At 54.2% G+C, this 230,686-nt stretch carries 189 protein-coding genes, 5 tRNA genes, 3 rRNA genes and 1 pseudogene (2 of these 198 running past the window's edge); 80 read left to right on the top strand and 118 right to left on the bottom strand.

Annotated elements, in window-relative coordinates; genetic code table 11:
* A protein-coding gene (gene mltF, locus Q3Y66_RS15550) for a membrane-bound lytic murein transglycosylase MltF (protein ID WP_008957537.1) crosses the window boundary here: on the top strand, window positions 1–630 show its end. Its footprint begins 834 nt before the window's first position; only the last 630 of its 1,464 coding nucleotides appear in the window; its start codon lies off the left edge, out of view; its stop codon occupies window positions 628–630.
* A 27-nt stretch (window positions 631–657) separates the two neighbouring features.
* Here the strand turns inward: mltF and tadA are convergent, their stop codons facing one another.
* Window positions 658–1,125 carry a tRNA adenosine(34) deaminase TadA gene (gene tadA, locus Q3Y66_RS15555; protein ID WP_008957538.1) on the bottom strand — a complete coding sequence of 156 codons (468 nt, stop codon included), beginning with the start codon at window positions 1,123–1,125 and terminating at the stop codon, window positions 658–660.
* A gap of 133 nt (window positions 1,126–1,258) precedes the next feature.
* Here tadA and Q3Y66_RS15560 point away from each other — a divergent pair, with 133 nt between their 5' ends.
* The gene (locus tag Q3Y66_RS15560; protein ID WP_008957539.1) at window positions 1,259–2,077 is read left to right on the top strand and encodes an acyl-CoA thioesterase II; all 819 of its coding nucleotides are present in this window, start codon (window positions 1,259–1,261) and stop codon (window positions 2,075–2,077) included.
* A gap of 71 nt (window positions 2,078–2,148) precedes the next feature.
* Here Q3Y66_RS15560 and Q3Y66_RS15565 read toward each other — a convergent pair whose 3' ends face one another.
* Together Q3Y66_RS15565 and rpmE are read right to left on the bottom strand one after the other, a co-directional pair.
* Window positions 2,149–3,420, bottom strand: coding sequence for a malic enzyme-like NAD(P)-binding protein (locus tag Q3Y66_RS15565; RefSeq protein ID WP_008957540.1), 1,272 nt, complete (start codon window positions 3,418–3,420; stop codon window positions 2,149–2,151).
* Window positions 3,421–3,759: 339 nt separating this feature from the next.
* On the bottom strand, window positions 3,760–3,975 hold the full coding sequence (rpmE, locus tag Q3Y66_RS15570; RefSeq protein ID WP_035562478.1) for a 50S ribosomal protein L31: 216 nt from the start codon (window positions 3,973–3,975) through the stop codon (window positions 3,760–3,762).
* Window positions 3,976–4,133: 158 nt separating this feature from the next.
* Here rpmE and Q3Y66_RS15575 point away from each other — a divergent pair, with 158 nt between their 5' ends.
* From Q3Y66_RS15575 to tatC, 13 genes are all read left to right on the top strand, one after another.
* Complete coding sequence (locus Q3Y66_RS15575; RefSeq protein ID WP_035586700.1) at window positions 4,134–6,380, top strand: primosomal protein N'; 2,247 nt, start codon at window positions 4,134–4,136, stop codon at window positions 6,378–6,380.
* A 124-nt stretch (window positions 6,381–6,504) separates the two neighbouring features.
* Window positions 6,505–8,190, top strand: coding sequence for an arginine--tRNA ligase (gene argS, locus Q3Y66_RS15580; RefSeq protein WP_008957544.1), 1,686 nt, complete (start codon window positions 6,505–6,507; stop codon window positions 8,188–8,190).
* Window positions 8,191–8,193: 3 nt separating this feature from the next.
* Complete coding sequence (locus tag Q3Y66_RS15585; protein WP_008957545.1) at window positions 8,194–8,928, top strand: SPOR domain-containing protein; 735 nt, start codon at window positions 8,194–8,196, stop codon at window positions 8,926–8,928.
* 159 nt (window positions 8,929–9,087) lie between these two features.
* Window positions 9,088–9,621 (top strand): ATP-dependent protease subunit HslV, encoded by a 534-nt coding sequence (hslV, locus tag Q3Y66_RS15590; RefSeq protein ID WP_008957546.1) that lies wholly within the window; start codon window positions 9,088–9,090, stop codon window positions 9,619–9,621.
* 51 nt (window positions 9,622–9,672) lie between these two features.
* A complete protein-coding gene (gene hslU, locus Q3Y66_RS15595; RefSeq protein WP_008957547.1) occupies window positions 9,673–10,995 on the top strand; it encodes an ATP-dependent protease ATPase subunit HslU in 1,323 nt (440 codons plus the stop codon).
* A gap of 112 nt (window positions 10,996–11,107) precedes the next feature.
* Window positions 11,108–11,491, top strand: coding sequence for a gamma-butyrobetaine hydroxylase-like domain-containing protein (locus Q3Y66_RS15600; protein ID WP_008957548.1), 384 nt, complete (start codon window positions 11,108–11,110; stop codon window positions 11,489–11,491).
* A 148-nt stretch (window positions 11,492–11,639) separates the two neighbouring features.
* A complete protein-coding gene (gene ubiE / locus Q3Y66_RS15605; protein WP_008957549.1) occupies window positions 11,640–12,395 on the top strand; it encodes a bifunctional demethylmenaquinone methyltransferase/2-methoxy-6-polyprenyl-1,4-benzoquinol methylase UbiE in 756 nt (251 codons plus the stop codon).
* A gap of 31 nt (window positions 12,396–12,426) precedes the next feature.
* Window positions 12,427–13,086, top strand: coding sequence for an SCP2 domain-containing protein (locus Q3Y66_RS15610; RefSeq protein ID WP_008957550.1), 660 nt, complete (start codon window positions 12,427–12,429; stop codon window positions 13,084–13,086).
* Window positions 13,083–14,705, top strand: a complete 1,623-nt coding sequence (gene ubiB / locus Q3Y66_RS15615) for a ubiquinone biosynthesis regulatory protein kinase UbiB (RefSeq protein ID WP_008957551.1) — start codon at window positions 13,083–13,085, stop codon at window positions 14,703–14,705. The genes Q3Y66_RS15610 and ubiB overlap by 4 nt, the downstream gene beginning before the upstream one ends.
* Window positions 14,706–14,736: 31 nt before the next feature.
* A complete protein-coding gene (locus tag Q3Y66_RS15620) occupies window positions 14,737–15,129 on the top strand; it encodes a phosphoribosyl-ATP diphosphatase (protein ID WP_008957552.1) in 393 nt (130 codons plus the stop codon).
* A gap of 76 nt (window positions 15,130–15,205) precedes the next feature.
* Window positions 15,206–15,484, top strand: a complete 279-nt coding sequence (gene tatA / locus Q3Y66_RS15625) for a Sec-independent protein translocase subunit TatA (protein ID WP_008957553.1) — start codon at window positions 15,206–15,208, stop codon at window positions 15,482–15,484.
* A 3-nt stretch (window positions 15,485–15,487) separates the two neighbouring features.
* Window positions 15,488–15,973 (top strand): Sec-independent protein translocase protein TatB, encoded by a 486-nt coding sequence (gene tatB, locus Q3Y66_RS15630; protein WP_008957554.1) that lies wholly within the window; start codon window positions 15,488–15,490, stop codon window positions 15,971–15,973.
* Window positions 15,970–16,761: a twin-arginine translocase subunit TatC gene (gene tatC / locus Q3Y66_RS15635; RefSeq protein WP_008957555.1), complete on the top strand. Its 792-nt coding sequence runs from the start codon at window positions 15,970–15,972 to the stop codon at window positions 16,759–16,761. The genes tatB and tatC overlap by 4 nt, the downstream gene beginning before the upstream one ends.
* A gap of 85 nt (window positions 16,762–16,846) precedes the next feature.
* On the opposite strand, the gene elbB is transcribed toward tatC, so the two are convergent.
* Complete coding sequence (gene elbB, locus Q3Y66_RS15640; RefSeq protein WP_008957556.1) at window positions 16,847–17,506, bottom strand: isoprenoid biosynthesis glyoxalase ElbB; 660 nt, start codon at window positions 17,504–17,506, stop codon at window positions 16,847–16,849.
* Window positions 17,507–17,674: 168 nt separating this feature from the next.
* On the opposite strand from elbB, the gene hemB reads away from it, so the two are divergent.
* A complete protein-coding gene (gene hemB / locus Q3Y66_RS15645; RefSeq protein ID WP_008957557.1) occupies window positions 17,675–18,685 on the top strand; it encodes a porphobilinogen synthase in 1,011 nt (336 codons plus the stop codon).
* Between the two features lie 121 nt (window positions 18,686–18,806).
* The gene (gene ppk1, locus Q3Y66_RS15650) at window positions 18,807–20,996 is read left to right on the top strand and encodes a polyphosphate kinase 1 (protein WP_008957558.1); all 2,190 of its coding nucleotides are present in this window, start codon (window positions 18,807–18,809) and stop codon (window positions 20,994–20,996) included.
* Between the two features lie 90 nt (window positions 20,997–21,086).
* Here ppk1 and metE read toward each other — a convergent pair whose 3' ends face one another.
* Window positions 21,087–23,384 (bottom strand): 5-methyltetrahydropteroyltriglutamate--homocysteine S-methyltransferase, encoded by a 2,298-nt coding sequence (gene metE / locus Q3Y66_RS15655; protein WP_008957559.1) that lies wholly within the window; start codon window positions 23,382–23,384, stop codon window positions 21,087–21,089.
* Window positions 23,385–23,483: 99 nt separating this feature from the next.
* Between metE and Q3Y66_RS15660 the strand changes: the two genes are divergently transcribed.
* Entirely contained in the window at window positions 23,484–24,422 is a 939-nt protein-coding gene (locus tag Q3Y66_RS15660; RefSeq protein ID WP_008957560.1) for a LysR family transcriptional regulator, read from the top strand.
* Here the strand turns inward: Q3Y66_RS15660 and Q3Y66_RS15665 are convergent.
* The 7 genes from Q3Y66_RS15665 to Q3Y66_RS15695 form a co-directional block, all read right to left on the bottom strand.
* Window positions 24,385–25,980: an ATP-binding protein gene (locus Q3Y66_RS15665; RefSeq protein WP_008957561.1), complete on the bottom strand. Its 1,596-nt coding sequence runs from the start codon at window positions 25,978–25,980 to the stop codon at window positions 24,385–24,387. The genes Q3Y66_RS15660 and Q3Y66_RS15665 overlap by 38 nt on opposite strands.
* Before the next feature lie 20 nt (window positions 25,981–26,000).
* The gene (locus tag Q3Y66_RS15670) at window positions 26,001–26,759 is read right to left on the bottom strand and encodes a winged helix-turn-helix domain-containing protein (protein WP_008957562.1); all 759 of its coding nucleotides are present in this window, start codon (window positions 26,757–26,759) and stop codon (window positions 26,001–26,003) included.
* A 474-nt stretch (window positions 26,760–27,233) separates the two neighbouring features.
* Window positions 27,234–27,413 carry a PLDc N-terminal domain-containing protein gene (locus tag Q3Y66_RS15675; RefSeq protein ID WP_008957563.1) on the bottom strand — a complete coding sequence of 60 codons (180 nt, stop codon included), beginning with the start codon at window positions 27,411–27,413 and terminating at the stop codon, window positions 27,234–27,236.
* Window positions 27,414–27,485: 72 nt separating this feature from the next.
* Window positions 27,486–28,013, bottom strand: a complete 528-nt coding sequence (locus tag Q3Y66_RS15680; RefSeq protein ID WP_008957564.1) for a TIGR02281 family clan AA aspartic protease — start codon at window positions 28,011–28,013, stop codon at window positions 27,486–27,488.
* A gap of 52 nt (window positions 28,014–28,065) precedes the next feature.
* Complete coding sequence (locus Q3Y66_RS15685; RefSeq protein ID WP_008957565.1) at window positions 28,066–29,415, bottom strand: MFS transporter; 1,350 nt, start codon at window positions 29,413–29,415, stop codon at window positions 28,066–28,068.
* Between the two features lie 218 nt (window positions 29,416–29,633).
* Window positions 29,634–29,780: a hypothetical protein gene (locus Q3Y66_RS15690; RefSeq protein WP_008957566.1), complete on the bottom strand. Its 147-nt coding sequence runs from the start codon at window positions 29,778–29,780 to the stop codon at window positions 29,634–29,636.
* A gap of 78 nt (window positions 29,781–29,858) precedes the next feature.
* Entirely contained in the window at window positions 29,859–31,484 is a 1,626-nt protein-coding gene (locus Q3Y66_RS15695; RefSeq protein ID WP_008957567.1) for a BCCT family transporter, read from the bottom strand.
* A gap of 228 nt (window positions 31,485–31,712) precedes the next feature.
* Here Q3Y66_RS15695 and Q3Y66_RS15700 point away from each other — a divergent pair, with 228 nt between their 5' ends.
* Window positions 31,713–32,087 carry a hypothetical protein gene (locus tag Q3Y66_RS15700; RefSeq protein ID WP_008957568.1) on the top strand — a complete coding sequence of 125 codons (375 nt, stop codon included), beginning with the start codon at window positions 31,713–31,715 and terminating at the stop codon, window positions 32,085–32,087.
* Window positions 32,088–32,114: 27 nt separating this feature from the next.
* Here the strand turns inward: Q3Y66_RS15700 and Q3Y66_RS15705 are convergent, their stop codons facing one another.
* The 6 genes from Q3Y66_RS15705 to Q3Y66_RS15730 form a co-directional block, all read right to left on the bottom strand.
* Complete coding sequence (locus tag Q3Y66_RS15705; protein ID WP_035586703.1) at window positions 32,115–33,008, bottom strand: AEC family transporter; 894 nt, start codon at window positions 33,006–33,008, stop codon at window positions 32,115–32,117.
* 67 nt (window positions 33,009–33,075) lie between these two features.
* Window positions 33,076–36,048: a bifunctional [glutamate--ammonia ligase]-adenylyl-L-tyrosine phosphorylase/[glutamate--ammonia-ligase] adenylyltransferase gene (gene glnE, locus Q3Y66_RS15710; RefSeq protein ID WP_008957570.1), complete on the bottom strand. Its 2,973-nt coding sequence runs from the start codon at window positions 36,046–36,048 to the stop codon at window positions 33,076–33,078.
* 49 nt (window positions 36,049–36,097) lie between these two features.
* A complete protein-coding gene (locus Q3Y66_RS15715; RefSeq protein WP_008957571.1) occupies window positions 36,098–36,469 on the bottom strand; it encodes a diacylglycerol kinase in 372 nt (123 codons plus the stop codon).
* A 34-nt stretch (window positions 36,470–36,503) separates the two neighbouring features.
* Entirely contained in the window at window positions 36,504–37,991 is a 1,488-nt protein-coding gene (dacB, locus tag Q3Y66_RS15720) for a D-alanyl-D-alanine carboxypeptidase/D-alanyl-D-alanine-endopeptidase (RefSeq protein WP_008957572.1), read from the bottom strand.
* A gap of 9 nt (window positions 37,992–38,000) precedes the next feature.
* On the bottom strand, window positions 38,001–38,330 hold the full coding sequence (locus Q3Y66_RS15725) for a multidrug efflux SMR transporter (protein ID WP_008957573.1): 330 nt from the start codon (window positions 38,328–38,330) through the stop codon (window positions 38,001–38,003).
* Complete coding sequence (locus tag Q3Y66_RS15730) at window positions 38,327–38,992, bottom strand: tRNA (guanosine(46)-N(7))-methyltransferase TrmB (protein ID WP_008957574.1); 666 nt, start codon at window positions 38,990–38,992, stop codon at window positions 38,327–38,329. The genes Q3Y66_RS15725 and Q3Y66_RS15730 overlap by 4 nt, the downstream gene beginning before the upstream one ends.
* 254 nt (window positions 38,993–39,246) lie before the next feature.
* On the opposite strand from Q3Y66_RS15730, the gene Q3Y66_RS15735 reads away from it, so the two are divergent.
* The 8 genes from Q3Y66_RS15735 to Q3Y66_RS15770 all read left to right on the top strand — a co-directional run bounded on the left by Q3Y66_RS15735 (window position 39,247) and on the right by Q3Y66_RS15770 (window position 47,046).
* Window positions 39,247–41,127 (top strand): beta-ketoacyl synthase, encoded by a 1,881-nt coding sequence (locus Q3Y66_RS15735; protein WP_035586708.1) that lies wholly within the window; start codon window positions 39,247–39,249, stop codon window positions 41,125–41,127.
* Window positions 41,127–41,621 carry a pantetheine-phosphate adenylyltransferase gene (gene coaD, locus Q3Y66_RS15740; protein ID WP_008957576.1) on the top strand — a complete coding sequence of 165 codons (495 nt, stop codon included), beginning with the start codon at window positions 41,127–41,129 and terminating at the stop codon, window positions 41,619–41,621. Before Q3Y66_RS15735 ends, coaD begins: the two co-directional genes overlap by 1 nt.
* A 72-nt stretch (window positions 41,622–41,693) precedes the next feature.
* Entirely contained in the window at window positions 41,694–41,942 is a 249-nt protein-coding gene (locus Q3Y66_RS15745; protein ID WP_008957577.1) for a YfhL family 4Fe-4S dicluster ferredoxin, read from the top strand.
* Between the two features lie 5 nt (window positions 41,943–41,947).
* Window positions 41,948–43,252 (top strand): MATE family efflux transporter, encoded by a 1,305-nt coding sequence (locus tag Q3Y66_RS15750; RefSeq protein WP_008957578.1) that lies wholly within the window; start codon window positions 41,948–41,950, stop codon window positions 43,250–43,252.
* A gap of 146 nt (window positions 43,253–43,398) precedes the next feature.
* Window positions 43,399–44,709 carry a short-chain fatty acid transporter gene (locus Q3Y66_RS15755; RefSeq protein ID WP_008957579.1) on the top strand — a complete coding sequence of 437 codons (1,311 nt, stop codon included), beginning with the start codon at window positions 43,399–43,401 and terminating at the stop codon, window positions 44,707–44,709.
* Window positions 44,710–44,803: 94 nt separating this feature from the next.
* Window positions 44,804–45,343 (top strand): acyl-CoA thioesterase, encoded by a 540-nt coding sequence (locus Q3Y66_RS15760; RefSeq protein WP_008957580.1) that lies wholly within the window; start codon window positions 44,804–44,806, stop codon window positions 45,341–45,343.
* 34 nt (window positions 45,344–45,377) lie between these two features.
* Window positions 45,378–46,382 (top strand): hypothetical protein, encoded by a 1,005-nt coding sequence (locus Q3Y66_RS15765; RefSeq protein ID WP_008957581.1) that lies wholly within the window; start codon window positions 45,378–45,380, stop codon window positions 46,380–46,382.
* Window positions 46,383–46,440: 58 nt separating this feature from the next.
* The gene (locus Q3Y66_RS15770) at window positions 46,441–47,046 is read left to right on the top strand and encodes a LysE family translocator (protein ID WP_008957582.1); all 606 of its coding nucleotides are present in this window, start codon (window positions 46,441–46,443) and stop codon (window positions 47,044–47,046) included.
* A 5-nt stretch (window positions 47,047–47,051) separates the two neighbouring features.
* Here the strand turns inward: Q3Y66_RS15770 and Q3Y66_RS15775 are convergent, their stop codons facing one another.
* Window positions 47,052–47,423, bottom strand: coding sequence for an I78 family peptidase inhibitor (locus Q3Y66_RS15775; RefSeq protein WP_008957583.1), 372 nt, complete (start codon window positions 47,421–47,423; stop codon window positions 47,052–47,054).
* A 102-nt stretch (window positions 47,424–47,525) separates the two neighbouring features.
* Window positions 47,526–47,657, bottom strand: a complete 132-nt coding sequence (locus Q3Y66_RS15780; RefSeq protein ID WP_008957584.1) for an entericidin A/B family lipoprotein — start codon at window positions 47,655–47,657, stop codon at window positions 47,526–47,528.
* A gap of 174 nt (window positions 47,658–47,831) precedes the next feature.
* Here Q3Y66_RS15780 and Q3Y66_RS15785 point away from each other — a divergent pair, with 174 nt between their 5' ends.
* Window positions 47,832–48,251 (top strand): HIT domain-containing protein, encoded by a 420-nt coding sequence (locus Q3Y66_RS15785; RefSeq protein ID WP_008957585.1) that lies wholly within the window; start codon window positions 47,832–47,834, stop codon window positions 48,249–48,251.
* A gap of 8 nt (window positions 48,252–48,259) precedes the next feature.
* Here the strand turns inward: Q3Y66_RS15785 and Q3Y66_RS15790 are convergent, their stop codons facing one another.
* The 4 genes from Q3Y66_RS15790 to Q3Y66_RS15805 are packed head-to-tail and all read right to left on the bottom strand — an operon-like array spanning window position 48,260 to window position 50,874.
* Window positions 48,260–49,255, bottom strand: coding sequence for a nickel/cobalt transporter (locus tag Q3Y66_RS15790; protein WP_008957586.1), 996 nt, complete (start codon window positions 49,253–49,255; stop codon window positions 48,260–48,262).
* Window positions 49,256–49,307: 52 nt separating this feature from the next.
* Window positions 49,308–49,967: a DUF1007 family protein gene (locus Q3Y66_RS15795; RefSeq protein WP_008957587.1), complete on the bottom strand. Its 660-nt coding sequence runs from the start codon at window positions 49,965–49,967 to the stop codon at window positions 49,308–49,310.
* The gene (locus Q3Y66_RS15800; RefSeq protein ID WP_008957588.1) at window positions 49,964–50,323 is read right to left on the bottom strand and encodes a hypothetical protein; all 360 of its coding nucleotides are present in this window, start codon (window positions 50,321–50,323) and stop codon (window positions 49,964–49,966) included. The genes Q3Y66_RS15795 and Q3Y66_RS15800 overlap by 4 nt, the downstream gene beginning before the upstream one ends.
* Complete coding sequence (locus tag Q3Y66_RS15805; protein ID WP_008957589.1) at window positions 50,320–50,874, bottom strand: hypothetical protein; 555 nt, start codon at window positions 50,872–50,874, stop codon at window positions 50,320–50,322. The genes Q3Y66_RS15800 and Q3Y66_RS15805 overlap by 4 nt, the downstream gene beginning before the upstream one ends.
* Before the next feature lie 147 nt (window positions 50,875–51,021).
* On the opposite strand from Q3Y66_RS15805, the gene Q3Y66_RS15810 reads away from it, so the two are divergent.
* Both Q3Y66_RS15810 and Q3Y66_RS15815 read left to right on the top strand, forming a co-directional pair.
* Window positions 51,022–52,155 carry a glycerate kinase gene (locus Q3Y66_RS15810; protein WP_008957590.1) on the top strand — a complete coding sequence of 378 codons (1,134 nt, stop codon included), beginning with the start codon at window positions 51,022–51,024 and terminating at the stop codon, window positions 52,153–52,155.
* Between the two features lie 215 nt (window positions 52,156–52,370).
* Window positions 52,371–52,847, top strand: a complete 477-nt coding sequence (locus tag Q3Y66_RS15815) for a Dps family protein (protein WP_008957591.1) — start codon at window positions 52,371–52,373, stop codon at window positions 52,845–52,847.
* 96 nt (window positions 52,848–52,943) lie between these two features.
* Here the strand turns inward: Q3Y66_RS15815 and Q3Y66_RS15820 are convergent, their stop codons facing one another.
* The gene (locus Q3Y66_RS15820; RefSeq protein ID WP_008957592.1) at window positions 52,944–54,410 is read right to left on the bottom strand and encodes an aminoacyl-histidine dipeptidase; all 1,467 of its coding nucleotides are present in this window, start codon (window positions 54,408–54,410) and stop codon (window positions 52,944–52,946) included.
* Window positions 54,411–54,438: 28 nt separating this feature from the next.
* Complete coding sequence (locus tag Q3Y66_RS15825; RefSeq protein ID WP_008957593.1) at window positions 54,439–56,604, bottom strand: tRNA(Met) cytidine acetyltransferase TmcA; 2,166 nt, start codon at window positions 56,602–56,604, stop codon at window positions 54,439–54,441.
* A gap of 385 nt (window positions 56,605–56,989) precedes the next feature.
* Here Q3Y66_RS15825 and dctP point away from each other — a divergent pair, with 385 nt between their 5' ends.
* The 4 genes from dctP (at window position 56,990) to Q3Y66_RS15845 (ending at window position 61,879) form a co-directional block, all read left to right on the top strand.
* Window positions 56,990–58,093, top strand: a complete 1,104-nt coding sequence (gene dctP / locus Q3Y66_RS15830) for a TRAP transporter substrate-binding protein DctP (protein ID WP_008957594.1) — start codon at window positions 56,990–56,992, stop codon at window positions 58,091–58,093.
* 65 nt (window positions 58,094–58,158) lie between these two features.
* The gene (locus tag Q3Y66_RS15835; RefSeq protein ID WP_008957595.1) at window positions 58,159–58,662 is read left to right on the top strand and encodes a TRAP transporter small permease subunit; all 504 of its coding nucleotides are present in this window, start codon (window positions 58,159–58,161) and stop codon (window positions 58,660–58,662) included.
* Window positions 58,659–59,993, top strand: a complete 1,335-nt coding sequence (locus tag Q3Y66_RS15840; RefSeq protein ID WP_008957596.1) for a TRAP transporter large permease subunit — start codon at window positions 58,659–58,661, stop codon at window positions 59,991–59,993. The genes Q3Y66_RS15835 and Q3Y66_RS15840 overlap by 4 nt, the downstream gene beginning before the upstream one ends.
* Before the next feature lie 200 nt (window positions 59,994–60,193).
* The gene (locus Q3Y66_RS15845) at window positions 60,194–61,879 is read left to right on the top strand and encodes an iron ABC transporter permease (RefSeq protein WP_008957597.1); all 1,686 of its coding nucleotides are present in this window, start codon (window positions 60,194–60,196) and stop codon (window positions 61,877–61,879) included.
* Between the two features lie 7 nt (window positions 61,880–61,886).
* Here Q3Y66_RS15845 and Q3Y66_RS15850 read toward each other — a convergent pair whose 3' ends face one another.
* Window positions 61,887–62,990, bottom strand: a complete 1,104-nt coding sequence (locus Q3Y66_RS15850) for an ABC transporter ATP-binding protein (RefSeq protein WP_008957598.1) — start codon at window positions 62,988–62,990, stop codon at window positions 61,887–61,889.
* A gap of 219 nt (window positions 62,991–63,209) precedes the next feature.
* On the opposite strand from Q3Y66_RS15850, the gene Q3Y66_RS15855 reads away from it, so the two are divergent.
* Complete coding sequence (locus Q3Y66_RS15855) at window positions 63,210–64,244, top strand: Fe(3+) ABC transporter substrate-binding protein (RefSeq protein WP_139041542.1); 1,035 nt, start codon at window positions 63,210–63,212, stop codon at window positions 64,242–64,244.
* Between the two features lie 74 nt (window positions 64,245–64,318).
* Window positions 64,319–65,675 (top strand): annotated as a pseudogene (locus tag Q3Y66_RS15860) (IS3 family transposase).
* A 66-nt stretch (window positions 65,676–65,741) separates the two neighbouring features.
* Here Q3Y66_RS15860 and polA read toward each other — a convergent pair.
* Window positions 65,742–68,531: a DNA polymerase I gene (gene polA, locus Q3Y66_RS15865; protein WP_008959977.1), complete on the bottom strand. Its 2,790-nt coding sequence runs from the start codon at window positions 68,529–68,531 to the stop codon at window positions 65,742–65,744.
* Between the two features lie 184 nt (window positions 68,532–68,715).
* On the opposite strand from polA, the gene Q3Y66_RS15870 reads away from it, so the two are divergent.
* Window positions 68,716–69,675, top strand: a complete 960-nt coding sequence (locus tag Q3Y66_RS15870) for a homoserine kinase (protein ID WP_008959978.1) — start codon at window positions 68,716–68,718, stop codon at window positions 69,673–69,675.
* The gene (speA, locus tag Q3Y66_RS15875) at window positions 69,672–71,612 is read left to right on the top strand and encodes a biosynthetic arginine decarboxylase (RefSeq protein ID WP_008959979.1); all 1,941 of its coding nucleotides are present in this window, start codon (window positions 69,672–69,674) and stop codon (window positions 71,610–71,612) included. Before Q3Y66_RS15870 ends, speA begins: the two co-directional genes overlap by 4 nt.
* A gap of 160 nt (window positions 71,613–71,772) precedes the next feature.
* On the opposite strand, the gene Q3Y66_RS15880 is transcribed toward speA, so the two are convergent.
* From Q3Y66_RS15880 to Q3Y66_RS15895, 4 genes are all read right to left on the bottom strand, one after another.
* Entirely contained in the window at window positions 71,773–72,438 is a 666-nt protein-coding gene (locus Q3Y66_RS15880; RefSeq protein WP_008959980.1) for a fumarylacetoacetate hydrolase family protein, read from the bottom strand.
* A gap of 118 nt (window positions 72,439–72,556) precedes the next feature.
* A complete protein-coding gene (gene thpD, locus Q3Y66_RS15885; protein ID WP_008959981.1) occupies window positions 72,557–73,570 on the bottom strand; it encodes an ectoine hydroxylase in 1,014 nt (337 codons plus the stop codon).
* A gap of 172 nt (window positions 73,571–73,742) precedes the next feature.
* Complete coding sequence (locus Q3Y66_RS15890; RefSeq protein ID WP_008959982.1) at window positions 73,743–74,384, bottom strand: hypothetical protein; 642 nt, start codon at window positions 74,382–74,384, stop codon at window positions 73,743–73,745.
* A 29-nt stretch (window positions 74,385–74,413) separates the two neighbouring features.
* Window positions 74,414–75,220 (bottom strand): Crp/Fnr family transcriptional regulator, encoded by an 807-nt coding sequence (locus Q3Y66_RS15895; protein ID WP_008959983.1) that lies wholly within the window; start codon window positions 75,218–75,220, stop codon window positions 74,414–74,416.
* Window positions 75,221–75,628: 408 nt separating this feature from the next.
* On the opposite strand from Q3Y66_RS15895, the gene Q3Y66_RS15900 reads away from it, so the two are divergent.
* The 4 genes from Q3Y66_RS15900 (at window position 75,629) to Q3Y66_RS15915 (ending at window position 81,055) form a co-directional block, all read left to right on the top strand.
* The gene (locus Q3Y66_RS15900) at window positions 75,629–76,921 is read left to right on the top strand and encodes an acetyl-CoA carboxylase biotin carboxylase subunit family protein (RefSeq protein ID WP_008959984.1); all 1,293 of its coding nucleotides are present in this window, start codon (window positions 75,629–75,631) and stop codon (window positions 76,919–76,921) included.
* Window positions 76,922–76,938: 17 nt separating this feature from the next.
* On the top strand, window positions 76,939–78,981 hold the full coding sequence (locus tag Q3Y66_RS15905) for a CocE/NonD family hydrolase (RefSeq protein WP_008959985.1): 2,043 nt from the start codon (window positions 76,939–76,941) through the stop codon (window positions 78,979–78,981).
* 642 nt (window positions 78,982–79,623) lie between these two features.
* Window positions 79,624–80,466 carry a cytochrome c oxidase assembly protein gene (locus Q3Y66_RS15910; protein ID WP_008959986.1) on the top strand — a complete coding sequence of 281 codons (843 nt, stop codon included), beginning with the start codon at window positions 79,624–79,626 and terminating at the stop codon, window positions 80,464–80,466.
* Between the two features lie 4 nt (window positions 80,467–80,470).
* Window positions 80,471–81,055 (top strand): SCO family protein, encoded by a 585-nt coding sequence (locus Q3Y66_RS15915; protein WP_035587527.1) that lies wholly within the window; start codon window positions 80,471–80,473, stop codon window positions 81,053–81,055.
* Window positions 81,056–81,217: 162 nt separating this feature from the next.
* Here Q3Y66_RS15915 and Q3Y66_RS15920 read toward each other — a convergent pair whose 3' ends face one another.
* The 4 genes from Q3Y66_RS15920 to Q3Y66_RS15935 form a co-directional block, all read right to left on the bottom strand.
* Window positions 81,218–81,721 (bottom strand): ferritin-like domain-containing protein, encoded by a 504-nt coding sequence (locus tag Q3Y66_RS15920; protein ID WP_008959988.1) that lies wholly within the window; start codon window positions 81,719–81,721, stop codon window positions 81,218–81,220.
* 46 nt (window positions 81,722–81,767) lie between these two features.
* The gene (locus tag Q3Y66_RS15925; protein ID WP_008959989.1) at window positions 81,768–82,592 is read right to left on the bottom strand and encodes a manganese catalase family protein; all 825 of its coding nucleotides are present in this window, start codon (window positions 82,590–82,592) and stop codon (window positions 81,768–81,770) included.
* A 203-nt stretch (window positions 82,593–82,795) separates the two neighbouring features.
* Window positions 82,796–82,999, bottom strand: a complete 204-nt coding sequence (locus tag Q3Y66_RS15930) for a hypothetical protein (protein WP_008959990.1) — start codon at window positions 82,997–82,999, stop codon at window positions 82,796–82,798.
* A 57-nt stretch (window positions 83,000–83,056) separates the two neighbouring features.
* Complete coding sequence (locus Q3Y66_RS15935; RefSeq protein ID WP_008959991.1) at window positions 83,057–83,341, bottom strand: general stress protein; 285 nt, start codon at window positions 83,339–83,341, stop codon at window positions 83,057–83,059.
* An 838-nt stretch (window positions 83,342–84,179) separates the two neighbouring features.
* On the opposite strand from Q3Y66_RS15935, the gene Q3Y66_RS15940 reads away from it, so the two are divergent.
* The 12 genes from Q3Y66_RS15940 (at window position 84,180) to Q3Y66_RS15990 (ending at window position 95,293) form a co-directional block, all read left to right on the top strand.
* Window positions 84,180–85,985, top strand: a complete 1,806-nt coding sequence (locus Q3Y66_RS15940) for a thiamine pyrophosphate-requiring protein (RefSeq protein ID WP_008959992.1) — start codon at window positions 84,180–84,182, stop codon at window positions 85,983–85,985.
* Window positions 85,985–87,283, top strand: a complete 1,299-nt coding sequence (locus Q3Y66_RS15945) for a cytochrome P450 (RefSeq protein ID WP_008959993.1) — start codon at window positions 85,985–85,987, stop codon at window positions 87,281–87,283. Before Q3Y66_RS15940 ends, Q3Y66_RS15945 begins: the two co-directional genes overlap by 1 nt.
* A 189-nt stretch (window positions 87,284–87,472) precedes the next feature.
* Window positions 87,473–88,444, top strand: a complete 972-nt coding sequence (locus tag Q3Y66_RS15950) for an IS30 family transposase (protein WP_303319548.1) — start codon at window positions 87,473–87,475, stop codon at window positions 88,442–88,444.
* Between the two features lie 8 nt (window positions 88,445–88,452).
* The gene (locus Q3Y66_RS15955; RefSeq protein ID WP_303319502.1) at window positions 88,453–88,728 is read left to right on the top strand and encodes a hypothetical protein; all 276 of its coding nucleotides are present in this window, start codon (window positions 88,453–88,455) and stop codon (window positions 88,726–88,728) included.
* A gap of 70 nt (window positions 88,729–88,798) precedes the next feature.
* Window positions 88,799–89,089 (top strand): hypothetical protein, encoded by a 291-nt coding sequence (locus Q3Y66_RS15960; RefSeq protein WP_008957658.1) that lies wholly within the window; start codon window positions 88,799–88,801, stop codon window positions 89,087–89,089.
* A gap of 218 nt (window positions 89,090–89,307) precedes the next feature.
* Window positions 89,308–90,045 (top strand): transporter substrate-binding domain-containing protein, encoded by a 738-nt coding sequence (locus Q3Y66_RS15965; RefSeq protein ID WP_008957657.1) that lies wholly within the window; start codon window positions 89,308–89,310, stop codon window positions 90,043–90,045.
* Window positions 90,042–90,986, top strand: coding sequence for a cation transporter (locus Q3Y66_RS15970; protein ID WP_008957656.1), 945 nt, complete (start codon window positions 90,042–90,044; stop codon window positions 90,984–90,986). Before Q3Y66_RS15965 ends, Q3Y66_RS15970 begins: the two co-directional genes overlap by 4 nt.
* A gap of 75 nt (window positions 90,987–91,061) precedes the next feature.
* Window positions 91,062–92,096, top strand: coding sequence for a sodium:calcium antiporter (locus tag Q3Y66_RS15975; protein ID WP_008957655.1), 1,035 nt, complete (start codon window positions 91,062–91,064; stop codon window positions 92,094–92,096).
* 248 nt (window positions 92,097–92,344) lie between these two features.
* Window positions 92,345–93,877 carry a transposase DNA-binding-containing protein gene (locus tag Q3Y66_RS15980; RefSeq protein ID WP_303319503.1) on the top strand — a complete coding sequence of 511 codons (1,533 nt, stop codon included), beginning with the start codon at window positions 92,345–92,347 and terminating at the stop codon, window positions 93,875–93,877.
* Window positions 93,781–94,365 carry a transposase gene (locus Q3Y66_RS20990; RefSeq protein ID WP_368411716.1) on the top strand — a complete coding sequence of 195 codons (585 nt, stop codon included), beginning with the start codon at window positions 93,781–93,783 and terminating at the stop codon, window positions 94,363–94,365. The genes Q3Y66_RS15980 and Q3Y66_RS20990 overlap by 97 nt, the downstream gene beginning before the upstream one ends.
* The gene (locus Q3Y66_RS15985; RefSeq protein WP_303319504.1) at window positions 94,356–94,667 is read left to right on the top strand and encodes a hypothetical protein; all 312 of its coding nucleotides are present in this window, start codon (window positions 94,356–94,358) and stop codon (window positions 94,665–94,667) included. Before Q3Y66_RS20990 ends, Q3Y66_RS15985 begins: the two co-directional genes overlap by 10 nt.
* Window positions 94,668–94,948: 281 nt before the next feature.
* The gene (locus Q3Y66_RS15990; protein ID WP_083832235.1) at window positions 94,949–95,293 is read left to right on the top strand and encodes an META domain-containing protein; all 345 of its coding nucleotides are present in this window, start codon (window positions 94,949–94,951) and stop codon (window positions 95,291–95,293) included.
* Between the two features lie 229 nt (window positions 95,294–95,522).
* Here Q3Y66_RS15990 and Q3Y66_RS15995 read toward each other — a convergent pair.
* From Q3Y66_RS15995 to Q3Y66_RS16025, 7 genes are all read right to left on the bottom strand, one after another.
* Window positions 95,523–95,598 (bottom strand) — tRNA-Thr (locus tag Q3Y66_RS15995).
* A gap of 72 nt (window positions 95,599–95,670) precedes the next feature.
* A tRNA-Gln gene (locus Q3Y66_RS16000) sits at window positions 95,671–95,745 on the bottom strand.
* A gap of 6 nt (window positions 95,746–95,751) precedes the next feature.
* Window positions 95,752–95,827, bottom strand: a tRNA-Phe gene (locus tag Q3Y66_RS16005).
* Window positions 95,828–96,040: 213 nt separating this feature from the next.
* Complete coding sequence (locus Q3Y66_RS16010) at window positions 96,041–96,316, bottom strand: oxidative damage protection protein (protein WP_008957624.1); 276 nt, start codon at window positions 96,314–96,316, stop codon at window positions 96,041–96,043.
* 48 nt (window positions 96,317–96,364) lie between these two features.
* On the bottom strand, window positions 96,365–97,459 hold the full coding sequence (gene mutY / locus Q3Y66_RS16015; protein WP_008957625.1) for an A/G-specific adenine glycosylase: 1,095 nt from the start codon (window positions 97,457–97,459) through the stop codon (window positions 96,365–96,367).
* A 105-nt stretch (window positions 97,460–97,564) separates the two neighbouring features.
* Window positions 97,565–99,904 (bottom strand): AsmA family protein, encoded by a 2,340-nt coding sequence (locus Q3Y66_RS16020; RefSeq protein WP_008957626.1) that lies wholly within the window; start codon window positions 99,902–99,904, stop codon window positions 97,565–97,567.
* The gene (locus tag Q3Y66_RS16025; RefSeq protein ID WP_008957627.1) at window positions 99,905–100,387 is read right to left on the bottom strand and encodes a GNAT family N-acetyltransferase; all 483 of its coding nucleotides are present in this window, start codon (window positions 100,385–100,387) and stop codon (window positions 99,905–99,907) included.
* Window positions 100,388–100,616: 229 nt separating this feature from the next.
* Here Q3Y66_RS16025 and hisB point away from each other — a divergent pair, with 229 nt between their 5' ends.
* The 4 genes from hisB to hisF all read left to right on the top strand — a co-directional run bounded on the left by hisB (window position 100,617) and on the right by hisF (window position 103,444).
* Entirely contained in the window at window positions 100,617–101,210 is a 594-nt protein-coding gene (gene hisB, locus Q3Y66_RS16030; RefSeq protein WP_008957628.1) for an imidazoleglycerol-phosphate dehydratase HisB, read from the top strand.
* A gap of 64 nt (window positions 101,211–101,274) precedes the next feature.
* Window positions 101,275–101,916, top strand: a complete 642-nt coding sequence (gene hisH, locus Q3Y66_RS16035) for an imidazole glycerol phosphate synthase subunit HisH (RefSeq protein WP_008957629.1) — start codon at window positions 101,275–101,277, stop codon at window positions 101,914–101,916.
* Between the two features lie 11 nt (window positions 101,917–101,927).
* Window positions 101,928–102,674 carry a 1-(5-phosphoribosyl)-5-[(5-phosphoribosylamino)methylideneamino]imidazole-4-carboxamide isomerase gene (gene hisA / locus Q3Y66_RS16040; protein ID WP_008957630.1) on the top strand — a complete coding sequence of 249 codons (747 nt, stop codon included), beginning with the start codon at window positions 101,928–101,930 and terminating at the stop codon, window positions 102,672–102,674.
* The gene (hisF, locus tag Q3Y66_RS16045; RefSeq protein ID WP_008957631.1) at window positions 102,671–103,444 is read left to right on the top strand and encodes an imidazole glycerol phosphate synthase subunit HisF; all 774 of its coding nucleotides are present in this window, start codon (window positions 102,671–102,673) and stop codon (window positions 103,442–103,444) included. The genes hisA and hisF overlap by 4 nt, the downstream gene beginning before the upstream one ends.
* A 41-nt stretch (window positions 103,445–103,485) precedes the next feature.
* Here the strand turns inward: hisF and Q3Y66_RS16050 are convergent, their stop codons facing one another.
* Complete coding sequence (locus tag Q3Y66_RS16050; RefSeq protein WP_035586723.1) at window positions 103,486–104,088, bottom strand: YjaG family protein; 603 nt, start codon at window positions 104,086–104,088, stop codon at window positions 103,486–103,488.
* A gap of 123 nt (window positions 104,089–104,211) precedes the next feature.
* Between Q3Y66_RS16050 and Q3Y66_RS16055 the strand changes: the two genes are divergently transcribed.
* Window positions 104,212–104,901: a type 1 glutamine amidotransferase gene (locus Q3Y66_RS16055; RefSeq protein ID WP_008957633.1), complete on the top strand. Its 690-nt coding sequence runs from the start codon at window positions 104,212–104,214 to the stop codon at window positions 104,899–104,901.
* A gap of 18 nt (window positions 104,902–104,919) precedes the next feature.
* Here Q3Y66_RS16055 and mnmH read toward each other — a convergent pair whose 3' ends face one another.
* The 4 genes from mnmH to Q3Y66_RS16075 all read right to left on the bottom strand — a co-directional run bounded on the left by mnmH (window position 104,920) and on the right by Q3Y66_RS16075 (window position 109,073).
* On the bottom strand, window positions 104,920–106,008 hold the full coding sequence (gene mnmH / locus Q3Y66_RS16060) for a tRNA 2-selenouridine(34) synthase MnmH (protein WP_008957634.1): 1,089 nt from the start codon (window positions 106,006–106,008) through the stop codon (window positions 104,920–104,922).
* Complete coding sequence (selD, locus tag Q3Y66_RS16065) at window positions 106,005–107,042, bottom strand: selenide, water dikinase SelD (RefSeq protein ID WP_008957635.1); 1,038 nt, start codon at window positions 107,040–107,042, stop codon at window positions 106,005–106,007. The genes mnmH and selD overlap by 4 nt, the downstream gene beginning before the upstream one ends.
* A gap of 56 nt (window positions 107,043–107,098) precedes the next feature.
* Window positions 107,099–108,469, bottom strand: a complete 1,371-nt coding sequence (gene radA, locus Q3Y66_RS16070) for a DNA repair protein RadA (RefSeq protein ID WP_008957636.1) — start codon at window positions 108,467–108,469, stop codon at window positions 107,099–107,101.
* 157 nt (window positions 108,470–108,626) lie between these two features.
* Window positions 108,627–109,073, bottom strand: a complete 447-nt coding sequence (locus Q3Y66_RS16075; RefSeq protein WP_008957637.1) for a copper resistance protein NlpE N-terminal domain-containing protein — start codon at window positions 109,071–109,073, stop codon at window positions 108,627–108,629.
* 168 nt (window positions 109,074–109,241) lie between these two features.
* Here Q3Y66_RS16075 and hisC point away from each other — a divergent pair, with 168 nt between their 5' ends.
* Window positions 109,242–110,303: a histidinol-phosphate transaminase gene (gene hisC / locus Q3Y66_RS16080; protein WP_008957638.1), complete on the top strand. Its 1,062-nt coding sequence runs from the start codon at window positions 109,242–109,244 to the stop codon at window positions 110,301–110,303.
* Between the two features lie 281 nt (window positions 110,304–110,584).
* Here the strand turns inward: hisC and Q3Y66_RS16085 are convergent, their stop codons facing one another.
* Window positions 110,585–111,559: a malate dehydrogenase gene (locus Q3Y66_RS16085; protein WP_008957639.1), complete on the bottom strand. Its 975-nt coding sequence runs from the start codon at window positions 111,557–111,559 to the stop codon at window positions 110,585–110,587.
* Window positions 111,560–111,801: 242 nt separating this feature from the next.
* Here Q3Y66_RS16085 and Q3Y66_RS16090 point away from each other — a divergent pair, with 242 nt between their 5' ends.
* Complete coding sequence (locus Q3Y66_RS16090) at window positions 111,802–112,923, top strand: efflux RND transporter periplasmic adaptor subunit (RefSeq protein WP_008957640.1); 1,122 nt, start codon at window positions 111,802–111,804, stop codon at window positions 112,921–112,923.
* Window positions 112,907–115,987: an efflux RND transporter permease subunit gene (locus Q3Y66_RS16095; RefSeq protein WP_008957641.1), complete on the top strand. Its 3,081-nt coding sequence runs from the start codon at window positions 112,907–112,909 to the stop codon at window positions 115,985–115,987. The genes Q3Y66_RS16090 and Q3Y66_RS16095 overlap by 17 nt, the downstream gene beginning before the upstream one ends.
* Before the next feature lie 28 nt (window positions 115,988–116,015).
* Here the strand turns inward: Q3Y66_RS16095 and Q3Y66_RS16100 are convergent, their stop codons facing one another.
* On the bottom strand, window positions 116,016–116,504 hold the full coding sequence (locus Q3Y66_RS16100; RefSeq protein ID WP_008957642.1) for an Rsd/AlgQ family anti-sigma factor: 489 nt from the start codon (window positions 116,502–116,504) through the stop codon (window positions 116,016–116,018).
* Window positions 116,505–116,959: 455 nt separating this feature from the next.
* Between Q3Y66_RS16100 and Q3Y66_RS16105 the strand changes: the two genes are divergently transcribed.
* From Q3Y66_RS16105 to Q3Y66_RS16125, 5 genes are all read left to right on the top strand, one after another.
* Window positions 116,960–118,102 (top strand): ABC transporter substrate-binding protein, encoded by a 1,143-nt coding sequence (locus tag Q3Y66_RS16105; protein WP_008957643.1) that lies wholly within the window; start codon window positions 116,960–116,962, stop codon window positions 118,100–118,102.
* Window positions 118,103–118,165: 63 nt separating this feature from the next.
* Window positions 118,166–119,086 (top strand): branched-chain amino acid ABC transporter permease, encoded by a 921-nt coding sequence (locus tag Q3Y66_RS16110; protein WP_008957644.1) that lies wholly within the window; start codon window positions 118,166–118,168, stop codon window positions 119,084–119,086.
* The gene (locus Q3Y66_RS16115; protein ID WP_008957645.1) at window positions 119,079–120,119 is read left to right on the top strand and encodes a branched-chain amino acid ABC transporter permease; all 1,041 of its coding nucleotides are present in this window, start codon (window positions 119,079–119,081) and stop codon (window positions 120,117–120,119) included. The genes Q3Y66_RS16110 and Q3Y66_RS16115 overlap by 8 nt, the downstream gene beginning before the upstream one ends.
* On the top strand, window positions 120,112–120,864 hold the full coding sequence (locus tag Q3Y66_RS16120; protein ID WP_008957646.1) for an ABC transporter ATP-binding protein: 753 nt from the start codon (window positions 120,112–120,114) through the stop codon (window positions 120,862–120,864). Before Q3Y66_RS16115 ends, Q3Y66_RS16120 begins: the two co-directional genes overlap by 8 nt.
* Complete coding sequence (locus tag Q3Y66_RS16125; protein WP_008957647.1) at window positions 120,857–121,537, top strand: ABC transporter ATP-binding protein; 681 nt, start codon at window positions 120,857–120,859, stop codon at window positions 121,535–121,537. Before Q3Y66_RS16120 ends, Q3Y66_RS16125 begins: the two co-directional genes overlap by 8 nt.
* On the opposite strand, the gene Q3Y66_RS16130 is transcribed toward Q3Y66_RS16125, so the two are convergent.
* The 5 genes from Q3Y66_RS16130 to Q3Y66_RS16150 form a co-directional block, all read right to left on the bottom strand.
* A complete protein-coding gene (locus Q3Y66_RS16130) occupies window positions 121,534–122,397 on the bottom strand; it encodes an alpha/beta hydrolase (RefSeq protein ID WP_008957648.1) in 864 nt (287 codons plus the stop codon). The genes Q3Y66_RS16125 and Q3Y66_RS16130 overlap by 4 nt on opposite strands.
* A gap of 27 nt (window positions 122,398–122,424) precedes the next feature.
* Window positions 122,425–122,925 carry a disulfide bond formation protein B gene (locus tag Q3Y66_RS16135; RefSeq protein WP_008957649.1) on the bottom strand — a complete coding sequence of 167 codons (501 nt, stop codon included), beginning with the start codon at window positions 122,923–122,925 and terminating at the stop codon, window positions 122,425–122,427.
* Complete coding sequence (gene gshA / locus Q3Y66_RS16140; RefSeq protein ID WP_008957650.1) at window positions 122,922–124,565, bottom strand: glutamate--cysteine ligase; 1,644 nt, start codon at window positions 124,563–124,565, stop codon at window positions 122,922–122,924. Before gshA ends, Q3Y66_RS16135 begins: the two co-directional genes overlap by 4 nt.
* 163 nt (window positions 124,566–124,728) lie before the next feature.
* Window positions 124,729–127,098: a Tex family protein gene (locus tag Q3Y66_RS16145; protein ID WP_008957651.1), complete on the bottom strand. Its 2,370-nt coding sequence runs from the start codon at window positions 127,096–127,098 to the stop codon at window positions 124,729–124,731.
* A gap of 80 nt (window positions 127,099–127,178) precedes the next feature.
* A complete protein-coding gene (locus Q3Y66_RS16150) occupies window positions 127,179–127,430 on the bottom strand; it encodes a DUF1127 domain-containing protein (protein ID WP_008957652.1) in 252 nt (83 codons plus the stop codon).
* A gap of 121 nt (window positions 127,431–127,551) precedes the next feature.
* Between Q3Y66_RS16150 and Q3Y66_RS16155 the strand changes: the two genes are divergently transcribed.
* Window positions 127,552–128,412 (top strand): LysR substrate-binding domain-containing protein, encoded by an 861-nt coding sequence (locus Q3Y66_RS16155; protein WP_008957653.1) that lies wholly within the window; start codon window positions 127,552–127,554, stop codon window positions 128,410–128,412.
* A 127-nt stretch (window positions 128,413–128,539) separates the two neighbouring features.
* Here Q3Y66_RS16155 and Q3Y66_RS16160 read toward each other — a convergent pair whose 3' ends face one another.
* From Q3Y66_RS16160 to rluD, 12 genes are all read right to left on the bottom strand, one after another.
* Complete coding sequence (locus tag Q3Y66_RS16160; protein WP_238528496.1) at window positions 128,540–128,650, bottom strand: peptide-methionine (R)-S-oxide reductase; 111 nt, start codon at window positions 128,648–128,650, stop codon at window positions 128,540–128,542.
* Between the two features lie 269 nt (window positions 128,651–128,919).
* Window positions 128,920–129,035: ribosomal RNA gene (rrf, locus tag Q3Y66_RS16165) — 5S ribosomal RNA — on the bottom strand.
* A 145-nt stretch (window positions 129,036–129,180) separates the two neighbouring features.
* Window positions 129,181–132,073: ribosomal RNA gene (locus Q3Y66_RS16170) — 23S ribosomal RNA — on the bottom strand.
* A 256-nt stretch (window positions 132,074–132,329) separates the two neighbouring features.
* Window positions 132,330–132,405, bottom strand: a tRNA-Ala gene (locus tag Q3Y66_RS16175).
* Window positions 132,406–132,511: 106 nt separating this feature from the next.
* Window positions 132,512–132,588: transfer RNA gene (locus tag Q3Y66_RS16180), tRNA-Ile, on the bottom strand.
* A gap of 112 nt (window positions 132,589–132,700) precedes the next feature.
* Window positions 132,701–134,233: ribosomal RNA gene (locus Q3Y66_RS16185) — 16S ribosomal RNA — on the bottom strand.
* Together the 16S, 23S and 5S rRNA genes with 2 tRNA genes alongside form the textbook arrangement of a ribosomal RNA operon.
* A 455-nt stretch (window positions 134,234–134,688) precedes the next feature.
* Window positions 134,689–135,579 (bottom strand): CDP-diacylglycerol--serine O-phosphatidyltransferase, encoded by an 891-nt coding sequence (gene pssA / locus Q3Y66_RS16190; protein ID WP_008959216.1) that lies wholly within the window; start codon window positions 135,577–135,579, stop codon window positions 134,689–134,691.
* A 221-nt stretch (window positions 135,580–135,800) separates the two neighbouring features.
* Entirely contained in the window at window positions 135,801–136,292 is a 492-nt protein-coding gene (ilvN, locus tag Q3Y66_RS16195; protein ID WP_007113940.1) for an acetolactate synthase small subunit, read from the bottom strand.
* Window positions 136,292–138,016 carry an acetolactate synthase 3 large subunit gene (locus Q3Y66_RS16200; RefSeq protein ID WP_008959217.1) on the bottom strand — a complete coding sequence of 575 codons (1,725 nt, stop codon included), beginning with the start codon at window positions 138,014–138,016 and terminating at the stop codon, window positions 136,292–136,294. Before Q3Y66_RS16200 ends, ilvN begins: the two co-directional genes overlap by 1 nt.
* Window positions 138,017–138,450: 434 nt before the next feature.
* Window positions 138,451–141,030 carry an ATP-dependent chaperone ClpB gene (clpB, locus tag Q3Y66_RS16205; RefSeq protein ID WP_008959218.1) on the bottom strand — a complete coding sequence of 860 codons (2,580 nt, stop codon included), beginning with the start codon at window positions 141,028–141,030 and terminating at the stop codon, window positions 138,451–138,453.
* Window positions 141,031–141,175: 145 nt separating this feature from the next.
* Window positions 141,176–141,931 (bottom strand): peptidoglycan editing factor PgeF, encoded by a 756-nt coding sequence (pgeF, locus tag Q3Y66_RS16210; RefSeq protein ID WP_008959219.1) that lies wholly within the window; start codon window positions 141,929–141,931, stop codon window positions 141,176–141,178.
* Window positions 141,928–142,887, bottom strand: a complete 960-nt coding sequence (gene rluD, locus Q3Y66_RS16215; RefSeq protein ID WP_008959220.1) for a 23S rRNA pseudouridine(1911/1915/1917) synthase RluD — start codon at window positions 142,885–142,887, stop codon at window positions 141,928–141,930. Before rluD ends, pgeF begins: the two co-directional genes overlap by 4 nt.
* A gap of 217 nt (window positions 142,888–143,104) precedes the next feature.
* Here rluD and Q3Y66_RS16220 point away from each other — a divergent pair, with 217 nt between their 5' ends.
* On the top strand, window positions 143,105–143,920 hold the full coding sequence (locus tag Q3Y66_RS16220) for an outer membrane protein assembly factor BamD (protein ID WP_008959221.1): 816 nt from the start codon (window positions 143,105–143,107) through the stop codon (window positions 143,918–143,920).
* A gap of 99 nt (window positions 143,921–144,019) precedes the next feature.
* Here the strand turns inward: Q3Y66_RS16220 and Q3Y66_RS16225 are convergent, their stop codons facing one another.
* Window positions 144,020–145,654 (bottom strand): NAD+ synthase, encoded by a 1,635-nt coding sequence (locus tag Q3Y66_RS16225; protein WP_008959222.1) that lies wholly within the window; start codon window positions 145,652–145,654, stop codon window positions 144,020–144,022.
* Window positions 145,655–145,790: 136 nt separating this feature from the next.
* Between Q3Y66_RS16225 and Q3Y66_RS16230 the strand changes: the two genes are divergently transcribed.
* A complete protein-coding gene (locus tag Q3Y66_RS16230; protein ID WP_008959223.1) occupies window positions 145,791–146,063 on the top strand; it encodes a PP0621 family protein in 273 nt (90 codons plus the stop codon).
* Here the strand turns inward: Q3Y66_RS16230 and thiO are convergent.
* Entirely contained in the window at window positions 146,060–147,163 is a 1,104-nt protein-coding gene (gene thiO, locus Q3Y66_RS16235; protein ID WP_008959224.1) for a glycine oxidase ThiO, read from the bottom strand. The two genes, Q3Y66_RS16230 and thiO, sit on opposite strands and share 4 nt — an antisense overlap.
* Window positions 147,164–147,297: 134 nt before the next feature.
* Here thiO and Q3Y66_RS16240 point away from each other — a divergent pair, with 134 nt between their 5' ends.
* Window positions 147,298–147,834, top strand: coding sequence for a GspH/FimT family pseudopilin (locus Q3Y66_RS16240; RefSeq protein ID WP_008959225.1), 537 nt, complete (start codon window positions 147,298–147,300; stop codon window positions 147,832–147,834).
* A gap of 23 nt (window positions 147,835–147,857) precedes the next feature.
* Here Q3Y66_RS16240 and trxB read toward each other — a convergent pair whose 3' ends face one another.
* Window positions 147,858–148,811, bottom strand: a complete 954-nt coding sequence (trxB, locus tag Q3Y66_RS16245) for a thioredoxin-disulfide reductase (protein WP_008959226.1) — start codon at window positions 148,809–148,811, stop codon at window positions 147,858–147,860.
* A gap of 284 nt (window positions 148,812–149,095) precedes the next feature.
* On the opposite strand from trxB, the gene acnA reads away from it, so the two are divergent.
* The gene (gene acnA, locus Q3Y66_RS16250; protein ID WP_008959227.1) at window positions 149,096–151,828 is read left to right on the top strand and encodes an aconitate hydratase AcnA; all 2,733 of its coding nucleotides are present in this window, start codon (window positions 149,096–149,098) and stop codon (window positions 151,826–151,828) included.
* Window positions 151,829–151,915: 87 nt separating this feature from the next.
* On the opposite strand, the gene Q3Y66_RS16255 is transcribed toward acnA, so the two are convergent.
* The 16 genes from Q3Y66_RS16255 to rpsT form a co-directional block, all read right to left on the bottom strand.
* Window positions 151,916–153,595, bottom strand: coding sequence for an NAD-dependent malic enzyme (locus tag Q3Y66_RS16255; protein ID WP_008959228.1), 1,680 nt, complete (start codon window positions 153,593–153,595; stop codon window positions 151,916–151,918).
* Window positions 153,596–153,831: 236 nt separating this feature from the next.
* A complete protein-coding gene (locus tag Q3Y66_RS16260; RefSeq protein WP_008959229.1) occupies window positions 153,832–155,043 on the bottom strand; it encodes a YeeE/YedE family protein in 1,212 nt (403 codons plus the stop codon).
* 156 nt (window positions 155,044–155,199) lie between these two features.
* Window positions 155,200–156,213, bottom strand: a complete 1,014-nt coding sequence (locus tag Q3Y66_RS16265; protein ID WP_035587257.1) for an AI-2E family transporter — start codon at window positions 156,211–156,213, stop codon at window positions 155,200–155,202.
* Between the two features lie 292 nt (window positions 156,214–156,505).
* Window positions 156,506–157,528 (bottom strand): tryptophan--tRNA ligase, encoded by a 1,023-nt coding sequence (locus Q3Y66_RS16270; RefSeq protein WP_008959231.1) that lies wholly within the window; start codon window positions 157,526–157,528, stop codon window positions 156,506–156,508.
* A gap of 64 nt (window positions 157,529–157,592) precedes the next feature.
* Window positions 157,593–159,326, bottom strand: a complete 1,734-nt coding sequence (locus Q3Y66_RS16275) for a hypothetical protein (protein ID WP_008959232.1) — start codon at window positions 159,324–159,326, stop codon at window positions 157,593–157,595.
* Window positions 159,327–159,334: 8 nt separating this feature from the next.
* Window positions 159,335–159,871 (bottom strand): PilW family protein, encoded by a 537-nt coding sequence (locus Q3Y66_RS16280; RefSeq protein WP_008959233.1) that lies wholly within the window; start codon window positions 159,869–159,871, stop codon window positions 159,335–159,337.
* Window positions 159,868–160,284 (bottom strand): type IV pilus modification protein PilV, encoded by a 417-nt coding sequence (pilV, locus tag Q3Y66_RS16285; RefSeq protein WP_008959234.1) that lies wholly within the window; start codon window positions 160,282–160,284, stop codon window positions 159,868–159,870. The genes Q3Y66_RS16280 and pilV overlap by 4 nt, the downstream gene beginning before the upstream one ends.
* Window positions 160,281–160,781, bottom strand: coding sequence for a GspH/FimT family pseudopilin (locus Q3Y66_RS16290; RefSeq protein ID WP_008959235.1), 501 nt, complete (start codon window positions 160,779–160,781; stop codon window positions 160,281–160,283). Before Q3Y66_RS16290 ends, pilV begins: the two co-directional genes overlap by 4 nt.
* 3 nt (window positions 160,782–160,784) lie before the next feature.
* A complete protein-coding gene (locus tag Q3Y66_RS16295) occupies window positions 160,785–161,207 on the bottom strand; it encodes a type IV pilin protein (protein WP_008959236.1) in 423 nt (140 codons plus the stop codon).
* Window positions 161,208–161,286: 79 nt separating this feature from the next.
* Window positions 161,287–162,267 (bottom strand): 4-hydroxy-3-methylbut-2-enyl diphosphate reductase, encoded by a 981-nt coding sequence (ispH, locus tag Q3Y66_RS16300; protein WP_008959237.1) that lies wholly within the window; start codon window positions 162,265–162,267, stop codon window positions 161,287–161,289.
* A 30-nt stretch (window positions 162,268–162,297) separates the two neighbouring features.
* Window positions 162,298–162,744, bottom strand: a complete 447-nt coding sequence (gene fkpB / locus Q3Y66_RS16305; protein ID WP_008959238.1) for an FKBP-type peptidyl-prolyl cis-trans isomerase — start codon at window positions 162,742–162,744, stop codon at window positions 162,298–162,300.
* A 19-nt stretch (window positions 162,745–162,763) separates the two neighbouring features.
* Window positions 162,764–163,297 carry a signal peptidase II gene (gene lspA / locus Q3Y66_RS16310; protein WP_008959239.1) on the bottom strand — a complete coding sequence of 178 codons (534 nt, stop codon included), beginning with the start codon at window positions 163,295–163,297 and terminating at the stop codon, window positions 162,764–162,766.
* A 19-nt stretch (window positions 163,298–163,316) separates the two neighbouring features.
* Window positions 163,317–166,154: an isoleucine--tRNA ligase gene (ileS, locus tag Q3Y66_RS16315; protein ID WP_193365461.1), complete on the bottom strand. Its 2,838-nt coding sequence runs from the start codon at window positions 166,152–166,154 to the stop codon at window positions 163,317–163,319.
* Between the two features lie 7 nt (window positions 166,155–166,161).
* Window positions 166,162–167,244, bottom strand: a complete 1,083-nt coding sequence (ribF, locus tag Q3Y66_RS16320; RefSeq protein WP_008959241.1) for a bifunctional riboflavin kinase/FAD synthetase — start codon at window positions 167,242–167,244, stop codon at window positions 166,162–166,164.
* A 65-nt stretch (window positions 167,245–167,309) separates the two neighbouring features.
* Entirely contained in the window at window positions 167,310–168,893 is a 1,584-nt protein-coding gene (gene murJ, locus Q3Y66_RS16325; RefSeq protein WP_035587260.1) for a murein biosynthesis integral membrane protein MurJ, read from the bottom strand.
* Window positions 168,894–169,028: 135 nt separating this feature from the next.
* Window positions 169,029–169,295 carry a 30S ribosomal protein S20 gene (gene rpsT, locus Q3Y66_RS16330; protein ID WP_008959243.1) on the bottom strand — a complete coding sequence of 89 codons (267 nt, stop codon included), beginning with the start codon at window positions 169,293–169,295 and terminating at the stop codon, window positions 169,029–169,031.
* Between the two features lie 822 nt (window positions 169,296–170,117).
* On the opposite strand from rpsT, the gene Q3Y66_RS16335 reads away from it, so the two are divergent.
* A complete protein-coding gene (locus Q3Y66_RS16335; protein ID WP_161598811.1) occupies window positions 170,118–172,235 on the top strand; it encodes an EAL domain-containing protein in 2,118 nt (705 codons plus the stop codon).
* Window positions 172,236–172,341: 106 nt separating this feature from the next.
* The gene (locus tag Q3Y66_RS16340) at window positions 172,342–174,339 is read left to right on the top strand and encodes a diguanylate cyclase (RefSeq protein ID WP_008959246.1); all 1,998 of its coding nucleotides are present in this window, start codon (window positions 172,342–172,344) and stop codon (window positions 174,337–174,339) included.
* Between the two features lie 127 nt (window positions 174,340–174,466).
* Here Q3Y66_RS16340 and Q3Y66_RS16345 read toward each other — a convergent pair whose 3' ends face one another.
* From Q3Y66_RS16345 to Q3Y66_RS16475, 27 genes are all read right to left on the bottom strand, one after another.
* The gene (locus Q3Y66_RS16345) at window positions 174,467–174,703 is read right to left on the bottom strand and encodes an AAA family ATPase (protein ID WP_238528578.1); all 237 of its coding nucleotides are present in this window, start codon (window positions 174,701–174,703) and stop codon (window positions 174,467–174,469) included.
* Between the two features lie 60 nt (window positions 174,704–174,763).
* A complete protein-coding gene (locus Q3Y66_RS16350; RefSeq protein ID WP_303319505.1) occupies window positions 174,764–188,524 on the bottom strand; it encodes a filamentous hemagglutinin N-terminal domain-containing protein in 13,761 nt (4,586 codons plus the stop codon).
* A 50-nt stretch (window positions 188,525–188,574) separates the two neighbouring features.
* Window positions 188,575–190,170, bottom strand: coding sequence for a ShlB/FhaC/HecB family hemolysin secretion/activation protein (locus Q3Y66_RS16355; RefSeq protein ID WP_008959490.1), 1,596 nt, complete (start codon window positions 190,168–190,170; stop codon window positions 188,575–188,577).
* 734 nt (window positions 190,171–190,904) lie between these two features.
* On the bottom strand, window positions 190,905–192,902 hold the full coding sequence (locus Q3Y66_RS16360; protein WP_008959489.1) for a nucleoside-diphosphate sugar epimerase/dehydratase: 1,998 nt from the start codon (window positions 192,900–192,902) through the stop codon (window positions 190,905–190,907).
* 470 nt (window positions 192,903–193,372) lie between these two features.
* The gene (locus Q3Y66_RS16365) at window positions 193,373–194,674 is read right to left on the bottom strand and encodes an O-antigen ligase (RefSeq protein WP_139041592.1); all 1,302 of its coding nucleotides are present in this window, start codon (window positions 194,672–194,674) and stop codon (window positions 193,373–193,375) included.
* A 5-nt stretch (window positions 194,675–194,679) separates the two neighbouring features.
* Window positions 194,680–196,533: a glutamine--fructose-6-phosphate transaminase (isomerizing) gene (gene glmS, locus Q3Y66_RS16370; protein WP_008959487.1), complete on the bottom strand. Its 1,854-nt coding sequence runs from the start codon at window positions 196,531–196,533 to the stop codon at window positions 194,680–194,682.
* Between the two features lie 104 nt (window positions 196,534–196,637).
* Window positions 196,638–197,429: an ElyC/SanA/YdcF family protein gene (locus Q3Y66_RS16375; protein WP_008959486.1), complete on the bottom strand. Its 792-nt coding sequence runs from the start codon at window positions 197,427–197,429 to the stop codon at window positions 196,638–196,640.
* 209 nt (window positions 197,430–197,638) lie between these two features.
* Entirely contained in the window at window positions 197,639–198,823 is a 1,185-nt protein-coding gene (locus Q3Y66_RS16380; RefSeq protein WP_008959485.1) for a DegT/DnrJ/EryC1/StrS aminotransferase family protein, read from the bottom strand.
* 36 nt (window positions 198,824–198,859) lie between these two features.
* The gene (locus tag Q3Y66_RS16385; RefSeq protein ID WP_008959484.1) at window positions 198,860–199,492 is read right to left on the bottom strand and encodes an acetyltransferase; all 633 of its coding nucleotides are present in this window, start codon (window positions 199,490–199,492) and stop codon (window positions 198,860–198,862) included.
* Window positions 199,485–200,084 (bottom strand): sugar transferase, encoded by a 600-nt coding sequence (locus tag Q3Y66_RS16390; RefSeq protein WP_008959483.1) that lies wholly within the window; start codon window positions 200,082–200,084, stop codon window positions 199,485–199,487. The genes Q3Y66_RS16385 and Q3Y66_RS16390 overlap by 8 nt, the downstream gene beginning before the upstream one ends.
* A 51-nt stretch (window positions 200,085–200,135) precedes the next feature.
* Complete coding sequence (locus Q3Y66_RS16395) at window positions 200,136–201,419, bottom strand: glycosyltransferase (protein WP_008959482.1); 1,284 nt, start codon at window positions 201,417–201,419, stop codon at window positions 200,136–200,138.
* Window positions 201,419–202,564 (bottom strand): non-hydrolyzing UDP-N-acetylglucosamine 2-epimerase, encoded by a 1,146-nt coding sequence (gene wecB, locus Q3Y66_RS16400; RefSeq protein ID WP_008959481.1) that lies wholly within the window; start codon window positions 202,562–202,564, stop codon window positions 201,419–201,421. Before wecB ends, Q3Y66_RS16395 begins: the two co-directional genes overlap by 1 nt.
* Before the next feature lie 8 nt (window positions 202,565–202,572).
* A complete protein-coding gene (locus Q3Y66_RS16405) occupies window positions 202,573–203,697 on the bottom strand; it encodes an NAD-dependent epimerase/dehydratase family protein (RefSeq protein WP_008959480.1) in 1,125 nt (374 codons plus the stop codon).
* 3 nt (window positions 203,698–203,700) lie between these two features.
* On the bottom strand, window positions 203,701–204,738 hold the full coding sequence (locus Q3Y66_RS16410; RefSeq protein WP_008959479.1) for a polysaccharide biosynthesis protein: 1,038 nt from the start codon (window positions 204,736–204,738) through the stop codon (window positions 203,701–203,703).
* 12 nt (window positions 204,739–204,750) lie between these two features.
* A complete protein-coding gene (locus tag Q3Y66_RS16415) occupies window positions 204,751–205,935 on the bottom strand; it encodes a glycosyltransferase family 4 protein (protein WP_008959478.1) in 1,185 nt (394 codons plus the stop codon).
* Between the two features lie 3 nt (window positions 205,936–205,938).
* Entirely contained in the window at window positions 205,939–207,114 is a 1,176-nt protein-coding gene (locus Q3Y66_RS16420) for an O-antigen ligase (protein WP_008959477.1), read from the bottom strand.
* Window positions 207,115–207,236: 122 nt separating this feature from the next.
* Window positions 207,237–208,370, bottom strand: a complete 1,134-nt coding sequence (locus tag Q3Y66_RS16425) for a glycosyltransferase (RefSeq protein ID WP_008959476.1) — start codon at window positions 208,368–208,370, stop codon at window positions 207,237–207,239.
* Window positions 208,371–208,620: 250 nt separating this feature from the next.
* Complete coding sequence (locus Q3Y66_RS16430; RefSeq protein WP_083832278.1) at window positions 208,621–209,808, bottom strand: glycosyltransferase family 4 protein; 1,188 nt, start codon at window positions 209,806–209,808, stop codon at window positions 208,621–208,623.
* Window positions 209,809–209,959: 151 nt separating this feature from the next.
* Window positions 209,960–211,393 carry a lipopolysaccharide biosynthesis protein gene (locus Q3Y66_RS16435; RefSeq protein ID WP_035587297.1) on the bottom strand — a complete coding sequence of 478 codons (1,434 nt, stop codon included), beginning with the start codon at window positions 211,391–211,393 and terminating at the stop codon, window positions 209,960–209,962.
* Window positions 211,390–212,586 carry a TDP-N-acetylfucosamine:lipid II N-acetylfucosaminyltransferase gene (locus tag Q3Y66_RS16440; RefSeq protein ID WP_008959472.1) on the bottom strand — a complete coding sequence of 399 codons (1,197 nt, stop codon included), beginning with the start codon at window positions 212,584–212,586 and terminating at the stop codon, window positions 211,390–211,392. The genes Q3Y66_RS16435 and Q3Y66_RS16440 overlap by 4 nt, the downstream gene beginning before the upstream one ends.
* Complete coding sequence (locus Q3Y66_RS16445) at window positions 212,583–213,146, bottom strand: acyltransferase (RefSeq protein WP_008959471.1); 564 nt, start codon at window positions 213,144–213,146, stop codon at window positions 212,583–212,585. Before Q3Y66_RS16445 ends, Q3Y66_RS16440 begins: the two co-directional genes overlap by 4 nt.
* A gap of 47 nt (window positions 213,147–213,193) precedes the next feature.
* Window positions 213,194–214,294, bottom strand: a complete 1,101-nt coding sequence (locus tag Q3Y66_RS16450; RefSeq protein WP_008959470.1) for a DegT/DnrJ/EryC1/StrS aminotransferase family protein — start codon at window positions 214,292–214,294, stop codon at window positions 213,194–213,196.
* Complete coding sequence (rfbA, locus tag Q3Y66_RS16455) at window positions 214,291–215,169, bottom strand: glucose-1-phosphate thymidylyltransferase RfbA (protein ID WP_008959469.1); 879 nt, start codon at window positions 215,167–215,169, stop codon at window positions 214,291–214,293. The genes Q3Y66_RS16450 and rfbA overlap by 4 nt, the downstream gene beginning before the upstream one ends.
* Before the next feature lie 87 nt (window positions 215,170–215,256).
* Window positions 215,257–216,336, bottom strand: a complete 1,080-nt coding sequence (gene rfbB / locus Q3Y66_RS16460; protein WP_008959468.1) for a dTDP-glucose 4,6-dehydratase — start codon at window positions 216,334–216,336, stop codon at window positions 215,257–215,259.
* A gap of 299 nt (window positions 216,337–216,635) precedes the next feature.
* Window positions 216,636–218,873, bottom strand: coding sequence for a polysaccharide biosynthesis tyrosine autokinase (locus Q3Y66_RS16465; protein ID WP_008959467.1), 2,238 nt, complete (start codon window positions 218,871–218,873; stop codon window positions 216,636–216,638).
* A gap of 51 nt (window positions 218,874–218,924) precedes the next feature.
* Entirely contained in the window at window positions 218,925–219,365 is a 441-nt protein-coding gene (locus Q3Y66_RS16470; protein ID WP_008959466.1) for a low molecular weight protein-tyrosine-phosphatase, read from the bottom strand.
* Window positions 219,366–219,540: 175 nt separating this feature from the next.
* Window positions 219,541–220,674, bottom strand: a complete 1,134-nt coding sequence (locus Q3Y66_RS16475; RefSeq protein ID WP_008959465.1) for a polysaccharide export protein — start codon at window positions 220,672–220,674, stop codon at window positions 219,541–219,543.
* Window positions 220,675–221,157: 483 nt separating this feature from the next.
* Here Q3Y66_RS16475 and Q3Y66_RS16480 point away from each other — a divergent pair, with 483 nt between their 5' ends.
* The 5 genes from Q3Y66_RS16480 to Q3Y66_RS16500 all read left to right on the top strand — a co-directional run bounded on the left by Q3Y66_RS16480 (window position 221,158) and on the right by Q3Y66_RS16500 (window position 225,802).
* Window positions 221,158–221,526 (top strand): hypothetical protein, encoded by a 369-nt coding sequence (locus Q3Y66_RS16480; protein WP_008959464.1) that lies wholly within the window; start codon window positions 221,158–221,160, stop codon window positions 221,524–221,526.
* An 80-nt stretch (window positions 221,527–221,606) separates the two neighbouring features.
* Window positions 221,607–222,290 carry a hypothetical protein gene (locus Q3Y66_RS16485; protein ID WP_008959463.1) on the top strand — a complete coding sequence of 228 codons (684 nt, stop codon included), beginning with the start codon at window positions 221,607–221,609 and terminating at the stop codon, window positions 222,288–222,290.
* 55 nt (window positions 222,291–222,345) lie between these two features.
* Window positions 222,346–223,203 (top strand): capsule biosynthesis GfcC family protein, encoded by an 858-nt coding sequence (locus tag Q3Y66_RS16490; protein ID WP_008959462.1) that lies wholly within the window; start codon window positions 222,346–222,348, stop codon window positions 223,201–223,203.
* A 92-nt stretch (window positions 223,204–223,295) separates the two neighbouring features.
* Window positions 223,296–225,320 carry a YjbH domain-containing protein gene (locus tag Q3Y66_RS16495; protein ID WP_303319506.1) on the top strand — a complete coding sequence of 675 codons (2,025 nt, stop codon included), beginning with the start codon at window positions 223,296–223,298 and terminating at the stop codon, window positions 225,318–225,320.
* A gap of 113 nt (window positions 225,321–225,433) precedes the next feature.
* Window positions 225,434–225,802 (top strand): hypothetical protein, encoded by a 369-nt coding sequence (locus Q3Y66_RS16500; protein WP_008959460.1) that lies wholly within the window; start codon window positions 225,434–225,436, stop codon window positions 225,800–225,802.
* 337 nt (window positions 225,803–226,139) lie between these two features.
* On the opposite strand, the gene Q3Y66_RS16505 is transcribed toward Q3Y66_RS16500, so the two are convergent.
* Entirely contained in the window at window positions 226,140–227,378 is a 1,239-nt protein-coding gene (locus Q3Y66_RS16505) for a type II toxin-antitoxin system HipA family toxin (RefSeq protein ID WP_008959459.1), read from the bottom strand.
* Window positions 227,375–227,671, bottom strand: a complete 297-nt coding sequence (locus Q3Y66_RS16510) for a helix-turn-helix domain-containing protein (protein WP_008959458.1) — start codon at window positions 227,669–227,671, stop codon at window positions 227,375–227,377. Before Q3Y66_RS16510 ends, Q3Y66_RS16505 begins: the two co-directional genes overlap by 4 nt.
* Before the next feature lie 208 nt (window positions 227,672–227,879).
* Between Q3Y66_RS16510 and Q3Y66_RS16515 the strand changes: the two genes are divergently transcribed.
* A complete protein-coding gene (locus Q3Y66_RS16515) occupies window positions 227,880–228,902 on the top strand; it encodes a serine hydrolase (protein ID WP_008959457.1) in 1,023 nt (340 codons plus the stop codon).
* 38 nt (window positions 228,903–228,940) lie between these two features.
* Here Q3Y66_RS16515 and Q3Y66_RS16520 read toward each other — a convergent pair whose 3' ends face one another.
* From Q3Y66_RS16520 to Q3Y66_RS16530, 3 genes are all read right to left on the bottom strand, one after another.
* Window positions 228,941–229,534 carry an exopolysaccharide biosynthesis protein gene (locus tag Q3Y66_RS16520; protein WP_008959456.1) on the bottom strand — a complete coding sequence of 198 codons (594 nt, stop codon included), beginning with the start codon at window positions 229,532–229,534 and terminating at the stop codon, window positions 228,941–228,943.
* The gene (locus Q3Y66_RS16525) at window positions 229,527–229,991 is read right to left on the bottom strand and encodes a TerB family tellurite resistance protein (protein WP_008959455.1); all 465 of its coding nucleotides are present in this window, start codon (window positions 229,989–229,991) and stop codon (window positions 229,527–229,529) included. Before Q3Y66_RS16525 ends, Q3Y66_RS16520 begins: the two co-directional genes overlap by 8 nt.
* 215 nt (window positions 229,992–230,206) lie before the next feature.
* Window positions 230,207–230,686: the end of a hypothetical protein gene (locus tag Q3Y66_RS16530; protein ID WP_008959454.1), read on the bottom strand. The gene runs 483 nt beyond the window's last position; the window shows 480 of its 963 coding nt (coding positions 484–963); its start codon lies off the right edge, out of view; its stop codon occupies window positions 230,207–230,209.

The following is a 230,686-nucleotide window of genomic DNA, read 5'->3' on the forward strand; positions in this document are numbered from 1 at the left end:
CGCACCTTTCTTGATCACCTTGATGCACGCTTGCCCCGTTACACGGCACTGTTCCAGCAGGCTGCCCGCGAAACAGAGTTTGACTGGAAGTTATTGGCAGCAGTGGGGTATCAGGAATCCCACTGGGACCCAGACGCCGTCTCGCCAACGGGCGTGCGCGGTTTGATGATGCTGACCAACCCCACGGCGGGTGAAATGGGCGTGACGGATCGCACAAACCCCGCCCAGAGCATTGACGGCGGTGCCCGCTATTTACGCAGTATCAAAGACCGCTTGCCGGAAGGCATAACCGGCGATGATCGCCTGTTTATGGCCATGGCGGCCTACAACGTGGGCCTTGGCCACCTCTATGACGCACGTAAGATTGCGGAAATGCGCGGCGGCGACCCCGACAGCTGGCAAGATGTGCGCGCGGCGCTACCGCTATTACAGCAGCGTGAATGGCATAGCCAAACGCGTTACGGCTACGCCCGTGGCGGTGAGCCGGTAATATACGTACGCAATATCCGTCGTTATTACGAAATGATTCAATATGTGGAGCGTAGTCGTCAGCAATTTTTTCAACTAGAACAAATGCCTGTCAATGATGACCCGCTGGTATTGTTTGAGCTTGTGCCGCCACTTGATTAACAGCGTCGTAGCATTTCCAATTCAGTATTACTGATTCAATTCCTCGCGCCGGGCGGCGAAAAAACCCTTCAGCAGCTTTTGCGAGGCTGCGCTCAATACCCCACCGGTCACCGCGATCTGATGATTAAACCACGGCTGTGCCAACAGGTTAGCCTTTGATTCGACCATGCCCGCACGGGGTTCGGCGGCACCGTAGACTAGGCGTGCCAGGCGAGCATGAATCATCGTACCCGCACACATCATGCAGGGCTCCAGGGTGACAAATAGCGTGCAGCCTTCAAGGCGATAGTTGCCCTGGTGCTTGCCCGCCTCGCGCAGGGCACGAACTTCCGCATGGCCGCTAGGGTCGCAGCTGGCCACCGGCGCATTACATCCCACACCAATAATCTCTCCCTGCGCATCGACAACCACTGCCCCTACGGGCACCTCGCCCGCCGCCGCGGCCATGTGGGCTTGGTCGAGCGCCCGGTGCATGTAAAATTCATCGCTGCGCATAAACGTAAACTCCGCTAAGGTAGCTAAACGATCGTATGAAAGAGGTGCCCGGCGCCGTGGCAGCTTATTACTTTTACCGATAGCATTCTTTCACTGACCGCATTCAAAAGAGACAGCCGCAAGGATACCGAGAATGACAGACGCGCTGAACAAACTGGTAGCGTTACTAGAACTAGAAACGCTGGAAGAGACGCTATTTCGTGGCCAGAGCCAGGATTTAGGCTTTCCTCAGCTCTACGGTGGTCAGGTTCTTGGCCAAGCGCTGGCCGCCGCCGCGCGCACCGTGCCAGACGAGCGTCGCCCGCACTCTCAACATGGCTACTTTCTGCGCCCCGGCGACCCCCATCGACCCGTTGTCTATCAGGTGGATACCATTCGCGACGGCGGCAGCTTTACCACCCGCCGCGTTACTGCCATTCAAAAAGGCCGGCCAATCTTTTTCTGCAGCGCCTCTTTTCAGAGCGAGGAAGCAAGCTTTAGCCATCAGCGTGCCATGCCAAATGTCGCCACCCCCGAAGCGCTGCTAGAGAGCGGCGATGCCAAACATGACCGCTTTCCCGGCCACCCCATTGAGTTTTTGCATCTCACGGGCAACCCCGACAACGGCACGCCTACAGGCCAGTGTTTGTGGTTTCGCCTTTCAGGCACACTGCCAGACGACCCGGCCCTGCATCGCCACCTGCTCTCGTACGCCTCTGACTTCAACCTGCTGACCACCAGCCTGATTCCTCACGGCATCGAGTACCGCGACCCCAAGCTGCGCATCGCCAGCCTAGACCACGCCTTGTGGCTACACCAGGACACACGCCTGGACGATTGGCTGCTGTATGTTATCGATTCACCCTGGGCAGGCGGCGCTCGCGGGCTGGCGCGGGGGCATATTTATAGTCGCGACGGTCGATTAGTGGCCTCTACCGCTCAAGAAGGGCTAACGCGTTATTCACAAGACTAAATTGATACTCTCTCAAACATTTACGCCCGCTTATTAGCGGGCGTAAATAGTTACCAGAATGCTGCGGTTTATTAGCCACCGTAAACGTCGTTGATAGACGTTAGCGGATAGTGCGCAGGAAACGGTTTGCGCGCCACGCCAGAGTCAACCGCGGCTTGGGCAACCGCCGAGGTGACTCGCGCCAACAGGCGAATATCGACAGGCGTGGGAATGATGTACTCGCGGCCAAAACTCATCTCGGTGCGCTCGTAGGCATCCAGCACTTCCTGAGGAACCGGCTCGCGGGCCAGATCTTTCAGCGCATGCACGGCGGCCAGTTTCATCTCTTCGTTAATGCGTGTAGCACGAACATCCAGCGCACCACGGAAGATAAACGGGAAGCCCAGCACGTTGTTGACCTGGTTCGGAAAATCCGAACGGCCAGTGGCCATGATCACATCCGGGCGCGCTTCGCGGGCAACGTCAGGATGAATTTCCGGATCCGGATTAGTGCAGGCAAAAATCACTGGATCTGGCGCCATTTTCTTCACCTGTTCAGCGGAGAGCAGGCCCGGGCCGGAAAGGCCGATAAACACGTCAGCGTTGTCGATGGCATCATCCAAGGTGCGCATCTCGGTATCGCGGGCGAATTCAGCCTTGTATTCGTTGATGCCTTCGCGGTCCGTGTGAATGACACCACGGCGGTCAAGCATCACAAGATTGTCTTTACTTGCGCCACAGGAGACCAGCAGGCGCATGCAGGCAATCGCCGCCGCCCCTGCGCCCATGCAAACAATCTTAACGTCTTCGATACGTTTACCAGCGATCTCAAGCGCATTGAGCATGCCTGCCGCCGTGACAATCGCGGTGCCGTGCTGGTCATCGTGGAAGACCGGAATACTGCAGCGCTCAATCAGGGCTTTTTCAATTTCAAAGCACTCCGGCGCCTTGATATCTTCAAGGTTGATGCCTCCCCAGGTATCGGCAATGCGCGCGACGGTATCGATAAACGCCTGCGGGCTTTCCGCATCCACCTCGATATCCACCGAGTTAATGCCAGCAAAGCACTTAAACAGCACGCCTTTGCCTTCCATGACTGGCTTACTCGCCAGTGGGCCCAGATTACCTAAGCCAAGAATAGCGCTGCCGTCGGTGATAACGGCAACCAGATTACCCTTGCCGGTATAGCGGTAGGCATTTTCCGCATCCCTGGCGATTTCAAGCACTGGCTCAGCCACGCCTGGGCTATACGCCAGCGCCAAATCCCGTGCCGTCGCGGTGGGTTTGGTCAACTCCACCGACAGCTTACCGGGAATCGGTTTTGCGTGATAATCCAAAGCAGCCTGCTTATTTGCATCCGTCATGGTCAGAGTCCAGTTAACATAAAGTAGATAAGTCATTTCAGAATATAGAAAAAACCTATGCGCCTCAAGCGCGCCGTCAACTCATATCAAAACGCCCGTTTAAATGAATTTTACCTTCATATTCGCCACATTTCGCAGATATTTGCTGAATCTTATGTAAAACAGCGTTAGTCATAACGCTTTGCTTATTGCTGTACCGCAACATTAGCGCAGCATTTGTGAAAATTTTTTCCATAAAAAATATAGCTGGTTTTTTAGCGAGACAACAAAAAACCCACGCCGCGGCGTGGGTTTTGCGCAAGTACGACCTGTACTTGCGATATGGCTATCCGAGTTGGATTAGCCGCGCTTAACAGCAGCGCCGAAACGCTTGTTGAAGCGCTCTACGCGGCCACCAGTGGTCGCTTGCTTCTGCTTACCAGTATAGAACGGGTGGCAGTTGGAGCACACATCCAGAGAGAAGTCCTGACCTGAAGTAGAACCTACCTGGAAATTAGCACCGCAAGAACAGTTGGCGGTGACCGTGTTGTAATTCGGGTGGATACCTTGTCTCATCTCGAACCTCACGAAGCTATATGCCGCCACCTGATCTCGTGCCAGGCACCGCATACGGGTTTGGAAAAACTACTAACCGGTTGGCCGCTCTTTCGTTACGATAAGATCGCTAAGAGTGAGCGGTCGCATATTCTAGCAAAACTAACGCCGGAGGCCAATTGCCTGATTCTGTTTCTTCGCGGGTACCGTCTCAAGTGCTTAACCAAATACTTAAAATAGCGCTGCCCTCACCGCTGCGACGCCTGTTCGACTACTTACCGTCTAACGTGACGCCCGCCTGCGGTTGGCAGCCGGGGCTGAGGGTGCGGGTGCCTTTTGGTCGCCGCGAAGTCGTCGGTGTGGTCGTGGAACTTGCCGACCACAGCGACCTACCGCGCGGCCAATTGCGCGCAGTCAGCGAGACGCTGGACGACGCGCCGCTACCAGCAGATTGGCTCTGGTTATGCCGTTTTGCCGCTCGCTACTATCAGCACAGCCTGGGTGACACCCTTCACCACGCCATGCCCGCGCGGCTACGCCAGGGGCACGCGATGGCCGGTCGCACACAAACACTTTGGATGGCCCAAGGTGACGGCGCGCAGGAAACCCTCAGCCGAGCGCCTAAGCAAGCAGAGCTGCATGCGCTTTTACGACAGCACCCCCATGGCCTACCCGGTCGTGCGGTTAGCGCCCATGGCTTTGCTCGCGACCAGCTATTAGCGCTAGAGAAGAAAGGCTTGGCCACTAGCCAGGAACATATTCTCACCGCGCCTACTCCCCCCAGCGGAAACTTACTCGCGACTCCCGCGTTACCCTTAAACCGTGAACAGGCCACGGCGCTGGCCGCGCTGCATGAAAAGCTAGAGGGCTATCACCCCTGTTTGCTCGAAGGCGTCACTGGCAGTGGGAAAACGGAAGTCTATCTTCAGCTGATTGAGGCAGTGGCCGCCAAAGGTAAGCAGTCGCTGGTGCTGGTGCCGGAAATTGGCTTAACGCCGCAAACGCTAGCCCGCTTTAGAAGCCGTTTTCGTGTGCCCGTGGTGGCGCTGCATTCGGGCCTTACCGACCCTGAGCGCTTAGACGTGTGGGAAGCCGCCGCCAGCGGCCGGGCGCTGATTATTATCGGCACCCGCTCGGCCATTTTCACGCCATTGGCTAACCCCGGTGCGATTATTGTCGATGAGGAGCATGATGGCTCCTACAAGCAGCACGACGGCTTACGCTATCACGCTCGCGATCTTGCGGTTGCACGCGCGCACTACCATAAAATTCCGCTACTAATGGGCAGCGCCACGCCGTCCTTAGAGAGCCTGCACCAAGCGCTTAGCGGCGCCTACCGCCACCTACGCCTGACCCAGCGCCCCAGCCGCCACCCACCGGCCAAGCTGGAACTGATCGATTTGCGTCACCAGCGCCGCCAAGGCGGCTTGCTGCCAGGGGCAATTAAGGCAATTAAAAGCACCTTAAGCGCGGGCAAACAGGTGCTGATCTTCATCAACCGCCGCGGCTTTGCCCCAACGCTTGCCTGCCACGCCTGCGGCTGGATGGCCGAGTGTGGCCAGTGTGATGCACGCATGACGCTACACCGTCAGCCCGCCCTGCTGGCCTGTCACCACTGCGATAGTCGCCGCGCCCTGCCGGACGCCTGCCCCGAGTGCGCCAGCGGCGACCTGCGCGCATTGGGTAGCGGCACTGAACGCACGGAAGAGACATTACATACCCTGTTTCCCAAGACCACCATCCACCGCATTGACCGCGATAGCACACGGCGCAAGGATAGCTTCGAGCAAGTGCTAAAAGAGATCCATCGCGGTGAGCCGTGCGTATTAGTCGGCACGCAAATGCTCGCCAAAGGGCACCACCTGCCCCACGTTACCTTGGTGGTAGTAGTTAATGCCGACGGCGGACTGTACGCCGCTGATTTTCGCGCGCTGGAACATAGCGCTCAATTGCTTGAGCAGGTGGCGGGCCGAGCGGGGCGGGCCGCTCATCCAGGCCGGGTGCTGGTGCAAACGCTACACCCCGACGATCCTCATCTGGGCCAGTTGGCTGAACATGGTTATGGAGCGCTCGCACGCAACATGCTGGAAGAGCGTCGTATTGCCCAGCTGCCCCCGTTCTGCTTTATGGCGCTACTTCGGATTGAAAGCCCCAAGGAGGAGGCCGCCTTAGCCATGGCGCAGCAGGCCGCCCAGGCCTTGCGCCAGTGGCTCAAAGAGTCCCGCGTGGCGACCCGCTGCCTGGGCCCGGTGCCCGCACCGATGGAAAGACGTCAAAACCGTTATCATTTACATGTCATGCTGGCGGCCGATAAGCGTAGCCAACTTCACCCTGCCGTCAGTTGGCTAGTGCAGTGGTTGGAAGCGAATCGCGAGGCGCGCAAGGTGCGTTGGTCGATAGATATCGACCCACAAACGCTCTCCTAAAGAGGGCCTTACCATCACGCGGCTTTGAAACTGCGGCTCAATTGCTGATAATAGCCGCTTTATCGACGCACTTTTACATGTGCGCGTTAGCACACGCCGCCACCGACGACACCCGGATACCTACATGAAAGACACCATAGTTTCTCTGCTCGAAGGCGCGGTTACTGCGCTCAAGCACCAAGGCGTGCTGCCGAACGACCTTCAACCCACGATCAAAGTCGACCCCACCAAAGACAAAGCCCACGGCGATTACGCCACCAATCTAGCGCTGATGCTGGCCAAACCGGCAGGCAAAAATCCGCGTGAATTAGCCACTATGCTGGTGGCCGCGCTCCCCGAAAGCGACGCGATCCAGAATACCGAGATCGCGGGCCCCGGTTTTATCAACTTTTTCGCTGCCGCCGATGCCGCAGCGCAAATCGTTGCCCAAGTGCTCGACTGCGGCGATACCTTTGGCCGCAGCTTGATCGGCAAAGGCGAAAAAGTGCAGGTGGAGTTCGTTTCCGCCAACCCCACTGGCCCGCTGCACGTTGGTCACGGCCGGGGCGCGGCGATTGGTGACTGTTTGTGCCGCCTGCTCGAAGCCACCGGCTATGACGTGACCCGCGAGTTCTACTACAACGACGCAGGTGCCCAGATCGCCAACCTCGCGCGCTCGGTACAAGCGCGTGTAAAAGGCTTGGGCCCTGACGACGCTAGCTGGCCGGAAGACGGCTATCGCGGTGAATACATTGTCGATGTCGCCAACGATTACCTGGCGGGTAAAACGGTCAGCGCCGATGACCGCGAAGTCACCGCCAAAAAAGACCCTGACGACTTAGACGCGATTCAAGAATTCGCCGTCGCATGGCTGCGTCGTGAGCAGGATCTGGACTTAAAAGCCTTTGGTGTAGAGTTCGATGTCTATTTCTTAGAGTCGTCGCTCTACGAAGATGGCAAGGTGGATGCCACCGTTGAGAAGCTGGTAAACGCTGGACACACCTATGAAGAAGATGGCGCCATGTGGCTGCGCACCACCGACTTCGGTGATGACAAAGACCGCGTGATGCGCAAACAGGACGGTGGCTACACCTACTTCCTACCCGATGTGGCCTACCACCTGGATAAGTGGCAGCGCGGCTTCAAAACCGTGATTAACGAGCAGGGTGCCGATCACCACTCCACCGTTACCCGTGTGCGCGCTGGTTTACAGGCGCTGGAAGTGGGCATTCCCAAAGGCTGGCCCGACTACGTGCTCCACCAGATGGTCATGGTCACCCGCTCCGGCGTTGAGGTAAAACTCTCCAAGCGCGCCGGTAGCTATGTCACCGTGCGCGACTTGATCGACGAAGTGGGCCGCGATGCCACGCGTTTTTTCCTCGCCGCCCGCCGCGCTGACTCCCAGCTCACCTTTGATATCGACCTGGCGCGCTCGCAGTCGAACGACAACCCGGTGTATTACATTCAATACGCGCACGCTCGGGTATGCAGCATGCTGCGTAAAGCACAGGGTGCCGACCAGCCGTTTGATCATGCATTAGCCATAGCTAACCTAGCCCTGCTGGATAGCGATCAGGAAAAAGCCGTTCTTAACCGCTTGGCACGCTTCCCTGAAGTGGTGGAGAACGCTGCTAGAAACCGCGAACCACAGCAGGTTGCCCAGTATTTGCTCGATCTTTCCGGCGATTTCCACACCTGCTATAACGCCGTCAAGGTAATGGTTGAGGACGACACCCTACGCAACACGCGCTTGGCGCTCGGCCTCGCCACCCGTCAAGTGCTGCGCAATGGGCTTGATTTAATGGGGGTTAGCGCCCCAGAGGAGATGTAATCCATGGCTAGCCCGCGTAAAAAGCCCGCTCCCCGCCGCGGAGCCACTTCGCAGCGCAAATCCCCCCGTAGCTCCGGCGGCGGCTTTCGCCTGCCCGGTTGGGTGTGGGGCCTGGCTGGCATGGCGGCAGGTTTTTTCTTGGCTCAGCACCAGCACGGCACCGCGCCTTGGCAAGAGCAGAGCGAAGCGCCTCAGGCCACGGTACTGCCCAAGCCCGCTGGAAGTGAGGAGCGCGCCGCTGCTCGGGAAACCGAAGAGGCCGCTGAGCCGTCAATGCCAACGTTTGAGTTTTATACGCTGCTGCCGGAAACCGAGGTCATTGCCCCTGGCGTCACGCTGCCATCCAGCGTTGTGCGCCCGGAGGTTCCCGAGCAAGCGGCCGAGAGCGATACCGCCTCTGGCGCGGCCAGCGACGACCCCATCGCCCAGGTCATTGCCGCTAACACCCGGCCTGAAGATCAGATTTCAGCCGCCCAAGAGAGTGAAGCGGCTACCAACACTCCCGGACGCTATATGCTTCAGGCCGCCTCATTTCGTGAGGCAAGTGACGCCGAACAGCTGCGCGGCCGACTGCGCAACTTAAGCCTGTTGGCGGAAGTTAGCGAAGTCCAGGCGGATGGCAATACCTGGCACCGTGTTCAAGTGGGGCCTTACAAGGATACCCGGGAGCTGAACCGCGCTCAGGATTTAATGAATACCCAGGGTATAGAACCACTACTTATCCAGCTGCAGAACTAATAATCCCATCTTGAATACCCTGCGGGCGGTTGATTTTTTATCAGCCGCCCGCATTTTGTTGTGAACGCTTACACAATGGTCGCTTCCATGAGCAATTTGCTAACAAGTAAGTGACCTGCCAGTCATCGGGAGCGCGCCTCCCACCAAGGAGTTATCTCCATGACCACTATTGTCTCCGTTCGTCGTGGTAACCAGGTCGCCCTCGCTGGCGACGGACAAGTTTCGCTGGGCAATACCGTAATGAAGGGTAACGCCAGTAAAGTACGCCGCCTCTACCGTGGCAAAGTACTGGCCGGGTTTGCCGGTGGCACCGCGGATGCGTTCACTCTGTTTGAACGCTTTGAAGCACAGTTGGAAAAATACCAAGGCCATCTCACCAAAGCAGCGGTTGAGCTCGCCAAAGATTGGCGCACCGACCGGGCGCTGCGCCGTTTAGAAGCACTGCTGGCCGTGGCTGACCATAGCGCCTCGCTGATCATTACCGGTAACGGTGATGTGGTCGAGCCTGAGCGCGGCATTATTGCGATTGGCTCTGGTGGCAACTTCGCCCAAGCCAGCGCCCGAGCGCTGTTAGAAAATACCGAGCTTTCGGCGCGTGAAATTACTGAGAAATCGCTGGCGATCGCTGGTGATATCTGTGTGTTTACCAATCATCACGTGACGCTCGAAGAGCTGTCGATTGACGGTCGCTAATCATTTTACGCGACTCGCAAACGCCGCTCATTGCCCACAAAGGTTACTTATATGACTCAGATGACACCCCGCGAAATTGTTCACGCTCTAGACCAGTACATTATTGGCCAGCAAGATGCTAAACGCGCCGTTGCAATCGCCCTGCGTAACCGCTGGCGCCGCATGCAGCTCGATGACGACTTGCGCCCAGAAGTCACGCCTAAGAACATTCTGATGATTGGCCCCACCGGTGTGGGTAAAACCGAGATTGCCCGCCGTTTGGCCAAGCTGGCCAAAGCACCGTTTATTAAAGTTGAAGCGACCAAGTTCACCGAAGTCGGCTATGTTGGCCGTGACGTTGAGTCGATTATTCGCGACTTGATGGAAGCCGCGATTAAGATGGTGCGCGAACAGGCGAAAGAAGAAGTTGGCAACCGTGCCGCGGATGCCGCCGAAGATCGGGTTCTAGATGCCCTTCTTCCGCCCCCCCGTGGCCAGGAAGATAAGCCACGTGAAGAAGGCAGCACTCGCCAGTCCTTCCGTAAAAAATTGCGTGAAGGCCAGCTGGACGATAAAGAGATCGATATTGAAATATCCTCTCACGGCCAAGGCATCGATATCATGACCCCGCCGGGCATGGAAGAGATGACCAGCCAACTGCAAAGCATGTTCTCCAACATGGGTCAGCAGAAGCGTGAGAATCGCCGCGTAACGGTCAAAGAAGCGCTGGTTCTGCTGCGTGATGAAGAAGCTGGCAAGCTGGTCAACGAGGAAGAGATCAAGGCTCGCGCGGTCTACTCGGTAGAGCAGCACGGCATCGTCTTCCTGGATGAGATCGACAAGGTGGCCAAGGGCAGCGGCCAGTCCAGCGGCGGCGAAGTCTCTCGCGAAGGCGTTCAACGCGACCTGCTGCCGCTGATCGAAGGCTCTACTGTTTCGACCAAGTACGGCATGGTCAAAACCGATCACATTCTGTTTATCGCTTCTGGCGCCTTCCACCTATCGCGCCCGTCCGACCTTATTCCTGAGTTACAGGGCCGCCTGCCGATTCGTGTAGAGCTTGATGCACTGACGCCCAACGACTTCAAACGCATCCTCACCGAGCCCTCTGCCTCGCTGACCAAGCAGTATCAGGCGCTCCTGGCGACAGAAGGCCTTGATGTGGAGTTTACTCCCGACGGTATCGAGCGCATCGCGCAGATCTCCTGGCAGGTCAATGAAGGCACTGAAAACATCGGCGCCCGCCGCCTGCACACGGTAATGGAGCGGTTGTTAGAAGAAGCCTCCTTCAAAGGCGGCGATATGGAGAGCCCGCTGGTCATCGACGGTGATTACGTCAATGCCCAGCTTGGCGAACTGGCGGTCGACGAAGACCTGTCGCGGTATATTTTGTAAGCTGCGCCTACCGTTATTATCAGCGCTAGTATCGTCAGCAACAGCAAGCCCGCTTTTCGCGGGCTTGCTGCTATGACACTTAGCTATGGACACTTAGCCATGAGGTCGCATCATGAACGCCCCTACCCCCACTCGGGTTCACTACCATAAGCAGTCCCGCGAGCTGGAACTTGGCTACGCCACTGGTGAAAATTTTCGCCTCCCGGTTGAGTTTTTACGCGTCTACTCGCCGTCTGCCGAAGTGCGCGGCCACGGTGGCGACACCGCCGTTCTACAGGTAGGTAAAAAAGATGTCGGCCTGCAGAATATTACCCAGGCGGGCAACTACGCGTTAAAGCTTCACTTTGACGATGGCCATGACAGCGGCCTGTTTAGCTGGAACTACTTATACGATCTGGCTACGCATCAAGAAGCCTATTGGAACAATTACTTGCAGCGCCTAAAGGATGCAGGCGCCTCGCGCGAGCCGGCCAGCATTCAATTCAAGCAACTGTGATGGCATGACTCACACCCCTGCAACCAACTAGGCAGACAAGCCAGGGCGGACAAGGCTACAATGACGCTAACTTTTTAATCGCGTCGGCCCTCAGTCAAAAGACCAAAGGTCGATCTGCCACCGCCTAAAATTCGGGAGCTACCGCCCCATGAGCCCCACAGAAAAACGCACGACTCATTTTGGTTACCAGGAAGTACCGGTTGACGAGAAAGCGTCACGAGTAGCTGACGTATTCCACTCGGTTGCCGCACGCTACGACGTAATGAACGACTTGATGTCGATGGGTATCCACCGGGTTTGGAAACGCATGACTATCGAGCGCGCCGGTGTGCGCCCTGGCCACCACGTGCTTGATATCGCTGGCGGCACGGGCGACTTAACCCTCAAGTTTTCACGCTTGGTTGGCCCGCGTGGCAAAGTAGTGCTGGCGGATATCAACGCCTCGATGCTCAAAGTCGGCCGCGACAAGCTGATGGATAATGGCGTCGGCGGCAACGTAGAGTATGTTCAAGCCAATGCCGAAAGCCTGCCGTTTCCCGATAATAGCTTCGACTGCATTACGATCGCTTTTGGGCTGCGCAATGTCACCGACAAAGACGCTGCGCTGCGCTCCATGGCGCGCGTTCTTAAACCCGGTGGGCGCCTGTTGGTATTAGAGTTCTCCAAACCCAACAACCCTTTGCTGTCTAAGGCTTACGACGAGTACTCCTTCCGCCTGCTGCCCAAAATGGGCGAACTGGTGGCGGGGGACGGCGAAAGTTACCGCTATTTGGCGGAGTCGATTCGGATGCATCCCGACCAGGAAACGCTCAAAGCCATGATGGAAGCTGCCGGGCTAGAGCGGGTCGAGTACACCAATCTGACGGGCGGTATCGTTGCACTACACCGCGGCATTAAGCTATGAGACTTCAGACGCTACAGACCCAGAGGCCAGCATGCTGGTAACCCCGACCCTGCTGTTGGCCGGATGTGAACGCACGCTCAATGCCCTACTCGCCCGCGACCCGGCAGCCCCCGCACGGCTGGCAGCGCTGGCGGGCAGCCGTTTGCTGATACGCCTGGAGCAGCCGCATCTTGAACTTGTGATCCACTACCACCACGCAGGCTTAGACCTGATGCGTGGCGAAGGTATTGTTGAAACCGAGGTAGATGCGGTCGTCGAGCTGACTCCGGAAACATTGTCAGAGTGGATCAGCGGCGCCTCGATTGAGCGGCTAATGTTCGATGGCAAATTGGCCGTGCGTGGGCGTATCCATCTGCTCGAAGCGACCCGCGAGCTGCTTTTCGATTTAGACATTGACTGGGAAAGCGAGCTGGCCCGCTGGCTTGGCGATATGCCCGCTCACTCGCTGGCCGAAGGGTTGCGTCGCGCCGCTCGCTGGGGACTGCGTGCCAAAGATGAACTGATGCAGGATGTTTCTGAATATGTGTTTGAAGAAGCCCGCCTGCTACCCGGACAGCAACAGCGCAACGTGCTACGCGATCACTTAACCGAACTGGAAATTGCCACCGATCGTCTGGAAGCGCGCTTTAACCGCTTGCAGCGCAAGCTGACGCAACCGTCACAGAGCGCCTCTCAGGAGCCACGCCCATGAGCCTGCGCCTGCTACGGATCAGCTGGGTAATCACGCGCCACCGGCTAGACACATTGCTGCCGCTGGAGCGCCTGCCCTGGTGGCTGCGGACGCTGCTGTGGTTTTCACCGTTACGCTTGGTGCCGATCGGCAAGCGATCACGGGGCGAACGCCTGCGCTTGGCGTTAGAGGCGCTAGGGCCAATTTTCATTAAATTCGGACAGATGCTCTCGACCCGCCGCGACCTGCTACCGGCAGATATCGCCGATGAGCTAAAGCGCCTTCAGGATCAGGTGCCGCCTTTTCCCGGTGATCTTGCCGCTGCCCGCGTCGAGAAAGAGCTGGAAATGACACTGGAAGTGGCCTTTGCTGAGTTTGACCGTGTGCCATTAGCCTCTGCATCGATTGCCCAGGTACACGCGGCAAGGCTGCACGGCGGTGAAGACGTAGTGGTAAAAATTATTCGCCCTGGCATTGATCGCGTGATGCGTCAGGACATGGCGCTGATGTACCAAGTTGCCAAGCTATTCTCCAAAATCCCCGAAGCGCGACGTTTGCGCCCGGTGGAAGTCATTCGCGACTACGAAGCCACGCTGTTTGACGAATTGGATCTCTATAAAGAAGCCGCCAACACCTCGCAGCTTAAACGTAACTTCAAAGACTCACCGCTGCTATTTGTACCTACCATCTATTGGCCCTTCACCCGCCGCCACGTGATGGTTCAAGAGCGCATTCGTGGCATACCGGTCGCCGATTTAGACACGCTAATTGCTCGTGGCACGAACCTTAAAAAGCTCGCAGAACGCGGCGTTGAGCTTTTCTTTACCCAGGTATTTCGTGACAACTTCTTCCACGCGGATATGCACCCCGGCAATATCTTTGTTAACTGTGACAACCCCGAAGACCCGCAGTACATCGCCATCGACTGCGGCATTGTGGGCAGTCTGACCCGAGAGGATCAGGACTATTTGGCCCGCAATCTGCTGGCGTTTTTCCACCAGGACTATTACGAAGTAGCCGCGCTGCATATTGAGTCCGGCTGGGTGGGCGAAAATACTCGCGCCAATGAGTTCGCGGCAGCCATCCGCACCGTCTGCGAGCCTATTTTAGAGAAGCCGCTGAAAGACATCTCCTTTGGCCAAGTGCTCCTGGGTCTGTTTCAAACCGCGCGGCGTTTTAATATGGAAGTGCAGCCGCAATTGGTTCTATTGCAGAAAACGCTGCTCAATATTGAAGGCTTAGGGCGTCAGCTCTATCCTGACTTGGACCTTTGGAGCACCGCCAAGCCGTATTTAGAGCAGTGGATGAAGGAGCGTGCGGGTGTCAGCGGTTTATGGGAATCACTCAAGCGGCAGGCACCGGAGCTTTCACACCAGCTACCTGAATTGCCTGTACTCGCGCACCAAGCGCTTAGCCGCATGGAGCATGAGCATCGTCAACGTCATCAGCAGGTGGACTCCATTAACGCCATGCGCGTACAGATGGTGCGGCAGGGCAAGCGGCTTTACCGCCTGCGCCTGGGTCTGATTCTGCTGGCACTGGCACTGGCTTGGCAGCCATTAAGCGGTTGGATTGAGCTCCAGGAGTGGCCAATACTGGCTGCCGCTGCGATTGGCCTCTTACTGCTGGTATGGCAATAGCGCAGTGCATTAAACGTTTATAAGGATTCCCATGGACAACAACTCATTATCGCCTGACAATTTACCAACCAACACTTTTTCGACAAATACTGCGTCTGTGCTGGATACTCTCAATGAGGTACTAAAGCAGCGGCGACACGCCGCAGCAGAAGATTCTTATGTTGCCTCCTTGCATCATAAGGGTTTGAACAAGATACTCGAAAAGATTGGCGAAGAAGCGACTGAAACAGTGCTTGCGGCAAAAGATGCGGAGCACGGTGGTGAGGCTGAGCGCCAAGCGTTGATTTCTGAAACTGCCGACCTGTGGTTTCATAGTATGGTGATGCTGTCGCACCTGGGGATGGATCATCAGGCTGTTTTAGACGAACTGGCGCGACGCGTTGGCATTTCCGGGCACGAAGAAAAAGCGTCTCGTCAGCCATAGCGGTCACAGAAACTGTCGTATAGTGATAACCAAGCTGGAAAAAAGATAGTCAACCTGCTCCCATGAGGAAACGCATATGTTAGGTGGTATTAGTATTTGGCAGTTGCTGATTGTCCTGGGCATCATCATCCTGGTTTTCGGCACCAAAAAACTGCGTAATGTGGGCACCGACCTAGGCGGGGCGGTCAAGGGCTTCAAGAAAGCCATGCACGATGAAGAGAAAAATAAAGAAGCGGATAAAGAAGACGCTGACCAACCGCATGCCAAAGTGAGCCATGAAGAACCTGGCAACACTTATGACGTTCAAGCCGAAGAGAAACAGGCCGCCAACGAACGTAACGAAGAGCGCAAATAAACCATGCTGGATATCGGCTTTCTTGAACTAATGCTCATTGGCATCGTCGGGCTATTGGTGCTTGGCCCGGAGCGGCTGCCTAGGGCCGCTCGCACGACGGGTATGTGGATTGGCAAAATCAAGCGCACGGTATCCGGCATGCAGCGTGAAATTAGCGCTCAGCTTGAAGCAGAAGAGCTACGCCAAAAGCTTAACGAACAGCAGAAGAAGCTCGACGATAGCTTGAAAAAAGCCAAGCGGGATGTAGAGAGTATTGCCGATACCCCTTCTACTCCTCGGTCAGCGCCAGCTACCAAGGCGACGCAGAGCGAGACAGAGCAGCGCGTCGCCAAGGCGAGCTCCCGATTGGATGACGCCCTGCAAACGGTACGTGAAGAAACGCCTCCTTCATCGTCACCGCCTTCCTCGGCAGCATCCGAAGACGCGGCAGAACCTGAGCCGACTGAATCTCAAAAGGCTGCATCAAATAAGGACCGTAACCACCAATGAGTATGTCTGGCGATTCAAAGGAGCCGCGTGAAGACCAAAGCCAAGCCCCTCTTATTGAGCACCTGATTGAACTACGTTCACGGTTGATGCGCGCCGTGATCGTGATTCTGGTGGTCTTTTTGGGCCTTTATTCGTTTGCCAATGATATTTACACCTTCGTCGCCGAGCCGTTAATGGATCTGCTGCCCGAAGGCTCGCAAATGATCGCCACAGAAGTGGCCTCGCCATTCTTAGCGCCATTTAAGCTTACCTTGGTCGTCGCGGTGTTTATCGCCATTCCCTTTGTGTTGCATCAGGCCTGGGCGTTTATCGCGCCGGGGCTTTACGACAATGAAAAAGCACTGGCGATCCCGATACTGGTCTCAAGCATTGCGCTGTTCTATGGCGGTGCGGCGTTTGCCTATTACGTGGTTTTTCCGCTGCTGTTTGAGTTTTTCACCCAAACCGGGCCGGACAACATCGCGATCATGACCGACATTAACCAGTATTTGAACTTCGTTCTTAAGCTGTTTTTTGCTTTCGGGGTGGCGTTTGAAATTCCTATTGCGACCTTCTTGCTTATCCTCTCTGGCGCCACGACGGTGGAAAGCCTTTCTAAAAAACGCCCCTATATCCTTTTAGGCTGCTTTGTCGTCGGTATGCTGCTAACCCCACCTGATGTGATTTCCCAAAGCCTGCTGGCAATCCCCATGTACCTGCTTTACGAAGTGGGGCTACTGTTTGGCCGTTTGGTGCGCAAACGCAAAGAAGAGAAAGAGGCTGCTGAAGAGCAAGAAGCAGATCTCTAAGCGGATCAGCGCAGCGCGCAGATACGGAAAAGCCGTCGCCATGGTTAATGGCGACGGCTTTCTTATCTGCTATACGACGGCATGCTTAATCCATCATCTCAGCGAGACGATCTACCAATTTAAAAATACCGGTGGCCGCTTCACTAATACGCGTTGCCAGCATATAGGCAGGTGTGGTCACCACGCGGTGCTCAAGGTCGACGACAATATCTTCTACTGCACAGCTGCGGTGCAACCCGCCCATGGCACTAATCGCCCCGGAAACCGCCGGATCATTACCCACGGTCACTGCAATACCGTCACCCAATAGACGGGGCACCAGTACGGGGGAAATACACATCAAGCCAATGGGTTTGGCCTCTTGACGAAAACCAAACAGCGACTCTTTTAGCGCTTCCAGCACCTGCATATTGTCGCTGGCACTGGCGAAATCCGACAGATTTTTGGCGACACCGAAACCACCGGGCACAATCACTGCATCGAAGTTATCAGCGTCTAGCTCACTCAATGGGCGGATGTTTCCACGCGCCAAGCGGGCAGACTCCTGCAGCACATTACGCTGTTCACCTTCCGCCACCTCTTGCGTGAGGTGGTTGATAACGTGATGCTGTTCTATATCCGGGGCAAAACAGTGGTAACCAATACCCAACTGATCCAAGCGCAACAGCGTTAACGTCGTCTCATATATCTCTGAACCATCATAAACGCCGCAGCCAGCTAAAATCACCGCCACCTGTTTGGTCATGCCTATCTCCTTATCCCAGGGTCTGCCGATTGCAATACAGCAAAGCAATTGCTCACTTTAGTCAGTCTACCTTGTTGCCACAAGACGGCTTTCGCCGCAGGGTATGGCTGATATACTCCATTCAGGCCTTCGGGCACCCTCATTTGCGTTCTTTAATGGAGACACCCCTTGAGCATACCTACCCCCCGTCACTTCCCCGCCACACGTATGCGTCGAATGCGCCGCGATGATTTTTCACGCCGCTTGATGCAGGAGAACAGCCTTAGTCCGTCAGATTTGATCCTGCCGGTGTTTGTACTGGAAGGCGACAACCAGCGTGAAGCGGTGGCCTCAATGCCCGGTGTGGAGCGGCTCTCGATCGACCTACTGATTGAGCAAGCTCGCGAAGCTTATCAACTGGGCATCCCTGCGTTGGCGCTTTTTCCAGTTGTCGGCTCTGAGCACAAAACTGAGTTAGCCGAAGAGGCCTATAGTGCCAGCGGCTTAGTACAGCGTAGCGTACGCGCCCTTAAAGCAGCCCTCCCAGAACTCGGCATTATCACCGACGTGGCGCTGGACCCCTATACTAGCCACGGTCAGGACGGCATTCTCGATGAGAGTGGCTACGTGCAGAATGACCGCACGGTAGACACGCTTCTAAAACAGGCCCTTTCCCACGCTGAAGCGGGCGCCGACGTGGTGGCGCCTTCCGACATGATGGATGGCCGCATTGCCGCTATCCGCCAAGTGCTTGAACAAGAGAACCTGCACAACGTACGTATCATGGCCTACAGCGCCAAGTATGCCTCCCACTACTACGGGCCCTTCCGCGATGCCGTTGGCTCAGCGACCAACTTGGGCAAAGCTGACAAGCGCACCTATCAAATGGATCCTGCCAACAGCGATGAAGCATTGCACGAAGTAGCCATGGACATCGCCGAAGGCGCCGATATGGTGATGGTCAAGCCGGGCATGCCTTACCTGGATGTCGTTCGCCGCGTCAAAGCTGAGCTCAAAGTCCCCACTTTCGCCTACCAAGTCAGCGGTGAGTACGCCATGCATCGCGCCGCTTTCGACAATGGCTGGCTGGAAGCGGAACCAGTGATGTTGGAATCATTGATGTGCTTCAAACGAGCAGGTGCCGATGGGATTTTGACCTATTTCGCTCTCGAAGCAGCGCGTTTATTACAGCGCCACTAAACTACTGCGACAAAGATGACAACAAGGTGACACTTGTTTGTCATCTTCTCCCCGCATACTGCCTTCCTATACAAGTATCAGGCTATGATACCTTCGAGCCATCAACGCGGGGAGATCCACCATGGACGAGCAAGCGTCAGATTCTTTACCATCATCGTCTACTGATCAAACCAGCAGCGACGGCGATATGCCGCTACGAATTAACCGCACACCCACCGGGGTTCAAGCGCGTGACACGTTGCCTGAAACCGACCTTGACGACACTCAGCTTTACTTCAATCGCGAGCTGTCGCATCTACAGTTCAATATCCGCGTGCTTGAACAAGCGTTAGACGATGCCCACCCATTGCTCAACCGGTTGATGTTCTTGCTGATTTTCTCATCTAATATGGATGAGTTTTTCGAAATTCGCGTAGCGGGATTAAAGCACCAGATCGCCCTTGGCGACGACACCACCGCGGCCGATGGCCGACTGCCTAAAGCCGTATTGGCCGAGATTTCTCAGATCGCCCATACGCAAATTGATCGCCAGTATCAAATACTCAACGATACCTTGTTGCCCGCCCTGGAGACTCATGGGTTGCGCTTTCGTCGTCGCGATCAGTGGACTGATCAACAAAAGGCCTGGACGCGGGCGTTTTTCGATAACGAAATTATGCCGGTTATTAGCCCCATCGGTCTCGACCCTTCGCATCCCTTCCCGCGTCTGGTCAATAAAAGTCTTAACTTTATTGTTGAGCTGGAAGGCAAAGATGCCTTTGGCCGCGCCGGAGGCATGGCTATTCTACCAGCGCCACGCTCGCTGCCTCGCTTAATGGCGCTACCGAAGGAGTTATGCGAAGAGGGTTTCTCCGAGTATGTGTTCCTGTCCTCGATGATTCATGCCCATGCCGATGAGCTATTTCCCGGCATGCGCGTGCGCGGCTGTTACCAGTTTCGTTTGACCCGCAATGCGGATATGAGCGTTGACCCTGAGGAAGTCTCAGACCTTGCTTCCGCCCTGCGTGGCGAACTACTGGCACGCCGTTATGGCAGCGGTGTGCGGCTGGAAGTGGCGGACAGCTGCCCCGATGACTTAACTAATTTTCTGCTGCGTCAATTTGAGCTTGAGAGCGACGATTTATATCGGGTCAAAGGGCCGGTGAATTTAACCCGCATGATGTCAGTTCTGGGTGATGTGGACCGCCCAGAACTGCTCTATCGCCCGTTTACTCCCAGCATTCCGAAAGCGCTCAAAGCGGGCAGCTTGTTCGATGCTATTGCTAAGAGTGACATTCTGCTCCATCACCCTTTTCAATCATTTACTCCGATTGAAGACCTGCTGCGCGAAGCCGCCCGCGACCCGCATGTACTGGCTATAAAGCAGACGCTATACCGTACGGGCTCAGACTCGCCTATCGTTAGCGCGCTGGTAGAAGCGGCTAGCCAGGGCAAAGAAGTCACCGTGGTCATTGAACTACGTGCGCGTTTTGATGAAGCCGATAATCTACAGCTGGCTTCTCGTTTGCAGGAAGCGGGGGCAATCGTTGTCTACGGCATTATGGCCTACAAGACTCACGCCAAGATGCTGCATATAGTACGCCGCGAAAAAGGCGAGCTGTGCTACTACGCGCACCTCGGCACCGGTAATTACCACTCTAAAACCGCCAAGCTGTATACCGATTACAGCCTGCTGACTGCCAATAAAGCGCTGTGCGCCGATGTGCATAAAGTGTTTCAGCAGCTGTCGGGGATGGGCCGCGCACGCAAGATTGACACGCTGTTGCATGCGCCATTCACGCTGCACGAGCGGCTAGTGGAAATGATTGACCGTGAAGCGCAAATAGCGCGCAAGGGTAAACGCGCCCATATCATCATTAAATGCAATTCGTTAACCGAGCCCAAACTTATCAAAGCGCTCTACCGTGCCTCCCAGGCGGGGGTTGAGTGCGATTTGATTATTCGCGGTATGTGCTGTTTGAAGCCTGGGGTGCCGGGGGTTTCCGAGAATATTCGTGTGCGCTCCATTATTGGCCGTCTGCTTGAACACACCCGTGTGTTCCACTTTCACAATGATGGCAAGTCGGAGACTTGGTGCTCAAGCGCCGACTTTATGTCGCGCAATATGTTTCACCGTGTTGAAACGTGCTTCCCGCTGCTGGATAAGAAGCTCGCCACCCGTGTGCGCAAGGATCTCGAAACCTACATGGTGGATAACTGCCAGAGCTGGCTGCTACAGACCGACGGCAGCTACCAGCTTCAGGATCCAGGTAAAAGCGATGCCATCAGCGCCCAGGAAACTCTGCTCTACGCCTACGCATCGAAAAGCTAAGCGTCGGCAAGCTAGCTTTCAAGCCAAAACCCCGCTTTTTAGCGGGGTTGATTCTGACCAGAAAGGCTTAATCAAAGTATTTACAACCGTTTACGCATAGCGTTGGCGCAGTACTTTGGCAGCTTCGACCATATTAGCCAGCGCTGGCTCCACTTCCGCCCAGCCGCGCGTTTTCAGGCCACAATCCGGGTTTACCCATAGCCGTTCAGCTGGGATCTTCTCTAAGGCTTTTTCCATCAAATCGACCATCCAGCTCACCTCGGGAATATTAGGGGTGTGGATATCGTAAACGCCTGGGCCGATTTCGTTGGGATAAGCAAAGTCCTGGAAGGCGTCCAGCAGGTGCATATCCGAGCGCGATGTTTCGATGGTGATCACATCGGCATCCAAGGCGGCGATCGCACCGATGATGTCGTTGAACTCCGAGTAACACATATGGGTGTGAATTTGCGTGGTGTTGGCAACGCCTGCGGCACTTAGCTGAAAGCTCTCGACTGCCCAATCCAGGTATGCCTGCCACTCATGCTGGCGTAGCGGCAGCCCTTCGCGCAGCGCCGGCTCATCGATTTGAATCACATTAATCCCGGCTTTTTCCAGATCCAATACCTCATCGCGCAACGCCAAGGCAATCTGGCGGCAGGTGGTTTCCCGCGGTTGGTCATCGCGGACAAACGACCACTGCAGAATCGTCACCGGCCCCGTCAACATCCCCTTCATGGGTTTGCTGGTCAGGGTTTGCGCATACTGGCTCCAGCGAACGGTCATGGGTGCAGGGCGTGAAACGTCGCCGAAAATAACCGGCGGCTTAACACAGCGTGAACCGTAGCTCTGCACCCAGCCAAAGCGGGTAAAGGCAAACCCTTCAAGCTGTTCGCCAAAATACTCCACCATGTCGTTACGCTCGGCTTCGCCGTGCACTGGCACATCGATATCCAGCGCTTCCTGGCGCTCAACCGCGTAAGCAATTTCATCCTGCATGCGGGCTTCGTAGTTAGCTGATGACAACTCGCCGGCTTTAAACGCGCGCCGTGCAGCACGAATCTCATCGGTTTGCGGGAAAGAGCCAATCGTCGTCGTCGGGAACAACGGTAGCTTAAGCGCTCGCCGTTGTGCGTCAGCACGCACGCTGTAGGGCGCCTGTCGTTGGCTATCAGCAGGGCTAATCGCGGCCAGTCGCTCACTAACCACTGTCTGGTGGATACGCGTTGATTCACGCCGGGCATCCAACGCTCGGGTTGCTTCATCCAAACGCTGCTCATCATCAGGCGTGGTTCGGTTATCAATCAACCGCGCCAGAGTGACCACTTCCGCCAGCTTTTGCTGCGCAAAAGCCAGCCAACTCACGAGCTCCCCACCGAGCTCTGTTTCCTGCGCAAGATCTACCGGCACATGCAACAACGAGCAGCTCGGCGCCAACCAAAGCCGCTGCCCGAGGCGCACTTTTAACGGCAACAAGCGTTCGCGCAATGCCGCTAAGTCGGCTCGCCAGATATTGCGACCATCGACAAAACCGACTGATAGCACCTGATGCGGGCCAAGACGATCAATGACACTCTCGACTTGCTGCGGTGCGCGCACGGCGTCGATGTGTAAACCCGCCACGGGTAGCCGGGTCGCCAGAGAGAGGTTGTCGCCCAAGCCTCCAAAGTAAGTGGCTAGTAATAGTTTTAACGGGGCAGACTGAAGGCGGTGATAGGCACGCTCATAGGCTTGCTGCCACGCCAAAGGGAGATCCTGCACCAGTGCGGGTTCGTCTAGTTGCACCCACTCAATCCCCTGGGTAGCAAGCCGCGCTAATATTTCGCCATACACATTGAGTACGCTGTCTAGTAGCGTCAGGTGATCAAAATCACCGCCCTTGGTTTTGCCCAGCCATAGCCACGTTAGCGGCCCGGTTAGCGTTACTTTCGGGGTAAAGCCTGCACGTAACGCTTCATCCACCTCGTCGAACAGGCGGTTAGAAGCCAGGGTAAAGATTTGCCCTTCATGCAGTTCGGGGACGAGATAGTGGTAGTTGGTATCGAAATATTTGGTCATTTCACAGGCGGCCGCGGGCTCACCTCTGGGGGCGCGGCCACGGGCCATACGAAAGGCGGTGTCGAGATCAACATCACCACTAGCGACTTCCTCTTGGGCGTTAAAGCGTGCAGGTACGGCACCTAGGGTGACTGAAACGTTCAGCACTTGATCATAAAACGCGAAATCACCCACGCTGACGAAATCCAAACCTGCGCTCTGCTGCGCCTGCCAGTGACGCAGGCGGAGTTCATGGCCAGTGCTTTCAAGTTCGCTACGGGTGCATTCGCCCTTCCAGTATGCCTCAGTGGCCTTTTTTAGTTCGCGCTGAGCGCCAATGCGGGGATAGCCGAGAATATGAGAAACTGTCATGATGAACCCTACCAACGTGAATGAATTCACACAGTCTGGGCACCCCGTCTTAGTGAATCAAACTAAAGTTTCTAATAGTAAAGATGAAAAATACTCACAATGATTGAACTACGCCATCTACGCACACTACTCGCCCTGCGCGAAACTGGCTCACTAGTTGATGCTGCTGAACGCGTGCATTTGACTCAATCGGCGCTCTCGCATCAGTTGAAAGATTTGGAGAGCCGCGTGGATAGCCCGCTATTCGTGCGCAAAACCCGCCCGGTGGAATTTACCCGCGCAGGCTTACGGCTGCTCGCCTTAGCCGATCAAGTATTGCCCGAGGTACGCAAAGCGGAGCGGGATTTGGCGCGCTTGGCAGGCACCGAGCAGGGGCGTTTGCATATGGCCATTGAGTGTCACAGTTGCTTTCAGTGGCTAATGCCGACGGTGGATTACTTTCGCGATCACTGGCCCGAGGTGGAAATCGATATTCCCAGTGGCCACCACTTCGACCCGCTTCCAGCGCTTGCTCGCGAGCAATTGGATCTAGTGATCACCGCCGACCCCCAACCGCTTGACGGCATTCACTACGCCCCGCTGTTTCGCTATGAGGGATTATTAGCCGTCGCCCGCCAGCACGCTTTTGCAGGCCAGGGCTTTATAGAGCCCCAGGCGCTGGCGGATGAAACCTTGATCACGTATCCCGTTGAGCAATCACGGTTGGATATTTTCACTCAGTTTTTGCAGCCGGCGAATGTAGGCCCTCGGGAGATCCGCACCGCCGAATTGACGATTATGATGATGCAGTTAGTCGCCAGTGGGCGAGGTGTATGTGCGCTGCCCAACTGGGCGCTCACCGAGTATTTAGAACGCGACTACGTCAGCGCGGTAAAGCTGGGCGAGCATGGGGTATGGAGCACGCTGTATGCGGCGATTCGTGAAGAGACCCGAGAAGCGCCGTGGATGCAGGATTTTTTGCGCACCGCGCGGGAAACCTCCTTTGCGGTGCTAACGGGGGTTAAGCCAGCGGATCGCGACGGGGAACCAGCAGCGTAAAGCGCGCACCACACAGGGTGGGGCTGGTATCGATGGTCACACTGCCGCCGTGCCCAGCCATGATTTTCTGCACAATCGAAAGCCCTAACCCGTAGCCGCCGGAACTGCGGGCGCGGCTGTCATCCAGCCGGGCAAACGGTTTAAAGATATCCGCCCGCGCTTCGGGCGGAATACCCGGGCCGTCATCTTCGACATCGATACGCACCAAGTTAGGCTCGTCCCACAGCTGAATCACCACCTGAGACTTGGCATGCCGACAGGCATTACCGACTAAATTCTGCAGCGCTCGCTGAAGATAGCGTGGCTCCGCCAACAGCTCAATTTCAGGGCCGGCCGCCAGCGTTAACGTTAACTCTTTATGCAGCGGTGAAAGGGTATCGATCACGCGTTCCACCATGGCACGGCACTCCACCAGTGACGTTTCAAGTTCAGCGCCATTGACCGTTTCACCGCCTAAGCGTGCATAGGTGAGTATTTCATCGACTAATTCATCGAGTTCGGCAATATCCGCATCAATGCCCTGCAACTGACGGCGAATAGCAGGCTGGTCGGTCATATCTTCGACCATTTGCACGGCAAAGCGAATACGGGCGACTGGGGTACGCAGCTCGTGGGAAACCGCGCGAATCATCTCTTGCTGGCCACGCAGCAGGCTCTGCACCTGATTGGCCATGCCGTTAAACGCCATGCCTAATCGCCCTAAAAAGTCACCGCTTTCCACTTTTACCCGCGTTTCCAAACGGCCACTGGCGATCCTGGTCGCGGCCAGCTCTAGCCGCGCCATACGGGCCTCAATACTGCGCATAATTAAATAGATGATCAGGCTGAGCACGATCATCAGCCCCACCAGAAGCGGCAAGTGCAAATTAGGTGGCAGTGTATCGCCACGAGAGATAGGCCCAGCTTGCAGCCATTGGGGCTCGCCTGGCAGTTGATAAAGCAGTGTGATGGAGAGCTTATCAGAGACTAACTGAGTGATGACGCCGCCACTCGCCAGCTGGGCCTGCTGCTGGGACGATAGCCCGGCTGGCAAAGTAGACGATAGCTGAAGCGGCCAGCTGCCTTGCCGCAGTTGAGCGATGCGGTTTTGACGCTCATTTTCGGGAGCAGCCGCGAGCCAGTCGCCCAACAGAGCAATACTGCCGTGCCACTGATGCTCACTCCACTCTTCAAGCCTGGCTTGCAGCAACCATGTATCGCCCGGTAAACGTTGCTGTAATAACCACGGTCTCTCGGCGACCAGTATCTTGCCCTGCTCTAGACGTGATCGCTCAAAATAGCCAAGATCAGCTTCGCTGATAGGCTGCAGGGTCAACTGCAACTCAAGTTGCTCGGAAAAACGCGCAAGCAAAGCGTTTCGCTGACCTGCAGGCAAGTCGGCTAATTGTTGCGTCATCAGCGACATAGGTAACGCAGCTAGCTGCTCGCGGTAATCTTCGCGGCGCACCTGCTCGATAAACGAACGCCCTGCTAACGCAATCACAAACACTACCAACAACGCTACGCCCAGCAACAAATAGAAGCGTAAAAACGAGCCGTTACTGAGCACCCGCCGCATGATGCCCTCCCTTTGAATGATCAACTGTCTTTAACGAAGAGATAACCTTTACTGCGCACGGTTTTAATCCGGTGAGGCTGATTAGGATCATCGCCAATTTTAGGCCGGATACGCGACACACGAACATCAATAGAGCGGTCCTGTCCGTCGTACTTAATTCCCCGTAGATCACTGAATATCTCCTCACGGGTAAGCACCCGACCGGCATTACGGCCCAACAGCCACAGCAGGTCAAACTCAGCGCTGGTTAGGTCGATACGCTCCCCAGAGAGCCAGGCTTCGCGGGTCGCGTTATCAATCTCTAGGTTTTCAAAGCGCAACCGCATTTCACCATCTGGTGCAGGCCCGTCGGCACGGCGTAGCAGTGCTCGCATACGCGCCAGCAGTACCCGCGGTTGAACGGGTTTCGGCACATAGTCATCAGCGCCCATCTCAAGCCCCAAGACTTGATCCAGATCGTCAGTGCGCGCGGTCAGCATCATAATCGGGCCAGCAAAGTTAGGTCTAACGCGGCGGCAAATAGCCAAACCATCTTCACCTGGCAGCATTAGATCTAAAATGACTAAATCGGGCTGCAGGGTTAAAATACGGTCAACCCCTTTCGCCCCATCAGCTTCCAGCGTTACTTGAAAGCCATTCGCTTCCAAGTAATCGCGGGTAAGTTCGGCCAAGCGCTGATCATCTTCAATGATCAGGACATGATCTTGATCGGGATAGTCAGGCATGACAGGCTCTTGCGACTCAAGCGCCTGAAATTGCTGTTCCAAATGATCTACCATCCTCTTTTTGCACTCCGCTTAGGCTGTTTATTTTTTCACCCGCTCACCCAGTAACAACGCAGGTGACCTATTGTTGGCTCTCAGGATAACTCAAAACCATCGAAACACCCGCTTCTGTCGTTGCCATTGCGCTTATTGATGGGCACGGAAGGCTTGACACTTGATTCTCACAGCAACGAGAGCTAATGTATAAACGCTAACTGTCGACAATTTGACAGAGGAACCTGCCATGGGAAGTAGCAAAACGAAAAGTGTTATTAAACGTGTTTACATTCCAACCCAAGTGCGCGACCTGCCCAACGGGGAAAAGTTAAAAATACCCGGGCATTATAAAGCACCACCCGGTGAAGGAAACGACACAATTGAGTAATGCTCTATTGAGTAGCCCTTTATTCAGTGAGTAAGCCTCAAATTAACAAAAAGGCAGGCCATCACAGGCCTGCCTTTTTCATTTTATCGCACTCAGCTAGGCCGCTATCCCTTCGGACCAAACAAGAACCACGCAATCAAACCGATCAATGGGAAGAACAGTAATACTAGAATCCAGATCAGTTTAGCAAAACCACCTGCGTCGCTTTTGGCCACTTTGACGATGGCCCAAATAACGATAACAAGCCAAATTAGTCCTAACAATCCACCTACTTCAATGCCCATAGCAACTCCTTAGCGTGTTGGCACTCATTTCTGTTTAACTCTTGCTATTAACTCCACCTTCACCAGCTGAACTCACTGCTCTGGAAGGCTCAGCACCATCTCACCTGCCTGTATTTCAATCGACAAGAGGTTCAAAAAACTCATGCCGAGCAGGACGGTGTCGCGATCCATGCCAGGGCTAATAGACCCCTGTACATTTTGCACTTTTAACCCGCCCAGGGAAACCTCATCCAGTTCGGTTAAGGTACCTTCTACTCGGCCATTGGCGGTATTAAACCAAGCGCTGCGCCCCGGCGCCAAGCCCAGCTCATCGGCCAAAGCGGCCGATACCGCCACATAAGTGGCGCCCGTGTCGAGCAAAAAGGTGACGGGCTCACCATTAATTCGGCCGGGCGCCTCAAAATGACCAGCACGATTACGCTTTAAGGTAATCGGTTCACCCGCAGGCAAGGTATGCACGATGTTGGCGTTGGGGCGCATCATCTCCTCCAGGCCACCGTGTATCCACCACGTCCCAACGGCCATTAACAGCACCCAAAACAACAGCATCATGACGATGCCACCACGCTGTGCTATTGGCGTTGCTGTCTGCGTCACCATCGTTCACCTCGCAGAGGTAGGGGCGTAGGGGCGTAGGGGCACCCAGATATCCCTATTGTGTGTTTTCCCAGGCAAGCGCAGCCTCCCGGCCGCGGCGCTCGTTGACCTTAGCGCAAATTAGCATCGCGATAACGAACAAGGCCACACATAATAGAATAGACGCCTGCAAGCCAATGAGCGTTTGCAACACACCCAGCATGACGATACCAAACACCCCCGCCAACTTATTGGCCAACCCCCAGAAACCGAAAAACTCAGCTGATTTTTCCAGCGGTGAAAATAGACCAACCAATGCCCGGCTGGCAGATTGGCTAGAACCAAGGCTCAGCCCCGCCAAGCAACCCACTACCAAGAATACGTACTGGGCCTGCCACTGCACCTCAAACTGTTCGTTGATCCACTGGGTAAGTTCCGGGGTTGCCCAGATGGCAATAATCGCCAGCACCCAAAGCGCCAACGTCATCTGGTAAGTGTGCTTGGCGCCTAGCCGATCCTGTAACCAGCCAAATCCTAACGCCCCCGCCGCCGCGGTGACTTGAACAATAATAAACATGATATTGCGTACGCTCTCGTCCCAACCAATCACCTGGGCACCATAGATGAATGCAAACGCGATAATGATGTAAACACCCGCCATCGAGAACAGCAGCGAAATCAAAAACACGGTCAAGTCTTTGAAATAACGCAACTCATGCAGTGTAGACGTGACGCGACGCACGGCAATATGGCGATAAGAGACGCCGCGAGGCTGGGGCGTACCACGCTCTTTTAACCATAAAAAAGTGGGAATGGCGGTAATCAAGAAAAAGCCGGCGGCAAAGGGACCCACCCAGCGTATACGTTCAAAATTATCCGCGCTTGCCTCACCCAGCACCACCAGAGTAAAGCCTGCCGCAAATAGCCCGCCAATGTAGCCTAACGCCCAGCCAAAGCCGGAAATTTTACCCAGCGACTCTGGCGGCCCAAGTTCAGGCAAAAAGGCGGCTATAAACGACTCCCCCATGGAATAAGCGTAGTTAGACAGCACAATTAATAGCAGGCCAATAATGACGTAGCCGGGTTCAACAAAGTACAGCATGGCCGTCGTGACCACGGTGGCAAGATAGCTGATGAGCAGAAAACGCTTTTTCTCAGCCCGGTAGTCCATCACCGCGCCACACAAGGGGGCCGTGATCACTACCATCAAATAGCTGATGGCCAGACCAAGGCTCCATAAGAAGTTGGCAAGTCGGAAGTTATCACCCCGATCCCCGACGATGACCGTAGTAAATAGCTCGCCAAAGACCACGGTAATTATCAGAAGCGTGTAAGCCTGATTGGCAAAATCAAACATCGCCCAGCCGAAAATCTCTCGACGCGATGCGTAGCCATTCATCGCCTTAGCAGTAGTAGCAGGCAGCATTAGTTTACTCTCACAGAGGAAGTCGTAAGCCTAGCAGGTGGAGCCAGCAATATGCCACGGCTTGCGTTGTCATATTAGAGAAGGTGAATATTAACCTAGTTAGCTTACCAAACGTCGGGGCCGGAACCGGGTAGAGACACGCAAACGCCCGGCTTAAAAAAGCCGGGCGTTGTGACACGACCCTTGCGAAGAACTAGCTTAGCAAAGAGCTAACAGCGTCAGAGCAACCAGTGGGCAGCCACCGCGGCCAAGCCAATGACCATGGCCGTCAGTACGGCTACGGTCACTACCCGGTCAAGCCAACGATCAAAGGCAACCCCTTTGGGCTGCCTTCGCGTTGCGCCATGGCGTCCTTGCCGAGCCATTAGCCTGTTCGCTCCATGTATCGTGCTCCTGAAATAGCAAGCTCCCGCAACAAAAAAGCTTGCCTGTCCCTAGCGATGCTAGCTATTAATGCGCCGGTTGACCACATTGGGGGCACGACGAAGACGCTCTTCCTCCCCTAATAGCTCGGCTTCAAAGGCGTCAGCCCCCACTGGCGTTTCCCCATGGCGGCGATAAAGCTGCGTCAGCATCGCCTTGCGGTCCGCGCGCAGTTCCTGCACTAAAACAAACACCATCATATACAGAATAAAGGTGAAAGGCAGTGCCGACAGCACCGATGCGGATTGCAGCCCCGTTAAACCACCGGATGCAATCAGTGTCAGGCAGATGGCAGCGATCAGCACACCCCAAATGACGCGCTTATAGAGCGGCGGATTGATCGAACCATTATCGGTCATTTGCGCCACGATATACGAGGCCGAGTCAGCGGACGTGACCAAGAAAATAAAAATCAACATCATCGCGACAACCGACAGCGCGCCCGTAAAGGGCATCAGCTCAAACATCTCAAACAGTGCGACCGTTATATTGTCCTGAGTCGCGGCAGCTAGGCCGATATCGGTACCATTCAACTCCATGTGCAATGCCGCGCCACCGAACACGCCAATCCACAAACAGGCGAGCAGCGGCGGTACGAACAGCACCCCAAACACATACTCTTGGATGGTACGTCCGCGGGATACGCGGGCAATAAAGGTACCCACAAACGGCGACCAGGCGATTACCCAGGCCCAGTAGAAAATCGTCCAGCTGCTTGCCCACTCGTTATCGCTATAGGGGGAAATACGCAGGCTCATACCGATAAAGTTCTGCAGGTAATCGCCAATGCCCACCGTAATGGTTTCTAATATCGCCACGGTAGGGCCAGTGAACAATACATACAGCATCAACCCAATACACAAAATCATATTGAGGTTAGAAAGACGTTTGATGCCTTTATCCAAGCCCGACCAGGTCGATGCCATATAAGCGCAGAACATGACGAACAGAATCACAAACTGCCAAAAACCGTTTTCTGGCAGGCCGAACACGGCGTTTAAGCCGCCATTCATCTGCAGCACCCCCAATCCAAGCGACGTAGCGACCCCCATGACCGTGGCAACCACCGCAAAGACATCCAACCAGGAAGCATAAGGGCGAATTTTAGGATTTTTAGCCGTTATCGACGACAACACCGAAGATACCAGCCCTGCCTGCCCTTTGCGGAACTGGAAATAGGCAATGATCAACCCCACAATCGAGAAGGCTGCCCACTGATGAATGCCCCAGTTAAAGTAGCTGTATTGAATCGCATAACGGGCGGCAGCTTCCGTTTCAGCGGTTCTGTCGCCATAGGGGGGCTCTATAAAGTGAAACATGGGTTCAGCCATGCCATAGAACACCAGCCCGACACCAAAACCAGCGGCCAGTAGCATGCTGATCCACGAGAAAAACGTATAGTTGGGGCGGCTGTCCTGAGGTCCTAAACGCACTTTGCCGTATTTACTCAGTGCCAAACCAAAAAGAAAAATCACAAAGCCAAAGACAGAAAATAGATAAAACCACCCAAATAACTCGGTAACGGTCGTCAGCGCTCCCTCTGCCGCGTTGGCAAATCCTTCAGGAAATGACGCCCCGACAACTACCAAGCCAAAAATAATCACCACTGATGCGATGAATACCGACTTGCCTCCATGATTAGCCATATAACCGTCCTGTTAGATGAGCTCTGTTTAGATAAGCACTGCGTACTAAGCGCATGCTTGTACAGCCAAACTTGTTTTGTACAGCTTAATGGTAACAGTTGGAAAACCTAATCGCACTGCCAGTGGAGCATGCCCCGCCGACGACGACGCATTTCGTCCTGTCGCCATGCAGTGAACTTGCTAGACCAACTATGTTCCAATGGGTGCGAATAACCGATGGAGGCTCTCATGCCACAGATGAATCGCGACCAACGCAACGCAGCATGGCAAGCGGCAAACCAATGGCGTGCCCGTGCAGCGCAAACCCAACCCACCGGCCTAGCAGGTAGCTTAAAGCTGCTGTTTACGTGGTTGGCCTTTGGCGCGTTGATGATAGTAGGTGTGGTACTCGGCCTATTTTTCTTATTGATTGGCTGGGCAATGATGCCGTTTATGCGTCATAAAATGAAAAAGCGTATGGAGCAAATGCGTGCTCAGCAGGCACAGGATATCGGCGGCGGTTATTCTCACGGAAATACCTCTACGAACAGCCGCCCAGGTCATCAGGATGCATTAGAAGGGCACTATAAAGTTAAAGACAGTGAAGTTAAAAATGATCGTTAAGTAGATAGTCACTGATTGCGCCGCCTGTTAAAGCGGCGCATGTATCCACGTAAATGTTGCCGCTAGCGTTAGCGGCATGACCACCAAACTCCCCAGGTTGCCAATCAGGACCAGCGACGCCACCTTTTGTGGTGCTAGCTGGTACTGCTCTGCCACCAAATAATTCAATACCGCGGGCGGTAACGCTGCAAACACCAGCAGTACGGCCATTTGCATGTCATTAAGTGGTAGTAGCCACATTAATGGCAACGCAATCACTAACCCCGACAACGGACAGAGCACCGCCCCAAGCACCCCCGTGCGCCAATCGCTAAAGTCAATTTCCAGCAGCCGCACCCCTAGCGCAAATAGCATTAAGGGTATACATACTTCGCCCAGCATACGCATAGCCTCCAGCAGCCAGCCCGGTAGCGGCAGCCCACTGGTGTTCACCGCCAGCCCCGCCAAGCTCGCCAACACGATAGGCATGCGCAGCATCCGCCATAGCGAAGTACGCGGGTTTAGCATATAAAGCCCTACCGAGAAGTGCAGCAGCATCTCAACAATAAACACCACTACGGCGGCAGGCAGCGCGTCAGGGCCGAATGCGAGTACCAGTAACGGCACCCCCATATTGCCTGAATTGTTGAACATCATAGGGGGAAGAAAGGTTTTAATATCCAGCTTAAGCCACTTAGCCACCGGCAACAGCACAATCCCCGACCCCAGCACCACCGCAACAGCTGCCGTAGCAAGCCAGGCGTATTCAGCAAGTGGCGCCTGACGGTCAGCCAGCACGGCGAATACCAGTAGGGGAACGAACAGCTCCATATTGAGCGTATTAAGGCTGCGAATGTCTGGTGTCCGGTAGCGTCCATAGGCAGCGCCACAACCGGTAATTAAAAACACGGGCAATAGCGTGGCCAGGATATGTCCAATCATGCGGGCCATCCCGCCTGACTCCATGGCTTCATTGTTCCTTCCTAGTCAGAGTGACCCGTTTGCCGGGCTAGTTATTATCAGTGGCTGGTGGCTCAAGAAAGCGCTGCCAGAGCGCGGTGACGATATCGCGATGTTCCCTAAACTCTTCCCCATCGGTGAGCGCTTTTTCACCGGTGAGCGCCGCTCGATGGGTAGCGCTGCGATAGGCCAGGTAAGCTTCTCTCAGTCGCTCCGCTTCTTCATAAGGTAAGTACCCACTCTCCGTCAGGCTCTCTAAAATACGGATATTGTCACTATACGTCAGTAGCGCGGGGGTTTGGTGAGCGAGCGCTAACACCGCGTATTGGCAGAGAAACTCAATATCCACCATACCGCCCGCATCTTGCTTAATGTTAAACGTATCACTGGTCGCTTTACTGCCCAGATGATCGCGCATTTTCTGGCGCATTTTGACCACTTCTTCGCGCAGCGCGGCTTTATCACGCTCATTGCCTAAAATATCGCCGCGCAGCTGGGCGAATTTTTCGGCCAGCACATCGCTCCCCGCCACGACACGGGCGCGCACCAACGCTTGGTGTTCCCACGTCCAGGCGTTCTGCCGCTGATAGTCTGCAAAGGCTTTAAGCGATGTCACCAATAGCCCTGAATTCCCCGAAGGCCGTAGACGCATATCCACTTCATAAAGCGTGCCGGTGGGGGTTATCGCGGTAAGCAGGTGAATAATACGCTGGCCCAAGCGGGTGAAAAATACGGGGGTATCAATGGGCCGTGGGCCATCCGTCGCGCCTTGACCATCGCTATCATGCAGGAAAACAAGATCTAAATCGGAGCTGTAGCCCAGCTCAATGCCGCCCAGCTTGCCGTAGCCGACAATCAGAAAGGCTGCCTCGCGGGTATTCAGACCATCAGGAACGCCATGCTTGCGGGTAATATGTTTCCACGCCATGGCCAGTACGGCATCAAGGATGACTTCGGCGATGAACGTTAAGTAATCACTTACTTTCATCAGGTGCCGAGTGCCCATGATATCTGACGCCGCCACATGAAGCGTTTGCGCGTGCTTAAAGACACGCAGCGCCTCCAGTTGCGCCTCTTCGTCATCCTCTGGCAAGCGGTTCAGCGTTTGACGTAGCTCATCGGCCAGGCGCGCTTTATCGGCTGGAGTGTAGAGCGTTTCCGGGGTCAACAGCTCGTCGAGTAGGATGGGGTAACGTGCCAGCTGTTCGGCGATCCAGGGGCTGGAAGCACACAAGCGCATCAGGTGTTCAAGCGCCTGAGGGTTTTCGCGCAGCAGGGCAAGGTAAGCGGTACGCCGTAAGACGGACTCAATCAGCGGCTGCACCCGCGCCAGCGCGGTATCCGGCGCCTCGTTGTCGGCCACGGCATCCAGTAGTAGCGGCATTAACGCATCCAACCGTTCAAAGCCAATCCGCTGCATGCTTTGCACTTGCCGGGAGTGGTAAAGACTCTGCAGTCGCTTTAAGGCTTTTTCCGGCGCATTAAAGCCCGCCTCGGCAAGGTGCGCAGTGGCCTCCTCCGCCTCTAGCTCGCCGCGCCAAATCAGTCGCCACTGGGCCAAGCCAAGCTGGCTGTCATCGTTGGCCTCATCCACGTCCTCTTCAGGGTCCGCGATCACTGCATCAAAGTGCTGGCGCACGCGCTCGCGCACTTCATCAAGCTGGGCAATCAGCCCCGGCCAGTCTTCATGGCCCATGGCGAAGGCTACCCGCTCACGGTCGCTGTCATCGCTGGGTAGGGTTTGCGTCTGGCGGTCTTCCAGCGCTTGAAGAGCGTGTTCAACGTCGCGCAGAAAAGCGTAATCAGGCAACAACTCATCAACCACTTCTTGCGGCAACAGGCCCAGCTCGGGCAAGCGATTGAGCGCGGTTTTCAGCGATGTCACCTGCAGCTCGGTATCACGACCGCCGCGAATCAGCTGGAACGCCTGTACCACAAATTCAACTTCGCGAATGCCGCCGGGGCCGAGCTTGATATTGCTCTGCATACCTTTGCGCTTCACTTCGCGGTTAATCATCGCTTTCAACTCACGCAGCGACTCAATCGCGCCGAAATCAAGATATTTGCGATACACAAAGGGGCGCAGCCCGGCCAGCAACTCATCACCTGCGTCTAAATCACCCGCCACAGGGCGCGCTTTCAGCATTGCGTAGCGCTCCCACTCGCGGCCTTGGTCCTGGTAGTAGCTGGAGAGCATGGAAAAACTGCCCACCAGCGGCCCGCCGTCGCCTAAAGGCCGTAAGCGCATATCAACGCGGAAGGCGAAACCGTCCGCCGTGATAGCATCTAGAGCACCGATGAGCTTTTGGCCAAGCTTGGTAAAGTACTCCTGGTGCTCTAAGGGCTTGCGCCCGCCCTGGGTTTCGCCTTTTTCGGGGAAGGCAAAGATCAGATCAATATCGGAGGAGAGATTCAGCTCACCCGCACCCAGCTTGCCCATACCCAGCACAACCAAGCGCTGGGGCGAGCCGTCTTTGCGTGGCGCGGGCTCACCCCAGCGCGGCGCATAAAATTGCTCAAGCCAACTCAACGCGGCTTCCAGGCAGATTTCGGCAAGCTCAGACACCGCCTTGGCGGTATCCCACATAACGTAGCCGGACGCACGATTAAGGTCACGCCAGATAATGCCGACCATCCGCTTGCGGCGAAAACGTCGAATCACCCGTTGCATGGCCTCTTCGTCGTCGGCGCTCTCAAGCGACTCGTTCAACCAGCTAGCCAGTTCATCCCGCCCAGGATTTGCGTCCAATTCACCGGCAATATCCAACTCAGCCAACCACTGGGGGTAGCGGGCCAGGGTATCCAGCGCGAAGGTTGAAATGGCCAACACTTTCGCAAGCGCCTCACGGCGCTGCTCAGAAAGCCCCTGCCAACTGCTTGAAGGCAGCTCTTGCTGGGTCATCTCAGCAATATTATCGGCTTGGGTCAGCGCCTCAATTAAGCGCTGCCAAGCGGCCTGGGTAGCTTTTTGTAACGACGCTGGCAGCGTCGACAACGGTAAAAAATCGTCGTTCACTTGCATAACTACCTCGCTGTCCAGCGTGTTAAAAATATTCAGCTCTTAAATCAGCTTAGCTATAAAACTTTTCCCAACCCAACAGCCCCCAGGTAAGGCCAGCCATCATCAGTGACAGCATAACAGCGGCGGAGCCAATATCCTTGGCCCGGCCAGAAAGCTCGTGGTGCTCAGTGCCAATGCGATCAACCACGTTTTCAATGGCACTATTAAGTAACTCTACGATCAGCACAAAAAACAGGCTACTTACCAATAGTAGCCAACTGATGATGCTGTCCCCTATCCACCAGGCAAAGGGGAGTAACAACGCAGTAATCACTACTTCTTGGCGAAAGGCTGCCTCGTTTCTAAACGCTGCCTTAAGCCCCTTCCACGAATAGCGCGTGGAGTGGACCAAATGGGTTAAACCGGTATGCCCTGGTTTCATGCAGGTCGCCTCACCTTGTGAGCGTAAAGGGAAATCAGTTCGCTAAAATCATGGCGTCTAGATCCAGTGATAATGGATCCAGCACCTCAGACCAGCTTAAATACGGCGTACTGCCGCTACCATTGACCATGACACTAAATACTCCCCAGCGTCCTTGCGCGGTGCGAAAATAGCCCGCCGCGGCGCGCACAGCAAAGGGTTGATTCAGGGTACCGGTTTTTAACATGACATTGTTTTGAAACGTGGTTGAGCCACGCCGAATAAAGCGCATCACGCCGTTGGCTGGCGATTGGAAGGCGGCCACAAAGCTTGGAAACAGCGCGCTCTGCCGAAACATGTCTTCCAGCATCACGTTAACCCCCTGAGCCGATGTGCGGTTTTCCGTAGTCAGCCCACTGCCGCTATACAACGTTAATGGCCCATGGCCGGGAAGACGCTGCACATAAGACTCAATGGCTTGGCCTGCCTGGCGTAACTGCGCCTGGGGCGTCTCGACCAGATCAAGCGCCAGCACATCGGCCATGTAGTTATTCGAGTAGTTCATAATGCGCAGCAATATTTCTTGCAGAGGCTGGCTATCGACGGCAGCCAAGCGCTGTGCCGTGCTGGGCGGCTGGGCCGAACTGACGCGCCACGGGTCGCGCACCTGAATCCCCGCCTGATTCAGCATGCCCATCAGCACTTGTGCAGTTTTCTCGGCCGCATCGCCCGCGCCACGATAAACATCACGGGCAGTGGCATTGGTCGAAATCTGTCCCGTCAGGCGCATCACGTCACCGCGTTCATCGGTGATGCGTTCAGCGCTAATCTCGGTACCACTATTGGCTGGGCGAGTAACGACTTGATTATCAATGGTGATCAGCGAGGTCTGACTATCGCACAGCCCTACCCGGGCTGGCTCACCTGCGCTAGCAGCGGGGGCGACATTGACACACCAACTACCGAAATTAACGCCAGCTGACGAAAGCGGTGCGCTGTAGGCGTTGGCGACCCGAGTGAGGGCATCGCAGCGGTCGGTAGTAATACAGTCAACCGGCCCAAACCGCCACTGGCTGACCACCAAAGCGCCATCAATTTCACGCACCCCGGCTAAGTGCAAACGCTGCACCAAGCGCCATAGGTTTTCCGTGGTCAGGCCGGGGTCGCCACCGCCCTCAAACACTAAATCGCCACGCAGCACACCGCCTTCAGCTCTGTCTTCAACCCTGCCCGAGCTAACTAGCTGGCTGGTAAAGCGATGCTGAGGACCAAAACGGTTCAGCGCCGCCGCCGCCAGGTATGCCTTGGTAACAGACGCGGGCGATAGCTGGCGCTCTGGATTAATGCTGCCCAACAGCGCATTGGCACCTGTGTCGGCGTCAAGCAGGCGCGCTTCAGCACTGATCGAGAAACCTTTGTTCTGCAGTTGGCTCAGGCGGCTGAAATCAGCGAACAGGCTGGCACTGGCACACAGTGCCAGCGAGGCAACCCCGGACACCAACGACCAGCGCCGCAGGCGCTTAACAGTAAAAAAAGACCCCATTAAATTACCTCAATGCACGTTCATTTTGGAAAACACTTGCAGCAGAACCACACCCGCCACAATCAGGCTAATCCCCAGTACCGCCGGTAAGTCGGGCTTTTCACCAAACACCACAATGCCGACCAAGGTGACCAGCACAATGCCCAGGCCCGCCCAAATCGCATAGGCGACCCCCACCGGCAGCGTGCGCAGCACCAAGCTGAGCAGATAAAAAGCGAGCCCGTAGCCCACCACCACCACAACGCTCGGCAATGGACGTGTAAAGCCCATAGAAGCCTTTAATGCACTCGTAGCAATGACTTCGGCCACAATCGCCAACACTAAATAAACAAACGTCATTTTCGCTCCAAATCAACCCATAACCGCCACAGCGTTTGGCCACTTTGAGCATACTTCGCCTCAAACGGTGTTAAATAGTCACCTTCAGGTACAAATTCAGCCACTGCCGCCTGCTTGCCGGTTACCTGCGCCACCACCAAGGCAAACTCTTCAACGTAAAGCGACCAATTTGAGCGCAGCTCAAGGTGCCCACCAAGCGCCAACAGTGTGGGTAAAACCGCATGACCATGCCAGCGCATTTTGAGATGCCCTGCTTTGGGGTAAGGGTTGGGGTAAAGCAAATAGTGATGCTCGGGTGCCCAGCCTGCCTGATAGGCCAAACGCCAGAAATCGACCAGATCCGCGCGCACTAGCAGTGCATTATGTGGCAGTTCACCGTGATCACGCCCCAAACGATCCTCACTGCGATCAATGCCAATCACGGCATGGCCGGGGAACTGCACCGCTAGTTGGCGTGTCGATACCCCGACGCCACAGCCGGAATCAAGTATCAGCGGCGCTTGACGGCTCGCCAGCCATTCAGCCGCCTGTGCAAAGTTGCGCTGCGTGTGTTCGGCGATCGGTTTACGTAATGGGTGCGTGAGCGCTCGGTTGACCCGGCGCGCCAAATCCTGATGCGGGCCCAGCTGATTAGACGTCACTGGTCGAGAATTATGCTGCATGCCATCTCTCGGCTGAAAAGCGTGATTCTATCAGTCTCAAGCGCTTGCGGCATGACGCCGTTGCGTGGCCGGTGCTATGATCACGCATTAGGTACTTATTTAAGCGCATCGCTTTGGTCATAATAGAGCTAGTTATAATTGACTTAGCTATAATTTAATTAGCTATGGTTGACTTAGAGCGTTGTCAATAATTGTTATTACCACCACCGCATCACGAGGAACCCGGCTTGTCACACTTACCGGTGATTGTCGGCATGGGCGGCATCAACCCTGCTGGCAGAACCTCTGGCTATCAGGCCTTCCGCCGCACTGTGCTTGATGCCCTCCCTGCTGACCAGCAACGCCAGACACTGGAAGGCTTGGCGGCGCTTATGCGCCTAGTAGAGCACTCCGAAAAGGGGTGGCAGGACAGTCAAGGCCAGCCCGTAGACGCCCCGGCTCTGTCGCTGCGTGATCAGGTATTGAACCATACCCTGATCCGTCGCAACGAAGACCCGCGTTTTCTCGCCCCTGGCCTACCGTCTAACCGCCAGGCCAGCATGCAGTTTGCTGAGCCGATGCGCTTTACCCTGCGCCGTCGTCAGCTGCCCGACAACCTGCCGGCCGACTGGCAGGTGCGCGATATTGATGCCCGCGAGGTAGAGGTCAGCGTGCCCGCCGGCGTACTAGAGGTATTGCTGCCCGACGCGCAGGTACCCAAGGTACGCGCAGCGGCGCAGTTGCCTAGCGGTTTTGACCCCGCCAGCCTTTATCGCAGCGTGCATCACCCGCGCGGTCTCTCACTAGCGGTGTTTGGTGCCAGTGATTGCCTGGGCGCCAGCGGTTTCTCCTGGGAAATACTCCGCCAACAGCTGAATCCAGACCATATTGCCGTGTACGCTGGCAACTCCATCGGCCAGTTGGATGACCAAGGCTGGGGCGGCTTGCTCAAAAGCCTGGTGACCGGCCAGCGCGCTACCTCCAAGCAGATGCCGCTAGGCTATGGCCAGATGCCCGCCGACTTTTTGAATGCCTATGTACTCGGCAGCGTCGGCGGGACCGGCGCGGCGCTAGGCGCCTGCGCCAGCTTTCTCTACAACCTGCGCCTGGGTATTGACGACATTCGTGCAGGGCGTCGCCGCGTGGTGATGGTCGGCACGGCAGATGCGCCGATTACGCCGGAAATCATCGAAGGCTTCCGGGCGATGGGCGCACTGGCTGACGATGCTGGATTAAAAGCGCTGGACGCGCTTGAGCTACTGACTGACAGCGACTACCAGCGCGCCTGCCGCCCGTTTGCCCGCAACTGTGGCTTTACCATGGCGGAAGCCAGCCAGTTTGTACTGCTGATGGACGACTCCCTGGCATTGGAGGTCGGTGCCGATATTCTGGGCGCGGTGCCTGAGGTGTTCGTCAACGCCGACGGCTATAAACGCTCGATTTCGGCGCCGGGTATCGGCAATTACATTACCCTCGGTAAAGCAGCTGCACTGGTGCGCGATATGCTCGGTGAAAAAGCCCTCAAAGAGCGCAGCTTTTTACACGCCCACGGCACCAGCACACCGAAAAACCGCATTACCGAGTCCCATGTATTCGATGAGATTGCCCGTGCCAACGGCATCAGCGACTGGCCAGTCGTGGCGATCAAAGCGTTTATCGGCCATTCGCAAGGTTCGGCGGCGGGCGATCAGTTGGCCAGTGCCCTGGGCAGCTTTGCCCACGACCTATTGCCGGGCATTCCTACGCTCGATGCCGTAGCCGACGATGTCTATGCCGAGCGGTTACGGTTTTCACAAACCACCCAGGCCTTCCGTGCTGATGCCTCTTTTATCAATGCCAAAGGGTTCGGCGGCAACAATGCCACCGGTGTTGTACTTTCGCCTGCGGTGACCGAACGCTTACTTGCCCAGCGCCATGGCGCAGCGGCGATCAGTGCCTGGAAAGCACGTCGTGAGGCCACCCGCGAAGCAGCGGCAAGCTACCTCGCTCAAGCTGACCATGGCCACTACGCGCCACGCTACCAGTTCGGTGAAGCAGTGCTGGAAGGCCCTGAGCTCGATATTCATGCCGACCGTATTCATATTCCCGGTTACGACCACGCGGTTTCGCTCACCAGTGACAATCCGTTTGGCCGTTTGGACGAGGAGACATCGTGATGAGCAGCGGCAAAATTAATATCGCCGTCTATCCAGGCACTTTCGACCCGATCACCAATGGCCACTTCGACCTCATTGAGCGCGGCGCGCGCATGTTCGACAAAATCGTTATCGCAGTGGCAGCGAGCCCAGGCAAAAGCCCCAATCTCGACCTGAAAACGCGCATGGAACTGATCAACAAGGTCTGTGCGTCGTTACCCAACGTGGAAGTCATCGGTTTTTCCACCCTGCTCACCACCATGATGCATGAGCAGGGAGCGACGATTATTCTGCGTGGCCTACGCGCGGTTTCCGATTTTGAGTATGAGCTGCAGCTTGCCAACATGAACCGGGCGCAAAATCCAGAACTGGAAAGTGTCTTTTTAACCCCAGCGGTTGAAAATTCATATATTTCTTCGACCATTGTGCGCGAGATTGCCAAGCTGGGCGGCGATGTTTCTCGCTTGGTGCATCCACAGGTCGCCGAAGCGCTACGTAAGCACTACACTAGCTAGCCAACGCCATTGTTGAGTAAAACACTCGGGTATTAGACAGCCCGAATGTGAACGTATACGCGAGGTATGCCCATGGCCCTGATGATTACCGACGAGTGCATTAACTGCGACGTCTGCGAGCCCGAATGCCCCAATGATGCGATCTCCCCCGGTGAGGAGATCTATGTCATCGACCCCAACCTATGCACCGAGTGCGTGGGCCACTATGACGAACCTCAGTGTCAGCAGGTTTGTCCGGTGGACTGTATCCCGCTTGACCCAGAGCGCCACGAAAGCCAAGAGCAGTTGATGAAGAAGTACCGCATCATCACGGCCGCTTAAGCCTAATGCGTATCTGGGCCCTCGCCTGGCCAATCATTCTTTCTAATATCACCGTTCCGCTACTTGGGTTGGTCGATACCGCCGTGGTCGGGCATCTGCCCGACTCTCGCTATCTGGCAGGCGTCACTCTGGGCGCCACGCTGTTCAGCTTTCTCTATTGGGGCTTTGGTTTCTTGCGCATGGGCACCACGGGATTAGTCGCACAAGCCATGGGCCGCGAGAGCGACACGGATGTGCGCAACCTGCTGGGGCAGTCGCTGATCATGGCGCTGGTGATTGGCTGCCTGCTGATTGTATTTGCCTCGCCGCTGATTACGTTAGGCTTGTGGCTATTGGATGGCAGTGGAGTAGCCACCGATTTAGCGCGTGAGTACGCCCACATCCGCCTCTGGTCTGCGCCCGCTGTACTCGCCAACTACGCCATTTTGGGCTGGTTTTTAGGCCAGCAAAATTCCCGCGTCACGCTAATGATTTTATTGCTGACTAACAGCGTTAATATCGTGCTGGATTTATGGTTTGTGGTGGGCCTGGGGATGACCAGTAACGGCGTGGCCTGGGCCAGCGTCATCGCCGACTACAGTGCATTAGCCTTCGGCAGCTATCTGGTACTGCGCCAATTAGCCAACCTGAACGGCCACTTTTTGCGCGAGCGCCTGCTGGCTCTGGCGGCCTACACCGCGCTGTTTAACGTCAACGCCAACCTCTTTGTGCGCACCCTCGGCCTGCTGTTTGCCATGGCTTTTTTTACCGCCCAGGGTGCCCGTCAGGGCGATACGGTGCTCGCCGCCAACGCTGTACTGCTGCAGTTCATTATGCTCACCAGCTATGCGCTAGATGGGTTTGCCCATGCCGCGGAATCACTGATCGGACGTGCTTATGGGCGCAAAGATTGGCGTGAGTTTGCGACCACCGTGCGCGCCGCTGCCGTTTTTTCATTCTGGACAGCGGGCGCAGCGGCTCTTCTGTTTGCGCTAGGCGGCAACGGCCTTATTGCCCTGCTCACCGGCCTTGAAGAGGTACGCGAGACCGCAGCGCACTATCTGCCGTGGATGGTGGCCATGCCGCTGATTGCGGTATGGAGCTACCTGCTTGATGGGGTATTTATTGGCACCACCGCCGTGCGTGAAATGCGTAACAGCATCTTTATCGGCCTCGCCGTCTACCTGCCCGCTTGGTGGTTAACCCAGGGGCTGGGCAATCATGGCCTGTGGCTGGCGTTTATGCTCTTTACGCTGGTTCGCTCGGCGGTACTCATTCACTACTATCGTCTTTACTACCACCGCCGCTACCGGTTAAGCCACTGGCGCTAAAACAAACACGTTGAGTAGCAACTGAGCTAATGTGAAATTAAGCGGGAAGCTTCAACGTGAAAAACAGCGCGCTCACCCGTATATTAGCTACGCACCTCCTAGACACTGACTAGGCACTTTCTAATAATGAATAAAGAGAGCATCTCATGCTTAAAATGATCTCAAAACCGGCCGTAAAGCTGGTGGAGCGCTATCTACCCGACCCGTACATTTTCGTTCTGCTGCTGACGTTAATCGCGTCGGTTGCCGCGATCGCCATTGAACGCCAAACACCGCTGGCGGTGCTGCGCTTCTGGGGCGATGGCTTCTGGGGTTTACTTACGTTCTCTATGCAGATGCTGCTGGTGTTAGTTACCGGTTTTATGCTGGCTAGCTCCCCGCCGGTAAAACGTATTCTGCAAAAAATCGCTGGTACGGCTAAAACGCCCGGTGGCGCCATCATTCTGGTGACGCTGGTTTCCTTGGCGGCCAGCTGGATTAACTGGGGGTTTGGTCTTGTGGTCGGCGCGCTGTTTGCTAAAGAGCTGGCCCGGCTGATTCGCGTTGACTATCGGCTCCTCGTTGCCAGTGCCTACTCGGGTTTTGTGGTGTGGCACGGCGGCTTGGCAGGTTCGATACCCTTGACCATCGCCACCGAAGGCCATTTTACCGCTGACCAGATTGGCGTCATTAGCACCGGCTCAACGATTTTCGCTTTCTTCAACCTCGCCATTGTGGTCTGCCTGTTTATCGCCATCCCACTGGTGAACCGTATGATGCTGCCGGATGAGAAGGATAGCGTCTACGTCGACCCCAGTGTGCTTAATGACGAGCCAGAGCCGGTAGGACGTATTACTCGTCCGGCAGAACGTCTTGAAAATAGTTTGACCCTCTCCCTACTCGTAGGCGTGCCAGGGGTGCTGTTCTTGCTTGATCACTTTTTGCTGCGCGGCGGCGGCTTGAACCTTAACGTCGTTAACTTCCTGTTTCTGTTCCTGGCTATTGTTCTACATCGTACGCCACGCAACCTTCTCACCAGTTTGAATGAAGCGATCAAAGGCGGCGCGGGGATTGTTATTCAGTTCCCTTTCTACGCTGGCATCATGGCCATCATGGTTCAATCAGGGCTGGCTGAAAGCATGTCTGAGTGGCTGATCTCATTTGCCACCGCCAGCTCGCTGCCCTTCTGGTCATTTATCAGCGCTGGGATTGTAAACCTGTTTGTCCCTTCTGGCGGCGGCCAATGGGCCGTACAAGCACCGGTGATGCTCCCTGCAGCTCAAGCGTTAGGTGCCGACATTTCACGGGTGGCCATGGCAGTCGCTTGGGGCGATGCCTGGACCAATTTGCTGCAACCCTTCTGGGCGCTACCGGTACTCGCTATTGCCGGGCTGAAAGCAAAAGACATTATGGGCTTCTGCCTTATTCAGCTATTTATAACCGGTATTATCATTTCAGTCGGGCTAGTGTGGTTTTAAAAAAGGTCTGGTTTTAAAAAACAGTCAATGACTGCCCGCCGCCCAGTTTGGCCAGCAACTGGGCGGCGGGCGGCGATAACAGAAGGAACACCGTATGTCCGAGACGGAAACCAGCGCGAGCACCGTTATCAATACTGCCCTGCCTGGGCAACACGAACTCTCCATGACGGTATTAATGACACCTGACATGGCGAATTTCAGCGGCAAAGTGCATGGTGGGGCTATTCTTAAAAAGCTCGATGAAGTCGCGTTTGCCTGTGCCAGCCGTTATTCAGGTCACTACGTGGTGACACTGTCGGTGGATCAAGTGCTGTTTAAACAGCCTATCCATGTAGGGGAACTGGTCACGTTCCTAGCCTGCGTCAATCATGTTGGCCGCTCATCAATGGAAATTGGTATTAAGGTGGTGGCCGAAGATATTCGCAATAAGCTAATCCGCCATACCAACAGCTGCTACCTCACCATGGTCGCGATTGATGCTGAGGGCAAGCCCGCCAGCGTACCGCCACTCACGTTGGCAACACCGCTGCAGAAACTACGCTTTGAAAAAGCAGCGCTGCGCAAAAAATTACGCAAACAGGCGGAGCGAGAAGAGCTGTTGACCCAACAGCAGCATCAATCACAGACCCAGTAACAGCTGTTGCAACGTCCCACCATAAGGAGTTCGCATGCCCGCCAGGGAACGCTACCCGCACCTGCCTAAAGCGGTCGAATACGCCCATATCGGTTGGGATTTTTTCATTTTAACGCTTGTGGTGATTAACCTCTCGCTACTGCTGTTTGATTCACTGTTTCTGCTTGGCCCTATCAACCAAGGTATCGCCAGCATCGCGCCTGGCTTTCACGCGTTCTACGATGACACCGTTCATAGCCGCTTTATCGCCATCGACTTGGTGTTTGTAAGCTTTTTTATTGTCGATGTACTGCTTGGCTGGTCCATTGCGATTGCCGAACGGCGCTACCACCGCTGGTTTTTTTACCCCTTCGTGCACTGGTATGACGTGCTGGGCTGTATTCCCCTGGCAGGCTTCCGCCTGTTGCGTATTCTGCGTGTCGTATCGCTGCTCCATCGCCTGCACCGGCTGGGCTTAATTGACGTCACCCGCTGGGATATTTACCTATTTTTTGCCAAGTATTACGACATCTTGCTTGAAGAGCTTTCTGACCGTATCGCCTTAAAACTGCTGGGAAATGTTCAGCACCAGATCCGCGCCAGTGACTCGCTCACCGAACGTGTCATCGACCGAGTGATCATGCCCCGCAAAGCACAGTTAATTCATGAGATCGCCCAGCGGTTAGAGAGCACGATTGGCAAAGCCTACCAGCATAACCGCCACTCTATCATGGCAGCGATCAGCGACTTAGTTAGTCGTACGCTAAGAGAAAGTCCCGAGATTCAGCGCTTGAACCGGCTACCCATGGGGCAGCAGGCCACGAGTGCAATGGAGGCCTCCCTAAGCGGTGTTGCCCAGCGACTAGTCGATGAACTACTGCTTGGCATTCACTCGGATGAGTTTAAGGAATTAGTTGAGCGCACCGCCGACAGCGGCTTTGACACCTGGCTAACGGTTGACGAAGGCAGCAATCGGGTTACCGAACAGATGCTGTATGACATTCTCGAAATGCTTAAGGAGCAGGTCAATCGCCAACGCTGGAAAGACCGCTATGATTAGTCATGGCGCGTTCATTACACAACCACTCAGCACAACCGCCTTGTACGGATACACTTAAATGAACAGCGAATGGTTAATCCTCGGTCCTGCCGCGCTCTATATGATCTCGATGACGCTGACGCCAGGGCCGAACAACGTGATGCTCACCGCCTCTGGCGCCAACTTTGGCTTTAAGCGCACGCTACCGCATATGTGGGGGATTTTAGGCGGCTGCTTTTTGCTGTTTGCGGGCATCGCACTGGGGTTAGGCGTACTGTTCGAGCGCTATCCCGCTATTCAAACTGCGCTTCGCTGGATAGGCAGCGCCTACTTGCTCTATCTAGCATGGAAAATTGCCAGCGCGCCACCGCCTAATTTGAAGGCACGCGAACATAGCGTACCGTTTACGTTTTGGCAGGCGGCAGCGTTTCAGTTTGCCAACCCTAAAGCGTGGGTGATGGGACTTGCGCTAATGGCGGGCTTTTTACCCGAAAGTGGTCAGCCGGTGTTCAATGCGCTGGTGCTCGCAGGCTTTGCTGAGCTGGTAGCACTGCCGTGTATTGCTTTATGGGCGGCCTTTGGCACGGCCATTGGGCAGTGGATCAAAAGCGACGGCGCATGGCGCGCGTTCAATATCACCATGGGAATATTAACCGCCGCCTGCGTCGTGCTGATTTTACGCTAGAGGCATTAGCCGCAGCGCAAGTCTTCAATAACATCTTGATCATCAAGGTGGATATTCAAACGATCCGGACGGTGATCCATCGTGGCTGCATCACCAGGGCTAAGCACACGCACTTGGCGCGCGCGGCTATCGCTTTGTAATTGCGATACCTTCGCATCATCGAATGGCTCGCCGATCGCGTGTTGAATAGCCTCCAGGTCACAGGCAGACGCCTGCTCATCACTGGAGCCAGTCGGCGCTACCGTGGGCGGCGGTGGTGCTGCGTCTACATCGTCGCTAGCTGGGGAAATCGGCATCTGAGAACTGACGCAGGCGGTCAGCAACATCGTAGAAGCGCTAACTAGGGCGAATTTAGCCAGAGTCATACGGGGCTTCATCCTTGAATCTCCAAATAGCAGATTGTGAATAAATAAGTTCTAAACACCACCGGGCCGGGCGTTTGCCCGGCCCGGTGGAAAACAACACCATGCTAATGCAGCTTAATTGGCTGCATCCTGGACAGCTTGGCCGCCCTCTTCCACATCCTGGCCAGCGCCAGAAATGGTATTACAACCAGTAAGAACACCCGCGGTCATCAGCAGCATAAAGCTCATGGCTAATAATTTTTTCATTTTCCGTTCTCCTTAACGAGTCATTCAACATCGGGAAACTCCACTGGCAACTCTCATTGCCGCTTGGGAGTTTTTTCAGGGTAACAGCGTTTTCATGATCACGCTCGCTTTCCCTACTTCACTTTGCGGCTGCTATGCTAGCACTTATTTAAACTGCTGTCTGGAGCCCATGACTTGAACAATTTCGAGCTAGATGAACGCCTAGCGGCTGATACACTTCCCATCGCCGACCTTCCCCTCAGCCGCGTGCTACTGATGAACGATGCGCGCTATCCGTGGGTTATTCTGGTACCCCGCTACGGCTCTGTCAGCGAAGTGTTTGAGCTTTCCCTCGACGACCAGCAGCAGCTATGGCGGGAAGCCACTCAACTCGGCGACGCCATGAAAACAGCGCTAGAAGGTGACAAAATTAATATTGCCACGCTAGGTAATGTCGTCAGCCAACTGCATGTCCATGTCATTTTACGGCGCCACTCGGATGCCACCTGGCCTGCACCGGTATGGGGCAATGGCTCCCCCGAACCCTACGATCTGGATGGTCAAGCGCAGTTACGTCACCAACTTTTAGCCCTTATTGATGGGCTTGATGTATAGCCTGGGCGTTACCCCGTCAAAGGATGACTTTGCCGAGTGGGTGGCTCATTCAAAAGCGGCCCACTTGCGGGCTGCGCAACGCCCGCGACACTAAGCGAAATACCCAGCGTGACAATCAGCACACCACCGGCCAAGGCCAGCCAGCCGGTGGCCTTTTGTACACTGCGCTGGCTATGCTGTTGCTTGGACAAGCGTCGCTGCGCCCAACCACGGGCGAGAATACTTGCCAGCGCGAGCGCCGAAACGGTAATGCCTGTGCCCAGCGACATCGCCACCACGGATGCCACTCCCACCTCGAACTGGCCCAGCAGGCTAGCAGCCCCCAGCATCAATACCGCCCCGCTACAGGGGCGCATACCAATAGCACCGACCGTTATTATCGCCGTGCGCCAATCTAACGCCTGCTGCGGCTCAATATGATGAGCACCGCCACAACAGTGGCTATGGTCATGATCGTGGCTGTGGCTACGATCATGACCGTGGGCCTGATAGGCTGCGCGTAATTGCTTGACGGCTCGCCAACATAGCCACGCGCCTAATGCCGCTACCAGCAGAAAACTGGCTTGCTCTACCCAAACAACACTGCCCATGGCTTGTCGGGTTATCCAGCCTAGGCCGTATACCAACACCACGACTAATATTATGGCAGTCACACCCTGCAACAAGGAGGCGGCAAACGAGAGCCCTAAGGCACGCTTAACAGCTCCGCCATGCGTCGCCAAATAGGTCGCCAGTACGGCTTTACCATGCCCCGGCCCGGCGGCATGAAACACGCCATAGGCAAAGCTAACGCTCAGCAGAGTCGTCCATGTAGCCATACTGGGAGTACGGGAGAGTTCGGTAATCGCCAGCGTCAGCGAGCGATGCAGATCACGCTGCCAGCCAAGCAGTTGGTAACTAACACCCTGAAACCCACCTTGCCAAACAATGACGAGCACCACCGCGGCTAACAGAAGCCCCAGTATTAATCCTAAGTGGCGTGGAAAAGGCCGCGTTAAGGCCATCTAGTCGCTCCATTGTGTAAAGCTATAAATTAATATTGTTAACAAATAGCGCCTAGCGGCAATCTACTTGGCCGGTCTCGGCAAAGTAGCGCCCCAACCCTGGCTCACCGCTTTCATCTTTATCGAGCAGCGCGGCTTCCATCACCACTTCAGGATCGGGGTCCGCGGGCAGAATAGAGAGCTCACAGGCAGGCTCGCCGTTAAGTATCAGCGCATCATCCCGTGGCTGACCGCCCTCCTCTTCATGGACAACTTCGATGTAGTAGGTAGGGTCAAACACTTGATAGCGAAGCAGAGAATCTACCAACGGCTGGGGCGTCTCCAGCGGCAGAATAAACATAAAGGTCAGCCGACCATCGCGCTCCAGGGCAGTATATTCACTTACCTCGCCCAACGTCTGCGGCTCGTCGTTGATGCGTACTTCGGTTAAATAGTGCTGACCGGAAAGATTATCGCGAATCTCTTTACCAAGCTGATCAAGGCCCTGCTCAAGGCTGGCATTCTGTACCTGCTGCAGTTCTTCAAAAACCACCAGACTGTAAAAAGGGTCCATCCGCCACGTTTGATGCAAGCCACTTACCATGCCCTGGTCATCGGTGATGATCCGCACACTCACGTCGATCCAGCCATGAGGATGGGCACGCGCATCAGGGCTAACCAGCAAACTACTTCCCGCCAAGAAAAACGCCACCGCGATACCCGCCGCCCTCATGGCGCGACTCCCAACTTATGCTGCAAGGCGACAAGCCATGGGTCGAGTAAATAGGGTGGCAACGGCTGGCTACCACTCAAGGCCGATACGCTTACTCGACTACCGTTGCCCTCTTCACTCACCTGCAGTTGCAACCGATACCCCGGCCAGCGGGCAAGCGATGCTTCCGCGCGTCCCAGGGCAATATCTGCATGGCGCACCACATAGCCTTGCTCAACCATCAAGTCTATTGCTTCGCGAAACGTTTCCTCTGTCGGCGTTGTGTAAACTAACTCACGAGGTTCCAAAGGCGCTGTGGTGGCACAGCCAGCCAATCCCGCCAGTAGCCCTATTAATACCCAGTGGCGAAGATTCATAACGGGCTCCCGGCGGCAGGCACGCTCTGCTCGAAAGCGGTTTGAAAACGCTGACAGAAATCATCATTACTGGCGCTATAGGAGTCGCGTAAATCGCCCATATGATCAAAGCGGCGAATATCACGGGAGATGCGTATATGCGCGTCGTTCACAAAAATCGAGACACGTTCTACCTCCACAGGCTGCTGACCTATTCCGCCACCAAAACCTATCCCACCGCCAAAACCGATGCTGGAACCACCACCAATGCCCAAGCCACCGAACATACGCATGCCACTCCCATAGCCATACGCATTATCGTAAGGGTCATAATAACCGTGCAGTTCACGTTCACGACTGGCGCTAATTAAGCCCAATGTGGTATCGGTAGAGGTCAGAGTAAACCCCCACTCGGTCAGGATATCTACGCTGGTTTCAAGCGCCCGCGCATCCGTTGCAGGGAAATAGCACGCAGCAGCAGGCGCTGGTTCGGCTTGAGGCAGGCGACTTGGAGTCACTTGGCAGCCAGCAAGCGCTAACAGGCAGATTAAGCTTATGGGTATCGACTTCATGTTAGATCCTCTAACGGACGAGGCCGCTGGTTTGGCGCAGGCTAGCGCGCTAAGCTCGCCAACGGGGGCATACTTAACTGACACTGTAGTGAAGACACTGTATTAAAGACATCGTATTGAAGACACCGTTTTGCGGAGATCGTGCTAATGAATGTTTTGCTTTGCCCCGACAGCTTTAAAGATGCGCTGAGCGCCCAAGACGCCGCCGCCGCCATGGCCCGGGGCGTCAAGCGCGCCATACCAAGTGCCCAAGTGCGGGCCTGCCCGTTGGCTGACGGAGGCGAAGGAAGCCTAGATGCACTGATCGCCGCGACAGGTGCCGAACGCCGCCAGCTGGATGTTCACGACGCCCTGGGGCGCCCGAGAAAAGCCACTTGGGGCTGGCTTAGCGACCAGCGTACCGCGTTTATTGAGCTGGCAGAAGCCAGCGGTTTACAGCACCTTACCGCCGATGAGCGCAATGCATTGCACACCTCCACCTTTGGGGTGGGTGAACTGCTGCTGGCAGCGTTGGATCAAGGCGCTGAAAAAGCGCTGCTGCTACTCGGAGGCAGCGCTACCAATGACGGTGGTGCCGGTATGCTGCAGGCCTTGGGTGCTCGCTTTTTGGATCAAAACGATAAACCGTTACCTCCTGGCGGTGCGGCGCTTAGCCAACTGACCCGTTTAACACTGGATGGGCTAGACCCGCGGTTAGCTGGGCTCGCCCTTGAGGCGGCCGTGGATGTTGATAACCCGTTACTGGGCGTGCGCGGTGCCACCGCAGTATTTGGTCCTCAGAAAGGCGCCTCACCTGAGGAAGTCGAACAGCTAGACCGCGCGCTGAGCCACTTTGCTGATATTAGCGCTCAGGTACTCGGCGAGGACTGCCGAACGCTACCGGGCGCCGGGGCGGCAGGTGGCATGGGGTTTGCGGCCAAGGCCTTTTTAAACGCCACGCTAAAACCCGGTATCGAAATGATTATGCAACAGGCTGACATGGCAACACTCTTGGCTAACGCGGACCTGGTGATTACCGGTGAAGGTCGCCTGGATGGCCAGAGCCTGGCGGGTAAAACGCCCATCGGCGTTTCCCGTGCCGCCAAGCGCCTTAACAAACCCGTTATCGTGCTGGCGGGCAGCCTCGGCGATGGCTGGCAAGCCTGTTTTGATGAAGGCGTCACGGCCGCCTTCGCGTTAGCCGACGGCCCCATGACGCTAGCTGATGCACTACCACGCACCGCCGAGCTACTCGAAGCACGCTGTGAAAATCTGCTGCGGCTGTGGGCGCTTAAACTTTGAAAAGCATGCAGGCCTTGAAAAGAGCTCTTAGCGCCAGCATTTAAACAGTAGTCAAAGGGTAACGGCAGGCATCTAATGTCTTAGCACTATGGCAGCGATGCAAAAAACCTGTTTTGCACTGCACCAAAGACGCCCTATTCTGAACAGATATTCTCAAGATTTGTGCTGAAAACGCATTAACCGCCGCACGTTGCGGCATAAAGAGGGAGCAGGATATGACTGACACTAATAGCATTGGCCTACACGAAGGTAGCGCTAGTCAACTCGCCGAAAAGCTCAACCACCTGCTAGCCAACTACCAAATTTTCTACATGAACGTGCGTGGCTACCACTGGAATGTACGCGGTAGCGACTTTTTTGAGCTGCACGCCAAGTTTGAAGAGTTCTACACCGACCTGCTGACCAAAGTGGACGAAGTGGCCGAGCGTATCCTAACCCTGGGGCACAAACCGGTACACGCTTACAGCGACTACGTCACGCTATCGCGCATTCAGGAAGATAAAGACGTTCACGACGGCACCACCTGCGTTAAAGGCGTGCTGAAAGGCTATCAAACGATCATTGAGCTACAGCGCGAACTACTTGCGCTCGCCTCTGACGCTGATGATGAAGGCACCGCGGCACAAGCCGGTGACTACATTCGCGAGCAGGAAAAAACCGTTTGGATGCTCAATGCCTACTTAAGCAAATAAGTATTAAGTAAATAAGCGCGTTCGCATGACGTAAAAACGGCACCCCTTATTATATTGGGTGCCGTTTTTTATGCGTGGCCATTCTTACGACGAGGACTAACGCTGATCGGCAAGATCCTCGATCAATGCCCGCAGCATTAACCAGAACTCTTCGACAGAGGCGATTTCCACTCGCTCATCCGGGGAGTGAGCGCCGCGAATCAGCGGGCCAAACGAGATCATATCCAAATGTGGGTACTTGCTACCAAGGATGCCGCACTCGAGCCCAGCGTGAATCACCTTCACTTCTGGCTCCTGACCCAGCAGCGCCGCATGACGTGCTTTAAAGGTTGCTAGCAGATTGCCATTAGGATTGGGCGCCCAGCCTGGGTAGCCGTTTTCCACTTTTACCCGCGCACCAATCAACCCAAACAGCGCTTGAAAGCGATCCGCCATGGCGACGACAGCACTGTCGTGCAGCGAGCGCACCAATGCGCAGAGGTGCAGCCGTCCATTTTCCAGGCTTAATACGCCTAGATTATTGGACGTTTCCACCACGCCTGGCACATCGGCACTCATCCGCTCCACGCCGCATGGGGCAGCGTGAAGCGCGGCCAGTAGCATGACGCTGGCATCCAGCGTTAGTGGTTCTGCTTCGGGCACCTCTATCAGACGCTGGGCGCTTATTTTAAGGCCACTATCGCCACTCCCCAGTTCTCTTAATAGAATGGTTTCAAGCCCAGCGATAGCCACCAGAGCAGCGTCAATTTCATCGGCCGGTATCGCTACTTGGGCAAAAGCTTCGCGTGGGATCGCATTACGTAAGGTGCCGCCATGGTAGCTGATCAAGCGCGCATCAAAGGCTTCTAAAGACCTCAACACTCTAACCAGCAGCCTATTGGCGTTGCCCAGCGGCTTATGAATATCGATGCCAGAATGGCCACCCTTAAGCCCCGTCAAGGCGATCTCGATGAACTGCTCGTGGTCACCCGCGGCGGCGCTCGGCAGTTGCGCATCAACTTCCACATCGGCTCCACCTGCGCAACCAATATAGACCTCTCCCCTATCTTCACTGTCCAGGTTGAGCAGCAGCGAACCTTCTAACCAGTTTTCTACAAGATTCAGCGCGCCGCCCATGGAAGTCTCTTCTTCCAGAGTAAAGAGCGCTTCTAACGGTCCATGACGTAGGTCCGGATCTTCCAGTACGGCAAGAATAGCCGCCACACCCATGCCGTTATCGGCTCCCAAGGTGGTGCCGTCGGCGTGCAGCCAGCCATCAGCGACATAGGTCTTGATGGGGTCACGGGTAAAGTCATGGGCGTGACCACTATTGGCCTGGGCTACCATGTCCAAGTGGCCTTGTAACACCACGCCGGGTGCCTGCTCGCAGCCAGGAGAGGCTGGTTTACGGAGTCGTAAATTACCGAAGGTATCACGGTCGTGGGCAAGGCCCTGAGCATCGGCCCACGCTTCGAGGATGGCGACAAGCGCCGCTTCATGCCCAGAGGGGCGCGGCGTATTACAAAGGGTTCGAAAGTGGCGCCAAACTAAGGAGGGCTCCAGCGCTTCAAGATGTGCGTTCATTAAAGACTCTTCGTTATCGGCAATCGGACTACTTTACCTCAATGAGGTTATTCACGGCGAGGCGCAAGGCCTTCAACGCGTCATTGTGGGCCGTCGCCAGGGGTATATTTTGAAACGCCCACGCCGCAACTTGTCGATGTGACTGCTGTTGCGCTTCCGTTAAGGGGCAGTGGCTGGCTTGCCGGGCCAAGGCTTGCAAGGCCGGGCGAGCGAGAACGGGATCGCGATGGGCGATCGCCACATCTTCAATATCCTGCCAATCGCGCGCACTAAGTGAAACGCTCGGCATCTGACCGAGCAACAGCACGACAACCGAGGCAGGCAACGCCTTCAACTCAAACGCCAACAGGCTGGCTAATGCCGCCTGAAAGCGCTCATTCAGGTCGGCAAGCACCGCTTCACCCTGTGCGTTTAACGCTTTCGCCACCATCACAGCAAACTCACCGGTGGAGGCTTCACGGGTAATGCCTAAACGCACCGGCGTAAACCCCAGCGCCAACCAAAACCGTAACAGCGACGCCTCCGCACCAAAGGTGGCGCCATACAGCGCGACACCCTGCTGCTTGGCGGCGGCTATATCATCATGCAGTAGCGCTTTTCCCAAGCCTTCGCGGCGCCGCTCAGGATGCGTCGCGATCCTCACCACCCGCCGCCAGCGGGCGGTCAACGCCTCACGGCTACCGGCGTGAGTGGCCAGCGACTGCGCCAACAAATGCCCCTGAGGCCGACGTTCACCGCGGGCGACTTGATGGGCGAGGGTGGCCTCAAAACCGCCCTCCTCCCGTGTCACCAGCACCGCCTGAGGCTCACTCACCTGCTCGATCACGCGCAATGCCGTGCCGGGGCCGTCAAGCAATTGGCGCAGGTCGTTGGGGGAAGTACGGTAGTGCGACTGCACCAGCAGTCCAAACAGCTTTTCCAGTGCCGCGTCTTGCTCGGCAAGCCAGGCAGGACCAACCACTTTTGTTACCACGGCGCTGTCATTCGGTTGAGCAGTAGGCAGCACTGCTTTTAACAGCAGCAGTTGATTGACCAGCGCTTCCAGCGGGTCGCCACCATGCCAGCGAATGGGCGACTCAAGCGTCAGCGCTTTCCACTGGGGCGTCAGCCGGTCAAGGGTGTCGCGAAAGCGCAGCGCGAATCCACGCCCGGAGCCCTCATAGCCATGCACCGTCGTGGCAAAGGCAATGCGCGGAAAAGCCACCAGCCATTGCCCCAGAAGCGCAGCGGGAATTGCCGCCGCCTCATCCACCAATAAATAACTGCCATCGCCGCCCTGCACCTGCGCATTGACCTGTTCGGTCAAGTCGTCCGGGGGTAAAAAAATCAGCTCGCGGCCCTCGGCCAGCACAAAGTGATCTTGGGCGACCCGACGACCTGCCGGACAAAGCGCAGACAGCCGTTCAAAAACGCTCTCCACCGCACTCAGGTGCGGCGCGGTCAGCACCACGCGCTGGGCTTTGTCCATTAACAGCCGGGCACAGGCGATCCCCAGCGCGGCGCTTTTGCCGCGCCCACGGTCGGCGGTAATGACCAGCGGGCGACGCCGCTTTAGGCCCACCAATCGCTTTACGGCGGCTGCTTGATCTGAGGTCAGGCAGTCGCTATCACCAGCGCTGGGATCGCCTGCTCCACGCGAAGCTAATTGAGACAATTGAGGCAGCTGTAACGCCTGACCAGCACGCCAGCGCACTACCTGAGTTGAGGCCTGCAGTTGACGCGCCAAGCGCGCCAGGTAATGGCAGCTCAGTTGCGACCAGTGCCAGGGGTGATCAGCAAAACGCGCGTAGTCCGGGTCAGGTGCTTCACCCCACGGCTGGGGTGTGAGTAATAGCAGTAAGCCACCCGCCGTGATCGTTCCCGCCAGCGCCCCCAACGCTTCAGGATCAAAGCCTGTGCTGTGTGTATCGATCACGACCAACTGATGCTCAGCCCCCAGGCGTGCCCGTGCCTTGCGAGGTGAGAGAATAGGCGCGGAAAACAGCAATGCGGCGTTCTCGTTGGCCACCCACAGAGGCGCCTGCCAGGAGAAGGCCTGCCATACCTCCTGGGCGATTGAGCGACACTGTTCTGCCTCACCGCTTAACCACACCAACTGGCGCCAGCCGCGGCGATTGAGACGCTGCGCATGATGAACTAACGCTGCCACCATTCGCGGCGAGTGTTGGCTTTCTGACAGCTGATTATTTAGCAAATAATTTCCTACTCCGGCACGCCCGTTTCCCATCACGTTACCCTATAAAGCGTTCCGCTGAGCCTCTTATGGCGAGCCTTCTGCTTACAACTTTGGTTGAACAATTTAACTACTTTCAACGTTTCTGCACTACTTAACAACTCATCTCGATATTCAAAATATCCTATAACTGTCTGTTTTTCTTAAATATATAGAATTTACTTAAAAACGATGGAAGAGCTTTCTTACATTACTGATATTGCGCTGCAGCGGGGTTGGTGTGCTAGTTTAGCTCTGTAGCGCTTAAATTCCCTTGTTTACGTAAACGTAACCCTGTAGCACTGCACTTTCCTGACTTCAGGTATCCAACACTAACAACGTCACACGCCAAACCAGGAAACACACCATGAAGAAAACGACCAAATTTGCCCTCACTGGCCTTGCCGCTGGTATTGCTTTCGCAGCCTTCACGACCACCGCTCAGGCACAAGAAGAGTGGACGATGACCTCTACCTGGCCAGAGAATCTTGATCTTATCAAGATCGACCAGCACTGGGTGGAGCTGGTCAATAAGCTGGCGGGCGAAGAACTACAAATTAATTTCCGCGCGGGCGGCACGCTAATGCCCGGCACAGAAGTCTTTGACGCCACAGAAACGGGCAGCATCGAAGCCGCAGGCGACTGGCCGGGTTACTGGGCCGGCTTGAATCCCGCCTTTTCACCACTGGCCACCACTACCAGCCTGTTTAATGGCGTTGACTACCTTAACTGGATTCAGCAGTGGGGCGGCCGTGAGCTGTATGAAGAGATCTATGGCCAGTTCAACATGGTGTATCTCCCCTACGGCATTACCAACAATGAGTCCGGCTTTATGGGCCGCACCCCGATTGAAAGCATTGCCGATTTAGAAGGCAAGCGTCTGCGCCTTTCGGGTCGTGATCAGGGCCGCGTACTCGAAGAGCTAGGCGGCTCACAGGTCACTCTGGCAGGTGGTGAAGTCTACCAAGCCATTGAACGCGGCGTTATCGATGCGGGTGAGTTTTCGACCCCTGGTGTTGATTTTAACGCCGGTTTTTCCGAAGTGGCTGACTACTGGGCAACCCCGGGCTGGCACCAGTCGGCCAGCGTATTTGGCGTAATGATCAATAAAGATGCGTGGGACGCGCTCTCAGAAGAGACCCAAGAAACCCTGCGTATTGCGGCGGACGCCACCATGGCATGGTCGCTAGCCTGGTCTGAACGCCAGTCCACCGAAGCCACGCAGAAGTTTATTGACGCCGGTGTCACGATCAATCAGTTCTCTGAAGAGGACTTGGCGCGCATTCAGGAAGTCACCAATGACGTCATTCTGCGCGGTGCTTGCGAAGACCCTGACCACGCCAAGGTTTACCAATCCATGATTGCCTACCTTGAGCACTACGCGACGTGGCGCGATGTTTCCGCGCCTTACAATATGAGCCGCGTGATGGACAATCTGCCCTCACTGGAAGAGATCGAAGCCTGCCTGTAAGGCGCTTCTGTGCCGCCTCGGTTTTTACCGGGGCGGTTTTTTTGTGCTGACCGCGGAGATCTTCCATGAATGCGATTGCCAAGGCGATCGATGCTATCAATGAAGCTTTTGGGCGCGTCATCGCGCCATTGATTGCCATCATTACCCTGATTGTTCTTTACGACATTGCGTCACGCTTTCTGTTTGGGCGCCCTAGCGACTGGGCTTTTGACGTGACCAAGATGCTGTTTGGCGCCCATTTCATGCTGATGGCGGCTTACGGACTCCGCCACCATGCCCACGTGGAAGTCGACGTATTGAAACGGCTGCTATCGCGTAGAAAGCAAGCCGTGCTTGAAGTGCTCGGTTATCTAATTTTCTTTGTGCCGTTTATCTGGATGCTGATCACCCTGGGCTGGAGCTTTTTTGAACGCGCGTGGAGCCGCGGTGAAACCACTTATGGCATGGTCTCAATCCCGGTCTACCCGATTAAAGGCGTGATTGTAGTCGCCGCTATCCTGATTCTGCTACAGGCAATTGCCATTGTGCTGCGTGCCATCATGCAGCTTCGCGAGGAGACATCAGCATGAACCTAAGTCCTGAAATGCTCACGCTGGTGATGTTTGGCGGTCTGATGGTGGGCCTGTTTATGGGCCATCCGCTGGCATTTGTGCTGGGTGGTGTCGCGGTTATCGGCGCTTTTCTCGGCCCTGGCGAGCGTATCCTCGGTACCCTGATTAACAATATTTTCGGTAACGCCATGGACAACTATGTCCTGGTGGCGATACCGCTGTTCATTTTGATGGCGCGGTTCTTAAACGACTCCGGTGTTACCGAGAAGATGTTTGATGCCATGCGGCTATTGCTGGCGAATCTGCGCGGTGGCCTGGCACTTACCGTGGTTATCGTGTCGGTGCTGCTCGCCGCCACCACTGGTATTGTCGGTGCCTCAATTGCCGTCATGGGCATGATCGCTCTGGTGCCGATGCTCAAGTATGGCTACAACAAAGAACTGAGCGCGGGCGTCATTATGGCCAGCGGTTGTCTGGGCATTCTGATTCCGCCCAGCATTATGCTGATCCTGATGGCAAGCTATTCGCCGGTATCGGTGGGCGCACTGTTTGCGGGCGCGCTGATTCCCGGTCTGCTGCTTGGTGTTATGTATGCGCTCTACGTATTGATCATCTGCTATCTCAAGCCCCACTACGGCCCCAAGGTGCCAGCGGAAGAGCGTGCCGAAGTCAGCACCAAACAGCTGCTGATCATGCTGGCCAAGTATGTGGTTCCCCCCATGTCGTTGATTCTGGGTGTGCTGGGCGCGCTGTTTACCGGTATCGCCACGGCGACCGAAGCCTCGGCCATCGGTGTGTTTATCGCGTTCATTTTGTTTTTGATTTTTGGTGATCGCAAAATAAGCACCTGCTTCTGGACGATGATAGAAGCGGGCAAAACCACCACCATGGTCATGCTGGTATTAGTCGGCGCCACGGCCTTTACCGGCGTGTTTTCCCGCGGCGGCGGCATGACCGTGATCAGCGAGTTGGTGCTGGCGATGCCTGGTGGCACGGTGGGCGCGCTGATTCTGATGCTGTTCCTGGTGTTCGTGCTGGGTATGTTCCTGGATTGGACCGGCATCGTACTGCTGAGCTTTCCGATCATGCTGCCCATCGTCGAAACCATGGGCGTCGATATGCTCTGGTTCGTGGTGATGGTGGCGGTAGTGCTACAAACCTCGTTCCTGACCCCGCCCTTTGGCTATGCGCTGTTCTACTTGAAAGGCGTGGCACCACCGGGGGTAGAAATCGTCGATCTTTACAAAGCGGTCGTGCCTTTCGTCGCCCTGATTCTGCTGGCGTGTACGCTAATGGCGTTCTTCCCGTGGCTGATTACCGGCCTGCCGAGCATGATGCTGGGTTACTAGGCCTTTCCCACCTGCTTAACGTTCAACCATTATAAGCCCGCTTCGGCGGGCTTATTTTTGCATTGACTACTGGCCTGCAAAGCTGCAGTAGAACAGCGCCAATGCTACTATTCACGCCCGCCAGTGATTCGCATTAGATGTTTGCTGCGCTACTTTCCGGCTTTCCACTACTGCTTTCCGTCAATGCAAGGAGTGTTCGCTTGTTCAGATCCAGCTATCGCGGGCTATCCGCCGCCACCTCTTCGCTTAGCCGTCGTGCCAGCCCCTGGTCGATAGCCTTGATCGCGGTGGCGTTCGTGGTTGCTCTGCCAGTGCTGGTCGTGTTTGCCCATATCGCGATGCCAACCGATGGCGTATGGCAGCACCTGGCTAGCACGGTCCTGGGTCGCTACTTGAATAATACGTTCTGGCTGGTGGTGATCGTGGGCCTCGGCACGTTGGTCATCGGCACCGGTACCGCCTGGCTGGTGGTGATGTGTCGCTTCCCCGGTAAACGACTATTCGAGTGGGGGCTGCTGCTTCCACTGGCGGTGCCTACCTATGTCATCGCCTACGCCTATACCGATTTTCTGCAATTCGCTGGCCCGTTACAGAGTCTGCTACGCGAGACGTTTGGCTGGGAGTATGGCGACTACTACTTTCCCAATGTGCGCTCGCTGGGCGGCGCGGCAACGGTCATTACCCTGGTGCTTTACCCCTACGTCTACCTGCTGGCTCGCGCCTCATTCCTGGAGCAGTCGGTATGTGTGCTGGATGTGGGCCGCACGCTTGGCCGCGGCCCGTGGCGGCTGTTCGCCAGCGTCGCCGTACCGCTGGCTCGTCCGGCGCTGGTGGGCGGGGTATCACTGGTATTGATGGAGACGCTGAACGAGTTTGGCGCCGTGCAGTTCTTTGGCGTCGATACCTTTACTACTGGCATTTACCGCACCTGGTTCGGCATGGGCGAACAAGTCGCGGCGGCGCAGTTGGCAGCGTGCCTGCTTACCTTCGTGATTGTTTTAGTGCTCCTGGAGCGCTGGTCGCGGGGCAAGCGCCGCTATTTCCATACCACCAACCGCTATCAGCAGCTGCCAGAATACGTGCTGCATGGCTGGCGCGCCGCGGCGGCGACGCTTGCGTGCCTGCTACCGGTGCTGGTGGGCTTTTTACTGCCCAGCGGTATTTTGCTTAATTTAGCGCTGCAGGGGGGCGATTCGCTGTGGGGCTCGCGATTTATCGGCTACGCCTGGAACAGCCTGGGATTGGCAACCGTCGCTGCGCTAATCGCCGTGGGCCTGGCAGTCGTACTGAGCTATGGCGTGCGCATGCACGATACGACGTTTGCGCGGGTGGCTGCCAGGGTAGCTTCCATGGGCTACGCGATTCCCGGCTCGGTCGTCGCAGTGGGTATTCTGATTCCGTTTACCTGGTTGGATAACGCACTGAATACCTGGCTGAACAATCACTACGGCTACATTATCGGCCTGGTGTTCAGTGGTTCGGCGTTTATTTTGCTGTACGCCTATGTGGTGCGCTTTTTGGCTGTCTCGTTCAATGCGGTTGAAGCCAGTCTCGGCAAGGTGACGCCCAGCATGGATGCCGCCTCGCGCACGCTAGGCCAAACGGCGGGCGGCACGCTGCGTCATATTCATACGCCGATGATGCGTAGCAGCCTGCTGGCGGCGGGGATTCTGGTCTTTGTCGACGTGATGAAGGAGCTACCGGCGACGATCATTCTGCGCCCCTTCAACTTCGACACGCTGGCGGTGCGGGCGCACAATTTGGCCTCTGACGAGCGGCTGGCCGAAGCATCGACATCGTCACTGGCGATTGTGGTCGTCGGAATCTTGCCGGTGATTCTGCTCAGCATGGCCATGCGACGTTCGCGCCCCGGCGCTAACTCCTGACGAAACCCTAGGTAAAGAGCGGAAAAACAAACACCTGGGAAAGGTCGAGGTGAATATCCACCGGCTGCCCCTCCGCGGGTAGAAATACCCCAGGTACACGGGCGTGCAGGTGGGCTTCAAGGCCATTCTCGCCATGGGCACAGAGGTGCAATAGGCTAGTGCGCCCCAGCAGCTTCGCCATGACCACATGGCTATGGCAATGAGCATCCGCCGGCAGGTCGCGCTCCACAATACGCAGTGCCTCGGGGCGAATCATTACCTGAGCATCACTGCCTTCAGCTAGCCCCACCGCAGGCACCCGCCCTACTGGTGTGCTCACCATGCCATTGTGCACCTTGCCTTGCAGTTCATTCACATCGCCGAAAAAGGTCACCACAAAGGGGTCTTGCGGCGCGCAGTAAAGCTCTCGCGGTGTTCCTGTCTGCACGATTCGCCCATCGCGCATCAGCGCGATGCGGTCTGCCATGAACATGGCTTCTTCAGGGTCATGGGTGACTAACAGCGTCGCCGCCCCGACCTTCTTCAATACGTGCAGCGTATCGTCGCGGATACGGTCGCGCAGGCGCGCGTCCAGGCTTGAGAAGGGTTCATCCAACAGCATCAAACGCGGTGACGGCGCCAGCGCACGCGCCAGAGCCACCCGCTGCTGCTGGCCGCCCGAGAGCATGTGGGGGTAGACATCGACATACCCAGCCATGCCCAGTTGTTCGAGCAGTTGCTTGGCCCGCTCACGGCGCTGACCGGAGGCCAAGTGCTTAAGCCCAAAGGTGACATTTTCCAGCACGGTGAGATGGGGGAACAGCGCCGAGTCTTGAAACGCTAGCCCTACATTGCGCTTTTCCGGCGGCACGTGGCGCTGGCCCGGCGCAGCAATCGTCATATCTTCCAGCGCTACGCTGCCCTCTTGCAGTACTTCCAGCCCCGCTGCAATGCGCAGCAGCGTGGTCTTGCCGCACCCGGAGGGGCCCAGCAGGCAAACCACTTCACCCGGTGCAACGCTTAAATCCACCCCTTTGACAACCGCATGGCCGTCATAGGCATGGCACACATTGTGAAGGGACAACGCCGTTGTACTGGGCGCCACCGGGGCGACCTTGAGGGTTGCTGTCATATATCACCACTGTTAATTAACACGGTTCAGGTACGCAAACCGCGCCTGTAAAACCTAAACGCGGATTCAATACGTTTGAAAGTTGTTTGCATTCTATTTTTTATTCACTGGATATGCACGTAACACCTTTTACGTAGACGCTAAGCCTTGACGTCAGGCAGTTGAAACGCTTCAATAACGATGTTAATAATGCAACTTATTATCATTCAACAAATAAGGATGTGCTTGATGAAAACTGTACGCTTTGTTGCTCCAATGGCAGCGATGATGGTAGGCGCTACGTTTGCTGGTCAGGTCGCTGCAGATGAACTCAACCTCTACTCCGCGCGCCACTATGACTCTGACGAACGCCTCTACGATGCGTTCACCGAAGAGACCGGCATCGAAGTCAACATCCTGGAAGGCGACTCCGACCAGTTGATCGAGCGCATTCAGCGCGAAGGCGTGGCAAGCCCCGCAGATGTGATGCTTACCGTCGATGCAGGCCGTCTGTGGCGCGCGGAAGACGAAGGCATTTTCCAGAGCGTCGAGTCCGATGTGCTTAATGAGCGCCTGCCCGAAGCCATGCGCCACCCTGACGGCCTGTGGTTTGGCTTTAGCCAGCGGGCCCGGGCGATTTATTACAACCGCGAAAACTTCGACCCTAGCCAGATTACCAGCTACGAAGATCTTGCCGACCCGCAGTTTGAAGGCAAGGTGTGCATCCGCTCGTCCAATAACATTTACAACCAGTCACTGCTGGCGGCCATGATTGAACACCACGGCGCAGAGGGTGCTGAAGAGTGGGCCCAGGGCGTGGTGAATAATATGGCGCGCGACCCGGAAGGTGGCGATACCGACCAAATTCTGGGTGTGGCCAGCGGCGAGTGCGATATCGCGGTCGCGAACCACTACTACTATGTGCGCCTACTGAAATCTGACGACGATGCCGAGCGCGAAGCCGCCCGCAAAGTGGGGATCATCTTCCCCAACCAGGATGACCGCGGCACCCACGTGAACGTAGGCGGTGCTGGGGTTGTAGAAGGCGCGCCTAACCGCGAAAACGCCGTCCGCTTCCTTGAGTACCTGGCCTCAGACACCGCTCAGGAGATCTTTGCTTCCGGCAACAATGAGTTTCCGGTGGTGGACGGCGTGAAGAAAGACCCGGTGCTGGAATCCTGGGGCAACTTCAAAACGGACGACGTCAACATCAGCGTACTGGGTGAGAACAACCCCGAAGCCATTCGCATCTTCGATCGTGTCGGCTGGCGTTAATTGATAACCCCGCAGCCAGTGGCTGAACTGCACCCCAAAAGTTGGACACTCATCCAGCGATTGGGGTGTTTTTCATGGCGAAGTATAAGGAAGCGTTCAAGCTATTAGTCGTACAGCGCTACACAGAAGGACAAGAGGGTTATAGGAGGCTGGCCAAGCAGTACGGTCTTGACCATGCCACCGTCAGGCGTTGGGTGAAAAGCTATGAACAGCATGGCCTGAGCGGCCTGCAGAAGAAGTCCAGCCGCTACAGCGCTGAGTTCAAATTGTCGGTGTTGCAACGGATGAGACAAGAGGATCTCTCAGCCCGACAAGCGATTGCCCTGTTCGATATCCGAGGTGGAGTGGGGGTCGTACGGCGGTGGGAAAGTCAGTATCATGAAGGAGGCTTCCAGGCGCTGGAGCCTAAAGCCCGAGGTCGCCCGACGAAGATGCCCACAGCAGAGCCCCCCAAGCCCCCACTTCCAGTGACTGAAAAGAGCTCGCTGGAGCAGCTGCTCCAAGAGAACGAATACTTGCGTGCTGAGGTGGCCTACCTAAAAAATTGAGGGCCTTGCGTCAGTCCAAAGAGCAAGTCGCGCAGAAAAAGCGCGAGTAGTCCTTGAACTGAAGCAAGGCCACCCTTTGCCGGTGCTGCTAAAAGTCGCCGAACTGTCGCGTAGCACCTTCTATTATCAGGTAAGGGTGCAGCAGCTGGATGATCGGCATGCGGGTCTGAAGCGTCGAATTCACGCCCTCTACGAGCGTCACAAAGGGCGCTACGGCTATCGACGAATTACGGCAGCGTTGCGCCAGGCGGGAGAGCAGGTCAACCACAAAACAGTTCAACGTCTGATGCAGCATCTGGGGTTGAAGTCATTGGTACGCCCAAAGAAATACCGCTCCTATCGTGGACAACAGGCCAGTGTTCCCAATCTTCTTGCCCGTCAGTTTCAGGCTGAACGCCCCAACCAACGGTGGGTCACCGACGTCACGGAGTTCAATGTCCGAGGCGAAAAGCTGTACCTGTCGCCTGTGATGGATCTCTACAATGGGGAAATCGTATCTTACACCATGCAGAAACAGCCGTAGTACTCGCTGGTAGGGGAGATGCTCAAGAAAGCCTTGGCCAAGCTGGCCGACCAAGACGCGCCGCTGCTGCATTCCGACCAAGGTTGGCAATATCAGATGCCTGCCTACCGGCGCAAGCTCGCCGAGCATGGGGTGATCCAGAGCATGTCACGCAAGGGAAATTGCCTGGATAATGCTGCGATGGAGAGCTTCTTTGGAACGCTGAAGTCTGAATATTTCTACCTGAATCGGTTCGCCACTATTGAGCAGTTACAGGCGGGCATCCGACACTATATCCATTACTATAACCACGAGCGTATTAAGACCAACCTAAAAGGCCTGAGTCCGGTGCAGTACCGGAATCAGGCCTTGGCCGCTTAGTTGTTCACTGTCCAAGTTTATGGGGTCAGTTCATGGCTGCGGGGTTTCGTTTCTTTAAACTAAGAGTTAGTGCGCCTCATCCCAATTGGCGCCGCTTTCCGCCTCTACAATCAGCGGTACTTTTAGCGCAGCTGCACCCTGCATGCGTGTTTGCACCTGCTTGATAAACGCCTCGACCTGCTTCTCCGCCACTTCAAACACCAGTTCATCGTGCACCTGCATGACCATCAGTGCGTCGAACTCGCCTTCTTCCAGCCACGCATCCACGTCGATCATCGCCTGCTTAATGATATCGGCAGCCGTGCCCTGCATCGGCGCGTTGATCGCGGTGCGCTCGGCGCCTTGGCGACGGTTGCGGTTCTGGGACTGAATCTCCGGCAGGTAAAGCCGCCGACCTAGCACGGTTTCAACAAAGCCATCTTCAGCTGCCTGGGAGCGGATGCGCTCCATGTAGCGCGCCACGCCAGGGTAGCGGTCGAAGTAGCGATCGATGTAGGTCTGGGCCTGATTACGTTCGATACGCAGTTGGCGCGCCAGCCCCCAGGCGCTCATGCCGTAAATCAAGCCAAAGTTGATCGCCTTGGCGCTGCGTCGCTGGTCGCCGGAGACTTTCTCAAGCGAGGTACCGAAGACTTCCGCCGCGGTAGCGGTGTGGATATCACGCCCTTCGGCAAACGCCTCCAGCAGGCCTTTATCTTCGGAAAGATGCGCCATAATGCGCAGCTCGATCTGCGAGTAGTCGGCGGCGACAATGCGGTAGCCGGGGCGGGCGATAAACGCCTGACGAATTTTGCGTCCCTCTTCGGTACGAATAGGGATGTTCTGCAGGTTCGGGTCTGATGACGACAGCCGCCCGGTCGCGGTAACCGCCTGATGATAGCTGGTATGCACCCGGCCAGTGGCCTTATTGAGCAATCGTGGCAGCTTATCGGTGTAGGTGGATTTAAGCTTGGCAAGGCCACGGTGTTGCATGATGACTTTGGGCAGCGGGTAATCCAGCGCCAGCTCTTCCAGCACCCCTTCAGCGGTGGAGGGCGCGCCTTTAGGTGTTTTCTTGAGCACCGGAATCTTCTGTTCTTCAAACAGAATCTCCCCCAGTTGCTTGGGCGAGCCCAGGTTGAATTCACGCCCGGCGAGTTCAAATGCCTCGCGCTCCAGTTCGCGAATACGCTGATCCAGCTGCTGGCTCTGTTCGTGAAGTCGCTCGGCGTCCACGGCCACACCGTTACGCTCGATGCGCGAAAGCACCTTGATCAGCGGCAGCTCGATATAATCCAGCACTTCCGCCAGGCGCCCTTCATTTTCAACCTGGGGGCGCAGCGTTTGTTGCAGCCTCAGGGTGATATCGACATCTTCACAGGCGTAAGGCGCGGCTTGTTCCAGGGCAATTTGATTAAACGTCAGCTGCTTGGCGCCCTTGCCAGCAATCTCTTCAAAGGAGATGGTCTTTTCGCCCAGATACTTCAGCGCTAGCGAATCCATATCATGGCGCGTGGCGGTGGAGTTGAGCACATAGGAGGCCAGCATGGTGTCGGCAAACGGGCCGACGACAGCAATGTCATAGTTCGCCAGCACCGAAATATCGTATTTGAGGTTTTGACCGATCTTGGTTTTGGTTGGGTCTTCCAACAGTGGTTTTAGCGCGGCCAGCACCGCTTTGCGGTCAAGTTGCTGAGGGGCATCCAGGTAATCGTGGGCAACCGGAATATAGGCAGCTTCCCCCGCTTCCAGCGACACGCCGATGCCGACAATTTCCGCATCCATGTAGTTGAGGCTGGTGGTTTCAAGATCGAAGCAGAAGCGCTCGGCACCATGTAGCCGTTCCAGCCAGCGCTCAAATTCTGCTTGTTCGAGAATGACGTGATCTTCGCGAGCAGCCCGTTTAGCAACAGCGCTCGAACCCTCAGCATCGCTCTCTGTCGCTTCAGCGCTGGCGGGCGCAGGCTCGCCGCCTTTAACGTCATCGACGCCTTCGTCTTTGCCTTCCAGCAGTTCACCCAACCACTGACGGAATTCCATCTCTTTATACAGCGTCACTAGCGCTTCGCGGTCGGGATGAGCGATATCCAGGTCATCCAGGCCCACCGGCAGATCGCAGTCGACCTTGATGGTCGCCAGCTGATAGGAGAGAAACGCCTGTTCGCGATGCTCTTCAAGCTTCTTGGGCAGGGTTTTCGCCCCGCGGAAGGTGAGCGTTTTTACCCGCTCTAAATCGCTATAAATAGTATCCAGCCCGCCGCCCATCCCTTGCAGCAGCCCAATGGCGGTCTTTTCACCCACGCCGGGTACGCCGGGAATGTTATCAACCTTGTCACCCATCAGGGCGAGAAAATCGATGATCAGCGCAGGTGGCAGGCCGAACTTTTCCTCCACGCCCGCTTCGTCCAGGGTTTCATCCTTCATGGTGTTGACCAGCGTGATGTGGGCATTGACCAGTTGCGCCATGTCCTTGTCGCCGGTAGAGATCACCGCATCGCGCCCTGCCTGGGTCGCGTGGTGCGCCAGGGTGCCAATCACATCGTCTGCCTCGACGCCTTCAACGCATAGCAGCGGCAGGCCCAGCGCCTTTACACAGGCGTGCAGCGGCGCGATCTGACTGCGCAGGTCATCCGGCATGGGCGGGCGATGCGCTTTGTAGTCGCTGTACATGTCATCGCGGAAGGTTTTGCCTGGGGCATCGAATACCACCGCCATCGGGCTTTGCGGATAATCCTTGATCAGCCGTTTGAGCATGTTCAACACGCCCTTCACCGCGCCGGTAGGCTGACCATTAGAGGTCGTAAGCGGCGGCAGCGCGTGAAACGCACGATAAAGATAAGAGGAGCCATCGACGAGAACGATCGGAGCGCGAGCCATAACCAAGTTCCATTGTTGAAAAAGTGCTGAAGAGAGTGGCGAAAATAGTTGCTCACATAATACGCGTTGCGCGGGCTGCCTGCAGGGCCAAACTGGTGCTGCCACATTTACAGTGACAACAACGCTGCCAACTGAGCTACCAAGCCGCTACAATAATGGGCTTAGCAACCTGGGCGAGACATTCATGGCTGTATTCACCCCGCTTAGCGACGCACAGGTCGCCGCGTTCTTAGAAAAATTTGATGTTGGCAGCTTCGTTTCCCTACAGGGAGTGGCGGGCGGCACAGAAAATTCGACATTTTTTGTGACCACTGACCGTCGCGAGCTGGTTTTGACCCTGTTCGAACAGGGCGAGCACGCAGAGCTGCCGTTCTTTGTGGAACTGCTGGACTATTTAGACGAGCACCGCCTGCCGGTGCCCGGCACGGTACATGACCGCGAAGGTATCGCGCTGCACAGCCTGGAAGGTAAACCGGCGCTGCTGTTTCCGCGCCTGCCCGGCCGTCATCCAGAAGCGCCCAACTTGGCGCAATGCCACGCCCTGGGCGATACCCTGGGCCGCCTGCATGTGGTCTCAAAACGCTTTCCCGGCCACCGCCCGAACCCGCGGGATCTCAACTGGCTGCATGTGATGCACCACAAGGTGCTGAGCTATCTAAGCCCGGCAGATCAAACCTTGATGAAGGATCAAGTCGACGATTTTGAGGGCGCCTTTATTCAGCACAATGAGCTGCCGCAAGGCGCTCTGCACGGTGACCTTTTCCGCGATAATACCCTCTTTGAGGATGATCAGTTGGGCGGTATTATCGACTTTTATAACGGTTGCACCGGCGACCTGCTGTTCGACCTGGCGATTGTGATCAACGACTGGGCTTCCAACGACGACGGTACGCTTAACGCAGAGCGTTACGATACGCTATTGAGCGCCTATCTGGCACGCCGACCATTAACGACGGATGAGCGCGAGCTATGGCCCACCATGCTGCGCATGACGGCGCTGCGTTATTGGTTATCGCGCCTGCTGGTGGTTTACGTTGACCCGCCAGCGCATGATTTAACGCCCCACGACCCGGAGCGTTTCCGTACTATTTTAACGGCGCGCATCGCCCACGGTGCGCTGCCGCTGCCTGAGGTAACTGCATGAGTGTGACGGCCACTACTAGCCCTGCGCTGCGCGCTCGGCGCACCTGGAATATCGATCAATGGGGCAGCGGCTACTTTGATGTCGATGACCACGGCCAAGCCCTGGTCCGTCCGCTGGGTAGCGATGCAGAAGGCCCGGCGCTGCCGCTGAGTGGGCTGGTGCGTCAACTACAAAGCGCCGGTCTACGCCTGCCGGTACTGGTGCGCTTTAGCGATATTCTCCATGACAGGGTCGAACAGCTGTGTGGCGCCTTTGATGCCGCCATGAGCGATTGCGATTATCAAGGTGGTTACACCGCCGTTTACCCCATCAAAGTGAATCAACAGCGCCGCGTAGTGGAAGAGATTCTGGCTACCGCTGAGCGCGGGAGTGGCCGCGTGGGGCTGGAAGCGGGCAGCAAGCCAGAGTTGCTGGCGGTGCTGGCGCTCTCCGATGGCGGCTCCTCGCTGATCGTTTGTAATGGCTACAAAGACCGCGAGTACGTGCGCCTGGCGCTGCTGGGGGAGAAGCTCGGCCATAAGGTTTATTTGGTGGTCGAGAAGCTCTCCGAGCTGCAGATGATCCTGGAAGAGGCCCGCGAACTCGACGTTACCCCTCGTATTGGCCTGCGCGCCCGCCTTGCCTCGGTGGGCAAAGGCAAATGGCAGAATACCGGCGGTGAAAAATCCAAGTTCGGGCTGACCGCCAGCCAGATTCTCGAGGTGGTAGACACCCTTCGTCGCGAGGACGCGCTGGAAAGTTTGCAGTTGGTGCACTTCCACTTGGGCTCGCAGATCGCCAACATCCGCGATATCCAGCGTGGCCTGCGCGAGTGTGCCCGTTTCTATCAAAACCTGATGCAGCTGGGCGCGCCCATCGATACCGTGGATGTAGGCGGCGGCTTAGGAATTGATTACGAAGGTACCCGCTCGCGCAGTTTCTGCTCGGCCAACTATTCGATGCGCGAATACGCGCGCAATGTCGTCAGTGCCTTTGCCCAGCTATGCCAAGAGGCCGACCTGCCCCAGCCGCATCTCATCAGCGAATCCGGCCGCGCGCTAACCGCCCACCACGCGGTGCTGATCACCAACGTGATTGGCGAAGAGCGTATTGATGACACGCCGCCTGAACGCTATTCCCTAGGAGAGGGCCAAGAAGAGAGCCAGGAAGATGCCCAAGTAGAGCTTCTCTGGCGGGTGTTTGAGCAGTTGGCAACACACCAAGAGCCACGCATGCTAGTGGAAGCCTGGCACGACCTGCTTCAGGCGGTTAGCGAATTGCAGGACCGTTTTGTGATGGGCCTGAGTGATATTACCGCCCGCGCGGAAGGCGAACGCGTCTACATGGCTGCCTGCGCGCGGCTGCGCACTCAGCTTGACACCCGCAACCGTGCCCACCGTGAAATCATGGACGAGCTAGCGGAGAAGCTGGCCGACAAGCTGTTCGTCAACTTCTCGCTGTTCCAATCGGTGCCTGACGTTTGGGGCATTGAGCAGATTTTCCCGGTGCTGCCCCTCAGCGGGCTGGATCAAGCCCCAACCCGCCGAGCAGTGATTCAGGATATTACCTGCGATTCCGATGGCCGCATCGACAGCTATGTCGATGGCCAGGGCGTAGAGAGTACCCTGCCACTGCCCGAATGGGCATCTGATGATGAGCGCTGGTTAGGCTTCTTCCTGGTAGGTGCCTATCAGGAGATTCTTGGCGATCTGCACAATCTGTTCGGCGATACAGACTCTGTCGATGCCGCGCTTAATGCCGACGGCGAGTGGACACTTTCCAACCCGCTGGCGGGAGATTCAGTGGCCCAAGTGCTCGCCTACGTCAACTTCAATGCCAACGTGCTTAAGCAAAAGCTCACCGACCAGTTAGCCGCCAGCGGCTTTACGGCCGATGAACAAGCCCGCTTTGCGGCAAGCTTGAGCGAAGGGTTGGAAGGCTACACGTATCTTGAGTAACGCGGCTTGAGCCACTTGGCCCTAGCGAACGTTTTTGTCGGCTAAAACAAGAAACGCCACCCTGATTGCGGGGTGGCGTTTCTTTTGGTCGTCACAATTTACAATAACCTTGGTGATGGCGTACTCAACATATACCTCAATGGTCTCGCAGCTCGCTTAACTACTCAACTACGCTGGTTTCGATTTCCAAACCACCGGTCAAGGTTAAGCGCAGTGACGAGCCGCGAACGAGTTTGCCAACGCCTGAGGGCGTACCGGTCAAAATGACATCACCCGGTTCGAGGGTAAAGTGGCGGCTCATTTCGGCCACCAGGGACGGGATAGCAAAAATCATATCAGCCCCCTCGCCGTGCTGGCGCTCTTCACCATCAATCTCAAGCGTGAAAGCCAGCGCATTCCAATTGGGCACCCGGCTTAACGGCAAAAACGACGAAAGCGGGCAGGCGCCATCAAAGGCTTTGGCGATTTCCCAAGGATGGCCCTTCTCTTTAAGCGTCGTCTGCACATCACGTAAGGTTAAATCCATCGCCAAGCCGATACCGACAATCGCCCGCTCGGCTTCATCCATAGTGGCATGGGTTAAGGTTTCGCCCACTAACAGAGCAAGCTCTGCTTCATAATGAACATCGCCCCGTGAAAACGGCGGATCTAAGGGCTTACTTAAATCTACGACGCTGGAAGCCGGTTTAATAAACAGCAACGGCTCTGTAGGAACCGGATTATCCAACTCTTTCGCATGGTCGGCATAATTGCGGCCGATGCAGACAACTTTGCCCAACGCGTGGGGAAACTCCTGGCCATCGGTGAACTGTAGAACAAAACGCATGGCGGGTATTCTCCTTCTCATTATGCGTGCCGCATTCGCAACGACAGGCGCAACAGTTTACCCCACCTAGACGAAGGTTCCACAACCTTCAGCCATCAATTTGTTCCCCCACCACTCATTAGCGATACTGCTGCGCCTGCTGGTCAAGGCTGTGAGCCAAGAAATCAGGGCGCTGCTTAGCTGCCGCATAGGGCGCATCACAACGATTATCGCGACGATTAAAAACAAAGAACACGTTGCTACGTGGGTCAGGCGAAAGATTGGCATTCGACGCATGTAGAGTATTGCAATCGAACAGCAGCAAGCCGCCCGCTTTACCCTTCGGCGCTTCAATACCGTGTTCAGCCACTAGCTCGGTTAGCGCTTCCGGGCTTGGTACGCCCACTTCCTGCGCTTTCAGCGAGCTTTTGTGGTTATCCTCTGGCGTTTCACCCAGGCACGGCACAAACTTGTTGTGCGAGCCGGGAATCAACATTAACGGCCCATTGAACTCGTGGTTATCGGTCAAGATCAACGAAGCACTCACTGCGTGCATCGCCGGCATGCCATCTTCCGCGTGCCAGGTTTCAAAATCGGAGTGCCAGTTAAAGCCCTTTCCGGCAAACCCTGGCTTATAGTTGATCCGCGACTGATGCACGTAGGGGTCGTCGCCAATAATTTGACGCGCAGCGCCCGCTACTCGCTCGTCGCTGGCCAGTTCACCCAAGCGTTCAGAGAGGAAATGCACCGCAAAGAGTGAGCGGATTTCCTGGCTTTCTGGCTCTGTCACGCTGAAATCTTTATTGCGGTACTCATCGTTACTCATCAGCGCCGTCATTTCTTGACGCAGCTCATCAAGCTCCGCGCCTTCAATGAGGTTGGGAATAAACAGAAACCCTTTGCGCTCGAACTCATCAAGCTGCGCTTGGCTTAAGGGGCCGGAAAGCTGGCGCCCTTTCACGACCGCATCTTGTCGCGGCAGCCAGGTTCTCTCAGGTGTATTGGTTAAGCGCGACGGGTAGGCATCCTGTACCTGTTCGCTTTGAACCTGTTTGCTTTGAACCTGGGTACGCTGAACATTAGGTGTATCCGCCATTTCGCTATATTGCTTATGTGCGTTTACAGCATTTAGCGGTGTGCTTTTGACTGTCATCTAATCCACTCCTTGTATGATTAGGTTTCAGATCGAATTATGTTGCAGGGGATAGCGTAGACAAACAAAATCAGCTTGCAAGGGTTAATAACGCTTTTCATAACGTGTGTTACGTGAAAAAAATTGAAGCTTCCTTTATCTGCGTTTATTTGCGCTAGTTAAATCTTCTACATTAGCTAAACCCTGGGTAATCTTTTCTTTCCTGCTTCAAGGCCCCCATCAGCTTTTTCCGCTCATGAACAGTGGACCAAGAGGTTGTGTTCCAACTTAACGGCTTAAAAAAATCGCCTGTTGACGATTTAAAAAACTTAAAATGCCGAGAAGCGCCTAACAACCTCTTATCTGCCCCATGAAAAAAGACAACGAATATATTAATATTGTCGCCCGGTTCAATATGAATGGCATCTTGCTTAGTTTCTTCTTCCTCCTTTGAAAGACAAGGATAAAATATACCGCCCACCTCTAGTTTGACACAGCTTCCAGGAAGAATAGTGCCTTGATATTCCCACTTATCGCTACCATTAACTTCTTTTTTAAAAAGCCTTTCTCCATGTAAATCGTCAAGATTGTAAACTTGTTTATCCTGACCGCCCTCAATACTAAAGAACACATTCCTTACATAAACAGGCTCAGCCGCCATATTCGTAAAAGCGAGCTTCATACTGCTACAGTCGTATCCTTCCGTATGAATAATAAAACGAGCTCGCCGCTGGCGCTTAAACGTTAGAAAAAATAGCTGGGCAAAAACCACCCAGATTAAAAAAGTGCCTACTTCAACAAACGCCATCACCAATTCAAAATAATTCTCCATCATATTATTCCACTTATTTAAAACAAACGAATTCAAAACAAGCGGAGATGCCCGTAAATAATATTTTCATCGAAACCAGTATACTCTGCCAACAACTCTGGCTCTAATAGCTTAATACTATTCCTACTCTTCCTAATCAACTTTTTTTGTTCTAAAGAAGTCATGCACCTGCTAACATGAACGCTGGTAATACCTAACAGCTCACCTACCACCTCTTGAGTAATAGGAAAAGAAAATACATTTGAATCAATCAGCTTTTTAAAATTATACCTTGCGTATATTTCAAGTAAAAAATGCGCAACGCGCTCTTCTGCCTTATGATGTGTACAACTTCTAAGCCTTTCAATAGTAATATTATCATTAACCATGATATAAGAAACGACAGCCCTTCTTATATCTGCATTTTCTTTAAACAAATCATGCACTTCATTAACAGAAACCTTATCTAACTGACAGTTCTGTAACCCCAGTATCGTAATATCATGATTATCGAAAAAACTTTCTCGCAAGCCAACAATATCGCCCGGCATGTAGACATTACATATATCTTGCCCATGGCTTTTAAAAGTATGGCACAAGCTTACCCAGCCTTGTTTTACAATAAATATCTCTGCCCTTCCCTGGCACAAAGAGTATAGCTTTTGGTTTCTTTTCAACTCCATACTTTTAACATTAACACTCGACAAAATATCTATAGAGTCTGTTCCAATCTCTGCATAATGGCTCAGTATATTACCAAGATTAATTTCCTTGGCTTGCAACCCTGTCACACCAGGTAACTGAGCATAATGACCGCTCCCTTTAAAAACATCACTGTGTATATCAATTGCATTGCTCATCTTCTCTACACTCCCTTGTAGTTAGACAAAACCTGATTTACAAAGTAAAACCTTACAATCCACGTACATATAAAGAGCTAATCGAGAGGTAGAATGATAGTTAACCCCTCTCGTTTCCACAAGCTAAGCCACTATTTTTAAGAGCCATTTATTAACATAGATTAAGGCGCTGCTACAAAAACATTAGCGAGCTAACAAAAATAGTAATATAGGGTTAGAGCTTGTGAATATAAGTAAGCATTGATGTTTATTAAATATAAAAACAGCCGAATCAGTTATAACATATGTTATTGATGTAAAAAGAAATGATCTTGAAGCTCTAGCATCGCAACATGCGCTTTTTACAACTAATTGGTGCTTAGTTACATCATTGTTTTATTGCTACTTTTAACTTTCAAGGATGCCATCATGAAAAGGAATATTTTTATAGTAGCCTTAGAAGATAAGCAAAAGGCCATGCTTGAAACGTTGCGCCAGTCAAAAGAACTGGAGATACACGGCCTGCTCACGGTCGATACAGCGGTTGAAGCAAAACAGTTCTCTTTTAATGAAGTGCTGGAAGCCGCAAGAGAGCAGCTTGCTAGTTTTCCAGGCACTGTAGACGCTATTATTGCACAATGGGACTTTCCTACCAGTGTTTTAGTACCCATTCTATGCAAAGAGTATGGAATTCCCTCACCTTCTGTGACCAGTGTTTTAAAGTGCGAGCATAAACTCTGGAGCCGAATGGAGCAGCAAAAAGTTATTCCAGAAGTAGTGCCTCGCTTTTGCGGCGTTGACCCCTTTTCAGAATCGCCATTTGATCAAGTCACCTTAAACTATCCCTTCTGGATTAAGCCTGTAAAAGCTTTTTCCTCTCACCTCGGCTTTAAAATTGAGAATTTCGAGCAGTTTGAAGCAGCGATAGAAGAGATAAGAGAAAATATTAACCAGCTAGGCGATCCATTTAATGAGGCGCTGGAATACGCTGATACCCCTGAAGAAATTAAGCAATCAGGTGGCAATGCTTGTATCGCAGAGGAAATCATCAGTGGTGTACAAGGCGCGCCTGAAGGCACCATGTTTCAAGGTGAATTCAATGTGCATGGCATTATTTCGCAGCCAAAATCCAAACTGACGGAAACGCTATTTGACCGCTTAGAGTATCCAAGCAATTTGCCTGAACATGTGCATCATAAAATGATCGAGGCTTCCAGAAAATTCCTTGAACACATCGGTTACAACAATGGGTGTTTCAACGCTGAATTTATGTGGAATGAAGCAGAAGATAAGCTCTGGCTAGTGGAATTCAATACGCGCATTTCACAGTCGCATAGCGAGATATTCGTGATGGTCGATGGTATGTCGAACCACGAAGTCGCTGTTGACATTGCCTTGGGCAATCGCCCTTCTCTGCTTAATCGCCAGGGGGTAGCGCCTGTCGCTGCCAAGTGCTTTATTCCCTGTGAACACCAGGATGGCATTGTTAGAAAAATCCCCAGCAACGCAGAGATTAACGATATCAAATCGCTCTACCCGCACACAGAAGTGAAAATTGATGTCGAAACTGGTCAACGCTTAAGCGACTTAATGCATCAAGACAACTTTTGCTATCGGCTAGGTACGCTTTATTTAGCCGCCGACAATCACGACCAAATTGAGGAGCAGTTTGAGTACTGCTTGAAAGCTCTCAAATTTGACATCGAGCACGTAGACGAATGAGCAAATAAGAGGCGATCATGCAAATAGTAGAATCATTTCCCTATTCAGTCCGTGAAATCGAGAATGTATTCATTCCCATGCGGGACGGAAAAAGATTAGCCGCCCGCATTTGGCTGCCCGAGAAAGCGGAGACTTCACCGCTACCGGCCATCATGGAATATATTCCTTACCGAAAGCGGGATATCACACGTGGAAGAGACGCGACCAACCATGCTTATTTAGCAGGCAATGGCTATGTTTGTGTGCGCGTTGATATGCGCGGCAGTGGCGATTCAGATGGTGTGCTGACGGATGAATATACCCAGCAGGAGCAACAAGACGCCGTTGATGCTATTGAATGGATTGCCAGGCAGGCGTGGTGCAATGGCAAGGTAGGCATGATGGGCATCTCGTGGGGCGGCTTTAATAGCTTGCTAGTGGCGGCCAAACAGCCCGCCGCGCTTAAAGCTATTATCAGCATTTGTGCCAGTGACGACCTTTACGCGGACAATATGCACTATATGGGCGGCTGCTTGCTGGGCGATAACTTATCCGAAGCAACCGTTATGTTTGCTTTTAATGCGTTGCCACCTGACCCAGAGATCGTCGGCGCTGACTGGCGCGACATGTGGTTTGAGCGCATGGAGAAAAGTGGTTTATGGATTGATCAGTGGCTTAGGCATCAACGTCGCGACGCTTATTGGTCAACCAGCTCGGTATGTGAATATTACTCCGCTATCCAGTGTCCGGTTTACGCAATCGGCGGGTGGGCCGATGGCTTTACCAATACCGTCTTTAGGTTAATGGAACACCTTGAGGTGCCACGTAAGGGGCTCATTGGTCCTTGGGGCCATAAATATCCCCACCAAGGGCTACCAGGGCCAGCAATAGGCTTTTTACAAGAAGCCCTCCGCTGGTGGGATTATTGGTTGAAAGATGAGCCAAACGGGATCATGGATGAACCGATGCTACGTGCTTGGCAGCAAGATAGCGTACCTCCCGATAACTCTTATGATGATAGGCCTGGTCGCTGGATAGGCGAGCGCCAATGGCCAAGTAATAACATCCAAGAGCGCAGTTACGCTTTATTGCCGTACCAGCTAATCGCTGAATCACAAAGCCAGCAAGCGCTTAGTGATGTTCATGAATACGCTTCAATGGAATTACAGTCACCGCTTAGCGTGGGGCTGGAAGCGGGCAAATGGTGCTCTTATTCAGCCACCCCGGATCTTCCTGGCGACCAACGAGAAGAGGATGGCGGCTCGCTTATTTTTAGCAGCCCAAGCTTAACCGAGCCCCTCTGTATCTTCGGTATGCCTGAACTAGCGTTAGAGGTATCAAGTGACAAGCCCCAGGCAATGTTGGCAGTTCGCCTTTCAGACGTAGCCCCTGACGGCAAGTCAACACGGGTTTCCTATGGGTTACTGAACCTTACCCATCGGGATGGCGACTCACATCCAGAACCTCTTGAGCCGCATCGGCGCTACCGCGTTACCATTCCGCTAAACGGTATCGCTCAGCAATTTCCAGCGGGTCACCAAGTAAGGGTGTCTATCTCCACCTCTTATTGGCCACTCGCATGGCTGCCGCCTGAGCCTGCAAAAGTCACTGTGCATTTGGAGAACTGTCAGCTAACGCTTCCCGTTAGGGAGCCACAAACGAGCGATGCCGATCTTTCACCTTTTGACACACCGCAATCGGCATCTGCGCTTGATACCAAGCTCTTGGAACCTAGCGAACATAACTGGTTGTTGCATCGCGACTTGGCAAGCAAAGCATCCACGCTTGAAGTGATTAACAACCAGGGCCGTTTTCGTATTAATGATATAGGTACTGAAATTCATCGCAGCGCCACCGAGTACTATCGCACCGTTGATGATGATTTCACTTCCGCCCGGGGTGAAACATTCACAGAATCTTGTTTTAAGAGAGGCGACTGGAATACCGAAGTGTACACAAGGACCACGCTAAGCTGCACGACGGACAATTTCATTGTCCATGCCCAGCTGGATGCTTACGAAAATGAGCATCGCGTGTTTTCTAAAAACTGGGAAAGCGTGATTCCCCGAGACAATGTATGAATTTAAAAACTGATATTTAAAAACTAATGTTTAAAAACTAATAGCCAGACTCACAAGCCGTTGCTTTCACACCTCGCCGCCCGAGTACATCCTTAAAGGGCGGCGTAATTTTTTAAGCCTATTCAGTGAGCGTTTCAAGATACGCCGTTATATCCCTGGCGTCCTGCTCCGTGACCTCCAGGTCTGGCATTGCAGTAAGAGGATCCACTTGGGTGGGATGACGAAGCCAACGCACCCTATTATCGTTGTTATTGGAAAGTTCCCTGCAATGTAGCGGCGCTCTCCCATTCTCGTCAAAGGTGGACCAACATCGGCTTGTGGCCCAACTTACCCTGGAATCCGATGGCAGGTAATACAGGCATAACCCTACATCGCTAGGCGCCCTCGCTCGGCATTGGGAAAAGTGACGCCTATCGCCAACCACTGCTTGTTACCGCGATTGACCCCTGAGCCAGCGCAGCGGCATCCATGGTGATACAGCTCAGTAATAGCAGCCCCAGGTTAATGCTGGGACATAACAGCGGCGGCGTCTCCCCCGAGGGCGGCCAAGCTGCCGCACGCGCAGCCAGATACAGGTAGCTGATCGGGAAAGTTTTTCTGTAGTGTCTATCCTTACCACTGTACTGCTATTTAGGAGGTGTAATGGGGGAGTTCGACAGTAGCCTTGCTTATCTGCTGCCTTGGGAATTCTCCCCTAGCTGGACTCTCGCCTGCCTGGCTGGCGCAGGTCTCTATGTCCGCGGCCTGCTTCATCGACGGCGCAGTGGTCTGCAGCATGAAGGATTCTGGCGCCCTTTTGCCTTTTTCTTGGGTATCGTGGCTATTTATACGGTGTCTCAGACACATTTCGATTATTTAGCGCAGTACATGTTTTTCGTCCACCGCGGCCAGCATCTAGTGCTGCATCATTTAGCGCCGTTTCTGATCGCCTTATCGGCCCCGCTGGCAATACTCAACGCAGGCATACCGCATCGTGTGAGAAATTTGCCAACGGTTACTTTCGCTGCGCAGATGCTCAGGCCTGGTTATCGGCTTTTGCAGCAACCGGTTATCGCTCCACTGCTGTTCGTGGGCCTGATCTACTTCTGGTTAACTCCCCAGGTTCATTTTGACGCGATGCTGAGTCATCGTCTCTACCAGTTGATGAACTGGAGCATGCTGGTTGATGGGCTGCTCTTCTGGTGGTTAATACTCGACTCCCGTTCGCCCGCAAGTGGCGGGCTCAGCTATGGCGTACGCATTACGCTGTTGCTTGCCGTGGTGCCGCCCCAGATGTTGCTGGGCGCCTACCTCACCTTCAGCCATAACGTGCTGTTTGACGTGTATGCCGTTTGTGGCCGTGCCTGGCCACTGGCACCATTAACGGACCAGCGGCTCGGCGGCCTGATCACCTGGATCCCAGCGACCATGATGAGTGTGCTGGCGGTGTTGATCATTATCGGCCGTTTGCTCGGTAAACGTTCGACCATGTATCGCTATGGGTAACGCTATGTATAAGACAGGATGCAAGACCGCGCTGTTGTCAGGGATGCTATGGCTCGTCGGCTGTTCTGACCCAAGCTGGCAAACCAAGGATATCTCCGGGCTTATGCCACCATTGGATTTCGAGCTAATCAGTGAAGAAGCCCGCTCGGTCACTGAAGCCGACTATGTCGGTGATGTCACCCTGCTCTTTTTCGGATTTACTCATTGCCCGCATATTTGCCCCACCACCCTGACGAATCTGGCAGCGATCTCGCAGGAATTGGGGGAAGAGGCCCAAAACGATTTGCGAGTACTGTTTGTGTCTGTCGACCCTAACCGCGACGACCCCGCCACGTTGCGAGAGTATACCGACGCCTTCGGCCCTGAGTTCACCGGCTTGACCGGTGATGAAGAGGCTTTACAGGCCCTGACGCGCCGCTACCGCGTCACGTACGGTTATGGTAAGAAAGACGATGCTGGCAATTATGATGTATCGCACTCCAACGCCGTCTTTGCTTTCGACCGTGATGGCGACGCTCGGTTGCTGATTCGTGAAGATGACCCTAAAGAGGCTGTGATGGCCGACCTGAGCCGCCTTCTGACGCATTGAACGGCGCCAGCCGGGCAGTCATCATTGAATCGGCTGGCAGAAAAAACCCCAGCATGATAGCTGGGGAATGGGCTTTGCTCTGATGGGAGAAAGAGCAATTAAAGCGATGTCTCAAAGGCGGTGTTTCAAAAGCTATGGCTCAAAAGCTAGGCCTTAGCAAGGCTAGGTCTTAGCGCGCAAATCGTCATCCTTATCACGCTCTAAAAATTGCTGAGTAGTATCGTCCAAGTGCTTACTCAGCCAATCGGCCATGGCTATTTCTTCCTGAAGAATCTCTTTACAGACTTGGGAGACCTCAGGTTGTGACGCCATATCAGCCGCTTTGATAATGGCTTTATAACTCGCTATCTCAAAATTTTCGAATGCGAAACTCGCAATACCGCCTTTAACCACCTCATCTTCAGCCATCATGCCACCGACAGCTTGGCCAAATGCGGTTAGCTCGGCGCCCATATCTTTAATAGATGACGTATTAGCGCCTAACAGCGTTAAGCAGTGTTCCAGCTTTTTCGATTGATTCTCTGTCTCTTCAATGTGTTCTTCAATACGCTGCTGCAACTGCGGGTAATGCTCTAACCGATGCGCTTGAGATTGCAGCATTTTCTCCGCTTGCTTCTCCATAGCATGCGCATCTCGCAGCCAATCTACTAAGTGCTTGCTTTCCATTGCAGACTCTCCTTATGACACCAACGTTAGCATACGATTCCTGAACTCAAAGTTGCTCTTTTTGAGCACCTGAGCCTGGCTTAGCTTTACCTAAGGTTGGTTCCTGACCTTCAGGAGCAGGTTGATTAACCACTGAATACTCACTCTTACCATCCAACGAAGGTCCTTCAGCCCACCGACCTTTCGGTGCTTCCTTATCGAGTAGCGTATTAAGGTAGTAGTAGGAGTGTTGCATATTCTCATGGTCTTCAGGGGTCGAGTTGGGGATAGGCAACTGCGATTTCATGCCGCCCAACTCCTCTATGACCGCCAGCCACTGCTGCTGGTGATACGTATCACGGGCAATAAGGAAAGATAGGAAATCCTTCATGCCGTGATCGTCTGTCCAGTTATATAGACGTGAGGCAAGTACTCGACCACCCGCTTCTGCTGTGGCGTTTGCTAGCATGTCTGCCCCAATATTACCGGTCGCATACACATGGCTCATATCAAACGGCACGCCATTAGCATTGACTGGCATGGCTGAGAGGCCTGAGGATAATAAATGACGCGGGTTAGCGCCGCCTAGAATGGCGTTCATAATAGGATCTTTGGCGGTTGCTTCCTGGTAGGAAACAGGCGCCCCTTCTAAGTTAAGCGCAACCGCGTGCCCCAACATCTCGATATGCGATAACTCTTCTGTCGCCGTCGACATCAGCATATCGCGAATGCGGTCATCACCGCGCGCGCCCATCGCTTGGAAGAAATACTGCATCGCAACGCGTATTTCGCCTTCGATACCACCAATGGCCTGCTGAAGCAGCATCGCAAACTCAGGGTTTGGCTTATCGACTTTCACCGGATACTGCAATTTTGCGGAATGATGAAACATAGGTTGCACTCCTTGTAGGTAAACTGTCAGGAATTCCTTCCCCTGACAGTGTGCTTAAGGCTCTTCCTTAAGTAGCTGGGTAGCTTCCAATGCGATTACCATTAAGGGTTCCCTCCCTTGTTGGTAAACTTCCGCTCATCCTTGAGCATTATCATTGCGTCCTTTGCCTGGGCTGCTAGGAAACGCCATCCTTGGCTTTCAACTTACAGCTTGTCTCTAAGCAACTTTTTTGCTTCCTGAGCAATGTCATCGTATTGGCGTGCTACTCGATCAAAAAACGCCTTGGCTTCTTGATCCGAACTGCTATCGGCATCGCGAGAAAACTGTGAACAGAGATTAGCTCCTTGCGAAGCGTGATATAGCGTACTCACCATATCAAAATCTTTATCCTTAATCGGATTACCCATAGCGATCTCCTGCGACAGTCGCGAACTTAACTAAGTCATTCCGTGAAAGAAAAGTGATTAGCTTTGTCCATTACCGCCATGACTGTTCTTCCCGCCTTTCTTGCCAGCTTCTGAAGCACGTTCTGGGTCGTTCGCGAAGTTACCCCCGCTTTCTTGGCCACCTTTATGACCAATGTCCTCATAAAATTCTTGGCTATGGGAGTCAGCAGTAGCATCACCACCCTTCTTACCGGCTTCAGAAGCGCGTTTAGGGTCATTGGCAAAATTGCCGCCGCTTACTTGGCCGCCTTTGTGGCCTGCTTCCTCACGTGACATTCCTTGGTCTTTACGTTTATCAACCATGATAAAACTCCTTTAGTGGAACAATTAAAACCTTTCGTCTTAATCACTCGCCTTTTCAAACCGAGCACTATGGAGAATAGTCACCAAGCTGAGCACTTCAAGCCATCTGAACTTTAAATAGTCCTTTTTAATTTTTATCAAAAAGACCGTTTAATATAAGTCAAACACAAGTACCGCTCAACCACTTTCAAAACAATGGCTTAAAGATAAAAAATATTTAACAACATACGTTATAAAACAACTATTTAGCAGCAAAACTAATTAGTTATTTTTTTTTAGCTTTATAATAGCGTTACTGAAAGGGTGACTGCCCACCCACTGGAACAATAACCGGAAAGCCACCACTGCTTCTGTCAGCTCACCCTGTCAGCTCACCAATGTAAAATATTAACGCTTCCCTTTGAGGGAGCATGACGGGGAGGGGTGAGTAGCAATAAAATCGTAGAAAATCTTCTACTTATGTTAAAGATAACTTTTACTTACCCAGCAGCTGGACGCCACACCCACCTAATGCCTACAGTATTTTAGGTATGATTACATGCTCGCAACTAGCATGTAACTCCTCTTAAATATTTGTAATGGTTGATTTATAGGTTTGAACAGTAACGTATATTGCTTCAGCTGGGGTAGTTGACTAACAGAGCACATTTACCACTATATTGGCTGTTTAGCTTGCGCCAGTTTATAGAGAGAGCTTTGACGTTTATGTAAAGCCGTAGGTAGCAGCACCGTCTCCTTTCTGCCTGTTACCACCATCAAAGAAGCCCCCTTAATTTCAAACATTTTTTAATAACGGTTACCTAAACTAACCACCACGGTATGAGATAGGAGGTCAGGGATGACACAAGAAGTCAGCGACTTCATCATTGATAGGCTGAAACAGTGGAAGGTATCGCATATTTTCGGCTATTCCGGGGACGGTAATAATGGATTGATGGGCGCGCTCAATCGCGCTGACGACTCGATTACCTTTGTACAGCCACGACATGAGGAAATGGCAGCATTCATGGCTTGTGGCTATGCAAAATATACCGGCGAGGTGGGCGTTTGCATGGCGACCTCCGGGCCGGGCGCGATCCATCTACTTAACGGCCTTTACGACGCTAAAAAAGATCACGTACCGGTCGTCGCTATCGTAGGCCAGCAGGCCCGCACAGCGTTAGGTGGTGAATACCAGCAAGAAGTGGACTTGATCTCTTTATTTAAGGATGTGGCAGGTGATTTTGTACACCTGGCGACTAGCCCTGGGCAAGTTCGACATCTAATTGATCGTGCCATGCGCATCGCCGCCGGTGAACGCACCGTTACCGCTATTGTGGTTCCTAACGATTTACAGTCCCAAAAAGCGGTTGAGACGCCTGCACACGCCCATGGCACTGTTCACTCTGGCGTTGGTTATACGTCAGCAACTGTCATGCCTGATGAACAGTCCCTTGCCCATGCCGCTGACGTATTAAACGCTGGCAAGCGGGTCGCCATTTTGATCGGTGCAGGGGCCAGAGGCGCTGAAAGAGAAGTAGAAGAAGTGGCGAACCTTCTTGGCGCGGGTGTTGCTAAAGCCCTGCTTGGGCGGGATGTACTACCCGATGACCTCCCTTACGTCACGGGGTCGATTGGACTGTTAGGCACCAACCCCAGTTGGACCCTAATGTCTGAGTGCGACACCTTATTAATGATTGGTTCAAGCTTTCCCTATTCGGAGTTTTTACCCCAAGAGGGGCAAGCAAGCGGTGTACAGATAGATATTGAACCCCGCATGCTCAGCATGCGTTACCCAATGGACGTTAACCTCACCGGTGATACCCGCAGTACGCTTCAGGCGCTCATACCGCTGCTGAAGCATAAAAGTGATCGAGATTGGCGGCAGGCTATTGAATCAGCCGTCGCTGAATGGTGGGAGTTATTGCGTGAACGCGCCATGAGCGACGCAAACCCGATCAATCCTCAACGCGTATTTTGGGAAGCGTCCCCGCGCTTGCCAGACCGCTGCTTACTCAGTTGTGACTCCGGCTCGGCAACCAACTGGTACGCGCGCGACCTTAAGTTTCGCGCGGGTATGCGCGGCTCGGTTTCAGGCGGCCTGGCAACCATGGGAAACGCGGTACCCTACGCCATAGCAGCCAAATTTGCTTACCCTGAGCGTGTTTCGATCGCTTTTGTGGGCGACGGTGCCATGCAAATGAGCGGCAATGCTGAACTGCTCACTATTGGTAAATACTGGAGACGCTGGGAAGATCCACGGCTCATTGTGATCGTCCTTAATAACCGCGATCTTAACCAGGTCACCTGGGAGATGCGTGTCCAGGATGGCGACCCTAAATATGAAGCATCGCAGGACTTACCTGCCTTTTCCTACGCGCAGTATGCCGAACTGGTTGGCTTGAAAGGCATTGAAGTAACCGATCCAGAGCAGATTGGTAGCGCCTGGGATCAGGCCATTGCCAATAACTGCCCCACCGTTATTGATTTTCATACAGATCCCGACATTCCCCCTATCCCACCTCATATTTCCAAACAGCAGGCAAAGGCCTATATGTCAGCAATGCTGCATGGGGACCCTGATGCTTTAGAAACCGTTAAAGCGTCCTTAAAGCAGTTTTCCAAAAGCTTTATTGCTAAAGCGCCTCGCCTCGGGAGGCATTAATGGGCCGCAATGATGAGCCGCCGCTGGCGAGCTGGGAGTGTACGTATCCATTAGCACGCAGTGGTTATCCTTATATTTCGGCTCAGTGTGAGCGGTTAGGAACAAACCTTTTCCGCTCTCGATTAATGTTTAAAAAAACACTATTTATGAGGGGCGAAGAAGCCGCCGAGCTTTTTTACGATGATGCACGTTTCAGCCGTGAGAATGCGGCGCCCACACGGTTGAAAAAGACGCTGTTTGGTGAAGGGGGAGTCCAAGGGCTGGAAGGAGAGGCGCATCATCAACGCAAAGCACTGTTTCTTTCATTAATGTCCCAGTCGCGCATTGATGAACTCATGCAGCTGGTCGAGCAACATTGGCAATTGCGCCTCAATTATTGGGAGTCGCAAGCCTCGATCACCCTCCTTGATGAACTTCATCACATTTTATGCCGGGCAGCCTGCGCTTGGTGCGGTATTCCGCTACACAATGTCGATGCTCCAGAGATGGCCGAGCAATTAGTACTCATGATTGAAGGCGGCGCTGCTATCGGGCCCAAGCATTGGGCAAGCCGCCGAGCACGGCGTCAAACTGAAAATGCACTACTAGACTTAATCAAGCAGTACCAACAAGGGCTGCATGAAGTCGACCCCGCATTACCATTCGCTACGTTTGTTGATTTTCGTGATGCGCAGGGCAAGCCTCTGCCCAATCGCATTGTTGCCGTGGAGTTGATTAATATCATCCGGCCCATCGTGGCAGTGGCAAGGTACATGGTGTTTGCCGTATTGGCGATGCATGAGCATCCGGACTGTTATGAAAAGCTCAAGCACCAAGGGGCAAGCCATTATCGTCGGCACTTCATTCAAGAGGTCCGGCGTTATTACCCTTTCTTTCCATTTCTAGCCGCTCGCGTTAACACTGACTTTACTTGGCAAGGCTATCGCTTTAAGCGCGGTCGGCAAGCGATTCTTGATCTCTACGGTACCAATCATGACGCCCATCGCTGGGAAGCACCCGACCAGTTCTATCCTGAACGTTTCGAGCAGGAAGAGGTTGATTTGCATCGTTTTGCAATGATTCCTCAAGGCGGTAGCGATCATGCTACTCAGCATCGCTGCCCCGGCGAGTGGATCACACTGGCTTTGATCGACTTGGCAATTGAGAAATTCATTCACCAGCTTCGCTATGACGTACCGTGGCAAGACCTTACGGTCGATCTCAATGTAATACCGGCTCGCCCACGAAGCGGCTTTATCATTTCTAATATTCACTCTATTAATTCTTCTCAGCCCAGCGCTGAGGAAGAACGCTTTTAAGCCATTGTTTTTTTTAATAACGCAGGAGAGAAGCCATGAATCATCAATCAACTGACAAAAAGAGTAACGAAACCAAAAAAGCAGAACAGGGCGGTCTCAATGACCAAGTGCAACACCTAACCTATCAGGTAGGGTATTGCCATGACTCACTGTTATCGCCATCTTTCTGCCGAAGACCGAGCCGCCATCATGCTGATGCGGGCTAACCACTCGATTCGCGCTATCGCCCGTCAGTTAGGGCGTTCGCCCAGTACTATTTCACGAGAACTGGTGCGTCATACTGTTAGCCCTAACAGAGCGTATGACGCCAGCCTCGCTGGACATCGCGCCCGACTGACCCGCTGTCGGCCTCGCCGTAGCTTGAAGCTTCCTCTCGACGGTGAGCTGTTCGAACTGGTGGTCTACCTGCTGCGCAAGTACTGGTCACCAGAGCAAATAGCCCGCACACTAAAGCGTATGTTTCCTGATAATACTGACCGCCACGTCTCGCACGAAGCCATCTACAATGCGCTCTATCTCATGCCGCGCGGCTCGCTCAAGAAAGAGCTGATTGCCTGTTTGCGCCAGGGTAAAGGTAAACGACGCCCTCGCAGCCGTGGCAAGGATAGGCGACAACAGATTCCAGACTTGGTGAGCATCCATCTGCGGCCGCCTGAAATCGAAGATCGCCTGATGCCCGGCCACTGGGAAGGGGATCTCATCATGGGCGCTAACAATCGCTCTGCCGTTGGTACATTGGTGGAGCGCACGACGCGTTTAGTGATTCTGGCGAAAGTGGATGGCACCACGGCCACAGCGGCGGCTGTCGGCTTCAGCGACAAGCTCAATGAGGTGCCGCGCTCCCTGCGCCTGTCCATGACCTATGACCAGGGCAAAGAGATGGTGAAACATGCCGAGATCACTCAGAAGACGGGGACAGCGATCTACTTTGCCGACCCGCATAGCCCATGGCAGCGGGGTTCCAATGAGAACACCAACGGGCTGTTGAGACAGTACTTGCCAAAGGGCACGGATCTGTCGGTCTACAGCCAGGAAGAACTCGACGAGATCGCCGACTCACTCAATACACGGCCGCGCAAGACACTGGATTGGCGCTCGCCACTGGAAGTCTACGCCGAGGTGCTCAAGAAATCCGTCGCCGGCCCGAGCACTCTTCAATAGTGTTGCACTTGGAACTTGAGGCCGCCCAGCTCATCGACAAGGATATTCCCGATGTCGATGAAAATACTGACCATAAGGGTTCTCACCATCACGAGCCCAAACCCTTTCGGCCAGACGAGAATGTGGATAATCAGAAGGCGGAGGAGTCTCCATCATCACCAGCTCATAACACTTCTATTAAGGAAACACCTATCCCGGGCGCCCAACTGGCTAAGGAGAAAAAAATGCACAAAGATAATATTGATCAAAAATCAGCCAAGGCCGATCCCAAGGGCAGTGAATAGCGGGAATGATAGTGTGCTATTGATGCGTTTAGACCGCCATTATTAAGCTTATTTTTACGAGGAACTTACCGTGAAAGATTCAGTTTACGATGATAAACAGCAGCTTATAGGTCACTTTGTTAAAGATAAATACCTAGAACGGGTAGCGCTTGAAGCAAGCGATGGGAATACGTACAGCATTCCTACCCAGGAATTAACCCGCCAAGATGACCACTGGATACTGGCCAAGCCGTTGAGTGAGTATATAAAGCTGTCTACTTATCGAAAACAACAGGAGCATGTCGATGAGATGAGCGATGAAAGCTTTCCTGCAAGCGATCCACCCGATTTCACATTAGGAAAAAATGAACCTAATCAATAGGCAGGGAACACTAGTTGAAATTGACTGCTAGAAGGCATTTTGAGCTGATTCAATTAAATAAAAATTAAATACAATGAAGCCAATTGCTTAGTCTAGCAGTTATTTTTAGCTAATGTGATTAGTTAACAACCGGACTCACATGCTACCTCTTATCACAAGCTACTGCTTTGCTAGTTAATAAATGCTAGCCAACTTCGTCATTACCAGGGAGCACGCAAATGCATACCAAAAAAGATCAGAACTCTTTTTGGTCTAAGCGCGCACTCTTATTCATTGTATTAGGGATATTACCAGCGTTGGCCTTGCTAGGATGCCGCTATCCTACCGATATAGAACATACGATGGAAAGAATTCAAAATGGTGTGCTGGAGGTTGGGCTAACTGAGAATTCGCCTTGGGTGATACGTACCAACGATGGCCCTGCTGGACTCGAACCGGAAATCATCCGCTCACTGGCTGAACAGTTGAATTCGAAAATCCGCTGGCACTGGGATAGTGAAGATGATTTGCTAGCCGCTCTGCAGCATCACCAACTTGACTTGGTGATAGGAGGATTAACTAATCGCTCTCGCCTGAGCCAGCAGGCGGCGCTGACACGCCCTTATTATCAAAGCCGCTATACTGTCGGCTTTCCCTCAGGGGTGCCATTGCCCACCTCGTTAAATGGGTTGGAAGTCGCTATTCCTCCCGTAAACCATATGCATGCAGCGCTCAAAGAAAAAAATGCCAAGCCGGTCAAAGTTACCGATATTACTCGTACTGAAAGCCCCATCGCCGCGCCTACATGGTGGTTATCGGCCCATGGGTTGATTGCCGGTCCGTGGGAGATAATTATCGATAAGCATGTGATGGCGCTGCCTAAAGGTGAGAACGCTTGGATGCTGGCATTGCAACGCCACCTTAATGGCTACTCCAATATTGAGCAGGGACTACAGCAACTGGAGGCGGCGCAATGAAAATAAGGCAAGTGTATCAACTGCCCCCTGATAAACAGAAAGACCTTGATTACCTGGTACGGCTTGAATGGTGGAACCTGGGGTTTCGCATTTCAATCGTCGGTGTATTGGCATTAGTGTTAGGTAGTAGTCAGGCCATGAGAGTGGCTTGGTTTGAAGATATGCTCTCTTTAATCCCTCCTATCGCCTTTCTGATCGCAATGCGTTATCGCAACCGACCCCCTAATGCGATCTTTCCATATGGGTATCAACGTGCCACGAGTATCGCCTTCCTCTGTGCAGCCACCGCCCTGGCGCTACTCGGCGGTATTCTGTTGCTTGATTCGTTGCTTAAGCTCGCCAAGATGGAACATCCCAGCATTGGCGCCGTCGAGCTCTTCGGCACCACTTTCTGGATGGGGTGGTTAATGATTGGTGCGCTGATTTATAGCGTCATACCTCCCGTCATCATCGGTCATCTACAGATGAAAGCCGCCAAAAAAGTACATGAAAAAACGGTGTTTGTTGATGGCAAGATGAGCAAGGCGGACTGGATGACTGGGCTTGCCGCTATCGCCGGAATAGTCGGCGTTGGCGCTGGCCTATGGTGGGCGGACGCGTTGGCGGGCGCGCTTATCGCGCTTGATGTCACCAAGGATGGCGTGACTAATGTGAAGGAGGCTGTGGGTGACCTTCTCGACCGAAGACCCCGTTTTACTTCTAAAGCTGAGCCGGAACACCTTGCTGAAGAGCTGGAAGAACAATTATGTGCCATGGGGTGGGTCGCCAGTGCCGCCGTGCGCTTACGTGAGGAAGGGCACATCTTTAGCGGAGAAGCGTTTGTGGTGCCCCATAGCGATGAGAATTTGGCTCAACACTTACGCGACGCTGCTCAGTTTTTAAACCATTACGATTGGCGTATTTATGAAGTAGTGGTGACGGCTTGGCCCAGCGAAAACTGAATCGAATCGCCGATATTGTAAAGCTTTTCACCATTAACGAAATCCCGAGACGAGATACCCTGACCGGGTTCATTTATGCTCACATTACTTAGTGATATGTCGCTAACTGCCGCTTTTGCACTGCTCAGCGTTTGCGCCGTCGTTATTGGCATCATTGGCACCCGGCTTGCGCGGATTGTCGACGACCTCGCTGATCGTACCGGATTAGGTGAGGCGATAGCTGGTGCTGTCTTACTTGGGATGGCTACCTCACTATCAGGCATTGTGGTATCGGTCTCTTCCGCCTGGACCGACAAACCTGAACTGGCAATGAGTAATGCGCTGGGTGGTATCGCTGTTCAAACGCTATTTTTAACAATCGCTGATATGGTATATCGGCGCGCTAATCTCGAACACGCCGCTGCCTCCCTTGGCAACCTGATTCAAGGCGCCCTACTGCTGTGCTTACTCAGTCTGTTGCTGTTAGGTCGCTTTACGCCCGAATGGACTTTCTGGCAGGTACACCCCATCACACCGCTGTTATTTATTGCTTACCTGTTTGGGCTCAAGCTGGTTAAAAATGCCCAAACCCGCCCGATGTGGTCCCCGACTCGTACGCGTGAGACACGTGAAGACCAGCCCGATGAGTCGCCTGGAAAGCTAACGCTGGTGCGGTTATGGCTGCTGTTTTTGGGTCTCGCGCTTATGATCGGCATTACCGGCTGGCTACTGGAACGAAGCGCTACGGTGATTGCGGCAGAAACCGGCCTTAGCCAGGCGGCTGTCGGTGTCCTGCTGACTTCGATAGTGACATCACTACCTGAGCTGGTAACGACGGTCGCGGCAGTGCGCCGTGGGGCGCTAACACTCGCGGTGGCAGGGATTATCGGCGGCAATGCGTTTGATACCCTGTTTGCCGCCGCATCAGATGTGGCTTACCGAGGCGGCTCGATTTACCACGTTATTCCCGATCAGGTAATGTTATGGGTTGCTCTCTCGGTGTTAATGACAGGAGTATTAATGCTTGGCCTGCTGCATCGCCAAGAGCAAGGACCTGGCCGTATTGGCTTTGAAAGCATGGTCATCATCGGCCTCTACTTGGCGGGAATAGCCACATTAATGGTGAACTAGCCGCCGCAAGGTAGCGGCACATTTATATCTAAGGAGCATTGGTAGTGATTGGAAGCACGTTAATGGGGGTCATAGGCACCTTACTTATTTTGCTGGTGGTTTACGACGCTATTCGCACCACATTATCGGTATCCAGTTCCGGCCCACTGACTAACCGGTTGGTCAGTGGACTATGGTTTATGCTACTAGGTATTCATCGTCGGCGAAAAAGCCATACCATGTTGTCCTCTACGGGCCCATGGATAACAATGGCACTACTGCTGACATGGTTTCTAGTCGCTTGGCTGGGTTGGTTTTTACTGTTTTGTAGTTCACCGCAGGCCGTGGTGCTGTCTTCTTCAAACGCCACCGCCAGCTTAGTTGAGCGCGCCTACTATACGGGCTATACCCTCACAACGTTGGGCTATGGTGACTTTGTTGCCGGTAATGATAATTGGCGTCTTCCAGCTGTTTTGGCTGCAGCTAACGGCTTTTTCCTTTTTACGCTATCGATTACTTATATTTTGAATATCATCACCAATGTTATTCAAAAACGCCAAACGTCCCTGACCATCAGCGCACTGGGCGAAAATCCACAGCAAATACTTGCGTCTACAAGCGGCGACGGAAAATTTGCAACATTAGTTAGCCAACTCCAGCCGTTACAACAGTCCATCAGTACCTTAGGCCAGCAACATTTAGCCTATCCAATCCTGCACTATTATCACAGTGAGACCAGTAGCAAAGCGCTTTCGCTAGCCATAGCCTTGCAATTACCCACAAGTCATCAGCTACATAAGCATACCGTTGATAAAGTAAAGCCCGATGTGTTTTTTTGGCTTCTCAGTTCGTTCGATATGATAAGAGGTATCAATATGGGACAACACTGGGTGAACGAGGAAATGACTGGCTGCGACTTGGGGGACGCGCGACTGAATCAAAGGTTGGCTGTCATGCTGGAAGCACTCGGTGATCGGCCAGACAAATCACTACCCACCGCATTCCAGGACTGGGCCAATACCAAGGCCGCCTATCGCTTCTTCGCGAATGAGAATGTCAGCGAGGACAAGATTTTGGAGGGACATTTTGCCGCCTCTGCTTTGCGCATCCAAGCCACCGATGGCCCCATATTGATCCTGCAGGATACAACCGAATTTTCCTTCAAGCGCTCGTCACCTGAGAAGATTGGTTTCATCAATGAATCAACCGGGCGCAAGATGAAAGAAGGACGGCACCTTAAACATACCGTCTGCGGGCTTTTAATGCACGCTAGTCTGGCTATCACAACGGAAGGGCTGCCCTTGGGCCTGACAGCTGCCAAATTCTGGACGCGGAATAAATTCAAAGGCACAGAAGCTCTCAAGCGCAAAGTTAATCCGACCCGCGTACCCATCGAGCAGAAAGAAAGCATGCGTTGGCTCGACAACCTGCAGCGTTCTACTGAGCTTGCAGGTTCACCTGAACGGTGCGTGCATATCGGTGATCGCGAGAGTGACATTTTTGAACTCTTTTGTCTGGCTCAAGATCTTGGCACTTACTTTTTGATCCGCAGTTGCGTTGATCGTCTCGCCGAGGAGGGAGGCACTACGATTTCTCAAGTGATGGCCGAGACTCAGGTCAGTGGAACACACGATATTCACTTTCGTGACAAGCGAGGCAATCAACAGCAGGCGACCCTATCGGTCAAGCATGCAAAGATGACAGTTTGTCCACCGATTGGAAAACAGAAAAAATACCCAAAACAGAAGCTTGGTATTATTTTTGCAGAAGAGAAAAACCCGCCCGAAGGGCGTTCCCTATAATCTGGAAGTTGGCCACTAACCTTCCCGTTGCCACTCACGCCGACGCAGTGCAAAAGCTTATTTGGTATTCACGGCGTTGGAATATCGAGACATTCTTCAAGACGCTGAAAACGGGTTGCCGCATTGAGGATATACGTCTCGCTACCGCAGATCGACTTGCCAACTGCATTGCGCTCTGCTGTGTCGTGTCCTGGCGAATATCATGGTTGACTATACTGCGGCGCCAATCCTCAACGACCTCTCCTGCAGCTGTTTTTACTGATATTGAAAGAGCTCTTCTCGACCGATCAATGCCGTCAAACAGACAAGGCACACGACGCGATACAGCTTTTTATATGACCGCTGTCGCTCGCCTGGGTGGTTATCTGGATCGCTCAAGTGATCCTCTCCCAGGATCCACCGTTCTATGGCGAGGCTTCATCCGCTTAGCAGATCTCGTTGCTGGATTCCAAGCTGCCAATCCAGATGCATCATCGACTTGTGGGTAATTGCAAGAGCCATAGCACGCTTATACCAAGCCATTGCCATTGCCTGCTTTGCCAGCGCCAGACTAGACCCCACTTCGCGTGAGCAGTTATTGATCACACGAAAAGCAATTGAGCACTTTCTGGATACGCTTGGCAGTGCGTTCATTCACCCTAGCCAACATATCCCTGATATTCCTGCGTTTAAGGGCTATGCCGACTTACCAGGCGTCGAGGCGTCGAGGCGTCGAGACATCGAACATCGAGATCCAGGACTATTTAGCCTCACTACCCTACCAGAAAATATTGGTGGCCTACGTTCATAAGGACGGTTGGCAGTGGCAGGATGTATGGCAAACAGAGAATGGAAGGTGTGCTTAGCGCATGCAGCGACTGAAATGAAATTGATGATCATAGGGTGGACAGCCCGATAAGTTATCTACCTAACCAAGCAAAACCCAAATACACCGCCACCTGAATAAGGAGTAATGCGTTGATTCGGCAGCTAACGCTTTACGTATTGATCAGTATTCTCTTTGTCGCCGCTGGCTGCTCATCGACGACATTTGATAACCACGAGACAATGGAGGCCCCGGGTGAATAGTTAATCAATACGTATTGGAAGCTGGTGAGGCTTGATGGCGTGCCGGTCATCGCCCAAGAGAACTTTCGAGAAGCCCACATGGTGCTGCACCAAGATGCTTCGCGCTTAGCAGGTGCCACCGGCTGTAATACGCTAATGGGCAGCTATCAAGTAGAGAACGAACACATTGCGTTCAACCAAGTCGCCACCACCAAAAGAGCCTGCCCGGCGCCTCAAATGGAAACTGAATGCAATTTTCTAGCCGCCCTCAAACAGGCAACCGCATGGCGTGTGGAGGGCGCAAGGCTTGTACTATCGGGTGATAACAATGAACCGTTGGCTAGCTTTGAAGCGGTGCATCTTTATTAAATCAATGAACGGTATATCTAATCGTTATTATTAAAGCTATAAACCGCACGACTGTTAAGACACAGACCCGGGCAGAAACACACCGCTGTATAGCCCTTCATCCACACCCTGATAAAAACAGAGGTGTGGATAACCTACGTGTAGATACTTTTTAGGCACATACGAAAAAGCCGCCCTTTCGAACGGCTTAATCTAATTCTCTGACGCTTAACTTTTAACCACTTTTCAGTGGTGCCGACACCAGGAGTCGAACCCGGGACCTACTGATTACAAGTCAGTTGCTCTACCAACTGAGCTATGTCGGCGCTTCACGTTTTCTTGAGAACATGATTGCTTCGCTGTTAGGCTTTGCAATCAACAAGAAATTTTGTTGGCAATGGCTGGGGTACCAGGATTCGAACCTGGGAATGCCGCTACCAAAAAGCGGTGCCTTACCACTTGGCGATACCCCAGCAGTGTGGTGGCCAGAGACGGAATCGAACCGCCGACACGGGGATTTTCAATCCCCTGCTCTACCAACTGAGCTATCTGGCCGCTGCCAACGGTGCGTATTAAACTAAAAACGCCGCTTTCCGTCAACACCTTTGTGAAACTTTCTTGCGATACGGATGCTTAGGGGTTTTCTAAGCTACTCAATGAGTGCTGAAGAGTATGTGCTTAAGGCCTCTCCCTCAAGCCAAACCCTACTGATTACAAGTCAGTTGCTCTATCAAAACGACCGCCACACAGAACGAGCCATCTTTCGTTTTATGCCTGAGTGGGCGGCACATACCCTTCGGCCTGGTCGGTTTCCTGGTTGTCCAGGAAGCGCTGCATCTGCTCCATAAGGTAGGCACGAGATTCAGGGTCGAGCATGTTGAGGTGTTTCTCATTGATCAAACGAGTTTGCAGCGACTGCCAGGCTTCCCAGGCGGGCTTGGAAACAGTCGCCTGAATCTCCTGGCCTTGCTTGCCCGGCAAGGGCGGGAATGGCAGCGCTTCGAGCTCTTTCTGGTACTTGCGGCAAAAAACCGTGTTACTCATAACGTACTCCTCTTGCAGTGACTGGTTACTTATAGCCCCAGATAACGCTTAGGCGTGGCCTGGGGTGGGATTGAGGGTAAATGGCGTTAGCTGGCTGAGCAGCGCTTTAACCGGGGCTGCCAAGCCCAGCGCGGGCGGATGGTTGATGTCGTACCATACGCCACTTTCGCGTACACCACCCAGCCTATCGCAGGTCACGGGCTGCGGGGTAATTTCCAGGCGAAAATGGCTGAACGTATGGTGAAAACTGGGCGCCGCACGTTCGCGCGCGGGGTTAACGACATGAGCTTCCAACCAATCGTTAAGCTCGCTGTGCTTGTCAAACTGCGGCAGGCCCCATAACCCACCCCATAAACCGCTAGGAGGGCGCTTTTCCAGCCACACCCGGCCTTCCGGATCCCGCAGCATCAGCATAATGGTCTGCCGAGTGGGCAGCGCCTTTTTCGGTTTGGATTCCGGATAGCGCTGGGGCTCACCGCGCGAATAGGCCAAACAGACATCGTTAAACGGGCAACTTGGGCAATCCGGCTTGCTGCGTTTGCATAGCGTGGCGCCAAAATCCATGATCGCTTGGGTGTAATCCGCCAGCCGTGCTGCTGGCGTGTAGTACTCGGCCAGCGCCCAAAGCTGTCGTTCAACTGCAGGCTTACCTGGCCAGCCGGGCAGTGCATGCAGCCGGGTGAGCGAGCGCTTTACGTTGCCATCCAGGATCGCGGCTCGTTCCCCTGTACTTTGCGCAATGACAGCGCCTGCTGTGGAACGGCCAATACCGGGCAGTGCCACCAATTCGTCAATACTGTCTGTTGGCAGTTCGCCATCATGCTCCGCCAACGCAATTTGGGCGGCTTTATGCAAGTTGCGCGCACGGGCGTAGTAGCCAAGCCCTGTCCAGAGGTGCAGCACTTCATCCTGCGGCGCAGTAGCGAGTGCCTCTAGGGTGGGAAAGCGCGCCATAAAACGCTCGAAGTAAGGAATGACGGTGGTGACTTGGGTCTGCTGCAGCATGATTTCCGACACCCAGACGCGATAGGCACTGCGCGGCGACTGCCACGGCAGGTCGTGACGGCCATAACGGTCGAACCAAGCCAGTAGGCGTTGTTGAAATTCGTCTGCCGCCAGCCGCGGTTTGGGCATATCTGCCATGCACGCTCCTTAAACAGAAAGGGGGATCAAAGGGGCTAATAAAAAAGCGCCGGCGGTTAGGCCAGCGCAGCACTTATCGGTTCAGTTTGCTTGTGGTGAGAATGCTCAGTTAAACAGGCCGCGCAGCCCGTCACGCAGCTCCTTCCCAGCGCCTTCTCCTAAACGCTCATCCAACTGATCCAATGTATCGCCTAGACGCTCCTCCAGCTCTTCATTGACGCGCTCACCGGCTTCGTTGCGCAGCAGGTCGACGACCGCCGCCTGGAATGTTTCACGGTCAAAGCGGCACCACTCTGTGCGCTCACCGCCTAAATGCCCTTCACAACGAACGGGCAGCGGCAGTTGTTCCAAACGGGGGTTCACCTCACAAGCCGCGTCGGCGGTGTCTACTAAGCGAGCATTCGCCTGGGTGTTGAAATTCATACTGGTAAGATTGAGTTCGCCTTCCCCCTGAACATCAATGCCGGGCAGAGTAATCAGTAGATCGTCGCTCTCGACTAAACCGTTGCTGATTCGGAAGGTGGCATCGAAACGCTCGAAGCGGGTATCAGTGTGCCATTCGCGCAGCGTGCCCTCGCCTTCTAACTGGGCTACCAGCTCGCACATTTGCTGGGAAATGTTGGTATTTAAAATAGCCCCATCGTTCAGGCGGGCCGTCAGGTCCCCATTAAGGTTGCTGATGAGCGCTTCGCGGCTATTGCCTTGACTCGTAAGGCCGCCAGATAAATTAAAGCGACCGCGCAGTGGTGACGGCTCCTCTTCTTCGCTGATGGCTTCAATCAACGGTGCCATCTGAACGCTGTTTATGGTTGGCGAAAGCGCCCATTCCAGAATAGTGTCCGTGGCATCGACTTGACCGGTGGCGCTGAGTTCGCCTTCGTAGAAGCCCGACTCAAACGCCGTTAGCCGGTGGATGCCGTCGTCACCACGCAGCTGTAAGCGAGGATTATTGAACGTTAATCCTGCCAAGACGAGGTTATCGATGCTTAAATCACCCTCAAGTGACAGCCGAGTGAGAAGCGATTGCGGCACTAATGTGCTGGAATCCTGGGCAAAGGCTTTACGCAGCAGGCTACGGCTAGCCTGCTCGGCGGTTGCGGCACCGGGTAGATAGCGATCCAGATCCAATTGATCACCGGCCAAATCGAACGCTAGGCGCGAGCCATCCAACGCGGCGGTCAGTTCGCCGGTAAAGGTGCTTTCATCAACCACCAACGATAGGCTAGGCAAAGAGAGTTGCTCAGCATCCCCTTCGATAGGGCTGGTCATGGCCACATCGCTAAGTGCGGCCTCGCCCGCTGTGGTGAGCGTAACGCCAGCGCGAGCCAGCCAGGGGCGCAGCGTAAACGGGGCCGCGGTTAACTGGCCGCGATAGCGTGGGGCATCGCGCAGTTGCTCAACATTGAGGTGGCCACTAACTTTTAGGCCATCCGGCCCGGTGAGCTGCAGGTTTTTTAACTGCGCCGTTTGTGCTTGCCAATCACTCTCCAGGCCAAAGGCAAGTGCCAGCGCCAGACTACCTTGCCAGTTATCCGCGTTGCGCAGGCCTGCTTCAAGCACCCCTTCTGTGATCGAAAGCTGTTGCTCCCCCATGCGGGCGACCAGTTCAGCCGCTTTTAAGCTCAGCTGTTGTGGCTCGCTCTCTGCGCCTTGCGTCGTTCGCGTGGTGAGCGCCATATTTTCCAGCACGAAAAGCTCGTCTGCCAAGCCAAGCCGCACGCGGGTTTCGAGATTGATCTCGCTGCTCAGGTCGGGGGTGCGCTCCAGCACCTCGGCATCCAGCCGGTTATGCTTGGTCAGCGTAAACATTGCCTTGAGCGGGAAGGCGCGCACCGGGTTGACGTTACTGCCTGAAATATTGAGTTGCTGCATACGCCACAGCGCTTCGGTTTGTGCATCGCGGAAACGAATATCGGCATTCTTCACTTCGACGCTGGCGATACTCAACACCACTGCCAGACTCCCCGCATCAGCATTAGGCCCTGCACTGGCGGGCGCCAGCACCGTTTCAGCGGAGCCGTCGTTATGTTCGGAGAGGCGCTCCAGCAAGGGTTCCCAGTTGCCTTCGCCTTGAGCGTCGCGCTCTAAATTAAGGCGCATACCGTCCAGCGTTAGCCCGTCTACAGCGATTTCGCCACGCAGTAGCGGACCGAATGCCACGCTGACTTCGGCTCGATCAATGGCGGCGAAGGCGGCGCTCTCTTCAGCTTGCTCGGGCAGCCAAGCACGGGCCTGTTCTACACTCACTCCGATACGAGGGTAGAATGACCACGTGATGGGACCTTCCAGCGCAAGATTGAGCCCGGTTTGCTCTTCCACGACAGCCGTTAAACGAGGTTTGAAATCTTCGGGATCCAGGAAAGTGGTGACATACACCACGGCGGCGACGGCGACGATGGCAAGAATACCGACCGCTGCCAGCAAAATACGTAATAGCTGTTTCATTTACCCTTTCCCTTGTGGGTCTAACTCAACAAAATCGCTGGTGGCGGGCATTCCCGGCACCGGCGTTTCTGGATTGGTCATAGGCCGGTAGCCTAATTTGGAAAGCAGCACGCGGTCAGCCAATGGTAAGGTGGAGGTTTCTATCCGCAACACACGACCTTCCTGTTTGGCTTGCTCGCCAAGCAGCGCCATTAAGCGCGAACCGACGCCACGGCGGCGCGTAGTTTTACGCACACAGAGCTCAGACAGCCACCACGCCCGGTCTTCGCCTTCTTGCACGGCGACAGCCCCCAGCAGCCGATCATTGAAATGGGCGCAGGCAAAAAAATGCTGACCTTTAAAATGTTGTTCAATAAATGGCTCAACCGTTGGGGTGGGCATGCGCTCTTGGGGCGCATCCTCATAAATGCGCATTAGATCAAGGCGCACTTGCTCATCGGCTTCCCAACGGGCCTGGTCGACGTGGTGCAGTGTCACCGGCATGGTGAAATCCTCTTCGCCAAAGCAGCCTGGCTGCTATTTCTGCCGCAATTGATTGCAGCTACATTTCGCGCATTGTAGCGGATGAGGGCGCCAATTCACTATAATGGTCGTTTCGCCACAGGTTATGCCCTGATCCACAGTGGTAAGTTGATACAAAGCCACCGGCCATTTCACAGGATCGTTCCTCAGGGTAATCCCCCAGAGTGCGCCTTAGCGCAGGAGATGCAACATGTCAGCGCGTATTGCCACGGTTAGCCGTGACACCAACGAAACCCAGATCAAGGTCAGCGTCAATCTCGACGGTGAAGGCCGTCTTAGCTGCCAAACCGGCGTTCCGTTTTTGGATCATATGCTTGATCAAGTTGCCCGCCATGGGATGGTCGATCTCGACATCAATGCCACTGGCGACCTGCATATTGACGACCACCATACCGTAGAAGACCTGGGTATTACGCTAGGCCAGGCTTTTTTTGAAGCCATTGGCGATAAGCGCGGCATTTACCGCTATGGTCACGCCTATGTACCCCTTGATGAAGCACTCTCTCGGGTGGTGATCGACTTTTCCGGCCGGCCGGGGCTTTACATGAATGTTGAGTTCACCCGAGATACCATCGGTAGCTTGGACACCCAGCTGTTCTGGGAGTTTTTCCAAGGCTTCGTCAATCACGCTCGCGTGTCGCTGCATATCGACAACCTCAAAGGCTTTAATGCTCACCATCAAGCGGAAACGATTTTTAAAGCCTTCGGCCGAGCGCTACGTATGGCCGTGGCGGAAGACCCCCGCATGGCAGGCCAAATGCCCTCCACCAAAGGGAGCTTGTAATGCTGCGCTATGTGACGAGCGATGCCTCTAGCTACTTTCCCTCTATCTCCACAAGGAGCGCTTCATGACCATTGCTGTGATCGACTATGGAATGGGCAACCTGCATTCCGTGGCCAAGGCGCTGGAGCATGTGACGCATGAGAATGTAGTCATCACCCGCGACCCGCGGCGTATTCTTGGCGCGACGCGCCTGGTGCTACCTGGCCAAGGAGCTATTCGTGACTGCGTTGGCGAGCTTGAGCGCACCGAGTTACGCGGGCTAGTGGAGGATATTCTCACCCGTCAAGCCAAACCGCTGCTGGGTATCTGCGTGGGTCAGCAAATGTTACTGGAGCGCAGCGAAGAGAATGGTGGCGTTGAGTGCCTGGGCTTTTTTAAAGGCAACGTAGACCGTTTCCCTGGTGATATGCGCGACGCCCACGAGCAGCGTTTGAAAGTACCGCACATGGGCTGGAATGTGGTCGAGCAGCATCACGACCACCCACTGTGGGCAGGTATTGATAATCGTGAACACTTCTACTTCGTGCACAGCTATTACGTAAATGCGGATGACGACGCCCAGGTATTTGGTACGACCCAATACGGCAAGGTAAACGCCCATGTCGCGATTGGTCGAGATTCGACCTTCGCGGTGCAGTTTCACCCGGAAAAAAGCTCTCGCGCGGGCCTTCGCCTGCTTGAAAACTTTGTCACCTGGACGCCCTGAGAGGATTTTGTATGTTGGTAATTCCCGCTATTGATCTCAAAGACGGCCAGTGTGTCCGGTTGAAGCAGGGGCGCATGGAAGATGCGACCTCCTACGGCGATGATCCAGTGGCGATGGCCGCACGCTGGGTGGAAGCTGGCGCCCGCCGGCTTCACCTAGTCGATTTGAACGGTGCTTTTGAAGGCAAGCCGGTGAACGGTGACGCCGTGACCGCTATTGCCCGTGCCTACCCGAATCTGCCGATTCAAATTGGTGGCGGCATTCGCAGTGCGGAAACCATCGAGCACTATTTAAGTGCCGGTGTCTCCTACGTGATCATCGGTACCAAGGCAGTAAAAGAGCCCGACTTCGTTGGCGAAATGTGTCGCGCCTTTCCAGGCCATGTGATCGTTGGGCTTGATGCCAAAGATGGCTATGTCGCCACCGACGGCTGGGCAGAGGTCTCCACGATCAAAGCCACCGAACTAGCCAAGCGTTTTGCCAACGATGGTGTCTCTAGCATCGTCTACACCGACATTGCTCGCGACGGCATGATGCAAGGCGTTAACGTAGAGGCCACCGCCGCACTTGCCCGAGAAGGCGGCTTGCCGGTGATTGCGTCAGGTGGTGTGACCAACCTGGATGACATAAAAGCACTCTGCGCAGTTGCCGATAGCGGTATTTTAGGCGCGATTACGGGTCGGGCAATTTACGAAGGCAGCCTGGATGTCGCCGAAGCACAGCGATTAAGCGACCAACTAACGGGAGGCGATTCATGAGTCTCACCAAACGCATTATCCCTTGCCTGGACGTAGACGCCGGGCGCGTGGTCAAAGGCGTTAATTTTGTCGGCATTCGCGATGCCGGTGACCCGGTAGAGATTGCCCAGCGCTATAATCAGCAGGGTGCCGACGAGATTACCTTTCTCGATATTACCGCTAGCCACGAAGACCGTGATACGACGGTAGAGATGGTCGAGCGCATCGCGGGCGAAGTGTTTATTCCACTGACCGTCGGCGGCGGCATTCGCAGCTGTGACGATATCCGCACCATGCTGAACGCCGGAGCGGATAAAGTCTCCATCAACACCGCCGCGGTCACCAACCCAGAGTTTGTGCGCGAAGCTGCTGAGCGTTTCGGTAGCCAGTGCATTGTGGTGGCGATCGATGCCAAGCGCGTCTCGAAAGAGGGCGAAACGCCGCGCTGGGAGATTTTCACCCACGGTGGCCGCCGCCCAACGGGCCTCGACGCCGTTGAGTGGGCGAAGAAGATGGTGGAGTTCGGAGCGGGCGAACTGCTGCTCACCAGCATGGATCGCGACGGCACCAAGATCGGCTTTGACCTGGGCGTGACCCATGCGATTTCTGAAGCGGTGAGCGTGCCGGTGATTGCCTCTGGCGGTGTAGGCAACCTGGATCACTTGGTGGATGGCGTACTGAAAGGCGGTGCCGACGCGGTGCTGGCCGCCAGTATTTTCCACTTTGGCGAATACACTATCCCTGAAGCAAAGCGCTACATGGCCGAACGCGGTATCGAAATGCGGCTTTAGTTTTTAAGAGCATGTCTTTGAGAGGTAAACCTGCCGGGGCTTTAAGCCCCGGTATCTTCTAGCGATAAGCCAAGATTACTGATCCCACCGTTGCGCCCTAATTCACGCACCTCTTTTAGTGCCGCTTTATCCAGCGGTTCGCTGACCATTTCCAATACGGCATCCTGAAAGTCGTTTTCGTCGGCCATCAGCGGATGGTCGCGAATAATCAGCGCCAGTTTTTGTGCGTCAACTTCGCCTTCAGTGAGCTCTATAAAGGCGCGCACGCCCGCTCGGGATGTGCGGCTAACATCCAGCACGGCCTCTGGGGAATCGCCTTGTAGGGTGTCCAGTAGCGCCGAGACCGATACCACTGCATCCAGCGCACGCCGGGCACCAAAGCTGTCATCTTCTTCAGAAGGCTCACACTCGGCGAGCTTCTCCGCTTGACGAGCAAAGTCGATACTGGCATTGGGCACATTAAGCCGTTCCCACACCAAACTCAGCACGGTACGCAGCGTATGGCTATCGCCTTGTCCTGTGGTTTGCTCATATAACACATAGTTAGGCAGCAAACGCTCACACAGCGCCGCCATAAAGGCTTGCTGGGCCGGTAGTGGGAGTTCTTGCAGCCGTAAATAAAAGCCCTGAGGTTTCGGCACCATACTGATTTCCTGGATCGCTTTACGTGGGATATTGGTGAAATGTAGCGGGTACGTTATCGTCTCTCTGCGCTTGGGGCGATCCCCCAGCGCTTTGATGATTGTACGGCCGGCGAGGAGATTACCATGCATATTCATCTGCTACAGCACGGCCCTGACCATGGCCCCGCCCGTTTAACCGACTGGCTTACCAGCATGGGTCATAGTTACACCGTTTTTCATCTCTATACTGGCGAGTTAACGCCCCGCCCAAACGAATCTGATGCATTGATTGTGCTTGATGGGCCTGAAACGCAACTCAGCCAACCGCCATCGTGGTTTAAAGCTGAAGATAAGCTGATTAACCGCTACCTGGATGGACAAAAACCGTTATTGGGGATTGGCATTGGCGCTCACTGGATAGCGCAAGCACTCGGCGCAGTGATAGCCCCCGGCACTTACGCCGAAATCGGGTGGCATACGGTCACCCTGGCACCGGAAAGCTCACTGGATTTGCCCGAGTCGTTTTGCGCCTTTATGTGGCATCGTTATGTCTTCAGCTTGCCCGATGATGCCTTTTCCCTGGGGGGCAGCGAAGCAGCACCGCTGCAGGGGTTTACCTGGGATAGAGGCCGCGTTGTCAGCCTGCTATGCCATTTGGAAGCCACGCCTGCCAGCGTTAACCACCTGTTGAGCAAGGCCGAGCGGCCTAGCGCCTCACCTGCCGCCGCCCGCTATGTTCAGGACGATGCGCAAATCCTTGAGGATGCCAATCGCTTTATTCATCTAGCACCGCTGCTTGACCGCGTGATGACCCAATGGTTAAGAACGAACTAACAGCAGCGCATGTAGCCATTATCTGTTCCACTGCCTGGCCACCGCCAGGCAGCTATCCCAATCACCGACATGTATTTCCGGCGGCGCCGTCTCACGCCGTTTTTCCAGGTGGTAGCGATAAAGCGGGTCGTAATACTCGGTAAGCAGTGGCGCGAGCCAAGCCTCATGGGCCTGGGGATTTCCGTGGACATGTTCGTTAAATGCCAGTGCCTGAAGCCGCTGTAAACGTTGCAGCCGTGCATTACCCAAACGCTTGCCCAGACGAATAAGCGCATTGCTCAGCTGTGCCTGCATTAGCTGCCAGCCTTGATAGGCACCGAAACGAGCAGCATAAGCCCGCTCTAAATCGATAATATAATCCTGTTGGATCTGAGCAAGGCGCCAACCCAGCGGCATTTCAATAAGTACACGGGGTGCTTGCTGCAATGCTCGCCAGAAGTTCAAGGGAATATTGGCACTGCCAATTTGGCGGGACTCGTCTTCGATAACCAGCCCTTCAGTTAAGCTGATTAATCGTTTGGCCAGCGCATGCTCAAAATTGATTTGGGTGGCGGGCTCTTCGGGCCTGCGGCCGAAGGCAGAGCCTTTATGGTGTGCATAGGCTTCCAGGTCGACGCCGTTATCGAGCTGATTAATCAGCGTGGTTTTTGCACACCCAGTCAGCCCTGCGACCACCAGCATCGGCTGCAGTGCGGCCGTCTCAATACGCTCACATAGCGCTTGGCGCATGGCTTTCCAACCACCCTCCAAGCGAGGTCTTGAGATGCCAGCATCTTCTAACCACTGCTGAGCAATTTGTGAGCGCAGCCCACCGCGAAAGCAGTAAATCAATGCATCTGGATGCTCGGCTAAATACGTCTGCCACGCTGCAATTCGAGCTTGCTTGACCTCACCGCTGACCAAGCGTTCGCCTAGCTCAATTGCCGCGGCTTGGCCCTGCTGTTTATAGGCTATCCCCACCTGACGGCGCTCATCGTCAATCATTAACGGCAGATTGACGGCACCAGGCAGTGCGCCCTGAGCAAACTCGACCGGGGCACGTACGTCTATTAGCGGCCGCTCTTCTTTGATTAGGCTTAATGCCGCAGGTCGGGTGGCTAACGTCACCCGACCATCTCAATAGAGGCGTTACCTTGGCGCGCTTTCATGACACCGAATGACTGTAACGACAGGCCGAACTCGCGGCCAATGCGCTCAACGTCATCCTCCCAGGCAGGATCGACACTAATGAGCAATCCGCCAGAGGTTTGTGGATCACACAGCCACTGCCAGTGAGCCTCATCCATGGCGGGCAAGCTTTCACCCAGCGCATCACGGTTGCGTAGCGTACCGCCAGGTACTGCGCCTTGGCGGCGGTAAGACTCGGCCTCGGCTAAGCGCGGCAGCTTACGAAAATCAATCTGGGCCATCACATTACTGGCCTGACACATTTCAGCAAGGTGGCCAGCCAGCCCGAAACCGGTCACATCGGTCATGGCATTTACCCCCTTCACATCGGCAAGCTTTACGCCAATGCTGTTGGACTTGAGCATGGTTTCACGGGCAAGGCCATGGTGGCCCATTTCCAGCAAGCCACGCTTTTCGGCGGTGGTTAACATACCGATACCCAGCGGCTTGGTTAAGAACAGCAAATCACCAGGTTTGGCGGTGCTATTAAGCTTGAGCTTGTCTAGATCGACCAAGCCGTTAACGGCGAGCCCGAAAATTGGCTCGGGAGCATCAATGGAATGACCGCCTGCTAAGGCAACGCCTAACTCACGACACACCGCCTGCGCTCCGGCCATCACATCACCGGCCACTTCAGCGCTAAGCTTATCCAATGGCCAGCCTAGAATGCCTAACGCCATTACCGGCGTACCGCCCATGGCGTAAACATCGCTGATCGCATTGGTCGCCGCGATACGCCCAAAATCAAAGGGATCATCAACAATCGGCATGAAGAAATCCGTGGTGGCGATCATGCCGCGGCCATCGCCCAGATCATACACGGCAGCATCTTCGCGTCCTTGATTGCCGACAATAAGCTGCTTATGACCCGCAGCTGGCCCCGCTTTGGCTAGAATCCCATCCAGCACGTCCGGGGCAATTTTGCAGCCGCAGCCGGCGCCGTGGCTATATTGGGTCAAGCGAATCGAACTCATCGTGTCTCTCCTTGGCACTTAGGGGATATCATCAGTTTAACGCAGTATGGCACATGCTACAGTGCTTCCAGCGCATCGCTGAGCTTATCCACGGCGATCACTTCCATGCCTTTTGGCGCCTGCTTGGGTGCATTGGCCCGCGGCACGATGGCACGCAGAAAACCGTGCTTGGCCGCCTCGGCAATACGCTCTTGGCCACTAGGCACCGGGCGTATCTCGCCGGAAAGCCCAACTTCACCGAATACCACTAACTCTTTGGGCAACGCGCGGTTTTGCAGGCTAGATACTACTGCCAGCAGTACTGCCAAATCGGCGCTGGTTTCAAGCACTTTGACACCACCGACAACGTTCAGGAATACGTCTTGGTCACCGGTAAACAGACCACCGTGGCGGTTGAGCACTGCCAACAGCATGGCCAGGCGATTTTGATCAACGCCGACAGCTACCCGTCGGGGATTGCCAAGCGCAGACTCATCTACCAGTGCCTGCACCTCGACCAGAATTGGCCGCGTTCCCTCCCAAACCACCATTACCAAGCTGCCGGGCGCTTGCACTTCTTGGCGGGAGAGAAAAATCGCGCTGGGGTTTTTGACTTCTTTAAGGCCCTGCTCAAGCATCGCGAAGACACCCAGCTCGTTAACGGCACCAAAGCGGTTTTTCTGACCACGTAGGGTGCGAAAGCGTGAGTCTGCGCCGCCTTCTAATAACAGCGAGGCATCGATCATATGCTCAAGGACTTTAGGGCCCGCCAGCGAACCATCTTTAGTCACGTGTCCCACTAATAACAGAACGGTATTGGTCTTCTTGGCAAAGCGCGTTAACGCGGCGGCTGACTCGCGCACCTGAGCAACGCCACCAGGCGCAGAGCTAATGTCTTCCAGATGCATGGTTTGGATCGAGTCGATTACCAGAATTTCCGGCTTTTCACGCTCAGATACCGCCAGAATGGTTTCCACACTGGTCTCGGCCAGCATTTTCAAACCGTTGGTGGGCAGTTGCAGGCGGTGGGCACGCATGGCTACTTGAGAGAGCGACTCCTCCCCCGTCACATAGAGTATGCGTCGCTGCTGGGCTAGCTTACAGGCCGTTTGTAGCAGTAGCGTCGATTTACCTGCGCCTGGATTCCCGCCCAACAGAACCGCCGAACCGGGTACCAGCCCGCCGCCTAACACGCGGTCAAACTCAGCGAACGTGGAGCTCATGCGAGGAACCTCGCTGAGATCAACATTGCCAAGATCGATCACTTCTCGCGAGAGATCACCTGTGTAGCCTGAGCGCCCAGAGGCTGCTCCGCCACCAGGGCGTGCACTCTCTAAACGCACCTCGCTTAGGGTGTTCCACTCTTGGCAACTACTGCACTGCCCTTGCCATTTGCGATATTCAGCACCGCACTCAGTGCATACAAAGGCGCTTTTAGCTTTGGCCACTGCCATTACACTCCTACTGTTGCTATCGCTATTTGACAACATTCACTACGTTGCCACCTGCATTAACAGCCACTGGCCATTGCCACTCGCGTCAGGCCTTGCCTCGACAAACACAAAAGGCGGCCAGTGGCCGCCTTTGATACTGCTGACTAGCGCGTTATTGGCGCTTTAGCTGCAACATTTCACCATTTTCAAAACGACGACGTTCTGGGTCAATCAATTCCAGCGTGCTTTCATCAATACGCATGAAGTAATAGATTTGGCCATCGCCATCTGGCGTCAGCTCGTAAACGGTGGCGTCTGGGTCAGACGGCGTACCGGTCAGCACTTCCCAGTTACCCGCATAATTTTCATCGGGAGGGGTTTGGGGATGGTTCCGGTAGGTAGCGTTCAGTGTGAAAGTGCGCTCTTCCATCGCGCTCATCTCTTCACCCATCATCGTGACATCCAGATCGATACCATCGCAGTTGCGGCAAGGTAGCGAGCCCTGGTAATTAGCCTGTGCGGTCGCTGCTTCCTCTTGCTGCTGTTCCATCGGACCGCTTGCACAGCCAGCTAATAGTGCCAACATAGCCGAACCGGCTAGCAAACTCTTAAGTTGCATAGAGTGTCTCCTTCATCTCGTGTTGGACATCACATTCATTTACGCGCACTTGTGACAGCATAACCGCTTCAAGGTGCAACGCACACCCCTAGCGCGATGCGAATGCTTGCGCTGAGTTGGCCTTCAAGCGACCATGGCATACCTTGCTAGGATAATCAGGTTACCCTCATGAGCCAATACTGGAGTCCGGCCGTTCGCGAACTTACGCCTTACGTGCCCGGTGAGCAGCCACGCGAGAAGCTTGTTAAACTCAATACCAATGAAAACCCTTACCCACCTGCTCCAGGCGTCGGTAAGGCACTGCGCGATTATGCAACAGACCATCTGCGCCTCTACCCTGACCCTACCTCTAAAGCACTGCGTGAAGCGCTGGCGGAGACATTTAAGGTAGCCAGCAGCCAAGTGTTTGTCGGAAACGGTTCCGATGAAGTGTTGGCGTTCGCATTTCAGGCCTTCTTTTGCCATCAGGCGCCGCTTGACGTGCCTGCCATTACCTATAGCTTTTACCCTGTTTACGCCAATCTTTATGGCGTTGAGCTGCGTAAGCATCCGCTCAATAAGCAGTGGGAAGTCGATATTGATGCGCTGGCGGCGGCTACTAACCGCAGCGGCGTTATTTTCGCTAATCCAAACGCCCCTACCGGACACGCTCACTCGCTCGCGACGATAGAGGCACTGCTTAAGCGCGTCACAGATCGCGTAGTGCTGGTGGACGAGGCGTATGTCGATTTCGGTGCAGAGAGTGCTGTAACGCTGATTGATCGCTACCCTAACCTGCTTGTCACCGGTACGTTTTCTAAGTCCCGCAGTTTGGCAGGCTTGCGGCTGGGTTATGCGGTGGGCTCTGAGGAATTGATTGATGGCTTACTGCGGGTAAAAGACTCTTTCAACTCTTACCCAGTGGATAGTCTGGCAAGCTTAGTAGGCATCGCCGCTCTGAAAGATGTCGAGCATTTCGAAGCCTGCCGCGAGCATGTCATTACCACGCGTGAGCGTACCCATCAGCGCCTTGAAGCGCTAGGCTTTGAGGTATTGCCCTCGAAGGCTAACTTCGTGCTTGCCCAACACCCTGATTATGCAGGTGCTCAGCTATTTATGGACCTACGTGAGCGAGGTATCCTGGTGCGCCATTTTAATACATCAGACCTCAACAACTTCCTACGCATCACCATCGGCACCGATGATGAGATGGATAGCTTGATTGAAGCACTAGAAACAATCTTGGACTAGAGCAGAACCAACCCGTAGCAGGGGTCATTCGCCATGGCCGAAAAAGGCTCCATGCTATTCCGCATTCATATGGCGATCCGATGGCGAATATAGCGACCATAACCGGGTTTGCAGCGTCCCCGCCAAAGGTTGTTCTGACCTGATAATTTACTTTGTTGAAGACTTGAGCGCCATTTTTTGTCGGCTGCTTTTTTTCCACCCAACAACCCGGCCCTGCAAGCTATGCTTGCAGGGCCGGGTTGCGTTTATTGCCACTTATATTACAGCGTCAGCAGGCGCGTTTAGCCGAGCAGGTGCTCGACGGCTGCACGCTCTTCGCGCAGTTCTTTCTCGGTGGCTTTCATCTTCTCTTGGCTGAATTCGTCAATTTCGAAGCCTTGAACGATTTCATACTTGCCACCCTGGCAACGCACTGGGTAGGAGTAGATGATGCCTTCTTCGATGCCGTAGCTGCCGTCAGACGGAATCGCCATGCTGACGATGCCTTTGGAACCCAGCGCCCAGTCGTGCATATGGTCGATGGCTGAAGAAGCAGCAGAAGCGGCTGAAGAGGCGCCACGTGCTTTGATGATTGCCGCGCCGCGCTGTTGCACAGTGGGGATGAAGTCGTTTTCGTACCAGTCGCGCTCAACCAGATCGAACGCTGCTTTGCCGTCGACTTTGCACTGGGCCAGATCCGGATACTGGGTAGCACTGTGGTTGCCCCAGATGATCATGTTTTCAACGTCAGTGACGTGCTTGCCGGTTTTCTGTGCCAGCTGGGTCAGGGCGCGGTTGTGGTCCAAACGCGTCATCGCGGTGAACTGGCCTGCGTCCAGGTCCGGCGCGTTGCAGGAAGCAATCAGCGCGTTGGTGTTAGCCGGGTTACCCACGACCAGCACTTTCACATCACGGCTAGCGTGATCGTTCAATGCTTTACCTTGTACGGAGAAGATCGCGGCGTTGGCTTCCAGCAGGTCTTTACGCTCCATGCCTGGGCCACGCGGACGTGCACCTACCAGCAGAGCGAAGTCAGCGTCTTTGAACGCGACGTTCGGGTCATCGGTTGCGACGATGTCTTGAACCAACGGGAAAGCACAGTCGTTAACTTCCATTACCACGCCGTTCAGGGCGTCCATTGCCTGGGGAATTTCGAGCAGCTGGAGAATGACTGGCTGATCCGGCCCCAACATGTCGCCTGCGGCGATGCGGAAAATAAGTGAGTAGCTGATCTGACCGGCGCCGCCGGTAATCGCAATACGTACTGGATCTTTCATCATTGCTCCTTGATAGATTCGCCTAGGGTTGGTTCTCGCCTGAGGAGTGGCTCAACAGAACTCAAGACGCGAAGATGGTATGCCCAGCCGGGGAAAAACTCAATCAGACAAGAGACTACTACCCATTTACCATACTTGCCATTCACTCAGCGGCTTGCTACTCGCTGAAAAGGTTGAGTTGCGCTATGGTATCTTCCATTTTATGCCCACCTTTCTTGTTTTGCTAAGGACATGGACGCTCCATGCGAAAAATCCCGTTCTCTTATGCATTGGCTAGCTTACTGGTGCTGGCGCTGGTGATATGGCTCGCCTTTGGTAATTTCCAGCGCTTCCAAACCAGTACACCGGAAGCCTCTGCCCGCAACGACACGGGGCCACGGGTCGAAATTGCGGTGCAGCAGAGTACGCCGTTTATTCCCCAACAGATTATCCAAGGCCAGTTGACCGCTGAACGCGAAACCACCCTGCGAGCCAACGTCGCAGGCTTTGTGGCCGAAAAGCCGGTTGCCCAGGGCAGCCGCGTTGAGGCGGGCGATACGCTACTGATCCTGGATAACGACGCCCTGCCGGAACAACTGCAGCAGGCCCGGGACGAGCTAGCGGTGGCTGAGGCGGAGTATGCCGGGGCACGCAACCTGCGCCAGCGGGAGCTGATTTCGCAGCCCGAGCTTTTGCGCCTGCAGAGTTCTCTCAGTGCCAGCGCCGCCTCGGTGGCCCAACTGCAGAAGCAACTGGATGACAGCCGCCCCACTGCGCCTTTTGATGGTGTGATCGATCGCGTGCAGGTAGAGGTAGGCGACCTGTTACAGCCCGGAGAAGAGTGGGCCCAGTTGGTGGACGACCGCCGCTTGAAGGGTGCCGCCTGGGTATCCCAGCAGCAAGTAGGCGATTTAAGCGAGGGGCTGCCGGTCACCGCACGATTACTCAATGGCGACCACCTTGAAGGCGAGCTGACCTTTATCAGCCACCGCGCCGAAGAGGCCACGCGCACTTTTTACATCGAAGCTACGCTGGATAACCCGGCGGGTAAACGTCTTGCCGGTGGTAGTGCGGAACTGACGATTACGCTGCCACCCCGCCAGGTGCACACTCTGTCGCCTGCCCTGCTCAGCTTGAACAGTGAGGGCCAACTGGCCGTCAAGCACCTGGATGAGGACGATCAGGTACAGCAGACCGCTGTCGAACTGGTGAGCGCCGATATACAGCGCGCCTATGTGACCGGCCTACCCGATCCGCTACGCCTGATTACGCTAGGCGCTGGCATGGTGGATACCGGCGAAACGGTGACACCGGTGCCTGCTGAAGACGCCATTATTTCGCAACCGCAAGCCGGGCAGGATAGCGTTCATGCGCCAGTTAATTAATGCGGCGCTAGCCCACTCCCGTACGACGTTACTGCTGCTGGTAAGCCTGCTCTTGGCAGGCACCACTGCCTGGCAGATGATTCCCAAGGAAGCCAACCCCGACGTCACCATTCCAATGATTTACGTTTCGCTGTCGTTGGAGGGTGTGAGCCCCGAGGATGGCGAGCGGCTGCTGATCCGCCCCATGGAGCAGGAACTGCGCGGCATTGAGGGACTGCGCAAGTTTACCGCCCAGTCCAGCGAAGGCCATGGTTCGATTACGCTGGAGTTCGACCCTGGCTTTGACCCCGATACCGCGCTAACCGACGTGCGTGATCGCGTGGATATTGCCCGTAGTGAGCTGCCTGACGAGGCCGATGAGCCGCGGGTCATGGAAGTCAACGTGTCGGAATTTCCGGTGTTGACTATCGGCCTCTCCGGGCAACTGGATACCCGCGAACGCATGACGATTGCACGGCGCCTGCAGGAAGAGATCGAAGGCATCGCCGATGTACTGGAAGTGGACATAGCCGGTGAGCGGGAAGACCTGCTGGAAATCGTCGTTGATCCGCTGGTACTGGAGAGTTATGGGGTCGATTTTGATGCGCTGTTTAATCAGGTATCGCGCAATAACCGCCTAGTGGCGGCAGGCAGTTTGGATACCGGCGCGGGACGTTTGGCATTAAAAGTCCCCGGTATTATTGAATCCCTTGACGATGTCATGAATATGCCAGTCAAGGTGGATGAGGATCGCGTCGTCACCTTTGGTGATGTGGCGTGGATCAACCCTACCTACAAAGACCCCGCGGGCTTTGCCCGTATTGATGATCAGCCTGCGGTGGTACTGGAAGTTTCCAAACGTGCCGGGGCCAATATCATCGCCACCATTGGCGCGGTGCGAGAGCGCCTGGCGGAAGCCGATGATTTATTGCCTGAGCAGCTTCGCTTCACCACTATTCTGGATGAGTCGACCACCGTTGAAAATATGCTCTCCGAGCTGCTCAACAACGTACTCACCGCCGTGGTACTGGTACTGATTGTGGTGGTCGCGGTGATGGGCTGGCGCATGGCACTGTTGGTAGGCCTGACTATTCCCGGCGCCTTCTTGACCGGCATCCTGCTGGTGTGGGCATTTGGGTTTACGCTCAATATCGTGGTGCTGTTTGCGCTGATTTTAGTGGCTGGTATGTTGGTCGACGGTGCGATTGTGGTGAGTGAACTTGCCGACCGCTATCTCCACGATGGTCAAACGCCCCATCAAGCGTGGCTCAATGCTGCCTCGCGAATGAGTTGGCCGGTGATTGCCTCGACGGCCACTACGCTGGCGGTGTTTATTCCCCTGCTGTTCTGGCCCGGCGTAGTGGGGCAGTTTATGAAGTACCTGCCCGCCACAGTGATTCTATGCCTGCTGGCATCGCTGGCCATGGCGCTGGTGTTCTTGCCTACCTTAGGGCGCTTGTTTACCCGCACCGACACGAAACAATCAACGGCTAACAATGAAGAGGCCACAACGTCCTTCGGGCGCGGCTATCGCCACCTGCTGACCAGGCTGCTTAAGCACCCGGCCTGGGTGCTGCTGGTCACCGTGCTATTGATGGTGTTGCTGTATACCGGCTATGCGCGTTTCAACCACGGTGTCGACTTTTTCCCCAGCGTAGAGCCTGATAGCGCCCAGGTATTGGTACGCGCCCGGGGTGATTTCTCCGCCGTGGAGACCGATGCCATTGTCCAGCGGGTAGAGGCGAAGCTTTCCGGCATGAGCGAAGTGAGAGCGCTCTATGCACGCTCGTTTGCAGTGCCTAACGAGCAAATGGGCAGTGATGTGGTTGGTATGCTGCAGTTCCAGTTTATCGACTGGCATGAGCGGCGCCCTGCCCAGGCGATTCTGGACGATATGGCCGAGCGCGCCCGGGATATTCCCGGCATTACGCTGGAGTTCCAGGAGCAGGAAATGGGCCCTGGCGGCGGTAAACCCATCGTACTGGAGGTGAGCGCCACGAATCCTAACGTCGCTGATGCAGGCGTTAACCAGTTAGCCCAGTTAATGCGCGAACTGGGCGGTTTTACCGACATTCAGGATAACCGCAGCCTACCCGGCGTGGAGTGGCAGGTGAATGTGGACCGCGAATCCGCGGCGCGCATGGGCACCGATGTCACGACCATTGGTAGCGCGGTGCAACTGCTGACCACGGGCCTGCAGGTGGCGAGCTATCGCCCGCCCGAAGTCAGCGATGAAGTGGATATCCGCGTGCGCCTGCCGCAAAACTGGCGCTCGCTGGATCAATTGGAGCGCTTGACCATCAATACCCAGCGGGGTCAGGTGCCTATCTCGCACTTTGTGACCCTTGAACCGGCACCAAAGGTGGGCACCCTTAACCGTATCGACGGTCGCCGGGCGATTACCATCGATGCGGATCTCGCTCCCGGTTATCTTGCCGATGAGCGCCTGCGGGCGCTGCTAGAGGCGGGTCGCGATAGCCTGCCTGACGGCTTAATGGTCAATGTGGCAGGCGAGCAGGAGGATCAGCAGGAGTCGATGCAGTTCCTGGCCAGCGCGTTCATGATTGCTATTGGCCTGATGGCGCTGATTCTGGTCACTCAGTTCAACAGCTTCTATCAGGCGGGGTTGGTGCTCTCGGCAATTGTCTTCTCCACCGCGGGGGTGCTGATGGGCCTGCTGATTACCGGCCAGGCTTTCGGCATTGTCATGGTGGGGATGGGCGTGATTGCCCTGGCGGGCATCGTGGTGAATAACAACATCGTGTTGATCGACACCTACAACGAGCTGCGCGGCCAAGGTATGACGCCCGGCGAGGCCGCGCTGGAAGCGGGTTGCTTACGCCTTCGTCCGGTGCTGTTAACGGCGATTACCACGGTGTTAGGTCTGATGCCGATGGTGCTGGGGATCAATGTCGATCTGTTTACCCCTGCCCTCGGCTTTAATGCGCCCTCCGCCCAGTGGTGGACGCAAATGTCGAGCGCCATCGCCGGTGGCCTCACCTTCGGCACCGCGCTAACACTGCTGCTTACCCCCTGCATGCTGGTGATTGGGGGTAAGTTGCGGCGCGAGAGGATTGCGAGCTAAAGCTGCGCTCCCCGGCAAAATGAGAATATTAAGCGGGGGCTTTGGCGTGCTCGGGGCTATGCGCGGCGTGTAAGCGTGCGATCAGCTGGTCTTCCAGCGCGAAGCGTTCGGTAAGGCCACGCGCTAGACGGTCGATCCAGGCAGGCAAACGGGCAATATTTTGCTCGCAGCTAAGGGTAGAGCCGAAATCGGTATCAAACTCCAGAACCATCTCGGTTGACATTTCCAGACGCTCGAGCAGCTTCTCTGCGATAACCAGCGCAGCATCATCGCCAAAGGCTTGCGCCTCTTCCGACAGCTGAGGATAGATTTCGAAGTGCCCAGCGCTGATGTAATCCATCAGTAGCTCACTGAAGGTATCAATAGGTGCTTTGCTCACCGCTTCCAGTTCAGCGTCACACGCCTCTTTCAGCTCAATGAAGCTGACTAACAACTGTCGACGCTGATCCAGCCAGCGGTCGATCAGGGTATGTACGCCTCCCCAGCGCTCCAGGGCATTTTTGCAATCTTCGAGCATGGGGTTTCTCCTTAAACTCACCGATTTAACTAACATTAGCCGGTCTAAATAACGAATAGGCTTAGAGTCGCGCCTCCACCTACCTCTGTCAATCCCAGCGGGTGCGGTTTCCTTGGTACGAAAGGTTCATTAATAATAACCCTTTCTTCTATGCCTAATAACTAGCGTTTTCATGCTAATCGTCATGACTTAACCCTGACTGAAATGATGCTCTCACTTTAGCGCCAGCATTGCGAGCAAAGGGTTATGCAAAGAATGCCGAGCAGATATTTACCGGGCCGTCGCTTATGACGACACCGCTCACTCGATAGGCTATAACATGGCCTGTTCTAAATGAGCAGCAACCAAATGGTCGATACGTTTGTTGTTCTAAACTGTTGTTCTAAACGATGGGTTTCAGCAAGATAATGTTCGTTAAAAATGCGGCAAGGGTTAATTAAAACAAGGAACTCACTATGAAAATGATATCCCGCTTTGGCCTTGGCTTACTGCTCTCATCCAGCTTGGTAACAGCTCATGCCGATGACGTCAAGATCGGCATGATCACCACCCTTTCAGGCGGCGGTTCGCACCTGGGCGTGGACGTTCGCGACGGTTTCATGCTGGCGCTTGAGCAGTCTGGCCGCGACGATGTGGAAGTACTGATTCAGGATGATGCTAGACGCCCTGACTTGGCGCGCAGTTTGTCTAATGAATTTATACAGCGTGATGATGTTGATATTCTGACCGGCATCATCTGGTCCAACCTGGCGATGGCGGTGGTGCCCTCCGTTACCCGTCAGGGCACCTTCTACCTTTCTCCCAATGCCGGCCCTTCCGATCTGGCTGGTCGCATGTGCCACGAAAACTACTTTAACGTGGCGTACCAAAACGACAACCTGCACGGCGCCATGGGTGCCTACATGCGCGAAGAGGGTTATGAGCGCCCGATCATCATGGCGCCCAACTACCCGGCGGGTACTGATGCGTTAGCGGGCTTCAAGCACCTGTATGAAGGTGAGGTCGTTGGCGAGCTTTACACCCAAATGGGCCAGACCGACTACGCCGCTGAAATTGCCCAGATTCGCGATAGTGATGCCGACAGCCTGTTCTTCTTCCTGCCCGGCGGTATGGGCATCTCGTTCATGAAGCAGTGGGAGAGCTCCGGTGTCGATATGCCGATCTTTGGCGCCGCCTTCTCGTTTGATGAAGTTCTTATCAAAGCAGTAGGCAGTGCGGCGATTGGTGCACGTAATACCTCGCTATGGGCCTACGATCTTGAAAATGACGCCAGCGCACGCTTTGTAGAGGGTTTCCAGGCAGCCTATGACCGCATGCCAACGCTTTACGCGGCACAGGGTTACGACACCGCCAACCTGATTCTGAGTGCGCTGGAAACTGCCCACCCTGATGACAAAGATGCCTTCCGCGAAGCGCTGCGGGCCGCCGACTTTGACAGCGTGCGCGGTGAGTTCCGCTTTGGCCCCAACCAGCACCCTATCCAGGATATTTACGTGCGTGAAGTCGTTGAAGGTGACGATGGGGAGCCCACCAATCGCCTGATCGGTGTCGCCATCGAAGATATCCAGGACGTCTATTACGAACAGTGCGAAATGTAAGCTCGCCTCGGCTGGGTGCGTGCATCCAGCCACTTCTCTTCACCTTCGTCAAGGTTAACCAACGTGTCCGTTACCCTGCTAATCGAGCAACTGCTTAACGGCGTTCAGCTAGGCACGATGCTATTTTTGATGGCCAGCGGCCTCACCCTGGTGTTCGGGGTGATGGGGCTGATCAATCTTGCCCACGGCTCTTTTTATATGGTGGGTGCCTACGCCACGGCGGCGGTCACTGCCTCGACAGGCTCTTTTCTGATCGGTCTGGCAGCGGGTATGACGGCCGCGGCCCTGGTCGGCGCACTGGTCGAGCTGCTGGTCATACGCCGTCTTTATCACCGCCCGCACCTTGACCAGGTGTTGGCGACCTTTGCACTGATACTGATTTTTTCCGAAGGCACTCGCTGGATTTTCGGGTCGTCGCCGATGCTGCTTAGCCCGCCTTCCTGGCTAACCGGGTTTGTCACCCTGCCCGGCGATACTCGCTATCCCATCTATCGGCTAATGCTGATTGGCGTGGGTATTGTTATTTCGATAGCCCTTTACTTTTTGATCTCTAAAACACGCTTAGGCATGCGTATTCGGGCCGGAGAAAGCGACCGCGAAATGATTGGCGCGCTGGGAGTCAACATTGCCAAGCTGTATACCGTGGTGTTTGCCCTGGGGGCTGCGCTGGCAGGCCTGGCCGGGGCGCTGGTGGGGGCGTTGCAGTCCGTGCAGGTCGGCATGGGCGAGCCGGTGCTGATCCTGGCCTTCGTGGTCATCGTGATCGGCGGGATCGGTTCAATCAAGGGCGCGCTATTCGGTGCGCTGCTGGTGGGGGTTGTCGATACGCTGGGACGGGTCTACCTACCGCTCTTTTTCCAAACATTCATGCCGCCTTCCGAAGCCACTGGGGTCGGTTCATCACTGGCTGCGATGCTGATCTATATCCTCATGGCCGTCATCCTCGCGTTCAAGCCCAAGGGACTGTTTGTTGCCAATGACTAATACCACTTCCCTTTCCAAGAACGCTGCGCCAGCCACCGACGCGGATAGCCACTTCGACCGCAAAGGCCTGGTCCAGATGATTCTGCTCGGCCTGCTGTTGCTGTTGCCTGTGGCCGCCTATTTTCTGGGCCACATCTATTACGTCAATCTGGCCTCGCGGATCACTATCATTGCCATGGCAGCCGTCGGGCTCAATCTGGCGATTGGCTATGGCGGCATGGTGAGCTTCGGTCATGCAGCCTATTTTGGCCTGGGTGGCTATGTGGCAGGCATCAGCGCCTACCATGCCTTCGACTTGACGCCCTTCATGAGCTGGCCCTTCAGCGTGCCGGGCAGCGATAGCCTGTTGGTGGTATGGCTGGCCGCTGTGGTTCTATGCGCCCTGCTAGCACTGGCGATCGGTGCCATTTCGCTGCGCACCACCGGGGTCTACTTCATCATGATCACGCTCGCCTTTGCGCAGATGATCTACTACTTTGCCAACTCCTGGCCCACCTACGGCGGCCAGGATGGGCTGCCTATCTATATCCGCAATACGCTGCCCCTGGTCGACAGCAGTGATGCGTTGACCTATTTCCTGATCTGCTTCACCGGGCTAGTGCTGGCGATGGCGCTGACTTCGCGGCTGATGAAATCCCGCTTTGGCGCCGCGCTGACCATGGCACGGCTGAATGACGTACGACTGGCAACGGCGGGGGTCAGCCCGTATCCCATTCGTCTGGTAGCTTTTGTTATCTCTGCGGCGATTACCGGGCTTGCTGGAGCGCTTTACGCGGACCTGAACGGGTTCGTCAGCCCGTCGATGCTCAGTTGGCACTTCTCCGGCGAGCTAATGGTCATCGTCATTCTGGGGGGTGTGGGGCGCCTTTATGGCCCGCTGGCCGGGGCGGTGCTGTTTGTGATGATGGAAACCTTCCTGGGTGGCATTACCGAGTACTGGCAGCTTTTCCTGGGGTTGGTGCTGCTTGGCGTTGTGCTATTTGCTAAGCACGGTGTCATGGGTTGGCTAGCAGGGAGTGAGCGCAATGAGTGAGATTGTCCTTTCACTGCAAAAGCTGCACAAGCGTTTTGGCGCGTTACAGGCGACCAACGATGTCTCGCTGGATCTTAGGCCAGGTGAAATCCATGCCCTGATTGGCCCCAACGGCGCGGGTAAATCGACGCTGATCGGGCAGATTGCCGGTAGCCTGCGCCCCGACGCGGGGCGCGTCTATCTGGCTGACACCGACATCACCACTATGAGCATAGCCGAGCGCGCACGTCTTGGGCTGGGACGGAGCTTTCAGGTGTCATCGCTGGCTGAGCCGCTTTCAGTGATGCGCAATGTGATGATGGGCGTACAAGCGCTACAGAGTCACAGTTTTCGGTTCTGGAAACCCGTCGCCAGGGATCAACAGCTGCTAAAGCCAGCTTATGAGGCGCTGGAACGGATGCAGCTCAGCCACCGCGCCTGGACACCGGTATTCGAGCTTTCCCACGGCGAGCGTCGCCAGGTGGAAGTCGCCTGCGCTCTGGCACTTAAGCCTCGCGCCCTGCTGCTGGATGAGCCCATGGCGGGCCTGGGCCCAGAGGGTTCAGCAAAGCTAACCGAGCTGCTCGAGGCACTGAAGCTGGAAGTGCCCATTCTTCTGATCGAACACGATATGGAAGCGGTCTTTCGTTTGGCTGACCGTATTTCGGTGCTGGTCTCTGGCAGCGTCATCGCCCATGGCGACAGCCAGACAATTAAGCAGGACCCGCGCGTTCGGGAAGCTTACCTGGGAGATTCTGATGCTTAAAGTTGCTGATATTGAGACGTTTTATGGCCCTTCCCAGGCGCTATTCGGCGTGACGTTCGAGGTCGCGGCCGGTGAAATGGTTGCCTTGATGGGCCGCAATGGCATGGGCAAGACCACCACTATCCGCTCGATCTTTGGGCTGACCCCAGCTAGCCGCGGCACAATTGTGTTCGAGTCGCAGAACATACGTCGTCTGCCCGCTTACCGCATCGCCAAGGCGGGGCTTGGCTTGGTGCCGGAGGGTCGTCGCTGCTTTCCTAACCTATCGGTACGCGAAAACCTGCTGGTCACGGCCCGCCCGGGCGAGTGGACGCTGGAGAAAGTGGAAACATTATTTCCGCGCCTGGAAGAGCGCCGCGTACAAATGGCCAAAACGCTCTCTGGCGGCGAACAGCAGATGCTGGCCATTGGCCGTGCGCTAATGACTAACCCGCGCTTGCTGGTGCTGGATGAAGCCACCGAAGGATTGGCACCAGTGATTCGCCAGGAGATCTGGCGGGCGATTCGCCTGCTCAAGGAGCAGGGGCAGGCCACGCTGCTGGTGGATAAGTCGCTGAGTGAGATTCTACCCATCGCTGATCGCTGCACCATTCTGGAAAAAGGCTGCACGGTGTGGGACGGCAAGCCAGCCGCGCTGGACAGCGCTATTCGCGACCGTTACCTGGGCGTTTAGGCGTGAAATGCTTTAATCCACTCAACAAAGCAGCCATCGTTGAGATAGTGCTCAAGAATCGAGAAGTGATCTACGTCGGGAAGTAGCTGCTGGGTAACGGTTTGGCCTTGCTGGCTCAAATGCTCAGCGTAGCTACTCATCTGCCTTTCAAACTCTTCAGACTCCCCCGCTCCAGCCACCAGCTTTATAGGCGCAGGCACCCGGCACGGCAGCCATAATGGGCTGAACTCCTGCACATCCCGCCCGCTGAGTTGAAGCTTGGGCTGCAGCCATGACCATGGAAAGGGCCGCAAGTCGTATAACCCGCTGATACAGAGGGCGCCGCGAATCAGTTGGTTCGGTAAACCATACGAACCCTCCCAATCCGTCGACATCAGCATGGCGCATAGATGCCCGCCCGCCGAGTGTCCCGAAATACTCAGCTGTTCCTGATCGACGCCTAACTCAGTAGCATGCTTGTAGAGGTAGGCAATCGCTGCTTGGCTCTGCCGTACCAGTTCGCTAAAGCGTACCTGCGGACAGAGCGCGTAGTTGACCACCGCGACGGTGATACCGGCGTTCACCAGATCATCGACAATAAAGCTGAATTCACGATGGCTCAGTGAGCGCCAGTAGCCGCCGTGAAAGAAGACATGCACCGGGGCTTTTGGATGCTCGTCATGAGGTGCATCGGCATGAAAGAGATCCATGCGCTCAGCAAGCGTTGGGCTATAAGGCAGATCGAGCGTTGTGCGGTTGTTAACTCTTGATGCTTCACTGCGCTCACGCCAATCCTTTACCAACACCGCCGGGGCACGACCCATCATCGGGTCGTAGGCGCGATCGATCTCTTCTTGAGTCGCAAAATGTTGATAAAGCATGTACATCTCCTTATCGCTGACGCCCTACTAACCCCGGCTTTTCATCAACAGCATACGCAGCGGGGCGATTGCCAGAATGGCAAATCCGATCAGCGTCCAGGCGGGTAGCGAGAGGCCTAACAGCGAGAAATCGATATTGGCGCACTCGCCCGAGCCCGTTAACACCATGGCCACGACATCCTGCATGGGGAGGATGTCCATCATGTAATCAAGCCCGGGACCACAGGAAGGCACTTCATCGGCGGGCAAGCCTTGCAGCCAGACGTGACGCCCGGCGATAAAGGCACCGGTGCCTACGGCAGCCAGCGCCAGCACTGCGTAAATTACTTTACCGACCCGCCCGGCCGGGCTGTGGATGGCAGCAATGGCAAACACAATGCCCGCCGCGATGACCGCGACACGCTGGAAGATGCATAGCGGGCAAGGCTCAAAGCCACCGATATGCTCCAGGCCAAGCGCCACCGCCATCATTAGAACGCAGAAGGCCAAACCGGCCAGGGCAACCGAACGATATGTATGCAGGATCATTGATGAGCCTCAGATGGCAACGCGGACAAGGCTCGGGACTCGCGCGCCTTGGCGAAATAGGCCTCTAGAAACGCTTCAAAGGTTTCCTTATCAGCGGCTTCAATATCGCGCTGCTGCTGATGCGAGGTTTCAATCAGTTGAGCAAGTAGCGCTTCACGGCTGCGCTGCATAGGTTCTGCTTTCAGCTGTTCCGCCTGTTCCTGGGCTAGGCTAAGCATTAAATCACTTAGCGAGCCGCCGTTCGCTTTGAGACGTTCGAGCACCTGTGCTGATGGCGTTAACGAAGGGTCCGCTAGGCGTGGAGCGAGATCTGCCAGTGCGTCAGCATGAGGACTTCCCTCTTCGACGGCATCTAACAGGCGGGCGACTTCACCCATCTCGGCGAATATTTGTTCGCCCCACTCACGCACCGACGTCGTTTCACCATGATTAAACAGCTTAAGCTCAGGGTCGCGGCCGCGCTCGACTACCCAGCGACGATTGTCGTCTAAGCGGTCACACTCTTCATCGGAGATCCAGGGGCTGTCGCTGAGCAGGCACCACATCAAGAAGGTGTCCACAAAGCGCATCTGGTTTTCGGTCACACCGAGAGGATCAAAAGGATTTAGATCCAAACAGCGAACTTCGATGTACTCCACGCCACGGGCTTCAAGGGCCTGGCTAGGGGTTTCGTTGTGCTTGGCAACACGCTTGGGGCGAATATCGCTGTAGTACTCGTTTTCGATTTGCAGAATATTGGCGTTTAGCTGCCGCCATTCGCCATCGACGTTAACGCCCATCTTTTCATAGTCCGGCCATGGCGATGAAATGGCATGACGCAGGGTGTTGACGTAGTTAGATAGCGAGTTAAAACAGATTTTAAGCTGCGACTGCACCTTGTTTTGATAGCCCAGATCGGACATACGTAGCGTCGTCGCGTAGGGCGCAAAATAGGTGTCGTCGCTGAGTGACTGCAGCTTTTCAGGCACTTTTTTGTCGTCAGGCAAAAAGCTCTTATCGATGGCGGGTGAAGCGCCGAAAAGATACAGCAACAGCCAGCTATGGCGGCGGAAGTGACGGATCATGCCAAAATAGCGGGTGGAGCGGTAATCGTTAAGCGGGATGTTGGTGGCTTTTTCCATCTCGCGCAGGGCGTGCCACATATCATCCGGCAACGATACGTTGTAGTGAACGCCCGCAATCGCCTGCATGATGCGGCCATAGCGCATGTCCAGCCCCTTGCGGTAAACATGCTTCATGGTGCCGACATTGGAGCAGCCGTAGTCGGCAATCGGCACGCTATCATTACCTGAGAGCCGTGATGGCATGCTACCGGGCCAGATCCATTCATTCTGCAGGTGGTGATAAGTAAAGGTATGCAGGTCAGACAGAAACGACAGCGCTTCACTCGGCTGGGAGTAGACCGGGGTGATGTACTCCAGCAGCGACTCTGAATAGTCGGTGGTGATATGCGGATGCGTCAATTTAGAGCCTAACGCGTGGGGGTGCGGCGTTTGGGCAATGTGCCCATTGGCATCGACCCGCAGCCCCTCTTTTTCAAGCCCACGACGCAGGCGGCCCAACCGACCAAGGCGCGCGCTGGGGATTAGGCGTTCAACTTGCGCGGTCAGCGCGGATGGCACAGTGAGTGGTTCAGGCAAGGTGAACACTCCTTGTCAGTAAAGCCCGCTGTGAGCGGACCTTGGTGTAGTCAGGTGGCATCGCCATCATCGCTGTCTCAAAATAGAAAACAGGATATGGCGGCAACCGTGTTTTTTTCAAGATATGGCTTTTTTCAAGGTACAGCTATTTTAAGGCGCGCGACTATTTGCCGCCGCGTGCTTTTAGCAACGCAGCACCGAGCGCGCCCATGGGCGCTTCCGCTTCAGCAGGCTTAGCCCTATGACGCTGGCCGCGAGACGATTTACGGTTTGCATTATGCTGATCCGTAGGCGAGCCATTGTTTTTGTTAGCACCGCCCCTCGTATCGTTTTCGGCCTCTGGCTGGTCATCCAGACGCATGGATAGCCCAACCCGCTTGCGGGGAATATCAATGCTCATGACTTTAACCGTCACAATATCCCCCGCCTTGACCACACTGCGTGGGTCGTCGATAAAGCGGTCCGACAGTGCTGAGATATGCACCAAGCCATCCTGATGGACACCGATATCCACAAAAGCACCAAAGTGTGTCACGTTGGTGACCGTACCTTCGAGCACCATCGAGGGTTTAAGATCGTTAAGTGTTTCGACCCCTTCGCGGAACTCGGCCGCCTTAAATTCCGGGCGCGGATCGCGACCAGGCTTATCCAGCTCTTTCAAGATATCGCTCACCGTGGGCACACCAAAGCGCTCATCGGCAAAGTCGGCAGGCTTTAACGCTTTTAGCGCAGCACTGTCGCCGATCAAACCGCGAACTTCCCGACCGTTCTGCTTGGCGATCCGCTCTACCAGGGGGTAGGCTTCAGGGTGAACGGCGCTGCCATCCAGGGGATTGTCAGCGTTATTTATGCGCAAGAAACCGGCGCACTGTTCAAAGGTTTTCGCGCCTAGTCGGCTTACTTCTAACAGCTCTTTACGGCTCTTGAAGGCACCCTTTACGTTGCGCTGGGCAACAATATTTTCCGCCAGCGCAGCACTTAATCCCGCCACCCGTGAAAGCAGTGCACTGGAGGCGGTGTTCAGATCGACGCCGACGGCGTTTACACAGTCTTCAATCACGACTTCCAGACTACGCGATAGCTGTACCTGGGAAACATCGTGCTGATACTGGCCCACGCCGATGGATTTGGGCTCGATTTTAACCAGCTCGGCAAGCGGGTCTTGGAGACGACGGCCGATGGAGACAGCGCCACGAACGGTCACGTCGAGGTCCGGCATTTCTCGTGAAGCGTATTCGGACGCAGAGTAAACCGACGCCCCCGCCTCCGAGACCATCACTTTGCTTAACCGATACTCAGGCGCCAGCGCTTTAAGCAACTCCCCCGCCAGCTTATCGGTTTCGCGGCTGGCGGTACCATTACCCACGGCAATGAGTTGCACGCCATGCTGTTGCGCTAATTTAGCGAGCACGCTGAGAGACTCGTCCCAGCGGTTTTGTGGCGCGTGGGGGTAGATGGTGGTGTGGTCGACAAACTGCCCGGTGGCATCGATCACCGCGACCTTACAGCCGGTGCGCTGGCCGGGGTCGATGGCAAGCGTCACTTTCTGCCCCGCCGGTGCGGCTAGCAGCAGGTCTTTTAGATTTGCCGCGAACACTTCAATAGCGGTGAGCTCTGCCTGTTCACGTAAGCGACCCAATAGCTCGGTTTCAAGCGCAGTGTAGAGCTTCACACGCCAGGTCCAACGTACGACTTCGGCTAACCATTTATCCGCCGCACGGCCCTGGTCGCTAATACCAAACTGCTTGGCAATCGCTAACTGGGCAGGATGAATAGGGGCGTCGTCTTCGCCGGGTAGACGAATCGACAGACTCAATACGCCTTCGTTGCGGGCACGGAACATTGCCAAAGCGCGGTGAGAAGGCGCTTTGGCGAGCTTTTCGTCGTGCTCGAAGTAGTCGGAGAACTTAGCGCCTTCCTGCTGCTTGCCTTCCAGCACGCGGGCGCTGAGTTCGCCCTCTTGCCAAAGCCGTTCACGCAGTTGGCCGATCAGTTCGGGGTCTTCGGCGAAGCGCTCCATCAGAATCTGCTTGGCGCCATCCAGCGCGGCCTTGGCATCTTCAATGGCGGGGATATCGCCCTCTGCTGGACGCAGATACTTCTCAGCTTCGCTTTCCGGGTTAAGCGTTGGATCGGCATGCAGCGCATCCGCCAGTGGCTCAAGCCCGGCTTCGCGCGCAATCTGAGCTTTGGTGCGACGCTTTTTCTTGAACGGTAGGTATAAATCTTCCAGTCGCTGCTTTGTTTCAGCAGCGTCAATACTCGCTTTCAGCGGGCCGTCCAGCTTGCCCTGCTCATCGATGGCGACAAGCACCGCGGCACGACGCTCTTCAAGCTCACGCAGATAGCGCAAGCGTTCATCTAATTGGCGCAGTTGAATATCGTCCAGCGCGCCGGTGATTTCTTTACGGTAACGAGCAATAAACGGCACCGTGGCGCCACCATCGAGCAACTCCACCGTGGCGGATACTTGCTCGGGACGTACGCCTAGCTCAGTCGCTAGGCGGGAAATAATACGCTGATTGACATCCATAAATTACAACTAACTCATGCAGCATTTTTAAGTGCCAACAAGGTATCACAATCCCGCCGTGGCTGGCATGACTTGCGACATCAGCGGCGCCACCCGCGGTCATCCCAGAACGGGCGGCGTGACTCGCGCTGCACGTCATCGCGGCTGAGGCCAATATCTTTCAACATATCGTCGCTCAAATGGCGCAAGCTATCCCGCTCGCGACGCAATTGGCGCCAGCGATAGAACTTTTCTCCCCAGGTAATTCTGGATTGTTCCTGTTTAATTGACTGGCATTGTTCATTCTGTAAAGGACACTGACTGTGCTGTAAACAGGCTATCGAGCGCTCCATTTCAACCTCCCTTCGCCGTCAACAACGGCGTAGTGAATAAGTGTTGAAGGAAGTATTGAACAGTGCCTAAAATCAATCCAACGAATACTTCTTATACCCAACATCAAAAAGATTGATAACCATGGCGACACTACCCACCATCGATCATGAGCTGCTGCGTACCTTTGTGGCGATAGTCGACCAGGGCGGATTTACCCGCGCCGCTCAGACGGTAAACCGCACTCAATCCGCCGTCAGCATGCAAATCAAGCGACTGGAAGAGGATGTTATTCAGCGCCCGCTGTTTCTACGCCAAAGCAAGCCGCTGCAGTTGACCAGTGAAGGCCATACGTTGCTTGGCTACGCGCGGCGCATTCTTGATCTGCATAGCGAAGCACTCAATGTGCTGCGCGAACCTGACATGGTGGGCCGTGTGCGACTGGGCGTGCCGGATGACTACGTGATGCGCTTTCTGCCCGGTATCTTGAAGTCTTTTTCCCAGGCGTGGCCGATGATTGATGTCGATGTGCACTGCGCGCCTTCATCGGTGCTATTACAGCAACAAGATGAACGGCTCGATCTAAGCATCGTTACCCGCGAGGTGGGAGATGAAATTGGCACTCTGTTACGGCGTGAATCAACCGTATGGGTGTCCGCGGCAAGCCACAGTACTCATTTGCTTTCGCCGCTGCCGCTTGCCATGTTTGAAGCACCCTGCTTCTGCCGTCGCCACGCCTGCAATGCGCTCGACCGTGCAGGAACGGGTTACCGGGTGGCTTACAGCAGCCCAAGCTTGGCCACGCTACAAGCCGTGGTGAGCGCCGGACTAGCCGTTTCAGCGTGGATGAATAGCTTGGTCACCCCCGACATGCAGGTACTGGGCGAAAAAGAAGGCTTTCCTCCCCTGCCAGAGGCGTCCATTGTCCTACTGCGTACCTCTTCCACCCAATCGCCGATCATCGATAGCCTGGCCGAGCATATTGTTGAGGGGTTTAGGGTATAAGCTGTGTCGACTTAAGAAACATTAAGGGGAGGCACAAACCTGAGCGTAACTACATTGTTATACCAATGTAGTTCTGTAGACTCGGCTCATATTAAAACATATAACATTATAGTCCTGCGCATCGGACTTAATGGTATTCAGCCCACGGCCAAATCAGTTTAAAATCCAGCTCGGTCAGCATATGTCCTTTTACATGCTCGAAAAAACTTGGCCAACCCGTGCCAGAGAGGTTTTTCATCTCGCTAGTAAATCGCAATAGGTTACAGCCTGCAAAGCGATGATTGCTATTTCAAGCTCTTTATCTAAAGAGCTTGAAAAGCGGGCTTAGCTTCATAGTCGCGAAGTACATCAAAACTTCATCGGATCGATGGTTCAGTACCACAGAAACCCAAGAAGAGCATTAAGCCCGCCTCATAAATAAGTTGGGCTAAAAGGTGCTACGCGCCATACATGCCTAGCGCCCAACAAAAAACCCAGCCGGGTGGCTGGGTTTTCTGCGGTATAAGTGCCTGACAATGACCTACTCTCGCATGGGGAGACCCCACACTACCATCGGCGCTAAGCGGTTTCACTGCTGAGTTCGGCAAGGGATCAGGTGGTTCACGCGTGCTATGGTCGTCAGGCGTAACTGGCTATGTACATCATGCTGAAGCGTACTTGCTAAATTGTGATCGTCTCATCGTGCTGCCTGGGCTCTTATCGAGTCAGGCCACACGCTGCGTATCCGGTTTCTTCGTCATCATCGCGACCAGACCCCTTGGGTGTTATAGGGTCAAGCCTCACGGGCCATTAGTACACGTTAGCTCAACGCCTTGCAGCGCTTCCACACCGTGCCTATCAACCAGCTGGTCTCGCTGGGCCCTTCAGGAGGCTCTAGGCCTCAGGGATGTCTCATCTTGAAGGGGGCTTCCCGCTTAGATGCTTTCAGCGGTTATCCCGTCCGACCATAGCTACCCGGCAATGCCACTGGCGTGACAACCGGAACACCAGAGGGTCGTCCACTCCGGTCCTCTCGTACTAGGAGCAGCCCTTCTCAAACATCCAACGCCCACGGCAGATAGGGACCGAACTGTCTCACGACGTTCTAAACCCAGCTCGCGTACCACTTTAAATGGCGAACAGCCATACCCTTGGGACCGACTTCAGCCCCAGGATGTGATGAGCCGACATCGAGGTGCCAAACACCGCCGTCGATGTGAACTCTTGGGCGGTATCAGCCTGTTATCCCCGGAGTACCTTTTATCCGTTGAGCGATGGCCCTTCCATACAGAACCACCGGATCACTAGAACCTGCTTTCGCACCTGCTCGACGTGTCTGTCTCGCAGTCAAGCACCCTTATGCTCTTGCACTCAATGCACGATGTCCGACCGTGCTGAGGGTACCTTCGTGCTCCTCCGTTACTCTTTAGGAGGAGACCGCCCCAGTCAAACTACCCACCACACACTGTCCTCGATCCGGATAACGGACCTGAGTGAGAACGCCAATGATGCCAGGCTGGTATTTCAAGGTTGGCTCCCTTCGAACTGGCGTCCAAAGTTCAAAGCCTCCCAGCTATCCTACACAGGCAACATCAGCGTCCAGTGTGAAGCTATAGTAAAGGTTCACGGGGTCTTTCCGTCTAGCCGCGGGTACACCGCATCTTCACGGCGATTTCAATTTCACTGAGTCTCGGGTGGAGACAGCGTGGCCATCATTACGCCATTCGTGCAGGTCGGAACTTACCCGACAAGGAATTTCGCTACCTTAGGACCGTTATAGTTACGGCCGCCGTTTACCGGGGCTTCAATCAAGAGCTTCGCCTTGCGGCTAACACCATCATTTAACCTTCCGGCACCGGGCAGGCGTCACACCCTATACGTCCGCTTGCGCGTTAGCAGAGTGCTGTGTTTTTAATAAACAGTTGCAGCCACCTGGTATCTTCGACCGGTTCGGGCTTAGAGAGCAAGTCTCATCACCCTACGCCGGCGTGCCTTCTCCCGAAGTTACGGCACCATTTTGCCTAGTTCCTTCACCCGAGTTCTCTCAAGCGCCTTGGGATTCTCTCCCTGACCACCTGTGTCGGTTTGGGGTACGGTCGCACATGATCTGAAGCTTAGAGGCTTTTCCTGGAAGCGTGGCATCAGTGACTTCCTGACCGTGGTCAGTTCGTTTCGTGTCTCGGCCTGAAAAGGGTCCGGATTTACCTAAACCCTCAGCCTACTCACTTTCACCAGGACAACCAACGCCTGGCTCACCTAGCCTTCTTCGTCCCCCCATCGCAACCATGTCCGGTACGGGAATATTGACCCGTTTCCCATCGACTACGCCTTTCGGCCTCGCCTTAGGGGCCGACTCACTCTGCTCCGATTAGCGTCGAACAGAAACCCTTGGTCTTCCGGCGAGGGAGTTTTTCACTCCCTTTATCGTTACTCATGTCAGCATTCGCACTCGTGATACCTCCAGCAGACTTCTCAATCCACCTTCATTGGCGTACACGACGCTCCTCTACCGCTCATCCTAAAAGGATGAACCCGTAGCTTCGGTACCTGGTTTAGCCCCGTTACATCTTCCGCGCAGGCCGACTCGACTAGTGAGCTATTACGCTTTCTTTAAAGGATGGCTGCTTCTAAGCCAACCTCCTAGCTGTCTGAGCCTTCCCACATCGTTTCCCACTTAACCAGGATTTCGGGACCTTAGCTGACGGTCTGGGTTGTTTCCCTTTTCACGACGGACGTTAGCACCCGCCGTGTGTCTCCCACGCGTTACTCACCGGTATTCGGAGTTTGCCTCGGGTTGGTAAGTCGGGATGACCCCCTAGCCGAAACAGTGCTCTACCCCCGGCGGTACTACATGAGGCGCTACCTAAATAGCTTTCGAGGAGAACCAGCTATCTCCGAGCTTGATTAGCCTTTCACTCCGATCCACAAGTCATCCAAATCTTTTTCAACAGATCCTGGTTCGGGCCTCCAGTTGATGTTACTCAACCTTCACCCTGCTCATGGATAGATCGCTCGGTTTCGGGTCTATATCCAGCGACTGTGTCGCCCAGTTAAGACTCGGTTTCCCTACGGCTCCCCTATACGGTTAACCTCGCCACTGAATATAAGTCGCTGACCCATTATACAAAAGGTACGCAGTCACAGAACAAGTCTGCTCCTACTGCTTGTACGCACACGGTTTCAGGATCTATTTCACTCCCCTCTCCGGGGTTCTTTTCGCCTTTCCCTCACGGTACTGGTTCACTATCGGTCAGCCAGGAGTATTTAGCCTTGGAGGATGGTCCCCCCGTCTTCAGTCAAGGTTTCTCGTGCCCCGACCTACTCGATTTCACATGATCAGATTTTCGACTACGGGGCTATCACCCGCTACGGCCACGCTTCCCAGCGTGTTCGCCTAATCAGTCACATGCTTAAGGGCTGGTCCCCGTTCGCTCGCCGCTACTAGGGGAATCTCGGTTGATTTCTTTTCCTCAGGGTACTTAGATGTTTCAGTTCCCCTGGTTCGCCTCGTACACCTATGTATTCAGTGCACGATACCGATCTTATGATCGGTGGGTTTCCCCATTCAGAAATGCCCGGGTCACAGGTTGTTGCCACCTCACCGAGCCTTATCGCAGGCTACCACGTCTTTCATCGCCTCTGGCTGCCTAGGCATCCACCGTGTGCGCTTCATTGCTTGACCCTATAACCCGAAGGAGTCTGGACTCGCAATGATCACGTTTCATTTTGCCGGATACGCTGACGCGTATCACAATTTAAGAAGCACTTCTTGCGAAGTGTTCTTGTCAGCATGATATACATTGTTAAAGAGCAGCTGTTCAATGAACAGTGATAAAGCGGCGGGCGATAACTAAAACAGCAGTTACAGCACAGCGACTTATCAGTGGTCACGAAACATTCACAAACGGTACTTAAGGTAAAACAGCGTAGCAACGTAATGGTGGAGCCAAGCGGGATCGAACCGCTGACCTCCTGCGTGCAAGGCAGGCGCTCTCCCAGCTGAGCTATGGCCCCATTAACGCTCTGCTTTTTCCGGGTAATTTTATTCATGCCAAGGCATTTTATAGCGATGCATAGCCTGCTATGCGAGGTATAAAATAACGTAGGAATGGATAAAATTTGGTGGGTCTGGGCAGACTTGAACTGCCGACCTCACCCTTATCAGGGGTGCGCTCTAACCAACTGAGCTACAGACCCGGCTATTTAACCATCACGCTTAAAAAGCACGTAACAGCTAAACTAACTACCGTTTGCTCTATCTTTGATCAGGTAATTCATTGTGGACGCTTACTAACTGTGACGCATCGTTTAAGGAGGTGATCCAGCCGCAGGTTCCCCTACGGCTACCTTGTTACGACTTCACCCCAGTCATGAACCACACCGTGGTGATCGCCCTCTTGCGTTAGGCTAACCACTTCTGGTGCAGTCCACTCCCATGGTGTGACGGGCGGTGTGTACAAGGCCCGGGAACGTATTCACCGTGACATTCTGATTCACGATTACTAGCGATTCCGACTTCACGGAGTCGAGTTGCAGACTCCGATCCGGACTGAGACCGGCTTTAAGGGATTCGCTGACTCTCGCGAGCTCGCAGCCCTTTGTACCGGCCATTGTAGCACGTGTGTAGCCCTACCCGTAAGGGCCATGATGACTTGACGTCGTCCCCACCTTCCTCCGGTTTGTCACCGGCAGTCTCCTTAGAGTTCCCACCATTACGTGCTGGCAAATAAGGACAAGGGTTGCGCTCGTTACGGGACTTAACCCAACATTTCACAACACGAGCTGACGACAGCCATGCAGCACCTGTCTCTGCGTTCCCGAAGGCACTAAGGTATCTCTACCAAATTCGCAGGATGTCAAGGGTAGGTAAGGTTCTTCGCGTTGCATCGAATTAAACCACATGCTCCACCGCTTGTGCGGGCCCCCGTCAATTCATTTGAGTTTTAACCTTGCGGCCGTACTCCCCAGGCGGTCGACTTATCGCGTTAACTTCGCCACAAAGTGCGCTAGGCACCCAACGGCTGGTCGACATCGTTTACGGCGTGGACTACCAGGGTATCTAATCCTGTTTGCTACCCACGCTTTCGCACCTCAGTGTCAGTGTCAGTCCAGAAGGCCGCCTTCGCCACTGGTATTCCTCCCGATCTCTACGCATTTCACCGCTACACCGGGAATTCTACCTTCCTCTCCTGCACTCTAGCCTGACAGTTCCGGATGCCGTTCCCAGGTTGAGCCCGGGGCTTTCACAACCGGCTTATCAAGCCACCTACGCGCGCTTTACGCCCAGTAATTCCGATTAACGCTTGCACCCTCCGTATTACCGCGGCTGCTGGCACGGAGTTAGCCGGTGCTTCTTCTGCGAGTGATGTCTTTCCTGCCGGGTATTAACCGACAGGCGTTCTTCCTCGCTGAAAGTGCTTTACAACCCGAGGGCCTTCTTCACACACGCGGCATGGCTGGATCAGGGTTGCCCCCATTGTCCAATATTCCCCACTGCTGCCTCCCGTAGGAGTTCGGGCCGTGTCTCAGTCCCGATGTGGCTGATCATCCTCTCAGACCAGCTACGGATCGTCGCCTTGGTAAGCCATTACCTTACCAACTAGCTAATCCGACATAGGCTCATCCAATAGCGGGAGCCGAAGCCCCCTTTCTCCCGTAGGACGTATGCGGTATTAGCCTGGGTTTCCCCAGGTTATCCCCCACTATCGGGCAGATTCCTATGCATTACTCACCCGTCCGCCGCTCGTCAGCATCTAGCAAGCTAGATCTGTTACCGCTCGACTTGCATGTGTTAGGCCTGCCGCCAGCGTTCAATCTGAGCCATGATCAAACTCTTCAGTTTACAATCATTGTGATCCTTACTCGCTTACCTACGAACTAGCCGAAGGCAGCAAAAGCGGATCAAACTTGGCTCAAGGTTCAAACGAATTCATTTCAATTTACATTGTCATGACCGCTTGCCTTGATATTTGGTGATTTGTCACCAACGTCAGCAAGCGCCCACATGAATTACCTGATCAAATTGTTAAAGAGCTGTTTCGCTGTGCTTGACTGGCGAGCCGTTGAACTGGCTTGCCGCAGCGAGGAAGGCGTATTCTACGCATTTCCTGGTGGTTGTCAACCGCTGTGTTTAGCGGGTGAAGCGAGCGATAAAAAATGCGCTAACTTCCTGACAAACCAAGGCTTTTATACCTTATACACCGCTGGTAACGCTTGGCGTCCCCGGCAGCGGATGCGTACTTTACGGTTTCGCGGCCGGGTTGGCAAGAGGTTTATTAAAATGAGTAGGAAAAACTTTCAGCTCTTAGGTTTTGCTTTGCGCATTACGGCCAACACAGGCCCGGAAGCGACATAAGTACCAAACAGTAATAGCAGCATTACTGAAGGTTCAACCGAGATCATCACAAACGCCAATACAATGGCTAACAGCACAACAAAAGGTACCGGCTTTTTAAAATCGAGGTCCTTAAAGCTGTAATAACGGATGTTACTCACCATCAATACGCCTGCTGCTGCCACCACCACCAACATCAACAGTTTGAAACCAAAGGCATCAGCGTCAAAGCTATGGAAGGTCCATACACTCGCGGCTACCAATGCTGCGGCAGAGGGGCTCGGCAAGCCGATAAACCATTTTTTATCCACGCTACCAATCTGCACATTGAAGCGCGCTAGGCGAAGCGCGGCACAGGCAACATAAAGAAAGGCGACTACCCAGCCGGTTTTACCGATATCCTGCAGAATCCAGGTAAAAGCGACTAATGCAGGCGCCATCCCAAACGAGATCATATCCGCCAAGCTGTCGTATTCGGCCCCAAACTCACTTTGCGTATTGGTCATTCGCGCAACACGGCCATCCAAGCCATCCAGCACCATCGCAATAAAGATCGCGACGGCAGCTGAGGTAAACTCACCATTAATGCCAGCGACAACCGCAAAGAAACCGGCAAACAGCGCCGAAGTGGTAAATAAATTAGGGAGTAAATAGATACCACGGCGGCGAATCTTTTTGCCGTCTTCAACAGTTTCCTCAACCACTTCGGTTTCACGTAAGAAGGCAGTCGCCAAATCCTCGTTACCAACTACTTCTGATTGGTCAGTACTATCTTGCTGTTCAGCCGTATCAGGCTGGCCTGGATTTGACTGATCAGAGTTTGAGTGCTCTTGATCGCGAGCGTCCTGTGTCATAGGTTTCATCCATTAAAAGTGAAGTCACGGGAACAGTAGTCGCTTTCATTCTACACGGTGAGTGCCACTCAGCCAGCCAATTGCTGTATTGATGCCTTGTGGGAGCTGGCGTTAACAGGCTAATAACTAAAAAGCGCCGCTCTGGGAAAGAAGCGACGCTTATGCTTACGTTTAGGTGCTTGCTTTTAAGGGCTAGCTGTAAAGGCTGCGTACTTTCGGGCTTAGAGCGACAAAACCTTATCACCCCGGGCAATCCCCGAAACCCCAGTACGGGCGACTTCAAGAATACCCACCGGCGCCATGGCCTGAAGGAAAGCATCTAGCTTGCCCGCATCGCCGGTGATCTGCACCGTGTACAGGCTTGGCGTCACATCGACGATCTGCGCACGGAAGATATCCACCGTACGTTTCACTTCATCACGCGCCGCACCAAGCGCCTTCACCTTGACCAACATCAATTCGCGTTCGATATGGTTACCTTCGGTGAGATCCACCAGTTTCACCACATCGATCAGCTTATTAAGATGCTTGGTGATCTGCTCAATCACCCGGTCATCGCCCACGGTAGTCACCGTTAAGCGCGACAGCGAAGGGTCTTCCGTGGGGGCAACGTTCAGCGTTTCGATGTTGAAGTTACGCTGGGAGAACAACCCGACTACACGTGACAGCGCACCCGGTTCGTTTTCTAACAGAATCGAGATGATATGACGCATCAGGTACGCTCCGTTTTAGACAGCAGCATGTCGCGCATGGCACCTAGCGGTACCTGCATCGGATAGACGTGCTCAAAGGGGTCGACCTTCACGTCAAGAAACACCAGCTCATGCTTATCAGCAAACGCACGCTCTAGCGCTGGCTCAAGCTCGTCAAGCGTATTGACGGTAATCGCGGTGAACCCATATGCCTCAATCAACATATGAAAGTCGGGCAGCGACTCCATGTAAGAATGTGCATGACGTGACTTATAGTTCAAATCCTGCCACTGACGCACCATGCCCAGCGATGCATTGTTAAGATTAACGATCTTAACGCCCACCCCGTACTGCTTACAGGTGGAGAGCTCCTGCATCATCATCTGGAAGCTACCTTCACCGGTAATACATACCACGTCATCATCCGGGAAGTTCTGCTTGATACCCATGGCGGCAGGGAAACCAAACCCCATGGTGCCCAATCCACCGGATGTAATCAGCCGGCTGGGTTTATCAAACTTGTAGTACTGGGCCGCGAACATCTGGTGCTGACCCACATCGGTTGTCACGTAGGCTTCGCCGCGGGTCACCCGGCAAACCGCTTCGACCACTTCCTGGGGCTTAAGTGCTTCGCCGGGCTTGGAAGGCTCATAAAGCTTGCCTTCACGGTCGGCACGCCAGCCGTCAATCTTTTCCCACCACTCCGTCAAAGCTTCAGGATGGGCAATTTTATGCCCCTGCACCAAGCTGATCATCTCATTGATAACGCTGGAAGCCGGGCCAACGATGGGCACATCGGCACGTACCGTTTTAGAGATCGAGCTTGGATCGACATCAACGTGAATGATTTTAGCTGTCGGGCAAAACTTCGACGTGTTATTGGTGACTCGGTCGTCAAAGCGCGCCCCAATGGCAATAATCAGGTCGGCGTGATGCATTGCCATATTCGACTCATAAGAGCCGTGCATACCTAGCCAGCCCAAGCACTGACGATCACTTTGCGGATACGCGCCAATGCCCATCAACGTAGTGGTGATCGGATAACCCAACTGTTTGACCAGATCGGTCAAGCCTTCGCTGGCTTTGCCCGTCACCACGCCGCCGCCGGTATAAAACACTGGGCGCTTGGCCTTCAGCATCATTTCGACGGCTTTCTTGATCTGACCAGTATGGCCACGCGTTACCGGGTTGTACGAACGTAGCTTTACCTTTTTCGGGTAAACGTATTCGTAGCGCTCGGTGGGAGCAGTCATGTCTTTTGGGATATCGACCACCACTGGGCCGGGGCGACCGGTCGACGCCAGGTAGAACGCCTTTTTCAACACTTCCGGGATTTCAGAAGGGTGACGGATTGAGAAGCTATGCTTCACGATCGGGCGTGTCACACCGACGATATCGGTTTCCTGGAAGGCGTCTTCACCAATCAGGTGGCTGGCCACCTGGCCACACAGCACTACCATGGGAATGGAATCCATGTAGGCCGTGGCAATACCGGTAACGGCATTCGTGGCACCGGGGCCTGAAGTGACGAGCACGCAGCCCGCTTTGCCCGAGGCGCGAGCATAGCCATCGGCCGCGTGAGTCGCCGCTTGTTCGTGACGCACCAAAATGTGCTTCACCTTGTCCTGGCGGAAGAGCGCATCGTAAATATGCAGCGCTGCACCGCCGGGGTAACCATAAATGTATTCGATGCCCTCATCTTGCAAGAAGCGGGCGATCATATCTGCGCCGGAAAGCAGTTCCACTGTATTTCTCCCCTGGAGGTCTCGAGTGCGATCCGTACCCACACGGGCACGGTGTCGAGTGCGGCGGTATGCCGCTGCCGGCCCTTGCCGGCACCTGATGCCAAACCCTGGCAGATGGCCCGGTTAGGGCCTGCACTCTTATCACGGCAGTTCGCCGTGTCGGGGCGTTGGCCAGGTTGGACGGTTAGCCCAAGCCCGGAAGTCCTTCGGCGGGTAGAGGCCTTCGCCTACCCTTCGCGCGGGGATTAGGGGTTGCCCGTTGAGTCCGCGCCCGCAAATCAGGAACCGACAAGATTCCATTAGCGCCCTCAGCCTGTCAACCTCCGATCGGGCCAAACGCAACAAAGGTCGCAAGAAGCCATTAAAAAAGCCCCGCCAGCAACGCTAGCAGGGCTTTTTCCCTATTCAATTGCGCAAAAAGGCGTTGCCAATGATTAGCTAAACACCAACTTGCCTTCTTCTGCCGTGATATGAATGGTATCACCGGGGGTAAATTTACCCCCCAGCAGGTCTTGCGCCAGCGGGTTTTCAATACGGCTTTGAATCGCCCGTTTGAGTGGCCGCGCCCCATAGACAGGGTCAAAGCCGACTACCGCCAATTGCGCCATGGCTTCAGGACTGACCTCTAGCTTCAGGTCGTGCTCAGCCAGGCGCAACTTCAAGCGCTCCAGCTGAATACCGGCAATCGCCTGGATCTGTTCTTGCCCCAGTGCGTGGAAAACCACCACTTCATCAATACGGTTAATCAGCTCAGGCCGGAAGTGGTTACCCACCACCTCCATGACCAAGTTTTTCATTACTTCATAGTCGCTATCATCTCCCCCCATGCGTTGGATAATATCCGAGCCCATGTTGGAGGTCATTACAATCACGGTATTGCGGAAGTCCACCGTGCGACCCTGTCCATCGGTCAAGCGGCCATCCTCCAGCACCTGTAGCAGGATATTGAAGACATCCGGGTGCGCTTTCTCCACCTCATCCAACAGCAGCACCGAGTAAGGCTTGCGCCGTACGGCCTCGGTTAAGTAGCCGCCCTCTTCGTAGCCGACGTAGCCTGGGGGCGCACCGATCAAGCGGGCCACGGAGTGCTTCTCCATAAACTCCGACATATCGATCCGCACCATCGCCTCTTCGGTATCGAATAGGAAGTTGGCCAGCGACTTACATAGCTCGGTTTTACCTACGCCGGTAGGGCCGAGGAAGAGGAATGACCCATTGGGGCGATTGGGATCTGAAAGCCCTGCCCGTGAGCGGCGCACTGCGTTCGCCACCGCCTCAACGGCTTCATCCTGCCCGATAACCCGCTCGTGCAGCGCCTCTTCCATGCGCAATAGTTTATCGCGCTCGCCTTCAAGCATTTTGGAGACCGGAATACCCGTCCAGCGGGAAACCACTTCAGCGATCTCCTCTTCGGTCACGTTGGAGCGCAGCAATTGGTGGCTTGAGGTATCCGCTTCGCCTTCGCCACTTTCGGCAATTTTCTTTTCGAGTGCTGGAATCTTGCCGTACTGAATTTCCGACATCCGCCCCAGATCACCCTGACGACGCGCCTGTTCTAAATCTAGGCGAGCCTGCTCAAGGTCGGCTTTAAACTGAGCCGCCCCCTGTATACTGGCTTTTTCAGCTTTCCAGATTTCATCCAGGTCTGCGTATTCGCGTTCTAGCTCGTGAATCTGGGCGCTCAAAGCTTCCAAGCGTTTTTTGCTCGCCTCATCGGTCTCTTTCTTGAGCGCTTCTCGCTCCATCTTGAGCTGAATCAAGCGGCGATCTAGGCGGTCCATCGACTCTGGCTTTGAGTCCAGTTCCATACGAATACGCGACGCGGCCTCATCAATCAGGTCAATGGCTTTGTCTGGTAACTGCCGGTCAGAGATATAGCGCGTTGAGAGCTTGGCCGCCGCAATAATCGCCGAGTCGGTAATATCCACGCCATGGTGTACTTCGTAGCGCTCTTTCAGGCCGCGCAGAATCGCCACGGTGTCCTCTTCGGAAGGCTCATCCACCAGCACTTTTTGAAAGCGGCGCTCTAGCGCAGCGTCTTTCTCGATATACTTACGATACTCATCAAGCGTGGTCGCACCGACGCAATGCAGCTCGCCACGAGCAAGCGCAGGCTTAAGCATATTGCCTGCATCCATGGCGCCTTCGGCTTTGCCAGCGCCGACCATGGTGTGCAGTTCATCGATAAACAGAATTACCCGCCCCTCTTCCTGAGAGAGCTCTTTAAGCACCGCTTTCAGACGTTCTTCAAACTCACCTCGGAACTTGGCGCCCGCCAGCAGCGAGCCCATATCCAGCGAGAGCACACGCTTATCTTTTAACCCTTCAGGCACTTCGCCGTTAACGATACGCTGGGCCAACCCCTCGACAATGGCGGTTTTACCCACGCCCGGCTCACCGATTAAAACCGGGTTGTTTTTAGTACGCCGCTGCAGTACTTGAATCGTACGGCGAATTTCGTCGTCGCGACCAATCACCGGATCCAGCTTGCCGTCCAGCGCACGCTGGGTAAGATCCATGGTGTATTTGTTCAACGCTTCACGCTGATCTTCGGCGTTAGCATCGTCCACCGTGGCGCCGCCGCGTAGGCTATTGATAGCCGCTTCGAGGGATTTGCGATTAATACCTGAGTCTTTCAGCAGTTTGGTGAGGGCCGAGTTCATCTCAAGCGCTGCCAGCAGCACTAGCTCACTGGCAATAAACTGATCGCCGCGCTTTTGCGCTTCACGGTCAGTTAAGTTGAACAGCTTGATAAAGTCCCGCGATGGCTGCACTTCACCATCGAACTGGCCTACCTTGGGTAAATTATCCAGTTGCTGTATCAACCCATCGCGCAGACGCGAGGGACTCCCCTCGGCTTTTTCAATCAGGGCTTTAATACCGGTGTCTTTGGTATCGAGCAGAGCCAGCAGCAAATGAGCGGGATCTAGCTGATTATGGCCGCGACCAACGGCCAGTGACTGCGCCTCGGCAATCGCGCTTTGGAGCTTGGCGGTAAATTTATCAAAACGCATGAAATTCCTCCTGGGGGTGCCGTGCGTTTGGACGCACCGCCTAACCCGGCAACTTGTCGTTGAACGTGCTAAACCACGATTAGCTTGACAAGTTAAATGGCGTCAGTTCCATGCTTTTCAAGAGGTGTGTGAACAAACCACTGGTTTAATTGATCCAGATCACACTGGCCATACGGCCGGTTTTACCGCCATCGCGACGGTAGGAGTAGAATCGCGACTCGCAGGCAGTACAGAAGTGGCCGCCACTTATATTGTTTACGCCTAGTGCTTCCAAACGAAACCGCGCCAACCGGTACAAGTCGGCCATGTAATGACCCAGCCGGTAGGGACTATGATCAAAAGCGTCGGCGATGTCAGGATGCACTGCCACAAAGGCACCATAGACCTCCGGGCCAACCTCAAACTGAGCGTTGGAAATCGCGGGGCCCAACCACACAAGGATGTCCTCGGGATCGGTATTCATTGCAGCAATCGTCGCCTCCAGCACTCCACCTGCCAAACCACGCCACCCCGCATGGGCAACGGCGACCTGGGTTCCAGCGCGATTGCACAGCATGACCGGCAGGCAATCTGCTGTCAGCACCACACAGGCGTACTCATTAGAAGTAGCAATGGCAGCATCCGCATCGGCGACGCTAGGTTCAAAAACCTGCTGAACGCGGGCACCGTGGGTCTGATTAAGCCACAGTAGCGGGCGCTCATCCCCGATCTCTTTTTGCAACAGGCGGCGACACAGTGCGACATGGTCGGGGTTATCGCCAACATGAGCAGCTGTATTAAAAGCGGCGAAATCTCCCTGACTAGGCCCTGATTCACGGGTGGTCACAAAGGCTCGTACATTGGCCGGCGCTGGCCAGTCAGGCATTAAAAGCGTCGGCCTTAAATTAATGGCATCGCTCATCTCATCGTCTCATTATCTTCGCGCAGGTAATCCAACAACATTAGCAAATCATCGGGGAGATCGACCTGAAAAGTAACAGTTTCGCCACTGACCGGATGCTTGAAAATCAACTTCCGCGCATGTAGCGCCTGACGCGGAAACTCGCGCAATATCTCCTTCAATGGCTCCGCAGCGCCTGGCGGCAGCTTGGCACGGCCGCCATACATGGGATCACCAATCAACGGATAGCGAGCATGGGCCATATGTACCCGAATTTGGTGGGTACGCCCGGTTTCTAATTTGCACCGCACATGAGTATGCGCACGAAACCGTTCGACCACACGGAAATGGGTAATGGCTGGCTTACCTGCTGTAGTCACCGCTTGGCGCTTACGATCTTTCGGATGACGGCCAATAGGCGCATCAATGGTACTGCCAGAGACCGGCTTACCAATCACCACCGCGTCGTACTGGCGCGACACGCTGCGTGCCTGCAACTGATCCACCAGAACAGTTTGAGCGGGTAGCGTTTTCGCCACCATCATCAAGCCGGTGGTATCTTTATCCAGGCGGTGAACGATACCCGCACGTGGCACTTCAGCAAGCGCCGGGTGATGGTAAAGCAAGGCATTGAGCAGCGTGCCATCCGGGTTGCCTGCAGCGGGATGAACGACCATACCCGCCGCTTTATTAATGACGATTACCGCGTCATCTTCATACACGATATCCAGCGCGATATCCTGCGCTTCAAAGCGCGTATCGTCTTCGATGGTGGCCTGCAGTGCCAACACTTCATCACCGTGCAGCTTGGCTTTCGGCTTGGCTTGCACGCCATCCACGGTTAATTCACCGGCATTAATCCACGCTTTTAAGCGTTCACGTGAGTAATCGCTGAACAACTCCGCCGCCGCTTGGTCTAACCGCGCACCGGCCAGTGTGGCGGGCACACGCTGCGTGTCTTCAACTATTCGAGACATGAAAAACCTCTTTAAAGCGCGAAAAAAACCCCAGCAAGGCGAAAAATCAGCCTCAGCATGGAAAAATCAATATTGACGGCACCTGACGAAACGTCGCTAAGCCTGCGTTTTATGTCGAGGTGTTTTATAGTGGGCGGACTGCGACCTATTCTACCATTTCTACTTATGGCCATCGCCGCTTTTTGGTGATTGAGGCTTGTTTGCAACGAGGATGAAGATGCGCGTTTTTTCAGCTGCCAACCGCTTTGGTGCTCTAGCCCTAAGCCTTGCCCTTTTAGCGGGCTGTGCGAGTAACGACACCAGTGAAGAAGAGGAAGATGAATTTGCTGGGGTGCAGGAGCGCGAGCTCTATGAGTTGGCCCGCACGGCCTTAGACAGCAACCGCTACCCGATCGCGATTGAGCGTTTGGAAGCGCTCGATACACGCTATCCCTTTGGCGCCCATGCTGAGCAGGCACAGCTTGAGCTAATCTATGCCTACTATGAAAACAGTAATTGGGAAGAAGCCCGGGCAGCGGCCAGCCGCTTTATTCGCCTTCACCCCGACCACCCCCAGGTAGACTACGCCTACTATCTTCGCGGCCTTTCGGCGTGGCAAGCAGGCCGTTTCAGCTTGGAGCGCCTGCGCCTGATCGACATCTCCAAGCGCGATCTGGGCGCCTCGCGGGATGCTTACAATGATTTCCGCGAGCTGATCCAGCGTTACCCACAGAGTGAATATGCGCCGGATGCCCAGCAGCGCATCGTCTATCTACGTGAGCTAATGGCCCGCCATGAACTACATGTCGCCGATTATTACCTGCGCCGTGGTGCCTATTTGGCAGCAGTTGAACGCGGCCGCTGGGTCGTCGAAAACTATCCTGAATCAAGCGCCACCCGGGATGCCCTAGCCACCATGGTGGAAGGCTATCAAGGCTTGGACATGGATGATCGCGCCAATGAGGTGTTAGCTGTACTGCGCGAAAACGCGCCTGACCACGAACAGCTGCAGGGCAGCCGTTTTGTACCCAAGCATTTAGGCCAAGATGATTAAAGCCTATAAACATGCTGCAACAATAAAAGCGATACACATCCGCAAAAAAACCACGCCTCGGCGTGGTTTTTTTGTGTTTGCTTTAGTGCTAGGCCTGGCTTATGCGCCGGGCTGCCAGCCATTAACAATCGGGTAGCGGCGGTCCCGGCCAAAACCGCGTGGCGTCACCCGCACGCCAATCGGGGCTTGACGGCGCTTATACTCGCAGCGGTCAACGAGCTTAACCACTTTATAAACGTCTTCCTCGTCAAAACCAGCCGCAATAATTGCCTCAGCGCTCATATCGCCTTCAATGTAGCTGACTAAGATCGCATCGAGCACGTCGTAATCGGGTAAGGAGTCGCTATCTTGCTGATCAGGCGCCAGCTCGGCACTGGGTGGGCGCTCAATCACCCGCTCAGGAATGGCAGGTGATTGCGTGTTGCGCCAGCGGGCAAGACGATAAACCCAGGTTTTATACACATCCTTAATGGCGTTATAGCCGCCCACCATATCGCCATACAGCGTGGCATACCCCACCGCCATTTCGCTCTTGTTGCCGGTGGTCAGCACCATCAAGCCTTTCTTATTGGAAATCGCCATTAGCAGCACACCGCGGCAGCGCGACTGCAGGTTTTCCTCGGTGGTATCGCGTTCCGTACCGGCAAAGCTCTCAGCAAGCGTCCCCATAAAGGCGTCGACCATGGGTTCAATCGGCATGATCTCGTAGTGCACGCCGAGCATATTGGCCTGCTCTGCAGCGTCCTGCTTGGAAATATCCGCCGTGTAGTGGTACGGCATCATCACCGCCTGCACCCGTTGAGGGCCCAGTGCGTCAACCGCAATCGCCAGCGAAAGCGCGGAATCAATGCCGCCGGAAAGCCCCAGCACCACACCATCAAAACCGCTCTTGTTGACGTAATCGCGCAGCCCGGTCACGAGCGCACAGTATAGGCTCTCTTCCGGTTCTACCTCCGGGTCAATCTCTCCGGCTTGGGGTTCCCACACCGTCGCGCTGGTTTGCAAAAACTGAACCGGCATCAGGCCTGCCTGCCAATACGGTGCCAGCACCTGTAACTCACCGCTGGCGTTAACGCAGCAAGAGCCTCCATCAAAGACCAGTTCATCTTGGCCACCGATGGTGTTCACATACACAATTGGAAGCTGCGTATCCTGGGCGTGTTTCTCCAACAGGCGCAGCCGTTCCGCGGGCTTATCCTGGTGATAAGGAGAGGCGTGCAAGGAGACCAGCACCTCAGCGCCCGCTTCCGCGGCGGCCTTAACCGGCGCGCCATCCCATAGGTCTTCGCAGATCACGATGCCCAGTTTGGCGCCTTTATGCTCATACACCAGCGTTTCAGTGCCGGGCGTGAAATAGCGCTGCTCATCGAACACTTGGTAGTTAGGCAGCGCCTGCTTGGCGTATTCAGCTTCCCACTGGCCGTTGTAGAGCACCCCAGCCAAGTTGTAACAGCGACCTTCACGAACCCCTGGGTAGCCAATAATCACCAGCACATCGCGGGCAACTTTTGATGCCATTAGCGCGCGTGCTTCACGTAGGCGGGTTTCCATTGAGGGGCGCAGCAGCAAATCTTCCGGCGGGTAGCCCGACAAAAAAAGCTCAGGAAAGACAACAATATCTGCTCCATGCTCAATCCGCGCTTCGCGCACTGCTTCAATCGCGCGTGCGGCATTGCCGGGAATATCCCCGACCAGAGGATCGAGTTGGGCCATTACCAGCGTTAAGTCTTGCATGGGCGTCAAAATCTCTTGAGAATCTTTGAAATAGGGTTACACCGTCATCGTCGTATTGTCCCGCAAGGGCCGCCAACTGGCAAAGGCCATGCGTCAATCCCAAGCCTAGTTCCCTCATTCGGGAGACAAAATAAGGATGAACCTCTTGATCATTCGGCTGATTATCTTCGCCGTTGTATTTTATGCCGGTTTAAAGCTCTACGGCATCTACCGACAACGTAAGCTTGAGCATGAAGCACAGCATAAACAAGTCAATCGCCATGAAGGCGGTAAAATGGTGCGCTGTCGCTGGTGTGAGGTGCACGTACCCGAAGATGAAGCGCTGCGCGACCACGAGCAGTGGTTCTGCTCCAGCGCCCATCGTGACCGCTTTTTGCAAGAGCAGCAGGATAAAGACGGCGCGCCTTAAACCTGGATAAGCCGCTCGGGCGTAGGCTGGTAAGGCGCGGGGTCGATCAATGGCTCGCGCCCAAGCAGTTGATCTGCCAATAAATGGGTCGAGGCAGGCGCCAATACCAAGCCATTACGATAGTGCCCCGCATTGATGTATACGTTAGGCCATTCTTGAAGGGCGCCGATAAAAGGAATGCCCGCTGGCGAACCAGGGCGAAGCCCGGCCCATTGATGCGCTACCGGGCAGGTTGCCAAGGCAGGCAGAATGGTTTCGGCGCTGTGTTTTAGCGATGCCAGGGCTGCCGCGTCGGTGGTCTTATCAAATCCAGCTTCCTCTAACGTAGAACCGACCAACAGCAACCCGTCTGCACGCGGAATAATATAACGCCCATCTTTTAACACCACACGCTGCACTAACCCTTTGGGTGCCTGGTAAGCGATCATCTGCCCCTTTACCGGCCTTACCGGCAGTTGCACATTCAGCTGCGCCAATAGTTGAGCAGCCCAGGCACCGCCGCACACCACAATGCGCCCAGCGATTAACGGCCCTTGTGAGCTAACCACGCCCTCCACCTGGCCCTCCTTTTGGATAAAGCCACTGACCTCGCACTGCTCTCTCAGCGTTACCTGCGGCATCGCCGTTAGCCACGCCTTCAACGCTTTGGCTAAGCGCGGGTTACGCACACTGCCCAGGGTCGGCATCCATAGCGCACTGTCGCCCGCCATTGCCACGCCAGGCTCTTTATCGCGGACGAAATCTGCCCCTACCCGCTCTAGCGGTTTGCCCAGCTGTCGAGCCCAGCACAGAGCACTATCGGCGTCATCTACGTTCAGGTAGAGCAGCCCTCTTTGGCGATACTCAGGATCAATGCCTGTCTCTTCCAGCAAGCGTAAAGCCAACGAGGGGTAAACCCCTTCTGACCAGCGGGATAGTTGCGATATCGCAGCATCGTATCGCCATGGATAAAGCGGTGAGACGATACCGCCACCGGCCCACGACGCCTCTTTACCGCACTCGCCACGATCCACCAGCGTGACCTGCTGACCCGCATCGGCTAACTGTAGCGCCGTCATCATGCCGATCACGCCGCCACCAATAATTAAGAAATCGCTCACAACATTGTCCGTTTTGGCTTACATAAAAAATAGTGACTATCGCCTAGGATGATTAAACCACCAACTGATCATGGCCGTTGACACCGGGCACTGAGCATAGCGCGGGCAATAACAAGGTCAAGTAAGGAGAGGCGATGAACGATGGCCATAACGGCGCGCGCACGCTACCTGAAAGCGGGTTTACGTTGCTTGAGCTAATGATCACGCTGCTATTAGTCGGCATTATGGCTGCCTGGGGGCTACCTAATTTTCAAGCATTGGGTGAGCGAACCGCGCAGACCAGCGAAGTCAATCGATTACAAAGCGCGTTTTCATTAGCGCGCAATACGGCCATCAGCCAGCGTCGCCAGATCACGCTTTGTCCGGCGGCTGAGGACCGCACGGCATGCAGTAGCGAATGGGGCGGTGAGCTCATGATCGTAAAGGGGGATCAAACAGATAATATTCAAACCGACGATATTTTGCACATTATGCCTGCCGAGCGAGGCACACGAGTAACTTACAGCCGGGGCTGGTCGCGCATTCGCTACAGCTCATTGGGCTATACCAGCGGTTATAACGGCAGTTTTGCTATTTGTTCAGGCAACGGTGCCGAAGAGTCGCAGGGGAAAAAGCTAGTGCTGAGCCAGTTGGGCCGTCTGAGAATCGATGAAGCGCCTATCGATTGCTAGGCGCTTCAGAGCAGAGTGCAACGTTACCCGGCAATACCGTCTAAATAACGCTCGGCATCCAGCGCCGCCATGCAACCGCTACCGGCAGAGGTGATCGCTTGGCGATAAATGTGATCCATGACATCACCGCAGGCAAACACACCCGGCACGCTGGTGGCGGTGGCGTTGCCTTCAAGGCCAGAGGTTACCTTGATGTAGCCGCCGTTCATGGCTAACTGACCTTCAAAAATGCCAGTGTTGGGGCTATGACCAATGGCGATGAAAAGCCCAGGCGCATGGATCTCTTTGCTGGCACCATCTTTAGTGGACTTAACTCGCACCCCAGTAACGCCCGAGTTATCGCCGAGGACTTCCTCGACTTCCTGGAACCACTCAAGGGCGATCTTGCCGGCGGCGGCTTTCTCAAGCAGTTTATCCTGCAGAATCTTTTCTGCCCGCAGCGTATCCCGGCGGTGGACCAGCGTTACTTTGGAAGCAATGTTAGAGAGATAGAGCGCTTCTTCCACGGCGGTGTTACCACCACCGACGACAATGACTTCCTGATTGCGATAGAAAAAGCCATCGCAGGTCGCGCAGGCAGAAACCCCTTGGCCCATAAACTGCTGCTCGGTGGGCAAACCCAGATAACGGGCACTGGCACCGGTGGCGACAATGAGCGCATCGCAGGTATAAATGCCGCTGTCGCCTTTCAACGTGAAGGGTTTTTCGCCTAAGCTGACCTCATTGATATGGTCAAACAGCACTTCGGTATTAAAGCGTTCAGCGTGCTGTTTCATGCGCTCCATCAATTCAGGGCCTTGAACACCTTGCGCATCGCCCGGCCAGTTATCGACATCCGTTGTGGTGGTCAATTGTCCTCCCGCCTGGATACCAGTGATCAGCAATGGCTTCAAGTTTGCCCGTGCTGCATACACAGCGGCCGTATAGCCTGCCGGGCCGGATCCAAGAATAATCAAACGCTCATGACGAGTTTCCATGACACCACCTTGTAAAGATCTGACTGATAGCTTTATTGATAGCTGGGTAAAAGCTTTATAAAAAATTAGGCACAGAGTCTGCCTGAAATGGTGCCAAGTACAAGCTATTGCAAGGTTTCATCTACGCTATTAGGCGAAGAAACCTTGAAAGAGGCGATGCAAACACCCATGTGTTATTACTAAATCACGCCATACTGGGGTAAGCCATACTAGGGTAATCAATACGACAGGAAGATCGTGACCGTTACGCTGAGGGCAACACTCAGCAATCAGAGGAGAGACACATGAGCAAGACACCCGATACGCTAAGTACCTTAGAGGTGGGCAGTAAAACGTACCACTATTACAGCCTACCCAAAGCGGCAGAGGCACTGGGCAGCATTGACCGGCTACCCAAGACGCTCAAAATCCTACTCGAAAATCAGCTGCGCTTCGGCGATGACGAAAGTGTCGCTGAAGAAGACATGCAGGCCCTGGTCGACTGGCAGGCCGAAGGTAAATCCAGCCGTGAAATAGGCTACCGGCCAGCACGTGTCTTAATGCAAGATTTCACCGGCGTCCCTGGCGTGGTGGATTTAGCCTCAATGCGCGCTGCTGTCGAAAGCCTTGGCGAAGACCCAGCCAAGATCAATCCGCTTTCTCCCGTCGATCTGGTCATTGACCACTCGGTCATGGTCGATAAATTTGGTAACCCCGCCGCGTTCCAAGAGAACGTGGATATCGAAATGCAGCGCAACCGCGAGCGCTATGAGTTTCTGCGTTGGGGTCAGCAGGCATTTGACAACTTTAGCGTCGTACCGCCTGGCACCGGCATTTGCCACCAGGTCAACCTGGAGTATCTAGGCAGAGCGGTATGGACCAAAGACGAAGACGGCAAAACCTTCGCCTACCCCGACACGCTCGTGGGCACCGACTCTCACACCACGATGATCAACGGCCTGGGCGTACTCGGCTGGGGTGTAGGTGGTATTGAAGCCGAAGCAGCCATGCTCGGACAGCCGGTGTCGATGCTGATTCCAGAAGTCATCGGGTTTAAATTGTCCGGCAAGCTACGCGAAGGCATTACCGCTACTGACCTAGTACTCACTGTTACCGAAATGCTGCGTAAAAAAGGCGTGGTAGGTAAATTTGTTGAGTTCTACGGCGACGGTTTGAAAGACCTGCCGCTAGCGGATCGCGCGACGATTGCCAATATGGCGCCCGAGTATGGTGCTACCTGCGGTTTCTTCCCGGTAGACGATGAAACCCTGAACTATATGCGCCTAACCGGGCGTGAAGATGAGCAAATTGCGCTGGTTGAAGCCTATAGCAAAGCCCAAGGGCTGTGGCGCGAACCCAGCGATGAGCCGATCTTCACCGATGCGCTGGAACTGGACATGACCGAGGTGGAAGCCAGTCTGGCTGGCCCCAAACGTCCGCAAGACCGGGTCGCCTTACAGGATATGGCGGCAGCCTTTGACAAGTTCATGCAGGAAGATAGCAAGGCCAAGCCAACCGAAAAGGGTAAGTTCTCCTCTGAAGGTGGCCAAACTGCAGTAGGTGTAGAGCGCAGCTTCGAACATGACACCAGTCAAGCCGTTAAGCTTGATGACCATGACTTTAGCCTTGACCCCGGCGCGGTGGTCATCGCGGCCATTACCTCGTGCACTAACACGTCCAACCCCAGCGTTATGATGGCGGCCGGTTTGTTGGCACGTAAAGCCCGTGAAAAGGGCTTAACTACCCAACCGTGGGTGAAAACGTCACTGGCGCCCGGCTCTAAAGTGGTCACCGACTACCTTGCTGCCGCTGGCCTCAATGATGACCTGGATGCGTTAGGCTTCAACTTGGTCGGTTACGGCTGTACCACTTGTATCGGCAACTCCGGCCCGCTGCCTGATGAGATCGAGCAGGCCATTAACGAGGGCGACCTCGCCGTGGCCTCGGTGCTTTCCGGTAACCGCAACTTTGAAGGGCGCGTCCACCCGCTGGTGAAAACCAACTGGCTTGCTTCACCGCCCCTAGTGGTGGCTTACGCCCTGGCAGGTAACGTTCAACGCGACCTTACCAAAGAGCCACTGGGTCAAGGCAGCGACGGTGAGCCTGTCTATCTCAAAGACATCTGGCCCACTCAAGCAGAGATCGCCAGCGCCGTTGAGCAAGTCAATACCGCGATGTTCCGCAAAGAGTATGGCGCGGTGTTTGAGGGTGACGACGTCTGGAAAGCAATCGACGTTTCAGAGAGCAAGGTCTATCAGTGGCCTGAATCTACCTACATTCAGCACCCCCCCTTCTTTGAAGGTATGGGCCGTGAGCCGGATGCCATCGAAGATGTGCACAGTGCCCGGGTGTTGGCGATGCTAGGCGACTCGGTCACCACCGACCATATCTCCCCGGCGGGCGCCATCAAGCCTGACAGCCCCGCCGGGCGCTACCTGCAAGAACACGGCGTCAAACCGGTCGACTTCAACTCCTACGGCTCACGCCGGGGTAACCATGAAGTCATGATGCGCGGCACCTTTGCCAACGTGCGGATCAAAAATGAGATGCTCGACGGCGTGGTTGGTGGTGAGACTCGTCACGTGCCCAGTGGCGAGCAGATGGCCATTTACGATGCCGCGATGAAGTACAAAGAGGAAGGCAAACCGCTGGTCGTGATTGCCGGTAAAGAGTACGGCACCGGCTCTTCACGGGATTGGGCAGCGAAAGGCACGCGTCTGTTGGGCGTTCGTGCCGTGATCGCCGAATCCTTTGAGCGCATCCACCGCTCTAACCTGATCGGCATGGGCGTTGTGCCGCTGCAGTTTGCCGAAGGCGAAAGCCGTAAAACGCTGGGCCTAACCGGGGATGAAGAAATTTCGATTGCCGGTTTGAGCGACCTAACGCCAGGTGGCACGGTCAAAGTGATGATTAAAAATGCCGATGGGGAACGTAGCGTTGATGCCAAGTGCCGAATTGATACGGTAAACGAGCTGGCTTACTACCGTCATGGTGGTATCCTTCACTACGTGCTGCGCAAGATGATCGGCGCAGCCTAAAGGTAAAACCTACCAATGCTTGCATGCCCCCACTTCGGTGGGGGCTTTTTTTGGGCTTGATCTAGCAGATTGCTGATAAGTGCATGCCTAAAAAGCACGGCGGCGGTAAGTGCGGTAATCCGGCGACCAGGACGCCTTTTCAATCAACTCCCGCAGAGTAGTGCCGCTGGTTTTCAGCGCCACGCCGTTCTGCTGCGCCTGGGCAGCCACTTCAAAGGCAATCGACTTGCTGATATCGCGAATACGTGACAGCGGTGGCAGAAGCGCCCCTTTGCCCTCTTTTACCAGCGGTGCTTCACGGGCAAGCGCCCGCGAAGCGCTCATCAGCATCTCATCGGTGACGCGGCTAGCACTGGCGGCAATCACGCCCAACCCGATGCCCGGGAAGATATAGGCATTATTGCACTGAGCGATGGGATACGTGCGCCCGTTATGCACCACCGGCGCAAAGGGGCTACCGGTCGCTACCAGCGCTTGACCATCGGTCCAACGGATAACATCTTCCGGCACCGCCTCTGCTTGCGAGGTCGGGTTGGAGAGCGGCATGATCACGGGGTGCTCACAGCCCGCGTGCATGGTGCGAACAACCTGCTCGGTGAAAATACCGCGTTGCCCGCAGACTCCGATCAACACCGTTGGTTTGATCTGCGCGATCGTCTCCTCCAGGGCTTGACCATTCCAGCCAACCACCACTGAAGGATCATGGGCTAGACGACGCTGGAAGTCGCGCTGCCACGCTTGATCGCTGGTCATCAACCCGTCCCTATCGACGATGAAAATACGTGCCCGTGCCTCGCTTTCAGTCAAGCCTTCGGCTTCCATGGCCACCACCACCTGCTCGGCAATCCCACAGCCCGCAGAACCGCCGCCGACAAACACTACGCGCTGCTGGGCGATGGTTTCTTCACGTGCCTGGCAAGCCGCCATCAAGGTGCCGACCACCACAGAAGCAGTCCCCTGTACGTCGTCGTTGAAGCAGCATAGCTCGTCACGATAACGTTCCAGCAATGGCACCGCGTTGGCCTGGGCAAAGTCTTCAAATTGCAGCAGCACGTTAGGCCAACGGCGCTTCACAGCGGCAATGAACTCTGCCATGAAAGCATCGTACTCTTCTTGCCCTACCCGCTCATGACGCCAACCCATGTACATGGGGTCATCCAACAGCGCTTTATTGTTGGTGCCCACATCGATCATGATAGGGAGCGTGTAGGCAGGGCTGATGCCACCACAGGCGGTATACAGCGCCAGCTTACCGATGGGAATTCCCATCCCACCGATACCCTGGTCGCCCAGGCCTAGAATGCGCTCACCATCCGTCACCACGATGACTTTAACGTTATCTTTGGTGGCGCTGCGCAGGATGTCATCCATATGCTCGCGGTCAGGGTAGCTAATAAACAGCCCGCGGTGATTACGATAAATATTGGAGAATTCCTGACATGCCTGCCCCACCGTGGGGGTATAAATAATCGGCAGCATCTCTTCCAGATGCTGAGAAACCATACGGAAGTAGAGCGTTTCGTTGTCATCTTGAATAGCGCGCAGATGAATGTGTTTCTCAAGGTCACTATGGCACTGCTGGTACTGACGATAGACCCGCTCTAGCTGATCCTCAATGGTTTCCACCTTTTGCGGCAGCAAACCAATCAGGTTAAACGCCAGGCGCTCCTGTTGAGTAAACGCGCTGCCTTTGTTCAATAGCGGCATTTCGAGCAAAGAAGGACCGGCGTAAGGAAGGTATAAAGGGCGTTTACTCTGGGTAGTCATAAGCATTCTCTTTTTATGTCAATCACTGCTGCAATGCAGCAACATCGGGCGTTTGCGGCGTTTGGGCTTAATGTAACATGCTCCTGCTACAAAGGTAGAAGAGAGCGACGTTGTTAACATACAAACGCCCCGGTTGAATGGGCTTCAAACCGGGGCGTCATCTATTTATCTACCCATCTGCCGCCTATTTACTTATTCCTTAACTACTTGGCTACTTGAGGAGCGCTAAGTCAGCATTAACTCGTTTTAGCGGTTGGCTTTCGGCCTTCTACGCCGTTAAAAAAGAAAGGCCTTAATTTAACACCCAGCATATTGCCGGCGAACGCAGCAACCAACCACACCCAGCCATGCAGGCTGCCAGACGCAATGCCGCTGAAGTAGGCGCCGATATTGCAGCCATACGCCAAGCGGGCGCCATACCCCAACAGGAGGCCACCAACGATTGCCGCCAGTAGAGATTTCAATGGAATCTTGAAGTTAGGCGCAAAGCGACCGGCCAAGCTGGCGGCGGCAAGTGCCCCCAGCATAATGCCGACGTTCATTACCGTAGTGATATCGCTCCATACGCTGGCTTCAAGCGCTGCTGCATTACCCGGCGCTTGCCAATAGCCCCATTGGCTTACATCGCCACCAACGAGCGCATAGCTCTTTGCACCCCACAGTGCGAACGCGGAGGTAATTCCCCATGGGCGGCCAGCCAGGGCCAAGGTGACGAAATTCAGTAACGCCAACGCCACGGCACCCGCCACCAATGGCCAAGGCCCTGTCAGCCAACGCTCAGCACTTTGTTTATTGACGGCAGGCGCCTGCTCTAACTGACCATGGCGGCGCTTCTCCATCACCCAGGTGAAAGCAGCAATCGCAGCAAACAGCACCAGGCTAATCGCCACCCCGCCACTGACACCAGCCACGTTGACCAGTGATACCGGCTGAAAGGCCGGCAAACTCTGCCACCAGGCAAAATGCGCCGAGCCAATCACCGAGCCGACAATAAAGAACACCAAGGTGATCAACATACGTGCGTTACCACCGCCCGCTGTAAAAAGCGTACCAGAGGCACACCCACCGCCTAACTGCATACCCAGCCCGAATAAGAATGCCCCCACCAGCACGGAGATACCGATAGGCGCGACAAAGCCCGACACTTCATTACCAAAAAGCGTGCCCACTCCCAACGCAGGGAAAAACAGCACCACCACAATCGCCAGCATCACCATCTGGGCACGCAAGCCACGCCCTCGCCGTTCGGTAATAAATACCCGCCACGCCGAGGTAAAGCCAAAAGCAGCATGATAAAGCACCATGCCAAACAGCCCACCGACAATCATCAACAGGCCCGTATTGGCCTCAAATACCACCCCTATAAGCAACGCGCCAAGCACGATCGCCGCAGTGGCGATAAGCGGCACGCGGTAACTCTGCGGCGCAGCAGCCGTCGTTGTAGACATATATTCACCTTTATCAATGCCAAAAGCGCCTCTTCACGAACAGGCGCTTCCAGACAGAATGGATCCAGTTAGTACGGATAATGATGACAAGCTTAACGCTGCTAATAATCGGCGTACAATTATTTGTGCAGCGGTATTTATGACGATTAACACTATTTACTGGCTTTCTTCCTCTCGAGTGACGTATAGCCTGTTCACCAACACAAACGCCACCACCGTCAGCGGTGCGGCCAAAATCAGGCCGGCTAAACCAAACAGAGTACTGGCTGCAAACAGCGAAAATAGCAGCATCGCTGGAGGCAAGTGAACAGCGCGCTGCTGTACCAGCGGCTGTAAAATATTGCCCTCTACCTGCTGAATAACCGTATACGCAATCAGCACAAATAGCGTGGTTTGAGGACTCACAGTGAAGGCAAGCAACAACGCAGGAATAGCAGCGATCAGGGGCCCCACCAGTGGCACAAAATCCAATAGCCCCGCCACCAACCCCAAGCCAAGCGGCGCAGGTACGCCTAACAGCCACATGCTGACACCCACTAAGAGCCCCGTGACCACCATGGCCACTAACTGCCCGCCCAGCCAATAGCGAAGCGCCTTACCGCTCTCATCCAGCGCTTCACCCAAACGTGGACGGCTTTTAATGGGCGCGAGTAGCAATAAACCACGGCGATAAAGACCCGGCTGTGCAGCCAAATAAACCATACCGACGATAAGTGCGAAAAAGCTGACAACACTGCCCCCCATAGAGACCACTACCATCCCCACTTGAGAAATACCGTTACCAAACAGGTCGCCCGCCCGCTCTGCCGCGTTATCAACCAATGGCGCTAGCTGCGACCCTTCAAGCCTTTCCTGAAGCTGTTCCCATGCCTCGGGTAACAGTACAGCCAGCGATTCCAACTCAGCAGACACCTGCGCGCCAAATGCCCAACTAACTAAGCCTAGCGCCAGGGTTAGCGTAATAATCACCGTTAACAGTGCCAGCCACCGGGGCACGCCTAGCCTCAAAAGTGGCGTCATACCCGTTTGCAATATACAGGCGCCCACCACCGCGCCAAAAATCAGGATCAGTAGCCCAACAAGCTTCCAAAGCATTAACGCGACGACCACCAGCGTTAAGGCTATCAATGCACATTCCGTAAACGACTGATGTCGATACCTTGACCGCATACAATATTCCCTTTGTGGATGCGTTGCTTTTGCGAAGCTAAGTACGTATCTGAGAAATACATAGCCTACGTGATAAGCACTATAGGACATCAGCACAACTCTGCTCATGCACAACCATGCTCATTCAGTTAATGACTGACGCCCCCGATTGAAGGCTGAGCTGTCACTAACAGCCTCGTTAGCAGCAAAGCGCGAGGCCCGAAACAAACGAAGCCCTTTCCAAGCGGAAGGGGCTTCGTCGTTACTGCTAGATGACTGACAGGTCACTACTGTGAATGGCAGTATTCAGATATTAAACAAACCGTCCCAGGCCAACGGCAGCACGTAAGCGATCCATCGTTACTGCCGCTTCTTCGCGCGCCCGCTCTGCGCCTTTCTGAAGTACCGCTTCAATATGAGCGGGATCTTCCATTAACGCGTTATAGCGTTCACGGGGCGCGCTTAAGTGAGCGTTCAAATACTCAAACACTTGGTTCTTCGCATCACCCCAGCTAATGCCTGCGGCATACTGCTCACGGAGACTGGCGGTCTCTTGCGCCGTCGCAAAAGCGGAGTAAATCTGAAACAGCGTGCAGGTGTCCGGATCTTTCGGCTCACCGGGCTCCAGTGAGTTGGTCTTGATCTTACGTACCAGCTTTTGCAGCTTTTTCTCAGGAGCAAAGAGCGGAATCGTATTATCGTAGCTTTTGGACATCTTGCGCCCATCCAAACCATTCAGAAGCTGCGTTTTCTCGTCAACGACGGCTTCTGGGAGGACAAAATGCTGGCCCTTGTAGAGATGATTAAAGCGCCCGGCGATATCACGGGCCATTTCGATATGCTGAATCTGATCACGCCCTACCGGCACCTTATTGGCGTTAAACATTAGAATATCCGCCGCCATTAGCACAGGGTAGCCAAACAGCCCCATGGTGATGCCTTTATCCGGGTCTTGGTTTTCCGCCTCTTCGTTCTCAGCCACCGCCGCTTTATACGCATGGGCGCGGTTCATCAGGCCTTTGGCGCAGACGCAAGAGAGCATCCAGGTAAGCTCAGGAATTTCCAAAATATCCGACTGGCGATAAAAAATGGCATTGTCGGTATCTAGCCCCAGCGCTAGCCAAGTGGCGGCAATTTCCAAGCGAGACTCCTGCACACGCTTCGGATCAGGGCATTTGATCAAGGCATGGTAGTCAGCCAAAAAATAGAACGACTGAACGTTGGGATCTTGACTGGCCTCGATAGCAGGCTTGATCGCCCCTACATAGTTGCCCAAATGGGGCGTGCCGGTGGTGGTGATACCGGTAAGAACGCGGGTTTTGGCGGTCTGGCTCATGGTTTTCAGGCTCTTAAGCAAATACCGCTATGATAACGTGCACCTAGGCGCGTGGCGAATGACGTTATTGCCAGCCAATTAAATCCCAGACATCGTCAGGGTTTCCAAAAGCCCCTCCAAGCAGCTCGTCATACACAATACTTCCGTCACCACTCACGTTAACGCTGCGCCCTCTTACGCTACCAAAAAAGTTAGCACCGGAATTGACCGAAACATTTGTATAAGGCGCATACACATTAGCTACTACACGGTTACTTGAGTTGAAATCCACCCCACTACCTGAGCCCTGATAGCCCGAAAAAAGAGAGAATGTCGCTTGGCCGTTGCTGTTAATTGAGTTAACTTCAGGCTCAATATTTAGTACGCTTCCAAAATTTACCTTACCTGCAACAAAAACGGTTAAACTCGAGTCTATATCAATCACTAGACCAGCACCACCACCCCCCATTGTGAAATCACCGCCTACTACGAGCACCACATTCCCACCTGTAATTTGTAACTTAGATTTACTAGCCATATTCAAATCATCAACATAGTAGATTCTGGCTGCTTCTCCAAATAAAGTATCGTCGCTCGGCACAGCTCCATTAACATGTTCGTGAATATCACTACCACTAACTGATATAGAACTGGGTGTCATCGTTATATCCACAACGCCATCATTGACCACCACATCGCCAATTGAGGCAAGATCATTTTGATAGCGAGCAATCTCCTCACTCAAAGTGTTACCTGCGAAGTCAACGATATCACAAGGCTGCGAATCAATTTCTGATATTGAAACTGACGTATGCGGAAAGAAATTACTGCGGTTATCTTCATCAATATGCCCTTCAGGCGGATTCCACTGAGGATCACCTGGACTAGAAACGCCTCTTTGAGCATATATACCCTTACCTACACTTGCCCCCCATGTTAAGCTAACGATTCCTTGTGCTCTGACCACGCCATCAACTCTTGTACTACTGCCGAAGATTACGTCTGCACGGCTTTCAGCATTTCTCTGTACGTACCCACCTCCAGCATTTAGATATATCGTTTGATTAGCCAAGATGCTCCCAAAAACCTTTGAAGAGCCATTTAAGGTAACAGTACCAAGAGCTTCTATACCGCCATGAATATGCTCGCTACCACCAAGAACCACGTTTGCATTTGCAGAAGTAGTACGCACAAGTGGAATATCCTGCTCAGCAAAACTGCCGGGCTGTCCCTCAACCCACCCTCCCACACCTGAGTTATAGCTACTGAAAGTCGAACCTCCACTAGATTGAACGCCTTCACAGCCGACTATTGGTGATTCAAAGGGGAGCGAACTAGCACCGCCACTATCACCGTCATTACCTTCACCATCGTTATCGTCACCTCCCAAACCAACATCTTCGCTTCCCTTTTTATAAGTTGCGACCGTTTCCCCAACAGCATCGTTGTTTGTTCCTTGGTCTATCATCGTAATAATGATTTCATCGTTATTTTTTTCAACTTTAACTGCTTTAACAATAGAACCAAGCCCCTCTATTCCTTCTAAAGAATCTAAAATATTACGCTCATACTCTTCGTAACAACTTGCATTATTCTCACATTCTGTATTATAAATCTCATCCAAAAGGCTTTGAGACTCATTCTTTCTAAACTCCGACATCATACTGTCGGAGTTCATTTTGGCTTGGACTGAAGCGCGATAATTCCCAGCTAGCTGCTCATCAATCAATGCGCTCTGCATACCAGACATACCTAACATTAGCGATCCGGAGAGAAGCGCCATAACAACGACCAAGGCAGCACCTTGCTGGTTATTCATATCTTCACCTATAAAAATGCTTCTACCCTATTTTGGATGCGGAGCACGATTTCTTCGTAAATTTCGCCTTCATTTTTGGCAAGCCTAATGACTAATTTATAAAGCCCACCGCCACCTTCTTCTTTAAGCAAAAATGATGCAGCACTATCGTCGTAAAAGCCTTCTACCAGCGGCTCAGATTGCCCCCACTCACTTTCACTTTCACATTTATTACTAACGCTTAAAGAAAATCTTCCGTTTGTTTCAGATAAAAAATATATTCTTTCCAGAAGCTCATCTTTATTGCAATCGTCGCCAGGGTGTAATGAAAACTTCATAGCTGCATTATTTGGTTCTGCGTCAATATGTGTTGCAGATCGGACATCCTGAACCAATGCTCCCGTAATAAAAATTAACGCTTCTTGTTTACGGCTTAACTCATCCACTATTCTGAACGTTTGAAAAGTGGTCAGAAATAGTTGGCCAGCTCCTAAAACAATAACTGTGCCAATTGTCATTGCTACCATTAACTCAACCAGGGTAAACCCGCTTTCAGAACACCTCATGGCAGAACCTCTAGGTTCGGCAAACGAAAGAAGTAATCTAGCTTGTCGTTGTCATCATTACTTAACGCCAAGGTGACGGTGAACTGGCATCTATCGTCACTAGCTTGATCAATTATACTTTGCGCCTCAAGCGCGTTGCGCAGCGGCGAATCGTCGTTATTCAACCACTGGTCACGCCATTTCTCTTGAACCTCATCGACGACGATAACGTCGCAATTATTGCCGGGTTGAAGCGTTGCCCAAAGCCGTTCATAGGCATCCACAGCTGCAACACTTGCCACCGAACGCTGGTAACCGGCATTGGCACTTTGCAGCGCTTTAAGCTGCATAGCCGCCACACCGAGTAGGCCAACGGATAGAACCACCAGCGCGATCAATGCTTCAATTAAACTAAAACCGCGCTGATGGATCATAGCTCTAAGTCCTTTCTTCGAATGCTGCCGGTTATATTTATAGCAAGCGTAATCGAGGCCTCTTCCTCCAGCTGTCGCTGCGGGCTGAGTGTGATATGGCAAGGACTAGAGCATTTATCAATATTAGCGTCACCCAAGTTTAGGAAGGTAAGCGAGAATGTTTGATCAGGCATAGTTATATTAGCCGTCCGCCCCACTCGCATGGTTTCCTCCTCGCTTTTCACCCAGTAACACCAGCGGAGACTATCATTGTCTTCGACCATGCCCTCAAGCCCACCGCACTCACCGGGCGGTAAGAACTCAACCGTGACGTTCTGGCGCTGTTTAATCGCCTCGCTACGGGCAAAACTTAGCACGGAGACCATTTCATTGACGTCAGCAGACAGCTGCTGGCGGGTAAGGAAATCCGAAAATGCGGGCACCGTCATCACAGCGATGATCGTTGCGATCAACAGCGTAATTAGCAATTCAATGAGCGTAAAGCCTCGTTGGGACATAAGTTACCAACACTCAGGCGTATTATTGTCGCCATTAGGCCCTTTTTGACCGTTGCTCTCTATCCAGAGTGTTTTACAACCGGCTGGAACATTGATTCCTTCTTGCGCCTCTAGACGATATGTCAAACCCGACTCTGTCAGCCGTATCAAGGGATAAACACCATCAGGTGACGCTTTCGTTTCAAAGCATTCTTCTTTATAAATATAATTCGAGGTATAACAGCGTTCCATTTCTAGAGCTGCCTGCATAAGGCCGGACTTACCGTCAGTGAGACGACTACGCTCTACATAGCTAGCATAATTCGGGTAGGCAATGGTCGCGAAGATGCCAATTATCGCGACCACAACCAGCAATTCGATCAAAGTAAAACCACGCTGGCCGTTCTGGAAAAAATGGCCAGTAATTAAATCAGAAACATTAGACACGCAGCTCTGCTCCTGTATTAGTTGGCTCATACATCCAGTATGTCGCAAACTAATACGCTTTGCATCACGAAGCCTAAGATCAGCTGCTGACAATCACCTGCTCACGTAACTCTTTTGGCATGGAAAAAGTAATGGTTTCTTCGCGGCCTTGTATCTCTTCGGGCACAGCAGCGCCCATGGTCTGAAGCTTGGCGATCACGCCTTTGACCAGTACTTCAGGGGCACTGGCACCTGCAGTAACACCGATACGGCGCACATTTTCAAGCCATTGGGGATCAATCTGTTCGGCATTGTCGATCAGGTAGGCGGGTGTGCCCATCCGCTCAGAGAGCTCTCTTAAGCGGTTCGAGTTTGAGCTATTGGGGCTACCGACCACTAATAACAAATCACTCTGGGCGGCTAGCTCACGCACGGCATCCTGGCGGTTTTGCGTGGCGTAACAGATATCATCATTGCGTGGCCCTTGAATCTCGGAAAACTTGTCGCGCAAGGCATCAATCACTTTGGCGGTGTCATCCATTGAGAGCGTGGTTTGCGTTACGAAGGCAATCTTGGAGGGATCACGCACTTCCAGTTTAGCAACGTCTTTCTCGTCCTCAACCAAATAGATACGCCCGCCGTGGGAGGTATCGTAACGCCCCATGGTGCCTTCGACTTCCGGGTGACCTTCATGGCCAATCAGAATGCACTCCTGCCCACGTTTGGCGTAGCGCAACACTTCCAGGTGCACCTTGGTCACTAGCGGGCAAGTGGCGTCAAATACCTTCAACCCCCGGCGTTCGGCATCGGCTTGCACCGCACGGGAAACACCGTGGGCAGAGAAAATGACAATGACGTCATCCGGCACTTCATCCAGCTCTTCAACGAACACAGCACCGCGGGCGCGCAGTGTCTCGACCACAAAGCGGTTATGGACAACCTCGTGGCGCACATAAATAGGCGGGCCAAAGACATCCAGTGCGCGATTGACGATATCAATCGCACGATCCACACCGGCACAAAAGCCGCGCGGGTTGGCCAATTTAATTTCGATAGGCTGTGTTTGCTGCGTGCTTGTCATAAGAGCGCCTTGATGCGACGTAGCATCTGCTTAATGAGTGTTCACCGGCTTAACGTCCAGTACTTCTACTTCAAACGTAAGCGTGCGGCCTGCTAACGGGTGATTGAAATCCACCTCAATACGATCACCCTCTATGGTTTTGACCACGCCTGGCAATTCCGTTCCCGCTTTATCGGCAAACGACATCACCATGCCAATTTCCGGGGGTTCGTCACCAAAATCTGTCCGCTTAAGGGTCTGAATATTTTGTGGGTTATGCTGACCGAAAGCATGTTCCGGAGTGATCTGAAACGTCCCCTCTTGGCCGGCGGTCATGCCTTTAATCGGATGCTCAAAACCGGGCGGCAGGTTCCCATCGCCCACTTCGAAGGTGGCCGGTGCTTTGTCTTTGGTGGAGTCCACCAAAGTGCCGTCTTCCAGCTTTAAGGTGAAGTGTAGCGTCACTTCCATGCCGTCATCGATTAGATAGTCACTCATTGCAGTTCTCAACGTTCAATTAATGGGAAGTTTCGGCCACTTTTTTGCGCCGCCGCTCGCCCATAATGGATTCCCAGATTAAAGCGACAGCCCCCAGGGTAATCGCAATATCCGCCACATTAAACGCCGGGTAGTACCACCCAGCGGCGTGGAAAGAGAGAAAATCGACCACATAGCCATGCACCAAGCGGTCATAAAGATTCCCCAGCGCACCACCGATAATCAACGGCAGCGCGATCGCCAACAGCTTTTCATCGTGTTTGATGCGTGTGAGCCAAATGGTTAAGCCTACCGTCGCGCCAATCGCAATCAGGGCGAAGAACCAGCGCTGCCAGCCGGGGTGAGTGGCTAAAAAGCTGAATGCCGCGCCAGTGTTGTGTAGCAGTGTCAGATTAAAGAACGGCAACACTTCCACTGGCTGAGCATAGCCGAGCTGGCTGCTGGCCACGTATTTCGTGGCCAAATCCAATACAATCACTACCACCGCTAGCCATAGCCAGCGCAGCGGCCGCTGCATCGGCGGCCGCGCGCTGGCATGGCTCGACGTATTCATATCAGGCGTATTTCCTTCTTTAAGCATAGTAACGAGTCTCACCACTGCCTTCAGGGAGGTTGCTGATACAGCGCCCGCATAGATCTGGATGCTCGGCATGCGTGCCTACATCCGGGCGATGGTGCCAGCAGCGCTCACACTTGGTGTTGTCGCTGGCTTTGACCACCACTTTCAAGCCTTCAAGCTCCGTTGTTTCCGCCTCTACATCACCTGCTTCAGCCAGAGGTTTCAGCGTGACTTCGCTAGTGAGTATGACAAAGCGCAGTTCATCGCCCAGTTTAGTCAGCGTCGCCTGCAGTTCATCGCTCACGTATAGCGTGACCTCTGCCGCCAGGCTGCCCTTGATCACTTTGGCATTACGGGCGTCTTCCAGGCACTTGTTAACCGAGTGCTTAACCTCTAGCACCTGCTCCCAGAACGCGCGGCCCAAATCAGCGTTATCGTCCAGGCTACCCAGATCCGTGTAGTAGGTCTCAAGCAACACGCTGTCGCCACGCTTACCGGGGATATTCTCGTGGATCTCTTCTGCGGTGAAGGAGAGAATCGGCGCAATCCAGCGGCTTAGCGCTTCCACCACGTGATAGAGCGCGGTTTGCGCACTACGGCGTGCCAGTGAGTCGGTTTGTGTGGTGTATTGGCGGTCCTTGATGACGTCTAAATAGAAGCCACCCAGCTCCCGGGCACAGAAGCCGTGTACCTGCTGATATACATCCAGGAAGCGGTACTCTTCATAGGCTTTTTCGATCCGCGCTTGCAGCTGGTAAGCACGATCCACGACCCACTGATCCAGCGCCAACATATCGCCAAATGCGACTTGGTTTTTCTCTGGATCAAACCCGTTAAGGTTTGAAAGCAGAAAGCGTGCAGTGTTCCGAATCCGCCGATATACGTCTGACGTGCGCTTCAAAATCTCGTCGGAAACGGCCATTTCGCCAGAGTAATCGGTGGAGGCGACCCATAGGCGCAGAATATCACCGCCCAGCTTATCCATCACTTCCTGGGGCGCGACCACGTTACCCAGCGATTTGGACTGTTTGCGGCCCTGGGAATCAACGGTAAAGCCGTGGGTCAGCAGCTGACGATAAGGCGGATGACCGTCAATGGCCGAGCCGGTCAGCAGTGACGAGTGGAACCAGCCACGGTGCTGGTCCGAGCCTTCCAGATAGAGATCCGCTCGCGGGCCGCTTTCATGGCCGTGCGGGTGCGAGCCACGCAATACGTGGCGGTGTGTGGTACCGGAGTCAAACCATACATCGAGTGTATCGGTGACTTTGTCGTAATCCGCCGCTTCCGCACCCAATAACTCAGCGGGGTCGAGCTTGAACCAAGCATTGATACCTTCTAGCTCAACGCGCTTGGCCGCCTCTTCCATCAAGCCAACGGTGCGCGGGTGCAGCTCACCGGTTTGCTTGTGTAAGAAGAACGGAATCGGCACGCCCCAGTTGCGCTGGCGGGAGATACACCAGTCCGGGCGGTTTGCAATCATGCTGTGCAGGCGCGCCTGACCCCAGGCGGGCGTAAACGCCGTGGCCTCGATGCCTTCGAGAGCACGCTCGCGCAGCGTTTTGCCGTCTTTGCCTTGAATATCCATGCCCACAAACCATTGCGCCGTGGCCCGGTAGATCACCGGCGTTTTGTGGCGCCAGCAGTGCATATAACTGTGTTTAATCGGAATATGCGCCATCAGCGCACCGACTTCGCGCAGCTTTTCGACGATATGGGGATTGGCTTTCCAAATCATCTGGCCGCCGAAGAACGGCAGGTCGTCAGCGTAAACGCCGTTGCCCTGCACCGGGTTAAGCATGTCATCGAACTCCATTCCATGCTCGCGGCAGGTCAAAAAGTCATCCATGCCGTAAGAAGGAGCGGAGTGAACAATACCCGTGCTGCCCACTTCGGACTCGACATACTCCGCCAAATAAACCGGCGAGAGACGATCATAAAACGGGTGACGGAAATTGATCAGATCAAGCTGTTTGCCTTGCGTCGTGGCAATCACTTCGCCTTGCAGGCCAAAGCGCTCTAGGCAGCTCTCCACCAACTCTTCCGCCAGCAGCAATAGCCGCTCACCAGTATCAACCAGTGCGTAGGTGAACTCGGGGTGAACGTTCAACGCTTGGTTGGCCGGAATGGTCCAAGGCGTGGTGGTCCAGATCACTACCGCCGCCGGTTTAGACAGTTCGCTTAAACCGAACGCGGCCGCCAGCTTGTCGGCGTCTTCCACGGGGAAGGCAACGTCGATGGCATCGGATTTTTTATCTGCGTACTCGACTTCGGCTTCCGCCAGCGCTGAGCCACAGTCAAAGCACCAGTTCACCGGCTTCAAGCCTTTAAATACGTAGCCCGCATCGACCATCTCGGCCAAGGCACGAATCTCGCCCGCTTCGTTGGCAAAATCCATGGTGCGGTATGGGTGATCCCAATCGCCAATAATGCCCAAACGCACAAAGTCGGCCAACTGCGTTTCGATTTGCGCACCGGCGTATTCACGGCAAAGCTCGCGGGCGTGTTCCGGCGCCAAGTGCTTGCCATGGGTGGTTTCTACCTTGTGCTCAATGGGCAAACCGTGGCAGTCCCAACCCGGCACATAAGGGGCGTCAAAACCGGCTAAATTCTTCGATTTAACAATAATATCTTTAAGAATTTTATTAACGGCGTGACCGATATGAATACTGCCGTTGGCGTAAGGAGGGCCATCGTGTAGTACAAACAGCGGCGCACCTGCGCGCGCTTCACGCAGGCGCTGGTAAATGTTCATATCCTGCCACTGGGAAACCCGCCCTGGCTCTTGCTTTGGCAGCATGCCGCGCATGGGGAAATCAGTTTCAGGCAAATTCAGCGTGTGCTTATAATCCATGGTCTGGTCAGCCGTTGTTAGTATCAGCGGCATCATCCGCCGAAGAAGAATCAGAAGAAATCGTATTTGAAGACGCCGCACTTGAAGACATTGCACTTGAAGACATGGCCTCACGCCCAAGCGGGGCCGAGGCCAGCGGAAGAGAATAGTCGTGGTTAGCCACTGCCGCCGTAAAGTAGTGGCGAGCACGGGCTTGGTCACGTTCAATTTGCGCTTTCAGCGCTTCAAGGCCGTCAAACTTGACCTCGCCCCGCAGTCGCGTACAGGGGTATACCGTCATGCGTTGACCATAAAGGTCACCGGCAAAATCCAGCAGGTGCACCTCAAGGGTCGGCCGCTCTGAACCCACCGTCGGGCGAAAGCCAACATTGGCAACGCCCGGGTAGCGTTCGCCGTTTGCAAGCTCAGCGACCACGGCAAAGACTCCCCGCAGCGTTAACGGCTGAGGCAGCAGCGGTAAGTTGGCTGTGGGTACGCCAATCGTGCGCCCCAACTGCTGATCACGCACCACACGGCCATGCAACGAATAGGGGCGGCCCAGCAAACGCGCCGCGGCAGAAAAGTTGCCACTGGCAAGCAACGTACGCACCCGCGTACTGGAAACCCGCTCGTCATCCACGGTAAAAGTGCGAGTGTGCTCTACCCCAAACCCCTGTTCGCGGCCCACTTCCGCCAGCAACGCAAAATCACCGCGACGGTCGCAGCCAAAGCGGAAGTCATCACCCACCACCAAGTGCTTAACGCCGAGCCCATCAATCAATACCTGATCGATAAACTCGCGCCCCGTCAGGCTGCGCAGCGTATCGTTAAACGGCAGCACCAGCACTTGTTCCGCGCCAAAATCACGCAGTAAGCGCACTTTTTCACGCAGGCGGGTTAACCGCGGCGGCGCTTGGTCACCGGCAAAAAATTCGCGCGGCTGGGGCTCGAACACCACCACTGTCAGCGGCACACTCCAGCGTGCGGCATGTTCACGGCACTGCTGAAGAATGGCCTGATGGCCGCGATGCACACCATCGAAGTTACCGATCGTCGCAACGCAGCCACGATGAGCCGCTTTCAAGTTGTGCAGACCTCGAATGACGCGCATGGCACCTCAGCCGTTGGGAGGACAAAGCCTCTGATTATAACGAACCCGCACGCCAGGGTGCAGCGTTATGAGTGCATTTTAAAATGACGGATGCGTAAACCTAATGCTGCCAGCCACGCGAAGTAGAGTGAACCGCCCATTACCACCAGCCCAGTCACCCAGCTTATCCGCTGCCACAGGCCAAAGGAGAGCCACGCTTGCCAGTCCGGCGCCACAAAATAGAGTGCCGCACACATTAACCCACTGCCACCAATTAACTGTACCGAATAACGCTTCCAGCCCGGCTGAAACACCAGCACACCCTGTTTATGCAGCAGATAACCCAGCAGGCCAGCGTTCAAGAAGGCCGACAGCGCTGTGGCCAACGCCAACCCGGCATGCGCCAGCGGCCAAATTAGCAGCAGGTTAAGCACCATATTAGCGACCATGGCGATAATGCCTACCTTTACCGGGGTTTTGGTGTCTTGACGGGCAAAAAAGCCCGGTGCCAATACTTTGATTAGCATAAAGGCTACCAAACCGAAGGCGTAAGCGCGCAGGCTCATCGCCGCCATTTGGATGTCGTTGTCAGTCATCGCGCCGTAATGGAATAGCGTGATTAACAGCGGCTCAGCCAACACCGCCAGCGCTAGCGCCGCGGGCAAGCCTAACAGCAACACAATGCGAATAGCCCAATCGAGCATCGCAGCAAAGTGCTCTTTGGACTGGTCAGCATGGCGCTTGGAAAGCGCTGGCAAAATCACCGTACCAATCGCCACCCCAAACACGCCTAGCGGCAGTTCTACCAACCGGTCAGAGTAATAGAGCCACGACACGCTACCCGCCGCTAGCAACGAAGCCAAGACCGTATCCAACAGCAGATTAATTTGCGATACCGACACCCCAAACAGCGCAGGCCCCATCAATTTCAGTATGCGCCGTACGCCCTCGTGGGCAAAGTTTGGCCAGGGTGTGGGCATCAGCCCCAAGCGTAATAAAAACGGCACTTGAAAAACCAGCTGCGCAGCCCCGGCGATCAGCACGCCCCAGGCCAGCGCCATGGCAGGCTCTTCCATTAGCGGCATTAAAAATAGCGCCGCACCTATCAGCGAAAGATTAAGCAATACCGGGGTAAACGCGGGCACTGCAAAACGGTTCCAGGTATTCAACACACTGCCTGAAAAGGCAGTAAGCGAAATCAGCAATAAATAGGGAAACGTTAAGCGCAGCATATCCGCGGTCAGCGCTAGCTTTTCCGGTTCACTGCCAAACCCGGGGGCAAACACCCAAATCAACCACGGCGCGCAGAGCATTGCCACGGCAGTAATCAGCGCCAGCACTGCGGTTAAGCTACCCGCGGTCGCATTTAGCAGCTCGCGTATCTCCTCCCGATTACGCTGGGTAGAGTACTCCGAAAGCACCGGCACGAAGGCTTGATTGAAGGCCCCTTCAGCAAATAGACGGCGCAAAAAATTAGGGATCTTAAACGCCACGAAAAACGCATCGGCGCCATCCCCTGCCCCTAATAAGGTAGCGATAACCACGTCGCGCGCCAGCCCCATCACCCTCGACAGCATCGTCATCGCACTGACGACGAGACCCGAGCGCATTAGCCCGCGGCGGACTATTGCGGTGTTTGAGGAAGAGTTGGGAGCTTTCTTCGCTGTCATAAGCTATCCACAAAAACCATCCAGAAAAACCATCCAGAAAAACTATCTAGAAAGACTGTCTAGAAAAACCATCCAGAAAAATCATTCAGACACAAAAAAACCGGCCGCAGCCGGTTTTTTATGGCGCCTGCCGGCTTACGCCGCCAGTGCCTTAATACGCTTGTTCAAACGGCTCTTCAGGCGAGCTGCTTTCTTCTTAGACAGCACGTCCTTGTCTGCAATACGGTCCACGACCGGCTGCATGGCCTTGAACTCTTCCATTGCCTTAGCGTGGTCGCCGGTGCTGATCGCTTTCACTACACGCTTGATGTAGGTGCGGACCATGCTGCGCTGGCTGGATTTCAGGACGCGACGGTTCTCGGCCTGGCGGGCGCGCTTGCGAGCTTGCTTGCTGTTCGCCACAGGGTATCTCCTTGGAGAATAAAGGTTGCCGAAAAAACGGCAACGAAATTAAATATGTGTTTGTCGGCTGCGCTATGACAGTACGACGTTCCGCAACATGACATTTCTAAATCAACCAGTTGATTTGGCAGGCTTTTCACCCTACCAAAACGTATAATAGGCAGTTAAATCGAGCTGCCCATTCACGGGTCTGTCTGAGAGGATGGCATAGTCTATCACGCGCCATGCGCGCTTGCTAGCAACGGCTGCGCGTCGAACAACGTTCAATGCGTGGCCTTTTAGCTTTTGAAGCAGTACCACGGCGGTGAAGCAAGAACGACGAAGCATGCTCGTCCCCACGATGAACCATATTCACTCAGAAATTCGCTTAGGAGACTTCAAGTGATGGTGGAGCCATTTAAAAACAATGACTTAGAAATTATGAAAAATAACCATTCCATACAGATAGCAATGAAAATATTAAAAATAAATACGTAACATAACCGTAAGTATACAACCATAAGTCTAATACAGTATAATTTACCTACTATTAGAAAAACTAACATTAACGGCCTATCGAGACATACTTAAGCAGCTACCAAAACCGTCTTAATTTAAGTTTATCTAATACAATGTTTCCTAAGCAAGGGTATATCACGTTGCCAGCAGCAGATGCATGCTAAACGCCTGTGAAACAACAATGCGTTAAAACTAAACTGAACGACACGCTACTTTTCATCATCATTTAGTGCGCTTGCCAGAACCTATATTCCTAAGAAATAGGATAGCAATCGCTAATTAATATTAGTATTCTTTTGATTGCCTAGCAGCATGGACTTACTAGTGAAAATAGCAGCTCTAACGAGACTCAAGGAGGGCGCCAAAAAAAAACATAGCGCTCATAATGTTCCGCTCTGTTTACAGGCGCGCTTTCATTCGCTTTTCACTCACCATCCAGATGGCATTTTTGAGCTTAAGCCCAACAACACCATCGTGCATTGCAATCCAGCCTCAAGTCTCATCACTGGTTTATCCGCCGAACAACTGGCTGGAAAAAACTTTGTCCAGCTTATTCACACCGACGACCGACCTGTAGCGGCAGCTGCCTTTAATGCAACACTTACAGGCCAGCAGCATCAACATTATCAAGCGTTTACCGCTAATAGCCAAGACGGCAAGGTCCAGTTTGAAGTCACCCATGTGCCGATTATTGCCGATAAGCAGATGATAGGTGTCTATGCGATTTGCCGAGACATTACCCAGCACAAACAGGATGAAAGCGAACTCCGCCTACTCAAACGGGGTATTGAAGCCAGCCCCAATGGCGTGGTGATGGCAGATGCGACTCAGCCCCACTTACCGCTGGTCTACGTAAACAGTGCGTTTACCGATATTACCGGTTATAGCGCCGAAGAAGCGCTAGGGCGCAACTGTCGTTTCCTACAAGGCGAAGACTCTGATCCCATGGCGATAGAGGAAATTCGCCGCGCCATAGTTCAACAGCAAGATGTTCAAGTGTTGCTATGCAACTACCGTTTCGACGGCACCCTATTTTGGAACCAATTATCCATTAGCCCCGTGTTTAACAATTCAGGTGTCTGTACGCACTTTATAGGTATACAGCAAGACATTACTCGACAGCGAGAACAAGAAGCGCGCTTAGCTTACCAAGCCGCCCACGACCCACTGACAGGGCTACCTAATTTAGGGGCTTTACAGGCGCGTCTTGAGCGCGCACTGCAAAGCTGTGTACAGCAGGGCCATAAACTGGCCCTGCTGCATATCGATTTAGACGATTTCAAGCCTATCAATGAAGCGCTTGGCCATGGGTTAGGGGACGAATTACTTAAACTCGTTGCGCAGCGTTTATTGGATACCGCAACCGCGGGCGTTAATGTGGCTCGAATGTCTAGCGACGAGTTTATAGTGCTGTTAGCACCTTACCAAAACGAACAGGAAGTGATTGCTTTAACCGATCATTTATTAGCAGCCCTTGCTCAGCCATTTATGCTTGGTCGACACCGCTTGCATATCAGTGCAAGTATTGGTATTGCTTCGAATAAAGGTAGCGTCACTCAGGCGCATGACCTACTCCATCACGCCAGTCTCGCGATGGATGATGCCAAACGCCAGGGACGTAATACATGGCAATGGTACTGCGGTGATACTATCGACAATGTCGCCGAGCACGTTGTTATCAGGCGAGAGTTACAAGAAGCCATACAAACTGGGCAACTTGAAGCGTATTATCAGCCCATCGTTGACGCTGCTAGCGGCATCATCCGCAGCGTAGAGACGCTTATTCGTTGGCATCACCCCACCAAAGGCTTAGTGCCACCAAGCGTGTTTATACCGATTGCCGAGCAAACAGGGCAAATTATTGCCATTGGCCGCTGGGTCTTGGAGCGCGCCTGCCATGATATTGCCGCGCTTAATGTGGGTCGTGATCAGCCTCTCACGGTAGCGGTTAATATTTCGCCAGTACAGTTTCGTCGTAATGGCTTTTTGGATGGAATTAAAGCAGCGCTTAAGGCCAGCGGCTTACCCCCCGAGTTACTAGAACTTGAAGTAACAGAAGGCACCTTAATGACCAATACTGACCAAGCCATTGCGCTACTCAACGAAGTACGTGCTCTGGGCATTAGCGTTGCGCTGGATGATTTCGGCACTGGCTTTTCTAGTCTCAGCTATTTACGCGATCTACCCATCAGTAAGGTGAAACTCGACATTCTATTTATTCGAGGAATTTCACAAAACACTAAAAATGCGGCTATCGTGCAAGGCGTTATAACCATGGCGCATCACCTAAACTTAGCGGTAGTCGCGGAAGGCATTGAAACACGCGAAGAGCACATGGATCTGCGGCAACGTCAGTGCGACTTATTACAAGGGTTCTTGTTCTCCAAACCTATGCCATTTGAGATGTTAAAGCGCTTACCTCGAACGCTTACGCCACCTTAAAAAGTGGCTGATAACTAACCTCTCTATAAACGTCATACCTTATTTCTATAACATACCAAACTGGTTGTCTTGCCAAGGCGGCCTATTTCCAGACAGGAAAGACTCCGTGCCACTGCGCCGCTTACACACTCGCCTTCTGTTAGCCGTTATCATACCGTTGGTAATGGTATCGGCGATGCTTTTTCCTATTTTCAATGTGCATATGGAAATGCGCTTAGACAGCCTGCGTGCCAAGGCCGATGACGTGCTGAAAATCGGCCAAGAAGCCTTGACCCATGATATCAGTGAAAGTATTAACTATACGCTCGCCATTGCTGAAACGCCCGGCATTAGGCAGTACCTAACGGTACAAAGCTTGCCATCCTTAAGCGACCAACAATATGCACTTAGCGACATATCGCAGCTCTCCCATTTTTTAAACACCCTGATCAGCCACTACCCACGGTCTACTAAGCTGGTCGTGATCGATAACCAAGGCCGCGAGGTGCTGCGCGCGCCCAGTGACGTTGAGACAGGATCGCGTATAGCAGGTAATAACCACTCTAAAACCGACTACTTCAAAGAAGCCGCCAAACTGTTACCGCGCGAACTGTATATCTCGCCACCTGGGCATAATTTGCAGTACGAGCTGTATGACAACGATCAGGCTCCGACGGTAAACGTCGCCACCCCCATTTTTGATGCCACGGGTGAACGACTTGGCGTGGTACTGCTTAGCCTTAACTGGCATTACCTTACCCACTCCCTGCAGCAAGCCATGCTGCTTGAACAAGATGCTAATACCATTCTGATCGACGCCCAAGGTCGCTGGCTTCTCAACGTGGCCTTCCCAGAGCTAGGAGCCACGGCCTTTGGGGATAATTTCGCGACTCTTGCGCCCCAATACTGGCACGTTATGCAGCAACGTAGTGAAGGGTTCGCCTCTATCAACAATCATTTATTACGTTTTCAAACTGAAGATATACGCACCCATCGCAACCGCAGCTTAGCGGGTACCATATTCAGTGAAAACATCTACTCGCCCTGGAAAATAGGTGTAATGCTCCCTCTACCCACTTGGCGCACGCTGATCGAAGAAGAGCTCACAGTGCTCTGGTTTCTATTACTGAGTTACGGCTTCGCAGTGGCATGTGGGATATTTTGGGCCTTCAGCAGCCATCGTCAACGCAAATTACGCGAAGACGCTCAGCGCCACGCGCTGGAAGTAAGCGACCTGTATGAAAATGCCCCTTGCGGCTATCACTCGCTTGATCAATCTGGGCGCGTAGTCAACATGAACCGCACCGAGCTTGCCTGGCTTGGCTACTCTTCCAAGGAAGCTATCGGTCTTATTGATTATCGAGAGTTCATTACGCCGGAAACCCGTGAACAGTTTGAACAAGCTTTCCAAAACGTAAAAGACAATCAAACTGGCAGCGCAGAATGTAGCCTATTAACGCGTAACGGCGAGCAGCGCCACGTGATGATCCAAGCCTCGGCCTATTATCGAAACGGTCAATTTGTACACACTCGCGCGACGGTGTTCGACCTTACCGAGCGTAAACAGCTTGAAGAAAAATTACATGCACAAGCCATGACCGATCCATTAACGGGCGTGTTTAACCGACGTTACTTACAAGCCCAAGCAACAATTGAAATGTCACGGGCGCGACGCCAAAACCACCCCATAGCGCTTATCGCGATAGATATTGACCACTTTAAACGCATCAACGATGAATATGGTCATGATGTAGGTGACGAGGTACTGAAAAACTTCACGCAAATAGTGAGTGATCTGCTTCGCCAAGAAGACTTACTGTGCCGGGTGGGGGGGGAAGAGTTTGCGGTGTTGCTCCCCAACACCGCAATTGAGCAGGCTCAGCAGGTGGCCGAGCGAATTCGTATCTCTATTGAACAGGCGACCACCACTGTTGAATATGAAGACACGCAACAAGCGCTCAAAGTCACGGCATCATTGGGTGTGACCCCGATTCATGCCCGAGAAAAATCGTTAAAACCTGCGCTCAAAAGAGCGGACATAGGGCTATATGAAGCAAAAGAAAACGGCCGTAATCAAGTAGTTATCTATACCGAGAGCGTCTCCACATCAAAACCAACAACTTGACGCTGCTCACAGGATAATTTCAATCCAATCCTGTGGATAAGCTCACGCCCCCCATCAATCGATGCCTGCTAGAAAGCGATGCCTAAGCGTTCGGCTTCTGCACGCCGCCCCTCATGAACATCTATATCTAACGCTTCACGACTGGCCAAATGCCAGCAGCAAAACCAAGACATATCACTGGGTGCTGAGTTTGCCAGTCCCATTTATAGTGAATATACAGTCCTTCAAAGAGCGCTCCGCGACCTTCAAACAGGCAGCGTAAAGTATCTAGCAGCAGGCTTTTACCAAACCGTCGCGGGCGTGTGGCTGTTAACTGCAAGGTGAACCCTTGCCGTGTCGACTTGCATGGACTGGACAGATGCACGTTACCAACCGCCGAATTCCCGAAAGAATTCGACGGTGGTTGGAGTCGCCCCGGGTGGAGTTAGGGGCTAAAGTGCCATTCTTCTTCGTTGTCAGAGTCTTGCTGGAAACCCAGCGAAGATGGCGTGGTCAGGTTCTGATAGATGAGGTGCGGAAAGACGGTCGACGGGAAGATCAGATCCGCGACGAACTGTGAATCTTCGGTGAACTTACCACCCAGGGTTCGCCCATTTACCGAGATCCGCGCATCGTTGCTGGCGTTTTTCACCAAGTACCCGACGTCCAGGTCTTGGGGGGAAGTCAGGTTGAACTGAACCTGGCTACCATCCAGGGAGCCACTGCTGTCAGCATTGCTCTTTAAGGAATTACCTTCCAGGGTAATCAGTCCACCGGTCAGCTTGCTGCTGGTAGTGATCTCATTCACCGTCAACACGTCACCAGCGTGATATTCCACGTTAGTGATGGCGAAGGTTTGCGCGTCACTCGTCATGGTCACGTCACCCTCACCGTAGACACTGGCGTAGCTGGCGCTGAAGATATCACCCTCCTGCACTACATCGCCACCGGCGCGCAGGGACACGCCCCCGCCGTTGACAGTGCCCGGTAGATTCAGGTCACCATCGGTGGTAAGACCGATATTGCCCTTGCCGATCAGGTCGAATACGGTAAGCGGATCGCTGCTGCCGTTGTTGATGTAGACACCGCCGCTGCCGCCGTTGGCCGCCAGGGAAGAGACGCGTACGTCCAGCGGATCGCTAGCGCGGGCAATGCCCTGTGCGGCGGCGATCCGAAGCAGACTGGCGACGATGTTATTGGCGTCGCCGTTACCGTCAAGGATCGAACCGCCCTCAGCGAACAGCATCACTGCGTTACCTGGGCTGAGCGCTTTCACCTGGTTTACGGTCAGGTTGCCGGTGGCAGTGCTCACCTTAACATTGCCATTGGCGGCGCTGGCGTCGAGACCGGCTAGGCCATCCTGTTCGGCGATGTCGATGTCGCCGTCACCACTGACACTAGCGTCGATACGGTTGGCGCGGGTATCGATGGCGCCGCCCGCACCGATGCCATTGGCCGAGGCCAGAGTGACGCTGTCTCCGCGCACATGGGTAGTGGCGTCGTTGTCGTTGGCCAAGCCGCCATCAGCGGCGCTCAGGCTCACATCACCGTCGGCACGAATGTCACCGAGGGTGGCATCACCACCATGCACGGCTACCGCAATCTCGCCATCACCAGTGCGCAAGGTGTTCAGTGCCACGTTACCGGTCTGGTCGAGGCGAATATCGCCGTTGTTGGTCATCGCCGTCAGGTCGGCGGCGTTCAGACTGAGCGCGCCGTTGGCACCAATGCCGTTAATGGCATTTAGAGCCACATTGCGGCTATCGATGCTGCCCTCGCCAGCAGCCGCGATGGCACCACCGGAGGTCAGCCTCACTCCGTGCTCACCCGGCGCGGCCACCCGGCCGATACCCAGATCACCGCCGGCGTCGACATTAATGTCGCCGTCCACGGTGCTCGCCTGGTTCAGCGCAAGTGCGTTTTGGTTGGTCAGGTCAATATCACCGCTGCCGCTGACGTTCAGGCTGGCGCTAGCCAGGTTCGCGTTCAAATCAATACCGTCCACAGCGCTCGCTGTAAGGTCGTCGGCACTCAGCGAACCTCTTACCCCAGTACTGATAACCCCGGCGCTGTTCAGAACCGTGTCGCCTTTCACCGCGAGATTATCGATGTTTAGATCATCTCCGGTGGTGAGATGTGCATCGCCATTGGCCAGCTTGGCATCCTTCACGGTCAAGGCATCGGCCTCAACCATATAAAGGTCGCCGCTACCAGTGATGGTGGCGTACAGGTTGCCCACTCTGGTTTTTAGACCGGAGAGCGCGGAACCGATGCTCCTGGCGGTGCTAAGGAACAGGTTCTGCCCGGTAACGTTCTCGCTGACTGCGTCGCTGGCGTTGATACCGCCCATGTTGCTGGTTAGAGTCACGTCACCGCCAGCCTGAGACCGAGTCAGGTTGATGTCACCATCGGTAGTCATCGTTACATCGCCATCAGCGGCAACCAGACTGCCGGTGGCCATGTCGATACCGCCCTGCCCGCCATTCACGGTCAAGTCGCTATCGCTGGCCAGGTGCGTGATTTTCACGCCGTTAACGGCATCCAGACCCACAGCACCCGCGGCGCTAGCAGTGCTGGAGCCGGACTGGGCGATAGCACCATTGAGGGCGGCCATAGCCAGTGTGCCGGTGGTGGCGGTCAGATTATGATCGGCCTGATTAATGGCGCCCCCAGCGCTCAGGCCCATATTGCCCTGGGCGGTGGCGCTGCCGCGCGTTAGATCGATGTCGCCGCTGGAGGCCACCAGCGATAGGTCGCCATTACCTGCTTCAGCCACAGTATCAGTGAGGCTAACATCAGTAGCCGCGGTCATCGATAGGTCGGAACCGGCAGTGGCGCTAGCGTTATCCAGATCGATATCGGCAGCAGCCGCGTCAACCGTCATACCGGTAGCGGCGCTGAGCACGCTATCAGTGACCGCAACTCGATTGCCCGCGCCCAGATCCATCTTGCCGTTTTGAGCCAGCAACGTGCTCTGCTCAATCACCGTTAAATCGCCGGTCTCGGCGGTAGCGGTCAGGTCACCATGGGCAGTGCCGTGAGAGGCGCTGTCCAGGGTGATATCAGAGCCTGCGGTGAGGCTCAGGTCGCCGGCTTGCGCGGTGACAGTGCTGCCCACGCTATCGCCATCGTTGCTAGTGTCAGTCAGCGTGATCTCACCATCGGCATCCAGGGTCAGATCAGTGGCGGCAGTAACAATGCTGTCGTCAAGCACGATGTCGGCAGCATCGGCGGTCATGGTGACCGCCGCACCGGCGGTGGCCTCGCTGCCGGTCATCGCCACACCGTTACCAGCGTCCAGATCCATTTGGCCGCTTTGCGAGGAGGCAGTGCTGTCGGTCAAGGCAATGTCATCGCCCGCCTTGGCGGTCAGATCGCCCTGGGCCTTGGCATGGCTGTGATCTAGCGTGATGTCGCCATCGGTGGCGGTGAGATCCATGGCACCAGCTATGGCGGTGGCAATGGATTGGGACAGGCTGACATCGGTAGCCGCAGTCATCGCCAGGTCGGAACCGGCGGTGGCTTGGCTGTTGTTCAGCGCGATGTCAGCGTCGCTGGCATCTACGCTCATGGACGTCGCGGCAGTGGCGCTGGAGTCGGTGAACGCAACCCGGTTGCCCGCGTCCAGATCCATTTGACCGGTCTGGGCATTGAGCAGGCTGCTTTCGATCAACGTGAGGTCGCCGGATTGGGCATTGGCGCTCAGGTTATCTCGGGCAACCACTGTGGAGGCGCCTTCCAGGCCGATGCTGTCGGCGGCGGTCAGCGTGGCATCGCCGCCTTGCGCGGTGACATGGCTGTTATCCAGCATCATATCCGCGTCAGCGGCGTTGGTGCCAGCGGCCAGCGTTACGTTGCTTGCGGCGGTGGCGTTGGAATCGGTGAAGGCGAGGTTCTGGCCGGCGGTGCCGGTCAGGTTACCGCCGCTGCTGGCGTCGCTCTGGTTCAAGGTGACGTCGCCGCTAGTGCCTGTCAGCGTCATATCGTCGCCAGCGGTGGCGCTGGAGTCGGCCAGGCTAACGGTGGTACTGGCGGTCAGATCCGCGGTGGTACCGGCGTTGATGTCGCTGCCGTTGCTCAGGGCCACGTCACCGTTTTGCGCGGTCATCGTCAGGGTAGCGTTGTCGGCATCGGCACTGGAGTGATCCAGAGCCACGCCTTTGCCGGCGGTGATCGCCAGATGCTGACCTGCGTAGGCAGAGCTGTCAGTCAGGGTCACATCGCCGACGTTACCGGTCAGGCTCAGGTCGCCACTGTTGGCGTCGGCACTGGACGTATCCAGACTAACGTCGGTGCCTGCGGTCATCGCCAGGTCGGTACCAGCGGTGGCTTGGCTGTTGTTCAGCGCGATGTCAGCGTCGCTGGCATCTACGCTCATGGACGTCGCAGCAGTGGCGCTGGAGTCGGTGAACGCAACCCGGTTGCCCGCGTCCAGATCTATTTGACCGGTCTGGGCATTGAGCAGGCTGCTTTCGATCAACGTCAGGTCGCCGGATTGGGCATTGGCGCTCAGGTTATCTCGGGCAACCACTGTGGAGGCACCTTCCAGGCCGATGCTGTCGGCGGCAGTCAGCGTGGCATCGCCGCCTTGCGCGGTGACATGGCTGTTATCCAGCGTCATATCCGCGTCAGCGGCGTTGGTGCCAGCGGCCAGCGTTACGTTGCTTGCGGCGGTGGCGTTGGAATCGGTGAAAGCGAGGTTCTGGCCGGCGGTGCCGGTCAGGTTACCGCCGCTGCTGGCGTTGCTCTGGTTCAGTGTAACGTCACCGCTGGTGCCAGTGAGATCCATATCACCGCCAATAGCGTTGGCAGTGGAGTGATCCAAGCTGACGTCGGTGCCAGCGGTCATTGCCAGGTTATTACCGGCAGTGGCGGTGGCGTTGTCCAGATCAATGTCAGCGTCGAGAGCATCCACTGCGAGGTCGGTGGCGGCGCTCAAGGTACTGTCGGTGATGCTGGCGCGGTTGCCCGCGTCCAGATCCATTTTGCCAGACTGCGCCAGCAGCAAGCTTTGCTGGATCACCGTCAGGTCACCGGTTATGGCCCTGGCGGTGACGTCGCCGTTAGCCACGCCACTGGAGGCGCTGTCCAGTGCAATATTGTCGCCAGCAGCCAGGCTCAAGTTCCCCGTCTGAGCAGTCAACGTGCTGCCAGTAGTATTCGGATCATCGCTGTGGGTCAAGGTGATATCGGAGCCAGCGTCCAGAGACAAATCGCTACCGGCAGTGGCATGGCTGTTATTCAGCGCAATGTCAGCATCAACGGCGTCCACGCTCATAGACGTGGCAGCAGTGGCGCTGGAGTCGGTGAACGCAACCCGGTTGCCCGCGTCCAGATCTATTTGACCGGTCTGGGCATTGAGCAGGCTGCTTTCGATCAACGTCAGGTCGCCGGATTGGGCATTGGCGCTCAGGTTATCTCGGGCAACCACTGTGGAGGCGCCTTCCAGGCCGATGCTGTCGGCGGCGGTCAGCGTGGCATCGCCGCCTTGCGCGGTGACATGGCTGTTATCCAGCGTCATATCCGCGTCAGCGGCGTTGGTGCCAGCGGCCAGCGTTACGTTGCTTGCCGCGGTGGCGTTGGAATCGGTGAAAGCGAGGTTCTGGCCGGCGGTGCCGGTCAGGTTACCGCCGCTGCTGGCGTTGCTCTGGTTCAGTGTAACGTCACCGCTGGTGCCAGTGAGATCCATATCACCGCCAATAGCGTTGGCAGTGGAGTGATCCAAGCTGACGTCGGTGCCAGCGGTCATTGCCAGGTTATTACCGGCAGTGGCGGTGGCGTTGTCCAGATCAATGTCAGCGTCGAGAGCATCCACTGCGAGGTCGGTGGCGGCGCTCAAGGTACTGTCGGTGATGCTGGCGCGGTTGCCCGCGTCAAGATCCATTTTGCCAGACTGCGCCAGCAGCAAGCTTTGCTGGATCACCGTCAGGTCACCGGTTACGGCCCTGGCGGTGACGTCGCCGTTAGCCACGCCACTGGAGGCGCTGTCCAGTGCAATATTGTCGCCAGCAGCCAGGCTCAGGTTCCCCAGCTGGGCAGTCAACGTGCTGCCAGTAGTATGCGGATCATCGCTGTGGGTCAGGGTGATATCGGAGCCAGCGTTCAGAGACAAATCGCTACCGGCGTTGGCATGGCTGTTATTCAGCGCAATGTCAGCGTCAACGGCATCAACGCTCATAGACGTGGCAGCGGTGGCGCTTGAGTCGGTGAACGCAACCCGGTTGCCCGCGTCGAGATCCATCTGGCCGGTTTGCGCGGCCAGGGTACTGTTCTCGATCAGCGTCAGATCGCCGGATTTAGCATCGGCGCTCAGGTTATCGCGGGCAGCGACTGTAGAGGCGCCTTCCAGGCTGATACTGTCGGCGGCGGACAGGGTGGCGTCGCCACCATTGGCGGTGACATGGCTGTTGTCCAGCGCGATGTTCTGGCCAGCGGTGCCAGTCAGATCGCCGCCGGATTGCGCCTGGCTGCGAGCCAGAGAGATGTCGCCTTTATCGGCGGTCAGCGTCATGCCGTCTCCAGCGGTAGCACTGGAGTCGGTCAAGCTGATGTTGTCGCCAGCATGGGCGGTGAGCGTACCGCCCGCGGTAGCATGGGCACCGCGTGAAAGCGCTACATCACCCTCATTGGCGGTAATGGACAAATCGCCAGCAGTGGCTTCGGCGAAGGCGCTGCGGTCTAGACTCACGGAGCCCTTGGCTTTGAGCGCCATATCGGCAGCCGCGATGGCTTTGCCGGAAGTGTCCAGCGCCAGATCCGCGCCCTGGGCATCCAGGGACATGTTGGTACCGGCCTGCAGGTAGGCGCCGTTGGTGACGGCGATGCCCTGACCAGCGGTGCCAGTCAGTTCGCCAGCGGCGCTCGCGTGAGTGCCGTTTGTTAGCGTGATGTCACCATCGGTGGCGGTCAGCGAAAGATCGCCACTGGTGGCCTCGGCGGAGGCGCCGTGGTCCACCTTTACGCTGCCTTTGGCCGCTATTGTCATGTCGGTCGCAGCGGTGGCGCTGCTGGTATTATCCAGCGTCAGGTCCGCACCCTGAGCATCCAGGGACATGTCGTCACCAGCTTGCAGGGAGGAACCGTTAGTGACGGTGATGCCCTGACCGGCGGTGCCGGTCAGTTCGCCGGCGGCGCTCGCACGGGCGCTATTGGTAAGCGTGATGTCACCGGCGGTGGCGCTCATCGCCAGATCACCGTTGCTGGCTTGCAGGTTGGCGCTGCTACTCAGATTGATATCGTTATTGGCTTTGAGCGTGACATCGGTGGCAGCGGTAACACTGCTACTGTTGTTCACTTCAATGCTGGCGGCCTGGGCATCCAGCGTGGTTTCGCCGGTGGACTGGAGACGGGTGCCGTTGGTCAGGACGATGTCACCGGTGTTCGAGGTGAGCGTCATGTCGCCGATTTCCGGCGTCGGGGCTAGCGCTACCCTGACCATCGGTGCCACGCCGCTGCTCAGGGTAGCGGTGCTCAATTGGAGCAGGCCACCGGCCAGCAGATCCATATCGCGGTTGGCGTTCAGATCGCTGTTGGTGACGGTGATGTCGCCGCCGGCTTGGGCATTGAGGTCCTGGGCGGTGCTCGCCTGGGTGCTGTTGGTCAGCGTGATGTCGCCGGTGGCACCCAGCACGAGATCATCGCCCTGGGCATCCAGGGTGCTGTGAGTGAGGGTAACGTCGCCGGTGGATGGAGCTGGCGCTAGCGCTCTGTTGTTCCCGATTTCAATATCGGGGTACATGCCGGCACCCACCTGAATGCCGCCAGCAGCGGAGCCGGTGGTGTTGGTCAGGGTGATGTCGCCGCTTTGCGTCAACAACAACAGGTCATCAATGTCGTCCTCGCCAAGACCACTGGCGGTGCCGCTCTTGAGGGTACTGTCGATGGCGTTGATGGTGTCACCAGCGAGGAAGCCCAGGCCATGACCAGCGTTAAGCTGGCTATTGGCGGCCAGGGTCACATCGTCCTCGGCCTGACCCACTAGATTGCCGTCGGCGGTTAGGGTTTGGCCGTTGATGCTCAGGTTGGCGCCGGACAGCATTTGCAGATTGCCAGCTGCCTGCATGCCCGCGTTCACGGTCATGTCGCCGTTACTATACAGGTCAGTATCACCGACACCTGTCTGGGTCACGTCGTCGTTGATAGTGAGGCTGCCGTCGGTCACCTCAAGGCGGATATCGCCATTGGCGTCCAGGCCGCTTAACGCCGTCAGTCCCAGGTTTGGCGTCACCCCGCCGATGGTCAGGTCGTTGTTGCGATTGGTGATGTAAAGGCCACCGTTACCAGCGTCCGCTTCCAGAGCACTGGCTTCCGCCAACAGGGACTGGCTACCATCGCCGATGCCATTGCCAGCGCGTAGGGCTAGGTTAGTGGCGTGCAGTTCAGCGGTGTCGTCGGCTTCATTAAGCGCATCAATGGCACCGGCAGCTTGCAACGTGATGGTGTTGCCGTCGCCGTCGGTGCGCACTTCACCAAGATGAAGATCGCCAATCTGGCTGATCAAGGTGATGTCGCCGGTGCTGGTGGCGACGCGGGTCACCTCTAGATCGTCGCTATCGTCGATATTCACTTCGCCATTGGCACTGGCAGAGACGCTATCCACGCTAGTATCCAGAGCGCGGTGCTGGTTGTCGCCGGTGGCGCCAATGGCACCGCCGGTGGCCGTCATCGCCAGAGTCTTGCCGCTAATTCGGGTGGTGTTATCCTGGTCGTCGTCGATATTGCCCTCGGCGGACAGGGTGATGTCACCGTCGTCGCCGCCAGCAGAAAGGGTTTCCAGCAGCATGGCGCCGGTCGCGCTGACGGACATACCGCCGTCAGTAGTGGCCAGATCAACGATATTTAGATCGCCCTGGTCACGCACGGTTATGTCACCCTTGCCAGTGACCTTGCCGTCCATCAAACGATCCACGGCGGTGTCCAGCTCGACGTCTCCGCCAGCCTGGAAGTACAGATCACGGGCGGTGACGTTCAGAGTCTCACCGTTGTCATCAACGATGCGGCCCGCGGCGATCAGATAAGCGTTGTTGTCGCTGCTGCCATCGGCATCGCGGATCTGCGTTTTCAGGCGCAGGTCGCCATCATGCTTGATGCCGATGTCGCCGTCGCTCTGCACACCGCTAATGCCATCAACGGTACCCACCACCAGTTCGTTGCCGCCGTTGTCGTTGACGATATAGACGTCACCTAAACCGCCATGGGCGGCGATCTCGCCAGTGTTAGTGTGTAATACGTGATCAACGCTGCCGATGTTGTCACCAGCGCGCACTGCGATCAGCGCCGCAGTCAACTGGCCAGCCTCCGGCGTCCAGACGCCGTTCTCCCAGGTGCCGCCTATGCCGCGTACCGCGCCGTCGGCTTGCAGGGTGAGCATCGACGGGCTGACAACATCGCCAACTACACTGATGTCACCAGCCGCATTCTTGACGTGAATTTCGCCGTTCGACTCAATGTCTCCGAGGCCTAGTGAGCCGTTGGACTCTAGATAGACAGCGCTATTGATGGCGCGCCCACTGGTGGTACCGATATCCAGGCGATTGGCTTCCACGCCGAGCGGCTTTTCCACCGAGAAGTCGATATCCTGGTTCTGGTCGTAGGCGCCAATCGCCTGTTTGCGCAGCGCTTCGCTAGCATCGCGGGCGACCTGAGCACTGAACACCGACTGATCCGCCGTGTCGCGGGATACCTGTAAAGTGTTACGCAGGTTGGTATAGATCTGAACGTTGGAAATGGCGTCCTGATTAAAAGCCTTAGCTACATCCAGGTCGTTGAAGAGTTCGTTCAGTTCGTCGACCTTTGGCGCGAAGGAGTAACGTTCGAAGCTGTCCAGCGCAGTGTCTGCAGCTGACAAAGCAAGATCAACCACCGCGAAGGCGGCATCGGCGCCAGCGTCACCACTAAAGGGAATTGCCTGGGCGGCGCCTGCGCCAATGGCGACGGCATTGCGCACCACAGTGGCAATGCTGAGGGCGGAGGCCAATGCATTGAGTGTTTGTTCTGCGGAGGCCACCTGCGCGCTCAGTGAATTAACCTGGGACTGAGAGACATTCAGGTTGTACTGGGTAAGACCCTGCTGAACAATGGCGCCCTGGAGCATCGAAATGTACGACTGCAGTTGCTGTTCCAGCGTTTCAAACTGTAGGATTTTGGCGTTCAGCTCCGCCACCCGGCCAGCGTAATCGGCGACCGCGGTTTCGCGCACCAGTTCCGCATCGCGCAAACTGGGGGTGTTGGCGGTCAGTTTGACCTGGTCGCCGCGAATGTTGGCATCGCTGCCGTTGCCATCCATAATCACGCCGTTGCGGGCGGTCACGGAAACATCGCCATTACCGCCGGTGTCGAGCATGCCAAACGTGATGTTAGTATCCGCGTCCAGGCTTATGTTGCCGCCCTGGGTGGTCAGATTGCCGGCGATGATGTTGCCGTTGTAGCCCTCGCGGTCAGCGTCGGCACGGGCGGTAAGGGTAATGCTGCCGCCACCGGGCAGCATGATGGTGTCGTCCTGATTAAGGAACACGATGTTGCCGTTGGTAGCGGTCAGTACCAATTTGCCGCCATCCAGCGTAATCACACCGCCGTTGTTGTCCAGGATAGTAACGGTGGTGGCGACGATAGTGACCCCAGAAGCTCCCTTGCCCACCAAACTTTCGCTGTCTACTGCCACTGCGCCCATATTAATCGCGTTAACGTCACCGTCGCCGCCGGCCACGGATAGGTAACTCACATCCAGAGATAGCGCCCCGTTTGCACCGACGCCATCCTCGCCGCTGATGTTCACTCGTTTGGCTTGCACATTGGCGGTACTGGAGCCGTTCGGGCGGGCGTCTTCTACCGCGCCACCGCTGGCCAGCGTGACCGTGTTGCCAGCCGATTTCACCGTACCCAGGTCAAGATCACCAGCGGTTTCGATGTTGATATCGCCACCGGCGGCGTTGGCGCGCACAAGGTTCAGCGGGTCGCCATTGAGATTGCGCACGAAGATGCCGCCGTTGCTGACGTCCAGCATCAGTTCATCGACATTCAACTCCAGCGCATCGGTAACGCCATCGCGCTGACCGATCTGCTGGGCGTCCATCGTCAGGCGTTGGCCGCTGATGTTCAGGCTGTTGCCATTGCCATCGCTGACTCGGCCGCTGGCGGAAAAAACCACATCGCCACCGGCTTTCAGCGCATCGAGAATGACATCGCCGTTCTGCGTCAAATTGATGTCGCCATCGGCCTCGGCACCCAGCAGAGTGAGCGAGCCCAGATTACTCAGGTACAAGCTGCTGGCGCCAGCATCGGCGAACAAATTGCCGTTCACATTAGTCGTGAACGCAGTATTCTCGCTGCCGATTTCCTCGCCACGAACGTCCAGGTTTTTCGCGATCACGGCGTTGCCGTCGCCGCTGCCGTTAATGCTACCTTCGGCAAACAGAGAGACGGTGCCAGTGGCTTTCACCTCATCAATCAGCAAATCACCACCTTGGGTAATCTGCACATCACCATCGCCACTGTGTCGGTCGGCGTTGGCTTTGAAAGTGAGCGTGCCGGTGTAGGCGCTGTTGTTGATGCCGATGTCACCATCGGCGGCAGACGCCTCAAGATTGCTGACGTTGGTGGTCAGCTCAATGCCCTTGCCGGCATTTAAGGTGGCGCTATCGGCGCTGAGCAGCCCCGCGGTTTCGCTGATGCCGCCGCTAGCGGTGAGGGCAACATCATGACCTTCCAGCGCCACGCCGTTCAGCACTAGGCCGCCAGCATTGTTAGTGAAATCCAGGTCCAAGCCCTGGCCCGAACGCTGCACATTCAGGTTATCGTTATTGCCGGTGAAGGTCAGATTGCCGTCGCTGTCACTGATCGAGGCGTTGCCGTCCAGAGTAGTGATATTAAGCCGTTCCAACGGACCTAGGTTGGTCACGTAGGTGCCCGCCAGATTAGTGGCGGTCACAGAGGTTAGGGAGTGCACGTCAGTGCGCAGCCGTTTGGCGGCAGAACCAATCGCCCCTTTGGCATCCAGCGAGAGGGTATCCGCCTCTACATTGAGCAGGGAGCTATCGCCCTTGATAGCCCCTTGGCCAGCGGTAGCGGTAACGTCACCGCCAATCGCGGTGATAGTGCCGAGGGTAATGTCGCCCTGAGTAGCGGTGACTTCAACGTTGTTGTTGTCGCCTTCAGCAAGAATTGAGCCAATCGTCAATCCAACGCCTTCGGAGAGATAAACGCCGTCCTGGCCAGAGCGCGCATTGACGCTGTTGCTTTGCGTTTTAAGCGCACCGACGCCCTGCTGACCGATCCGTCCAGCGGTATTAAGGTTCAACTCACGACCGGTGAGCAACACGTTGTCGCCGGAGGTGTAGATACCGCCATCCCGGGATTCCAGGCTCAGGTCGCCGGTGGCATTCACGGCACCGGTGAGCAACATGTTACTCTCGGCGCCGATGGAGACATCGTGACTACCGACGGCGCCGTTGCTCAGCGTGACTTCGCCCTCGCCATTGCTGATCGCCGAGGACGATACCGTTTGGCCGCCCACAGTGATGCGCTCGCCAGCGGTCACCGAGTTGACGACTAGTTCGCCATCCACGTCATTGATGTTGATGCCGCCGTCCTGGGTCGAAGCGCTGAGCACATCTACAGCGGTGGTCACCGCATGGCCAGCGCTGCCGATGCTACCGTCGGCTTTCAAATTGGTGGCCCAGGCTTCTACATTCGGCCCGCCGTTAACGACGCCGGTGAGGTTACCGTCCTCGGCATTGATAATCGCCCGCAGGCCCGCTTCAGCACTGTTGTCACCGGTAGTGATCCGCTCAAGAGCGACGTCACCGGCGGTGTCAGAAATAACAATATGGCCTTTGTTGGCGCTGGCGCTGAGAGTATCCGCATCGATCCGCAGCGGGTTGTTCTCGCCGCCGATGCTGGCCCCTTCCACGGTGGTGTTAAGGCTCAGATGATTGGCACGAGCATCGCCAAAGACGTTGCCAGCGCCGTTAATTACGCCAGCAGCGGTGACAGAAAGGTCGCCATCCACATTGGCGCTATCCAAGGTAATGCCGCCGCTTTTCTCAGTGACGCTGACTTGCCCAGTGACAGTGCCGCTGGTGGTCAATATATTGTCAGCTAGATTGACGCTCGCGTTATTGCTGGTGTCGATGTCATCGTCACCGGTATTCAGGCTCACATAGGCATTGCCGCCAGTGGCCACGTTCAACTCGTTCAAGCCGTCGGCTTCGCCCACATAGGCGTTGCCAGAATCATTCTCAACGGACAGGGAGTCCACGTTGGTATACAAACTTTGACTGCTGGTGCCAATGTTGTTGCCAGCCTTGAGCGTAGCGCTGGAGCCGGAGATAGAGCCCCCGCTAGAAACGATATTCTGATCGGCCTCTACAATAGTGCTTTGGGCATTTACGGTGCCAGACTGTTCGACGGCATCGCCAGCCATGGTCAATTCGGTGGCAGCGGTAATGTCGCCGGTGTTGACCACCGAAGACATCACTTCGCGAGTCTGACTACCCGATAGCAATACGTGGTCAGCCGTGATGTCACCGCTATTTTCTACACTGCTGGTGGCGCCGTTTAGGGTGGCGTTAGACACCTCGAACTTGATCAGACCGTTACCCGCCAGATCAATGTTGTAGGTGCCGTCACTGCCAAGCGTCACGCTGCCCACGTTGGCAATGATATGGCCAGTGTTTTCCACGTTCGGTGCAATCAGGTACACGAAGCCGCCGTCGCCGACTTTCAGTTCACCGTCGTTGCTGATTGATGCACTGCTCATCATGTCGCCGGTGAAGTTGAACTTCCCGTCCATGAAGTCCTGATCGGCGATATCGAAGGTAGATGCCACTAAGCCTGCCACATCGACGCTGGCGGAGCTTCCAAACATAATCCCGTTTGGGTTGAGCAGGAAAATATTGCCGTTGGCGGTGAGCGCGCCCTGTATCTGAGAAACCGTATCGCCAGTGACCCGGTTCAAGGCCACCGAGCTGCTGTTGTTCTGCACGAACTTCACTAACTCGGCGGCGTCGATGTTGAAGTCCTGCCAGTTGATCACCGCCTTGTCAGTGGTCTGGGTGATCAATGTTTGCAGAGCACTCTGGGTGATTTCGGCGCTGCCCCTGGCCACCGTGCCACCGGTGGGCGCTGCAAGTACGCCACTGCTGAATGCGAAGAAAGAGACCGAGACGGCCGCCGCTACCGAAGCATTATGTTTTTTGTTCCGTGCCATTTTGTAGTACCCGTAATATTCGTGATTGCGGGCCTCGGCCCGGTCCCCGATCAGAAGTTGTACTGCACCTGCGCGTACACATAGCTGCTGTCTTCGGTCTTATCGCCCAACGGAATGCCCCAATCCAGACGCAGCTGCACCGGTTCGATCGGGTTAGCGAGCACGCCCAGGCTGAACCCGGAAATATCCTGCTCGTCTTCCTGATCCACAAAGGGCTTTTTGATATAAGTGCGGCCATGGCTGACCCCGCTAATCAACTGATAGCGTTGGTCGCCCTCAAACAGGTCATAACGACCTTCCAGGCTGACGGTAAAACCGTTGTCGCCGGAATATCCTGACGGAGCATGGCCCCTTACGGAGTTCACGCCGCCCACGGCGAACTGTTCACTCGAGACCAGCGGATCAAACGCGTACTGTCCGTAAAGGCGCGGCACCGCCAACAAACGTGAGTTAATACGCTGGATGCGCATCAAGTCGACGGTGAGCTTGGTAAACTCGTTATCGGCACCGGCGTAGGGACGGCTCGATTCCACGGAATTGTTATCCATGCCGCCCAAGTTCTCGCCCAGCCCCTGATGGACATCCGCAGACAACAGAGTACGGCCAGAGAGATCGGAATGGTCTAACGCCGCGCCGAGGCGCACCTTGCGCACATTGTCTTGAACGACGGTGGTGTCGAGCAGCGACTGCTTGAGATCGGTACTTTCCAGCCAGGCGCTATAGGTCACCACATTGCGCGCTGAGAACACGTGATCCTGATGCAGACCCAATCCCAGGCTGGTGCTATCACCTTCGATCTCCAGCACCTTGAATTCACGACCGACGCTAACGTTACCGGTGGAGCCGTAAAGTTCCATGCTGGTGCCGCGGGCGTTTAGCGGCGTGGTGTAACCGGCATAACCGAACCAGGCATCACCGTCACCCAAAGACTTCATCCCTATCAGATCCAGCTCGTCGCCGCGGCCGGAGAGATTCTGAAACTTCACACTGGGCATCACCCGGTAACGTCCGGTGTCCTTACTGCCATAGTTGTTCACTTCCAGGGAGCCGGTAACGCGTGGTGCTTCCTCCACATCGACAACCAGGTCGGTATAACCCTGTTCGCCCCCCGGCCGCAGTGTTGCACTAGCGGTGATGCCGGACTGACGATTGAGACTGGTGAGCGAGCGCTCTACCTCATCCAGCATAATCGGCTCACCGGTCTCCGTTCCGGCCGCGCCCAGCACCGCACTTACCCGGCTGCTGGCATAACGTTGATTGCCGCGCACGTCGATGGCGCCCAATTGACCTTCTAGCACCACCAACGTCACTGGCCGGTCGTCCCCAAAAGTCTGCTGCGGCACCACCACCTTGGCCAGCGGATAACCGTTTTGGTGGTAGTAATCGGTGATGAGTGCCGCCGTATCCTGAATCTGCTTCAGGGTCATCGGCTTACCGATTTCTGAGGCGATCAACCCCGACAGCGTGGCGCTGTTGTAGATGTGATTCCCTTCAAAGCTGAAACCGCTGACCAGAACCTGGGATGCCGCCGGTTCGCTTTGCTGAGCCTGCGCCACTGTAGCCGTGCCCAGAGCCACTACCCCTGCGCCGCACCACAGCGCCATAGCCAACGCTGTTTTACGCGTGAAATCTGCTTTATTCTTCATACAACTCCCAAGTCATACACACCAGCGCACTTTCGTCCCCAGTGGATACTTGGAGCGCGCAAGATAAAACGATGAAAAACTGAAAGCGTTAGCCGAAAACGTCAGAAAGGAGGCGTCGCAGGCATTTATCCTGGCGCGCAGTAGCAAGCGTGCGTGCGAGTTCTTGACTCACAGCACGGGTTTTGACCGCATTCCGTTGCCCCCCTACCCTACTCTCTGCGCTGCCAGCTCATTGCCCGACCAGGCCCCTCAAAGGGGCCGGAAACCCTGCCCAGATGCAATTTATAAATCCAGTCTTCCCCTGGTTCGGACGGGCTGTAGCTCAGTTTACTTTTCATGAAAAATATGCCAAGCGATGACCATAAGTCAACTTATTTTATTAATGAAAATAGCGAAAAATTATCCTTAAAGGATTAATTTTAGTAATTCTATTTACTTAGATCATTAAGCTGTTTAAGTCAGTTTCTGCGTCCAGAGCCTCTAGAGGACAATGAATCGGTGGCAGGGAGAGGGGAAAGCGCTGACCCACGTCATAGAACGGATCTTCATGCAATACAATTTCCCAACCGTCCCATAGCCTAACGAATACCCTTTCAATCCCCCACTTCACTAACAAAAAAGCAGGGCCGTTAAGCTGCGTAGCGGGAAAAATAAACCACTACGCGAACCAAACAGCCCTGCTTTATATCTCGTTATGCCGTTACTTTTAATGGGGTAACTGCACTCAATGTAGATTAGCTAATGTATATGCTGTTATTGCCCTCGCGAGTTATTGGTGAGGCCGTTTTCATATGCCCTGTGACCGCCCCTTTACGCGCAGGGTTCTGCCACAAATGATCAACAAGCTCTCCATTAGGTAGGTAGCCTAAAGGGGCGTCCATCAACAATTTCTGCAAGCGAGACGACTCGCCATTCTGGCATGCATTAATGAGATTGCTCAGTAATGTCTCAACCTCTTCTAAAGAGAGTGATACTTCATTCGCCGACATAATACGCGGGTGAGAGGTCTCCACCACACTTTCACCAATCAACAGCTCTTCATAGAGCTTTTCACCAGGCCGCAAGCCGGTAAAACGAATTTCAATGTCGCCCTGGTGAGCGGGATTAGGCAAGTCAGGGGATGAGAAATAGGGGTCAAAGCCGGATAAGCGGACCATTTTACTCGCAAGGTCCGTGATCTTGACGGGTTCCCCCATATCCAAAACAAACACATCCCCCCCTTTTGCCATCGCCCCTGCCTGAATGACCAATTGCGCGGCCTCAGGAATGGTCATGAAATAGCGCGTTATTTCAGGATGCGTAACCGTAATGGGGCCACCGGCTTCAATTTGGCGACGAAAAAGCGGTACTACAGAACCACTTGAGCCTAATACGTTACCAAAACGAACCATACAAAAACGTATGTCTTGCTGTGAACTTGCCATCGCTTGGCAAACCAATTCAGCTAAACGTTTACTAGCCCCCATCACGTTAGTTGGCCGCACGGCTTTGTCGGTCGAGATCAACACAAAATCAGCAACGCCGCTGGCAACTGCAGCACGGGCGCAATTTAACGTCCCTAACGCATTATTGATCAGCCCTTCCTCAACATTGTGCTCCACCATCGGTACATGTTTGTAAGCGGCAGCATGATAAACCGTTTCAACCTGGTAGTACGTCATCACCGCCTGCAAGCGACCACGATGCTGTACCGAACCTAGCAACGCGTGGATTGCTACACCCGTAAAACCTTCCAATTGGGCGATTGAGTGCAGTTCTTGTTCAATGGAATACAAGTTGTACTCAGAAATCTCCAGTAACAGCAGTTGCGCAGGACGTTGGCGTAAAATTTGCCGACATAGCTCACTGCCAATAGAACCTCCAGCACCGGTCACCAACACCACCTTATCGGTAATATTAGCGCCCATTAGGCCTTCACTCGGAGGAACCGGGTCACGGCCAAGTAAATCTTCAACGGCTACATCACGAATTTCTGTCGTTTGCGCCCTTCCCGCCACTACATCAGCAATACCCGGCACCGTTTGTACAGGTACTGACACCCCTTCTAACGATTCAAGAATTTCCCGCCGCCGCGTACGAGTTGCACTCGGCATAGCAAGCAAAACCTTTTCTACGCCATAAGCATCTAGTAAAACCTGAATGGAGTGAGGAGAGAATATTTTCAATCCTTGAATAGAAGAACGATGCAGCTTTATATCATCATCCACAAAGGCTATGGGCTCATATTCATTGCCATTGTGTAAAGAAACCACCAGCTGGCGTCCTGAGCTACCCGCCCCATACACTAATACACGCGTTTTATAGCGCACTTGGCTACGCAGATAGAGTGCTCGTAAGGCCATACGCACACCACCAATCGTCAACATGGCCAACATTGCGTAAATGAAAGGTACCGAGCGAGGAACAGGCACCAAGAGTAAATGATTAATAACCACTAACGATAATGTTGAGGCCAACACCCCCGCCACAATAGTCAAGGCGGCATGCATACTCATATAACGAATAATGGCGCGATAAAACCCTAAACGAATGAAAACTAGAAGGCTTATCGGTATCGTCGCGGGAAGAACCCACCACACCTCTGCATTACCTAAAAACTGAAAATTATCTAGCCTTAAAAACATAGCTAGCAAAAAACTGATAGTAATCAATGCAGCGTCGACTACCAGCTGTATCAAACGCTTTTGAGATCTTGATAAGCCAAATAGATGATGTAATGTTCGTGACAACATAGTTCTTACTTCCCAGGCAATTCAATTAAATGGCATTTAATACGCGATGCCATGCCCCTCAGACAGCGTCTTCCGCTTGCTCCCAAAACTGCAGGATGTGTCAACGTGTATGACATCCTTGTTTAGCAAAACGGTTGGCGTGTATCCAAAGGCCGTTGCCTGCTTTCTCCTTCCAGCTGTCCTTAACAAACCCAAACACCTTGCTGTGTTGCTACCGCTTATTGGCCCAGAATCTGCCTGATTTTCTTATTGAGCCCATTAGTATTTCTGCATACTTAAGATATCCAACACAATAAGTGCTTTTTATATGCCGGAAAAGAATTTCACTAAAATTATACGCTGCGCAGCCTAGATTACTACGTTTAATTAGCACATAGCTAGATCATGTAATTCTATTTTTATAGAACATTTGAGCTAGCAATAGCCTTTCTTAACACGCTAATAATTGCATTAATCGTGCAAAACCCCTATCAAACGATGCTTGACGCACTACCCTGACACCGGTGGCCACCCAGCGTACCGAAGCTAAGGGGAGGCACTCGATCACCGCTAGACAAGTACATACTGGCTAGCACTAATAACCATACCCAATAGATGGCCAACACCACAGGGTAAGCAAAAAAGGCATAGCTTAAACCGAAGTCAAAAAACATCACGGGCAGCAAAAGCCCCGCTAACACCACAGGCCGCTGCTCTGGTGTGGCTACTTTCAACTGGCGTGAGAAAAACCACAGCGGCCATAGATAAAGCAGCAAAGTGGCGACTAACCCCAATAAGCCGTGGCGTACCCAAGCATGTAAAATATCATTATGCACATGCCAGTAGCGCGCCACCCTGGGGTTGATTTCGCCCTCAATTTGTAATGCTTGCATGGCGCTTTGATAATCCGCCAAGCTGTAACCCAGCAAAGGCTTTTCTGCAATGAGCTGCAAACTTACTCGATAAAGCTCCAGTCGGATGCCAATGGATCCATGGGCATTGCCCTGCAAATAATCCTGTCCTTCCTCAATCGCGCTATTAACCCGCCCTTGTACACCTACTTGCGCCAGCGTATACACACTAACCAACAATAATGCGATAGAGACTAACAACACCGCGCGCCACCAGCGCGGCCAATTATTCAAGTAAATACGATAAAACACCAAGCCCGCCAGGGGTAATGCCAACCACCCCCCTCGTGTACCTGAAAGTACTGAGGCCACAAGCCCGCCTAACACCCCCAAGCCACATAGCAGTAGCCAGCGGATGCGTTGGGGGCACTGCCAAGCCCAGGCCAACCCCGCCAGGCAGATAAGCCCCACGGATAATGATAGGTTGCCGTAAAGAATGGCGTGTAACGGCTCATAGCCAGAGGCACGTCTAGCCCCCTGCGCTATGTGCTGCCAAGCGGCCCAACTACCGCTAGCTACACCGGCGAAGGCAAAAGCACCAAACCCCAGCGCAGCGGGTACTTTAATATGGCCAAGCGCCGCGCTGGCAACGGTGAGTAACCCCGCCACCAGCAAAAGTGGCAGGCTACTTTGCACAGCCCCCGGCCCCTGCCAAATGGCTGCCAACATGGCCGCTAAGGCAAGTAATAAAGGCACCAAGCGAAAGCCTAGCAGCGCTGGGCTAGCTGACCTAAAGCGCTTACCGCGAAATAAGTAAACACTGCCTACGGCGGCAGCAATGGCTAGCGCTAACCAACCGCCGTTATTAACCAAAAGTGGTGCCGCGCATAACAGCGCCACACCCACTAGCCGCATCACCTTGGGGAAAAAAGCGTCTCGCAAGCTTGTTACTCTACCGTTACGCTTTTGGCCAGATTGCGGGGTTGGTCAACATCCGTACCTTTAAGCACCGCCACATGGTAGGAAAGCAGCTGTAGCGGCAGCGTATAGAGGATTGGAGCAAGCTGAACGCAACAGGCGGGTAGGGTCATTAAATGAACGCCATCGCTTTCTGTCAAATTAACCTCAGGGTCAGCAAAAATGAACAGCTCCCCTCCACGCGCCCTAACCTCCTGCAGGTTAGATTTAAGCTTGTCGATCAACTCACAATTAGGCGCCACCGCCACAATAGGCATATCTTCATCGATAAGCGCCAGCGGGCCATGCTTTAACTCTCCCGCAGCATAGGCTTCCGCATGGATATAGGAGATCTCTTTAAGCTTCAGTGCCCCCTCCATCGCTATGGGATACTGCTTGCCACGCCCCAAAAATAGCGTGTGCTGGCGATCTACAAAGGCCTTTGCTAGCTCGGCAATATCATCGCTAAGCTTAAGTGCCTGGGTGAGCGTTTCTGGCAACGCCTTTAGGCCAGCAACAATACGAGCTTCTTCAGCACTTTCACCCCGCTGCAGCTGGCGCAGCGCCAATGTTATCACCATGAGTGCGGCAAGCTGAGTGGTAAATGCCTTTGTAGAGGCCACGCCAATTTCAGGGCCCGCTCGGGTTAATAAACACAGGTCTGACTCACGCACCAAGGAGCTACTCGCCACATTACAAATAGTGAACGTACCCAGGTAGGCAGGCTGGCCATTAATGCCCCGGCGCGCTTGAGCAAAACGTAGCGCCGCCAAAGTATCGGCGGTTTCACCCGATTGCGAAAGCGTTAAGAACAGCGTACCGCTGGGCACCACCACATGGCGATAGCGGTATTCTGAAGCGACTTCAACCTGGCAGGGTATGCCCGCCAGCTCCTCCAGCCAGTAGCGCGCCACTTGCCCTGCGTGGTAACTGGTGCCGCACGCCACAATGTGAACCTGCTTGACGGCATCCAACAGCGTTTCAGCGCCAGGGCCTAAGGCATCAACACGCACACGGCCCTCTGCCAATAGGCCACTTAATGTATCAGCAATGGCCTTAGGCTGTTCGTGAATCTCCTTCAGCATAAAGTGGCGGTAGCCCGCTTTACCGGTAGCGCCATCATCATGCTCAAAGTAGTGATTTTCGCGGGTTACCAGGGCCCCATTAATATCACGAATGTAAACACCCGCTGAGGTCAGGGTGACCACATCACCCTCTTTTAAATAATGAAATTGGCGCGTAACCGGTAACAGCGCCAACGGGTCAGAACCGAGGTAATACCCCTCTGCGCTTAAGCCCACCACCAGTGGGCTGCCTTTTCGTGCACCTACCAACGTATCAGGCTGGTCGGCGTGTATAACGGCCAACGCATAAGCACCTTCTAACTGCTTCAAGGTTGCCTGTACGGCTGCGGTTAGTTCACCGGTACGGGCAAACTCATGCGCTATCAAGTGGGCTACTACCTCAGTATCTGTCTCCGAGGTAAACGTATAGCCCTTTTCGATTAACTGGCTACGCAGCTGTTCATGGTTTTCAATAATGCCGTTGTGCACCACGGCTAGCCGTTCGCCAGATAAATGCGGGTGCGCATTACGCTGATTGGGCTGGCCGTGGGTGGCCCAGCGGGTATGCGCAATACCTAACTTTCCCGAAGTAGGCTGTGTGGCTAAGGCCGCTTCAAGCACAGCCACCTTGCCTACTTCACGAACGCGGTTTAGCTGCCCTCCTTCGGCTAATACGGCGACTCCCGCCGAATCGTACCCTCGGTACTCAAGGCGTTGTAGGCCTTCGATCAACGTGGTTAGTACATCATGACAAGCAATGGCCGCAACAATCCCACACATAGGTTCCCTCGAAATTAACCAGGTTCTAATTATTTAACGTCTTATGGATTTGCATGCTGCAAGAACAGTTGTCAGGTGGCTTTAAAGGCCGCTACCTGAGTGCATTACTGAGCCGTTTGATTGCCCGGTGCAGAGTGCTCAACCGGCACCATTAATAGGCCTAAGGCTTCATAGATAGCACGTTCGGTTTTACGCAAATGGCTGGCAGAAGGCACCCAGTACCCAAGCGCTGGTGGGGAGTGGTACTGGCCCAAGTAATGGGTGGGCGCCGGAATGGGGGCAAGCCCCGCCGCCTGAAAGTGGCGCATCGCCCGGGGCATATGGGACGCGGACGTTACTAACACAACAGGGGCACCGGGCCCCAGCGTATCGAGCACCGCCTGGGCCTCCTGGCCCGTATCGGTAGGCCAATCCAACACCACGAGCTGTTGCTGCGGCACACCCAGTGATTGTGCAGCGGCTGAATAGCCCCTAGCGACCGGCACAACAGTGGGGTCTCGGCTAGCGCCAGAGACTATCAATGGCAGGGCGGATGCTTGACGCCATAAGCGGATACCCTCGGTTAAACGAATAGCCGAGCTTTCGCTTAGTTTAGCCACACTGCCGTAAGGGGCTTCTGGCTGCCAGCCACCGCCCAGCACCACAATACCCGCAAGAAGCGTATTTTCCGGCAAATGGACAAGCGCAGGGTAACGACTTTCAAGCGGCGCCAGCAGCCGCTCGGCGAACGGCCCCCAGCTAGCAAGAAACAGCACCGCCACTCCAACCACGGCCGTGGTCACGCCCCAACGCATAAATCGCCGCCAAGATAACAATGCCCCCAAGGCCAATAGACCCAGGCTAACCGGCAGCGGCATCAACAACTGTGCGGCTAGGCTTTTAACGAGCTCATACACAGTAATTTCCAGCCGTTAACATTAGCAACATGCTATTAAGCGCTGCCAAACAGGTCACGGGTATACACATCAGGGAAAACGCACGTTCAGAAAACACGTTTCAATTTCAGCATCTTCAATGGTCGACTGCCTAGTGCTCAGCATCGCCACCCGTTCCGGCAACCGCAATTTTCATTCAAGAGTCCTTGATTAACTTACAACACCAACGATTATTGAGTGGCCTTAGCCATTACTTGTTTAAGTATCAGGCAGGTTTTATTAATTTCCGCCTCGGTCAACGTTGGGTGGCAGAGAAACATAAGGCTGGTTTCACCTAATTCACGTGCTACTGGTAACGGCTCATCGGGGCGGTAGCCCGTGCCATCAAAGGCTTTCTCCAAGTAAACCTCAGAGCAAGAACCAGAAAAACAAGGCACGCCCTGCTTGATGATCTCAGCCATAATGCGGTCGCGGCTCCAGGCTTCGTTAAGCTTTTCAGGCTCTACAAATACATAGCATTTATACGCCGCATGCTCGATATGCTCTGGCACTTTTGGTACTCGCAAACCAGCGCAATCATTGGCGGTTTGCCAGATATGCTGGGCGTTGGCTTGGCGGGCGGCCTTCCACTCGGGCATGCGCGCAAGCTGGATGCGCCCGATGGCGGCCTGCATTTCCGTCAATCGCCAGTTGGTGCCGAAGCTTTCGTGCAGCCAACGGAAGCCTGGTGGATGCTCACGCTCATAGACCGCCTCCCAGCTTTTACCATGGTCTTTATAAGCCCACATCTTGCGCCAAAGAGTTTCATCTTTGGTGGTCACCATGCCACCTTCGCCACCAGTGGTCATGATTTTATCTTGGCAAAATGACCAGCAGCCTACGTGGCCAATGCTACCCACACTGCGGCCTTTATATGTGGCACCATGAGCCTGAGCGCAGTCCTCAATAACATATAAGCCATGCTGTTCAGCCAAGGTCATGATTGAGTCCATCTCACAGGGCCAGCCCGCTAAATGGACCACAATAATTGCCCGTGTATTCGGAGTGATCTTTTCGGCTATGGTAGCAGCGGTAATATTTTGAGAATCGCGGCCTACATCGGCAAATACCGGTATGGCACCGGCAGTTGCTATACTTGAAACGGAGGCTAAAAACGTGCGTGAGGTGACAATTACTTCATCATGACAATGCCCTTCCCCAGTGCTTAATCCCTTAAGTGCAAGGTCAATAGCAGTGGTACCATTGGAAACAGCTATTGCATATTCAGTTCCGGAATAAGCGGCAAATTCACGCTCAAACTGTCGGCCTTCTTGGCCAGTCCAGTAGTTAACTTGGTTGGAAAGCAGTACGCGCTGAATAGCCTGGGCTTCTTCCTCGGTAAAAGAAGGCCAGGGTGAGAAGGGGCCATTAAGCATTACACCACCAATATTAAAAGGAATTGTAAAAAGAAATTATTGCGAAACTGATCGAGCAGGCACACCAATGACAGTTTGGCCACATTCAACATCTTGGACTACTGCAGCACCTGCTCCAACGACAACATTCTCTTGCAACTGAATGCCTTGACGAATTGCAGCGCCAACACCGACCCAGCAGTTTCGGCCAATAGTTACATTACCAGCAACATTCGCACCGGGTGCAATATGCACACATGAGGATATATGACAGTCATGTCCAACTGTAGCGCCGGTATTCACAATGCATCCCAACCCTAGGGTTGCAAATGCATTAATGACGGCGCCGCCAACTACTACAACCCCTTCTTCAATATTCGCAAACGGGCTAACAATAGCTTGTGGATGAATAAGTGTAGCTAAACGGCCTTGCAAGGTCTTAATCTTAACGGTCATTGTTTCTCGTATAGCGTTATTCCCAATTGCTACAATAACGCCATCATAAGAATCTAGCACCTTAATTAAGTCTATAAAAGCACCCTTTAAAATCCAATGTGCCAGTGTTTTTTTTTCAGGCCAAGCATCATCATAGAAATCAATTTCCTGCCACCCTGAAAGCAAAGCTATATCAGCTACCACCTTGCCATGCCCACTAGCACCAAATATGGCTAGGCGTTTTCGATCACTCATTTTTACTACCCTTAAAACGGGGCATGGCTACATCACTTGCATGTGAAATACCCTCACGAATAAATACTTTCTTAACAGTTAATAAAATTATTCTCATATCAAGCCAAAAAGTATGATTATCAACATACCAAACATCGTAATCAAATTTCCGTTCCCAAGAGATGGCATTCCTACCATTTACTTGTGCCCAACCTGTGACTCCAGGACGAACTGCATGGCGTCGTGCTTGATGTGTGTTGTAAAGGGGTAAATATTCTACCAATAAAGGTCGAGGCCCAACCAAACTCATATCTCCCTTCAACACATTCCAAAGCTCCGGCAGCTCATCCAGGCTAGTAGAGCGCAGAAATCGACCAAACGGAGTGATTCGTTCAGAGTTAGGCAGCGGTTTGCCTTCAGCGTTATAGGCATCGCGCATGCTGCGGAACTTGACCATATCGAAGGGCTTTCCATGTAGCCCCGGCCGCACCTGGCGGAAGAGAACCGGCGAGCCGAGCTTCAAGCGAACAATCAACGCAATGATTAACAACAGCGGTGCAAGAAGAATCAAACTGACAAGAGATACTGCAATATCAAAGAGGCGCTTAATCATAAAAACTCGCAACGTTAAAAATAAGGAACCAGCAGCCCTGTTATAGCTTTACTACACGAGTTCGTCTTTCCCTTTAGTCACTTTTTTTCCAGATTTTCTAGCTTTGGCGACAAGTGGGTTAGTGGCGTAAGCAGAGGACTCAGTTGCGGCAGAACGGCTAATTTTCAGCCCCATGATGCTGCAAAGGCGCTCAGTGAAATAGCTGAACTGCAAACGCTCCATCAAGGGTTGCTGCGCAGTATCACGGCCGAAATTCTGGCCTTGCTCTGGTATATCGTTCAACTCCATTTGCTTAAAAGCAGTAATCACGCTTTCCTTGTTCGGCTCAGCAACAAGCCCAACCTCATGCTCTTCCACCCAGCGAGCCACACTGGTGCCTCGGCCGCAGATGGCAAGTATCCGGCAGCCGGACAGCACATAGGCAGATGACTTGCTGGGAAAGGCGTAGCGGGTCACTTCGTCATCAATCGGCAGCAGCGCCCAGCGATGGCGATTGACCAGCGCCACGGCTTCAGGGGCAGGTACCACACCGTGATAGGTGACGGCCTCGAACTCTTCAGCTAACCCCGCGATCTGCGAGGTATAAACGCCGGCGCCGGCGAAGGTGAAGCGCAGGCTGCCACCTTGCTTCAGGTAATCACGGATGACATCCAGCAACAGCGGAATGCGCTGCAGTCGGCCCGCATTACCACAGAACACCACGTCTCCATCGCGACTGGCGGCTGTGCCCTGCTCTACAGGAAAGGCGGGGTTGTCGAGCAGGTCGATTCCAGCCTGGGTATTCGAACGCTCGCGGATGCAATGGCGCATATCCTCAGAGAGAGTAATAAGGCGCTCGGCATAGCGCATGGTCAGGCAATCCATCCAGGTCAGCACCTTGGATAGCAAGGGATTTAGCCGAACCACGATATGGGCGGCCTCTGGATGGATGTCCTGCAGGTGGTAATAGTAGCGCGCGCCGAACAGCTTGCAGTAGAGCATGACGATAAAAGGCACCACCACTGGCGGGTTGGTGGAGACATACACCTTGGCCGGGCGGCACCGGATAAGGCTGATAAAAGTCCACGCCATAAAGATCAGCGCATCCAGGCTGCGTTTGGCCAGCCCGGTGGCGGAATTAGAGCGGGAGCGGCAGTCCATCACCTTCACCCCATCACCCCGATCTGCCTGCTCCAGCCTCTGGCGCAGGCGGCCATCTTCAGATTGGGTAATCGCGACCACTCGCTGCCCCATGGCACAGGTTTCGGCCAGTCGCAACAGCGCTTCACCAATCACTTGGCTCTGAGGCCAGAAGCCGCGATTAACGATGGCCAGGTCCGCCTTTTTCTTGAGCATCACCATTCGTACCTGTTGAAGTCATCCATGTTGCGCCAGCAATTGGCCAGCTTGGCGGTGCCGCTGATAAGCCGCACCACGCGCTCGGAGGTGTTGCGCACCTGGTAGGCCTCAGGCACTTCACGCTCGGTGCCTGAGAAGACGTCGCGCGAGGCAGTGGCGATGCGCACGCCATCCAGCAGCCCTTCCTTGCCCAGGCCAGTCAGGGCGATGGCGCCGGTATCCAACGCTTCGGGGCGCTCGATGGAGCGGCGCATCGTCACCGCGGGGAAGCCAAGAATCGAGGCCTCTTCGCTGATGGTGCCGCTATCCGAGATGGCGCAGTGGGCGTGCATCTGCAGGTGATTGTAATCCAGGAAACCGAACGGCTTGAGGAAGCGAATGCCCTCACCGCCTTCAGCCAGGCCCAGTGCCTCCAGGCGGTTGCGAGTGCGCGGGTGAGTCGAGACCACCACCGGGTAGCCGTAGTGCTGGTGTAGGGCCTGCAGCGCCGCGACCACCTCGCGCAGGTTGTCGCGGCTATCCACGTTCTCTTCGCGGTGCACGCTGACGATGAAGTACTTACCCGCGTCCAGCCCAAGAGTCTCGAGAATACGCGACTGTTGGATCTGTGGCAGCATATGCTCCAGCACCTCGCGCATGGGCGAGCCGGTCAGATAGATAAAGCGGTGCGGGAGGCCTTCGCTGATCAAGTGGCGCCGCGCATGCTCGGTGTAGACCAAGTTGAAGTCGGCCAGGTGATCGACCAGCTTGCGGTTGATCTCCTCCGGCACGTTGGCATCGAAGCTGCGGTTTCCGGCTTCCATATGGTAGGTGGGGATTTTCATGCGCTTGGCCATCAGGGTGGCGATAGCGGTGTTGGTATCGCCCAGCACCAGCACGGCATCGGGCTTCTCCTCCAGCAGCACCTGCTCGGTCTTGATCAGAATCTCGCCCAAGCTACGCCCCAGCGACGAGGTATCCACGTTGAGGAAGTGGTCCGGCCGGCGCACGCCCAGCTCCTCGAAGAACACGTCGTTAAGCTCGTAATCGTAGTTCTGCCCGGTGTGGACGATTCTATGATCGACCACCTGATCCAGCGCAGCCATCACCCTTGAGAGGCGAATGATCTCTGGGCGCGTGCCCAGAATGGTCATGACTTTCATCGACAGACTCACTTTTTGGGAGGGTTCAGCACCGGCTCGGAAAAGGTATCCGGGTTGTCCCGGTCAAAAATCTCGTTGGCCCAGAGCATGCATACCAACTCGTCTTCCCCCACGTTGGTGATGTCGTGGGTCCAGCCCGGCACGGTTTCTACAATCTCCGGGGTGGTGCCTTCTGTGAACAGCTCGTAGAACTCACCGGTGAGCATGTGTCGGAAGCGGAAGCAGGCCTTGCCTTTGATCACCAGAAACTTCTCGGTTTTCGAGTGATGGTAGTGGCCGCCACGGGTAACGCCGGGGTGGGCGGTGAAGAAGGAGAACTGGCCGGCATCCTGGGTTTTCAGCATTTCCACAAACACGCCGCGCTCGTCCCCATGTTGAGGTACGATGTAGGTGAAGCTTTCCGGTGGCAGATAGCTCACGTAGGTGGAATACAATGCGCGGGTCAGACCGGTGCCTACCGGCTCGGTAACCAGGTTATCCCGGGTGGCTTTGAAGCGGTTCAACTGGCTGGCCAGCTCGCCCACGGCAATCTGATAAACCGGCGTTACATCTACATAGGGGCCAGCCAGTGGCTCACCACCCAGCAGGGCCATAAAGCTGGCGATTACATCGTCCACATACACTAGGCTGATCACAGCGTCCGGGTCGTTAATCTGTACCGGCAAATCCCGAGCAACGTTGTGGCAGAAAGTAGCCACCGCCGAGTTGTAATTGGGCCGCGCCCATTTACCGAACACATTAGGCAGGCGATAGATGTACACCGGGCTACCGGTGTTCTGGTTCAATGCCAGCAGGGCTTCTTCTGCTTCGCGTTTGCTGGTGCCGTAATCGTTATCCCGCTCGGCCTGGATAGACGAGCTGTAGGTTACCGGAATCTTTCGGCCACTGGCCTGCACTGCATGACACAAGGCCTGGGTGAGCCCGGCATTGCCGGTGGAGAATTCGGCCGGATCCTGCGGGCGGTTAATGCCCGCCAGGTGCACGACCCAGCCCACTCCTTCCAGCAGGCCAGGCAAGTCTTGCTCGGTGTGTTCACGGGTGAAAGGCACCACGTCGAAACCGCCCTTCTCCTGTAGGTGCATCTGCAGGTTCTGGCCGATAAAACCGTTAGCGCCGGTTACCAGTACTTTCATCAATCAGTCCTCCGGGTTGAGGTATTCACCCCGTTCCAGGGCACGAATGAAATCCAGCTTACGCAACAAGGTTTGCATACTGGCCATATCCAAACGTTCGGTGTTGTGGGAGTTATAATCCTCGGTATGGGAAATCTTCTCTTCCCCCTGCTCCACAAATTTGCCGTAGTTCAAATCCCGCAAATCCGGCGGAATACGATAGTACGCCCCCATATCTTGGGCACAGGCCATTTCTTCCCTGCTCAGCAGTGCTTCAAACAGCTTCTCGCCGTGGCGGGTACCGATGACGTTAATGGGGTGATTCGGTTTATCCATCAAATCGGTAAGTGACCGAGCCAGAGTTTCGATGGTGGCGGCAGGCGCTTTCTGCACGAACAAATCGCCATTGGAGCCATGTTCGAAGGCATACAGCACCAGGTCCACCGCATCCGCCAGCGTCATCATGAAGCGGGTCATGTTCGGGTCGGTAATGGTGAGCGATTTACGGGCACGAATCTGGTCCACAAACAACGGAATAACAGAGCCGCGAGAGGCCATCACGTTCCCGTAGCGGGTACCGCAGATCACGGTTTTCTCCGGGTCGACATTGCGGGACTTGGCCACCATTACCTTTTCCATCATCGCTTTGGAAATGCCCATGGCGTTGATCGGGTAAACGGCCTTGTCGGTACTCAAGCACACCACCCGCTTCACTTCATTCTGGATCGCCGCTTCCATCATGTTTTCGGTGCCGATCACATTGGTTTTCACCGCCTCCATGGGGTAAAACTCGCAGGAAGGCACCTGCTTGAGTGCGGCCGCGTGGAAAATGAAATCCACTCCCCGGGTAGCGTTCAGAATGCCCTGGTAATCCCGCACATCGCCAATGTAGAACTTGAGTTTGGGGTTGGCGTAGCGCTTTCGCATGTCATCCTGTTTTTTCTCATCCCGGCTGAAGATGCGGATCTCTTCGATATCGGTATCCAGGAAGCGGTTGAGAACGGCGTTGCCGAAGGAGCCAGTGCCGCCAGTGATTAACAGGGTCTTCTTCTTGAAGGGCATGGGGAGCAGTCCTTATTTCTTTTCGTAGGCGTATTTGAACAGAGCGATATTGGCTTCTATGGCATCGCGTTGGGTAAACTTGTTTTTTGCCCAAGCTAAAACCCGCTTACGCGCTTCCAGGTATTCATCAGCAGGCATGGTGGCTAACTCATCCAGCACAGCACTAAAGGCATCTGGATTATTCAGCGGCAAATCCCAGCCGATACCCTGTTGATGAAGATTTCGCCAGGGTGTAGTGTTTGCAATCAGCACCGGCAGCCCGGCACAGAAAGCCTCGGTAATAACATGACTATAGTTCTCACCCTTGGTGGGCATGAAAAAAGCATCGTAGTTCGCCATGGTTTTAACCACTGCATCCGGCTTTAACTCTCCCTTGTGTTCTACCTGGATGTGAGACGGCAGACCCTCAATAACGCTTTCACACTGATGCCAATAGTCCCTGTCTTCGATGGGCCCGTAAATATCGTAGTTAAGGGAGCGCTGAACCTTCTGCAACATCTCAAGTGCCGCTAGCAGGTTCTTCATTGGCGAGATTCGGGAAACAAAAACGGCCTTTAAAGATCTCGAAGCGCGGGGCTCCAGACACTCCGCAAACTCTTGTGCACCGACATCTCCTGCAACGCGGATATCCACTCCGGTACCCAGCACCCGGCGGATGTCTTCCGCTTCGTAATCGCTGGATGCTTGAAATATGGTTCTATGGTGCAACCCAAGTAATTTAAATGCGGTAATGAAAACACGTTTTTTCAGAGCTTTCAGCGAGAGCGCACCTTCCGAGAGCTCGCCCCTTGGACCAAGCACCACTTTCTGCCGAAGTACCTTGGCAACCAAAAGCGGGAATAAAGAAAACCGCGGTGAGAAAAAGCTGTTCAGGTAGACGATGTCGTAGTCTTTGGCGCGCAACTCCCGAGCGATTTGTGCATAACCGATTTTGCCAGGTTGCACGTAAAAGACAGACGCATTGCCTACTTGATTCCAGGCGCCGCAGGTTACTGACGCATACGGGGACATATCGCCTAAGTCCCTGTCACTGGTGATGAGTTTGAAGGTTATTTCATCGCCCGCCTGGTCGAACAAGTTTTTGATGGTTTTTATGGGGCCGCCGCCTTTGTAACCGGGGAGGTAGTAGCCGGAAAATACTAACAAACTTATAACTTCAGACTTCACGTCTGGACTATTAAAATCTAAAGAATTCAAAACTCATACTCTCTTTGAGGCGCAGAGACAAAAACAAAACCACCAAAATACAGAATTATTAAAATTCCCAAAAATAAACTTTGGCTCCAGCATCGCAACGACAAAACCGGCAAGAAGTGTTAAAAACGAAGCTTGCTTAATCGGAGAACTTCTAAATTTTCTAAGCCCGGAGAGCAAACCCAAACACACCAAAATAAAAGCACTCCCTCCTAAAAGAATGCCTCCCTGAGCTGTTAACAAAATAAAAACATTATGGGGATAAGCACCTTCACCAGCATTCACCAACAAATTAAACCCCTGACCAGTCAGGGGTGATTGCATTATAATCTTACCAGCTACAACATAATCATCTACACGACCAGTTGATAATTCATTAACAGATTCTAAACTATCAAACCCGCCTTGATTTAATCTTAAGTCATCCAGGTTATAAACTGCATATATAATTAAAATAACAAGAGAAAACGAAACTGCTAAAAAAACCTTAATGCGTTTTGACAAAGCCCCTAAAACAAAAAGTGGAACTAAACTCGCTAATATACCAGTTCGTCCCACTGTAATAATTTGATTCGAAGCGAACACGAAAACCTGAAGTACCGACATAAATAAGGAAGAATAACCCAGAGAATATGCCCATGGCATGAATAGCGCTACCGCTGGTGACCAACCCGTTCTCGACCCTCCCAATCCAGTGTTAGCCACGCTTAACTGCTGATTCAGAGGATTAGGGTAGTCAGGAAATAATAACATCATGACGATTGATAGCGAGGAAAACAAAAAGAATAAAAATACTGCCCTTCTTGCCACAACTAACACTCTACCGTACTCGATAAGCACCGATGTCGCCGCGACAAACAAAAATATTTGCAAAGAATTTTGAACGTGATACACAGATTGACTAAATTCGCCAAAAATGATGGCTGGAATGGACGCCAAACAAAAAAAAGAAAAAATAATAAAAACTGGCTTTCCACCACAAAAAAGGAATCGTTTTTTTACAACAAGCGCGGAAACTGAAATAGTGATTAAAACAACAAAAAGAAAAGACTTTAAAATCAACAACAGAGCTGGGCTAACACCAGGAAGCCAATAAACTGGCCCTAAACTTAGTAGAAGAGCATATAAATTAGTATAAAAACTTGACGAGAGTAGGTTGTCGAATCTGCGATCCAATCTCATAAACAATCCCTGAATCCAACTTCAAATGTAACTTCCCTAAAAGCCCTCATTAAAACCGCCCCGAAAAGATAACTAATGACAACCCAAGCGCAGACAGCTTTTGAAAAGTAAACAAATCAGCATCAAGATAGCCCCAAAAAATCATTCCCATTAAACCATGGAGCCTGCGGTAAGGAAACATCGGGGTTATTGAGATGGACAATAATGTTCATTAAATACCGAGCACCTTCTGGTGCTGCCAAGCAGGTAGCCCAGCTACTTAAAATTTCACGCTCCGACTCTGAAACTTTTCCGCCGTTGATTCTTTCCGAGAGCATTTGACCTAATTCGCAGATATCACCTGAACTAAACACTCCACCGACACCACTTGCCTTAACAACAACAGCAGACCCACAAGCATCACTCGCAATCGCAGGCGTCCCACTCATAAGGGCCTCCGACACCACCGCTCCCCAGCCATCGTGTCGACTGGGCAGAACCAGGCAATCCGCAACTCTCATCTCCTCGCGAACTTGAGCCATTGGAAGTAAGCCGATCCAATCTACTCGGCCAGGAAGCATACTTTCCGCTTTTTCTCTTAGCCCCTGTTCCAGCGGCCCACTACCCACAACTGCTAATTCAAAATTCTGATTTTTGGGCAACGAAGCTAGCGCCTCAATGAGCAGATCTAGTCGTTTACGCTCTGTAAATTGCCCCACGCAAATAAAACGAAACCTGCTGGATGGCGCCTTAGGCTTGCCCTGGCTACTCTCAGCCTCAGGCAGGAAATAGGCAAATGGAAAAACCTTGTTTCGATTTACTCCTCTAGACACAACCCAATCTGCCGTATTCAGGCCTATGGCCAGAACTGCCAATAAACTTTTATCTGCAACTTTGAATAAGTAAGAGTAGATTAATCTTTTCAAATAACCGAAAAAGCCATGGCCATCGACTGTTTCCATTACCACTATTTTTTTTCGGCCGGATTTTCTCAAAACTGACTGCACAGCAGAAATTACACCATTTCCACGAATACCCTGACATATGTGCACGACATCTTCAGGCGCCTCATTGGCAAGGGCCACCGCTTCAGCCTCAGTAGGAATGAGTTTAAAGCTCGCCTTGCCCAATGAAGGCGCAACCCAGCCTTGCGTCACCCTATCTGGCGACATCTCTTGATGAGCCACATAGCAAACATCTACACCCAGCACTGCAAGTTCGGATGCAAGGTTTGCCATGTGAGGGCTTACGATTAACTGCCAGAACCAGATTTTCATAAAAATTTAAACCTTAAAGTCGTTTTCTCAATCCCCAGCGCTTGAAATACCTGCGCACTGCTAGTGGTGGCGTATGCAGCTAGCTGAAAAAAACTTAGGTTTTCGGTTGGGGTGGAGGCCAGGCGTAGGCGCAGAGAAATAAATAAGCCAAGCCCTCTAATAACGGAATGCTTTTTTTTGATGCTAAAGGAAAACCGTGTTGCCCCTGCAGACAACACTAAACGCTCGTATAATGCCTACTGCGCAAAATTCAGCGTGATGATTCGGATAGCTCGTCATAAACTTTTATATAACTTTCAGAGTTCTTAGCCCACGTAAAATCAGCGACTCTGCGCAACCCATTCGCGCCCATCTTCATTCGCAACTCACTATCCGTTATCAACTTTCTAAGCGCACTTTCTACATCATCAGCATTCTTTCTTCTCGCTAGAAACCCATCAATTTCATGGCGTATGGACTCCTCTGCACCTGAATCCCAGCATCCGATTACAGGTTTTCCTCTAGCCATGGCCTCCACATAAACAATACCAAAAGCTTCTAGCCAGCTGGGCATCACAAACAAGTCACTGGCTGCAATCACTGTCATTGCATCAATGTAGGGAAGGTGCCCTAAAAAGGTAACGTTATTCTGTATGCCATACTCTTTGGCGAGATTCTCAAGCGAAGGCTTTTCCGGCCCTTCGCCGACATGCAAGTAATGCCAATCAACAAGTCCATCCCGATAAAGATTGGCCAACGCTTTGAGAGTAATATCAGTTCCCTTAAAAGGGTATAGCCGGGCAACAGAAGAAATTAATGTCTTGCCTGAATACTCCGAGCGCATCTTTTCAACTCGTTCAGGATCTTCATTAGGACTCTGATGCCCATTATGAAGTACAGAGATGTCATTACTCTTAAACCCAAATTTCTTTACAAAATCCTCCAACGGCCTACCAACCAAAAAAACTTTATCAAACCACTTAGAGTAATCAAACGCTTTTTTAATAAAACTCAATTCATTTTGATATTTAAAGAGTGCAGGATGTCGACCGTGCACTGTCACTATTACAGGCACGTTAGCTCTTTTCTTGATAGCTTTTGCAAGAGTTATAGAGCCGCCAAGCTCATGAATGTGCACAACATCAAACTGCTCAAAGCCGCCCAACTTTCTTACGTATCTCAGAATGGCATACTCCAAAATTTTTGCACTGAGTAGAAAGAACTTAGATGAAAGCCGCCAAACATAGGGTAGGGTCGGGTATGGCATTGGAAGGAATTTAGTAGGCATAGGCTGACACTCCTCCAACCATAGAGTCCTGCCCTTTCCAGCGCTATATGGTGCAATCAAAGTAATGTCTGCACCACACTCCGTTCTGGAGGCAATCTGTTGCACAATCTGTGTTGCGCTATTGCGGTTACTCTCATTCGGCCATAACAATGCGATACATAGAACTTTCATTGGAAGAACAACCACCCTTTATATATTATTTGAAACCATCAAAGTCGCAAATCCAACTCACCCAAAGGCAACATACCCTGCAGCCCGCCTTATTCATCACATCGGCGATAGCGCCACTATTTAATCTCGGCAATTCGCTTGGCGAAGCCCGTCATAGCCCGGTTTTTTGTGCGTTTTTCTTGAGCCTACGCCCAACAAAACCAAACACCTCCCGAACCTCACCTCTAAACACAACACACCAACTCACCAAAACCACCAACCAATACGCCACCATCCATGCCCCCAGCGCCTCACCCCAAAGAGTGAACACCACGGCTCCGGCAACAGAGATTACCGTGAAGGTATATAGCAATAGTCTCGGCATGGGTTTCCATAAATATATGGAGAACTCGGTTCGCAGAAAGAAGAATACCCAGAATGAAACGCAGGTGCTTACCGCCGCGCCAGAGGCGCCATAGGTTGGGATCAACCACCAGTTACCCACCAGATTCACGGCGAAGGCGATAATCGCTGCCAGCATGGCAAAAGAGCTGCGCCGGGTGATGCCAATGCCCACAACCGTGGTTTCAGACAGCGTATACAGCAACGGATACCCGATACAGGAAACCACAATCCATTGTACGGCGGCGTAGTTGGCCGGCAGGAAGAAAGTGACCACCCATGACAACAAGCCTGCTAACGCAAACCCAAGCACCACCAGCGCCAGTATGTAGCGGCTTACCTTATGGACATTTTCCAGCCCTTTACCGGCGCTGGCCCATTTGTACACCGTAGGCGCCCAGACAGTGGAGAAGACACTTTGCAGGATAGTGGCCGCGGCCGCGAAGCTGACCGACACCGAGTAAACTCCCAGTTCTTCAAAACTCGCCAGCGTTCTTAGGAATACTTTGTCTACCGCTGTTAGTCCCCAGAAGGCAAGGCCACCGAGTATCAATGGTAGGCCAAAACGGAGCATGCTTTTGAGCTGGTCAATGTCCAGCTTGGAGCGAATAGCCGCCAACCATTCCGCGCGAGTGTTCCATCCGTAAATCGCACAGACAAAACTTATAGCAGCGGCGTTGGCAAGCACCAGATTGGTTAAGTCTTTCTCGGCATCTACAACTATATAGCCACCGATGATTGCCAGCAGAAGCAGTTTGGGCAACAGCTGGCTCATTGAAAAGGCCAGGCCGCGCTCGTTCATCCGTAGCACGAGAGACAAAAAACGGGAGATGTAGCTTGCCACCAGCGCCAACGCTACAAGCACACTCAAGTGCCACTGCGGCACCTCAAACAACCAACCTGCTAGCGCTCCACCGAACGACAGAATTACCAAGACCGTTAGCACCAATAACACCAAGCCTGGCAACATCGCCCTTTTCAGCAGTGCCGGCTTGTTCTCGGCCTCGTGAAATTCCCTAACGTACGATTGGTCCAGACCAAGGCTGAATAGCAGAATGCTAAAACCAAGGGTGACCTGCAGCATTGCCATCCGCCCTACGTCTTCCTGAGAAAAGAACCATGTGACAACAGGCAGAGAGATGAGGCCGAGGACCGCTCCCCCAATCGGGCCTATGGCGAAGGCGGCTATTTGTTTGGGGGTCACTGATATGGCTCAACTTTTAATTGAGGCCTCTGACCACCCTTCACAGACAACGCTTTCTCAACCAGTTTTTGGGTACGTTCATAAGCCCTTTCGCGGGACCAATAATCGCTTACAAGAGCGCTGTTGCTGGAACGTTCCTCGTTGGTTAGAGGTGTTTTCAGAAGAACTGGATTGGCTTCCAACTCCTGAACGGTTGAAAGCACCACTCCTGATTTTTTGAAGAAGTCGCATACGGGGTTTTCTTGCCTTACAAAAACCCGGGCACCCAAGTAAAGCATGATCACAATATTACCAACCGCTTGCTGGCGAACATGGTTCATGATCACGTAGCCACACTTCTTGATAATGGTCACGTAGTCTTCGATAGGCATGAAGTCCATCAGTGGCTCAAAATTTTCGCAAAAGTATTCTTTACCTATCTCGGTCAGCTTGCTGGCCAATTGATTATCACCATAGCTGAGAGGGGTTACGACCTGCTGGTCTTTCACTTGCAGTTTATGGAGCAGGTCAAAAACCTCGGCATGATTTCCGGTATAGGTGGCACTATTGCCCACCAGAATAGCATCACCGGTTACGCTCTCCCCTTCGAAGCCCTTAATGAGGTTGTCTTCCATGGTGCCGTAATTCCAAGGCACAAATTCTGGAAAATATTTCCACTTTCTGGACTGTTTCACCATTTCGTACTCTTCTGGCAACACCGGAGAGAACACCGAAATTCTCTCAATCGCGCGAATCTTAGTCGTGCGACGCCGAAAGGCACTGGTAATGCCTTTGACAACAGCGACTGCTCTTTGTCTGGGCGCCTTCCCAAAGAGGCTTGCGTACAGTTCTCCTGTTTTGTCGAGATACAGCGGAATATCGCCAAGCAGATCAGGGTAATAATCAAACCCCCATCCTAGCCAGATTATCGGCGTGTTCTGAGGGATATTCTGGAGCTCGGGGTATGTGTATGATATCAGAGAGTGAAAGACCACGAGATCATACTTTTGGTAGACATCCTTCGACAGTTTTGGCTTCTTGTTGAAGAAACTACTGCGCTGCGTTTCGATATAATCTGGTGTCAGTTTGACGTATTTGAGTATTCTCTGTGGCGCAAATACGAAAACGTCATTCGAGCCAGGGAAGACTTTTTCGAATACTGGGAAAGCGTGATCCAGGAATTTATCATCGGTGGCGATGTGGAGAATTTTCATTGTGTTTTAAGAAACTCGAGTTCAACTGTTTTCAGGTCTTTTTTCCTGTTCCTCAATGGTTTTGCTGGTACGCCAGAGTAGACTTTGAACTCCTCGCAATCAGCAGCAACTAGGCTCAAGGCACCAATCGCTACCCCTTCCTTCAACACTACACCCGGCAAAATCACGCTGCCGGAACCAACAATTACGTGCTTGTGAAGCTCGACATCCGCTGACCGGACATTTTTGAATTCATCCGAAATCATGGGGTTAGTCAAAGTTGCCCCGGAGTAATCATCATTACTGCTATAGATCGAAACGCGGGAGGAAATATTTACGAAGCTTGCCAGTACTATGCGACCCGCACCGATCAAAGAGCTGAATACCGCGATATGGATGTAATCACCTATCTCGATACCGCCCTCACCTGCCGAAACAACACAAAAGTCATCGATACGCACGTGGCTACCAATGGATATTTTGCCTGGGTTGTACAGCGATGCCTTATCAGAGATAAATACATTAGATCCAAGACTAGAAAAGCCTATATTCTCGAGTTGTTCCCGGGACAGGAAAGCCATTACTAGAATTACCTCAGACGAAGTGAGCAGTCACGCTTTATATTCAATTAAGGCATCAGGCCTGATCGAATCAATTCAATGATTTCGCTTTGCTCTGTTCTTTTTAAACTATAATAAATGGGCAAGCAAAGAATGCGGCTGGCTATCTCGTGAGAGATGGGCAACTCAGCTTTCCCTCCCAAAAATCCGACGGTTTCTAGAGAAGGATAAAAGTAACGTCGAGCCAGAATCGCGTTCTCTTTCAACAGCTCTGCTACCATTAACACTTGCCGTTCCGTTTCGAAAACAATAGGAAAGTACGCCGAGTTATATGAAAGATCGTCACTTCTTTTTTGAAGTTGTACTGAACCCACCAACTCATGCTCATAGTTAGTCCAGACTGCGTTTCGTGCAGCTAGGTTACTTTCCATTTCATCCAAAACACAAAGGCCCATCGCCGCCTGTAGCTCATTCATCTTGGCGTTGATGCCCAGCTCTTCGATGGTCTCCGGCCCGGTGATCCCGAAGTTGATCATCTTCCTTGCCCGTTCCAAGTCCTTCTTACGTTTGAACACAATGGCGCCGCCCTCACCGGTATGGAACAGCTTCGTGGCATGGAAACTGAGGGTAGCGGCATCGCCGTGTTTGAGCAGGCTTTCGCCTCTATATTGCACACCGAAGGCGTGGGAGGCATCGTATATAACTTTCAGACTATGCTTTTGGGCAATAGCATCGATGGCTTCTACATCGCAGGCGTTGCCAAATACATGGACCGGCACAATAGCACGGGTCTGAAGTGTGATTGCAGCTTCAATGTTCTCAGGCGCCAAACACCAGGTTTCCGAATCGATGTCTGCAAATACGGGTTGGATGCCATCCCACTTCAGGGAGCTTGCCGTCGCGATGAAGGTGAACGGCGTTGTTATGGCTTCAGCGGGCTTCTCGTTTACTGGCTCATTAATACCGAGCGCTCGATAGGCAATTTGCAGTGCCAGGGTGCCATTGGAGACAAGCAGAAGGTTTTCAACACCCAGATACTCTTCCAACCGGCGGGTTAGCTCTTGCACTAACGGGCCGTTGTTAGTTAGCCAGTTGCGCTCGTATATGCCATCAATGTATTGGTTGAGCTTGTCCCGGTTGGGCAGGTACGGCTTGGTGACGGGGATCATTCTGCGTCTTCCAGTATATCCAGGAGGTATTGACCGTAGCCGTTCTTCTTGAGCTGGTCTGCCTGCTGGAGAAATTGCTCTTTGGCTAGCCAGCCTTGGTTAAACCCGATCTCTTCGAGGCAGGCAATTTTGTAGCCTTGTCGTTTTTCTACGGTTTCCACGAACTGGGCAGCTTCCAGAAGGCTCTCGTGGGTGCCGGTGTCCAGCCAGGCAAAGCCACGCCCCAGCAGCTCAACATTGAGTTCGCCACGATTCAGGTAAGCCTGGTTGATGCTAGTAATCTCGAGCTCGCCACGGTGCGAGGGCTTCACCGCCTTGGCAATCTCGATGACGTCGTTGTCATAGAAGTAGAGCCCCGTTACGGCATAGTGGGATTTGGGCTTAGTGGGTTTCTCCTCAATGGAGATGGCACGTTTATTGGCATCGAATGCCACCACGCCAAAGCGTTCGGGATCCTTGACCTGATAGCCAAACACGGTGGCGCCCGAGGTACGTGCCGCTGCTTCCTTCAGCTTGGGCGAAAACCCGTGGCCATAGAAAATATTATCGCCCAGCACCAAGCAGACGCTGTCATCACCGATAAAGTCTTCCCCGATGATAAACGCCTGCGCCAGTCCATCCGGGCTCGGCTGCTCCGCATAACTCAGCTGGATGCCGAAGTTGCTGCCATCACCGAGCAATTTTTGAAAATTGGGCAGATCTTCCGGCGTGGAGATGACCAAGATCTCGCGAATACCGGCCAGCATCAGCACTGAGAGCGGGTAGTAGATCATCGGCTTATCATAGATCGGAAGTAGCTGCTTTGAGACGCCCATGGTGATGGGATACAAGCGTGTACCGGAGCCACCGGCGAGGATGATGCCTTTACGTGCCATATGTGCTTCCTCTCTGGGATCAGCGATCGACCATCGCTGCGCGATGGATCGCGCAGCAAGCTGTGCTGCTACAAGGGATGTCTTGCTTTACGCCGTGGCGACGCCTAGCCGTTCGCGTTGGTAGCTGCCATCCTGCACGCGGCGGCACCAATCCAGATTGCTGAGGTACCACTGCACGGTCTTGCGAAGCCCGCTCTCGAAAGTTTCCCGCGGCGTCCAGCCGAGCTCACGCTCGATTTTGTCGGCATCGATGGCGTAACGCAGGTCATGGCCGGGGCGGTCAGCAACGTGAGTGATTAAGGAGGTGCGAGGAGCATGATTTGAGGGAACCAGCTCATCAAGTAAAACGCAGATCGCCCTAACCACGTCGATATTCTGCTTCTCGTTATGGCCGCCGATATTGTAGGTCTCCCCTACTTGGCCTTGGGTCACTACGGTGTAGAGCGCGCGGGCATGATCTTCGACGTAGAGCCAGTCACGAATCTGCTCACCTTGGCCGTATACCGGTAGCGTCTTGCCTTCCAAGGCGTTGAGTATCACCAGCGGAATCAGCTTCTCGGGGAAGTGATAGGGGCCATAGTTGTTGGAGCAATTGGTGATCAGGGTGGGCAGACCATAGGTGCGATGCCAGGCGCGGACTAGATGGTCTGAGCTCGCCTTGCTGGCCGAATAAGGCGAGCTGGGCGCGTAGGCGGTGGTTTCTACAAATAGCTGTTCGCGGGCGTTAGACACGTCTGCCGGGTGCGGCAAGTCGCCATAGACCTCGTCGGTGGAAATGTGGTGAAAGCGAAAGGTCGCTTTTCGCTCGGCCTCAAGGCTGTTCCAGTAGGCACGCGCCACTTCCAACAGCGTATACGTTCCGACGATATTGGTTTGGATGAACTCCGCGGGGCCATCAATGGAGCGGTCCACGTGGCTCTCGGCGGCCAGGTGCATCACCGCATCGGGCTGGTGTTCGGCGAACACTCGCGCAAGTGCCGCCTGCTCGCAGATATCCACCTGCTCGAAGGCGTAGCGTGAGCTATCAGCGACTTCCGCCAGCGACTCCAAGTTGCCGGCATAAGTCAGCTTATCGACGTTAACCACGCTGTCGGCGGTATGGGCGATGATATGGCGAATCACGGCTGAGCCAATAAAGCCCGCGCCGCCGGTGATGAGAAGCTTCATACTGATTTTCCCTGCCCAGCTTGGCTAAGCATGTTCTGCCATGCGCTGGAAGATGGCGTTACGTTCAAAGAGCACCACATTCATGCTCATGCTGTACCAGCAATAATTTTAGGCACGCTACCGCCCAGAGATTCCCTGGGCGTATTCTCAAACCCTACTTCTTAATCATAAAAAATGCGCATAAAAAATCTGTACAAAAAATGCACTAAACTGCATAACTACCAGCATGTTACTGTACGTCGGCTATATATAATTAGCAACATAAAGAAGTATTTTCAACCGCTTTATGCTGCTATTTCTTACTGTTCAACCGATTTGTAACTGTAGTGGTAGTAGCCATACCCATAATCGGTCGCGGCTTTTCTTTCTACCGCGTTTAGAATGGCCCCTTTCACTATAACGCCTGCACTTTCTAATCGGCGCGTCGCTAGCTGCATTTCTTTGGGGGTGTTCATTTCGTAGCGCGCGACCAACAGTGTCGTGCCGCAGTGATTACCGACGATGACTGGGTCGGTGACGGCGAGCACCGGGGGAGTATCTATAATGATGAGATCATAATGTTCCTGCATCTCGTCTAACATTTGCTTAAAGCGTGACCCCATGAGTAATTCTGAGGGGTTTGGCGGGGCCATACCGCGCGCCATATAGCTCAACCCTTCTATTTGGCTACTGCGTAGCTGCGCCTGCCACGTTGAACGGCCTGACAGCACATCGGAAAGCCCGTTAGCGCTTTCACCGCCAAAGGCATAGTGCAGGTGGCCTTTGCGCATGTCGGCATCCATCACCAGCACCCGCTGGCCGATTTGGGCGCAGACAGCCCCCAGGTTGATAGAAATGAAACTTTTGCCTACCTCAGGGCTAGCCCCGGTGATCATCAGGCAGCGATTAGTGGCTTCCAGCGTAGCGAAATGCAGGCTGGTGCGTAGGCCGCGTAATGACTCGATAGCAATATCACCGGGGGCGTGTTCTGCCAGTACGCCACTTACCATTTTAAAACCGCGTTTTTTACCTTTCTTCTTAATCCAGCGCACCAGCTTGTTTTGTGCTTCTGATAACGGCACGCTGGCATAAACCGGCAGGCCGCTTTGTTCGATTTGCTCAGGGCTTTCAATCCCCCGGCGCAGTAATCCAATCACTAGCACAACGCCCACGGCTAGCATGCCGCCTAGCAGCGTGGCCATCACTACAATCAAAGGCTTTTTAGGCGCAATCGCGTTTTTGCTCACCAACGCATCGTCAATAATCCGCACATTACCCACCGTGCCAGCGCGTGCCATTTGCAGCTCTTGGGTTTTGTTTAATACGTTGACATAAATGGCCTGCGTGACTTCTACATCCCGCGTTAAGCGAACAATTTCTTGCTGGGTTTCCGGCAACTGGCTTACCCGCTCGTTTAACGCATCCAAATCATTTTTTAAGTTACGTTTTTGGCGCAGTAGTGCCTGATAACTTGGGTGACTAGGGGTGAAACGCTGGGCCAATTCCGCCTCTTGAAACTCCAGCTCATTCAAGCTTTGCTCAAGCGCTATGTAGCGCTCAATCGCCGCTTGAGATTCAGTATTGAGGTCAACACTCTCTGCATTTACCCGGTACTCATTTAAGCGGTTTTCAGCCGCGTTCAGCTGCTCACGCAGCTCGGGGGATTGTTCTTCCAAAAACGCCAGGCTTTGCTCTGCTTCTGCAGATTGTCTCTCAACATTCTGGGTCAGAAAAATTTCGGTGACCGCATCTAGTGATCGCTTAATCTCCTGCACATCACCACCGGTTAGGGTTAAGCGCAACATGCCCGTGCTACTGCTCCTACCGCCGCCTTCTTCGCTCACACTTAGCCGGCTCTTTAAACGTTGAACGGCGACTGAGCGCTGCAGTTTGGTTAGTGTAAACTCCGCTCCTGCCGCTGCAGCCATATCGACCACACTCACCTTTACCTCACCGCCTAGAAAAGAGTTAAGTACACCTACTTGGCCGGTGCCCAGGCGCTCACCCTCTAGCCAAAATGAATACTCTTCTACTTGGCCTTCTGTACTGCTTTCTGCCTTTAAGGTAAACGCTTGGCCGCGATAGGCGTCATCTACCTCTAAACGCCCGACGTTAACGCTTTCCCCACCCCATACTGCGGCGCTATTTTGCATAAAACTAGGCCGCTCAATGCCCCGGCGTTGAATAAACTCACCTATAATCGGCAGCGTGCGCGGCGTCACCACCGTGTCTAACGCTACTCGGTCGACTACTTGGCCCAGCACCATACGGGACTGGAGTATTTGCACCTCCGCAGAGGTCGACGATTCACTCGTTTGGCCCAACACCTCGCTTAACTCACCAAAGGGATTAAGTGATGAGCGCTGCTCTATCTGTACCAGCGCGTTACCCTGGTAAACCGGCGTGGCTAATAAAGCGTAAATAACCCCAAATGAGGCAAACAACACCGTAATGGCGATAATCCACCATTTACGGTCTAACAGCAGACCCAGCAGGCGGCCTAGATCAATTTCATCATCCTGATGTGAAGCACCATTCAAGGGGGTTACATCGCTCATACGTACGTTATGTCCACGTTTATAAATTAAAGTGTGCTAGGTGACTGCGGGCTAGCCTAACTTACTCGCCCAGGTGCGGCAGGCTTCGTCCATTAGCCGGTGTACGTACTCAAACACTTCCTGGCTTTTCAGGTAGGGGTCGGGAATGTCACGACCTTTTCCATTATCCAGCCAGCGGCCCAAACGCATCGTTTTACCTAGGGCTTCAGGGGCGATTTCTGCCACTGCCCGGCGCTGGTTGTCGCTCATCACTAAAATCAAGTCTGCGGCTTGCAGCATCTCAAGCGTTAGCTGACTAGCACTGTGCTCAGCTACCTTCAACCTTGCCGCTTCCGCCAGCTGCCGCGCTTTTGGATCAACACCCTCACCTACCCGCGCGCCCAGCCCGGCAGACGAAAATTGCTTGTCAGGTAGCTGCGCCCGCAACATGGCTTCCGCCACCGGGCTGCGGCAAATATTGCCTATGCACACCACCAAGATGTTATGAAACATAATTTAACAATGCCCTGTTCGCACTCATTGTCATTGGCTGACGGTGTCATCATCCATCTGCACTGCTTACGGATTAGGTAGTGCTTAAAAGCTAGGTACCCATCTATAAAGCTTATACACGTGCATTGTTACAAACATTGTTACAAGCACGGTTACAAGCACGTCACAGGCACTGTTATAAATCGCGTGAATCGGTAACGCTTTCTGCAGCAAAACCCGGTAAGCGAATAGACGGCAGAAGTTGGCTAATAACACGGTTCCAGCGGGCAATAGGCGCTGTGGTTACGTACACCACATCACTTGGCTGCATGGCAAAGCGGCTGCCCAGTGTTAATGCCACGGCGTTACTGATATCCAGCTGATACACCGTGGCTAAGCGCTCGCTGCCTGGCTCGTTACTACGAATGACAAAAATACCGGATGGTTCAGCGCTAGCCTCATCAATACCGCCTGCTCTCGCCAACACATCCGTTAGCGTGAGGCGCTCGTTGCCCAAACGCACATTCCCTGGAACTCCCACTTGGCCCATTACCGCGACCGCTTGATTCTCCGAGGTGGGCACATGGAGCACATCGCCATCTTGCAACAGGCGGTTTTGGCTTTGGTCGCCTTCACGCATAAGGCTAAATAGCGAAAGGCGCTCTTCTATGCCATTACGTGTTAGGTAGACCTCATGCCAGTTGGCCTCTTCACCTGCGCCGCCCGCTTGGCTAATCGCATCCGCTACCGTGAGTGGCACCGTGGTAACAGGCACGCTGCCGGGCTGGCCTACCGCGCCGCTTACCAATACTTTTTGAGAACGAAAGGCTGCAATATTGACATCGACTTGCGGTTCTTGAATCACTCCTGCTAACCGTTGAGTTAGCAGGCGGCGCACTTCTTCAAGCGTCAGCCCTTCTACCTGTAAGCGGCCTGCAAAAGGGTAAAAAATGGTGCCGTCGTTGCGTACCTGATTACCTGCATCTTCCGCGCGGCGTTCGCTACCGGCAGGAATGGTTAATTCAGGGTGGTCATACACAATAATACTCAGTACATCGCCGGGGCCAATGCGGTATTGCCAGGCATCAATAGCTTCGCGCAACTCACTCGGCATGGGTGTGGCGCGGTTGCCTGCACGGGGCATAGAGGCCACTAGCCCTGGAGTGATTGGCTGCACATCTACCAGGTCATTAATGGGCGCGGTTTGGGTGTTGTAATCCATGTGGCCGCCGGGGGCAAGCGAGCAGCCAGAAAGCGCAAGCACACCAACCAGGGCGGCAGCGAAAGGTAATCGCCGCAAAGGGCGCGTGGCGATACGACACTGATACATCCACTTTACTCGCATAGGGTTATAACAGTACCTGCGACATTTTTATTAGCAGGCTTGCTGATTTGGTTCAATAACTTAAATGAGAAAGCCGCATCCTACCTAACTCCGCCCTTCCACGCTAGCAGCTATTAATATAAGTCGCGCTTAGGCATCTTTTTATACTGAAATGGTAAATGTCAGCCTAGCCACTCCCAAAACCCCTTACTCTTTCCTTTACTCTTTGGGGCTTCATCGAGCCGCTGCCGCTGAGGAGCATCCTCCGTGTCTCATGCCATCTATCATTATTACCACGCTAATTACGGGAGCTTTTTTCATGTAGGATATAGGCCAAAATTTTAGTTTGGGTCTATGTTTAAGATGAGTTGCGCGCTACTATCAAGGCAAATTTTTGACGTAAACTTTTTACGTGCAAGCCATCTTTTCTGCTGAGCATAAGCAAATACTGTGTTTTGCATTCGATTATTGCTGATAGGAGATAGCATTATGTTGAAGAAACCCCTGGCTTTTCTAGCTATTACGGGCATGTTGGCTTCGCCATTAGCGATGGCCCAAACCTCCCCACAAGCCTCTCCTCAAAACCCTACGCCAACACCCGCTTCAACGCCAGTTTCAACGCCTGCTCCCGCATCCTCGACTGGTACTGGAGCTGCCGCCGGTGGTACTGGAACTGCCGCCGGGACGACTGCAGCAGCAGGCGGCGTCACGGCTGGTGGGGCAGCGGTTGGCGGCTTAGCTGGCGCACTGGGAGTTAGCACTACCGTACTAGTAGTAGGTGCAGTCAGTGCTGTGGCGCTCGGCGCTGCCGTTAGCGCTGCTGATTCCTCTGGCTCTGGCAGCACAGGCACGCGCTGAGGTAACGTTTGAACACTACCGATAGGCACCTACCTTGCCATTACTCAACGACGCATAAGAGCCGCTTGTTAGCGGCTCTTATGCGTGGGTGCATCCGCTCTTTTTTAGCGATGTGGTTTAGAGCCGTTATTCTAGGCAGCCTGTTTGCTTTGGCTGGGTGTAGCACCTTCGAACGCTCTAGCATTGCTCAAACTATCGTTATTTTCGATCCAGGCCGTGGCCAAGCGACTGCTGAGCAGGCAGAAAACATTGCCTTTGCTTCGATTGCTCTGGACACCTCTGTACAGCGTGGTTTAGTGGTGTTGGGCGCCCAAACGGGCGAACAAACTCACTGGCCGATTAGCGCGGGTGGGTTTTTAAGCCTTTCCCAAGGGGGCCTTTATGCTGTTGCAACCCCACAAGGGGATTTGCTGACCACACGTTACGGTTTACCGGAAGAAGCAAACGCTGGCACTCCTTGGCAGCTTGCTGCTCCTGCAAACTTTTCAATAGAGCGCCACTGGGTTGATAGTGATGGTTTGAGCCACGCTCAACGTGCTGAAGGCACTATGACCTGCGGTGAACCGCAGCGCCGCGAGTTGCTATTAACTGAGTTGGTACTGGAGTCGTGTCACGTTGATTACACATGGGATAGTGGTCAGACTACCCGCGCTCAATGGTGGAGAGACCCTGCTACCTTAAGGCTTTGGGAAGTTGATGAGGCGGCTTGGCCTCAAGGCCCAGATATTAGCTGGCAAGTAGCTCGCCCTTGGTGGGGTAGTTAACCAATCAAAGCTTATCCTGCCATGTACTACCTTATGCTGCGTTGAAGCGAGAGATATGAGAACGATAACCACCCGCTCCGGCTTTATGGCGCGCATTTCGCCCGCTGTAAGATTTGCAGCCACTGTTTTGTTGGTGAGCGCTGCCTCTTTTAGCGTGATGTTAAAAAGCCACAGCACTCTATTGCCTCAAGCTCATGCAGATACTGCTTTTTCTGAGCTAACGCTTGCGGACGCTTGGTTGGAGACATTACCTCAGCTTGCGGAACCCGTTAGTTGGAGCCATGCATATGGTTTATTAGCCAAAGACCAGCAGCACTTTCAACAAGAGCGGCGCTACCTGATTGAAGAACTGAACACACTGATTATAAGTACTCAGGTAGCGGGCAATATCTCCTATCGCCAAGCCTTAGTCGCATGGCAAGAAGCACTCCGCGGCCTGGAACATCAACCGCTACGCAGCCCTGAACGCTTAGATTTACCTAAGCTTGGCGCTAACTTACGAGAAGCTCCATTGCTGAGTCGCGTGGTAAATTGGGGAGCTTGTGAAATACCCACCTGGGTAGAAGTGTGGGGGCTGCAGGGTGTTACCCGTATTGCATGGCAGCCGGGCATGACTCTCGACACCCTTATTCATGACTTAACGCCTCGTGATTTTACGTCTATTGATTATGTACATCTTATTACCCCACAGGGCGAGGTAATTCATCGTGGCATTGCCGCTTGGAATCATGAAGAGACACCTTTAGCTCCCGGTAGCCGAATCGCCATTGAGCTGCCCAACCGGCAAGGATTGAGGGGGGCGCTACCGTTCCCAGGCGTTACGCACGAGCTTGATATTATTAATCAGCGGCTGCCAGGTGTGTTAGCCGCGCAACTCCCTGGCGATCAATGTTCTCAATGGCAAGTTCAATAATGCACTCTTCGGCTTCTAATCCTCTTTATCGCCTAGGTTCAAGAAACCTTTCGGTTTATTCGCTACTAGCTGTTTTTACCCTTTGGCCCTACTTGGCACTTGCCAATGGCACTGCCGGGCAGCTGGGCACAGGGCAAAGCGATTTTGGCGGCGTCGGCATTATGCAAACGCCCACCGCGCGTATGCACCCGCTGGGTGAAATGTCGGTAAGCTTCAGCCGTACGGAGCCCTACCGCCGTTATAACGTTTTTTTCCAGCCAACTGAGTGGTTTGAAGGTGGCTTCCGTTATGTAGAGGTTGAAAATCGTCGTGGTGGTGAGCTGTTTGATCGTAACCTTGATAAGGGGTTTGATGCTAAGTTTCGGCTACTAGAGGAAACGCGCTATTGGCCCCAATTTGCCGTTGGGGCGCGCGATATTGGCGGAACCACCCTGTTCGGGGCTGAATATTTTGTTGCCAGCAAGCGCTGGTACGATTTTGATTTTTCTGCTGGTTTTGGTTGGGGTTACTTGGGTAATGCGGGTGATATCACCTCGCCCCTGGGTTGGCTGTCAGACCGCTTTGATGAGCGTTCATCAAGTAGTGGATCTGACGGCGGTGAGTTTAACACTGGCCAGTTTTTTTCTGGCCCCGCTGCTTTTTTTGGCGGCATTGAGTACCAAACCCCTTGGAACCCGCTGGTACTACAGCTGGAGTATGAGGGTAATGATTACGCTAATGAGCCTCAGAATAATAACCAAACGCAAGAAAGCCGCTTTAACGCGGGGGCACGCTTAGCCATTAGCGATAACACGGAGCTACACGCAGGCTGGCAGCGCGGTAACACGGCCATGGCGGGTATTACCTTTAATCTGAACTTGGCTGGGCTTAGCCAAGTGAAAGATGACCCAAGACCAATCGCATTGGGTGCTGAACCGCAGGCTGACTGGGCGGCCGTAAGCCAAGTATTGAACGATAACGCGGGCATACAGGTAGAGCGCATTTCTCGCCAGGGCGATAGCATTACGGTGACTGCTCAGCCTGAGCGGTTCCGTTCATTGGCCCAAAGCGAAGGGCGTGCTAATCGCATTTTGCATGCCCAGGCTGATGCGAACATTGATTCGTTTCGCTTCGACTGGCAAGAGCGTGGCTTACCGCTGCGCACTAGTGTTCATAACCGCGAACACTTTGTTCAAGCTGCCACTTCGTCAGACCTTGAATACACTCACCGCTACGGTATTTATGCCCAAGCCAGCCTGAAAAACAGTGCGGGTGAAACGCTTTATGAAGCCCCTTCCCAACGCTTTAGTTGGCAGTTATCGCCTCAGATAGACCAAAACTTTGGCGGCCCTGATGGCTTTCTTTATCGCTTGAAAGCGGTGTTAAATGCAGAATACCAAACGGATCCAAATGGTTGGTTTTCAGGCAGCTTAGCGTGGACTTTGCTAGACAACCTGGATAACTATGAGTACATCGCCGACTCTGACCTACCGCGGGTACGTACTTTTATTGGTGAATACCTCTCTGAGTCTTCCTTTGGCGTTGAACATTTGCAATACACTCGCACTGCAAAGCTAAGCGATAACGTGTATGCCATGGGCTATGGTGGCTTGCTTGAAATGATGTACGCAGGGGTAGGTACTGAGCTGCTTTATCGACCATTTGATGCGCCCTGGGCACTGGGTGCCGATGTTAACTGGGTGCGCCAACGTGCGTTTGACCAGCGCTTTGATTTACGCGATTACAGCACGTGGACTGGCCATTTAAACGCTTATATAGAAACCGGCATTGAGGATGTTTTGGCCAAAGTGAGCGTGGGCCGTTACCTAGCCGGGGATGTAGGCGCCACGTTAGACTTCTCCCGTGAGTTTGAATCCGGAGTACGCATAGGTGCCTGGGGTACCTGGACAGATGCAGGCGACGATTTTGGTGAAGGTAGCTTTGATAAAGGGTTGTATCTTGCCATACCATTGGATGCGTTTTTCACATTCTCTAGCCGTGACCGTGCAACACTACGTTGGCAGCCACTTACCCGCGATGGCGGCGCCCGCCTGAATCGTCAATATGAGCTTTACGATTTAACCCAGGAACGGCAAATGGGGCGTTATTGGGAAGAATATAATCGCATGTGGCGATGATAATGAATTAGCAGAAACGGCCGCCCGCACTATAGACCTTGGTCTAACATCGACCTTGGTTTATAATGCACTGCAACAAGCCCATCTTGGTGCTAATTGCAGGAGAACATACCATGCCTCCCGAACTGACGCCTTCAGAGCTTACGCGTCCCGAGCTTGCTGAACGGCTCGCGCCATTACCCTACCGGCTTTCTACCGCTGCGAATGTTCAACGCAGCCTTCGTCAGTGTTTATCAATTGCGGCTGAAGTGCTTTACGACCACGGCCATGTACTCGAAACTATTACACTTTCCCAGCGCGGTTTAACGCGCCGTGAATTGCTAACGCTTGGCTCAGTAGCGCCTACCTGGGCAACCTGCCAACAGGTGATGGAAGATAGCGGTGCCGCTACGTTCAACGACTATGACCGTTTTGTACTGACTCGCCTTGGCCGTGAATTGATGTTTGATATGTTTGGTCAGGGTGCCGCTGATTGCGCTTAACTTTTGTGACTAACCCTCACTGCCCTGCTTTTGCCACTCATCGTTAATAGGCGCTGCGCATAAAAAAAACCGCCCACAGCTTTCGCGTGTGGGCGGTTTTTTGCTTGGCTTATTATTAGAGGCTTAGCGTAGGCCAAGCATCGACAAAATGAACAGCACAACGACGATCAGGCCAATAATGTAGATAATATTACGCATAGGGCGCTCCTTGCTTATTGCGTTTTAGGTAAAATCAACGGGTTGCTTACCCATGAGCCAACACCCCCATCCTAGCAGGCTTTTTCTTTTTTTGCGTAATTCCGCTGCCTCCCTCTAGTCGAAAGCGACTATTCCCGTGCTATCCAAGGTGTTGGTATTTTTCGTCAAAGGCGCGCTGAATAAGCTTCTGCTGCTGGTTATCGATCTCTAATTCATGACAAAGGGTCGGCCACCCAGCAAGGGCATCAAGAGTTTGCTCAATGTAGAGATCCGGATCTAAGTACCGAAAGGGTGCACACACCTGTTTTAGCTTCTTCCGGGTAGCCACGCCTGCACCGCTGATAGAGGTGGTGTGTTCATCTGCGTATCCCCGAACAGGGGCATAAGTAAGGTCATAAGCTGGCGCCAACGTCCACCGCCCCTGATCATGCAAAAAAGCGAAGTTCTTTGCGTGGTCATCATGGTTGTGGGTCAGGGCATTGAACACCATCAGCCTCGCCATTCGCTCAACGTCTTCTGAATGACGGGTGAACGCGTTAGTTGCCTTCAATAGGTCTGAATAGTCCAACGATGGAGCGCTGTAATCAGCATAGAGAATACCGCTAGCCGTCATCATGTGAATTTTGCTATTACCATTGCGATCAAAACGCTGAGCGGAAAAGAAACGTTCGATGCCCGTTGCAGCGTTGATCTCAATCAGCCTACTCGCAGCCATTTTCACCCCAGCAAGCTCTGCCAGCAATGAATAGGCGTACTCAATGGCACCAGTGTCCCGATGCTCGGTGGGTGCGCGGAATTTCACTAGCCAGTGCTGGTAGCCAGCCGAAAGGTCTTTGAACGAGGTACTGCAATGACGTCCATTAGGAGACAAAGCGACGACAACCTTGGGCCGGGCACCGGCCGGAGAACCACCCGCCAATCTTAGGGCGTCCAGAGTCGATGAAGTCTCACCTTCATAGACAGCATGAGAGGCCTGATAAAGTTGTTCCAAGTCGATATTGTCTTCATCGACGGTACGCTCGAGAACGGGGCGATACTCTAGCGCTCCCATTCCCCTATCGGCCATATAAGCCAGCCGGTCAAGAGGAGAAATGTCCCTCCGGTCTTTTTCATACTCGGCAAGAAAATAACGATCCATGAGCAGCATTCCCCAGCCATCTGGCAGCGAGTCAGCAAATGCCCCCGGCAGACCAGCAAAAAGAAGTGGATCGGCCGCCTTTTGTGGTTGAGTAGTAAAATCCATATTCAAGGGCGACAAATTGAAGCCTTCCGCCACCCACTGGGGGTAATAGGCAAAGTAGATCCCCTGTCGACTAGCGACCAGTTCCCCTACTGGGTTACCTGCTAGCAGCACCTCTATGGTGTTGATCCGCTTCATTTTCGCCCCCGGGTGCGACCTGTCCGTTTGATTTCTTCAAGGGATACTGGGTGTTCATGCTTGAATAGTTCGGCAATTTGACCTGTCGCGCCCAGTGCCGTGGCAATGAGCACAAGTCCTTCGAGGGTTATTTGCCCATGAGACTCGAATCGTTTAATAGTGGACTCGGAAACACCCGCCATCTGCGCCAAAGTTCTACGGGAAAGGTTCTGCGCCAATCGGGTTGCCCGTGCGTTAGCACCGACCTGCTGGACCAGTTCGCCAGGCGCAAGCAGAGAGTGAGTCAGGGCCATAATAGCTCTCTCAATAAAGGGTCATTTATACTCCACTATATACTAAAAGTGGCTATAAAAGCTCAAAAATGAGCCATTCATATAAATATTCAGTTCCTTTCTCAGGCGCAGAAAGTACCGCCTAACCTTAATGCTCGCGGCTATCTGTTGCGGAACCTCTTCGGCTTCTTAACCTCGAACCTTTGCCACTTATACTGAAGGTATTGCGATGCGCGTTACTGCTTTACTTGTTTCGTTTGCTGTTATGTCGTTTTTCACTACTTCTGCCGCGGCAGCAAATAAACCCTCTGCAACAGCACTCCAGGCACTAGACCAGCAAACCCGACAGCTTGAACGCGTCCACAGCATGGTAGTGGCCTACGATGGCGAGATTATCCATGAGCATCATCAAGGTGGGCCGGGTGTGGCCTCGCCTGCCAATATTAAATCGCTCTCCAAAACCGTGCTGGCAGCGATCACTGGTGCGGCGATTGAGGCGGATATTATCGACTCCGTCGAGCAGCCCATGGTGGATTTGTTTGGCGAGCATCTTCCTAGCGGTGTTGAACCAAAAGTCAGCGAGATCACGGTGGCCCATCTACTCGCACTGCAGGCGGGGCTTGAGCGTACCTCCGGCAGTAATTATGGCGCTTGGGTAGCGAGTGACAACTGGGTTAACGATGCCATTACTCGCCCTTTTGTGGATGAACCCGGTGGGGAAATGCTCTACTCAACCGGCACCAGCCACCTGCTTTCCGCCGCGCTCACCCATGCCAGCGGCGAGACGACCCATGCGCTTGCACAACGCCTGCTAGGCGATCCGCTCAATATCACTATCCGCCCTTGGCTGCGCGACCCGCAAGGCATCTATTTTGGTGGCAATGATATGCAGCTTTCCCCACGCGCACTGATTGAGGTGGGCGAGCTGTATCGCAATAATGGGTTAGTCATTGATGAGGCTGGAAATGAGCAGCGGGTTCTGCCGGAAGGCTGGGTAGAAACATCTTGGCAGCCGCGCGGCACCTCTCGCTGGACCGGCGACGGATACGGCTTCGGTTGGTTTATTACTCAGTTAGCGGGGGAAGATGTTTACTATGGGCGCGGCTACGGTGGTCAAGCGCTGTTTGTTATTCCCGAACGGGAAATGACGGTTGTGATCACCTCAGACCCCAACCCACCCTCCCCGGGCGGGCAGTTTCAGCAGCAGTTGAATGGGCTGGTGGAGGAGCTATTGGCGCAAGACCCGCAGTAGCTCCCGGTTAAACGCCGGACACAATAAAACGCTTCAATTTATAACAGATTCATCGCGATAAAGGCGCAGGTAGCGCCAAACAGCGCAAACCCCAGCAGCAGCGCCACCCCATCGCGGGCAACCAGGCCTAGCCCTAGCAGTGACAGCGCCAGCCCCGCGCCGTTGGCTGAAAAGGGAATAAACTCCATGGGCGGCATGGCGAGTGCGATAAGCAGGCATACCACCGCCGTCACGCGGATACCGATATACCCGGTCAGCCACGGCAAACGAACCTTCAGCAGCCCGTCCACCCAGCGGGCGGGCTTTTTCATGTAATGAATGCCTTTATCAAACTTTTGCCGCGAAATTGAGCGATTTAGCAGCCATTTAGGCAGCCAAAACGCTTCACTGCCCGCCAATAATTGCACTGACACCAACAGTACCAGCGCGGCCATCAGCGTGGGCATACCGGGTATATCGCCAATAATCGGCGTCAGCGTAATTAAGCCAGCCACCAGCAGGAGCGGACCAAACGAGCGCCGACCTACGGCATAAACCACATCATCAACGCTGATTCGAGGAGCGTCCTGCTCCATGTTCTCTATTGAGTCAATTAGGTCCATTAAATTCGAGTCTTCATTGCGGTTATGCATCGTGGTTATTGCGCTCCTCTACGTGCAGTTTGGTGCGGATAAAATCACTGTGGCTGACATGTAGCAAATCCGCCAGGCGGCGAATGCGGTGCTCTTCTAGCGGGTCAACATTGCCGTCGGCCCAAGCCAGCTGCCACATTTGTGCCACCAGCTCACAGCGCTGGCCGTAGTTATAGTGCTCTTTAATCAGGCTAACAAATTGGTAGTGATCAACGGCTTCATCCACTTCCGCCTGAGCAAGCAGCATTAACTCTTCTACATCGCTTTCGCTTAGCTTATAGCGCTCAATAAGCATGCTGCGCAGGCTGGCTAGCTCTTCGTCGGTGGTATCGTAGTCGGCGCGGACAATTTCACACAGCAGCGCAGCGGTGGCGAGCTCCAGCGTCAACGTTTGGTTTTCACGCTGCTCGGGTTGCGCCAGTGTGCGCTGGAAAAAATCACTAATGGCATTCAGCATAGGGTTCTCCATTGATAGTTACCGACGTCTGACCATGCCTAACCCTTGAAGTGCATCCATGAACAGTTGGTAGCTATTCAATACGAGGTGAAGAAAGGCTTGTTGGTATACGCTGATGAAAATCCCTAATCGAAGAACCATCACCAGACTCATACACATAGGGCAGCCATTTGGGGCTGCCCTCTTTAATACGTGGGAGAATTTTGATCAACAGATTAGTGCTTATCAAGCAGGGTTTCCAAGCTATCTGTTGTCAGGATCCGTACTACCCACTCATCTAGCTGTGCGTCTGAAGCCGACGTCAGGCGCTGATCTGCCCAATCGGGCATCTCGCCGAACTTTAAGGCGATTTGCTTACGCAGCGTACCTTCCACGCCTTCATGACGACCTTCTTGGCGACCTTCTTGACGCTCTTTTTCACGTTCAAAGCGCTCAACGGTATTGACGTAAGGCATGTGCTTTTCCTCCTGTATGGCGTAGACCGCCTGGACAAACTCGGACTCCAAGGCTTTTGGCAGCTGGAGCATCCAGTCGATGATATTAAACAACCGCACAATCTGCTCGCGGCTGTAGCCCCGTTCATACAGCAGCCGAATAAGAGCAATCTTGACATCCTTGCGCGTAGCGCCGTCCTTCAATCGCTTAGCGTGGATCTGGGCCATTACCACCAGCGCAAAGACGTTGTTGCTGGTTTC

The organism is Halomonas sp. HAL1, assembly GCF_030544485.1.
Lineage (GTDB): Bacteria > Pseudomonadota > Gammaproteobacteria > Pseudomonadales > Halomonadaceae > Vreelandella > Vreelandella arctica.

Excerpts from the sequence above, each read along its gene's own strand:
- Q3Y66_RS15675 (WP_008957563.1), bottom strand. The coding sequence starts at position 27,413 with ATGGGCATTGAAGTAGGTGGATTGTTAGGACTAATTTGGCTTGTTATC.
- Q3Y66_RS15880 (WP_008959980.1), bottom strand. The coding sequence starts at position 72,438 with ATGCGTTTTGTTCTACAGTTCACCGATGGCCAGGAGTTTCCCCACGCG.
- Q3Y66_RS15945 (WP_008959993.1), top strand. The coding sequence starts at position 85,985 with ATGGGCCGCAATGATGAGCCGCCGCTGGCGAGCTGGGAGTGTACGTAT.
- Q3Y66_RS16470 (WP_008959466.1), bottom strand. The coding sequence starts at position 219,365 with ATGTTTCATAACATCTTGGTGGTGTGCATAGGCAATATTTGCCGCAGC.
- Q3Y66_RS16125 (WP_008957647.1), top strand. The coding sequence starts at position 120,857 with ATGCTTAAAGTTGCTGATATTGAGACGTTTTATGGCCCTTCCCAGGCG.
- Q3Y66_RS15600 (WP_008957548.1), top strand. The coding sequence starts at position 11,108 with ATGAACGCCCCTACCCCCACTCGGGTTCACTACCATAAGCAGTCCCGC.
- Q3Y66_RS16440 (WP_008959472.1), bottom strand. The coding sequence starts at position 212,586 with ATGAAAATTCTCCACATCGCCACCGATGATAAATTCCTGGATCACGCT.
- Q3Y66_RS16135 (WP_008957649.1), bottom strand. The coding sequence starts at position 122,925 with ATGATCCTGCATACATATCGTTCGGTTGCCCTGGCCGGTTTGGCCTTC.
- ubiE (WP_008957549.1), top strand. The coding sequence starts at position 11,640 with ATGAGCCCCACAGAAAAACGCACGACTCATTTTGGTTACCAGGAAGTA.
- Q3Y66_RS16280 (WP_008959233.1), bottom strand. The coding sequence starts at position 159,871 with ATGAGGTGTTCTGAAAGCGGGTTTACCCTGGTTGAGTTAATGGTAGCA.
- Q3Y66_RS16360 (WP_008959489.1), bottom strand. The coding sequence starts at position 192,902 with ATGTTGTCACGAACATTACATCATCTATTTGGCTTATCAAGATCTCAA.
- Q3Y66_RS16350 (WP_303319505.1), bottom strand. The coding sequence starts at position 188,524 with ATGGCACGGAACAAAAAACATAATGCTTCGGTAGCGGCGGCCGTCTCG.
- fkpB (WP_008959238.1), bottom strand. The coding sequence starts at position 162,744 with ATGAGTGACTATCTAATCGATGACGGCATGGAAGTGACGCTACACTTC.
- Q3Y66_RS15565 (WP_008957540.1), bottom strand. The coding sequence starts at position 3,420 with ATGACGGATGCAAATAAGCAGGCTGCTTTGGATTATCACGCAAAACCG.
- clpB (WP_008959218.1), bottom strand. The coding sequence starts at position 141,030 with ATGCGTTTTGATAAATTTACCGCCAAGCTCCAAAGCGCGATTGCCGAG.
- coaD (WP_008957576.1), top strand. The coding sequence starts at position 41,127 with ATGAGCAGCGGCAAAATTAATATCGCCGTCTATCCAGGCACTTTCGAC.
- Q3Y66_RS16020 (WP_008957626.1), bottom strand. The coding sequence starts at position 99,904 with ATGAAACAGCTATTACGTATTTTGCTGGCAGCGGTCGGTATTCTTGCC.
- Q3Y66_RS15900 (WP_008959984.1), top strand. The coding sequence starts at position 75,629 with ATGAAAAGGAATATTTTTATAGTAGCCTTAGAAGATAAGCAAAAGGCC.
- Q3Y66_RS16290 (WP_008959235.1), bottom strand. The coding sequence starts at position 160,781 with ATGTCCCAACGAGGCTTTACGCTCATTGAATTGCTAATTACGCTGTTG.
- ubiB (WP_008957551.1), top strand. The coding sequence starts at position 13,083 with ATGAGCCTGCGCCTGCTACGGATCAGCTGGGTAATCACGCGCCACCGG.
- ribF (WP_008959241.1), bottom strand. The coding sequence starts at position 167,244 with ATGCGCGTCATTCGAGGTCTGCACAACTTGAAAGCGGCTCATCGTGGC.
- Q3Y66_RS15690 (WP_008957566.1), bottom strand. The coding sequence starts at position 29,780 with ATGGCTCGGCAAGGACGCCATGGCGCAACGCGAAGGCAGCCCAAAGGG.
- Q3Y66_RS16380 (WP_008959485.1), bottom strand. The coding sequence starts at position 198,823 with ATGCTTAATGGCCCCTTCTCACCCTGGCCTTCTTTTACCGAGGAAGAA.
- argS (WP_008957544.1), top strand. The coding sequence starts at position 6,505 with ATGAAAGACACCATAGTTTCTCTGCTCGAAGGCGCGGTTACTGCGCTC.
- Q3Y66_RS16445 (WP_008959471.1), bottom strand. The coding sequence starts at position 213,146 with ATGGCTTTCCTGTCCCGGGAACAACTCGAGAATATAGGCTTTTCTAGT.
- Q3Y66_RS15765 (WP_008957581.1), top strand. The coding sequence starts at position 45,378 with ATGCCCGCCAGGGAACGCTACCCGCACCTGCCTAAAGCGGTCGAATAC.
- Q3Y66_RS15980 (WP_303319503.1), top strand. The coding sequence starts at position 92,345 with ATGGCACTACTGCTGACATGGTTTCTAGTCGCTTGGCTGGGTTGGTTT.
- ileS (WP_193365461.1), bottom strand. The coding sequence starts at position 166,154 with ATGGATTATAAGCACACGCTGAATTTGCCTGAAACTGATTTCCCCATG.
- Q3Y66_RS15735 (WP_035586708.1), top strand. The coding sequence starts at position 39,247 with ATGGGCGGCATCAACCCTGCTGGCAGAACCTCTGGCTATCAGGCCTTC.
- rfbB (WP_008959468.1), bottom strand. The coding sequence starts at position 216,336 with ATGAAGCTTCTCATCACCGGCGGCGCGGGCTTTATTGGCTCAGCCGTG.
- Q3Y66_RS16025 (WP_008957627.1), bottom strand. The coding sequence starts at position 100,387 with ATGCCGGTGACACTGCACCACGTCGACCAGGCCCGTTGGGAAGCCGAT.
- selD (WP_008957635.1), bottom strand. The coding sequence starts at position 107,042 with ATGAGTTCGATTCGCTTGACCCAATATAGCCACGGCGCCGGCTGCGGC.
- Q3Y66_RS15975 (WP_008957655.1), top strand. The coding sequence starts at position 91,062 with ATGCTCACATTACTTAGTGATATGTCGCTAACTGCCGCTTTTGCACTG.
- Q3Y66_RS15585 (WP_008957545.1), top strand. The coding sequence starts at position 8,194 with ATGGCTAGCCCGCGTAAAAAGCCCGCTCCCCGCCGCGGAGCCACTTCG.
- Q3Y66_RS16520 (WP_008959456.1), bottom strand. The coding sequence starts at position 229,534 with ATGCATAACCGCAATGAAGACTCGAATTTAATGGACCTAATTGACTCA.
- Q3Y66_RS15850 (WP_008957598.1), bottom strand. The coding sequence starts at position 62,990 with ATGACAGCAACCCTCAAGGTCGCCCCGGTGGCGCCCAGTACAACGGCG.
- Q3Y66_RS15855 (WP_139041542.1), top strand. The coding sequence starts at position 63,210 with ATGTGCTTGATGAAAACTGTACGCTTTGTTGCTCCAATGGCAGCGATG.
- Q3Y66_RS16155 (WP_008957653.1), top strand. The coding sequence starts at position 127,552 with ATGGCGACACTACCCACCATCGATCATGAGCTGCTGCGTACCTTTGTG.
- Q3Y66_RS15715 (WP_008957571.1), bottom strand. The coding sequence starts at position 36,469 with ATGAAACCAGGGCATACCGGTTTAACCCATTTGGTCCACTCCACGCGC.
- hslU (WP_008957547.1), top strand. The coding sequence starts at position 9,673 with ATGACTCAGATGACACCCCGCGAAATTGTTCACGCTCTAGACCAGTAC.
- Q3Y66_RS16385 (WP_008959484.1), bottom strand. The coding sequence starts at position 199,492 with ATGAGTGATCGAAAACGCCTAGCCATATTTGGTGCTAGTGGGCATGGC.
- Q3Y66_RS15890 (WP_008959982.1), bottom strand. The coding sequence starts at position 74,384 with ATGATGGAGAATTATTTTGAATTGGTGATGGCGTTTGTTGAAGTAGGC.
- polA (WP_008959977.1), bottom strand. The coding sequence starts at position 68,531 with ATGGCTCGCGCTCCGATCGTTCTCGTCGATGGCTCCTCTTATCTTTAT.
- Q3Y66_RS16420 (WP_008959477.1), bottom strand. The coding sequence starts at position 207,114 with ATGAGATTGGATCGCAGATTCGACAACCTACTCTCGTCAAGTTTTTAT.
- thpD (WP_008959981.1), bottom strand. The coding sequence starts at position 73,570 with ATGACAGTCAAAAGCACACCGCTAAATGCTGTAAACGCACATAAGCAA.
- pgeF (WP_008959219.1), bottom strand. The coding sequence starts at position 141,931 with ATGAGCGATGCCATTAATTTAAGGCCGACGCTTTTAATGCCTGACTGG.
- Q3Y66_RS15800 (WP_008957588.1), bottom strand. The coding sequence starts at position 50,323 with ATGAATCTTCGCCACTGGGTATTAATAGGGCTACTGGCGGGATTGGCT.
- Q3Y66_RS15805 (WP_008957589.1), bottom strand. The coding sequence starts at position 50,874 with ATGAAGTCGATACCCATAAGCTTAATCTGCCTGTTAGCGCTTGCTGGC.
- ispH (WP_008959237.1), bottom strand. The coding sequence starts at position 162,267 with ATGACAAGCACGCAGCAAACACAGCCTATCGAAATTAAATTGGCCAAC.
- Q3Y66_RS16390 (WP_008959483.1), bottom strand. The coding sequence starts at position 200,084 with ATGATTAAGCGCCTCTTTGATATTGCAGTATCTCTTGTCAGTTTGATT.
- Q3Y66_RS15775 (WP_008957583.1), bottom strand. The coding sequence starts at position 47,423 with ATGAAGCCCCGTATGACTCTGGCTAAATTCGCCCTAGTTAGCGCTTCT.
- Q3Y66_RS15700 (WP_008957568.1), top strand. The coding sequence starts at position 31,713 with ATGCCACAGATGAATCGCGACCAACGCAACGCAGCATGGCAAGCGGCA.
- Q3Y66_RS15915 (WP_035587527.1), top strand. The coding sequence starts at position 80,471 with ATGTATAAGACAGGATGCAAGACCGCGCTGTTGTCAGGGATGCTATGG.
- Q3Y66_RS15835 (WP_008957595.1), top strand. The coding sequence starts at position 58,159 with ATGAATGCGATTGCCAAGGCGATCGATGCTATCAATGAAGCTTTTGGG.
- Q3Y66_RS16240 (WP_008959225.1), top strand. The coding sequence starts at position 147,298 with ATGAACGATGGCCATAACGGCGCGCGCACGCTACCTGAAAGCGGGTTT.
- trxB (WP_008959226.1), bottom strand. The coding sequence starts at position 148,811 with ATGGAAACTCGTCATGAGCGTTTGATTATTCTTGGATCCGGCCCGGCA.
- Q3Y66_RS15670 (WP_008957562.1), bottom strand. The coding sequence starts at position 26,759 with ATGGTAGATCATTTGGAACAGCAATTTCAGGCGCTTGAGTCGCAAGAG.
- tatA (WP_008957553.1), top strand. The coding sequence starts at position 15,206 with ATGTTAGGTGGTATTAGTATTTGGCAGTTGCTGATTGTCCTGGGCATC.
- Q3Y66_RS15970 (WP_008957656.1), top strand. The coding sequence starts at position 90,042 with ATGAAAATAAGGCAAGTGTATCAACTGCCCCCTGATAAACAGAAAGAC.
- hslV (WP_008957546.1), top strand. The coding sequence starts at position 9,088 with ATGACCACTATTGTCTCCGTTCGTCGTGGTAACCAGGTCGCCCTCGCT.
- Q3Y66_RS15610 (WP_008957550.1), top strand. The coding sequence starts at position 12,427 with ATGCTGGTAACCCCGACCCTGCTGTTGGCCGGATGTGAACGCACGCTC.
- Q3Y66_RS16430 (WP_083832278.1), bottom strand. The coding sequence starts at position 209,808 with ATGAAAGTTCTATGTATCGCATTGTTATGGCCGAATGAGAGTAACCGC.
- Q3Y66_RS16255 (WP_008959228.1), bottom strand. The coding sequence starts at position 153,595 with ATGACTACCCAGAGTAAACGCCCTTTATACCTTCCTTACGCCGGTCCT.
- speA (WP_008959979.1), top strand. The coding sequence starts at position 69,672 with ATGAGTGTGACGGCCACTACTAGCCCTGCGCTGCGCGCTCGGCGCACC.
- Q3Y66_RS16410 (WP_008959479.1), bottom strand. The coding sequence starts at position 204,738 with ATGCCCTTCAAGAAGAAGACCCTGTTAATCACTGGCGGCACTGGCTCC.
- Q3Y66_RS15770 (WP_008957582.1), top strand. The coding sequence starts at position 46,441 with ATGAACAGCGAATGGTTAATCCTCGGTCCTGCCGCGCTCTATATGATC.
- Q3Y66_RS15680 (WP_008957564.1), bottom strand. The coding sequence starts at position 28,013 with ATGGTGACGCAGACAGCAACGCCAATAGCACAGCGTGGTGGCATCGTC.
- Q3Y66_RS16090 (WP_008957640.1), top strand. The coding sequence starts at position 111,802 with ATGCGAAAAATCCCGTTCTCTTATGCATTGGCTAGCTTACTGGTGCTG.
- wecB (WP_008959481.1), bottom strand. The coding sequence starts at position 202,564 with ATGAAAGTCATGACCATTCTGGGCACGCGCCCAGAGATCATTCGCCTC.
- Q3Y66_RS16515 (WP_008959457.1), top strand. The coding sequence starts at position 227,880 with ATGCGCGTTACTGCTTTACTTGTTTCGTTTGCTGTTATGTCGTTTTTC.
- Q3Y66_RS15795 (WP_008957587.1), bottom strand. The coding sequence starts at position 49,967 with ATGAGGGCGGCGGGTATCGCGGTGGCGTTTTTCTTGGCGGGAAGTAGT.
- Q3Y66_RS16230 (WP_008959223.1), top strand. The coding sequence starts at position 145,791 with ATGAACCTCTTGATCATTCGGCTGATTATCTTCGCCGTTGTATTTTAT.
- tatB (WP_008957554.1), top strand. The coding sequence starts at position 15,488 with ATGCTGGATATCGGCTTTCTTGAACTAATGCTCATTGGCATCGTCGGG.
- hisB (WP_008957628.1), top strand. The coding sequence starts at position 100,617 with ATGTCAGCGCGTATTGCCACGGTTAGCCGTGACACCAACGAAACCCAG.
- elbB (WP_008957556.1), bottom strand. The coding sequence starts at position 17,506 with ATGACCAAACAGGTGGCGGTGATTTTAGCTGGCTGCGGCGTTTATGAT.
- Q3Y66_RS16095 (WP_008957641.1), top strand. The coding sequence starts at position 112,907 with ATGCGCCAGTTAATTAATGCGGCGCTAGCCCACTCCCGTACGACGTTA.
- mutY (WP_008957625.1), bottom strand. The coding sequence starts at position 97,459 with ATGGCAGATATGCCCAAACCGCGGCTGGCGGCAGACGAATTTCAACAA.
- hisH (WP_008957629.1), top strand. The coding sequence starts at position 101,275 with ATGACCATTGCTGTGATCGACTATGGAATGGGCAACCTGCATTCCGTG.
- hisC (WP_008957638.1), top strand. The coding sequence starts at position 109,242 with ATGAGCCAATACTGGAGTCCGGCCGTTCGCGAACTTACGCCTTACGTG.
- Q3Y66_RS16525 (WP_008959455.1), bottom strand. The coding sequence starts at position 229,991 with ATGCTGAATGCCATTAGTGATTTTTTCCAGCGCACACTGGCGCAACCC.
- Q3Y66_RS16485 (WP_008959463.1), top strand. The coding sequence starts at position 221,607 with ATGCGTGGGTGCATCCGCTCTTTTTTAGCGATGTGGTTTAGAGCCGTT.
- Q3Y66_RS16260 (WP_008959229.1), bottom strand. The coding sequence starts at position 155,043 with ATGTCTACAACGACGGCTGCTGCGCCGCAGAGTTACCGCGTGCCGCTT.
- Q3Y66_RS15905 (WP_008959985.1), top strand. The coding sequence starts at position 76,939 with ATGCAAATAGTAGAATCATTTCCCTATTCAGTCCGTGAAATCGAGAAT.
- Q3Y66_RS16075 (WP_008957637.1), bottom strand. The coding sequence starts at position 109,073 with ATGCAACTTAAGAGTTTGCTAGCCGGTTCGGCTATGTTGGCACTATTA.
- Q3Y66_RS16055 (WP_008957633.1), top strand. The coding sequence starts at position 104,212 with ATGCATATTCATCTGCTACAGCACGGCCCTGACCATGGCCCCGCCCGT.
- Q3Y66_RS16050 (WP_035586723.1), bottom strand. The coding sequence starts at position 104,088 with ATGGTGCCGAAACCTCAGGGCTTTTATTTACGGCTGCAAGAACTCCCA.
- Q3Y66_RS16085 (WP_008957639.1), bottom strand. The coding sequence starts at position 111,559 with ATGAAAGATCCAGTACGTATTGCGATTACCGGCGGCGCCGGTCAGATC.
- Q3Y66_RS15950 (WP_303319548.1), top strand. The coding sequence starts at position 87,473 with ATGCTGATGCGGGCTAACCACTCGATTCGCGCTATCGCCCGTCAGTTA.
- Q3Y66_RS16480 (WP_008959464.1), top strand. The coding sequence starts at position 221,158 with ATGTTGAAGAAACCCCTGGCTTTTCTAGCTATTACGGGCATGTTGGCT.
- Q3Y66_RS15810 (WP_008957590.1), top strand. The coding sequence starts at position 51,022 with ATGAATGTTTTGCTTTGCCCCGACAGCTTTAAAGATGCGCTGAGCGCC.
- hisF (WP_008957631.1), top strand. The coding sequence starts at position 102,671 with ATGAGTCTCACCAAACGCATTATCCCTTGCCTGGACGTAGACGCCGGG.
- Q3Y66_RS15935 (WP_008959991.1), bottom strand. The coding sequence starts at position 83,341 with ATGGTTGATAAACGTAAAGACCAAGGAATGTCACGTGAGGAAGCAGGC.
- Q3Y66_RS15815 (WP_008957591.1), top strand. The coding sequence starts at position 52,371 with ATGACTGACACTAATAGCATTGGCCTACACGAAGGTAGCGCTAGTCAA.
- murJ (WP_035587260.1), bottom strand. The coding sequence starts at position 168,893 with ATGACAGCGAAGAAAGCTCCCAACTCTTCCTCAAACACCGCAATAGTC.
- rpmE (WP_035562478.1), bottom strand. The coding sequence starts at position 3,975 with ATGAGACAAGGTATCCACCCGAATTACAACACGGTCACCGCCAACTGT.
- Q3Y66_RS15750 (WP_008957578.1), top strand. The coding sequence starts at position 41,948 with ATGCGTATCTGGGCCCTCGCCTGGCCAATCATTCTTTCTAATATCACC.
- Q3Y66_RS16150 (WP_008957652.1), bottom strand. The coding sequence starts at position 127,430 with ATGGAGCGCTCGATAGCCTGTTTACAGCACAGTCAGTGTCCTTTACAG.
- Q3Y66_RS15965 (WP_008957657.1), top strand. The coding sequence starts at position 89,308 with ATGCATACCAAAAAAGATCAGAACTCTTTTTGGTCTAAGCGCGCACTC.
- Q3Y66_RS16395 (WP_008959482.1), bottom strand. The coding sequence starts at position 201,419 with ATGCTCAAGAAAAAGGCGGACCTGGCCATCGTTAATCGCGGCTTCTGG.
- Q3Y66_RS15745 (WP_008957577.1), top strand. The coding sequence starts at position 41,694 with ATGGCCCTGATGATTACCGACGAGTGCATTAACTGCGACGTCTGCGAG.
- Q3Y66_RS16500 (WP_008959460.1), top strand. The coding sequence starts at position 225,434 with ATGCCTCCCGAACTGACGCCTTCAGAGCTTACGCGTCCCGAGCTTGCT.
- hisA (WP_008957630.1), top strand. The coding sequence starts at position 101,928 with ATGTTGGTAATTCCCGCTATTGATCTCAAAGACGGCCAGTGTGTCCGG.
- Q3Y66_RS15820 (WP_008957592.1), bottom strand. The coding sequence starts at position 54,410 with ATGAACGCACATCTTGAAGCGCTGGAGCCCTCCTTAGTTTGGCGCCAC.
- pssA (WP_008959216.1), bottom strand. The coding sequence starts at position 135,579 with ATGACACAGGACGCTCGCGATCAAGAGCACTCAAACTCTGATCAGTCA.
- Q3Y66_RS15695 (WP_008957567.1), bottom strand. The coding sequence starts at position 31,484 with ATGGCTAATCATGGAGGCAAGTCGGTATTCATCGCATCAGTGGTGATT.
- metE (WP_008957559.1), bottom strand. The coding sequence starts at position 23,384 with ATGACAGTTTCTCATATTCTCGGCTATCCCCGCATTGGCGCTCAGCGC.
- dctP (WP_008957594.1), top strand. The coding sequence starts at position 56,990 with ATGAAGAAAACGACCAAATTTGCCCTCACTGGCCTTGCCGCTGGTATT.
- Q3Y66_RS16355 (WP_008959490.1), bottom strand. The coding sequence starts at position 190,170 with ATGAAGAATAAAGCAGATTTCACGCGTAAAACAGCGTTGGCTATGGCG.
- tatC (WP_008957555.1), top strand. The coding sequence starts at position 15,970 with ATGAGTATGTCTGGCGATTCAAAGGAGCCGCGTGAAGACCAAAGCCAA.
- tadA (WP_008957538.1), bottom strand. The coding sequence starts at position 1,125 with ATGCGCAGCGATGAATTTTACATGCACCGGGCGCTCGACCAAGCCCAC.
- Q3Y66_RS15755 (WP_008957579.1), top strand. The coding sequence starts at position 43,399 with ATGCTTAAAATGATCTCAAAACCGGCCGTAAAGCTGGTGGAGCGCTAT.
- Q3Y66_RS16105 (WP_008957643.1), top strand. The coding sequence starts at position 116,960 with ATGAAAATGATATCCCGCTTTGGCCTTGGCTTACTGCTCTCATCCAGC.
- ppk1 (WP_008957558.1), top strand. The coding sequence starts at position 18,807 with ATGGACGAGCAAGCGTCAGATTCTTTACCATCATCGTCTACTGATCAA.
- Q3Y66_RS16265 (WP_035587257.1), bottom strand. The coding sequence starts at position 156,213 with ATGCGGTCAAGGTATCGACATCAGTCGTTTACGGAATGTGCATTGATA.
- Q3Y66_RS15730 (WP_008957574.1), bottom strand. The coding sequence starts at position 38,992 with ATGCAGCATAATTCTCGACCAGTGACGTCTAATCAGCTGGGCCCGCAT.
- Q3Y66_RS15790 (WP_008957586.1), bottom strand. The coding sequence starts at position 49,255 with ATGGCCTTAACGCGGCCTTTTCCACGCCACTTAGGATTAATACTGGGG.
- Q3Y66_RS15910 (WP_008959986.1), top strand. The coding sequence starts at position 79,624 with ATGGGGGAGTTCGACAGTAGCCTTGCTTATCTGCTGCCTTGGGAATTC.
- Q3Y66_RS16475 (WP_008959465.1), bottom strand. The coding sequence starts at position 220,674 with ATGTATCAGTGTCGTATCGCCACGCGCCCTTTGCGGCGATTACCTTTC.
- ilvN (WP_007113940.1), bottom strand. The coding sequence starts at position 136,292 with ATGCGTCATATCATCTCGATTCTGTTAGAAAACGAACCGGGTGCGCTG.
- Q3Y66_RS16505 (WP_008959459.1), bottom strand. The coding sequence starts at position 227,378 with ATGAAGCGGATCAACACCATAGAGGTGCTGCTAGCAGGTAACCCAGTA.
- glmS (WP_008959487.1), bottom strand. The coding sequence starts at position 196,533 with ATGTGTGGGATTGTTGCGGCCATTGCTTGTCATGATGTACTAACCACG.
- Q3Y66_RS15705 (WP_035586703.1), bottom strand. The coding sequence starts at position 33,008 with ATGATTGGACATATCCTGGCCACGCTATTGCCCGTGTTTTTAATTACC.
- Q3Y66_RS16160 (WP_238528496.1), bottom strand. The coding sequence starts at position 128,650 with ATGAAAAACCTCTCTGGCACGGGTTGGCCAAGTTTTTTCGAGCATGTA.
- Q3Y66_RS15870 (WP_008959978.1), top strand. The coding sequence starts at position 68,716 with ATGGCTGTATTCACCCCGCTTAGCGACGCACAGGTCGCCGCGTTCTTA.
- Q3Y66_RS15560 (WP_008957539.1), top strand. The coding sequence starts at position 1,259 with ATGACAGACGCGCTGAACAAACTGGTAGCGTTACTAGAACTAGAAACG.
- Q3Y66_RS16510 (WP_008959458.1), bottom strand. The coding sequence starts at position 227,671 with ATGGCCCTGACTCACTCTCTGCTTGCGCCTGGCGAACTGGTCCAGCAG.
- Q3Y66_RS15660 (WP_008957560.1), top strand. The coding sequence starts at position 23,484 with ATGATTGAACTACGCCATCTACGCACACTACTCGCCCTGCGCGAAACT.
- Q3Y66_RS16115 (WP_008957645.1), top strand. The coding sequence starts at position 119,079 with ATGACTAATACCACTTCCCTTTCCAAGAACGCTGCGCCAGCCACCGAC.
- Q3Y66_RS16405 (WP_008959480.1), bottom strand. The coding sequence starts at position 203,697 with ATGAAAGTACTGGTAACCGGCGCTAACGGTTTTATCGGCCAGAACCTG.
- Q3Y66_RS16010 (WP_008957624.1), bottom strand. The coding sequence starts at position 96,316 with ATGAGTAACACGGTTTTTTGCCGCAAGTACCAGAAAGAGCTCGAAGCG.
- Q3Y66_RS16120 (WP_008957646.1), top strand. The coding sequence starts at position 120,112 with ATGAGTGAGATTGTCCTTTCACTGCAAAAGCTGCACAAGCGTTTTGGC.
- pilV (WP_008959234.1), bottom strand. The coding sequence starts at position 160,284 with ATGATCCATCAGCGCGGTTTTAGTTTAATTGAAGCATTGATCGCGCTG.
- Q3Y66_RS16100 (WP_008957642.1), bottom strand. The coding sequence starts at position 116,504 with ATGCTCGAAGATTGCAAAAATGCCCTGGAGCGCTGGGGAGGCGTACAT.
- Q3Y66_RS15665 (WP_008957561.1), bottom strand. The coding sequence starts at position 25,980 with ATGCGGCGGGTGCTCAGTAACGGCTCGTTTTTACGCTTCTATTTGTTG.
- Q3Y66_RS16465 (WP_008959467.1), bottom strand. The coding sequence starts at position 218,873 with ATGAGCGATGTAACCCCCTTGAATGGTGCTTCACATCAGGATGATGAA.
- acnA (WP_008959227.1), top strand. The coding sequence starts at position 149,096 with ATGAGCAAGACACCCGATACGCTAAGTACCTTAGAGGTGGGCAGTAAA.
- Q3Y66_RS16225 (WP_008959222.1), bottom strand. The coding sequence starts at position 145,654 with ATGCAAGACTTAACGCTGGTAATGGCCCAACTCGATCCTCTGGTCGGG.
- Q3Y66_RS16270 (WP_008959231.1), bottom strand. The coding sequence starts at position 157,528 with ATGAGCCAGACCGCCAAAACCCGCGTTCTTACCGGTATCACCACCACC.
- Q3Y66_RS15780 (WP_008957584.1), bottom strand. The coding sequence starts at position 47,657 with ATGAAAAAATTATTAGCCATGAGCTTTATGCTGCTGATGACCGCGGGT.
- Q3Y66_RS15940 (WP_008959992.1), top strand. The coding sequence starts at position 84,180 with ATGACACAAGAAGTCAGCGACTTCATCATTGATAGGCTGAAACAGTGG.
- Q3Y66_RS15725 (WP_008957573.1), bottom strand. The coding sequence starts at position 38,330 with ATGACGTTTGTTTATTTAGTGTTGGCGATTGTGGCCGAAGTCATTGCT.
- Q3Y66_RS16450 (WP_008959470.1), bottom strand. The coding sequence starts at position 214,294 with ATGATCCCCGTCACCAAGCCGTACCTGCCCAACCGGGACAAGCTCAAC.
- lspA (WP_008959239.1), bottom strand. The coding sequence starts at position 163,297 with ATGAATACGTCGAGCCATGCCAGCGCGCGGCCGCCGATGCAGCGGCCG.
- Q3Y66_RS16490 (WP_008959462.1), top strand. The coding sequence starts at position 222,346 with ATGAGAACGATAACCACCCGCTCCGGCTTTATGGCGCGCATTTCGCCC.
- Q3Y66_RS15930 (WP_008959990.1), bottom strand. The coding sequence starts at position 82,999 with ATGGGTAATCCGATTAAGGATAAAGATTTTGATATGGTGAGTACGCTA.
- Q3Y66_RS16275 (WP_008959232.1), bottom strand. The coding sequence starts at position 159,326 with ATGAATAACCAGCAAGGTGCTGCCTTGGTCGTTGTTATGGCGCTTCTC.
- rfbA (WP_008959469.1), bottom strand. The coding sequence starts at position 215,169 with ATGGCACGTAAAGGCATCATCCTCGCCGGTGGCTCCGGTACACGCTTG.
- Q3Y66_RS15685 (WP_008957565.1), bottom strand. The coding sequence starts at position 29,415 with ATGCTGCCTGCTACTACTGCTAAGGCGATGAATGGCTACGCATCGCGT.
- Q3Y66_RS15620 (WP_008957552.1), top strand. The coding sequence starts at position 14,737 with ATGGACAACAACTCATTATCGCCTGACAATTTACCAACCAACACTTTT.
- Q3Y66_RS16220 (WP_008959221.1), top strand. The coding sequence starts at position 143,105 with ATGCGCGTTTTTTCAGCTGCCAACCGCTTTGGTGCTCTAGCCCTAAGC.
- Q3Y66_RS15895 (WP_008959983.1), bottom strand. The coding sequence starts at position 75,220 with ATGAGCAATGCAATTGATATACACAGTGATGTTTTTAAAGGGAGCGGT.
- rluD (WP_008959220.1), bottom strand. The coding sequence starts at position 142,887 with ATGTCTCGAATAGTTGAAGACACGCAGCGTGTGCCCGCCACACTGGCC.
- dacB (WP_008957572.1), bottom strand. The coding sequence starts at position 37,991 with ATGGGGTCTTTTTTTACTGTTAAGCGCCTGCGGCGCTGGTCGTTGGTG.
- Q3Y66_RS16425 (WP_008959476.1), bottom strand. The coding sequence starts at position 208,370 with ATGAAAATCTGGTTCTGGCAGTTAATCGTAAGCCCTCACATGGCAAAC.
- Q3Y66_RS15925 (WP_008959989.1), bottom strand. The coding sequence starts at position 82,592 with ATGTTTCATCATTCCGCAAAATTGCAGTATCCGGTGAAAGTCGATAAG.
- glnE (WP_008957570.1), bottom strand. The coding sequence starts at position 36,048 with ATGCAAGTGAACGACGATTTTTTACCGTTGTCGACGCTGCCAGCGTCG.
- Q3Y66_RS16130 (WP_008957648.1), bottom strand. The coding sequence starts at position 122,397 with ATGCTTTATCAACATTTTGCGACTCAAGAAGAGATCGATCGCGCCTAC.
- Q3Y66_RS15760 (WP_008957580.1), top strand. The coding sequence starts at position 44,804 with ATGTCCGAGACGGAAACCAGCGCGAGCACCGTTATCAATACTGCCCTG.
- Q3Y66_RS15840 (WP_008957596.1), top strand. The coding sequence starts at position 58,659 with ATGAACCTAAGTCCTGAAATGCTCACGCTGGTGATGTTTGGCGGTCTG.
- Q3Y66_RS16145 (WP_008957651.1), bottom strand. The coding sequence starts at position 127,098 with ATGGATGTCAATCAGCGTATTATTTCCCGCCTAGCGACTGAGCTAGGC.
- Q3Y66_RS15920 (WP_008959988.1), bottom strand. The coding sequence starts at position 81,721 with ATGGAAAGCAAGCACTTAGTAGATTGGCTGCGAGATGCGCATGCTATG.